This is a genomic window from Cupriavidus sp. GW821-FHT02F09 (assembly GCF_059421605.1).
In genome coordinates, this window is the sequence record NZ_JBWKVH010000015.1 from 1 (window position 1) to 162,704 (window position 162,704).

147 protein-coding genes and 1 tRNA gene are annotated in these 162,704 nt (G+C 66.3%); 83 read left to right on the plus strand and 65 right to left on the minus strand.

Features of this window, described 5'->3' with window-relative positions; all coding sequences use genetic code 11:
- The first annotated feature begins 433 nt into the window (after positions 1-433).
- Positions 434-1,264 (plus strand): DUF3047 domain-containing protein, encoded by an 831-nt coding sequence (locus AC07XB_RS18235; protein WP_492374465.1) that lies wholly within the window; start codon positions 434-436, stop codon positions 1,262-1,264.
- A gap of 7 nt (positions 1,265-1,271) precedes the next feature.
- Here the strand turns inward: AC07XB_RS18235 and AC07XB_RS18240 are convergent, their stop codons facing one another.
- Both AC07XB_RS18240 and AC07XB_RS18245 read right to left on the minus strand, forming a co-directional pair.
- Positions 1,272-2,465: a M20 aminoacylase family protein gene (locus AC07XB_RS18240; RefSeq protein ID WP_492374464.1), complete on the minus strand. Its 1,194-nt coding sequence runs from the start codon at positions 2,463-2,465 to the stop codon at positions 1,272-1,274.
- 42 nt (positions 2,466-2,507) lie between these two features.
- A complete protein-coding gene (locus AC07XB_RS18245) occupies positions 2,508-2,711 on the minus strand; it encodes a hypothetical protein (RefSeq protein ID WP_492374463.1) in 204 nt (67 codons plus the stop codon).
- Between the two features lie 65 nt (positions 2,712-2,776).
- Between AC07XB_RS18245 and AC07XB_RS18250 the strand changes: the two genes are divergently transcribed.
- From AC07XB_RS18250 to AC07XB_RS18270, 5 genes are all read left to right on the plus strand, one after another.
- On the plus strand, positions 2,777-4,363 hold the full coding sequence (locus AC07XB_RS18250; RefSeq protein WP_043349901.1) for an ABC transporter substrate-binding protein: 1,587 nt from the start codon (positions 2,777-2,779) through the stop codon (positions 4,361-4,363).
- Positions 4,364-4,596: 233 nt separating this feature from the next.
- Complete coding sequence (locus tag AC07XB_RS18255; RefSeq protein ID WP_006163472.1) at positions 4,597-5,574, plus strand: ABC transporter permease; 978 nt, start codon at positions 4,597-4,599, stop codon at positions 5,572-5,574.
- 4 nt (positions 5,575-5,578) lie between these two features.
- Positions 5,579-6,496, plus strand: coding sequence for an ABC transporter permease (locus tag AC07XB_RS18260; RefSeq protein WP_492374462.1), 918 nt, complete (start codon positions 5,579-5,581; stop codon positions 6,494-6,496).
- 21 nt (positions 6,497-6,517) lie between these two features.
- The gene (locus AC07XB_RS18265) at positions 6,518-7,516 is read left to right on the plus strand and encodes an ABC transporter ATP-binding protein (RefSeq protein WP_492374461.1); all 999 of its coding nucleotides are present in this window, start codon (positions 6,518-6,520) and stop codon (positions 7,514-7,516) included.
- Positions 7,513-8,577: an ABC transporter ATP-binding protein gene (locus AC07XB_RS18270; protein ID WP_416049762.1), complete on the plus strand. Its 1,065-nt coding sequence runs from the start codon at positions 7,513-7,515 to the stop codon at positions 8,575-8,577. The genes AC07XB_RS18265 and AC07XB_RS18270 overlap by 4 nt, the downstream gene beginning before the upstream one ends.
- A gap of 54 nt (positions 8,578-8,631) precedes the next feature.
- Here the strand turns inward: AC07XB_RS18270 and AC07XB_RS18275 are convergent, their stop codons facing one another.
- On the minus strand, positions 8,632-9,801 hold the full coding sequence (locus tag AC07XB_RS18275; RefSeq protein ID WP_416049761.1) for an ABC transporter substrate-binding protein: 1,170 nt from the start codon (positions 9,799-9,801) through the stop codon (positions 8,632-8,634).
- A gap of 312 nt (positions 9,802-10,113) precedes the next feature.
- Here AC07XB_RS18275 and AC07XB_RS18280 point away from each other — a divergent pair, with 312 nt between their 5' ends.
- A complete protein-coding gene (locus AC07XB_RS18280; protein WP_492829076.1) occupies positions 10,114-12,228 on the plus strand; it encodes a molybdopterin-containing oxidoreductase family protein in 2,115 nt (704 codons plus the stop codon).
- A gap of 5 nt (positions 12,229-12,233) precedes the next feature.
- Entirely contained in the window at positions 12,234-13,427 is a 1,194-nt protein-coding gene (locus AC07XB_RS18285; protein ID WP_492808096.1) for an aminopeptidase, read from the plus strand.
- 8 nt (positions 13,428-13,435) lie between these two features.
- On the opposite strand, the gene AC07XB_RS18290 is transcribed toward AC07XB_RS18285, so the two are convergent.
- Genes AC07XB_RS18290 through AC07XB_RS18300 form a run of 3 tightly spaced genes read right to left on the minus strand, consistent with a single transcriptional unit; the run spans position 13,436 to position 19,920 of the window.
- Positions 13,436-14,779: a branched-chain amino acid ABC transporter substrate-binding protein gene (locus AC07XB_RS18290; RefSeq protein WP_492829078.1), complete on the minus strand. Its 1,344-nt coding sequence runs from the start codon at positions 14,777-14,779 to the stop codon at positions 13,436-13,438.
- 20 nt (positions 14,780-14,799) lie between these two features.
- Positions 14,800-18,138 (minus strand): acetyl-CoA carboxylase family protein, encoded by a 3,339-nt coding sequence (locus AC07XB_RS18295; RefSeq protein ID WP_492829080.1) that lies wholly within the window; start codon positions 18,136-18,138, stop codon positions 14,800-14,802.
- A gap of 51 nt (positions 18,139-18,189) precedes the next feature.
- Positions 18,190-19,920 (minus strand): AMP-binding protein, encoded by a 1,731-nt coding sequence (locus tag AC07XB_RS18300; RefSeq protein WP_492829082.1) that lies wholly within the window; start codon positions 19,918-19,920, stop codon positions 18,190-18,192.
- Positions 19,921-20,137: 217 nt separating this feature from the next.
- On the opposite strand from AC07XB_RS18300, the gene AC07XB_RS18305 reads away from it, so the two are divergent.
- Together AC07XB_RS18305 and AC07XB_RS18310 are read left to right on the plus strand one after the other, a co-directional pair.
- Positions 20,138-20,803 carry a TetR/AcrR family transcriptional regulator gene (locus AC07XB_RS18305; RefSeq protein WP_492829084.1) on the plus strand — a complete coding sequence of 222 codons (666 nt, stop codon included), beginning with the start codon at positions 20,138-20,140 and terminating at the stop codon, positions 20,801-20,803.
- 198 nt (positions 20,804-21,001) lie between these two features.
- Positions 21,002-22,684, plus strand: coding sequence for a long-chain fatty acid--CoA ligase (locus AC07XB_RS18310; RefSeq protein WP_253930362.1), 1,683 nt, complete (start codon positions 21,002-21,004; stop codon positions 22,682-22,684).
- Between the two features lie 82 nt (positions 22,685-22,766).
- Here AC07XB_RS18310 and AC07XB_RS18315 read toward each other — a convergent pair whose 3' ends face one another.
- The 4 genes from AC07XB_RS18315 to AC07XB_RS18330 all read right to left on the minus strand — a co-directional run bounded on the left by AC07XB_RS18315 (position 22,767) and on the right by AC07XB_RS18330 (position 26,162).
- The gene (locus tag AC07XB_RS18315; RefSeq protein ID WP_492829086.1) at positions 22,767-23,219 is read right to left on the minus strand and encodes a hypothetical protein; all 453 of its coding nucleotides are present in this window, start codon (positions 23,217-23,219) and stop codon (positions 22,767-22,769) included.
- Positions 23,216-23,734 (minus strand): MarR family winged helix-turn-helix transcriptional regulator, encoded by a 519-nt coding sequence (locus tag AC07XB_RS18320; protein ID WP_150986796.1) that lies wholly within the window; start codon positions 23,732-23,734, stop codon positions 23,216-23,218. The genes AC07XB_RS18315 and AC07XB_RS18320 overlap by 4 nt, the downstream gene beginning before the upstream one ends.
- A gap of 68 nt (positions 23,735-23,802) precedes the next feature.
- Positions 23,803-24,819, minus strand: a complete 1,017-nt coding sequence (locus AC07XB_RS18325; RefSeq protein ID WP_492829088.1) for a Bug family tripartite tricarboxylate transporter substrate binding protein — start codon at positions 24,817-24,819, stop codon at positions 23,803-23,805.
- A 230-nt stretch (positions 24,820-25,049) separates the two neighbouring features.
- Positions 25,050-26,162: a porin gene (locus AC07XB_RS18330; RefSeq protein WP_492829090.1), complete on the minus strand. Its 1,113-nt coding sequence runs from the start codon at positions 26,160-26,162 to the stop codon at positions 25,050-25,052.
- A 329-nt stretch (positions 26,163-26,491) separates the two neighbouring features.
- Here AC07XB_RS18330 and coq7 point away from each other — a divergent pair, with 329 nt between their 5' ends.
- The 18 genes from coq7 to lpxC all read left to right on the plus strand — a co-directional run bounded on the left by coq7 (position 26,492) and on the right by lpxC (position 47,413).
- A complete protein-coding gene (gene coq7 / locus AC07XB_RS18335; protein ID WP_174423057.1) occupies positions 26,492-27,115 on the plus strand; it encodes a 2-polyprenyl-3-methyl-6-methoxy-1,4-benzoquinone monooxygenase in 624 nt (207 codons plus the stop codon).
- 450 nt (positions 27,116-27,565) lie between these two features.
- Complete coding sequence (gene mraZ / locus AC07XB_RS18340) at positions 27,566-27,994, plus strand: division/cell wall cluster transcriptional repressor MraZ (protein WP_150986800.1); 429 nt, start codon at positions 27,566-27,568, stop codon at positions 27,992-27,994.
- Positions 27,995-28,001: 7 nt separating this feature from the next.
- Complete coding sequence (gene rsmH / locus AC07XB_RS18345; protein ID WP_492829092.1) at positions 28,002-29,015, plus strand: 16S rRNA (cytosine(1402)-N(4))-methyltransferase RsmH; 1,014 nt, start codon at positions 28,002-28,004, stop codon at positions 29,013-29,015.
- Positions 29,012-29,335, plus strand: a complete 324-nt coding sequence (gene ftsL, locus AC07XB_RS18350) for a cell division protein FtsL (RefSeq protein WP_043349840.1) — start codon at positions 29,012-29,014, stop codon at positions 29,333-29,335. Before rsmH ends, ftsL begins: the two co-directional genes overlap by 4 nt.
- Positions 29,332-31,131, plus strand: a complete 1,800-nt coding sequence (locus AC07XB_RS18355) for a peptidoglycan D,D-transpeptidase FtsI family protein (RefSeq protein WP_492829095.1) — start codon at positions 29,332-29,334, stop codon at positions 31,129-31,131. The genes ftsL and AC07XB_RS18355 overlap by 4 nt, the downstream gene beginning before the upstream one ends.
- Positions 31,128-32,675 carry a UDP-N-acetylmuramoyl-L-alanyl-D-glutamate--2,6-diaminopimelate ligase gene (locus tag AC07XB_RS18360; protein WP_492374446.1) on the plus strand — a complete coding sequence of 516 codons (1,548 nt, stop codon included), beginning with the start codon at positions 31,128-31,130 and terminating at the stop codon, positions 32,673-32,675. The genes AC07XB_RS18355 and AC07XB_RS18360 overlap by 4 nt, the downstream gene beginning before the upstream one ends.
- Complete coding sequence (locus tag AC07XB_RS18365) at positions 32,672-34,087, plus strand: UDP-N-acetylmuramoyl-tripeptide--D-alanyl-D-alanine ligase (RefSeq protein WP_492829097.1); 1,416 nt, start codon at positions 32,672-32,674, stop codon at positions 34,085-34,087. Before AC07XB_RS18360 ends, AC07XB_RS18365 begins: the two co-directional genes overlap by 4 nt.
- A gap of 80 nt (positions 34,088-34,167) precedes the next feature.
- Positions 34,168-35,337 (plus strand): phospho-N-acetylmuramoyl-pentapeptide-transferase, encoded by a 1,170-nt coding sequence (gene mraY / locus AC07XB_RS18370; protein ID WP_017227540.1) that lies wholly within the window; start codon positions 34,168-34,170, stop codon positions 35,335-35,337.
- Positions 35,338-35,393: 56 nt separating this feature from the next.
- Positions 35,394-36,920, plus strand: coding sequence for a UDP-N-acetylmuramoyl-L-alanine--D-glutamate ligase (murD, locus tag AC07XB_RS18375; RefSeq protein ID WP_492374444.1), 1,527 nt, complete (start codon positions 35,394-35,396; stop codon positions 36,918-36,920).
- On the plus strand, positions 36,917-38,158 hold the full coding sequence (gene ftsW / locus AC07XB_RS18380; RefSeq protein WP_006162532.1) for a putative lipid II flippase FtsW: 1,242 nt from the start codon (positions 36,917-36,919) through the stop codon (positions 38,156-38,158). Before murD ends, ftsW begins: the two co-directional genes overlap by 4 nt.
- A gap of 109 nt (positions 38,159-38,267) precedes the next feature.
- A complete protein-coding gene (gene murG / locus AC07XB_RS18385) occupies positions 38,268-39,338 on the plus strand; it encodes an undecaprenyldiphospho-muramoylpentapeptide beta-N-acetylglucosaminyltransferase (protein ID WP_492829099.1) in 1,071 nt (356 codons plus the stop codon).
- A 12-nt stretch (positions 39,339-39,350) separates the two neighbouring features.
- A complete protein-coding gene (murC, locus tag AC07XB_RS18390) occupies positions 39,351-40,790 on the plus strand; it encodes a UDP-N-acetylmuramate--L-alanine ligase (protein WP_416049745.1) in 1,440 nt (479 codons plus the stop codon).
- A complete protein-coding gene (locus tag AC07XB_RS18395) occupies positions 40,787-41,770 on the plus strand; it encodes a D-alanine--D-alanine ligase (protein ID WP_492374443.1) in 984 nt (327 codons plus the stop codon). The genes murC and AC07XB_RS18395 overlap by 4 nt, the downstream gene beginning before the upstream one ends.
- Positions 41,771-41,827: 57 nt before the next feature.
- A complete protein-coding gene (locus AC07XB_RS18400; RefSeq protein WP_492374442.1) occupies positions 41,828-42,730 on the plus strand; it encodes a cell division protein FtsQ/DivIB in 903 nt (300 codons plus the stop codon).
- On the plus strand, positions 42,727-43,959 hold the full coding sequence (ftsA, locus tag AC07XB_RS18405; RefSeq protein WP_035875601.1) for a cell division protein FtsA: 1,233 nt from the start codon (positions 42,727-42,729) through the stop codon (positions 43,957-43,959). The genes AC07XB_RS18400 and ftsA overlap by 4 nt, the downstream gene beginning before the upstream one ends.
- Positions 43,960-44,123: 164 nt before the next feature.
- Positions 44,124-45,323: a cell division protein FtsZ gene (gene ftsZ, locus AC07XB_RS18410; RefSeq protein WP_006162527.1), complete on the plus strand. Its 1,200-nt coding sequence runs from the start codon at positions 44,124-44,126 to the stop codon at positions 45,321-45,323.
- A gap of 492 nt (positions 45,324-45,815) precedes the next feature.
- On the plus strand, positions 45,816-46,322 hold the full coding sequence (locus AC07XB_RS18415; RefSeq protein WP_492374441.1) for a peroxiredoxin: 507 nt from the start codon (positions 45,816-45,818) through the stop codon (positions 46,320-46,322).
- A 173-nt stretch (positions 46,323-46,495) separates the two neighbouring features.
- Positions 46,496-47,413 carry a UDP-3-O-acyl-N-acetylglucosamine deacetylase gene (gene lpxC, locus AC07XB_RS18420; RefSeq protein WP_150986813.1) on the plus strand — a complete coding sequence of 306 codons (918 nt, stop codon included), beginning with the start codon at positions 46,496-46,498 and terminating at the stop codon, positions 47,411-47,413.
- Positions 47,414-47,541: 128 nt separating this feature from the next.
- On the opposite strand, the gene AC07XB_RS18425 is transcribed toward lpxC, so the two are convergent.
- Positions 47,542-48,054 carry a hypothetical protein gene (locus tag AC07XB_RS18425; protein ID WP_492374440.1) on the minus strand — a complete coding sequence of 171 codons (513 nt, stop codon included), beginning with the start codon at positions 48,052-48,054 and terminating at the stop codon, positions 47,542-47,544.
- Between the two features lie 94 nt (positions 48,055-48,148).
- On the opposite strand from AC07XB_RS18425, the gene AC07XB_RS18430 reads away from it, so the two are divergent.
- The 5 genes from AC07XB_RS18430 (at position 48,149) to AC07XB_RS18450 (ending at position 54,944) form a co-directional block, all read left to right on the plus strand.
- Positions 48,149-49,084, plus strand: a complete 936-nt coding sequence (locus AC07XB_RS18430; protein ID WP_492374439.1) for a M23 family metallopeptidase — start codon at positions 48,149-48,151, stop codon at positions 49,082-49,084.
- Between the two features lie 270 nt (positions 49,085-49,354).
- Entirely contained in the window at positions 49,355-52,138 is a 2,784-nt protein-coding gene (secA, locus tag AC07XB_RS18435) for a preprotein translocase subunit SecA (RefSeq protein WP_492374438.1), read from the plus strand.
- Positions 52,139-52,269: 131 nt separating this feature from the next.
- Positions 52,270-53,499 carry a bifunctional glutamate N-acetyltransferase/amino-acid acetyltransferase ArgJ gene (argJ, locus tag AC07XB_RS18440; protein ID WP_492374437.1) on the plus strand — a complete coding sequence of 410 codons (1,230 nt, stop codon included), beginning with the start codon at positions 52,270-52,272 and terminating at the stop codon, positions 53,497-53,499.
- 105 nt (positions 53,500-53,604) lie between these two features.
- A complete protein-coding gene (locus AC07XB_RS18445; RefSeq protein ID WP_492374436.1) occupies positions 53,605-54,507 on the plus strand; it encodes an ATP-binding protein in 903 nt (300 codons plus the stop codon).
- Positions 54,504-54,944, plus strand: a complete 441-nt coding sequence (locus tag AC07XB_RS18450; RefSeq protein WP_492808076.1) for an NUDIX domain-containing protein — start codon at positions 54,504-54,506, stop codon at positions 54,942-54,944. Before AC07XB_RS18445 ends, AC07XB_RS18450 begins: the two co-directional genes overlap by 4 nt.
- Positions 54,945-54,995: 51 nt before the next feature.
- On the opposite strand, the gene AC07XB_RS18455 is transcribed toward AC07XB_RS18450, so the two are convergent.
- From AC07XB_RS18455 to ispB, 8 genes are all read right to left on the minus strand, one after another.
- Positions 54,996-55,181 (minus strand): DNA gyrase inhibitor YacG, encoded by a 186-nt coding sequence (locus tag AC07XB_RS18455; RefSeq protein ID WP_043349767.1) that lies wholly within the window; start codon positions 55,179-55,181, stop codon positions 54,996-54,998.
- Between the two features lie 4 nt (positions 55,182-55,185).
- Entirely contained in the window at positions 55,186-55,944 is a 759-nt protein-coding gene (gene zapD / locus AC07XB_RS18460) for a cell division protein ZapD (protein WP_492374434.1), read from the minus strand.
- 259 nt (positions 55,945-56,203) lie between these two features.
- A complete protein-coding gene (gene coaE, locus AC07XB_RS18465) occupies positions 56,204-56,830 on the minus strand; it encodes a dephospho-CoA kinase (protein ID WP_492376803.1) in 627 nt (208 codons plus the stop codon).
- A gap of 67 nt (positions 56,831-56,897) precedes the next feature.
- Positions 56,898-57,815, minus strand: a complete 918-nt coding sequence (locus tag AC07XB_RS18470) for a prepilin peptidase (RefSeq protein ID WP_492376804.1) — start codon at positions 57,813-57,815, stop codon at positions 56,898-56,900.
- Between the two features lie 3 nt (positions 57,816-57,818).
- The gene (locus AC07XB_RS18475) at positions 57,819-59,084 is read right to left on the minus strand and encodes a type II secretion system F family protein (protein ID WP_492376805.1); all 1,266 of its coding nucleotides are present in this window, start codon (positions 59,082-59,084) and stop codon (positions 57,819-57,821) included.
- Positions 59,085-59,114: 30 nt separating this feature from the next.
- The gene (gene pilB / locus AC07XB_RS18480; protein WP_492829102.1) at positions 59,115-60,869 is read right to left on the minus strand and encodes a type IV-A pilus assembly ATPase PilB; all 1,755 of its coding nucleotides are present in this window, start codon (positions 60,867-60,869) and stop codon (positions 59,115-59,117) included.
- 243 nt (positions 60,870-61,112) lie between these two features.
- A tRNA-Pro gene (locus tag AC07XB_RS18485) sits at positions 61,113-61,189 on the minus strand.
- A 111-nt stretch (positions 61,190-61,300) separates the two neighbouring features.
- Positions 61,301-62,230 (minus strand): octaprenyl diphosphate synthase, encoded by a 930-nt coding sequence (gene ispB, locus AC07XB_RS18490; protein ID WP_492374687.1) that lies wholly within the window; start codon positions 62,228-62,230, stop codon positions 61,301-61,303.
- A 572-nt stretch (positions 62,231-62,802) separates the two neighbouring features.
- On the opposite strand from ispB, the gene rplU reads away from it, so the two are divergent.
- Both rplU and rpmA read left to right on the plus strand, forming a co-directional pair.
- Positions 62,803-63,114 (plus strand): 50S ribosomal protein L21, encoded by a 312-nt coding sequence (gene rplU, locus AC07XB_RS18495; protein WP_006162510.1) that lies wholly within the window; start codon positions 62,803-62,805, stop codon positions 63,112-63,114.
- 70 nt (positions 63,115-63,184) lie between these two features.
- On the plus strand, positions 63,185-63,445 hold the full coding sequence (rpmA, locus tag AC07XB_RS18500; protein ID WP_006162509.1) for a 50S ribosomal protein L27: 261 nt from the start codon (positions 63,185-63,187) through the stop codon (positions 63,443-63,445).
- Here rpmA and AC07XB_RS18505 read toward each other — a convergent pair.
- Complete coding sequence (locus AC07XB_RS18505) at positions 63,423-63,605, minus strand: hypothetical protein (protein WP_183037045.1); 183 nt, start codon at positions 63,603-63,605, stop codon at positions 63,423-63,425. The two genes, rpmA and AC07XB_RS18505, sit on opposite strands and share 23 nt — an antisense overlap.
- Here AC07XB_RS18505 and obgE point away from each other — a divergent pair.
- Both obgE and proB read left to right on the plus strand, forming a co-directional pair.
- On the plus strand, positions 63,595-64,695 hold the full coding sequence (gene obgE / locus AC07XB_RS18510; RefSeq protein ID WP_441633931.1) for a GTPase ObgE: 1,101 nt from the start codon (positions 63,595-63,597) through the stop codon (positions 64,693-64,695). The two genes, AC07XB_RS18505 and obgE, sit on opposite strands and share 11 nt — an antisense overlap.
- Positions 64,696-64,734: 39 nt before the next feature.
- Positions 64,735-65,853, plus strand: coding sequence for a glutamate 5-kinase (gene proB, locus AC07XB_RS18515; protein ID WP_309403639.1), 1,119 nt, complete (start codon positions 64,735-64,737; stop codon positions 65,851-65,853).
- A 98-nt stretch (positions 65,854-65,951) separates the two neighbouring features.
- Here the strand turns inward: proB and AC07XB_RS18520 are convergent, their stop codons facing one another.
- Both AC07XB_RS18520 and AC07XB_RS18525 read right to left on the minus strand, forming a co-directional pair.
- Positions 65,952-66,581, minus strand: a complete 630-nt coding sequence (locus tag AC07XB_RS18520) for a CNP1-like family protein (RefSeq protein ID WP_492374684.1) — start codon at positions 66,579-66,581, stop codon at positions 65,952-65,954.
- The gene (locus AC07XB_RS18525) at positions 66,574-67,236 is read right to left on the minus strand and encodes an RNA pyrophosphohydrolase (RefSeq protein ID WP_043349734.1); all 663 of its coding nucleotides are present in this window, start codon (positions 67,234-67,236) and stop codon (positions 66,574-66,576) included. Before AC07XB_RS18525 ends, AC07XB_RS18520 begins: the two co-directional genes overlap by 8 nt.
- A gap of 184 nt (positions 67,237-67,420) precedes the next feature.
- Between AC07XB_RS18525 and AC07XB_RS18530 the strand changes: the two genes are divergently transcribed.
- The 6 genes from AC07XB_RS18530 to AC07XB_RS18555 all read left to right on the plus strand — a co-directional run bounded on the left by AC07XB_RS18530 (position 67,421) and on the right by AC07XB_RS18555 (position 73,226).
- Entirely contained in the window at positions 67,421-69,142 is a 1,722-nt protein-coding gene (locus tag AC07XB_RS18530; RefSeq protein ID WP_492374683.1) for a proline--tRNA ligase, read from the plus strand.
- Positions 69,143-69,147: 5 nt separating this feature from the next.
- Positions 69,148-69,912 (plus strand): lytic transglycosylase domain-containing protein, encoded by a 765-nt coding sequence (locus AC07XB_RS18535; protein WP_492374682.1) that lies wholly within the window; start codon positions 69,148-69,150, stop codon positions 69,910-69,912.
- Positions 69,909-70,880: a 2OG-Fe(II) oxygenase gene (locus tag AC07XB_RS18540; RefSeq protein ID WP_492829104.1), complete on the plus strand. Its 972-nt coding sequence runs from the start codon at positions 69,909-69,911 to the stop codon at positions 70,878-70,880. Before AC07XB_RS18535 ends, AC07XB_RS18540 begins: the two co-directional genes overlap by 4 nt.
- Positions 70,880-71,719 carry a helix-turn-helix domain-containing protein gene (locus AC07XB_RS18545; RefSeq protein ID WP_492374680.1) on the plus strand — a complete coding sequence of 280 codons (840 nt, stop codon included), beginning with the start codon at positions 70,880-70,882 and terminating at the stop codon, positions 71,717-71,719. The genes AC07XB_RS18540 and AC07XB_RS18545 overlap by 1 nt, the downstream gene beginning before the upstream one ends.
- 83 nt (positions 71,720-71,802) lie before the next feature.
- Positions 71,803-72,480 carry a LysE family translocator gene (locus AC07XB_RS18550; RefSeq protein WP_492829106.1) on the plus strand — a complete coding sequence of 226 codons (678 nt, stop codon included), beginning with the start codon at positions 71,803-71,805 and terminating at the stop codon, positions 72,478-72,480.
- 125 nt (positions 72,481-72,605) lie between these two features.
- The gene (locus AC07XB_RS18555) at positions 72,606-73,226 is read left to right on the plus strand and encodes a LysE family translocator (protein ID WP_492374678.1); all 621 of its coding nucleotides are present in this window, start codon (positions 72,606-72,608) and stop codon (positions 73,224-73,226) included.
- Between the two features lie 48 nt (positions 73,227-73,274).
- On the opposite strand, the gene AC07XB_RS18560 is transcribed toward AC07XB_RS18555, so the two are convergent.
- Complete coding sequence (locus AC07XB_RS18560; RefSeq protein ID WP_017224402.1) at positions 73,275-73,817, minus strand: hypoxanthine-guanine phosphoribosyltransferase; 543 nt, start codon at positions 73,815-73,817, stop codon at positions 73,275-73,277.
- Between the two features lie 79 nt (positions 73,818-73,896).
- Positions 73,897-75,291, minus strand: a complete 1,395-nt coding sequence (gene ffh, locus AC07XB_RS18565) for a signal recognition particle protein (RefSeq protein WP_492374677.1) — start codon at positions 75,289-75,291, stop codon at positions 73,897-73,899.
- 103 nt (positions 75,292-75,394) lie between these two features.
- On the opposite strand from ffh, the gene AC07XB_RS18570 reads away from it, so the two are divergent.
- The 7 genes from AC07XB_RS18570 (at position 75,395) to AC07XB_RS18600 (ending at position 85,835) form a co-directional block, all read left to right on the plus strand.
- Positions 75,395-76,327 carry a cytochrome C assembly family protein gene (locus tag AC07XB_RS18570; RefSeq protein WP_416049726.1) on the plus strand — a complete coding sequence of 311 codons (933 nt, stop codon included), beginning with the start codon at positions 75,395-75,397 and terminating at the stop codon, positions 76,325-76,327.
- Positions 76,328-76,334: 7 nt separating this feature from the next.
- Positions 76,335-76,616 (plus strand): PP0621 family protein, encoded by a 282-nt coding sequence (locus tag AC07XB_RS18575; protein ID WP_492374676.1) that lies wholly within the window; start codon positions 76,335-76,337, stop codon positions 76,614-76,616.
- Positions 76,613-78,706 carry a sensor histidine kinase gene (locus AC07XB_RS18580; protein WP_492374675.1) on the plus strand — a complete coding sequence of 698 codons (2,094 nt, stop codon included), beginning with the start codon at positions 76,613-76,615 and terminating at the stop codon, positions 78,704-78,706. Before AC07XB_RS18575 ends, AC07XB_RS18580 begins: the two co-directional genes overlap by 4 nt.
- Before the next feature lie 87 nt (positions 78,707-78,793).
- Complete coding sequence (locus tag AC07XB_RS18585) at positions 78,794-80,476, plus strand: sigma-54-dependent transcriptional regulator (protein WP_492374674.1); 1,683 nt, start codon at positions 78,794-78,796, stop codon at positions 80,474-80,476.
- Positions 80,469-81,089, plus strand: a complete 621-nt coding sequence (gene ampD, locus AC07XB_RS18590) for a 1,6-anhydro-N-acetylmuramyl-L-alanine amidase AmpD (protein ID WP_492374673.1) — start codon at positions 80,469-80,471, stop codon at positions 81,087-81,089. The genes AC07XB_RS18585 and ampD overlap by 8 nt, the downstream gene beginning before the upstream one ends.
- A gap of 502 nt (positions 81,090-81,591) precedes the next feature.
- Positions 81,592-84,534 (plus strand): ribonucleoside-diphosphate reductase subunit alpha, encoded by a 2,943-nt coding sequence (locus tag AC07XB_RS18595; protein ID WP_492829109.1) that lies wholly within the window; start codon positions 81,592-81,594, stop codon positions 84,532-84,534.
- A gap of 98 nt (positions 84,535-84,632) precedes the next feature.
- Complete coding sequence (locus tag AC07XB_RS18600; protein ID WP_150986839.1) at positions 84,633-85,835, plus strand: ribonucleotide-diphosphate reductase subunit beta; 1,203 nt, start codon at positions 84,633-84,635, stop codon at positions 85,833-85,835.
- Positions 85,836-85,950: 115 nt separating this feature from the next.
- On the opposite strand, the gene AC07XB_RS18605 is transcribed toward AC07XB_RS18600, so the two are convergent.
- Both AC07XB_RS18605 and AC07XB_RS18610 read right to left on the minus strand, forming a co-directional pair.
- Positions 85,951-86,277 (minus strand): thioredoxin family protein, encoded by a 327-nt coding sequence (locus AC07XB_RS18605; RefSeq protein WP_492374671.1) that lies wholly within the window; start codon positions 86,275-86,277, stop codon positions 85,951-85,953.
- Positions 86,278-86,349: 72 nt separating this feature from the next.
- The gene (locus AC07XB_RS18610; protein WP_492829111.1) at positions 86,350-87,273 is read right to left on the minus strand and encodes a DMT family transporter; all 924 of its coding nucleotides are present in this window, start codon (positions 87,271-87,273) and stop codon (positions 86,350-86,352) included.
- 124 nt (positions 87,274-87,397) lie between these two features.
- Here AC07XB_RS18610 and AC07XB_RS18615 point away from each other — a divergent pair, with 124 nt between their 5' ends.
- Positions 87,398-88,318: a LysR family transcriptional regulator gene (locus AC07XB_RS18615; protein WP_492374669.1), complete on the plus strand. Its 921-nt coding sequence runs from the start codon at positions 87,398-87,400 to the stop codon at positions 88,316-88,318.
- A gap of 8 nt (positions 88,319-88,326) precedes the next feature.
- Here AC07XB_RS18615 and AC07XB_RS18620 read toward each other — a convergent pair whose 3' ends face one another.
- Positions 88,327-89,172 carry a DUF6597 domain-containing transcriptional factor gene (locus tag AC07XB_RS18620; RefSeq protein ID WP_492374668.1) on the minus strand — a complete coding sequence of 282 codons (846 nt, stop codon included), beginning with the start codon at positions 89,170-89,172 and terminating at the stop codon, positions 88,327-88,329.
- Between the two features lie 79 nt (positions 89,173-89,251).
- Between AC07XB_RS18620 and AC07XB_RS18625 the strand changes: the two genes are divergently transcribed.
- Together AC07XB_RS18625 and AC07XB_RS18630 are read left to right on the plus strand one after the other, a co-directional pair.
- Positions 89,252-89,608 carry a GFA family protein gene (locus AC07XB_RS18625; RefSeq protein ID WP_492808031.1) on the plus strand — a complete coding sequence of 119 codons (357 nt, stop codon included), beginning with the start codon at positions 89,252-89,254 and terminating at the stop codon, positions 89,606-89,608.
- A 68-nt stretch (positions 89,609-89,676) separates the two neighbouring features.
- Positions 89,677-90,303 carry a glutathione S-transferase family protein gene (locus tag AC07XB_RS18630; protein WP_492808029.1) on the plus strand — a complete coding sequence of 209 codons (627 nt, stop codon included), beginning with the start codon at positions 89,677-89,679 and terminating at the stop codon, positions 90,301-90,303.
- Positions 90,304-90,316: 13 nt separating this feature from the next.
- On the opposite strand, the gene AC07XB_RS18635 is transcribed toward AC07XB_RS18630, so the two are convergent.
- Together AC07XB_RS18635 and AC07XB_RS18640 are read right to left on the minus strand one after the other, a co-directional pair.
- Positions 90,317-92,665, minus strand: coding sequence for a cytochrome P450/oxidoreductase (locus AC07XB_RS18635; protein WP_492829114.1), 2,349 nt, complete (start codon positions 92,663-92,665; stop codon positions 90,317-90,319).
- 51 nt (positions 92,666-92,716) lie between these two features.
- Positions 92,717-93,700 (minus strand): Bug family tripartite tricarboxylate transporter substrate binding protein, encoded by a 984-nt coding sequence (locus AC07XB_RS18640; RefSeq protein ID WP_174423017.1) that lies wholly within the window; start codon positions 93,698-93,700, stop codon positions 92,717-92,719.
- Between the two features lie 298 nt (positions 93,701-93,998).
- On the opposite strand from AC07XB_RS18640, the gene AC07XB_RS18645 reads away from it, so the two are divergent.
- Entirely contained in the window at positions 93,999-94,754 is a 756-nt protein-coding gene (locus tag AC07XB_RS18645; protein ID WP_492374686.1) for an IclR family transcriptional regulator, read from the plus strand.
- 42 nt (positions 94,755-94,796) lie between these two features.
- On the opposite strand, the gene AC07XB_RS18650 is transcribed toward AC07XB_RS18645, so the two are convergent.
- Together AC07XB_RS18650 and AC07XB_RS18655 are read right to left on the minus strand one after the other, a co-directional pair.
- The gene (locus AC07XB_RS18650; RefSeq protein ID WP_043349676.1) at positions 94,797-95,696 is read right to left on the minus strand and encodes a recombination-associated protein RdgC; all 900 of its coding nucleotides are present in this window, start codon (positions 95,694-95,696) and stop codon (positions 94,797-94,799) included.
- Positions 95,697-95,893: 197 nt separating this feature from the next.
- Positions 95,894-96,472 (minus strand): BPSL1445 family SYLF domain-containing lipoprotein, encoded by a 579-nt coding sequence (locus tag AC07XB_RS18655; RefSeq protein ID WP_441633879.1) that lies wholly within the window; start codon positions 96,470-96,472, stop codon positions 95,894-95,896.
- A 310-nt stretch (positions 96,473-96,782) separates the two neighbouring features.
- Here AC07XB_RS18655 and AC07XB_RS18660 point away from each other — a divergent pair, with 310 nt between their 5' ends.
- Positions 96,783-97,181: a hypothetical protein gene (locus AC07XB_RS18660; RefSeq protein ID WP_492374664.1), complete on the plus strand. Its 399-nt coding sequence runs from the start codon at positions 96,783-96,785 to the stop codon at positions 97,179-97,181.
- 181 nt (positions 97,182-97,362) lie between these two features.
- Entirely contained in the window at positions 97,363-97,611 is a 249-nt protein-coding gene (locus tag AC07XB_RS18665; RefSeq protein ID WP_144409844.1) for a DUF6388 family protein, read from the plus strand.
- 5 nt (positions 97,612-97,616) lie between these two features.
- Here the strand turns inward: AC07XB_RS18665 and AC07XB_RS18670 are convergent, their stop codons facing one another.
- The 5 genes from AC07XB_RS18670 to AC07XB_RS18690 all read right to left on the minus strand — a co-directional run bounded on the left by AC07XB_RS18670 (position 97,617) and on the right by AC07XB_RS18690 (position 103,603).
- Positions 97,617-99,245 carry an MFS transporter gene (locus AC07XB_RS18670; RefSeq protein ID WP_492374663.1) on the minus strand — a complete coding sequence of 543 codons (1,629 nt, stop codon included), beginning with the start codon at positions 99,243-99,245 and terminating at the stop codon, positions 97,617-97,619.
- 25 nt (positions 99,246-99,270) lie between these two features.
- Positions 99,271-100,683: an FAD-containing oxidoreductase gene (locus AC07XB_RS18675; RefSeq protein WP_492374662.1), complete on the minus strand. Its 1,413-nt coding sequence runs from the start codon at positions 100,681-100,683 to the stop codon at positions 99,271-99,273.
- Positions 100,684-100,706: 23 nt separating this feature from the next.
- Positions 100,707-101,540 (minus strand): aldo/keto reductase, encoded by an 834-nt coding sequence (locus AC07XB_RS18680; protein ID WP_492374661.1) that lies wholly within the window; start codon positions 101,538-101,540, stop codon positions 100,707-100,709.
- A 132-nt stretch (positions 101,541-101,672) separates the two neighbouring features.
- Complete coding sequence (locus tag AC07XB_RS18685) at positions 101,673-103,064, minus strand: GntP family permease (protein WP_492374660.1); 1,392 nt, start codon at positions 103,062-103,064, stop codon at positions 101,673-101,675.
- A gap of 146 nt (positions 103,065-103,210) precedes the next feature.
- On the minus strand, positions 103,211-103,603 hold the full coding sequence (locus tag AC07XB_RS18690) for a tautomerase family protein (protein WP_492374659.1): 393 nt from the start codon (positions 103,601-103,603) through the stop codon (positions 103,211-103,213).
- Positions 103,604-103,755: 152 nt separating this feature from the next.
- Here AC07XB_RS18690 and AC07XB_RS18695 point away from each other — a divergent pair, with 152 nt between their 5' ends.
- Positions 103,756-104,646, plus strand: a complete 891-nt coding sequence (locus AC07XB_RS18695; RefSeq protein ID WP_492829116.1) for a LysR family transcriptional regulator — start codon at positions 103,756-103,758, stop codon at positions 104,644-104,646.
- A gap of 27 nt (positions 104,647-104,673) precedes the next feature.
- Here the strand turns inward: AC07XB_RS18695 and AC07XB_RS18700 are convergent, their stop codons facing one another.
- The 6 genes from AC07XB_RS18700 to AC07XB_RS18725 all read right to left on the minus strand — a co-directional run bounded on the left by AC07XB_RS18700 (position 104,674) and on the right by AC07XB_RS18725 (position 112,862).
- Positions 104,674-105,360 carry a Fe2+-dependent dioxygenase gene (locus tag AC07XB_RS18700; protein ID WP_150986891.1) on the minus strand — a complete coding sequence of 229 codons (687 nt, stop codon included), beginning with the start codon at positions 105,358-105,360 and terminating at the stop codon, positions 104,674-104,676.
- 90 nt (positions 105,361-105,450) lie between these two features.
- Positions 105,451-107,688 (minus strand): TonB-dependent receptor, encoded by a 2,238-nt coding sequence (locus AC07XB_RS18705; protein ID WP_492374657.1) that lies wholly within the window; start codon positions 107,686-107,688, stop codon positions 105,451-105,453.
- Between the two features lie 352 nt (positions 107,689-108,040).
- Positions 108,041-109,024: a Bug family tripartite tricarboxylate transporter substrate binding protein gene (locus AC07XB_RS18710; RefSeq protein WP_492374656.1), complete on the minus strand. Its 984-nt coding sequence runs from the start codon at positions 109,022-109,024 to the stop codon at positions 108,041-108,043.
- Positions 109,025-109,156: 132 nt separating this feature from the next.
- Positions 109,157-110,059, minus strand: coding sequence for a LysR substrate-binding domain-containing protein (locus AC07XB_RS18715; protein WP_492374655.1), 903 nt, complete (start codon positions 110,057-110,059; stop codon positions 109,157-109,159).
- A 221-nt stretch (positions 110,060-110,280) separates the two neighbouring features.
- The gene (locus AC07XB_RS18720) at positions 110,281-111,513 is read right to left on the minus strand and encodes a metal-dependent hydrolase family protein (protein ID WP_492829119.1); all 1,233 of its coding nucleotides are present in this window, start codon (positions 111,511-111,513) and stop codon (positions 110,281-110,283) included.
- 14 nt (positions 111,514-111,527) lie between these two features.
- The gene (locus AC07XB_RS18725) at positions 111,528-112,862 is read right to left on the minus strand and encodes an MFS transporter (protein ID WP_183037007.1); all 1,335 of its coding nucleotides are present in this window, start codon (positions 112,860-112,862) and stop codon (positions 111,528-111,530) included.
- A 153-nt stretch (positions 112,863-113,015) separates the two neighbouring features.
- Here AC07XB_RS18725 and AC07XB_RS18730 point away from each other — a divergent pair, with 153 nt between their 5' ends.
- Positions 113,016-113,201 carry a hypothetical protein gene (locus AC07XB_RS18730; protein WP_492829121.1) on the plus strand — a complete coding sequence of 62 codons (186 nt, stop codon included), beginning with the start codon at positions 113,016-113,018 and terminating at the stop codon, positions 113,199-113,201.
- Here AC07XB_RS18730 and AC07XB_RS18735 read toward each other — a convergent pair.
- Positions 113,198-113,680 (minus strand): DUF2147 domain-containing protein, encoded by a 483-nt coding sequence (locus AC07XB_RS18735; RefSeq protein ID WP_492376610.1) that lies wholly within the window; start codon positions 113,678-113,680, stop codon positions 113,198-113,200. The genes AC07XB_RS18730 and AC07XB_RS18735 overlap by 4 nt on opposite strands.
- Positions 113,681-115,398: 1,718 nt before the next feature.
- On the opposite strand from AC07XB_RS18735, the gene AC07XB_RS18740 reads away from it, so the two are divergent.
- Entirely contained in the window at positions 115,399-115,998 is a 600-nt protein-coding gene (locus AC07XB_RS18740; RefSeq protein ID WP_183032596.1) for a histone H1-like DNA-binding protein, read from the plus strand.
- A gap of 393 nt (positions 115,999-116,391) precedes the next feature.
- On the opposite strand, the gene AC07XB_RS18745 is transcribed toward AC07XB_RS18740, so the two are convergent.
- The 10 genes from AC07XB_RS18745 to AC07XB_RS18790 all read right to left on the minus strand — a co-directional run bounded on the left by AC07XB_RS18745 (position 116,392) and on the right by AC07XB_RS18790 (position 125,306).
- A complete protein-coding gene (locus AC07XB_RS18745; protein ID WP_492376609.1) occupies positions 116,392-116,859 on the minus strand; it encodes an outer membrane lipoprotein in 468 nt (155 codons plus the stop codon).
- A 22-nt stretch (positions 116,860-116,881) separates the two neighbouring features.
- Positions 116,882-117,829, minus strand: coding sequence for a carbohydrate kinase family protein (locus AC07XB_RS18750; RefSeq protein WP_492829123.1), 948 nt, complete (start codon positions 117,827-117,829; stop codon positions 116,882-116,884).
- A 121-nt stretch (positions 117,830-117,950) separates the two neighbouring features.
- Complete coding sequence (gene tpx / locus AC07XB_RS18755; RefSeq protein WP_492376607.1) at positions 117,951-118,451, minus strand: thiol peroxidase; 501 nt, start codon at positions 118,449-118,451, stop codon at positions 117,951-117,953.
- 71 nt (positions 118,452-118,522) lie between these two features.
- A complete protein-coding gene (locus AC07XB_RS18760) occupies positions 118,523-120,094 on the minus strand; it encodes a DUF3426 domain-containing protein (RefSeq protein ID WP_492829125.1) in 1,572 nt (523 codons plus the stop codon).
- A 9-nt stretch (positions 120,095-120,103) separates the two neighbouring features.
- Positions 120,104-121,018 (minus strand): 50S ribosomal protein L11 methyltransferase, encoded by a 915-nt coding sequence (prmA, locus tag AC07XB_RS18765; protein ID WP_492376605.1) that lies wholly within the window; start codon positions 121,016-121,018, stop codon positions 120,104-120,106.
- 43 nt (positions 121,019-121,061) lie between these two features.
- Positions 121,062-122,429, minus strand: coding sequence for an acetyl-CoA carboxylase biotin carboxylase subunit (accC, locus tag AC07XB_RS18770; protein WP_043349611.1), 1,368 nt, complete (start codon positions 122,427-122,429; stop codon positions 121,062-121,064).
- 183 nt (positions 122,430-122,612) lie between these two features.
- A complete protein-coding gene (gene accB / locus AC07XB_RS18775) occupies positions 122,613-123,071 on the minus strand; it encodes an acetyl-CoA carboxylase biotin carboxyl carrier protein (protein ID WP_492376604.1) in 459 nt (152 codons plus the stop codon).
- 158 nt (positions 123,072-123,229) lie between these two features.
- The gene (aroQ, locus tag AC07XB_RS18780) at positions 123,230-123,724 is read right to left on the minus strand and encodes a type II 3-dehydroquinate dehydratase (protein ID WP_458762140.1); all 495 of its coding nucleotides are present in this window, start codon (positions 123,722-123,724) and stop codon (positions 123,230-123,232) included.
- A 206-nt stretch (positions 123,725-123,930) separates the two neighbouring features.
- Positions 123,931-124,479 carry a TlpA family protein disulfide reductase gene (locus tag AC07XB_RS18785; protein ID WP_441634026.1) on the minus strand — a complete coding sequence of 183 codons (549 nt, stop codon included), beginning with the start codon at positions 124,477-124,479 and terminating at the stop codon, positions 123,931-123,933.
- Between the two features lie 113 nt (positions 124,480-124,592).
- The gene (locus AC07XB_RS18790) at positions 124,593-125,306 is read right to left on the minus strand and encodes a UDP-N-acetylmuramate--alanine ligase (protein WP_492387141.1); all 714 of its coding nucleotides are present in this window, start codon (positions 125,304-125,306) and stop codon (positions 124,593-124,595) included.
- A 229-nt stretch (positions 125,307-125,535) separates the two neighbouring features.
- On the opposite strand from AC07XB_RS18790, the gene mpl reads away from it, so the two are divergent.
- The 8 genes from mpl to mtgA all read left to right on the plus strand — a co-directional run bounded on the left by mpl (position 125,536) and on the right by mtgA (position 134,061).
- Positions 125,536-126,933, plus strand: a complete 1,398-nt coding sequence (mpl, locus tag AC07XB_RS18795) for a UDP-N-acetylmuramate:L-alanyl-gamma-D-glutamyl-meso-diaminopimelate ligase (RefSeq protein ID WP_492829128.1) — start codon at positions 125,536-125,538, stop codon at positions 126,931-126,933.
- Between the two features lie 12 nt (positions 126,934-126,945).
- Positions 126,946-127,584, plus strand: coding sequence for a YqiA/YcfP family alpha/beta fold hydrolase (locus AC07XB_RS18800; RefSeq protein ID WP_492372926.1), 639 nt, complete (start codon positions 126,946-126,948; stop codon positions 127,582-127,584).
- Positions 127,585-127,591: 7 nt separating this feature from the next.
- A complete protein-coding gene (locus tag AC07XB_RS18805) occupies positions 127,592-128,233 on the plus strand; it encodes a chorismate--pyruvate lyase family protein (RefSeq protein ID WP_492808005.1) in 642 nt (213 codons plus the stop codon).
- Between the two features lie 28 nt (positions 128,234-128,261).
- Entirely contained in the window at positions 128,262-129,002 is a 741-nt protein-coding gene (fabG, locus tag AC07XB_RS18810; RefSeq protein ID WP_492372928.1) for a 3-oxoacyl-ACP reductase FabG, read from the plus strand.
- Positions 129,003-129,185: 183 nt separating this feature from the next.
- Positions 129,186-131,342: a ribonuclease catalytic domain-containing protein gene (locus AC07XB_RS18815; protein ID WP_492372929.1), complete on the plus strand. Its 2,157-nt coding sequence runs from the start codon at positions 129,186-129,188 to the stop codon at positions 131,340-131,342.
- Positions 131,343-131,504: 162 nt separating this feature from the next.
- Positions 131,505-132,374, plus strand: coding sequence for an energy transducer TonB (locus tag AC07XB_RS18820; RefSeq protein WP_150986893.1), 870 nt, complete (start codon positions 131,505-131,507; stop codon positions 132,372-132,374).
- Positions 132,375-132,391: 17 nt separating this feature from the next.
- Positions 132,392-133,267: a shikimate dehydrogenase gene (aroE, locus tag AC07XB_RS18825; protein ID WP_492372930.1), complete on the plus strand. Its 876-nt coding sequence runs from the start codon at positions 132,392-132,394 to the stop codon at positions 133,265-133,267.
- Between the two features lie 92 nt (positions 133,268-133,359).
- Positions 133,360-134,061, plus strand: a complete 702-nt coding sequence (mtgA, locus tag AC07XB_RS18830; protein WP_492372979.1) for a monofunctional biosynthetic peptidoglycan transglycosylase — start codon at positions 133,360-133,362, stop codon at positions 134,059-134,061.
- Positions 134,062-134,100: 39 nt separating this feature from the next.
- Here the strand turns inward: mtgA and corA are convergent, their stop codons facing one another.
- Both corA and AC07XB_RS18840 read right to left on the minus strand, forming a co-directional pair.
- On the minus strand, positions 134,101-135,063 hold the full coding sequence (gene corA, locus AC07XB_RS18835) for a magnesium/cobalt transporter CorA (protein WP_043349592.1): 963 nt from the start codon (positions 135,061-135,063) through the stop codon (positions 134,101-134,103).
- Positions 135,064-135,563: 500 nt separating this feature from the next.
- Positions 135,564-135,692 (minus strand): hypothetical protein, encoded by a 129-nt coding sequence (locus AC07XB_RS18840; protein ID WP_492829131.1) that lies wholly within the window; start codon positions 135,690-135,692, stop codon positions 135,564-135,566.
- Positions 135,693-135,876: 184 nt separating this feature from the next.
- Here AC07XB_RS18840 and pyrF point away from each other — a divergent pair, with 184 nt between their 5' ends.
- Positions 135,877-136,695 (plus strand): orotidine-5'-phosphate decarboxylase, encoded by an 819-nt coding sequence (gene pyrF / locus AC07XB_RS18845; protein WP_492372932.1) that lies wholly within the window; start codon positions 135,877-135,879, stop codon positions 136,693-136,695.
- A 48-nt stretch (positions 136,696-136,743) separates the two neighbouring features.
- On the opposite strand, the gene AC07XB_RS18850 is transcribed toward pyrF, so the two are convergent.
- From AC07XB_RS18850 to thiL, 3 genes are all read right to left on the minus strand, one after another.
- Entirely contained in the window at positions 136,744-137,241 is a 498-nt protein-coding gene (locus AC07XB_RS18850; protein WP_416049684.1) for a CinA family protein, read from the minus strand.
- Positions 137,242-137,278: 37 nt separating this feature from the next.
- Positions 137,279-137,845, minus strand: a complete 567-nt coding sequence (locus tag AC07XB_RS18855) for a phosphatidylglycerophosphatase A family protein (protein WP_492372933.1) — start codon at positions 137,843-137,845, stop codon at positions 137,279-137,281.
- A 105-nt stretch (positions 137,846-137,950) separates the two neighbouring features.
- Complete coding sequence (gene thiL, locus AC07XB_RS18860; protein WP_492829133.1) at positions 137,951-138,931, minus strand: thiamine-phosphate kinase; 981 nt, start codon at positions 138,929-138,931, stop codon at positions 137,951-137,953.
- Between the two features lie 274 nt (positions 138,932-139,205).
- On the opposite strand from thiL, the gene AC07XB_RS18865 reads away from it, so the two are divergent.
- From AC07XB_RS18865 to AC07XB_RS18875, 3 genes are all read left to right on the plus strand, one after another.
- Positions 139,206-141,530: an NADP-dependent malic enzyme gene (locus AC07XB_RS18865; protein WP_492372934.1), complete on the plus strand. Its 2,325-nt coding sequence runs from the start codon at positions 139,206-139,208 to the stop codon at positions 141,528-141,530.
- A 407-nt stretch (positions 141,531-141,937) separates the two neighbouring features.
- Positions 141,938-142,294, plus strand: a complete 357-nt coding sequence (locus tag AC07XB_RS18870) for a guanyl-specific ribonuclease (protein WP_318230911.1) — start codon at positions 141,938-141,940, stop codon at positions 142,292-142,294.
- Positions 142,291-142,890 carry a barstar family protein gene (locus AC07XB_RS18875; RefSeq protein WP_174422986.1) on the plus strand — a complete coding sequence of 200 codons (600 nt, stop codon included), beginning with the start codon at positions 142,291-142,293 and terminating at the stop codon, positions 142,888-142,890. The genes AC07XB_RS18870 and AC07XB_RS18875 overlap by 4 nt, the downstream gene beginning before the upstream one ends.
- An 84-nt stretch (positions 142,891-142,974) precedes the next feature.
- Here the strand turns inward: AC07XB_RS18875 and AC07XB_RS18880 are convergent, their stop codons facing one another.
- The 4 genes from AC07XB_RS18880 to AC07XB_RS18895 form a co-directional block, all read right to left on the minus strand.
- The gene (locus AC07XB_RS18880; protein WP_492829135.1) at positions 142,975-143,562 is read right to left on the minus strand and encodes a YidB family protein; all 588 of its coding nucleotides are present in this window, start codon (positions 143,560-143,562) and stop codon (positions 142,975-142,977) included.
- A 52-nt stretch (positions 143,563-143,614) separates the two neighbouring features.
- Complete coding sequence (locus AC07XB_RS18885) at positions 143,615-144,373, minus strand: 16S rRNA (uracil(1498)-N(3))-methyltransferase (RefSeq protein ID WP_492372937.1); 759 nt, start codon at positions 144,371-144,373, stop codon at positions 143,615-143,617.
- Positions 144,373-144,813: a VOC family protein gene (locus tag AC07XB_RS18890; RefSeq protein WP_174422983.1), complete on the minus strand. Its 441-nt coding sequence runs from the start codon at positions 144,811-144,813 to the stop codon at positions 144,373-144,375. The genes AC07XB_RS18885 and AC07XB_RS18890 overlap by 1 nt, the downstream gene beginning before the upstream one ends.
- Positions 144,814-144,885: 72 nt before the next feature.
- The gene (locus AC07XB_RS18895; protein ID WP_416049677.1) at positions 144,886-145,722 is read right to left on the minus strand and encodes a spermine/spermidine synthase domain-containing protein; all 837 of its coding nucleotides are present in this window, start codon (positions 145,720-145,722) and stop codon (positions 144,886-144,888) included.
- Positions 145,723-145,852: 130 nt separating this feature from the next.
- On the opposite strand from AC07XB_RS18895, the gene tkt reads away from it, so the two are divergent.
- The 3 genes from tkt to AC07XB_RS18910 all read left to right on the plus strand — a co-directional run bounded on the left by tkt (position 145,853) and on the right by AC07XB_RS18910 (position 150,258).
- Complete coding sequence (gene tkt / locus AC07XB_RS18900; RefSeq protein ID WP_492372938.1) at positions 145,853-147,889, plus strand: transketolase; 2,037 nt, start codon at positions 145,853-145,855, stop codon at positions 147,887-147,889.
- A gap of 97 nt (positions 147,890-147,986) precedes the next feature.
- Positions 147,987-148,985: a type I glyceraldehyde-3-phosphate dehydrogenase gene (gap, locus tag AC07XB_RS18905; RefSeq protein ID WP_043349563.1), complete on the plus strand. Its 999-nt coding sequence runs from the start codon at positions 147,987-147,989 to the stop codon at positions 148,983-148,985.
- 283 nt (positions 148,986-149,268) lie between these two features.
- Entirely contained in the window at positions 149,269-150,258 is a 990-nt protein-coding gene (locus tag AC07XB_RS18910; RefSeq protein ID WP_492829138.1) for a LysR family transcriptional regulator, read from the plus strand.
- A 71-nt stretch (positions 150,259-150,329) separates the two neighbouring features.
- On the opposite strand, the gene fur is transcribed toward AC07XB_RS18910, so the two are convergent.
- Positions 150,330-150,761 carry a ferric iron uptake transcriptional regulator gene (gene fur / locus AC07XB_RS18915; RefSeq protein ID WP_043349559.1) on the minus strand — a complete coding sequence of 144 codons (432 nt, stop codon included), beginning with the start codon at positions 150,759-150,761 and terminating at the stop codon, positions 150,330-150,332.
- Positions 150,762-150,960: 199 nt separating this feature from the next.
- On the opposite strand from fur, the gene AC07XB_RS18920 reads away from it, so the two are divergent.
- From AC07XB_RS18920 to AC07XB_RS18960, 9 genes are all read left to right on the plus strand, one after another.
- Complete coding sequence (locus AC07XB_RS18920) at positions 150,961-151,566, plus strand: outer membrane protein assembly factor BamE (RefSeq protein WP_492372939.1); 606 nt, start codon at positions 150,961-150,963, stop codon at positions 151,564-151,566.
- A gap of 63 nt (positions 151,567-151,629) precedes the next feature.
- On the plus strand, positions 151,630-152,427 hold the full coding sequence (dapB, locus tag AC07XB_RS18925; protein ID WP_492372940.1) for a 4-hydroxy-tetrahydrodipicolinate reductase: 798 nt from the start codon (positions 151,630-151,632) through the stop codon (positions 152,425-152,427).
- A gap of 147 nt (positions 152,428-152,574) precedes the next feature.
- A complete protein-coding gene (gene leuS / locus AC07XB_RS18930) occupies positions 152,575-155,211 on the plus strand; it encodes a leucine--tRNA ligase (protein ID WP_492829140.1) in 2,637 nt (878 codons plus the stop codon).
- 48 nt (positions 155,212-155,259) lie between these two features.
- Positions 155,260-155,781: an LPS-assembly lipoprotein LptE gene (locus tag AC07XB_RS18935; protein WP_052494686.1), complete on the plus strand. Its 522-nt coding sequence runs from the start codon at positions 155,260-155,262 to the stop codon at positions 155,779-155,781.
- A gap of 64 nt (positions 155,782-155,845) precedes the next feature.
- Positions 155,846-156,886: a DNA polymerase III subunit delta gene (gene holA / locus AC07XB_RS18940; protein ID WP_492807988.1), complete on the plus strand. Its 1,041-nt coding sequence runs from the start codon at positions 155,846-155,848 to the stop codon at positions 156,884-156,886.
- A 125-nt stretch (positions 156,887-157,011) separates the two neighbouring features.
- Complete coding sequence (locus tag AC07XB_RS18945) at positions 157,012-158,292, plus strand: glutamate-5-semialdehyde dehydrogenase (protein WP_183035257.1); 1,281 nt, start codon at positions 157,012-157,014, stop codon at positions 158,290-158,292.
- A 102-nt stretch (positions 158,293-158,394) separates the two neighbouring features.
- On the plus strand, positions 158,395-158,817 hold the full coding sequence (locus AC07XB_RS18950) for a CopD family protein (RefSeq protein WP_150985938.1): 423 nt from the start codon (positions 158,395-158,397) through the stop codon (positions 158,815-158,817).
- 142 nt (positions 158,818-158,959) lie between these two features.
- Positions 158,960-159,565, plus strand: coding sequence for a 2-hydroxychromene-2-carboxylate isomerase (locus AC07XB_RS18955; RefSeq protein ID WP_043349543.1), 606 nt, complete (start codon positions 158,960-158,962; stop codon positions 159,563-159,565).
- Between the two features lie 81 nt (positions 159,566-159,646).
- Positions 159,647-160,921 (plus strand): THUMP domain-containing class I SAM-dependent RNA methyltransferase, encoded by a 1,275-nt coding sequence (locus AC07XB_RS18960; protein WP_492807985.1) that lies wholly within the window; start codon positions 159,647-159,649, stop codon positions 160,919-160,921.
- A 43-nt stretch (positions 160,922-160,964) separates the two neighbouring features.
- On the opposite strand, the gene AC07XB_RS18965 is transcribed toward AC07XB_RS18960, so the two are convergent.
- Both AC07XB_RS18965 and AC07XB_RS18970 read right to left on the minus strand, forming a co-directional pair.
- Positions 160,965-162,011: a response regulator gene (locus AC07XB_RS18965; RefSeq protein WP_492372943.1), complete on the minus strand. Its 1,047-nt coding sequence runs from the start codon at positions 162,009-162,011 to the stop codon at positions 160,965-160,967.
- A gap of 294 nt (positions 162,012-162,305) precedes the next feature.
- The coding region (locus AC07XB_RS18970; RefSeq protein ID WP_493688082.1) for an NAD(P)(+) transhydrogenase (Re/Si-specific) subunit beta at positions 162,306-162,704 on the minus strand (399 nt) is incomplete at its 5' end.

The window sequence follows — 162,704 nt, forward strand, 5'->3', positions numbered from 1 at the left end:
GGTAATCGCCAGGCTCTCCCTTGAAACCCCCCAGTACGAAAGTACTGGGGGGTTTTGCTTTTGCGCGATCGAAAGTGCAATCGAAGTAGCGACGGAAACAGCGCTGTCGCCACACCGGGAATCCCCGCGTCAGGGTACCCGAGCCTTCCTTCGCCCATATCCTTCTGTTACCGTTTGCCTCAAGCTCCGGCTTGGTCCGGCGTGACGCGGTTCGATGCATTGATGCAGTTCGAAAGATTGAAATAAGTCCGGGCCGATGCGCGCCAACAGGCGTGACCAGGCGGTGGCATCCAGGTTTGGGGGATGAATGGCGGCCAGATTTTGCCTGTTGGTACTGACCAGCGTGGTAGGTGCGCTTGTTTTGACGGGTTGCAGCACACTCGGAACGGCGTCCACGCCGCGGGGACCGATCCCGCTGTCGGGGCCTGGCGCCATGGCTGCGCTCTCGTCGAACGACTGCAGCAGTTTTGCCGCGCACATTGAGCAGCTCAGGCTAGCCGAACCGGCGCAGACGCCGGTTTCCGCCGAGAGCGCGACAGCGGGCCTGATCGCAACGAGCCAGGACCCAGCCGAAGCCGATCATGCCGAGTCCAGCGAGCCGGAAGAGCACCCTACGCTGAAGCGCCTGCCCTTGTTCTCCGCGACACCAAGCGGGCTTAGCAAGCCGGCAGGCTGGCAGCCCTGGACCGTCAATCGCAACAAAATTCCCACGCGCTATACCCTGACAGAAGTCGACCAACGCATGGTGTTGCATGCCGAAGCCGACAGTTCTGCATCCGGCCTGTACGTACCACTGGTCGGGCGCGACCCGGGCATGCTGAACTGGACATGGAAAACGCGCGACGTCATCCGTAGCGCTGACAACTCACTGGCCCCGCGCGAGGACTCGCCGCTGCGCATCTTCGTCGCCTTCGATGGCGACAAAGGCGGCCTCTCGTTAAAGGATCAGCTGATGTACGAAATGGCGCGGCTGACAACGGGGCGAGAGATGCCTTATGCCACGCTGATGTACATCTGGGGCGGGCGCAAGCCTGAAGGATCCGTGGTGTCGAATCCGCACACTGAGCGTGTGCGGATGATCGTGGTCGACTCCGGTACCCGGCATACCGGCGAATGGCGTTGCCACCGGCGCGACCTGCGCGCCGACTATCGCAAGGCCTTCGGGGCCGATCCGGGCAAGGTGGTGGCGATCGGCCTCATGACCGATACCGACAACACCAGGAGCCGCGCCGAAAGCTGGTACGGCGACATCGCGCTGGACTGATGCGCGCTCAAGCCGGCGCGAGCCACTTCTCCGCCAGCTTCACGAAGAAGGTCGAGCCGACCGGCAGGATCTCGTCGTTGAAGTCGTAGCTGGGGTTGTGCAGCATGCAGGGACCAAGGCCGTGGCCGGCTTCGCGGTGTACGCCTTCGCCATTGCCGATGAACAGGTAGCACCCGGGCTTTTCCAGCAGCATGAAGGAGAAGTCCTCGGCGCCCATGGTCGGCTCGATCTTGCCGTCGACATTGCCCGCGCCCACCAGCTCGCTCGCCACTTCGACGGCGAACGCGGTTTCCGCTGCGCTGTTGACGGTGGGCGGATAGTTGCGGTGAAATTCGAAATCCACGGTGCAATCGAAGGCGCTCGCAACCGCCTTGGAGACTTCCTCCATGCGGCGCTCGATCAGGTCCAACACCGGCAGCGTGAAGGTGCGCACCGTGCCGCCGAGCCAGACCTGGTCCGGCACGATGTTGGTGGCATCGCCGCCGTGGAACTGCGTGACCGAGATCACGGCGGCATCGATCGGGCGCTTGTTGCGGGTAATGATGCCCTGCAGCGCGGACACGATCTGCGCACCGGTGAAGACCGGGTCGTTGCCGTTGTGCGGCAACGCAGCATGCGCGCCCTTGCCGCGCACGACGATGCGGAATTCATTGCTCGACGCCATCAGCGGGCCGGCGGTGGTGCCAAAGCTGCCGGCCGGCATGCCGGGCCAGTTGTGCATGCCGAACACGGCATCGCACGGGAAGCGCTCGAACAGGCCATCCTTGATCATCTCGCGCGCGCCGCCTCCGCCTTCTTCGGCCGGCTGGAAGATCAGGTTGATGGTGCCATCGAAATTCCGGTGCTCGGCCAGATAGCGTGCCGCACCTAGCAGCATTGCGGTGTGGCCGTCATGGCCGCAGGCATGCATGCGGCCGTCGTGCTGTGAGCGGTGGCCGAAGGTGTTGGCCTCCTGCAGCGGCAGGGCATCCATGTCGGCGCGAAGGCCGATGCTGCGCTTGCTGCTGCCGTTGCGAATCACGCCGACCAGGCCCGTGGTGCCAAGGCCGCGATGGACCTCGATGCCCCAGGCAGCGAGGTTCTGCGCCACCACGTCGGAAGTCCGTTCCTCCTTGAAGCAAAGCTCCGGATGGGCATGGATGTCGCGTCGGATGCCGCGGATTTCAGGCTGCGCCTGAAGAATTTCGGGGATGAGTGTCATGATGCCAGTTGAGGGCGATGGATACCCCGATCATACGACGCCTTAGTCCAAAGCGCCAAAACAGGCGCCCGGCACGACACTTCCGCCACTTTCACCGGCGCTCCCGCAGCGCATCACCGCCAACCAGCGCGGGGGTTTCCCCGCATTGCCCCGCATGGTGCAGTGCTGGAACAGTTCATGCTTGATGTGCTTGCCTGGCAACGTTGCCGCCTGTTGCGTCCGTAGCCGCACCAAAATGCGGCGCATGGCCTGATTTGCCTGCGCTGCCCTTAGTAGTCATTTGCTACATTTCTTCCCTGGAGAATTGCGCGATGTCCCTTCGCACATGCAAGAAGGCATTCGGTGCCATGGTGGTAACCGCGGCCATGAGCTTCGGTTTTGCCAGCCAGGCCCACGCGGTCGATTTCAAGCTGGCCATGAGTTCGCCCCCGACCTCGATGGATCCGCACTTCTACAACCTGTTCTCCAACATCAACGTCTCCGAGCACATGTTCGAGTGCCTGGTGAAGATGGATGCGGACAGCAAGATCATTCCCGGCCTGGCCGAGTCCTGGAAGCTGGTGAACAACCTGACCTGGGAATTCAAGATCCGTAAGGGCGTGAAGTTCCACGACGGCTCGGAGCTCACCACCGACGATATCGTCTGGTCGCTCGAGCGTCCGTCCACCATCCAGAACAGCCCGGGCAAGTTCGACGTCTACACCAAGGCGATCATCAACAAGAAGGTGATCGACAAGTACACCATCCAGCTCACCACCAACACGCCGTACCCGCTGATGCTGAACGACCTGACGTCGATCTTCATCGTGCAGAAGAAGGCCACGCAGGGCCTGACCTCGGACGACTTCGCGCAAGGCAAGGGCATGATCGGCACCGGCCCCTTCAAGTTCGTCAGCTACGCGCGCGACGACCGGGTCGAGCTGGTGAAGAACCCCGACTATTGGGGCCCCAAGCCCGCCTGGGACAAGGTGACGCTGCGCTTCATCCCGAACCCCGCCACCCGCATGGCAGCGCTGTTGTCCGGCGACGTGCAGGCGATCGAGAACGTGCCGACGCCGGACCTGCCGCAGGTGCGCAAGGATCCGAAGCTGTCCTTCTTCTCCAAGATCTCGCATCGCGTGATCTACTTGTACACCGATGACAAGAAAGACAAGTCGCCTTTTGTCACCACCAAGGAAGGCGCGCCGATGGACAAGAACCCGCTGAAGGATGCGCGCGTGCGCAATGCCATCAGCATGGCCATCAACCGCCAGGGCATCAAGGACCGCCTGATGGAAGGCCTCGCCGAGCCGACCAACAACCTGGTGCCGCCCACGCTGTTCGGCTACAACCCGAACCTGAAGACGGTCAAGTACGACCCGGAAGGCGCCAAGAAGCTGCTGGCCGAGGCGGGCTATCCGAACGGCTTCGGCATTACGCTGCACACGCCGAACAACCGCTACGTCAACGACGAGAAGATCGCTCAGACCATTGCGCAGAACCTGACCCGCATCGGCATTGCGACCAAGGTAGAGGGGATGCCGATGGCAACCTATTCTTCCAAGGGTATCAAGCACGAATTCTCGTTCGGCTTGCTGGGCTGGGGTGCGCAAACCGGCGAAGTGAGCTCGCCGCTGCGCGCGCTGCTGGCGTGCGAGGATCCGAAGAAGGGCTTTGGCACGACCAACTGGGGCGAGTACTGCAATCCCAAGATGGACGTGGTGCTGGAAAAGGCGCTGGCCACCGTGGATGACGGCGAGCGTTCCAAGCTGCTGCAGGAAGCTACCGCGATCGCCATCAACGATGGCGGTATCATCCCGATCCACCAGCAGGTGACCACCTGGGCCACCCAGAAGGGCATCACATACGTGCCGCGTACCGACGAACGCACGTACGCACACAATTTCAAGCCGCAGTGAAGCGAAGCCTTGGGCGGTAGCGGTGAGGCCGGGGAGCACGACCACAATGTCGCGCTCCCCGGACACAAGATCATCTGCAGGTAAAAGCGGGAAGCGTCCGCGGTCTGGGTGGCCGCTTCCCGGCGAATCATCCCCGGACGGTAGCCGGGCCTAGCCACGAGCCGACTGCCGGTGCAGCCAGGCGGCGCCCACAGGCGCCGTGGCCTGTCATCGGCGAAGGAAAGCTTCCGAACATGCTGGTTTTCATTATTCGGCGCCTGATGCAGAGCGTAGTCGTGCTCTTCGTCATGTCGCTATTGGTTTTCCTGGGCGTCTTTGCCATCGGCAACCCGGTCGATATCCTGATCAATCCTCAGGCCGACCAGGAAGACATCAAGCGCACCATCGCGGCGCTCGGACTCGACAAGCCCCTCTGGGAACAATACTGGATCTTCCTGCGCAACGCGCTGCACGGGGACCTTGGCACCTCGTTCGCGCACGGCACGCCCGCGCTCAAGCTGATCTTCGAGCGCATGCCGGCCACCATGGAACTGGCCGTGTGCGCCATCCTGCTGGCCGTGCTGCTCGGCATCCCGCTCGGGCTGTGGGCGGGCCTGCGTCCTGGCGGCGTGGCTGGCAAGACCATCATGGGTGTTTCCATCCTCGGCTTCTCGCTGCCCACCTTCTGGGTCGGGCTGATGCTGATCATGGTGTTCGCGGTGCAACTGGGCTGGCTGCCGTCCAACGGGCGCGGTGAAACCACCTCGCTGCTAGGCATCCCCGTCAGCTTCCTGACGGTGGACGGCCTGCGCCACTTGCTGCTGCCGGCGGTGACGCTGTCGCTGCTCAATATCGCCATGGTGATCCGTCTCACGCGGGCCGGCACGCAGGAAGCGATGCTGATGGATTACGTAAAGTTCGCGCGGGCCAAGGGCCTGTCGAATACGCGCATCGTGGGCGTGCACGTGCTCAAGAACATCATGATCCCCATCGTCACGGTGATTGCCCTGCAGTTCGGCTCGATCATCGCCTTTGCCATCGTGACCGAATCGATCTTCGCCTGGCCCGGCATGGGCAAGCTGATCATCGATTCCATCCAGTTGCTCGACCGGCCGGTCATCGTGGCCTACCTGATGGTGATCGTGACGTTGTTCATCCTGATCAACCTGCTGGTGGACATCATCTACAGCGTGCTCGATCCGCGCGTGCGTATCGCCGACAACAAGGGCTGAGCTCATGACAACCGCAACCGAAACCACCGTGGCCCCGCCGCTAGCCGAGCAGACCCCGCTGCGGCGCTTCGCCAGCCAGTTTTTCTCGAGCAAGATCGCCGTGACCGGCCTGACCTTGCTGATCATCATCTTGCTGATCGCGCTGTTGGCGCCCTGGCTGTCGCCGCAGAACCCGTATGACCTCGCTACGCTCGACGTGCTCGATGCGCGCATGGCCCCGGGCGAGCAGTCCGGCAGTGGTATGACCTTCCTGCTTGGCTCGGACGAGCAGGGCCGCGACATTCTCTCGGCCGTGATGTACGGCCTGCGCATCAGCATCGGCGTGGGCGTGGTCAGCACCGTGATCGCGCTGCTGCTGGGTGCCACGCTCGGCCTGATCGCCGGTTTCCTCGGCGGCCGCGTCGAGGCCATCATCATGCGCGTGGCCGACCTGCAGCTGTCGTTTCCGCCCATCCTGCTGGCGTTGATCCTGCTGGCGTTCCTGCGGCCCGGCATCGGCAATATCGTGATCGCGCTGGTGGCGGTGCAGTGGGCTTACTACGCCCGCACCACCCGCAGCGCGGCGCTTGTGGAGCGGCGCAAGGAATATATCGAGGCCGCCACCTGCCTGGGCCTGCCGCCGGGGCGGATCATGTTCCGCCACCTGCTGCCCAACTGCCTGCCGCCCCTGATCGTGATCGCGGCACTGCAGGTGGCGTCCGCCATCACGCTGGAGGCCACGCTGTCCTTCCTTGGCCTGGGCGTGCCCATTACCGAGCCGTCGCTGGGCTCGCTGATCGCCAACGGACAGCAATACATGTTGTCCGGCAAGTACTGGATCAGCTTCTTCCCGGGCATTGCGCTGGTGGTCACCATCGTGGCCATGAACCTGGTCGCCGACCAGCTTCGCGATGTACTCAATCCGCGCCTGCAAACGCAGTAACGCAGCACGACAGGAGCGAATATGAGCAAACCGACCCTTGTGGTGGAAGGCCTCAAGACCCAGTTTTTCACGCGCGGCGGTGTCGCGCGCGCCGTCGACGATGTCTCGTTCTCGGTTGATCGAGGCGAGATCATGGGCCTGGTGGGCGAGTCCGGATCGGGCAAGTCGATGACCGGCTACTCGATCATGGGCCTGATCGATCCGCCCGGCAAAGTGGTGGATGGCCGCATCGAGCTGACCAGCCGCGACGGCGTCACGCGCGACCTGCGCAACCTCACGCCGGCGCAGATGCGCGATGTGCGCGGCAACCGCATCGCGATGATCTTCCAGGATCCGATGATGACGTTGAACCCGGTCCTGCGCATCGACACGCAAATGATCGAAGCCGTGCTGGCGCATGAGAAGGTCGACAAGGCGGTGGCGCGCGAGCGCTCCCGCAACGCGCTGGCACGCGTCGGCATTCCTTCGCCGGACGAGCGCCTGCGCGCCTATCCCCATCAGTTCTCGGGCGGCATGCGCCAGCGCGTGGCGATTGCCATCGCGCTGCTGAACAAGCCCGACCTGATCATCGCCGACGAGCCCACCACCGCGCTGGACGTAACCATCCAGGGCCAGATCCTGTACGAGATGCAGAAGCTGTGCCGCGAGTCCGGCACCGCGCTGATCTGGATCACCCACGACCTGTCCGTGGTGGCCGGCCTGGCCGATACCGTGTGTGTGATGTACGCGGGCAAGATCGTCGAAGCCGGCGATGTGCGCCAGGTGCTGGAGCGGCCCGAGCATCCCTACACGCACGGCCTGATCAGCTCCGCGCCGTCGCGCAACCCGCGTGGCGCGCCGCTGCGGCAGATTCCCGGCATGACGCCATCGTTGCTGAACCTGCCGGCCGGTTGTGCTTTCCGCGAGCGCTGCGCTTACGCTACCGATGTGTGCAAGACCGCGCCGCCGCTCGACACCGCGGCAGACGGGCGCCGCCTGCGCTGCTTTCATCCGGTTCTCTCCCAGCAGGAGGCCGCATGAGCGCCGCCGTTGTTGATCCCGCCCTCGCCGCCATGACAACTGATTCCAGCGCGGAACCCACGCCCAACGCGCCCATCCTCGAGTTGCGAGGCGTGTCCAAGCGCTTCGTCAAATCGCTCGACGCCGCAGCCAAGATCGCCAATCTCTTCGGCGCTGGGGCGAAGGAGGAGGTAGTGCATGCGGTCGACCGGGTCGACCTGTCCATTCGCGCGGGCGAGGTGGTGGGCCTCGTCGGCGAGTCCGGCTGTGGCAAGTCCACGCTGGGCCGCATGGCGGTGGGCCTGCATTCGCTGACCGAAGGCTCACGCTTGTGGCGGGGCGTTGACCTGGACCGCCTGCCGCCGGAAAAGAAGCGCGAGAAGCAGCTGGCGATCCAGATGATCTTCCAGGATCCGTATGCATCGCTGAATCCGCGCCTGCGCGTGATGGATATCGTTGGCGAGGCGCCGGTCGTGCACGGCATGGTGCCGGCCAGCGAGCAGAAGCGCTACGTGGAAGACATGCTGGTGCGCGTGGGCATGGACCCCACCGTACTTCGCCGCTTTCCGCACCAGTTCTCGGGCGGGCAACGCGCGCGCATCGGCATAGCGCGTGCGCTGGCGGTCAAGCCGGAATTCCTGGTGTGCGATGAGTCGGTGGCGGCGCTGGATGTCTCGATCCAGGCGCAGGTGCTGAATCTCTTCATGCGCTTGCGGCAGGACTTGAACCTGACCTACCTGTTCATCAGTCATGACCTGGGCGTGGTCAAGCACATCAGCGACCGGGTGGTGATCATGTACCTGGGGCGGGTGGTGGAGTCGGCGCCGGCGGAAGATGTCTTCGCCAGCCCCAACCATCCCTACACGCAGGCGCTGCTGGCCGAGGCCCCGAAGCTGGAAGTGGGCAAGAAGACCTTCGTCGCGATCAAGGGCGAGATCCCTTCGCCGCTGAATCCGCCGCCGGGTTGCCATTTCCATCCGCGCTGCCCGCACGCGATGCCGCGTTGCCGGGAGGAGCAGCCGTTGTTGAAGGAAATCGCGCCGATGCGGTTTTCGGCTTGCCACCTGAACGACATGGCGTAGGTGCTGTCAGCATCTGGCCCGTCTCACGCGTGCGCGAGACGGGCCATGTGCCCATCAGCGGATGACCTGCCCCCGCGAGTTGATGATGGTCATCTCGACAAATTTCGAGCCGACGTGGCTGTCCGGGCTGAAGTTGATGATGTAGCCGCCGAGGTCGACGTTTCTCATGCTTTCCAGCGCGGTGATCAGCTTTTCGCGGGTGAGGTCCTTGCCGGCGCGGCGCGTGCCTTCGACAAAGGCCTTGGCGGCGATGAATCCTTCGATGCTGGCGTAGTCGAACTCGTTGGGCTTGCCGGCCGCCTGCAGCAGGCGCAGGTATTCGCGCACCACCGGCAGCGTGGCATTGCCTGGGTGGGGCATGACTTGCGAGATGATCACGCCGCTGCCCTTGGCGCCGACTTCCTTGGCGAGTGCCTGGGTGCCGACGAACGAGACGTTATAGAACTGGCCATTGAAGCCGCGGCGCAGCGCTTCCTTCACGAAGGCACCAGTGGTCCGGTACGCGTTGATCATCACCACCGCGTCGGGCTTGGACTTCATGGAGCCCTGCATGGCGTCGCCGATCTCCACCGTATTGCGCACCACGCCCTCGCGGGCGACGATCTGCACGCCGCTGTCGGGCGCGGCCTTGAGGGCGCGCTCGAGCGCTTCCAGGCCGGCCTTGCCGTAGGCGTCCTCGTTGTAGACCACGGCGACCCGCTTGAGGCCGGTGACGCGGACCTGGCGCAGGATGGCCGCGGCTTCCTCGTTGAAGCCGGCGCGCACGTGGAAGGCATAGCGGTTGAACGGCTCGCGCAGCGACTGGGCGCCGCTGTAGGGCGCGAAGAACGGCACCCTGGCCTGGGTGGCCAGCGGCAGCGAGGCCTCGCCGGTCTCCGTGCCGACGTAGCCGAACAGCGCGAAGGCGTGGTCCTCGTCGATCAGCGCGCGGGTATTCTTGGCGGCGGATTCCGGCTCGTTGAAGTCGTCCAGCACCTTGAGCTCGATCTTGCGGCCGTAGATGCCGCCGTGCTGGTTGATGTAGTCGAAGTAGAGCTGCGCGCCAGAATTGAGCTGCTTGCCTAGCATGGCGGTAGGCCCGGTGAGCGCAGCCGACTGGCCCAGCAGGATGGTGTCCGCGCTGACGCCGTTCTCGGCGCTGGCATTGGCAACGAATGAGCCGATGGCGCATGCCACCAGCAGGCCGGCAATGCGCCAGGCCCTGACCCCAGAATGCACTTGCATGGTTTCCCCGTGAAAAACGGTGTGTTCTTTACCCGTGAATGCCTTGCCGGTCTGTGCCGGCGCTGCCCTGGCGCCATCCCCTGGCGCAGCGTCGGGCTATCATAATCGAATACAATCGGAGCCTAACAATTTCCCCCGGCGGTGCCCGTCGGGGCGACGCCGGCATACAACACGCGACGCCACCAGGCTAGTCCGGCAACGGCCTTTCTGCACGGTGACCAGGCCCCGCCGCGTGTGGCCGCTCAGCCGCCCCAATGCTGCTGCCCCATGGCAGTCGCGCCGCCCGTCCCCAATTGCTTGCCAGGAGAATCCATGGCTTCCCGCATCGTCCGTGCCGCTTGCCCGCACGATTGTCCTGATACCTGTGCCTTGCTCGTCACCGTTGAAGACGGCCGCGCGACCAAGGTGGCGGGAGATCCCGACCATCCCGGCACCCAGGGCGTGCTGTGCACCAAGGTGTCGCGCTACACGGACCGCACTTACCACCCCGACCGCCTGCTGACGCCGATGAAGCGGATCGGCCGCAAGGGCGAAGGCAAGTTCGAGCCGATTTCCTGGGACGAGGCGCTGGACACCGTGGCCACGCGCTTGTCTGCCATCGCCGCGCGCGACCCGCAGGCCATCCTGCCGTACAGCTATGCCGGCACCATGGGGCTGGTGCAGGGCGAGAGCATGGCGGCGCGCTTCTTTCACAAGCTGGGCGCCTCGCTGCTTGACCGCACGATCTGCGCCAGCGCCGGTGCCACCGCGCTGCGCTACACCTATGGCGCCAGCATCGGCATGGATATCGAGCATGTGCCCGATGCCAAGCTCATCATCATCTGGGGCGGCAACCCCATCGCCTCCAACCTGCATTTCTGGACGCGGGTGCAGCAAGCCAAGCGGCGTGGCGCCACCCTGGTGGCGATCGACCCGTACCGCTCGCTGACTGCCGAGAAATGCCATCGCCACATCGCCTTGATGCCCGGCACCGACGGCGCGCTGGCGCTGGCGATGATGCACGTGCTGATGCGCGACGGCCTGCTCGACTTTGAGTACATCGCGAGCCACACGGTGGGCTTCGAGGCGCTGCGCGAGCGCGCCCAGGCCTACACCCCGCAGCGCGCGGCCGAGATTTGTGGCGTCAGCGTGGATGACATCGAATGGCTGGCCGGCCTCTACGGACAACTCGCGGTGCGCGAGCGCCAGCCGGTGGCGATCCGCCTGAACTATGGCATGCAGCGTTCGCACGGCGGCGGCCAGGCGGTGCGCGCTGTGGCCTGCCTGCCGTCGCTGGTGGGGGCCTGGCGCCACGCGGCCGGGGGCCTGCAGCTGTCCACGTCGGGCTTCTTCCCGGTGGACAACCTGGCGCTGCAGCGCCCGGACCTGCTGCCGGGCCTGCCGGCGCTGCCACGCACGGTCAACATGAGCACCATCGGTGACGCGCTGCTGGATGCCGGTGACGGCGCGGGCAACCCGAAGATCGAGGCGCTGGTGGTTTACAACAGCAACCCGGTGGCGGTGGCGCCGCAGTCGACCAAGGTGGCCGAAGGCTTCGCCCGTGAGGACCTGTTCACCGTGGTGCTGGAGCAGTTCCGCACCGATACGGCTGACTATGCCGACATCCTGCTGCCGGCCACCACCCAGCTCGAGCACGTGGATGTACACAAGGCCTACGGCCATACGTACTTCCTGGCCAACAACCAGGCCATCGCGCCGCTGGGCGAGGCCGTGCCCAACACCGAGATATTCCGCCGCCTGGCCCAGCGCATGGGCTTTGCCGAGCCGTGCTTTGCCGATAGCGACGAAGATATCGCCGCCCAGGCCATCGTGGCCACGGACCCGCGCGCGGCAGGCATCAGTTGGGAGTCCCTCAAGGCACAGGGCTGGCAAAAGCTCAACCTGCCGGCGGCGCCGCTCGCCGAGGGCGGCTTTGCCACGGCCTCCGGCAAGTGCGAGTTCTACTCGGAGATCATGCGCCGCGACGGCCTCGATCCCTTGCCCGACTACGTGCCTCCGTACGAGACCCCCGCGACCGCGCCGGAGCTGGCTGCGCGCTATCCGCTGGCGATGATCTCGCCGCCGGCGCGCAATTTCCTCAACAGCTCGTTCGTCAACGTCGACAGCCTGCGCGCCACCGAAGGCGAGCCGCACCTGGACATCCATCCTGATGACGCCGCCCCGCGCGGCATCGCCAGTGGCGGCATGGTGCGGGCCTTCAACGACCGCGGCAGCATGCTGGCGCGGGCGCGCGTGACCGACCGGGCCCGGCGCGGGCTGGTGGTGGGGCTGTCGATCTGGTGGAAGAAGCTGGCGCCGGATGGCAAGAACGCCAACGAGCTCACCAGCCAGCGGCTGACCGACCTGGGCCGTGCGCCGGTGTTCTACGATTGCCTGGTGCAAGTGGAAGCTGCGCCGGCCACGGCCGCTGCCACTGCCACCGCCTAGCCACCATGAACCTGCGCCCGGCACGCACGCTTCAAGCCCTGGCTGCACTGGGGCTTGCCGCGCTGCTGTCCGGCTGCGACACGGTCGGCTACTACGCGCAGTCGATCGGTGGCCACCTTGGGGTGATGGCGGATTCCCGGCCATTGCCCGACGCCATTGCCGCGGCCCAGCAAGCCAAGGACACGCGGCTGGCTCAGCGCCTGGCTCTCGCCGGCACCATCCGCGACTTTGCCTCGCATGAGCTGAAGCTGCCGGACAACGGCAGCTACCGGCGCTACGCCAACCTGCACCGGTCGTATGTGGTGTGGAGCGTGTTCGCCACCCCCGAGCTGTCGATGGAACTGCACAAGTGGTGCTTCCTGGTGGTGGGCTGCATCAGTTACCGCGGCTATTACGCGCAGGAAGATGCCGACGGCTATGCGCAGGGCCTGCGCAAGGAGGGCCTGGAGCCGTATGTCGCCGGCATCCCGGCGTATTCCACGCTGGGCTATTTCGACGACCCGCTGCTCAATACCTTCGTCTACCAGCCCGAAGGCGAGCTGGCACGGCTGATCTTCCACGAACTGGCGCACCAGGTGGTCTATGTGCGCAATGACACCACCTTCAACGAGTCTTTTGCCACCGCGGTGGAAACGGCCGGGGTGGAGCGCTGGCTGGCGCTCGCGGCGTCGCCCGATGCCCGCGCCAGCTACCGCCAGTACGACCTGCGCCGCCAGCAATTTCGCGCGATGCTGCTGGACGCGCGCGATCGCCTCGATGCGCTCTATCACTCGCCCCTGTCAGACGATGCCAAGCGCGCGGGCAAGACGGAAATCTTCGCCGGCCTGCGTGCGCGCTATGCGAAGCTCAAGGAAGAGTGGGGCGGCTACAGCGGCTACGATCGCTGGTTCGAGCGGCCGCTGACCAATGCGCAGCTTGCCGCGGTGGCGACCTACCAGCAATGGGTGCCGGCTTTCACGGTGCTCCTGGCGCAAAACGGTGGCGACTGGACCGCGTTCTATGCCGAGGTCCGGCGCATCGGCGATCTGCCGCGCGCCGAACGCGATGCCCGCCTGCGCCAGCTGGCGCCGCCGGCCAGTGGCGGCGACGCGTTGACCGCCGGCGAAAGCGGGACCGCGGTAGGGGCCGCGATCGGCGCGGCACGCGCCAGCGGCGCGCCCGACATGCCATCCGCGCCCGCGGCGGGTGCCAAGCCTTGATGGACTGACTAGGTGCCCGTTGGGCGCTTCATCCGGCAGACCGACGGCAGGTTCAGGTCTCCCCCTGCTGTCGTGCTGTCGAGGCGGAAGCCGTACTGCGTGCCTTCCACGCCAACCTTGACGGTCTTGCCGTCCACCGGAGCAATGGTCGAGACCACCTGCGGCAGCAGCAACTGGTGATCGCTCTTGCGCATCAGCACGTCGCCAACGGGCGAGCGGTACTGCATGCCCTCGAGCGCAAACGCGATGCTGGTCGGGTCGTCGGATCTGGCGCGGCGAATCGCCTCGCTGAGCATTTGCACGGCGATCAGCACGCGTGGGGCGAAGTACTCGCCCGCCGGGGTTTGCCTGACCCGCGCCGCCAGCGCAGCCAGCACCGGATCGTCGCCGTTGGGCAGGTACTCGGCCACCCAGGTCAGGTGCGCGTTCTTTGCCTGCGACACGGCCAGCACCGTGCCGGGCGCGCCGCCGCCGCTATGGTTCAGGTAGTTCAGTTCGTAGCCGGCCTCGCCGCCGGCCTTGATCAGCAGGCTGAGGTCCTGGCCCCAGTTGCCCGTGACCACGGTATCGGCGCCGCTTTCCTTGATCCGGCTCATGTACGGCGCGAAGTCCTTGACTCGCGCCAGCGGGTGCAGCGCCTCGCCGACGAACTGCACGTCGGGCCGCGCTCCCGCGATCATCTGCCGGCCCAGTGCTGCCCAGATGCGGCCCTGGGTGTAATCCTGGTTGAGCAGGTAAACCTTGCGCATGCCCTTTTGCTCGCGCGCGAAATTGGCCAGTGCGCGCATTTTCATTGCCGTGTTCGCCTCGGTGGCGAAGTGCCAGAAGCTGCAGCGCGCGCCCGTCAGGTCGGGGTCGAGCGAGGCGTAGTTCATGATCAGCACGCGCTGCCCGGGGTTGCGCTCGTTGTGCCGGTTGACGGCCTCCACCAGCGCCGTGACCACCGGCGAGCCAGATGCGCCGGTGAACACCACGTGCACGCCGGCGTCGATCGCGCTTTGCAGCGCGATGAGGCTTTCCTGCGCAGAGAGCTTGTTGTCGTAGCTCAGCAGCGCGTAGTTGCGCCCGAGCACGCCGCCTTGGGCGTTGGCGTCGTCGAGCGCGAATTTCAGGTTGGCCTGGAAGATCTGGCCCACGTTGGCCAGCGGCCCGGACAACTGGTCGATGAACGCCACCTTGATGGGTGCGGCGGCGCTGTCTTGCGTTTTTTCCTGCGCCTTTTCCTGCGCCTGTAGCGGCAGCGCGCCGACCAGCGCGAGCGCGGCAACGGCGACGCTGCGCACGAACACGCCACGCGCCAGCGCGGCGACCCTGGCGATGGCGCGTGCCGCGCGCCTCAAGTCATGGGGCATCGATCCTCTCCTTCTGCTTGTCACCACGTGTCGATGAAACGGCGCGATCCGGCCGCCGGCGTATCGCGCGCGGCCGATGCCGGGAGCGCCGAGGCCAGGCCGCGCAGTAGCCAGTGGCGTGTGTCGGCCGGGTCGATGACGGCGTCGATTTCCAGGTGGCTAGCCATATTAAGCGCTCGGCCACGCTGGTAGGCGCCCTCGATCATGCGCGCAAACAAGGCTTCGCGCTCGTCCGGGTCAGCCACCGCTTCCAGTTCCTTGCGAAAGCCCAGCCGGATCGAGCCCTCGATGCCCATCGCGCCGAATTCGCCGCTGGGCCAGGCTGCGGTAAAGAACGGCGCGCTGAAGCTGCCGCCCGCCATGGCTTGCGCGCCCAGGCCATAGCCCTTGCGCAGCACCACAGTGAAGAATGGCACGCGCAGCGCGCCGGCGGTGACGAACAGGCGCGAGACGTGGCGCACCGTGGCGGTCTGCTCCGCCTCCGGTCCCACCATGAAGCCGGGCGTGTCGCACAGCGAGACGATGGGCAAGCCGTGCGCATCGCACAACTGCATGAAGCGCGCGGCCTTGTCGGCGGCCGCGGCATCGATGGCGCCGCCCAGGTGCCGCGGGTTGTTGGCGATGCAGCCGAAGGCGCGGCCCTCGATGCGGATCAGCGCGGTGATGATGCCCGCGCCAAAGGCGGCGCGCAGTTCCAGGACGGAGTCGTGATCGGCGAGCGCTGCGAGCACGCCGCGCATGTCGTAGCTGCGTAGCCGGTTCTCAGGAATCAGGTGGCGCAGCGCGCGCGCATCGCCGGCTTCCCAGTCGGGCAGGTCGCCCTGGAAATAGGACAGGTAGCGGCGCGCCGTCTCCACCGCCGCTATCTCGTCGTCGACCAGCACGTCGATCACGCCATTGGGTGCTTGCACGCTCACCGGGCCGACTTCCTCCGGAGCGAACACGCCGAGCCCGCCGCCTTCGATCATGGCCGGGCCGCCCATGCCGATGGTGGCGTTGCGCGTGGCGATGATCACGTCGGCGCAGCCTAGCAGCGCGGCATTGCCGGCAAAGCAACGCCCGGAGACGATGCCCACCAGCGGCACCTGGCCGGACAGCCGCGCGAACTGGATGAAGGACGTGCAATCCAGCCCGGCCACCACCGGGGTGTCGGTGTCTCCGGGCCGCCCACCGCCGCCTTCGGCGAACAGCACCACCGGCAGGCGCCACTGGCGCGCCAGCGCCAGCATGCGGTCCAGTTTCTTGTGGCCGTAGAAGCCCTGGGTGCCGGCCAGCACCGTGTAGTCGTACGCCAGCACCATGCAGCGCGCATCCGTGGCCGGGAAGCGTTCGGCGTTGACGGTGCCAATGCCGGTGACGATGCCGTCGGCCGGCGTCGCGCGCTCCAGGTCTTCCACGCTGCGGCGCTGGCGTTGCGCGGCGATGGCGAGCGCGCCGTACTCGATGAACGAGCCTGCATCGCACAGCTGGGCGATGTTCTCGCGCGCGGTGCGCCCGCCGCGGGCATGGTGCTTGTCCACCGCCTGCGGGCGGGCCGCATCCTGCGTGAGCGCGTGGCGGGCCAGGGCGTCGCGCAGGTCCGCGCGGATATGGGCGGGATCCACGGCGGCGCCGGCCTGCGCTCCATGATGGCCGCTTTCATCCAGCGACAGCACGATCACCGGCGCGCCCGCGCGCAGCACGTCGCCGGGCGCGGCCAGCACGCGTAGCACTTCGCCCGCGCCCGGCGCTTCCAGCGGGTGCTCCATCTTCATGGCTTCGATGATGGCCAGCGATTGGCCGCGCCGCACGCGGTCGCCGGGGCGCACCTGCACCGCTGCCAGCGCGCCGTCCATGGGTGCGCTGAGCAGCTCGGCATCCTCGGGCAGGTCGTCCGGCGGCGTGGATGCGAGCGCTTGCGGGCCGCTGGCCGCGGCCACCGCATGCAGCGCCGGATGGCCGGGATCGCTGCCCTGCGCCTGCGCAGCGAGGGCCGGTAGCGCCGCGTCCAGGTACTGCGTGTGGACTGCGTTGCGCCGCACATCGTCGCGCAGCAGCAGGTCCTGCAGCAGCCTGCGGTTGGTGTCGATGCCTTCGATGCGGAACTCGCACAGCGCCCGATAGGCCTGGGCCAGCGCGCGCGCGTAGTTGCCGCCTGGCTCATGCACGATCAGCTTGGCCAGCAGCGAGTCGAAACGCGGATTGAGCGTCATGCCGGCATGGCCCGCGCCATCGACGCGCACGCCGGGGCCGCTGGGCGGCTCGTAGGCATCGATGCGGCCGCTGGCGGGGCGCAACTGGCCCTGCGCGTCGAGGTGCTCGGCGTTGATGCGCAACTGCACCGCGATGCCGCGCGGCGCGGGCGCCTGCGCCAGCCCGAGGTGGCCAAGGTCCTGCCCGGCGGCAATGGCCAGCTGCAGCTGGACCAGGTCCACGCCGGTCACCATTTCCGTGACGGTGTGCTCCACCTGTAGGCGCGGATTGGCCTCCATGAACCAGAACTCGCCATCCGCACCATTCGCAGCATCCGCACCCAGCAGGAACTCGAAGGTGCCGATGCCGCGATAGGCGCTGGCGCGCGCCAGCGTGATCGCGGCCTGGGCCAGGCGCGCACGCATGCCAGCATCGAGCGAAGGGCTGGGCGCCACTTCAACCAGCTTCTGGTGCCTGCGCTGCAGGCTGCATTCGCGCTCGCCCAGGGCGATCACGCCGCCGGCCGCATCTGCCACCACCTGGATCTCGATATGGCGCGGCGCATGCACGATGCGCTCCACGTAGACGGCGCCATTGCCGAATGCAGCCGTGGCCTCGGAGACGCAGCGGGCATAAGCCTCGTCGATGTCCGCTGCCGCGTGCACCGCGCGCATGCCGCGCCCGCCGCCGCCGGCCAGCGCCTTGATCATCATGCCGGCCGCCTTGCCTGGCGCTTGCAGCGAGGCAAAGAACGCATGCGTCGCTTCCAGCGTCGTCGGCCCGGTGGAACCCGGCACCACCGGCACGTTGCACTCGTGCGCCAGCGCGCGCGCGCGCGCCTTGTCGCCGAACAGGCGCAGCACGTCGGGTGCGGGGCCGACGAAGGCCAGGCCGGCATCCAGGCAGGCCTGGGCAAACTCCGCGTTCTCGGACAACAGGCCGTAACCCGGGTGGACCACGTCGCAGCCACTGCGGCGCGCGGCTTCCACTACCTGCGCGATATCGAGGTAGGCGCGCGGGCCGGTGCCGGGCAGCGCCACCGCGCCATCGGCCTTGCGCACGTGGAGGGCGTCGCGATCGTCCTCGCTATAAAGCGCCACGCTTTCCAGGCCCATTGCGGCGGCGGCGCGGGCGATGCGGATGGCGATTTCACCGCGATTGGCGATCAGTAGCTTGCGAAACGTCATGATGCGAAGAAGGTGAATGTGGCGGATTTCATAGGGAAGGGCATCGCGGGATCAGCCAAGCTGCTCGGCCAGCGGCGCCAGGTCCTGCTTGCGCACCTTGCCCGTGGCGGTCAGCGGCAGGGCGTCGACAATATGCACGAGCGGCACCTTGTAGACGGCCATGTTGGCGCGGCACCATTGCACCAGCGCCGCGTTGTCCACCGTGCCGATGGCCTCGGGCTTGAGCATGACAAAGGCTACCGGCAGCTGGCCGCGGTCCTCATCCGCGCGGCCCAGCACCGCCGAGCCGAGAATGGCCGGATGCTGGCCCAGCAGCGCCTCGATCTCGGCCGGGAACACGCTCATGCCGTTGACCTTGAGCATCTCCTTGCGCCGGCCCAGGTAGTGCAGATAGCCGTGCTCGTCGATCAGGCCGATGTCGCCGGTGTGGAACCAGCCGTTGCGCAGCGCTTCGCGCGTGGCGTCGGGCTTGTTCCAGTAGCCTTTGAGCAGGGTCGGCGTGCGCACGCACAGCTCGCCCTCGGCGCCCGGCGGCAGCAGCTCGCCGCTGGCGAAGTCGCAGATCTTGAACTCGGTGCCGGGCACGGGCAGGCCGACAAAGATGGGCTGGGCGCGCAGGTCCAGGTCATCGTCCTGCATGCCGTAGGCAAAGGTGTTGCAGGTTTGCGTCTCGGTCATGCCCCAGGCGGTCTCGGCGATGACCGAGCCGGTCAGCGCCTGCCACGCGCGGCGATAAGGCAGGTTGAGCTTCTTGACGAAGGACGATACGCCCACGTAGCGCAGCGAGCGCAATGCGTACTGCGCCGCGTGCGGGTGCTCCATCACTTCCACCGCGTTGTCCACCAGCATCGACGCGTTGGTGACCTGGTAGCGCTGCACCGCCGCCATGAAGGTCTCGGGATCCCAGCGCGCCAGCAGCACCAGCGGGATGCCGAAGAAGGCGGGGAAGATCAGGCAGAGGTTTTCGCCCGCGATCCAGAACTCGGGGAAGAAGCCCAGCATGACGCTGTCGTCGGCGATGTCGAGCGAGACCGCGCCGAACGCGGCCGCCATGTCCACCATATCGCCCTGGGTGTGGATGCAGCCCTTGGGCAGGCCCGTGGTGCCGCCAGTGTAGTTGAGCGCGGCCACGGCATCGAGCGAGGCCGGTGTGGCAGGGGCTGCGTGCGTGCACGCCGCCATCGCGGACAGCAGGTCGATGGCGTGGCCGTCCGCTTCGCAGTCATGGCGCGGGGCCTGCACCATGGGCGGCAGCGGCAATGTGGGCTCGGTGGGAATCACGTCGGCAAAGCTGGTCGAAAACAGCAGGGCGAGCGGATCCTGCGCGCCCAGCGCGGCGCGCGTTTCGCGCACCAGCGGCACCAGCTGGTCCAGCGCGATCAGCGCGCGCGGCGTGCTGTCGGTGAGCGCGTGCTGCAACTCGGCGCGCTGCGAGAGCGGGCTGATCGGCACGTACACGGCGCCCAGCTTGAGGATGCCGAAGAACACGATGTGGAACTGCGGGCAGTTCGGCATCAGCACCGCCACGCGGTCACCGGCGCCGACGCCGTGTGCTGCCAGCAGCGCGGCGCAGCGCTCGCTCTGCGCGTCCAGCTCCGCGTAGGTGGTTTCGTGGCCGTAGAAGATCACCGCGGGGCGGTCTGGCCGGGTGCGGCCCCAGTGGCGCAGCATGTCCGTGAGCGGCTGGCGCCCCAGCGGATATTGCGGCGTGCGCGGGGTGCGCTCGGGCCATGCGCGCTGCCAGCGCGCATGCATGTCGGCCAGGTAGGTCGTTTCGTCCATTGGCGGTGTCTCCTTGCTGATGGGCCGCCAAGCCGGCTTGGGTTGGCGAAATTTACTCTTTGGTATATTTGTTTACCCTTGGGTATGATCGTATTGGCATTGCCGTCATGCGTCAAGCCAGGTGCCGCCCGCGTGAATCCAGGTTTCAGGGGGAGAGGGTCAACGCCAAAACGGACTGCCGGGCCTTCCAGCCGCGGCGCCATGCGAGAATCGCGTCATGCCGACTGCACAGAAAACCGCTCCCGCCGCCGAGGCCGCTCCGGAGATCGCTCCGGACGCCGTACCTGCCCGCTCGCATATCGCCGAGCGGCAGGAAGCGCGCCGCCGCCAGATCCTCGATGCCGCTGCCCAGCTGTTCTATACCAAGGGCTATCCCGGCATGACGATGAACGACCTGTGCCGCGCGCTGGGCGTGACCAAGCCGGCGGTGTACTACTACTTCACCGACAAGTACGAGATCTTCGACATCTTGTGCCGCGAGTCCGCGCAGACCTGCCTGCCGGTCATCCGCGAGACCGCCGACCCGGCGCTGCCGGTGCGCGAGCGCCTGCATACCTGCCTGCTGGAAATGGCGCGGCGTTGCATTGCCTGCTACGTGCCCGCCACGCTCAGCTTTCGCGACAACCAGTACCTGCGGCCGGAAACGGTGACGTGGCTGGGCAATATGGCGCGCGCCTTCTACCGCGACCTCTATGCGCTGCTGGAGGAAGGCAAGCGCACGGGCGTGTTCAGTTATGGCGACGCGCGTGTGACCGCGCATGCGATCGGCAGCGTGGTTGGCTTCATGTACACCTGGCACCAGCCTGAACGCATGGAGGCACAGGCGCTGGCGCAAGAGCTGGCCACGAGCATGATGAAGATGGTGTTGCCGGTGAACGCCTGACTTCGGCAAGGCTTTTCGTAGCGGCCTAGCGCAAGCCGCTAGGGGAATTCCCCAGTCCGGGTTGAACTGTGCGCTAAACTTCACGTCAGACGATGAGGAAGGTCCAGAGGACTTCATCTAACGTGTTGTCTTAACCGGGTCGCGCGTTTAGCATCTGTCGAAAATCGAACGACCATTCAGAAAATCAGGAGACGGTGCATGGAAAGACTGTGGCTGAAGCATTACCCGGCCGGCGTGCCTGCCGAGATCGATAGCAGTGAGTTCCGCTCGCTGGCCGAATTGCTCGAGGCGTCCTTCCGCACCTATGCTGATCGCCGTGCCTTTGTGTGCATGGACAAGTCGATCACCTACGGCGAACTTGACCGCATGTCGCGGCAATTCGCGGCGTGGCTGCAGTCGCGCGGGCTCAAGCCGGGCGCGCGCGTGGCCATCATGATGCCCAACGTGCTGCAGTATCCGGTGGTGCTGGCCGCGGTGCTGCGTGCCGGCTTTGTCGTCGTCAACGTCAATCCGCTCTACACCCCGCGCGAACTCGAGCATCAACTCAAGGACAGCGGCGCCGAAGCCATCGTCATCCTCGAGAACTTCGCCACCACGCTGCAGCAAGTGCTGCCCGCCACGCCGGTCAAGCATGTGGTGGTGGCCAGCATGGGCGACCTGCTGGGCGGCCTCAAGGGCGCGATCGTCAATTTCGTGGTACGCAACGTCAAGAAGATGGTGCCGGCGTGGGAACTGCCCAACTGCGTGCGCTTCAACGCAGTGCTGGCAGAGGGGCGCGGCATGCAGTTGCAGCCCGCCACCACGGGCCCGGACGACGTCGCCTTCCTGCAATACACCGGTGGCACCACTGGCGTGTCCAAGGGCGCCGTGCTGCTGCACCGGAACATCGTCTCCAACGTGCTGCAGTCCGAAGCCTGGATGCAGCCGGCGCTGGCCAAGGGTGCACCGATCGACCAGGTGATCACCATCACGGCGCTGCCGCTGTACCATATCTTCGCGCTGACGGTCTGCTGCCTGCTGGGCATGCGCAGCGGCGGCCTGAGCGTGCTGATCCCCAATCCGCGCGATATCCCCGGTTTCATCAAGGAGCTGCAGAAGTACAAGTTCAACATGTTCCCGGCGGTCAATACGCTGTACAACGCGCTGATCAACAGCCCGGATATCGACAAGGTCGACTTCTCCGGCTTGCGCGTGGCCAACGGCGGGGGCATGGCGGTGCAGGAAGCGGTGGCCAAGAAGTGGCTGGCCAGGACGGGCTGCCCGATCATCGAGGGCTACGGCCTGTCGGAGACCTCGCCTTCGGCGACCTGCAACCCGACTGATTCCGACGCGTTTTCCGGCACCATCGGCCTGCCGCTGCCGTCGACCGACATCGCCATTCGCGACGACGACGGCGCGGACGTGCCGCTCGGCCAGGCTGGCGAGATCTGCATCCGCGGCCCGCAGGTGATGGCCGGCTACTGGAACCGCCCGGACGAGACCGCCAAGGTCATGACGGCCGACGGCTTCTTCAAGTCCGGCGACATCGGTGTGATGGACGCGCGCGGCTACACCAAGATCGTCGACCGCAAGAAGGACATGATCCTGGTGTCCGGCTTCAACGTGTACCCGAACGAGGTCGAAGGCGTGGCCGCAGAGTGCCCGGGCGTGCTGGAGGTGGCAGCGGTGGGCGTGCCCGACGAGCATTCGGGCGAAGTGGTCAAGCTGTACGTGGTCCGCAAGGATCCCGCGCTGACGGAAGCCGAGCTGATCGCCTTCTGCAAGGAGCGCCTGACTGGCTACAAGCGGCCCAAGTTCGTGGAGTTCCGCAGCGAGTTGCCCAAGACCAATGTGGGCAAGATACTGCGCCGCGAGCTGCGCGACAGCCGCAAGGCGGCCTGAGCGAAGAGCGCAAGCCAGCCACGCACGCCGCAGCAGGAACGGCCTCCCGCAAGGGAGGCCGTTTTTCATTCAGCGGGGCGCGTCAGCATTCCCGCGAGGGCACGAGCAGCGGCTCGGCGGCGCCGTCGGGATAGACCATCCGCACGCAGGCGCCGGGTTCCAGTCCAGGCGCCGCAGGGCCATTGACGATGACGTTGCCACCGCTGCCATCCAGTGGCGCCACCGTGTACTGGAACAGGTCCATGCGCGGCTGCGGGCGTAACAACGAGTTCAGGTCGACGGAAAAGCCAACGCCTGCGCCGCTCCAGCCACCGCCGTTCCATGCGCCGCCGCCAACGCCCACGGCGGTGCTCACCGCACCGTTGTCCGGCATGTCGACCTGGCCCACCAGCGTCTTTGCGCCGATGCGCCCTAGTTTGATGGTGACGTTGAGCGGTGACACCTCGGGTCCTGGCGGCGTACTCTGGCAAGCCGCGAGGAGCAGCGTCAGCAGCGAGGCGCAAAGCGTGCCCGGTCCCGAGCGGCCTGCGTTCATGCGCTAACCAGCCCGGTCTTGAGCCGGCCCAGCAAGCGGAACAGCGCGCGCCGGTCGGTCTGGGGCAGGCCGCCGAACAATTGCTCGATCCAGTCTTCATGCGCGCGCGCCATCTTGGAAAACGCGGTGCGTCCGGCCGGCGTGAGCCGGATCAGGTAAGCGCGGCGATCGCTTGGCAAAGCCTCGCGCGAGACCAGGCCTTCTTGCTGGAGCTGGTCCGTGATGCCGGTGACGTTGCCGCCGGTGACCATCATGCGGCGCGACAGCTCGCCCATCTTCAGGCCCTCCGGATGGCGGTCGAGCTGGGACATCAGGTCAAAGCGCGGCAGGGTGCAGGCGAAATCCTGGCGCAACCGGGAGCGGATGTCGGCCTCGACCAGATTGGTGCAGGTCAGCAGGCGCAGCCACAGGCGCAGGGCGTCGTGGGCGTTATCGTCGGCGCTGGTTTCGAGATCGACCGGCGCTTCTTCGGCGCCGGCCTTGGGCGGGGCCTCGGCGGCAGGTGGGGTGGGCATCGCGGCACGCTGGTTGTTTGATGCCTCAAGTATATGCGCTCGCACGCCGCCACGGGCCGGCGCGCGCCTCAATCCACCTTGGCGCCCGAGTCCTTGACCACCTTGGCCCACTTGGTGAGCTCGGCGCGGATAAAGGCGGCGAACTGCTCCGGCGTGTTGCCGACCGGGTCGGCGCCCTGGGCCAGCATCTTTTCCCGCATGGCCGGCGTGGCCAGCGCGCGCGTGACTTCCTGCTGGACGCGCGCGACGACCTCATGCGGCGTGCCGGCAGGCGCCAGCAAGCCGAACCAGGAACTGGCCTCGAAGCCCGGCAGGCGGGCCGCCTCTGCCACCGTTGGCACACCCGGCAGCGCCGGCGAGGGTTTGGCGCTGGTGACCGCCAGCGCCTTGAGCTTGCCGCTCTTGATCAGCGCCATCGACGAGGGCAGGTTGTCGAACATGAGCTGCATGGTGCCGCCGGCCAGGTCGGTCAGGGCCGGGCCGCTGCCCTTGTAGGGGAAGTGCACCATGAAGGTACGGGTCTGGGTCTTGAACAGCTCGCCTGCCAGGTGGATCGAGGTACCGTTGCCGCTCGACGCCATATTGAGTTTGCCCGGGTTGGCGCGCGCATACGCGATCAGGTCGGTGACGCTGTTGATGCGGTTTTGCTGCGCGAAGGCGGGGTTGACCACCAGCACATTGGGCACCGAGGCCACCTCGGTGATGGGGGTGAAGTCCTTGACCGGGTCGAACGGCAGCTTGCCGTACAGAGACTGGTTGATGCCATGCGTGCCCACCGTGCCCATCAGCAGCGTGTAGCCGTCCGGCGCCGCCTTGGCGACCATGTCGGTGCCGATGTTGCCGCCCGCGCCCGGCCGGTTGTCGACGACTACGTTCCAGCCCTGGAGCTTCGACAGCTCGGCGGCCACTGCGCGCGCCAGGATGTCTGTCGTGCCGCCGGCGGGGAACGGCACCACCAGGCGGATCGGCTTGCTGGGGTAGGGATCCGCGGCTTGCGCGGGCGCTTGCCAGGCAAGGGGGCCAAGGCAGGCACCGGCGAGGGTGGCAAGCAGCCTTTGGGTCGCGCGGCGGCGGGTGCGGTGCATGGGGTCTCCTTATGGGTGCCTGCGTTTTGCCGGACGGCGCGATGGCGCGATGGCGCGATGGCGCGATGGCGCGATGGCGTGGTACGCATCGCCGGTACATCCGGAGGGCTGCTGCATTGTAGTGTCGGCATAACAATGTGCCGATAAGGTGATGCCCTAGGACAGGAAGGCGAGGCAGCGCCATGAAAAAAGGCACCCGAAGGTGCCTTTGCAGTGCCGCGCGGATGCGCTTAGAACTTGTGGCGGATACCGACGCCGACGCCCAGCATGTTGTCGTTGTTGGAGCCGAGGAAGTAGCCGTTGGCGAAGCTGATTGCCGAGGTGTCGAAATTCAGGCCGGCGTTCTTCGCGTACGCGGCCGTCAGGTAGACGTCGGTGCGCTTGGACAGGTTGTAATCGGCGATGAACGAAACCTGCCACGGGTTCTTGACGTTGACGCCGCCGAGGTTCTTGACGTCGTCATAGTTGTACTGCAGCGTCAGGCCCAGCGGTGCGGTGACCTGGTAGTTGGCACCGATCCAGTAGTAGTTGTCGCGCAGAATGGGTGCGCCGTTCTGTGCCTTGGCCTGGCCCCAGCGATAGCCGCCCATGATCTTGGCCGGGCCGAAGGCATAGCTGCCTGCCACTGCCGCCTTCTTGAACGTGCCGGTGTCGCCGGTCGCGCTCAGGGTCGGGTTGTACTGGTCGTAGGCGATGGTTGCGCCGAACGGACCGGCAGCATAGCCCACGCCGGCGCCGTAGCCGGTGTCGCGGCGGAACTGGCCCGGGACTTCGCCGTTGCCTGCCACGCCGTTGCCGAAGGACCAGTGCGCGATCGCGGTCACCGGACCGAATACGCCCGTGTACTTGGCGGTGTTGTCGGAGCGGAAGTTCAGGCCGAGCTGGGCGACCACCGGCTCATACTGGGTGGCGTAGCCGCTGGGCGAGAAGTTGGCGAGCAGGTCGAACAGCGTGGTGTACTGGCGACCAAAGGTGAAGCGGCCAGCCTGGGCGCTTTCGATACCCACATACGCTTGACGACCGAACAGGCGGCCGCCTTGCTGCAGCGAGCCGGTGTCGAGGGAGAAGCCGTTTTCGAGCACGAACAGCGCCTTCAGGCCGCCACCCAGGTCTTCCACGCCGCGCAGGCCCCAACGCGAGCCGGACAGGCCGCCGGAGGACATGCGAAAGACAGAGTTGCCGCGACCGGTGTTGAAGCCGTTGGCGGCCGACGGTGCAACGCCGAGGTGATTGACGTATTCGAGGTTCATATCCGCAACGCCGTACAGCGTCACGCTGGACTGGGCCTGTGCGGCACCCGCGAATGCACCCAACGCAGCCAGCGCGAGAAGCGATTTTTTCATGCTCGATGATCTCCGTGTAAGAATTATTGGTGGCCAGCGGAGAAACCTCCTGAGTCTCCATTTTCCGCTTACCCAACTTCGTCAGAAGCTGCCAACTACTGTAACAAACCGCCTTCGATTCACAATCGGGTTCACTGCCCTTGTCAGCTTTTCACAACTCAGGGTTTTGGAGTATCTGGCCCTTGCCGGCACGGGCCACGCGGGAGAGGCCCGGCAAGTCCGCCACGGTACAATGCGGGAAATCCCGAGGGCGTATTCATCGGTCCATTTCCCCCTTCGCCAGGGCGTGGGACGCGGAACCGCTCCGAGCAACCACCAGCCATGCATCCATGGATACCTTGATTCGCGAATTCGATGTGGCCTTGCGCGCGATCGCAGGCGTCACCCGCGCCAGCCGCGCCAATCCTGCCGAGGCGCTTGCGCCCGATGCGCAGAGCCTCGACGAGACGCAACGCCGCCACGTGGCCGGGCTCATGCGCATCAATCACGTGGGTGAGGTCTGCGCGCAGGCCCTTTACCAGGCCCAGAAGCTGACCGCGCGCACGCCGCAGGTTCGCGCGCAGATGGATGAGGCCGCGCGCGAGGAAGAAGACCATCTCGGCTGGTGCGCCGAACGCCTGCGCGAGCTCGGCTCGCGTCCCAGCCTGCTCAACCCGCTCTGGTACGCGGGCGCGTTTGCCATCGGCTGGGCGGCGGGGCGAGCGGGCGACCGCGTCAGCCTGGGATTCGTCTCCGAGACCGAGTACCAGGTCGAGCAGCACCTGAATGGCCATCTCGAGCAGATCCCCGTTGCCGACGACCGGTCGCGCGCGATCCTGGAGCAGATGCGCGATGACGAGGTGAGGCACGGCGCCGCCGCCCGCGAGGCGGGCGGCATGCCGCTGCCCTCGCCGGTGCGCGCGATGATGCGGGCGGCCTCCAAGGTGATGACCACCGCCGCGTATCGGATCTGAGGGACGGCGACGGAGGCGGGAAGCCCCGCCCCGGCGCCTCGTGCGCCGGTAAGCCAGGTACCCCCCCGCACGCGGGGTAGACGCGAAAACGTTGTATCCTTCCATCGGTCCGGCTCGGCCGTTTTTCCTGCTGCAGGCAGTTCCTTCCTCAGTTGTTCTCAGGTGGTTTCTCTGCTTTCTTCCATAAGATCTTCATTTCATTGGGAATTCACTTTTTCGGTGCGCGAGGTGTGCGCGCTAAGTCATTGTTCTAATTAAAAAAACCCGGATTGTTGCCCCACAACGAGCCTTGACCCGTGAAATCGCTTCCTCTAAAGTGGGAAATAGTGTGAGGAAGTGTGTTTTTGTGTGAAAACGCAGTCTGGCTATGGGATCATCGCCCAACGTCGGATTTAAAGGATTCACGCGCCAGCCGGTGGCAAGCATGCCGGCGCGGACCGGGGAGCTAGCTTGTTTCAGGGCGCATCGGCGCTGTCACTGGATGCCAAGGGCCGGATGTCGATTCCGGCGCGGCACCGTGAAGCGCTACAACAGCAGGCCGAGGGCCGGGTAACGCTGACCAAGCACCCGGACGGCTGCCTGCTGCTGTTTCCGCGCCCTGAATGGGAAAACTTCCGTGGTCGCATAGCGGCTTTGCCGATGGACGCGCACTGGTGGAAGCGCATCTTCCTGGGCAATGCCGCTGATGTCGACATGGACGGCGCGGGCCGGGTGCTGATCGCCCCCGAGCTGCGTAGCGCCGCTTTGCTCGACAAGGAAGTCATGCTGCTCGGTATGGGCAGCCATTTCGAAGTCTGGGATGCCGCAACCTACGCCGCCAAGGAACAGCAGGCGATGGCGCAGGGCATGCCGGAAGCATTAAAGAATTTCTCTTTCTGACGAGGTCATGAGCTCAACCCAAACGCCGGGGACCACCGCCCTGCGCCATCGCACCGTGTTGCTGGACGAGGCTGTCGAAGCCCTGGTCTGGCGGCCCGATGGCGTCTATGTGGACGGCACCTTCGGCAGAGGGGGGCACAGCCGGGCAATTCTGGCCCGGCTGGGCCCGGCCGGGGCACTGGTGGCCTTCGACAAGGATCCGGCAGCAATCGCAGAGGCGGGCACCATCAAGGATGCCCGCTTCTCCATTGAGCACACCAGCTTCGCCGAGATGCCGGCGGCGCTGGCGGGCCGGGGAAAGGTCGCCGGGATATTGCTCGACCTGGGCATCAGCTCACCCCAGATCGACGACGCGGAGCGGGGGTTTTCCTTTCGCTTCGAGGGACCGCTGGACATGCGCATGGACACCACGCGCGGCATGACCGCCGCGCAGTGGCTGGCGCAAGCGGATGAGCAAGACATCGCAAGGGTGATACGGGACTATGGGGAAGAACGGTTTGCTGTACAGATTGCAAAGGCGGTTGTTGCTCGCCGGAGCGAACCCGGCCATGGCGGACCGCTTGCCACTACTGCCGAGCTTGCCGCGCTCGTGGCGAAAGCCGTCAAAACACGCGAGAAGGGTCAGGACCCTGCGACCCGCACCTTTCAGGCTCTACGGATTCACGTCAATCAAGAGCTTGCGGACCTCGAAAGCGGCCTGAGCGCCGCTTACGACTTGTTGCAGGAAGGCGGACGGCTGGTGGTCATCAGTTTTCATTCGCTTGAGGACCGCATCGTCAAGCGGTTCATGCAGGCGCACGCCCGTCCGCAGCAGAATGCCGATCCCGCCATGCGCCGCGCGCCCCTGCGCGCGGACCAGCTGCCGCAGCCCACGCTGAAGCTGCTCGGCCGGGTCAAGCCGGGCGCCGAAGAGGTTGCCGCCAATCCGCGTGCCCGCTCCGCGGTGATGCGCGTGGCCGAGAAGCTGCCGTCCCCGGCGTCCCCTACGTCCGCTTCCACCCAGAAGGCGGGCCGCCCATGAACCGCCTGACTTTCTTCCTGCTGGCTGCCCTGATGCTGTGCGCGCTCTCGCTGGTGAGCGCGCAGCACCAAGCCCGCACCCTGTTCGTCGCCCACGAGCGCGCGCAAGCGGAAGAAAAGCAGCTCGACATCGACTGGTCCCGCTTGCAGTACCAGCAGAGCTCGCTCGGCAAGAGCGCGCGCATCGCGGACGCAGCCCGGACACAGTTGAAGATGACGCCGGTGCTTCCCGGCAGGACCCAATACCTGGCCGGCGTGGTGCTGGACGCGCCGCCCGCCAGCGCGCCCGCGGCTGCAGCACCCGAGGGGAGTAAGCCATGACCATCGCCCGGCCCTCGCAAAACGCCCAGCGCGGCAACCCTTCGCGCCCGCGCACCGGCCAGTTCGCCGCTAGCCCCGTGCTTGGCCTGCGCCTGCCGATGTGGCGCTCGAAGCTGGTGGTGTTCATGATGTTCGCCGCCTTCGTCGCCCTGGCTGGGCGCGCGCTCTGGATCCAGGGCCCGGGCAACCAGTTCTACGAGGCCGAAGGCAAGAAGCGCTTCCAGCGCACGCTCGAGCTGCCCGCAACGCGCGGCAAGATCCTCGACCGCAATGGGCTGGTGCTGGCGACCAGCTTGCCCGTGAAGGCCATCTGGGCGGTCCCGGAGGACGTGCCCGACGAGATCGATGCTGACAAGATCCGCCAGTTGAGCAAGCTGCTCGACATGAGCGACAAGGAGCTGCGCCGCAAATTCACGGAAGACAAGAGCTTCGTCTACCTGAAGCGCCAGGTGCTGCAGGATGTCGCGGACAAGATCGCCGCGCTCAAGATCGAAGGCATTCACCAGACCCGTGAATACAAGCGCTTCTATCCGGAAGGCGAGGCGATGGCGCACATCGTCGGCTTTACCAATGTCGAAGACCGCGGCCAGGAAGGCGTGGAGCTGGCGCGCGAGGGCGTGCTGGCCGGCAAGTCCGGCGCGCGCCAGGTGATCAAGGACCGCCTTGGCCGCGTGGTGGAGGATGTGGGCATCCTCAAGACGCCGCGCGACGGCGAGGACCAGCAGCTCTCCATCGACGCCAAGATCCAGTACCTGGCCTACAACGAGGTCAAGGCCATCGTCGAGCGCAGCAAGGCGAAGGCGGCCAGCGCTGTGGTGCTCGACGCGCAGACCGGTGAGGTGCTGGCGCTGGCCAACTGGCCGACCTACAACCCCAACGACCGCACCCGCCTGTCGGGCGAGCAGCTGCGCAACCGAGTCCTGACCGACACCTTCGAGCCGGGCTCGATGATGAAGCCGATCACGATCGGCCTGGCGCTGCAGCTCAAGCGCGTCACGCCGTCGACGGTATTTGCCACGACCGGCAAGTTCAACTACGAAGGCGCCACCATCAGCGACACCCACAACTACGGGGCGCTGACCGTGGCCGGCATCATCCAGAAGTCCAGCAACATCGGCACGACCAAGATTTCGATGCTGCTCAAACCACAGGAAATGTGGGATATGTATATGAGCGTGGGTCTGGGCCAGGCGCCCAAGATCGGCTTCCCCGGCGCCGTGGCCGGACGGGTGCGCCCGTACAAGAGCTGGCGGCCCATCGAGCAGGCGACCATGTCCTATGGCTACGGCCTGTCGGTGTCGCTGTTCCAGATCGCCCACGCTTACACCATCTTCGCCCATGATGGCGAACTGATCCCGGTCACCATGTTCCGGAACCAGGGCCCGGTCACTGGCGAGCGCGTGCTGTCGCCCGAGGTGGCGCGCCAGGTGCGGGCCATGCTGGAGACGGTGACGGCGCCTGGCGGCACTGCGCCTGAAGCCCAGGTGATGGGCTACCGGGTTGGCGGCAAGACGGGCACGGCGTACAAGCACGTGGGCCGCGGCTACGACCGCAGCAAGTACCGGGCTTCCTTCATCGGCCTGGCGCCGATGTCCAACCCGCGCGTGATCGTGGCCGTGAGCGTGGATGAGCCTACCTCCGGCAGCCACTATGGTGGCGCCGCTGCGGGCCCGGCCTTCTCCGCGATTGCCGGCGGCGCGCTACGCGCGCTCAATGTGCAACCGGATTCGCCGATCCGTCAGTTGGTCGTGAGCGACAAGGTGCAGGAAAGCGAACCGTGGAGCGCGACGCAATGACCCGTACGCTGCTCCCCCTCGAAGTGGCCGCGCAGGCTGGCGATGCCTTGGCCTGGCTGCGCCAGCACGCGCCCGCCGGCGCCAAGCTGACGGGCGACACGCGCCGTCTGGCCCAGGGCGACGTGTTCTTTGCCTATGTGCTGGGCAATGCGCGCCTGTCGACCGATGGGCGCCCCCATATCGCCCAGGCGATCGCCCGCGGCGCCAGCGCCGTGGTCTTTGAGGCCGATGGTTTCGCCTGGCCGCATGGCGAAGGCGTGCCGCATCTTGGCGTGTCGGGCCTGCACCAGTTCGCCGGCCCGATTGCGGCCAGCTGGTATGACAACGCCGCGCGCGATCTCGCCGTGACCGGCATCACCGGCACCAATGGCAAGACGTCGTGTTGCCAGTGGCTGGCGCGCGTGCTGCAGGCCGCGGGCAAGCGCTGCGCCACCATCGGCACGCTTGGCACCGGTTTTCCTGATGCGCTCACGGCGACCGGCTTCACCACGCCCGACGCCGTCCAGCTGCAGGACAGCCTGGCCGCGCTGCATGGCGCCGGCGCGCGCGCGGTCGCCATGGAAGTGTCCTCGCACGGCCTGGAGCAAGGCCGCGTGGCCGGCACGCACTTTGCGGTGGCGGTGCTGACCAACCTGACCCAGGACCATCTCGACTACCACGGCACCATGGCCGAGTACGAGGCGGCCAAGGCCCTGCTGTTCCAATGGCCCGGCCTGCGTGCCGCCGTGATCAACCGCGACGATGCCATGGGGGGGCGCCTGCTGGCCAATCCCGCGCTCGCCGCGCAGGTGATCGAATACGGCATCGATGGCGCGGCCGCCCCTACCCGCAAGACAGGCCAGTGGCTGCGCGCGACCAACGTGCGCGCCACCGCTGCCGGCACGGCCTTCCATGTGGATGGCAGTTTCGGCAGCGCCGATGTCAGCACGCCGATGATCGGCGCTTTCAATGTCAGCAACCTGCTCGCCGTGCTGGGCGCCACGCTGGCCAACGGCATTGCCTGGGCCGCTGCCATCGACGCGCTGCGCACCCTCAAGCCGGTCGACGGCCGCATGGAGTTGTTCGGCGGCAGCCATGGCGGCCAGGACGGGCCGCTGGCAGTGGTCGATTACGCCCACACCCCGGATGCACTGGAAAAGACGCTGGACGCGCTGCGCCCCGTGGCCCAGGCCCGCAAGGGCCGGCTGTGGTGCGTGTTCGGCTGTGGCGGCGACCGCGACCCGATCAAGCGCCCGCTGATGGGCGAAGTGGCCGAGCGGCTTGCCGACGAGGTGGTGCTGACCAGCGACAACCCGCGCAGCGAAGACCCGCAAGACATCCTGAACGCCATTGCCGACGGCATGGCCGACCGCAGCCGCGCGCACCTGATCGAGGACCGCGCAGCTGCCATCCTGTATGCCATCAAGCACGCCACCGTAGCCGATGTGGTGCTGGTGGCCGGCAAGGGGCACGAAGCCACCCAGGAGGTGCAGGGCCGCAAGCGGCCTTTCTCCGACCGCGAGCATGTCCGGCTGACGCTGGGCACGCGTGGGGTGTCAGCATGACGCAATACACCATGACCGATTTGCAGCAAGCCGCCGGCTGGATCGCCGGCGCGCGTCTTTCCGGGCCCGATGGCGCAGCCAGCCGGGCGTTCTCGCGCGTGCTGACTGACAGCCGCACGGTCCAGCCCGGCGACCTGTTTGTCGCGCTCAAGGGCGAGCGCTTCGATGCGCACGATTTCCTGGCCGACGTGGTGGCGCGTGGCGCCGCCGCGGTGCTGGTGGACCGTGAGCCCGACGCCGCGCTTGGCATTTCCGCCATCGTGGTGCCCGATACCCGCCTGGCGCTGGGCCAGCTGGCCGCCGGCTGGCGCCGCCGTTTCAGCCTGCCCGCGGTCGCGGTGACGGGCAGCAACGGCAAGACCACCGTCAAGGAGATGATCGCCGCGATCTTCGCGGCGGCGGTAGGGGAGGGCGCCCGCCTGGCAACGGGCGGCAACCTGAACAACGATATCGGCCTGCCGCTGACCGTGCTGCGGCTGTCCGCCGTGCACCGGCTCGCCGTGCTCGAGCTCGGCATGAACCACCCGGGTGAGACCGTCTACCTGGCCAGCATCGCACAGCCTACCGTGGCGGTGGTGACCAACGCGCAGCGCGAGCACCAGGAGTTCATGGTGAACGTGGAGGCCGTGGCGCATGAACACGCCGCGGCGATTGCGGCGTTGCCCGCAGACGGCGTGGCGGTGTTCCCGCTCGACGCCGAAGGCGGCGGCGCGCATGCCGGCATCTGGCGCCAGGCAGCCGGTGCGCGCCGCGTGCTGTCGTTTGGCCTGGATGCCAGCGCCGATGTCCGCGCCGATGTGGCTCTGGACGACGGCGTGCAAGTGATGCAGGTCAGCGCGCCTGGTGCTGCGTTCGAGGTCCGCCTGTCGGTGCTTGGCACCCACAACGTGCGCAACGCGCTGGCGGCGATCGCCTGCGCGCTGGGCGCGGGCGTCGGCATCGAGGCGATCCAGGCAGGGCTGGCCGGGTTTGCCGCGGTCAAGGGCCGGCTGCAGGTCAAGCATGCCACCGGCGGCACGCTGGTGATCGATGACAGCTACAACGCCAATCCCGATTCGGTACGAGCGGCTATCGACGTGCTGGCCGGGTTTGCCGCGCCGCGTTTGCTGGTGCTGGGCGACATGGGTGAAGTGGGTGACCAGGGGCCGGCCTTTCACACAGAGATCGGCGCCTACGCGAACGCGCGCGGCATCGAGGCGCTGTGGGCAACCGGCGAGGCCATGGTGCACGCCGTGCAGGCATTCGGCGCCACAGCCCGGTATTTCGAGCGGGCCGAGGACCTCGCCCAGGCGTTGGCGCAAGACAAGGACGGTGCCGTGGCGGCAGCAAGCGCGGTACTGGTGAAGGGATCTCGGTTCATGCGGATGGAACGGATGGTCGATGCGCTGGTCGCAAACACTCCCGCGCATTAATCGTCATCAATAGTTATTTACGCAATCAGTCAGATAGCCCGGCGCCGCTGGGTGGTTGTCGAAAGGAATACGGACACACGATGTTATTGGCTCTGGCCCAGTGGCTGCAAAACGACTACAGCTTCCTGCGGGTCTTCAACTACCTGACCTTCCGCGCGGTGATGGCTAACCTCACCGCGCTTTTGATCGGGCTCGGCCTTGGGCCGTGGGTGATCCGCAAGCTGACCGAACTCAAGATCGGCCAGGCGGTGCGCACCATCGGCCCGCAGTCGCACCTGGTCAAGGCCGGCACGCCCACCATGGGCGGCGTGCTGGTGCTGGTGTCGATCGCTATCTCCACGTTGCTGTGGTGCGACTGGGGCAATCGCTTTATCTGGGTCGTGATGCTGGTGACCCTGGGCTACGGCGCGATCGGCTGGGTGGATGACTACCGCAAGGTGGTTTATCGCGATCCGCGCGGCATGTCGAGCCGCGAGAAGTTTTTCTGGCAGACCCTGATCGGCCTGGTGGCCGCGGTCTACCTGGCGTTCTCGGTATCGGAAAGCAGCAATGTGCGGGTGTGGGACCTGTTCCTGGGCTGGGTCGAAGGCGGTTTGTCGCTCGACATGCCTTACAAGTCCAACCTGATCGTGCCTTTCTTCAAGGAAGTGAGCTATCCGCTGGGCGTGGCCGGCTTCATCGTGCTGACCTATCTGGTGATCGTGGGTTCGAGCAATGCGGTGAACCTGACCGATGGGCTGGACGGCCTGGTGATCATGCCGGTGGTGCTGGTCGGCAGCGGGCTGGGCGTGTTTGCTTACGTGATGGGCAGTTCGGTCTACAGCAAGTACTTGCTGTTCCCCCATATTCCCGGGGCCGGCGAATTGCTGATCTTTTGCTCGGCGCTGGCGGGGGCGGGGCTGGCCTTCCTCTGGTTCAACGCGCACCCGGCCCAGGTCTTCATGGGCGACGTTGGCGCGCTGGCACTGGGCGGCGCGCTGGGCACGGTGGCAGTGATCGTGCGCCAGGAGATTGTGCTGTTCGTGATGGGCGGCATCTTCGTGGTGGAAACGTTGTCGGTGATGCTGCAGGTGGGCTGGTTCAAGATCACCAAGCGGCGCTACGGCGAGGGCAGGCGGTTGTTCAAGATGGCGCCGCTGCACCACCACTTTGAATTGTCGGGCTGGAAGGAAACGCAGGTGACGGTGCGCTTCTGGATCATCACCATGTTGCTGGTGCTGATCGGGCTGTCGTCGCTCAAGTTGCGCTGAAACCAGCGCGTATCCGTATCTATTAACGCAGTAACGCAAGAAAGGCGGGAATCGAAGTGTTTGGCGAGTTGCAAAAACCTCATGTGCTGGTGCTGGGCCTCGGCGAATCGGGGCTGGCGATGGCGCGCTGGTGCGGCCTGTATGGTGCCCCCGTGCGCGTTGCCGACACGCGCGAGGCTCCCGCCAACCTGGTCTTCCTGCAGGCCGAGCTGCCCTCGGCCGAGTTTCATGGCGGCGCCCTGGCCGAAGCGCTGCTCGACGGCATCGAACTGGTGACGATCAGCCCTGGCCTGTCGCCGCTGGAGAGCGATACCGCCGCGCTGCTGGCAGTGGCGCGCGAGCGTGGCATTCCAGTATGGGGCGAAATCGAGCTGTTCGCGCGCGCGCTCGCGCATCTGCGGGCAGAGTCGGGCTACGCGCCGAAGCTGCTGGCCATCACCGGCACCAACGGCAAGACCACCACTACCGCGCTGACCGGCCGCCTGGTGGAGCGCGCTGGCAAGAGCGTGGCGGTGGCGGGAAATATCAGTCCGTCGGCGCTGGACAAGCTGGCCGCCTGCATCGCCTCGGCCACGCTGCCCGAGGTCTGGGTGCTGGAACTGTCGAGCTTCCAGCTGGAGACCACGCATACGCTGGCGCCGCACGCGGCCACGGTGCTCAACATCACCCAGGACCATCTTGACTGGCACGGCAGCATGGAAGCCTATGCCGCCGCCAAGGCCCGGATCTTCGGCCCGGTGCCGGCGCCCGGCGAAGCCGGCTGCCTGCAGATCCTGAACCGCAATGACCGGCTCAGCCTGGATATGGCCCGCCCGGCCAGCGCACTGGTGACCTTCGGCACTGATCTGCCCGAATTCCCGGGTTGCTTCGGCGTCCAGCGCGAGGGCGGCATGCCCTGGCTGGTGGTGGCCGAGCCCGATAGCGAAGCCGAAGGCGAGAACAAGCCGCGCCGCCGCAAGGCCGCGGCCGCCGAGAGCGAGCAAGCCGTGCCGGTGCGCCACAAGCGCCTGATGCCTGCCGACGCGCTGCATATCCGTGGCATGCACAACGCTACCAACGCCATGGCCGCGCTGGCGCTGTGCCGCGCCATCGACCTGCCGATGAACGCGTTGCTGCATGGCCTGCGCGAGTACCGCGGCGAGCCGCACCGCGTGGAGTGGGTCGCCACGGTGGATGATGTCGAGTTCTTCGATGACAGCAAGGGCACCAATGTGGGCGCCACCGTCGCCGCGTTGTCCGGCCTGGACAAGCGGGTGGTGCTGATTGCCGGCGGGGAAGGCAAGGGGCAGGATTTCTCGCCGCTGGCCGCGCCGGTGGCGCAGTACGCGCGCGCCGTGGTGCTGATCGGCAAGGATGCCGGCGATCTGCGCCGCGCGCTCCAGGACACTGGCGTCACGCTGGCCGATGCCGCCACGCTGGAGCAGGCGGTCACGCTGGCCGCCAGTGCGGCGCAGGGCGGTGACGCCGTGCTGCTGTCGCCGGCGTGCGCCAGCCTCGACATGTTCCGTAATTATGTGCACCGTGCCGAAGTCTTTCGCGCCGCGGTGGAAGAACTGGCGATGTCCAGGGGGATCGTGCCATGAGCGACGCACAGGTCAAGCGTAGCGGCTTTATCGGGGCCACCATCGGCAACGCCTGGGGCGGCTTGCGCGATGCGGTGTCCGGCGTCAAGCCGACGCGCTCGCGCATGATGGAATACGACCAGCCACTGCTGTGGGTGGCGATCGTGCTGCTCGCGCTTGGCCTGGTGATGGTCTATTCGGCCTCGATCGCGCTGCCTGACTCGCCGCGCTATGCAAACTACCGCGAGAGCCACTTCCTCGCGCGCCACGCGTTTGCGCTGTTCATCGGGCTGTCCATGGGCCTGCTGGCCTTCCAGATCCCGGTCAAGTTCTGGGATAAGTACGCGCCCAAGCTGTTCGTGATCGCGCTGGTGATGCTGATCGTCGTGCTGGTGCCGTTCGTGGGCAAGGGCGTGAATGGCGCGCGGCGCTGGATTCCGCTGGGCATCATGAACTTCCAGCCCTCCGAGTTCATGAAACTGGCGGTGGTGCTGTACACCGCCAACTACACCGTGCGCAAGCAGGAGTGGATGCAGAACGTGGGCAAGGGCTTCCTGCCGATGGGCGTGGCCGTGGTGGTGGTGGGCATGCTGCTGCTGCTGGAGCCCGACATGGGCGCCTTCCTGGTGGTGGCCACCGTCGCCATGGGCATCCTCTTCCTCGGTGGCATCAACGGCAAGCTGTTCGCCGGCCTGGTTGGCGTGGCGGTGGGCGCGTTCGCGCTGCTGATCACGGCGTCGCCCTGGCGGCGCGAGCGGATCTTCGCCTATCTGAACCCGTGGGAAGAAGCCAACGCGCTGGGCAAGGCTTACCAGCTCACCCATTCGCTGATCGCCTTCGGCCGCGGCGAGTGGACCGGGGTGGGGCTGGGCGGCAGCATCGAGAAGCTGCACTACCTGCCCGAGGCGCATACCGACTTCATCCTCGCCGTGATTGGCGAGGAATTCGGCTTTGTGGGTGTGCTGGTGGTGATCGTGCTGTTCTACTGGATGGTGCGCCGCGCCTTCGAGATCGGCCGCACCGCCCTGCAGCTCGACCGCACCTTTGCCGGCCTGGTGGCCAAGGGCATCGGCATCTGGGTTGGCTGGCAGACCTTTATCAATATGGGCGTGAACCTGGGCCTGCTGCCCACCAAGGGGCTGACCTTGCCGCTGGTGAGCTACGGCGGCTCGGGCATCCTGATGAACTGCGTGGCGCTGGCGATCCTGCTGCGTATCGACTATGAGAACCGGGTGATGATGCGCGGAGGGAAGGTATGACCGTAGCGCAGCATCACTTGGTTCCGGCGGAGGCTAACTTCCTGCGTAAGCAGGAAGTTAAGCGCAGCGGCCGTAGCCAGAACCATTCAATGATGCGCGGAGGGAAAGTATGAGCGCACCGCGCACCTTGCTCGTGATGGCTGGCGGCACCGGGGGGCACGTCTTCCCCGGGCTGGCGGTCGCGCGCGCGCTGCGTGAGCAGGGCTGGCGGGTGGTATGGCTGGGCAACCGCACCGGCATGGAAGCCACGCTGGTGCCCAAGTACGACATCCCGATGGAGTTCATCCAGTTTGGCGGCCTGCGCGGCAAGGGCCCGCTGACCAAGCTGATGCTGCCGCTGAACCTGTTGCGCGCCTTCTGGCAAAGCCTGCAGGCGCTGCGCCGGGTGCGGCCCAACGTGGTGCTGGGCATGGGCGGCTATATTACGTTCCCCGCCGGCATGATGGCCTCGCTGCTGGGGCGGCCGCTGGTGCTGCACGAGCAGAACTCGATTGCCGGGCTGGCCAACAAGGTGCTGGCCAAGGTGGCGGACCGGGTGCTGTGCGCCTTCCCGAATGCCCTGCCGGACAGCGAGTGGACCGGCAACCCGGTGCGCGACGAAGTGGCGCGCATGCCGGCGCCCGAGGCGCGCTACGACGGCCGCACCGGCCCGCTGCGGCTGCTGGTGGTGGGCGGCAGCCTGGGCGCGGCGGCGCTCAACGAGGTCGTGCCCAAGGCGCTGGCGCTGCTGCCGCAAGGCGAGCGCCCGCTGGTCAAGCACCAGGCCGGCGCGAAGCAGATCGACACGCTGCGCGCCAACTACCAGGCCGCTGGCGTGGCGGCGGAAGCGTTGCCCTTTATCGACGACATGGCGGCGGCATACGCAGAGGCGGATCTGGTGATCTGCCGCGCGGGCGCAATGACCGTGTCGGAGGTGGCGGCGGCAGGCGTGGCGGCACTGTTCGTGCCGTTCCCGCATGCGGTCGATGACCACCAGACCACCAATGCGGAGTTCCTCTCGACCCAGGATGCCGCCTTGCTGGTCCAACAGAACGAACTGACCGCGAGCGGGCTGGCGCAGACGCTGGCCTCGCTGTCGCGGCCCCGACTCAGAGAGATGGCGCATCAGGCGCGCGGTCTTGCCAAGCCCGAAGCGACCCGGCGCGTGGCGGAGATCTGCAGCCAGATGGCCAGGGATTGAACCAACGGATTCATGAAGCACATCGTCAAGAACATCCATTTCGTAGGCATCGGCGGCGCCGGCATGAGCGGCATCGCCGAGGTCCTATTGAACCTGGGCTACAAGGTCTCAGGGTCCGACGTGGGCAGCAATGCCGCCACGCGGCGCCTCGCGTCGCTCGGCGCGACCGTGATGCACGGGCATGACGCCGCCAACGTCAACGGCGCCAATGCGGTGGTGGTGTCCACCGCCGTGACCAACGACAACCCCGAGGTGCTGGCCGCGCGCGCCAAGCGCATCCCGGTGGTGCCGCGCGCGGTGATGCTGGCCGAGCTGATGCGCCTGAAGCAGGGCGTGGCCATCGCCGGCACGCATGGCAAGACCACCACCACCAGCCTGGTGGCGTCGGTGCTGGCTGAAGGCGGACTCGATCCCACCTTCGTGATCGGCGGCCGGCTCAACTCGGCGGGCGCCAACGCGCGCCTGGGCACGGGCGACTTCATCGTGGCCGAGGCCGACGAGTCGGATGCCTCGTTCCTGAACCTGTTCCCGGTGATCGAGGTCATCACCAACATCGACGCCGACCACATGGACACCTACGGGCATGACTTTGCCCGGCTCAAGCAGGCGTTCGTGGAGTTCACCCAGCGCCTGCCGTTCTATGGCATCGCCGTACTGTGCGTGGACGACCCCAACGTGCGCGAGATCATGCCGTTCGTATCCAAGCCAATCGTGCGCTACGGCTTTGCCGAAGATGCGCAGGTGCGTGCGGTCAATGCCCGCGCCGTCGACGGCCAGATGCATTTCACCGTGCTGCGCCAGTTGAACGGACACGCCGAGGCGCCGCTGGAGGTGGTGCTGAACCTGCCGGGCATGCACAACATCCAGAACGCGCTGGCGGCGATTGCCATCGCGACCGAGCTGGAGGTGCCGGACGCCGCCATCGTCAAGGCGCTGCGCGAGTTCCACGGGGTGGGACGCCGCTTCCAGCGCTATGGCGAAGTGGCCTGCGTCGGCACTATCGAGCCGGGCGAGGCCAAGAGCGCAGGCACCTTCACGCTGGTGGACGACTACGGCCACCATCCGGTCGAGATGGCCGCGACGCTGGCCGCCGCGCGCGGTGCGTTCCCGGGGCGCCGGCTGGTGCTGGCGTTCCAGCCGCACCGCTATACCCGCACGCGCGACTGCTTCGAGGATTTCGTCAAGGTGTTGGGCACCGTGGACGCGCTGCTGCTGGCGGAGGTCTATGCCGCCGGCGAAGCCCCGATTGTGGCCGCCGATGGCCGCGCGCTGACGCGCGCGCTGCGCGTGGCAGGCAAGGTTGAACCCGTTTTTGTGGAGCAGATCGACGAAATGCCGCAGGCTATCCTGAACGCCGTGCGTCCCGGCGATGTGGTGGTGACGATGGGTGCGGGCACGATCGGTACCGTGCCCGGGCAACTGGTTTCTCAGCAAGCCGGGGGGCAGGCATGAGCTTCGTCGCCCATCCCAATATCGATCCCAAGGCGCTGGGCAAGGTCGGCGTGCTGCTTGGCGGCCGCTCGGCCGAGCGCGAGATCTCGCTGCTGTCGGGCAACGGCGTGCTGGCCGCGCTGCGCTCGCGCGGCGTCGATGCCCATGCCTTCGATCCCGGCCTGCAGTCGGTGGCTGAGCTGGCCACGGCTGGCTTTGACCGCGTCTTTATTGCCCTGCATGGCCGCTATGGCGAGGACGGCACCATCCAGGGCCTGCTCGAGCAACTCGGCGTGCCCTATACCGGCAGCGGCGTGCTGGCCTCGGCGCTGGCCATGGACAAGCAGGCCACCAAGCGCTTGTGGACCACGCACGGCCTGCCCACGCCGCGCTTCGCCATGCTGCACGCCGATACCGATTTCGATGCCGTGGTGGCCGACCTGGGCCTGCCCCTGATCGTCAAGCCGGCGCGCGAGGGCTCGTCCATCGGCCTGAGCAAGGTGACCGAAGCCGGCCAGATGCGCGCCGCCTTCGAGAAGGCCGCGGCGCTGGACAACGACGTGATCGCCGAAACCTTTATCGATGGCGCGGAGCTGACCTGCCCGATCGTGGGGGAGGGCGCCACCGCCGAAGCGCTGCCGGTGATCCGCATCGTTGCCCCCGGCGCGAACTACGACTATCAAAACAAGTACTTTACTGACGATACCCAGTATCTGTGCCCGTCGGGCCTGCCGGCCGACGTGGAAGCCGAAGTCCGGCGCCTGGCGGTGCAATCCTTCCGCGTGCTGGGTTGCCGCGGCTGGGCGCGCGCCGACGTGATGCTCAGCGCCGACGACAAGCCTTACCTGCTCGAGATGAATACCTCGCCCGGCATGACCGGCCATTCGCTGGTGCCGATGGCCGCGCGCGCGGTGGGCATCAGCTACGAGGACTTCGTCATGCAGGTGATTGCCGCGGCCACGCTGGACCTGCATCCCAGCGCGGCCTGGAAGCCCGATTGAGCATAGACCGAGCCAACACTGAACCCTGACTGACCGGAACCGGGACAACCCAACGCCATGTGGCACAACACTCGCCTGCTTAACCTGATCGCCTCCACGCTCTACGCGCTGGTGGCGATGATGGCGTTCGCGGCCGGCTTGCTATGGCTGGCGCAGCGGCCGGTGTTTGCCATTACCCACGTCGAGCTGCTGTCGATGGAAGGCGGCACCCTGCGCCATGTCAATGCGCCGAGCGTGCGCGCCAACGCGCTGGGCAAGCTGTCGGGGAGCTTTTTCACGCTCGACCTGAACGAGGCGCGCCAGATCTTCGAGTCGGTGCCCTGGGTGCGCCGTGCCAGCGTGCGGCGCGAATGGCCCAACGGGCTGGCGGTCGAGGTCGAGGAGCACGAAGCGCTCGGTACGTGGGGCAATGCCGACAGTGGCCGCCTGATCAACACTTATGGTGAAGTTTTCGTCGCCAATCCGGCCGAAGCCGAGGAAGATGCCCAGTTGCTCGCACTCGATGGCCCGCCGGACAGCGAGGGCGACGTGGTGGACAAGCTCGAAGTCATGCGCGAGTGGTTCAAGCCGCTGAAGGTGGAGCCGCTGGCGGTCACGCTGTCGTCCCGCTACGCCTGGCGCGCCAAGCTCTCCAACGGCATGGTGGTGGAGCTTGGCCGTGAACAGAACGACGAGGAGCGCGACGCCATGGACCAGCGCGTCAAGCGCTTCGTGGTGGCCTGGCCCCAGGTCACGGAGCAGTGGGGCAAGCAGATCGAGTATGCGGACCTGCGATACCCCAACGGGTTCGCGATTCGCGCGGCTAACGTGCGCTTCCTGACCGATGCCCAGGCAGCGGCGGCGGCCAAGGCGAGAGCAGCCGGTTCCAGCACGAGCACCAGCGCGAACACGAACGCAAGCACCAATCCGAACAACAATCCGACGCGACTCAAGAGTAAGAACGCGGAGAAAAACCGATGAGCAAGGAATACAAGGACCTACTGGTCGGTCTCGATATCGGCACTTCCAAAGTGGCTGCGGTGGTGGCGGAGTTGCGCCCCGACGGCAGCTACGAAGTGATCGGGATGGGCCAGTCAGAGTCCAAGGGTCTGAAGAAAGGGGTCGTGGTCAATATCGAGGCCACCGTGCAGTCCATCCAGCGTGCGCTGGAGGAGGCTGAGCTGATGGCCGACTGCAAGATCTCCGAGGTGTTTACCGGCATCGCCGGCAGCCATATCCGCAGCTTCAATTCTAGCGGCATGGTGGCGATCAAGGACAAGGAGGTCACCCAGACCGATGTGGCCCGGGTGATCGAGACCGCCAAGGCGGTCAATATCCCGACCGACCAGCAGATCCTGCACATCCTCACGCAGGAATTCATCATCGACGGCCAGGAAGACGTGCGCGAGCCGATTGGCATGAGCGGCATCCGCCTGGAAGTGAAGGTGCATATCGTCACCGGCGCGGTCAGCGCGGCGCAGAACATCGTCAAGTGCGTGCGCCGCTGCGGCCTGGAGGTACACGACCTGATCCTGCAGCCGCTGGCTTCCAGCCTGGCGGTGCTGACCGAGGACGAGAAGGAACTCGGCGTGGTGCTGGTCGACATCGGTGGCGGCACCACCGATATCGCCATCTTCAGCGAAGGCGCGATCCGGCATACGGCCGTGATCCCCATCGCCGGCGACCAGATCACCAACGACATCGCCATGGCGCTGCGCACGCCCACGCCCGATGCCGAGGACGTCAAGATCCAGTACGGCATCGCCAAGCAGGCCATCGCCGACCCGGAAGACATGATCGAGGTCCCTGGCGTTGGCGACCGTGGCACGCGTTCGCTTTCGCGCCAGGCGCTGGCGGCCGTGATCGAGCCGCGTATCGAGGAGTTGTACTCGCTGGTGCACCAGGTGGTGCGCGAGTCGGGCTATGAGGAATTGCTGTCGTCGGGGGTCGTGATCACCGGCGGCACCGCGATGATGCCGGGCATGGTGGAACTGGGCGAGGACATCTTCCTCAAGCCGGTTCGGGTCGGCGTGCCGGAATATCGCGGAAATTTGCACGAAGTAGTAAAGAGTCCGCGCTATTCGACCGTAATGGGACTACTGCTCGAAGGCCGCGTGCAGCGCATGCGCGGGCGCAAGGTAGCGGTGCAGAGCGGCTCGGTCAAGCAGGTGTGGACCCGCATGAAGGAATGGTTCGTCGGCAACTTCTGAACGTTGCAGGCGACTGGATTGCACTGGTTTGAATGGCTGGCCTGTCCACCGAATGGCGGGCAGGCCGTTGAACACGCAGTTTTTTGATGGTTTCTTGTTCAGTAACCAAGGGTTGCGGCGGGGAGGCTGCAGCGTTTGGCGGCTGATTCTTCTTGGAGGCAGTGATGGACTTTGACATGATCGAAACGGAATTGCAGGACGGCACCATCATCAAGGTGATCGGCGTGGGCGGCGCGGGCGGTAACGCTGTGCAGCACATGATCAGCCGTGGCGTGCAAGGCGTCGAATTTATCTGCATGAACACCGATGCGCAGGCGCTCAAGCGCTCCAGCGCGTCGCGCGTGCTGCAGCTCGGCAACACCGGCCTGGGGGCCGGTGCCAAGCCGGAGGTCGGCCGCAACTGCGCAGATCAGGCGCGCGAGCAGATTGCCGACTCGCTGCGTGGTGCGCACATGGTCTTCATCACTGCCGGCATGGGCGGCGGGACCGGTACCGGCGCTGCCCCGGTCGTGGCCCAGGTTGCAAAGGAAATGGGCATCCTGACCGTGGGCGTGGTCAGCAAGCCCTTCGAGTTCGAAGGCGCGCGCCGCGCCAAGGTGGCGGAAGCTGGCTCGGGCGAGCTGGAGTCCTGCGTCGATTCGCTGATCGTTGTGCTCAACGAAAAGCTGTTCGAAGTGATGGGCGATGACGCCGAGATGGACAAGTGCTTCCAGTGCGCCGACGACGTGCTGCACAACGCGGTTGCCGGCATTGCCGAGATCATCAATGTCGATGGCCTGGTGAACGTCGACTTCGAAGACGTGAAGACGGTCATGGGCGAGCAGGGCAAAGCCATGATGGGCACGGCCACCGTGTCGGGCGTTGACCGCGCCCGCCTGGCTGCCGAGCAGGCTGTCGCCAGCCCGCTGCTGGAAGGCGTCGACCTGTCGGGCGCACGCGGCGTGCTGGTCAACATCACGGCCAGCCGCTCGCTCAAGCTGTCGGAAACCAAGGAAGTCATGAACACCATCCGCAGCTACGCCGCGGAAGATGCCACCGTGATCTTCGGCACGGTGTACGACGACGCCATGGGCGATGCACTGCGCGTGACGGTGGTGGCGACGGGCCTGGGCCGTTCGGCCAAGAAGCAACAGCCGATGACCCTGCTCAAGACCGGTACCGACAACATGCCGGTGCAGATGATGGGCAACATGACCAGCAATGTGGGCGTAAGCCACAGCAGCGCGCCGGACTACAGCAATCTGGACACGCCGGCGGTATGGCGCAGCTCGCGCGAGTCTGCGTCTGCCCACGTGGCTGCGCTGCAGGAAAAGGGTGTGGATACGTACGACATCCCGGCCTTCCTGCGCAAGCAGGCGGACTGAGTTGGCTCGGCAAGGTGCCGGCGGGGCCGGTTGCCATCAGGCCGCGACCCCGGACCAGCGAAGCACGCAAGCGCTCCCTACGCTCGTGTTCCGCCCGGTGGTTTCGGACTGAGCGGCAACCAGCCCGGCTGCCCTTTCGCTGACGCTCAGGCTGCATCCCGTCGCCGGGACAGGCGTGCCTCCGGCCGCCTCCCCGGACTGGTCTCCCGCCCCTCCCGGCCGGGATGTGCCGTCGTCCGCGCGTCGATCGCAAGATCGGCGCGCGGATTTATTTCAAGAACAGTGTGGCCCGCAGCATGAAAAGCCGCCTTGAAGTGATGTAAGCATCGTGCGCCGCATGGCACGAGCCGCCCGATGCTCCCTGTGCAAGAGCCTGGGTACCGCCTTGTCGGATGATTCCGACGAAGTAACGGGCGGTGAACCGCCTTGGGCGCCCGCGGCGGGCGCACTATGATGCTAAACAGGGTTTTTACCGAGACAGGAAGACACAACATGATCGCTATTGGAGCGCGTGTGCCAGACGCCACGCTGAATGAGTTCTTCGAGGTCGAAACCGGCGGCTGCGCCCTTGGGCCCAATTCCTTCTCGGCGTTGGAACTCGCGCGTGGCCGCAAGATCGTGGTGTTCGGCCTGCCCGGTGCCTTTACGCCGACCTGCTCCGCCAAGCATGTGCCGGGCTTTGTCGCGCAGGCAGACGCGCTGCGCGCAGCCGGCGTGGACGAGATCTGGTGTGTATCGGTCAACGACGCCTTTGTCATGGGCGCCTGGGGCCGCGAGCAGCAGACCGGCGGGCGCGTGCGCATGATGGCCGACGGCAGTGCCGAATGGACCCGCCGGCTGGGCCTGGAGCAAGACCTGACCGCGCGCGGCATGGGCGTGCGCTCCAAGCGCTATGCCATGGTGCTTGACGATGGCGTGGTGTCCCATCTGTGGCTTGAAGCGCCCGGCGAGTTCAAGGTCAGCAGCGCCGAAGCCGTGCTGGCTGCGTTGCGCGCGTAATACGAGAGTGTGTCAGCACACGTCATTAAAATGACGTTTTGCGCACTTATGGTGATTTATTTCCTCTTGCTAACACACCGAAACAAAGTGACGCAGCGCAGCAAACGAAGCAATGGTAAAATCGCTATATTGGAAAGTGTACTTGATAGATTTTAATAATAGCTGAGACTGTCATGCTAAAACAGCGCACCATCAAATCCCTGGTCAAGACCGTTGGCATTGGCTTGCACTCGGGCCGTAAAGTGACGCTGACGCTGCGCCCGGCCCCGGTGGATACCGGCATCGTATTCACCCGCGTCGACCTGCCCGAAGCGGTCGAAATCGTCGCGAGCGCGTCAGCCATTGGCGACACGCGCCTGGCGTCGGTCCTGCAGAAGGACGGCGCGCGCGTGTCGACCGTGGAGCATTTGATGTCCGCCTGCGCGGGCCTTGGCATCGACAACCTGTATGTGGATGTCGACGCCGAAGAAATCCCCATCATGGACGGCAGTGCTGCGTCGTTCGTCTTCCTGCTGCAGTCGGCCGAGATCGAGCAGCAATCGGCGCCCAAGCGTTTCATCCGCGTGAAGAAAGCCGTGGAAGTGCGTGAAGGCGACAAGCTGGCGCGGCTGGAGCCCTTCTTTGGCTTCAAGCTGGCGTTCACCATCGATTTCCGCCATCCCGCAGTGGACAAGACCGGCCAGACCTTCGCCATCGATTTCGCCGACACCAGCTATGTGCGCGAAATCGCCCGCGCCCGCACCTTCGGCTTTGCCCATGAAGTGGAAGCCCTGCGCGAGATGGGCCTGGCGCGCGGCGGCAGCCTGGACAACGCGATCGTGCTCGACGAGCACCGCATGCTGAACAACGAAGAGCTGCGCTACGGCGACGAGTTCGTGCGCCACAAGATCCTGGATGCGATTGGCGACCTGTACGTGGTCGGACATCCGCTGATTGGCGCGTATATCGCCAACAAGTCCGGGCACGGCCTGAACAACCAGCTGTTGCGCGCGTTGCTGGCCGATCAGGAAGCCTACGAGATGGTGACGTTCGAGCGCGTCGAGGATGCGCCGCCAGCTTTCCTGCCGCAGTTGGCGCCGGCGTTCGCGTAGCGCGGGAAGGGAATCCAGGGCCGCTGCACGGTCCTATGTGAAAGCCGGCCACCAGGCCGGCTTTTTTTACATTTGGGCGTCGAACAGGCTTGCGCTTCCGGTATCAGCGCCTGCCGACGCCTTCACCTTCACCGATGGTGGGACAACAGCGTATTCAGCGCGTCGCGCAACGGCGACTCGGGCAGTTCCTGGGCCAGCTGGGTCAGGCTGGACAAGCCGGTCGCCGACATCCGCGCCACCTTGGGCTTCACCACCGGCCCGGTGTCCCAATCGCTCTGCCGCCCGACCTCCGGTTGTACCCTCACCCGGATTGCGGTAATCTGCGATCCCCGCTGTTGCAGCCTGGAAAGTAGTGTAGGAACCACTTGTCGGACTCGTGCCGCTGCGGCCCCATGGGCGGCAAGCAACAGCAAAGTTCGCTCCGACTGGCCTTGCCCGACGCCGCGGGCGTCTTGCTTGACGCCGGCTACAGCGATGCCATCCTGCAGTCCGCGTGGCAGGAGCGATAGCACCTCAGCCTCCAGTACCGCCAGTTCCCGTGCCGTCTGCATCAGGGCCGAGACCGGGCCAGCCTTGTCCAGCCAGTCGTTAAGCGGCTTGGCGGCGGGCGTCTGGAGGGCGTAATGGGTAAACATGCGCATGCGCGCATTCTAGCGTGCCGTTCGCGTCAGTGCGGCGGCTTATGCGTCGCGGCTGCCCGGGCTGCGCCGGCCAGGCATGAGAAGGAGTTGCGCCATGCAGATCATCGTGCTTCACCCACGCCTACCGCGTGTTCGCCATTTCACCCTGTCGCGGGGCAAGGTCTTTGCCGGCATCGCGTTGCTGTGCCTCGTCGTTGCGCTGGTGTCGTCGGCCCTGACCTGGGTTGTGGCCCGCTCGGGCATCGCGGCGCCGGCCCGGGCACCGGGCGACGACGCTTACCTGCGGGCCAACCTCAATGTGCTCGCGACCCGCGTGGGCGAGATCCAGGCCCGGATGGTGCGGCTGGACGCGCTTGGCGAGCGGGTCTCGGGGCTTGCCGGCATCGCACCCAAGGAATTCAACTTCCAGCGGCCGCCCGGGCGTGGCGGCCTGGCCGCATCCGCGCAGTCGCGCACCTCGAGCCTGCCGGAGCTGCAGCTTGCGCTGGCACGCCTGTCGGACCAGGCTGAGCAGCACGCGGACTATTTTGACGCGGTGGCGAGCACCCTGCTGGACCGCCAGAGCGAGAGCCGCCGTGTCCCGCGCGTGCTGCCGGTGGCGAGCGGCTACGATGCATCCGGCTTTGGCTGGCGCTTCGACCCCTTCACCGGGCGCCGCACCCCACACGATGGCGTGGATTTTTCGGCACCCACGGGTACCCCGATCGTGGCGGCGGCCGGCGGCGTGGTGGTCGCGGCGGAATGGCATCCAGAATATGGCAACCTGATCGACATCGACCACGGCAACGGCCTCAAGACCCGCTATGCGCACGCGTCCAGGCTGCAGGTGAAGGCCGGCGACCTCGTCAAGCCTGGCCAGCAGATCGCCCTGGTGGGCTCCACCGGGCGCTCCACCGGCGCGCACCTGCATTTCGAGGTGCACGTGGACGGTGTGCCGCAAAACCCGAATCGCTTCCTGGCCGTCGCCAAGCCTGCGCCAGCCCAGGTCGCCCAGGCGCCGGACCCCACGGATCGCAATCTCATCCGTTGAAGAACCGGGGCGTCGCCCCGATGTCGGAAGGATTGGATGCGCGGGTTGTGTCCGGGCCGTCAAGTGGCGGGGGACGCGCGGTGTGGTTTGCACAGCGTTTCACCTGCCGCTTGGTTCCGGTCGTGACCCGCGCGCATGATAAACTCGGCGTTTTGCGCCAATCTTCCTATTTCCTCGCGCGGTCCGCCCTGGGCAGCCGGCCAAGCCGGCGGCTAGGCCGCCCTAGTGCGTACCACGGCGGCGTACCACTCGCGTAGGTGAAAGCAATCGATGATCACGGGCCTTCTCAAGAAAGTCTTCGGCAGCCGTAATGAACGGCTGATCAAACAATATGGCAGGACCGTCGCGCAGATCAATGCGCTGGAACCGAAGTTCGAGGCACTTTCGGATGACGACCTGCGTGGCATGACCGAGATTTTCCGGCAGCGCCACGCCGCCGGAGAGTCGCTCGAGGCGTTGCTGCCCGAGGCCTTCGCGGTGTGCCGCGAGGCCAGCAAGCGGATCATGAAGATGCGCCACTTTGACGTCCAGCTGATCGGCGGCATGGTGCTCAATGACAACAAGATCGCTGAAATGCGCACCGGCGAGGGCAAGACCCTTACCGCGACGCTGCCGGTGTATCTCAATGCCATTACCGGCCGCGGTGTGCACGTTGTCACGGTCAACGACTACCTGGCCCAGCGTGACGCCGAGTGGATGGGGCGCCTGTACAACTTCCTCGGCCTGTCGGTCGGCGTGAACCTGTCGCAGATGCCGCACGACCAGAAGGCCGCTGCCTATGCGTCCGACATCACGTACGGCACCAACAACGAGTTCGGCTTCGACTACCTGCGCGACAACATGGTCTACGACCCTGGCCAGCGCGTGCAACGTCCGCTGAACTACGCCATCGTCGACGAGGTGGACTCGATCCTGATCGACGAAGCGCGCACGCCGCTGATCATCTCGGGCCAGGCGGAGAACCAGACCGACCTGTACCAGCGCATGAACGGCGTGCCCAAGCTGCTGGTGCGCCAGATCGGCGAGGAAAAGGCCGACGGCACCGGCGTCGAGAAGCCGGGCGACTACTTCGTCGACGAAAAGGGCCACCAGGTCTACCTGACCGAGGCGGGCCACGAGAAGGCAGAAGAGATACTGATGCAGCAAGGCCTGATCGGCGAGGGCGAATCGCTCTACGCGCCGCAGAACATCACGCTGATGCATCACCTCTACGCCGCGCTGCGCGCGCAGAGCTTGTTCCATCGCGACCAGCACTATGTGGTGCAGAACGACGAAGTCGTCATCGTCGACGAGTTCACCGGCCGCCTGATGACCGGGCGACGCTGGTCCGACGGCCTGCACCAGGCTGTGGAAGCCAAGGAAGGCGTGACGATCCAGCAGGAAAACCAGACGCTGGCGACGATCACCTTCCAGAACTACTTCCGCATGTACGAGAAGCTGTCCGGCATGACCGGCACGGCCGATACGGAAGCCTACGAATTCCAGGAGATCTACGGCCTGGAAGTGGTGGTCATCCCCACCAACCGTGGCGCCCAGCGCAAGGACTTCCAGGACCAGATCTACAAGACCTCGAACGAACGCTACGACGCCGTGGTGCGCGATATCCGCGACTGCTACGAGCGCGGCCAGCCCGTGCTGGTGGGCACCACCTCGATCGAGACCTCGGAATACCTGTCTGGCCTGCTCGACAAGGCCAAGCTGCCGCACCAGGTGCTTAACGCCAAGCAGCACGAGCGCGAGGCCGAGATCGTGGCGCAGGCGGGCCGCCCCAAGATGATCACCATCGCCACCAACATGGCGGGCCGTGGTACCGACATCGTGCTGGGCGGCAACGTGGAGAAGCAGGCTGGCTTCATCGAAGCCGACGAAAGCCTCGCCGACGCCGACAAGGCCGCGCGCATCGCCCATCTGGAAGGCGAGTGGCAGTCGCTGCACGAGCAGGTCAAGGCCGCTGGCGGCCTGCATATCGTGGGCACCGAGCGCCATGAGTCGCGCCGTATCGACAACCAGCTGCGCGGCCGTGCCGGCCGCCAGGGCGATCCGGGCTCGTCCCGCTTTTACCTGTCGCTGGACGACCAGTTGCTGCGCATCTTCGCCGGCGACCGCGTGCGCGCCATCATGGAACGCCTGAAGATGCCGGAAGGCGAGCCGATCGAAGCGGGCATCGTCACGCGCTCGATCGAATCCGCCCAGCGCAAGGTGGAAGGCCGCAACTTCGATATCCGCAAGCAACTGCTGCAGTACGACGACGTGGCCAACGACCAGCGCAAGGAAATCTACAAGCTGCGCAACGAAGTGCTCGAGTCGCAAGACGTGGGCGAGATGGTGAAGAACCTGCGCCAGAGCGTGCTGGTCGAGATGTTCCGCGACCACGTGCCGGCCGACACCATGGAAGAGCAGTGGGACATCAAGGGCCTGGAGACCAAGCTGCGCGAGGAATGGTCCCTGGACGTGCCGCTGGCCGCGACCATCGAGGCCGCCCAGAGCATCGAGGACGAAGTGCTGCTGGACAAGATCATGCACGCGGCCGACGAGCGCTACGACGCCAAGGTCAAGCAGGTTGGCCGCGAATCGTTTGCTGGCTTCGAGCGCTCGGTGATGCTGCAAAGCATCGACACGCACTGGCGTGAGCACCTGGCCGCGCTGGATCACCTGCGCCAGGGCATCCACCTGCGCGGCTATGCGCAGAAGGATCCCAAGCAGGAGTACAAGCGCGAGTCGTTCGAGCTGTTCGCCCGCCTGCTGGACGTGATCAAGGTGGAAGTCACCCGCGTGATCTTCAACGTGCAGATCCAGTCGCCGGAAGAGCTCGAGCAAGCCTCGGAGCAGATCGAAGAAGGCCTGTCGCACCTCGCCAACGTGCAGTACAAGCACGAGGAGTTCGACGAGGCCACGCAGGGCGCGGAGAGCGTGGGCAGCAGCGCGCCCGAGCGTGCTGGCATTGCCTACGCCGCCGCGGCGGAAGCCGCGGGCATGGCCAAGGTGGGGCGCAACGATCCCTGCCCATGCGGCTCCGGCAAGAAGTTCAAGCAGTGCCACGGCAAGCTCAGCTAAGCCGCGCACCGTGAAGTCAGCAAACATGCCCGCGCAAGCGGGCATGTTCGTCAGGGGCGGTGCATTCAGTAGAAACCGCCGCCGCCTGGCACGAGCAAAACCAGCAACGTCGAACGCATAGAGGAACGCACATGGCCGTCAACCTGCCCCTGCCGCTGGCAGAAAACCTGAAACCTGTCGCCGGCGTCGAGCTCGGCTGGGCCGAAGCGGGTGTCCGCAAGGCCAACCGCAAGGACGTGCTGGTGGTGCGCGTTGCCCAAGGCAGCACCGTGGCGGGCGTGTTCACCCGCAACCGCTTCTGCGCCGCGCCGGTGCAGGTCTGCCGCGAGCACCTGGCCGCCGGCAAGGGCATCCGCGCGATCGTGGTCAACACCGGCAACGCCAATGCCGGCACGGGCGAGCCGGGCCTGGCCAATGCGCGCGCCACCTGTGACGCGCTGGCCGCGCAGCTCGGCATTGCACCCGAGCAAGTGCTGCCGTTCTCGACCGGCGTGATTCTCGAGCCGCTGCCGGTGGACCGCATCACCGCCGCGCTGCCCGCTGCCATCGCCAATGCCAAGCCCGACAACTGGCTGGCCGCGGCGGAATCGATCATGACCACCGACACCCAGCCCAAGGCCGCCTCGCGCACTGTGCAGATCGGCGGCAAGACTGTGACGCTGTCCGGCATCAGCAAGGGCGCGGGCATGATCCGCCCCAATATGGCCACCATGCTCGGCTTCGTCGCCACCGATGCCACCGTGTCGCAGGATGTGCTGCAGGCGCTGGTGTCGTACGCGGCGGATCACTCCTTCAACAGCATCACCATCGACGGCGACACGTCGACCAATGACTCCTTCGTGCTGATCGCCAGCGGCAAGGCCGGCGCGCCGGCCATCGAGCGTGCCGAGGGTGCGGACTTCGAGGCGCTGCGTGCCGCGCTGACCGACCTGTCGCAGGAACTGGCGCAGATGATCGTGCGCGATGGCGAAGGCGCCACCAAGCTGATGACCATCCAGGTCGAGGGCGGCAAGGACGTGGCCGAATGCCGCCTGATCGCCTACGCGGTGGCGCATTCGCCGCTGGTCAAGACCGCCTTCTACGCCTCGGACCCCAACCTGGGCCGCATCCTGGCCGCGGTGGGCTATGCCGGCGTGGACGATCTCGACGTGGAGCGCGTCAATCTGTGGCTGGACGACGTCCTGGTCGCGCGCGACGGTGGCCGCAACCCCGAGTATCGTGAGGAAGACGGCCAGCGTGTGATGAAGCAGGCCGAAATCACCGTGCGCATCGCGCTGGGCCGAGGCGACGCCTCCGCCACGGTCTGGACCTGCGACCTGTCGCACGACTACGTTTCGATCAACGCGGACTATCGTTCGTAAGCACCAGCCAGGCACGCGTTGCGTGCGTGCCGCTCCCGCCAGCGCGGGCACGGCACGCCAGCCGCTCGCCCTCCTGCCAACGATCCGCATTTCCACCAAGCCGCCATGTCAGACCTTGCTGCCCGCCTCGATAGTTTCCTCGCCCGCCTTGAACAATGGCTGCCGCCTCAGCTGACCGACGCTGACTGGGAGCAGGCCGTCGCCTTCCGCTGGCGCAAGCGGCAGAGCCTGTTCGGCAACATCGGCTACCTGCAGGCGATCCGCCAGCTGCCGCCGATCCATCTCGACGACCTGAAGAACATCGAGCGGCAGAAGGATGCCATCGTGGCCAATACGCGCCAGTTCGTGCAGCGCCTGCCGGCCAACAACGTGTTGCTGACGGGCGCGCGCGGCACCGGCAAGTCCTCGCTGATCAAGGCCTGCCTCAATGCCTTCGTCAAGGATGGCCTGCGCCTGGTGGAAGTGGACAAGGATGACCTGGGCGACCTCGGCGATATCGTCGAGCAGTTGTCGGGGCGTCCCGAGCGTTTTGCCATCTTTTGCGACGACCTGTCATTCGAAGAGGGCGAGTCGGGCTACAAGTCGCTGAAGTCGGCGCTGGACGGCTCGGTGGCCGCGCAGTCGGACAATGTGCTGATCTACGCCACCTCCAACCGCCGCCATCTGCTGCCCGAGTACATGAAGGACAACGAGACCTACCGGCACACCGACGATGGCGAGATCCATCCCGGCGAAGTGGTGGAGGAAAAGATCTCGCTGTCCGAGCGCTTCGGGCTGTGGCTGTCGTTCTACCCGCCCAAGCAGGACGAGTACCTGGCCATCGTCGGCCACTGGCTCGGGCACTTTGGCTGCAGTGCCGAAGACATCTCCGCTGCACGTGGCGATGCGCTGGTGTGGGCGCTGGAACGCGGCTCGCGCTCGGGCCGGGTGGCCTGGCAGTTCGCCCGCGACTGGGGCGGCAAGCATGGCAAGCCTTATATGGCCTCGGCGCAGGACGGCAAGGCATGAGCGAGGCATCGCAGGTGACCGATGCAGCGGCGCCGGCGCGCAAGGTGACCGAGGTTGCCGTTGGCGTGCTGGTGCAGCCCGACGGGCGCTTCCTGCTGGCCCAGCGGCCGGCGGGCAAGCCCTATGAAGGCTACTGGGAGTTCCCGGGCGGCAAGCTGGAACCGGGCGAATCAGTCGAAGACGCACTGGCGCGCGAGCTGCATGAGGAGCTCGGCATCGAGGTCGGCGCCAGCGTGCGCTGGCACGTGCTGGAGCATGATTACCCGCATGCCTATGTGCGCCTGCATTTCTGCAAGGTCACTGTGTGGACGGGCGAACTGGTCGGCCGCGAGGGCCAGGCCTTCTCGTGGCAATCGGCGCCGGTGGACGTGGGCCCCTTGCTGCCCGCTACGATCCCCGTGGTGGACTGGCTGGCTGCCGAGAGCGGCACCGCCTGAACCGTCGGGGCCGTCGTCAGGGCCGTCGAGGCCGCAACGGTGGCGCGGTGCTTAGTCCTCGTCTTGCTCGTCCGGCGAGGGCTCCTCGCCGGGTTTGCCGCCAATCACGTATTTCTCGGACGCCCACGCGCCCAGGTCGATCTGCTTGCAGCGGTTCGAGCAGAAGGGACGGAATTTACTCTCGGGTACCCAGGCCACGTCCGTGCCGCAGGTGGGGCATTTGACTACGGTTGTCATTGCTTCAGAAATTGCAGAGCTTGAGCAGGAAGGGGATGTCGGCGTCGACCGAACGGGGACGCAAGTCGCCATCCTGCTGCGTGAAACGGACCCACAGCATGTACTTGTTGGCGCTCATCTCGGGGATGAAGGCCAGCAGCGATTCATCCAGCAGCACCTGCATCAGCTGGTAGCTGCGACCGGACAGCATCTGCTGGTAGCTGCCGCCGGTGGCGATGACCTTGCCGCTCTGGCCGGACTCGCGCAGCAGGCGCAACACGGTGTTGGTGCCTAAGCGCAGCGCCACCAGCGGGCGCGCCCACTTGAGGATGTCCGAGCGGCGTTCTTCGGCCGGACGGTGCTGCCAGGCGTAATACGCCGGCAGGTCGAACTCGCAGGTGCCGCCAGGGATGATGGCGCGGCTGCGGATGCTGGTCAGCCACTCGTTATCGGTCAGCAACTGGCCGGCCTTGCCAACCGTCTGGTTGAGCTGGGTCATCGCCTGCTCGATCTCGCTGATGACGCCATCCAGCGCGCCCTGGTCGATCTGCGGATTGGCGCGCAGCGCGGCAAGCGCCTGGCGCTGGCGTTCCAGTTCCTTGAGCAGGTCGGTCTTCAGGTCTGCGCGGCCGGCGACGTCGATAATCTCGAACAGCGTCGTCAACGCCACGTGATGCTGCAGGGCGTGATCCTGACCGAGAAAATAATCCAGCCGATCGAACAGGTCTTCCAGGCGCAGGAGAGTCCTGATGCGTTCGTTAAAAGGATATTCGTACAGAATCAATGGGTGTATCCGTGCAACAGGGCGGGTTGGCGGGTGGGCAATCTGACCCGGGCGGCATTGCCGGAGCGGCGAGGCTTCCGGTGTATCCGGGCCTGCGCGATTTCAATCGGCCTGGGCCCGCAATATTGGCAGTATGCGGCCATTTCCCGCGTGATTCCAGCGCATTCTATGCGAGACCGCCAAACAGGACAATGAAACAGCCGACTTAGGGTGCCGCATGCAGCACTGCACAAAGATGGTGCCGGATGCGGCCAGTCATTCAGCCCGTGGCTGCCCAGGCGCCAGCCAGGGTGCGGTACAACTGGTCCAGGCGATCCACCTGGGCGGGCAGGGCTTGCGGCGGACCCTCGTTGTCGACCACATCATCGGCGGCGGCCAGGCGTTCGCTGCGCCTGGCCTGCCTGGCCATGATGGCCTCGACCTGGCCCTGGGAAAAGCCGTTGCGTGCCATGACCCGCGCAACCTGCGTGGCCTCGCTGCAATCCACCACCAGCACCCGGTCCACCCGCGCGCGCCATGAGCCCGACTCGACCAGCAGCGGGACCACGTAGATCAGGTAGGGATGCAGTCCGGAGGCGCGGATCGCGGCGGCGCGCGCCTCGGTCAACTGGCGGATCAGGGGGTGGGTGATGCCCTCCAGCCGGGCCTTGGCCGCGGGGTCCGAGAACACCAGCTCGCGCATGGCATTGCGGTCCATGGCGCCGTCGGCGCGCAGGCAGGCGGGGCCAAAGGCTTCCAGCAGGGCAGGGATGGCCAGCCCGCCCGGCGCGGTGATCTCGTGCGCGAGCAGGTCGGTGTCGATCAGAGCGGCACCGCGCGCGGCGAACAGGTCCGCCACGCGGGTCTTGCCAGAACCGATGCCTCCGGTCAGTCCGATTTGCAGCATGTAGGTCTCGAAGCTTGCTGTGGGTGTGATAAAGGCAGCCTTAGGGCGACCGGCGGCCGGCGCCCGTTCAGCCCGCAATGCCCAGCGGCAGCACATTGGGCCCAAAGAACAGCACAAGCAGCCCGGCTCCGGCGATATAAGGGCCGAAGGCGAAGTGCGTATCGCGATCCTGACGGCGCAGCGCGATATTGGCAAGCGCGAAAACCAGCCCCACCACGGAGGAGAGCAGCACCAGCGCCGGCAGGGCCTGCCAGCCGAACCAGGCGCCCAGCGCGCCCATCAGCTTGAAGTCGCCATAGCCCATGCCTTCCTTGCCCCGCACCAGCTTGAAGATCCAGTACACCGTCCACAGCAGCAGGTAGCCGGCGGCCGCGCCGATCACGGCATCCGCCAGCGGCGCGAACAGCCCGCCGAGATTGAGCAGCAGGCCCAGCCATACCAGCGGCAGCGTGATCTGGTCGGGCAGTAGCTGCGTGTCGGCGTCGATCAGGGTGAGGGCGATCAGGGCCCAGATCAGGGCGATGGCCGCGAGAGCCTGCCAGGTCGGGCCAAAGTGCGCGGCGGCCAGCGCGGTGAGCAGCGCGGTGCCCGCTTCCACCAGCGGATAGCGCGCACCGATGGGCGCGGCGCACGATGAGCAGCGCCCGCGCAGGAACAAGTAGCTCAGTACCGGGATGTTCTCTAGCGCGCCGATGGCGTGTCCGCAGTGCGGGCACGCCGAGCGCGGCACCATCAGGTTGTAGGGCTCGGGGTGGGGGATCGGGTCGTCGCGCAGCGACGCGATGTAATTGGCTTCGTCATGCTCCATCATGCGCGGCAGGCGGTGCACCACCACGTTGAGGAAGCTGCCGACCAGCAAGCCGATCAGCGCGGCGGCGGCGACCAGGAACCAGGGCGGCAGCGCCGCCAGCTCTGCAATGGTCTGCGCGGGGGCAGCCAGTGAAGAAATCGCGCCACTGGCGCCATCCGCGGAAAACAGCCACATGCCTTACACCACCTGTCCCAGTTTGAAGATCGGAAGATACATTGCCACTACCATGCCGCCAATCAGCACGCCCAGGATCACGATGATCAGCGGCTCGATCAGGCTGGAGATGGCGGCCACAGCGTCATCGACCTCGCGCTCGTAGAACTCCGCCACCTTCAGCAGCATATTGTCCAGCGCGCCGGACTCCTCGCCGATCTGCGTCATCTGCAGCACCATGCTGTCGAAGACATGGGTGGCTTGCATGGCGTTGGTGAGGCTGGTACCGATGCGCACCGATTGCTCGATTTCCTTGGTGGCGTCGTAGTAGACCCAGTTGCCGGCGGCGCCGGCGACCGATTCCATCGACTCTACCAGCGGCGTGCCGGCGGCGAACATGGTGGCAAGCGTGCGGGTCCAGCGGGCGATCACCGCCTTGCGGAACAGCGAGCCGAAGATCGGCAGCTTGAGCAGCAGGCGGTCGCTGGCGCGCTGGACCTTCTCCGAGCGTTTTAGCCCGCGTATATACATCGTGATGCCGATGATCGGCGCGCCGATGATCAGGTACCAATTGTCGACGAAGAAGTCCGACATGGCGATCACGACCAGGGTCGGCGCCGGCAGGTTGGCGCCGAAGCTGGAGAACACGCCCTTGAACGCCGGGATCACGAAGATCATCAGGATGACCGTCACCGCGAAGGCCACGGTCAGCACGGCGATCGGGTAGATCATGGCCGACTTGATCTGGCTCTTCAGCGCGATGGTCTTTTCCATATAGAGCGACAAGCGCTCCAGCAGGGCATCCAGGATACCGCCCTGCTCGCCGGCATCGATCAGGTTGCAGTAGAGCGTGTCGAAGTAGCGCGGATGGCGGCGGAAGGCCTGCGCCATGCTGCTGCCGGATTCGATGTCAAAGCGGATCTCGGACAGCAACTGGGTGAAGTTGGGGTTGGCATGCCCGCGCGCAATGATGTCGATCGATTGCAGCAGCGGGATGCCCGCCTTGAGCATGGTGGAGAGCTGGCGCGTGAAGTATGCGATGTCCTTCTGGGTAATCTTCTTCCCGCGCGCGGCCCGCCGCTTTTTCAGCTTGACGACCGTCAGCCCCTGCTTTCGCAGCGTGGCATTGACCTCGGCCTGGCTCTGCGCGCGCAGCTCTCCCGAGAACGCCTTGCCCTTGCGGTCCTTGCCTTCCCACTCGAACAGGTACTGCGTGGGCGCTTTACGCCCTGGTTTCCCCTTGGGCGCGGCCGCCTTGCGAGCGGCTGCGGCTGGTGCGCGTGTCGCCATGATTGACCCCTAATGACATCTTTTGTTGTTTTACATATTTGTTGTGGCCAGCACTTCTTCGAGCGAGGTGAGACCCTGCTTCACCTTGGCCAGGCCAGCTTCGCGCAACGATAGCACGCCATCTTTACGCGCTTGTTCGGCGATCTCCAGTGCCGTGCCATGCGCGAGGATGATCTGCTGCATCGGCTCGGTGATCGGCATCACCTGGTAGATGCCGCAGCGGCCCTTGTAGCCGCTGCCGTTGCAGCGCTCGCACCCGACCGGGTGGTAAGGCTGCCAGCTGCCGTCGAGGTCCTCGTCCTGGAAGCCGGCGTCGGCCAGCACCTCGCGCGCCAGCTCTCCGGGGCGCTTGCAGGTGCACAGCCGCCGCGCAAGCCGCTGCGCGGTGATCATCAGCACGCTCGACGCGATATTGAAGGGCGCGACACCCATGTTCATCAGGCGCGTGAGCGTGGTCGGCGCGTCGTTGGTATGCAGCGTCGAGAACACCAGGTGACCAGTCTGTGCCGCCTTGATCGAGATATCGGCGGTTTCCAGGTCGCGGATTTCGCCGACCATGATGATGTCGGGATCCTGGCGCAGGAAGGAACGCAGCGCGGCGGAGAAGGTCAGACCGGCTTTTTCGTTGACGTTGACCTGGTTGATGCCCGGCAATTGGATTTCCGCCGGATCCTCGGCGGTCGAAATATTGATGTCGCCCTGGTTCAGCCGGTTCAGGAAGGTGTACAGCGACACCGTCTTGCCGCTGCCGGTGGGGCCGGTCACCAGCACCATGCCGTAGGGGCGCTTGATCACGTCCAGCAACAGCGCCTTTTGCGCCGGCTCGTAGCCGAGCTGGTCGATGTCGAGCTTGTCGGACGACGACTCCAGGATCCGGATCACGATCTTCTCGCCGAACAGCGTCGGCAGCGTGGAGACGCGGAAGTCGATCGCCTTCTCCACGGTTTCCTTGGGCTCCTTGCCGTCCTTGCCGTCTTTGTCGCCGCCCTTTTCCTTGGGCAGCGCGATCAGCAGCTTCATGCGGCCGTCTTGCGGCACGCGCTTTTCCGAGATGTCCAGGCGCGACAGCACCTTGATCCGGGTGGAGATCTTGTCGCGGATGTCCACCGGCGGCCGTGCCACTTCCTGCAGCACGCCATCCACCCGGAAGCGGATGCGATAGAAGGTCTCGAACGGCTCGAAGTGAAGATCGGAGGCGCCGCGATGGAAGGCTTCGGTCAGCAGCTTGTGCAGGAAGCGAACCACGGGCGCGTCGTCGATGTCGGCCGCGGTCTTGTTGCGCAGCGCTCCAGCGGACGCCACCGGGTCATAGTCGATCATCTTGCGCTCGACATGGCCCGGGCCGATCGACTTGATCGTGCCGCCGCTGTCGTCGGCAGCCGAGCGCACGTATTGCATCAGCTTGTCGTGCTCGACCACGACGGGTTCCACCGGCAGGTTGTATTTCTGCTTGATGGCGTCCAGCCCGGCCTGGTTGCCCGGGTCGGACAACGCCAGCACCAGGCGGTTCTCGCGCCGGCCCAGTGGCAGCAGGCGGTGCGCGTGGAACTCGCGATTGCCCGCCAGCGCCGGCGGCACCTTGTTGAGGTTGTACTGATTCAGATCGATCAGCGGCAGCTGATACTTATCAGCCGCGAAGATCGCCACATCATGTGCAGTCATGGTGCCGCTGGCGATGATCTCGTCGATCAGCTGCGACTTTTTTTCTCGTGCCGACTGTTCAAGCTGGGCGAGCAGGGCCGGCGCGATACGCCGGCTCTGTGCAAGAGCTAGACCAAGTGTCATGGCAAAAAACGATTGGCCGCAAGCGGCCTAGGACCCCGAATCGGGGCAGTTTGCCGCCGGGGTCACTTTTTGTAAAGGCGCACCGGACAGGGTGTTGCCGTTTGCACGACACGGGCGCAACCCTACTTGCGCGGGGGGATGGGGAAGGGACGGGAATCAGGATTGGCGAGCCGGGCGCACCAATGAAAAAAGGCCGCACATTGCTGTGCGGCCTTTCTTGTACGGTCTCGGGGACCGTGAAACTGGTCGGGGTGAGAGGATTCGAACCTCCGGCCTCTACGTCCCGAACGTAGCGCTCTACCAGGCTAAGCTACACCCCGTTTGTTTTTCTCTGCGTTGCCTGCTTAATTACTGCTGCAGCGCGAAAGCACACAAGTGTAGCAGCCTTTTTTCCGGAATGGAAGAGGGCGCCGGCGCGGGGCGCCTTGGCATCAGGACTGCCGTTGCAGCGAGAATGCGCACAGGTCGATCAGCGTTTGCTTCAGTGGCGAGTCGGGGAACTGCTGGGCGGCCTTCTCCGCAGCTTCGGCTTCGCGCTGGGCTGCCTGGAAGGTGACATCGAGCGCGCCGCTGGCGTGGATCGCGGTGAACACCGCATCGAAATGCTCGGTGCCGCCTTGCACGATGGCTTCGCGAGCCAGCGTGCGTTGCTCCGCGGTGCCGTGCTCGAGCAGGTGCAGCAGCGGCAGGGTGGGCTTGCCTTCACGCAGGTCGTCGCCGGCATTCTTGCCCATCTGCTCGGCGCTGGCGGTGTAGTCCAGCATGTCGTCGATCAACTGGAACGCGGTGCCGATGCGCCGTCCGTATTCCGCGGCAGCTTCTTCGGTGGCCGCGTCCGCACCGGCCAGCACAGCGCCGAGCTGGGCCGAGGCTTCGAACAGCTTGGCGGTCTTGTAGCGGATCACTTGCAGGTAGCGCTCCACCGTGACCTCGGGATCGTGCATGTTCAGCAACTGCAGCACTTCGCCTTCGGCGATCACATTGGTGGCATTGGAGAGGATCTCCATAATGCGCATGCTGCCGGCGTCCACCATCATCTGGAAGGCGCGGGAATAGAGGAAGTCGCCTACCAGCACGCTCGCGGCGTTGCCGAAGACCGCGTTGGCGGTCTGGCGGCCGCGGCGCAGCTCCGACTCGTCGACGACGTCGTCGTGCAGCAGCGTGGCGGTATGGATGAACTCGACCACCGCGGCCAGTTCGTGGTGCCGGTTGCCGTCGTAACCGAAGGCCCGTGCGGACAGCAGCAGGATCACCGGGCGCAGGCGCTTGCCGCCCGCACTGATGATGTACTCGCCGATCTGTTCGATCAGGGGCACTTCCGAAGCGAGGCGCTGGCGGATAACCGAATCAACGGCGCGCATGTCGGCAGCGACCGGGGCAAGCAAGGCAGTGGCGGAAGACTGGGACAAGATGTTCACCGTTACGCAAAACCCGCCGATTATAAGCGATGCGGGTGTATGTATGTCCCCTGAACGGGGGGTGCGACAAGGCGTGCGGGCGCTGCGCGCGCAAAGCGGGCGTGGCAGTCCCGTGCACCTATAATGCCGCCATGACCCAGCCACCTTCCTCCTCGCGCCGCCAGCTCCGGCGCACCGCACTGTGGGCAGCTTTCGCCGCCCTGGCGGGTTTCCTGCTCGCGGATCTGATCTGACCTGGGTGGGCGGAGAAGTGCTTCAGGCGGCGCCACGCGGCGCCGGGCAGGCTATGTGTCTGTTTTCTTTGTACTTTTCCCGGCTTTGGTATAGAATCGTGGGTTTCCTCCGGCCGCTTTGTGTTGTCTGCAGATGCGCTGGTGGGAGATAACCGGGCCAATTGGGCCGTCCGGCTTGTCTGTTTTCCCTGTCCTGGTAGTTGCTTGGATCGGGATGAAACGGACGCAAGGGCGCGCCGGCGTTGGCTTTCGGCGTTTTATTTCACATCGAGAGGTTCGACAATGTACGCGGTCGTAAAAACCGGCGGCAAGCAATATAAGGTTGCTGCTGGCGAAAAACTTAAAGTAGAACAGATACCGGCAGACATTGGCGCAGAAATCACGCTCGACCAGGTGCTCGCAGTGGGCGCAGGCGACCAACTCAAGTTTGGTACGCCGCTGGTTAGCGGGGCTTCCGTCAAGGCTACCGTTATCTCCCAAGGTCGTCACGATAAGGTGAAGATCTTCAAGATGCGCCGTCGCAAGCACTATCAAAAGCGTCAAGGCCATCGTCAAAATTACACCGAGCTGCGCATCGAAGAGATCATTGGCTGAGCCAGCGCTCAGTCCTTATCGAAATCGAATTCAAGCGTAACTAGGTAAAGTAAAGCGACAGGAGTTAGTCATGGCACAGAAAAAGGGCGGCGGTTCCACACGGAACGGCCGCGATTCCGAATCGAAGCGTCTGGGCGTCAAGGTGTTTGGTGGTCAAGCCATCAACGCCGGCAGCATCATCGTGCGTCAGCGCGGTACCCGCGTGCACCCGGGCGATAACGTTGGCATTGGCAAGGATCACACCCTCTTTGCTCTCGTCGACGGCCACGTGCAGTTCGCCGTCAAGGGCGCTGCCAAGAAGCAGCAGGTCAGCGTCGTTCCGGCAGTCTGATCACAGCCTTTGCAGCATGAAGGCCCCGCAGTACTTGCGGGGCTTTTTCTTTTCTGGCGACAATGTCATTGTCGCCATTCGCCGCGCCCGCGGCCTTGCCATCCCGGCCGGGCGCGCGCTTTGCGGTCGCTACACCACGGAAGGTCATCATGAAGTTCATCGACGAAGCCAGAATTGAAGTCATCGCCGGCAACGGCGGCAATGGCAGCGCATCGATGCGGCGCGAGAAATTTGTGCCCTTCGGTGGCCCCGACGGTGGCGACGGCGGCAGCGGCGGCAGCGTCTACGCGGTGGCCGACCGCAACATCAACACGCTCATCGACTTCCGCTACGCCAAGAAGCACGTGGCGCGCAACGGCGAGAATGGCCGGGGCGCCGATTGCTATGGCGCGGGCGGCGAAGATGTGAACCTGCGCATGCCGGTCGGCACGCAGATCCTCGACATGGATTCCGGCGAGCTGATCGCCGACCTGACCGAGCATGGCCAGACCGTTTGCCTGGCCGAGGGTGGCCTGGGCGGCTGGGGTAACCTGCACTTCAAGTCCAGTACCAACCGCGCGCCCCGCCAGCAGGTGGACGGCAAGCCGGGCGAGCGCCGCATGATCAAGCTGGAGCTCAAGGTGCTGGCCGACGTGGGCCTGCTGGGCATGCCGAATGCCGGCAAGTCGACCTTTATCTCGCACATTTCCAATGCGCGCCCGAAGGTGGCCGATTACCCCTTCACCACCCTGCATCCCAACCTGGGCGTGGTGCGGGTCGATCACGAGCAGTCCTTCGTGGTGGCCGACATCCCCGGCCTGATTGAAGGCGCTGCGGAAGGCGCCGGGCTGGGCCATCAGTTCCTGCGCCACTTGCAGCGCACAGGGCTGTTGCTGCATATCGTCGACCTGGCGCCGTTCGATGAAGCCGTGGACCCGGTGGCCGAAGCCCGCGCCATCGTCAACGAGCTGAAGAAGTACGACGAAAGCCTGTACGAAAAGCCGCGCTGGCTGGTACTGAACAAGTTGGACGTGGTGCCCGAGGAAGAGCGCGATGCGCGCGTCAAGGACTTCGTCAAGCGCTACAAGTGGAAGGGCCCGGTGTTCCGCATCTCCGCCCTGACCGGCGAAGGCTGCCGTGAACTGATCTACGCGATCAAGGATCACCTGGCCGCGATCAAGGCCGAGGAAGTCGCCGCGCTGGCAGAGCCGGACATCCGCCTGGATGACCGCCTGCACAACGTCGACCAGTCCGGCGGCGAGCAGAACTAACGACAAAAACAGCAGCACCCAGCAGACAGGATTCCCGCCATGCAATCGGTCATCGCCCAGGCAAAACGTATCGTCGTGAAGGTTGGGTCCAGCCTGGTGACCAACGACGGCAAGGGCCTCGATCACGAGGCAATCGCCCGTTGGGCAGCACAGATCGCCAAGCTGCGCATGGCCGGCAAGGAAGTCGTGCTGGTCAGCTCCGGCGCCATCGCCGAAGGCATGCAGCGCCTCGGCTGGGTGCGCCGCCCAAAGGAAATCCACGAACTGCAGGCCGCCGCGGCAGTGGGCCAGATGGGCCTGGCCCAGGTCTACGAAAGCCAGTTCGGCCGCTACGGCATCCGCACCGCCCAGGTGTTGCTGACCCACGCCGACCTGGCTGACCGCGAGCGCTACCTCAATGCGCGCTCGACCCTGCTGACGCTGCTGTCGCTGGGTGTCGTGCCCATCATCAACGAGAACGACACCGTGGTCACCGACGAAATCAAGTTCGGCGACAACGATACCCTGGGTGCGCTTGTCACCAACCTGATTGAAGGCGACGCGCTGGTGATCCTGACCGACCAGCGGGGCCTCTATACCGCCGACCCCCGCAGCAACCCGCAGGCCGAGTTCGTCGACGAGGCGCTGGCTGGTGCAGTGGAGCTCGAAGCCATGGCCGGCGGCGCCGGCACGTCGATTGGCCGCGGCGGCATGCTGACCAAGATCCTGGCCGCCAAGCGCGCCGCCAAGTCGGGCGCGCATACCGTGATCGCTTCCGGGCGCGAAGCCAATGTGCTGGAGCGGCTGGCCGGGGGCGAAGGCATCGGCACGCAACTGCTGGCCCCCACTGGGCGCCTGACGGCGCGCAAGCAATGGATGGCCGACCACCTGCAGCTGCGCGGGCGGGTGATGATCGATGCCGGCGCGGTGGACAAGCTCACCAGCGGCGGCAAGTCGCTGCTGCCGATCGGCGTGGTGGAAGTGCAGGGTGAGTTCGCGCGTGGCGAGGTCATTGCCTGCATCGACGCGGCGGGCCATGAGGTGGCGCGCGGCATCACCAACTACGCCAGCTCGGAAGCCAAGCTGATCGCACGCAAGCCCTCGTCCGAGATCGAGCGGGTGCTTGGCCACCAGAACGAGCACGAGCTGATCCACCGGGACAACCTGGTACTGGTCTGAACGGACAGATTGTTCCGAGGTACGATGCAAAAAAGCCCGCGAGCGATCGCGGGCTTTTTTGCATCGTCAGGCGCCGTACTACCGCGCCGTTGCCGCCATCAACGTGTGATCGCGCTCTTGCGCGGCGCTTCGCCACGCAATTCCTTGACGATGTCCTGCGCCCTGCCTGCCGCTGAGCGGCCCTCGCACAGGAAATCCTTGGCCAGCGCCGCACCATAGTTATTGCGCGCGATGCCTGCCAGCTGGACCCAGCCATCGCGGTCGTCGGAGCGGTTGCGGACCCACTCGGTCGCGCCCCTGGGCAAGGTGGCGTACATCTTGCGCTCGAAGGTGTCGCAGCGCACGGCCTCGAAGCTCACATTGCGCATGCCGCTGGCACCGGTGATGACCACCGTATAACGCACGGCGCCATCCGCGCCCACGACCACGGACTTGCCATCGACGGCGAAGGTAAAGTTGCCGGCGGGGCTGACTTCGAACGGGATCAGGTCCGCATCCTGCGGCGGCGCAGGCAGCGCCGTCTCCACTTCCCTGAATTCCTTCGCGGCGAACGGGTCGAGGATGCTGAACTCCTTCTTCGGCGTGTAATCCTCGGACTCGTCCGGCATGGGCACATGCTGCGGCTTGGACGTGCTGCCGCAGCCGGCCAGGCCAAGGCAAAGGGTTGCAGCCAGCAAGCAGGCGGCGGGCAGGCTCGGGCGCAAGCCGCGGCCGGCAAAATCAATCATCGGTACTCCGTTCTGTGGACGCCGGCTGGGCCGGCGAAATTGGGCCCGGATCGTGGGCCAGGTCCTGATGCACCAGGTCCGGAACGCTGTCGGGATGCTCGTCCAGCCCCGCGCGAGCATAACCTGCGCGCACCGAACCGTGCCGGCCATGGGTGCCGTAGGGGCTCAGCGGCGCGCGGGTATTGCGCTGCAGGAAGCGAGACAACTCGGTCAGCGCGAGTTGGTAGACATCGCGCTTGAACTCGATGACAGCGTCTAGCGGGACCCAGTAATGGCTCCAGCGCCAGGCATCGAACTCCGGATGGTCGGTGGCGCGCAGGCGGATGTCGCAATCGCGGCCCGCCATGCGCAACAGGAACCAAATCTGCTTCTGTCCCCTGTAATGGCCGCGGATTTCGCGGCGGATGAACTTGTCCGGCACCTCATAACGCAGCCAGTCGCGCGTGCGACCGACAATCCTGACATGCTCGGGCAGCAGACCGACTTCTTCATGTAGCTCGCGGTACATCGCCTGTTCCGGCGTCTCGCCGTATTTGATGCCGCCTTGAGGAAACTGCCACGAATGTTCGCCGATGCGCTTGCCCCAGAACACCTCGTTCCGTGCGTTGATGAGGATGATGCCGACGTTCGGGCGAAAGCCTTCACGATCGAGCATGACTGCACCTCGAATCCTTTAGAATTAGGTTGATTATAAAGGAAGCGCGTAATGGGGCTTTGTGCAACGGGGTGCTGGTTTTCCCCGAGCAAAAAGCGCCGCATAATGCACGCGCGCCACGGATTCGCGCCATCTCGCCCCCGGCACCTGCCAGGGCGTGCATGGCCTCACGAGAAAGCAACGGATGAAAGCCTCGCAATTCTTCATTTCCACCCAAAAGGAAGCCCCTTCCGACGCGGAAATCGTGTCGCACAAGTTGATGATGCGAGCCGGCATGATCAAGAAGCTTGGCGCCGGCATCTATAACTACATGCCGGTCGGCCTGCGGGTGATCCGCAAGGTGGAAGCCATCGTGCGCGAGGAAATGAACCGCGCCGGCGCGGTCGAGCTGTCGATGCCGGTGATTCAGCCTGCCGAGCTGTGGCAGGAAACCGGCCGCTGGGACAAGATGGGTCCCGAGCTGCTGCGCCTGAAGGACCGCCATGAGCGCGACTTTGCCGTGCAGCCCACCTCCGAAGAGGTGGTGACGGACATCGCCCGCAGCGAAATCCGCAGCTACAAGCAACTGCCGATCAATTTCTACCAGATCCAGACCAAGTTCCGCGACGAGCGCCGGCCGCGCTTTGGCATCATGCGCGGGCGCGAGTTCACCATGAAGGACGCTTACTCCTTCGATCGTGACGCCGCAGGCCTGAAGGTGTCCTACGACAAGATGTTCGACGCCTACGTGCGCATCTTCCAGCGTTTCGGCCTGGAATTCCGTGCCGTCGCGGCCGACAACGGCGCCATCGGCGGCTCCGGCTCGCATGAGTTCCACGTGATCGCCGAGACCGGCGAAGATGCCATCGTCTACTGCCCCGACTCGGACTACGCCGCCAACATGGAAGCGGCCGAGGCCCTGCCGCTGCTGGCCCAGCGCGCCGCGCCGGCGCAAGCCATGGTCAACACGCCCACCCCGGGCAAGGCCAAGTGCGAGCACGTGGCTGAGCTGCTTGGCATCCCGCTGGCGCGCACGGTCAAGTCGATCGTGCTGGCCACCGAGGGCGAGGCCGGCGTGCAGATCTGGCTGCTGCTGCTGCGTGGCGACCATGAGCTCAACGAGATCAAGGCGTCCAAGGTGGCCGGCCTGGCCGAGTTCCGCTTCGCGACCGAGTCCGAGATCGTCGAGACGTTCGGCACGCCCCCGGGCTACCTGGGCCCCATCGGCGCCAAGAAGCCTGTCAACGTGGTGGCGGACCGCACGGTCGCCAACATGAGCGACTTCGTCTGCGGGGCCAACGAGCGCGACTACCACCTGACCGGTGTGAACTGGGGCCGCGACCTGCCCGAGCCTGTGGTGGCTGACCTGCGCAATGTGGTGGAAGGCGACGTTTCGCCGGACGGCAAGGGCACGCTCGCCATCTGCCGCGGCATCGAAGTCGGCCACGTGTTCATGCTCGGCACGCGCTATTCGGAATCGATGGGCGCCACCTTCCTGGACGAGAACGGCAAAACCCAGCCCATGCAGATGGGCTGCTACGGCATTGGCGTGACCCGTATCCTGGGGGCCGCCATCGAGCAGAACTTCGACGAGCGCGGCATCATCTGGCCCGCTTCGATCGCCCCGTTCGCGGTGGTGGTCTGCCCGGTTGGCTACGATCGTTCCGAGGCCGTCAAGGCCGAGGCCGACCGTATCCATGCTGAGCTGCTGGCAGCCGGCGTCGATGTGATCCTGGACAACCGCGGCGAGCGCCCCGGCGCCATGTTTGCCGACTGGGAACTGATTGGCGTGCCGCACCGCGTAGTGGTGGGCGACCGTGGCCTGAAGGAAGGCCGCGTGGAGTACCAGGGGCGGCGCGACGCCGAGGCCACCCAGTTGCCGGTCGCGGACGTGGTTGCTCACGTGCGCGGGCTGTTGTCCGCCTGAGCGCCATGCGCCTCCTGGACCCGCTGCGTCTGCCGGGCCTGATCCCGGGCCGCCTGGGCGTGGCACGGGTCAGTGCCGGCTTGCTGCTGGTGCTCAGCGCCGCCGCCCACGCCGGGGCCCAGAAGGAAGAGGACCTGGCCGACTCGGTGCGCGGCGCGCTGGCCGCGGCCATTGCCGACAGCCGCCCGCTGCGCCCGGCCTTTGCCACCGGCGGTGAGCAACTGGCCTACCTAAAGTGGCTGGAAGAAATGTCGCACCGGCTCGCGGGGCGCATCCCCGAGCCGCAGGTGCGCATCGAACTGATCGAGACCGCTTACTACGAGGCCAAGCGCGCCGGGCTGGAACCGGCGCTGGTGCTAGGGCTGGTGCAGGTCGAGAGCAATTTCCGCAAATACGCGATCAGCTCGGCCGGTGCCCGCGGGCTGATGCAGGTGATGCCCTTCTGGGTGCGCAGCATCGGCGACAGCGACAGCCGCAAGCTGTTCCACCTGCAGAGCAACCTGCGCTACGGCTGCACCATCCTGCGCTACTACCTGGACCGCGAGCAGGGCGACCTGTTCCTGGCGCTGGGCCGGTACAACGGCAGCCGCGGCCGCCCCGACTATCCCAATGCGGTGCTGGCAGCGTGGAAGCGCTGGCAGTATTCCGAAGCCACGGTCACCGTCGCCGGCGACCCCGAAACCGGCACGGGCACCCGCAGCCGCGTGGTGCCGCCCGAAGCGCCGGCGCGCAACCCGTTTTCGCCGCAGCGGCTGGCCAATCCCTCATGAGCAACACTCGCGCCACCGGTGCCACTGGCGACACCGCCGGCAAGGCGGGCTACACCAGTTCCTCGGCGGACCTGCAGCGCTGGCTGCGGCGCCATATCGGGCAGGGCTTTGGCGCCGAAGCGCTGGTGCAGTCGATGTGCCAGTCCGGCTACGAGCAGGCCTTCGCGCAAGCCACGGTGGCCGCGGCGCTGTCCGCCGCGGCACGGGCAGAGGTGCGGGGGACGCCGCCGGACAACGCCGCGGAGATGGCCGCGGAGCTGGGCATCGGCAAGCCGGCCGGGCGCGCAGGGGGCCAGGGTGGTGGCCGTGACCAAACTGGCGCGCAAGGCAGCCGCAACGCGGCGCATTTCGCCGGCCGCGAGATTCCCATCTTGTTCACGCTCGCGGCACCGCGCGTGACCCTGTACCAGCAACTCCTGACCGATGCCGAATGCGACGCCCTGGTGGCGCTGGCGCGCGGCCGCCTGACGCGCTCACCCGTGATCAACCCCGACACCGGCGACGAGAACCTGATCGAGGCGCGCACCAGCCTGGGCGCGATGTTCCAGGTCGGCGAGCATGCGCTGATCGAGCGCATCGAGGACTGCATCGCCGCCGTGACCGGGATTGCCGCGGACCGCGGCGAAGGCTTGCAGATCCTCAACTACAAGCCCGGCGGCGAGTACCAGCCGCACTACGATTTCTTTAACCCGCAGCGCCCCGGCGAGGCGCGCCAGCTCAAGGTCGGCGGGCAACGCGTCGCCACCCTGGTGATCTACCTGAACAGCCCGCCGGCGGGTGGCGCCACGGCCTTCCCCAAGCTTGGCCTGGAGGTGGCGCCGGTCAAGGGCAATGCGGTCTATTTCAGCTATCGCAAGTCCGACGGCGCGCTGGACGAGCGTACCCTGCATGCCGGCTTGCCCGTTGAAGCGGGCGAGAAATGGATCGCCACCAAGTGGCTGCGCGAACGCCCGTACCGGACCGACTGATGCGCGCCGGCAGCACCGCAGGGCAGGCGCGCTACTGGTTCGATCCCGCCATGCCGTACGTCGAGAGCCGCTGCGCCAGCGACAGCGGCGCGGCATACCTGCCGCATACCCATCCCACCTTGTCGATTGGCGCCGTCGATGGCGGCCATAGCCTGTTTGGCACCGGGACCGAGTCGGTACGGCTGGCGCCCGGCGACGTGGTCGTGATCCCGGCCGGGCAGGTGCATTCCTGTAATCCGGAGCCCGACGCGCGCTGGAGCTACCAGATGCTGCACCTGGACCCGGCATGGGTGGGCACGGTGCTGGAGGCGCGCGGCGTGGCGGTGTTGCCCGCGGCGCTGGCGCGGGTGCGTGTCACCAGCGCGCCAGATACCTATGCCGGCCTGTGCCGGCTTAACGATGTGCTGTTCTCCGCAGCCCCGCAGGCCACCAAGGAAGCGGCGCTAGGCGGCTTCGTGGCCGCACTGCTCGGCGGTGCCGACCAGCGCCAGGCGGTGCGCGCGCCGCGCCAGCCAGTCACGCCAGAGGCCCGGCTAGCCGGCCTGGTCGCGCTCCTGCATGCGCATCACGCGGAGCCGCTGCCGCTGGCGGAACTGGCGCGCGGCGCCGGCATGAGCCGCTATCAGTTGATCCGCGCCTTCCGGGCCGACCTCGGCATGACCCCGCATGCCTACCAGCTGGATCTGCGCATCAACCACGCGCGCCAGCTGCTGCGCGCGGGTGGGGCGCCGGCGGAGATCGCCCAGGCGCTGGGCTTTTCCGACCAAAGCCACTTCCAGCGCGCCTTCAAGCAGCGCGTGGCGCTGACGCCGCGCAGCTATCAGCGCCGCAGCGGCTGAGCCGCCGCGCGCAATTTTCTCCAATACTTGCCGCCCCTCGCGGCCCAGACTTCGTGCTCATTCGAAGACACGAAAGGACTGGCGTGGATTTCCCTGTTGATTCCGGCCTCGGCCAATTTGCCATGGTGGCGGGCGCGCATTTTCTTGCACTGCTCAGCCCGGGCCCCGACTTTTTCCTGGTAGTGCGCAGCGCGCTGGTGCATGGCGTGGGCCGCGCCAGCGCCGTCTGCCTGGGCATCGCGCTGGGAAACGGCGTGTTTATCGGGCTGGCCATCACCGGGCTGGCCGCTACCCGCGCCAGCCAAGGCGTGTTCATGCTGCTGCAGTGGGCGGGTTGCCTGTACCTGGCCTGGCTGGGCTGGCGGCTGCTGCGTGCCAGCGGCGAGACGACGCTGCCCGGCGCAGATGGCGAAAATGGCAAAGATAGCCAGCAAGCGCAGGGCACTGGCCCCGCGGCGTACGCGGCGCAACTCGTGACGGGCTTCCTGTCCGCCGTGCTCAATCCCAAGAATGCGTTGTTCTACGCCAGCCTGTTCTCGGTGCTGGCCGGCACCCGCACGCCGCTGGCAGCACAGCTGGGCTACGGCGCCTGGATGTTCGCCATGGTCTTCGCCTGGGACATGCTGGTGGCCTGGGGCGTGCGCCATCCGCTGGTGCGCACGCGTTTTGCCCGCTCGGTTCGGGGCGTGGAGCGGGCGACCGGCGTGGTGCTGTGGGGGATTGCGCTGGTGGTGGCGGCGAACGCGCTCAGCGCGACATGACGCGGCATGATGCGGTGGCTACGCGCCAAGCCGTATCGCCAGTTTTCTGGTCAACTGTACCGGTACTGTACAGTTTTGCATGGCTAGACTAGCTCCATTCCTTTTCGTATTCGATGGAGCCAGTCATGGCAGTGCCCCAGCTTGTTGCCGGATCCGGCGTGTTCGCCGCGTTCTGCGCGTTTGCCCTCGTGTCGTCGATTACCCCGGGCCCCAACAACACCATGGTGCTGGCTTCGGGCGTGAATTTCGGCTTTGCCCGCACAGTGCCCCATGTGCTGGGCATCAGTATCGGCTTCGGCCTGATGGTGGCGGTGGTCGGCCTCGGGCTCGGATCGCTGTTCGCCGCGTTTCCGTGGACCTGGCAGGTGCTGCGCGTGGTGGCGGTGGTCTATCTCACCTGGCTGGCGTGGAAGCTGGCGACCGCGGGCGGCGTCCAGGACCAGGAGGTGGGCAAGCCCATGGGCTTCCTTGCGGCGGCCGCGTTCCAGTGGGTCAATCCCAAGGCTTGGGTGATGGCGGTGGGCGCGTGCAGTACCTACGTGCTGCACGGCAATGTCTGGCTCAATGTGTTGCTGCTGTCCGGCCTGTTCGCCGTGATCAACCTGCCCAGCGTGGCAATGTGGGCCGTGTTCGGTTCGGCCATGCGGCGCTGGCTGGCGCAGCCTCGGGCGCTGCGCCTGTTCAACGTGGCGATGGCGCTGTTGCTGCTGGTCTCGCTGTGGCCGATCGTCAGCGCCAGGCCGTAACGCGCAGACTGAGCGCGAGGCCTGGGCGCAAGGACTCAGCGCAAGGCCTCAGCGCAAGGCCCGGATGGCGGGCAGGTTGCGCCAGTAGCCGTGGGCGTCCATGCCGCAGCCGAAGACATAGCGCTCAGGCACGGTGAAGCCACAGAAGTCCGGGTGCATGGGCTTTGCCTTTTGCAGCACTTTTTCGCACAGCACGGCGGCGTAGACATTGGTCGCGCCCATGTCCATGATGCGCTGGCGGATGGCCGCCATGGTCTCGCCTTCGTCCAGGATGTCGTCCAGCACCAGCACCGTGCGGCCCTTGACCGATTCGCGCGGCGCCACGCGCCATTGCATCTCGCCGCCCACCGTCTTGTTGTTGTAGCGCGAGAGGTGGATGTAGTCGAACTCCAGCGGGAACGCCAGCTTGGGCAGCAGCATGCCGGTGAAGACGACTGCGCCGCCCATCACCGACAGCACCAGCGGGAAGGTATCGCCCATCTTTTCCGTGATCTCGCCAGCCATGCGGTCCAGCGAAGCCTGGACGGCCTCGGCGCTGACGATTTCCTCGGAGTTGGCCCACAGTTCGCGGGCCTGTTCGGCGGTCATCATGATGTGGATCCTGTCTCAGTCTTTGTCTTTTGCGGGGTGACGCGGCGCCCGGGGAGCGGGCGCCGCCGTGCCAGACGGCTTAGCGGTTGAAGAGTCCCTTCATGCCGCCCTTCATCGCGCCCATCGAGCGCATCATCTTCATCATGCCGCCGCCCTTGAGCTTTTTCATCATGCTCTGCATCTGGTCGAACTGGTTGAGCAGGCGGTTGACTTCCTGCACCGGCACGCCGGCGCCGGTGGCGATGCGGCGCTTGCGGCTGGCCTTGATCAGGTCGGGCTTGGCGCGCTCGGCGGCCGTCATGCTATTGATGATGCCTTCCATGCGGCGCACCTGCTTCTCGGCCACGTCCATATTGGCGCCCTGCGCCTGTTGGGCAAACTGCGCCGGCAGCTTGTCGACCAGGCTGCCCAGGCCGCCCATCTTCTTCATCTGGCCGATCTGCGCCTTGAAGTCTTCCAGGTCGAAGTCGCCGGTCTTCTTGATCTTCTTGGCCAGCTTCTCGGCGGCTTCCATGTCCACGCCGCGCTGGGCTTCCTCGACCAGCGCGAGGATGTCGCCCATGCCCAGGATCCGCTGGGCCATGCGATCGGGGTAGAAGGGCTCGAGGCCGTCCAGCTTTTCGCCAACGCCGACGAACTTGATCGGGCGGCCGGTGATGTGGCGCACCGACAGCGCGGCACCGCCGCGCGCATCGCCGTCCAGCTTGGTCAGCACCACGCCGGTCAGGGGCAGGGCGTCATTGAAGGCGCGCGCGGTGTTGACCGCGTCCTGGCCCAGCATGGCGTCGACTACGAACAGGGTTTCGACCGGCTTGATCTCGGCGTGCAGCGCTTTGATTTCCTGCATCATGGCTTCGTCGATACCCAGGCGGCCTGCCGTATCGACAATCAGCACGTCGTGATAGTGCTTGCGGGCCCAGTCCACTGCCGCGCGCGCGATGTCCACCGGCTTCTGGTTGGGCTCGGAGGGGAAGAAATCGGCGCCGACCTGCTCGGATACGGTCCTGAGCTGGGCGATCGCGGCGGGGCGGTAGACGTCGCACGAGACCGTCAGCACCTTCTTCTTCTTGTTTTCTTTCAGCCACTTGGCCAGCTTGCCGACGGTGGTGGTCTTGCCGGCGCCCTGCAGGCCGGCCATCAGGATGATCGCGGGCGGCTGCACCGCCAGGTTCAGCTCGCCGCTCTTGTTGTCGGCGGACAGGCTTTCCTCGCCGCCGATGACGGCGGTCAGCTCGCGCTGCACCACGCCCACCAGCGCCTGGCCCGGCGTCAGGCTGGACACCACGTCCTCGCCCAGTGCCTTTTCCTTCACGCGGGCGATGAATTCCCGCACCACCGGCAAGGCGACATCGGCCTCCAGCATGGCCAGGCGCACTTCGCGCAGCATTTCGGCGGTATTGGCTTCGGTCAGGCGAGCCTCGCCGCGCATGGTCTTGACGACCCGCGCCAGGCGTTGAGTGAGATTGTCCAGCATGGCAGAAGTCCGGGGGATAGAGCTTGATCGAGGCTTGAGGCTGGCTCTTGGCCCGGCTCAAGCGGGGCGCCACCGGGACGGGGCGCTAAGGTAAACTGTGCAAATGGCCATTGTACTGTATGCCTTGACGGCACTTCTCTATTGCGGCCTGGCCTATCACGGCTGGGCGACGCGCAACCCGCAGCTATCGGCTGCCGGCAACGGCGGTGCCATTGGGGGCGCGGCGGCGACCGCGCTGCTGCACGGCGGCGGCGGGGCCGGCGGGCGCGGCGAGGGCCGCCCGGCCTGGTGGCACGCGCTGATGCTGGCAGCGGTGGCCAGCCACGGCCTGCTGCTGCACGAGACCATCTTCCCGGCCGACCGCATGGTGTTCGGCTTTGCCTTTGCGCTGTCGGCCATGCTTTGGCTGGGCGTGGGCATCTACTGGATCGAGAGCTTCTTCTTCTCGCTGGCCGGCCTTGGGCTGATCGTGGTCCCGGTGGCGATGCTCGCGAGCCTGATGCCGCTGGCGTTTCCCGGCGCGCAGATCCTGGGCTACGCGGCGCGGCCGTTGTTCAAGCTGCACTTCATCATTGCCAACGTGGCCTATGGCCTGTTCACGCTGGCAGCCTTCCATGCCTTTCTGATGCTGCTGGCCGAGCGCCGCCTGCATGGCTTCAACCGTTCGCCCCAGGTGGGCAAGGCGAGCGAGCCGGCCCAGTGGGTGGGCCGCTGGCTCGACCTGCTGCCGCCGCTGCTGACACTGGAGAAGCTGCTGTTCCGCCTGATCGGCGCCGGCTTCGTGCTGCTGACGCTGACGATCCTGTCGGGCCTGCTGTTCTCCGAGCAACTGTTCGGCCGGGCCTTCCGGCTCGACCACAAGACCGTGTTCGCGCTGCTGTCGTGGGCGATGTTCGCGGGCATCCTGGCCGGGCGCACCTTCTACGGCTGGCGCGGGCGCACCGCGCTGCGCTGGGTGATTGCGTCCTTCGGCATCCTGCTGCTGGCTTATGTCGGCAGCCGCTTCGTCATCGAAGTCATACTGCACCGAATCTGAGGCCGGCATGGCACGCATCTTCCTTGTCCTGGCTGTCGTGCTGGGTTGTTTCTGGTGGCTTCGCCAGCGCGCCCAGGCGCGCTTTCGGGAGGACCGCGCCACCCGGCACGGTCCCGCGCAAGGCTCGCCGGTGCGCAACCAGCCTGCCCCCCCGCAGGAAGCCATGGTGCAATGCGCGCGCTGCGGGGTGCATCTGCCGCAGGGCGAAGCTATCGTCTACCGTGGCTTGCACTACTGCCGGCGCGCCCACCTGCCGGCCGATAGCGATCCGGACAGCCCTGCCGCATGAACGGGCCGGCCTCGTTCTGGTCCCGCCTGAATGCCTGGCGCGCCCTCGCGGCGATGTGGCGCCAGCCCGAACCTCCTGAATTCCACTGGCGCTTGCTGCGCTATTTCTGCTGGACCCGGCTTGCCGTAGCCGCGCTGCTGCTGGGCTACGCCTGGCTGCCGGCCCAGCGCGCCGAGGCCGAGCGGGCCGCGCAGGCGCTGGGCAGCGGACTGGGCGGCGGGTTCGGCAGCGGCCTGGCCGCGCTGCCGCTGGCCGTGCCCTATGCCGTGGTGGCGCTGGGGATGGTGGTCGCCACGCTCTGGTGGCGCCGCGGCTTTCACCTGCGGGTGCGCTTCCAGGTGCTGGCCGACCTCGCCCTGCTGGGCCTGATCTTTCACGCGCAGGGCCATCGCGGCGAGGGGCTCGCCATGATCTTCCTGTTGCCCGCGCTGCAGGCCGGCGCGCTTACCAGCCTGCTGTTCGCGCTGTTCACCGCGGCAGCTTCGGCGCTGCTGGTGATGAGTACCCCCTTCGCGCAGACCTTGCTGTTGCGCCAGGCCGACACGGGTTTGCTGGGCTCGGGGCTGTACGGGCTGGTCTTCATGATCGCGGCCTCGCTGATGTACCTGCTGGCCAACCGCCAGCTTGCACAGGAGCGGCTGGCGCTGGCGCGCGAGCAGGAGCTGCGCCTGCAGCAACTGGTCAACCGCCTGATGGTCAACGACATGCAGGACGGCGTGATGCTGCTGCGCGCCAACGGCGCGGTGGTGGCGGCCAACCCGGCCGCGGTGGTGCTGCTGGGCGTGCAGCCTGCCGAACGGGGCAAGCCCACGGACACGCCCGCCAATGGGCGCGATGCGCTGTTCGACCTGCGCCAGATCCCCCGCCTGCAGCCGTTGATGGAAATGCTGCGCGACTGGGTGCGCAGCAAGGACGATGCGCCCCGCATCCTGCAATTGCTGCCGCTGCCGTCGCGGCCATCCTCGGGGCGCGGCCCCATCCTGCATACGCGGCTGCGGCTGCGTTTCTTGCTGCCGGGGCTGGCCAGCCTGCGCTCCACCTTCGCGTCCTCGATGTCGGTCTCGCTCAGCGCGCAGAACGCCATGAACACCGGCACCTGGAACGAGCTGTCGCCCGAGGCGGCGGCGCGGCTGCGCCTGGCCATCGCCCAGAGCGAGGCCATGGCGTGGCGCCCGGAGGACGAGGCGTTGCTGCGCAGCGAGATGCGCGACACGGTGCTGGTCCATATCGAAAGCTGGGAGCGCATCGCCGAGCAGGTACAACAGGAGAAGCTGGCAGCCATGGGGCGCCTGGTGGCCAGCGTGGCACACCAGATCCGCAATCCGCTGGCGGCCATCAGCCAGGCCAGCGAGCTGCTGGCCGAAACCAGTCGCCGGGCCGCGCGCCCGGGCGAGGCGGGCCGCGCGGAGGGCGACGTGGATGCGCGGCTGCTGCGCATCATTCACGATAATGTGCGCCGGCTCGACCAGGTGGTGTCGGACGTGCTGCAGATGTCGCGCCGCCCGCGCACCGAGCGCACCACGGTGGACCTGAACCAGGCGCTGCCGGAGATTGTCGGCCGCTGGCGGCTGGAGATGCGCGCCCGCTCCGCCGACCACGACCCGGTCGGCGCGCGGCGCGTGCCGCGTCCGGCCGAGATCAACGCCAATGCCATCCGGCTCACGGTGGACGTGGCGCGCCCGGTCATCTTCGATGCCTCCCAGTTGCAACAGGTGCTTGGCAACCTGCTCGACAATGCCTGGCGCTATTGCAGCCGCCTGCCCGGGGCGATCCGCCTGCTGGCCCATGCGCTGGACCAGCACCATGCCGAGCTGATCGTCTGGAACGATGGCGTCGAGGTGTCGCGCGAGCACCAGCGCACCTTGTTCGAGCCCTTCTTTACCAGCAACGCCCAGGGCACCGGCCTCGGATTGTTCATGGCACGCGAGCTTTGCGGCGCCAACGACGCCCAGGTGCGCTATGGCACGATTTCGATCGATGCGCTGCTGGCGCAGACCGGCATGCTGGCGCCCGCCGCACGCGATACACTGCCGGCCAAGGCTTTTGTCCTGACCTTGCGCATCGAAGCGCCGGACAGCGCGGGTGGCTGAGCCGCGCTGGTTTGACCGGCCACGCGGCCAGTCTCTCGTCGTTTAGCCGCCCCGATTTCACTTCGCCAGATCGCCAGACGCAGACCCATGCCAATCAAGACGCCAGGCCCCGACCCGATTCTCGTCATCGACGACGAGGCCGACCTGCGAGAACTGCTCGATATCTCGATCCGCCGCATGGGCCACGATGTCGTGCTGGCCGGCTCGCTGGCCGAGGCGCGCCAGCAGCTCGCCGCGCGCCGCTATAGCCTGGTGCTGACCGACATGCGGCTGGGCGACGGGCTGGGCATCGATATCGTGCGCCAGCTATCGAGCGCGCCGGAGCGGGTGCCGGTGGCCGTGATCACCGCCTACGGCAGCGCGGACAACGCCGTGGAGGCGCTCAAGGCGGGCGCCTTCGACTACATCGCCAAGCCGGTCTCGCTGGACCAGCTGCGCAGCTTGATCCTGAATGCGCTGGGGCGCCAGCAGCGTGATGGCGCCGAGGGTGTGGAGGGCGGTGACGGCGGCAGCGGGGCGCACGAAACCGTGGACCGCGCCGTCAACCTGCTGCCCGGCCATTCTCCGGCCATGCATGAGGTGCGGCGCTCGCTCTCGCGGCTGGCGCGCAGCATGGCGCCGATCGTCATCAGCGGCGAGTCCGGCAGTGGCAAGGAGCGCGCGGCGCGTGCCATCCACGCAGTCAGCGCGCGCGCGGCGCATCCCTTTATCGCGGTCAATTGCGGCGCCATCCCCGAGACCCTGATGGAGTCGGAGTTCTTTGGCCATGTGAAAGGCGCCTTCACCGGGGCCGACGCCGAGCGCGGCGGCTTTTTCCAGGCTGCCAATGGCGGCACGCTGCTGCTCGACGAGGTGGCGGACCTGCCGCTGGCGATGCAGGTCAAGCTGCTACGCGTGCTGCAGGAACGGCGCGTGCGCAAGATCGGCGCGAGCCGCGAGGAGAGCGTGGACGTGCGGGTGCTGTGTGCCAGCCACAAGGATCTTTCCGCGATGGTCGCCTCCGGCCAGTTCCGCCAGGACCTGTTCTACCGCCTCAACGTGCTGGCGCTGCGCATGCCCACGCTGCGCGAGCGGCGCGAGGATATCCCGGTGCTGGCCAGCGCCATCCTGGAACACCTGGCGGTGCGCTATGGCGATCCCCATCCCAAGCGGCTGGCGGTGGCCGCGCTGCAGCGGCTGTCCGACTATGCGTTCCCGGGCAATGTACGCGAGCTGGAGAACCTGCTCGAGCGCGCCTATGCCTTCGCCGAGGGCAATACCATCGAGGTGGACGACCTGGGCCAGTTGGACGCGGGCATGGGCCATACGGCCATGCCACGCCCGCCCGCGCCGCACGCCTACCTGGCTTCGGCGGCTGCGCCGGCTGGCGCGCCGGCGGCGTCCGGCTTGCGGCCCGACACCATGCAGGAGCTTGCGTACGATGCGCGGGCCGACTCCCGGGGCGGCGCGCAGCCCGATCTGTTTGCGCAACCTGCGGCGTCTCGCGCCGCGGAGGCGGCCGCAGACGCTTGCCGTGCCACCTTCCCGATCGACCTGCCCGGCCGGCTCGAAGCGCTCGAGCGCGACCTGATCCTACAGGCGCTGCAGCAGACCGGCTTCAACCGGACAGCCGCCGCGCCGCTGCTGGGCCTGAGCTTTCGCCAGCTGCGCTACCGCATCCAGCAGCTTGGCATCCGCGAGGGCCGCGACGACCCGGCCGACGGTGCCGCCGAAACCAGAGAAGCGCTGCGCGACGGGCTGTTGGCGGCGGATGGAGATCGCGATGCCTGACCACGACCCGGCCGCCAAGTTCGCGCCCAACTCGCCATTCGTCCCCGACCCGGCGGGCTGGGTGCCCGCCGCGCGCCACGTGCCGTCCCCCAATTTCGACGCCCGGCCCGCGCACACGCCGGTGGACCTGGTGGTGATCCACAACATCAGCCTGCCGCCCGGGCAGTTCGGCAGCGGCGATATCGAAGCCTTTTTCCTGAACCGTCTCGACCCGTCCCGCCATCCGTTTTTCGAGACGATCCATCAAGTGCGGGTGTCGGCGCATTTTTTGGTGACGCGAGGGGGCGAGCTGGTCCAGTTCGTGTCTTGCCTGGACCGCGCCTGGCACGCAGGCCAGTCCGAATTCTTCGGCCGGCCCCGTTGCAACGACTTCTCCATCGGCATCGAGGTCGAAGGCAGCGACGACCAGCCGTTCACGTTGGCCCAATACCACACCACCGCAGCGCTGGTGCGTGCCCTGCTAGGCGCTTATCCGGTGCGGGCCGTGGCGGGGCATAGCGATATCGCGCCAGGACGCAAGACGGATCCGGGACCACATTTCGACTGGGCGGGTTTTGCCGCCGCAGCCGGCGTGGCGCCCGCACAACTGCCTTACCGCAAAGAACAGCCCTGAGGCAAGGGCTGCAAGCGAGGTCTAGGGGATAGCCGCAATCTGGGGAAAACCCTGATAAAGTCCGCGCCTATCGAAGAGGTCAGGTCAATCAAAAAAATTTCGCGTCACGGTGCGGTAACGAACCGTCGGGCGGATTCCCTTGCGTCTCTTGGGCTAGCGGGTATGGCGCAGCGCCGCATGCCATGCCGGTACTGGAATTCGCGCCAAAAAGGCGCTTGTCAAGACTGGTGAATCCGCCCCGTTTCACTATACTTAGTCCAGTTTTTCGCATCGACCACTAGATCTAGTGGTGCTTTCGGGGAGCCGGCCTAGGTGTGCAGTTACCGCCGCAGCAATGACTGCGGTCCACCGAAGGGCCGGCGCATCACAAGAGTTCCAGCAGAATCCAGCAATAGCAGCGCGCCCTCCCGGGTAAGACCGGCCGGCGTGTCAGAGCCTTTTTGCGCATTTTGCCCGGGACTCTTTGTCACTCATAAAACACGGGTCAGAACAGGAGTTCCTCATGCAGACAGCCCAGAACGAACTTTCCACCGGCGCCGCCGCCGCCGGTGCAGCAGCGAACGCGCAGTCGAGCCCCGCTACTGCCGCCGCTGGCAGCTACCAGGACTACAAGATCATCCGACGTAACGGCGCCGTCGTGGCGTTCGAGCCGAGCAAGATCTCGGTAGCGGTGACCAAGGCCTTTCTCGCCGTCAACGGCGGGCAGGGCGCCGCTTCGGCGCGCGTGCGCGAAGTGGTCGAGCAAGTGACCCAGAACGTGGTCCGCGCGCTGCTGCGCAGCCGCCCTAACGGCGGCACCTTCCATATCGAAGACGTGCAGGATCACGTCGAGCTTGCGCTGATGCGCTCGGGCGAGCATGAAGTGGCCCGCGCCTACGTGCTGTACCGCGAAAAGCGCACCCAGGAACGCGCCCAGGCAAACGCCCAGGCGGTGGCCCGCGTGCAGGAAGGCGGCGCCACGTTCAACGTGACCGATGCGGGCGTGGCCCGCGTGCTGGACCTGGGCGCGCTGCATGGCCTGATCGACAACGCCTGCTCGGGCCTTGGCGATGCCGTCAGCGCCGAGCCGATCCTCAAGGAAACGCTGAAGAACCTGTACGACGGCGTGCCGATGACCCAGGTCTACGACTCCGCCATCCTGGCCGCGCGTACCCTGATCGAGAAGGACCCGGCCTACAGCCAGGTCACCGCGCGTATCCTGCTGCACACCATCCGCAAGGAAATCCTGGGCGCCGAAGTGACCCAGACCGAGATGGTGTCGCGCTACGCCGACTACTTCCCCAAGTTCATCGCGCGCGGCATCGAAGCCGAGCTGCTGGACGAGAAGCTGGCCACCTATGACCTGGCCCGCCTGGGCGCGGCGCTGGACGCCCAGCGCGACTTCCAGTTCAACTACCTGGGCCTGCAGACCCTGTACGACCGCTACTTCCTGCACATCGACGAGACCCGCATTGAAATGCCGCAGGCATTCTTCATGCGCGTGGCGATGGGCCTGGCGCTGGGCGAGAAGGACCGCGAAGCCCGTGCCATCGAGTTCTACCAGCTGCTGTCGTCGTTCGACTTCATGTCGTCCACGCCGACCCTGTTCAACTCGGGCACCCGCCGCTCGCAGCTGTCGTCGTGCTACCTGACCACCGTGTCGGACGACCTGGAAGGCATCTACGAGGCGCTGAAGGAAAACGCGCTGCTGTCGAAGTTCGCCGGCGGTCTCGGCAACGACTGGACCAATGTGCGCGCCCTCGGCTCGCACATCAAGGGCACCAACGGCAAGTCGCAAGGCGTGGTGCCGTTCCTGAAGGTGGTGAACGACACCGCCGTGGCGGTCAACCAGGGCGGCAAGCGCAAGGGCGCGGTCTGCGCCTACCTGGAAACCTGGCACCTGGACATCGAGGAATTCCTCGAGCTGCGCAAGAATACCGGCGACGATCGCCGCCGCACCCACGACATGAACACGGCGAACTGGATTCCCGACCTGTTCATGAAGCGCGTGATGGAAGCCGGCGAATGGACCCTGTTCTCGCCCGCCACCTGCCCGGACCTGCATGACCTGGTCGGCAAGGCATTCGAAGAAGCCTACCTGGGCTACGAAGCCAAGGCCGCCCGCGGCGAGCTCAAGCTGTTCAAGAAGATCCCCGCCCTGCAGCTGTGGCGCAAGATGCTGGGCATGCTGTTCGAGACCGGCCATCCCTGGATCACCTTCAAGGATCCGTGCAACATCCGCAGCCCGCAGCAGCACGTGGGCGTGGTGCACAGCTCCAACCTGTGCACGGAAATCACGCTCAACACCAACGACAGCGAGATCGCCGTTTGCAACCTGGGTTCGGTGAACCTGGTCGCCCACCTGAAGCAACAGGCCGACGGCACCCAGGTGCTCGATCACGCCAAGCTCGAGAAGACCATCCGCACCGCGATGCGCATGCTCGACAACGTGATCGACATCAACTACTACGCGGTCGAGAAGGCACGCAACTCCAACCTGCGCCATCGCCCGGTCGGCATGGGCATCATGGGCTTCCAGGACTGCCTGCACATGCTGCGCCTGCCGTACGCCAGCGACGCCGCGGTGCAGTTCGCCGATACCTCGATGGAAGCGGTGTGCTACTACGCCTACCGCGCCTCCAGCGAGCTGGCGGAAGAACGCGGGCGCTACAGCACCTATGAAGGCTCGCTGTGGGATCGTGGCATCCTGCCGCAGGACTCGCTCAAGCTGCTGGCCGAAGAACGCGGCGGCTACCTGGAGGTGGATCACTCCTCGACCATGGACTGGGACAGCCTGCGCGCGCGCATCAAGCAGCACGGCATGCGCAACTCGAACTGCATCGCGATCGCGCCGACGGCAACGATCTCGAACATCATCGGCGTGTCGGCCTGCATCGAACCGACCTTCCAGAACCTGTACGTCAAGTCCAACCTGTCGGGCGAATTCACGGTGGTCAATGACTACCTGGTGCGCGACCTGAAGGCACGCGGCCTGTGGGATGAAGTGATGGTCGCCGACCTGAAGTACTTCGACGGCAAGCTGGCGCGCATCGACCGCATTCCGCAAGACCTGCGCGACATCTACGCGACGGCCTTCGAAGTCGAGCCGAGCTGGCTGGTGGAAGCCGCCAGCCGCCGCCAGAAGTGGATCGACCAGGCCCAGTCGCTCAACATCTACATGGCCGGCGCCTCGGGCAAGAAGCTGGACGACACCTACAAGCTGGCCTGGCTGCGCGGCCTGAAGACCACGTACTACCTGCGCACGATGGCAGCCACCCACGTGGAGAAGTCCACCGTGTCGCGCGGCTCGCTCAACGCCGTGTCGTCGGGTAGCGACGGCGGCATCAGCGCCGCCGGCATCGACCAGGCCGCCGCCTCCGCGCCGGCCATGCCGGAAGCCGAAGGCGCGGTCTGCACGATGCGCCCGGGCGACGCCGGTTTCGACGAGTGCGAAGCCTGCCAGTAAGTCGCCTGCCAGTAAGTCATTACCTGCCCTGATCCTCGCCGCGCCGCTTGCGCGGCGAGGACGGCGGCAAACCAAAGCATTCCACGGAGAACCACACCATGCTGAGCTGGGACGACGACGTTCAAGCCACCCCGCAGGCTGCCCCGCAGCCCGCGCCGAATCCCACCGCCACGCCTGCTGCCGCACGCTCTGTCGACCAGCACGGCGTGCTGCCGCCGGCCGCCACGCAGCCGGCAGGCACGGGTATCCTCGGCAACCTGCCGGCGTCCGACGCGCCGACGGACCGCCGCGTGAACGCCGCCGACAAGCGCGTCATCAATGGCTCGACCGACGTCAACCAGCTGGTGCCGTTCAAGTACAAGTGGGCCTGGGAAAAATACCTGGCCGGCTGCGCCAACCACTGGATGCCGCAGGAAATCAACATGTCGCGCGACATCGCGCTGTGGAAGGACCCGAACGGCCTGACCGAAGACGAGCGCCGCGTGATCAAGCGCAACCTCGGCTTCTTCGTGACCGCCGACTCGCTGGCCGCCAACAACATCGTGCTGGGCACCTACCGCCAGATCACCGCGCCGGAATGCCGCCAGTACCTGCTGCGCCAGGCTTTCGAAGAAGCGATCCACACGCACGCCTACCAGTACATCGTGGAGTCGCTCGGCCTCAATGAAGCCGAGATCTTCAATGCGTACCACGAAGTGCAGTCGATCCGCGACAAGGATGAGTTCCTGATCCCGTTCATCGACACGCTGACCGACCCGGCCTTCAAGACCGGCACGCCGGAGAACGACCAGAAGCTGCTCAAGTCGCTGATCGTGTTCGCCTGCATCATGGAAGGCCTGTTCTTCTACGTGGGCTTCACGCAGATCCTGGCCATGGGCCGCCAGAACAAGATGACCGGCGCCGCCGAGCAGTACCAGTACATCCTGCGCGACGAGTCCCTGCACTGCAATTTCGGCATCGACCTGATCAACCAGATCAAGCTCGAGAATCCGCACCTGTGGACCGCCGAGTTCAAGGAAGAGATCACCGCGCTGTTCAAGAAGGCCGTGGACCTCGAATACCGCTATGCCGAGGACACCATGCCGCGCGGCGTGCTGGGCCTGAACGCACCAATGTTCAAGGGCTACCTGCGCTTTATCTGCAACCGCCGCTGCCAGCAGATCGGCCTGGAGCAGCTGTTCCCGAACGAGGAAAACCCGTTCCCGTGGATGAGCGAGATGATCGACCTGAAGAAGGAACGCAACTTCTTCGAGACGCGCGTCATCGAGTATCAGACCGGTGGGGCGTTGTCCTGGGATTGAGTTTCCGCCGAGCGGTGAATGCCGCCACGCAGAAAGAAAAAAGCTCCCTCGGGAGCTTTTTTCTTTGCACTTGCATAAGCGATCAGGGATCAGCGATCAGCAGTGCGGGCCAGCATCAGCCCGCAATCCGTCTTAACGCTTCCTCGATCGCCCGTGTCTCGCTCGGCCGCACCAACCGCGCCACCTCCACGCCGTCGCGCATGAACACCAGCGTGGGCCATAGCTTGACCCGGAACGAGCGGCCGAGCGGCTTGCCGCTGCCGTCCTCGACCTTGATGTGGGCAACCTCCGGATGGCTGGCCATGGCGCCGGCCAGGTGGGGCTGCGCCCGCATGCAGTAGCCGCACCAGGGCGCGCCGAACTCGATCACGGCCGGGCCTTTGATGGCGTCGATTTCGGCCCGGGCCGGCTCGCGCAGGCCATACACATCGGTCATCGTCATGGGAATCCTCTCGCCTGTCCAAATGGGCATGCACGGATTGTATGACCGCGGCTGGCTGCAACGGATCCTGTTTCAGGCCTGCGAGCCCTGCGCTATCTCGGGGGCTGCAGGCTTGCCCCAGCGCACTGTGGCCAACAGCGATGCCGCCACGATCAGCCCGCCGCCGATCCACGCCGTGGTGGAGATGCTCTCTGCCAGCCACAGGCTGGCGAACAACGCGCCGAAGGCGGGCTCGCTGCCCATCAGCAGCGCCACCCGCGTGGGGCTGCTGCGCCGGATGGCGTAGTTCTGGGCGAAGAAGGCGAACAGCGTGCAGGCGGCCACCAGCCACAGCACGCAGCCCCAGAACGCAGCGTGGCCAGAGAACGACGGCAGGGGCTGCCACTGCGCGGGCACCAGCGCCAGTGCCACGGCCGCGCTGCCGACGGCGACCACGCCGGATTGCACCGCCGTCATCGTCAGCGCCGGCATGGACTGGCCCCGCACCAGCCGCTTGGTCGCGCAGACCATCAGCGCGCGCAGTACGGCGGCGGCCAGGATCAGCCCGTCGCCAAGGTTGAACCCCAGTTCGCCGTGGCCCGCCAGCAGCCACGCGCCTAGCAGGGAGAGCGCCACCGCTACCCATTCGATGCGGCTTGGACGGCGCTTGAGCAGCAGCCACTCCGCCAGCGGCGTCAGCACCACGCACAGGCTGATCAGGAAGGCGGCGTTGGAGGCGCGCGTTAGCAGCACGCCGAAGGTTTCGCACAGGAAGATGCCGAGCAGCAGCACACCGGTTCCCAGCACCCCGCGCAGGGTGGCGGCGTCGGTGCGGCGCAACCCGGCCAGCGTGGGAGAGAGCACTACGAAGGTGATGCCAAAGCGTAGCGTCAGCAGGCCGAGTACCGGGTAGAAGACCAGTGCGCTCTTGACGATGCCGTAGCTGCTGCCCCAGACCACGGCGACCACGAGCAGCATCAGGTCGGACAGCAGTAACAGTTTTTTTGGCGCGGGCATGGTGGACCTTGTGCATTCGGTCCTGCATTGTGCCGCTTTGCATCCACGGCGATAATCGGGTCGGAATGCAAAGCCTTTATGCCGCATATGCATTAATCCGCCTCTGCCCGCCGCGAGCCGCCTCATGAACCAAGCTGATCTCTTTGCCTTGCTGCCCGACATGGCGGTGTTCGCGCGCGTGGTCGACGCGGGCAATTTTTCTGTTGCCGCGCGCCAGCTTGGCAGCACACCGTCCACTGTCAGCCGCCAGATCAAGCGTCTGGAGGAGGCATTGGCCACGCGCTTGCTGGAGCGCTCGACCCGCAAGGTGCGCATGACGGAATCGGGCGCCGAGGTGTACCGCTATTGCCGCGACGTGGTGAGCGCCGCGGCGGGGGCGATGGACGCCGCCGGCCATGTGGTGGGCCGGCCGCAGGGCAGGGTTAGCGTCAGCGCGCCGACCGCATTTGCCAAGACGGTGATCCATCCGCTGGTACCGGCTTTCCTGCAGGCTTATCCGGAAGTGGACCTGCAGTTGCTGTTTACCGACCACGAGGCCGATCCTCTTGCCGACGACCTCGACCTGGTGATCCGGCTGACCGAGCACCCGCCGCCCGGCCTGGCCGGGCGCCGCCTGGGCGCGGTGCGCTGGGTGCTGTGCGCCTCGCCCGCCTATCTGCGCGCGCGCGGCACGCCGGCGCAGCCGCGTGATCTCGCGCAGCACGATTGCCTGTACCTGGGGGAAACCGCCGACGACAACCGCTGGCGCTTGCGTCGCGACAGCGAGACGCAGACCGTGACGGTGAGCGGGCGCTATGTCGCCAACCACGCCGGTGCGCGGCTGGAAGCGGCGCAGCAGGATCTTGGCATCGCCAGCCTGCCCGAGTTCACCGCGGCCCTTGCCTTGCAGGCCGGCGAACTGGTGCGGGTGTTGCCCGACTGGGAATTGCAGGCACGCGCCTACGTGGGGACGGTGTGGCTGCTCTATCCGCCCAACCGCTTCCTGCCGCCCAAGGTGCGGGCGTTGATCGATTACCTGGCCGCGCACATCGGCAGCGCGGGCTGACTTGCCGCTCAGCGTGCGCCGGCCGGCCCCTGCTGCGAGCGCTGGTAGTCGCCCGGGGATACGCCCACCAGCCTGGTGAAATCTCGCGTCAGGTGGGCCTGGTCGAAGTAGCCGAGCTCGGCGGCGAGTTGCGCCAGCCCGACCGGCTCGCCGCGAGCGAGCCGCCATGCGGCCTCTTGCAGTCGGTAGCGGCGCAGCACCCACTTGGGCGATACGCCCACGTAGTCCTGGAACAGCCGTTGCAAAGCGCGCACGCCCATGCCGGCATGCTGCGCCAGCGACTCCACGCTGGCGGGGCCTTCGGCGCTGGCGGCATGCGCGACGATGGCCTGCAGTTGATCCACGACGGGGTCAGGCGGCGGCAGGGCGCCGCCCAACAGCGCTTCGGCGGCGCGCACCATGGCTTCGTCGCCGCCGGCATCCAGCACCAGCATTTCGGCCCGGTGTGCGTCGCATGACAGCAGCGCACGCGCCGCACGCGTGGTGTCGGTCAGCGCGCAGACGGGCTCGTCCAGCAAGGGGCGCAGGCCACCTACGCGAAAGCGCACGCCGAGCACGTGGCCGGCGCCTTCCAGCGTGCGGTCGAACACGCCGCGCACCACGCCGAAGAGCGCTGTCTGGCCGCGGTCGAATACCAGGTTGGCGTTCGGATAGGGCAGCACGCGCTGCACCTGCGGTGGGTGTCCCGCCAGGTCCCATTCGACGATCCAGTAATGTTCGACAAAGGGTGCCAGCGCCGCCGACGGCAGATAACGGCCGAGGCGGATGCGCTGTTGCGTGCCGAGCGGGTCGACAATGCCTTTGGGCGCAGCGGTGACGGGCGCGTGCGTGTCGCGTTTTTCCAATCGGGGCATGGGGATAGCGGTGTAAAACTACGGGCTGCGGCAGGCACGCAAGATGCGCAAGATGAACGAAATTCTATCGGAGACCACCATGACCGTAACCCATTACACCGGCGGCTGCCATTGCGGCGCCGTGCGCTACGCAGTGGATGTCGACCTGGCCGGCGCCATCGAGTGCAATTGCTCGCTGTGCAGCAAGCGCGGCTTCATCTGGTCGTTCACACCGGCAGATAGATTCACGCTGACCGAAGGTGCGCAGGCCACGCGCACCTACAAGTTCAACAAGCATGTGATCGACCATCGCTTCTGCGAAACCTGCGGCGTGGAGGCCTACGCGCTGGGCAGCATGCCGGATGGCTCGGCCGTGGCGGCGATCAATGTGCGGTGCCTCGATGGCGTCGACTTGGCGCAGCTCCAACCTAAGAAGGTCGACGGCGCCAGCGCTTGATCCGCGATGGCGCGCTTCACAGCGCCCCTCGCCCCGAGTTGCATGATTTTTCCCCCGGAGCCAATGCCATGTTCCAGCCCGAACTGACCCTGTTCCATTCGCCCAACACACGTTCCACCGGCGCGCTGACCCTGCTTGAGGAACTCGGCGTGCCGTATCGTCTCCACCCGCTCAATATGAAGGCCGGCGAGCAGCGCGAGCCGGCTTACCTGGCCATCAATCCGATGGGCAAGGTGCCGGCCATCCGCTATGGCGATGCGCTGGTGACGGAGCAGGTGGCCGTGTTCATCTTCCTGGCCGACCTGTTCCCGCAGGCCAGGCTGGCGCCCGCGCTGACCGATCCGCTGCGCGGGCCTTACCTGCGCTGGATGGCATTCTACGGTTCCTGCTTCGAGCCGGCGCTGGTGGACCGTTCGCAACAGCGCGAGACGCCGCGCGCGATGTGCCCCTACGGGGATTACGACACCACCATCAGCACGCTGCTGGGCCAGCTGGAAAAGGGCCCCTACCTGCTGGGCGACACCTTCACCGCGGCCGACGTGCTGTGGGGCACCGCGCTGACCTGGACCACGATGTTCAAGCTGGTCGAAGCGACGCCGGTGGTGCAGGCCTATATCGACCGCATCAACGCGCGCCCGGCGGTGGCGCGGGCGCGTGGCATCGATGCGAAGCTGGCAGCAGAGCAGGGCGGCTGAGCGAGCGCCGCGCTTATAGCTCCAGCACGATGCGCTGGCATTTCGCGCGCGAGCAGCAGGCCATCATCTTGGTGTTGGCTTCGCGCTCCGCGCGCGTGAGCACCACGTCGCGGTGGTCGATTTCGCCGGCCAGTACGCGCACCTCGCAGGAGCCGCACAGGCCTTCCTCGCAATCGCTCTGCATGTCGATGTTGGCGGCGCGCAGCGCGGCCAGCAGCGTCTGGCCCGGGGCGACCGCGACGACGATGCCGGAGTCCTTCAGCTCGGCTTCGAACGCTTGCTCCTGGCCGGGATCCAGCGTGGCGAGCGCCGACTCGAAATGCTCGATGCGCAGCGCATCGCCGGGCCAGCCGGCGCACTGTTCCTGCAACGCTGCAAGCATGCGCGCGGGGCCGCAGGCGTAGATCTGCGTATCCGCCTGGGGCTGCCCGAGCAGGCTGGTGAGATCGTTGCGCTGGCCTTCATCCTTGGCGTAGACATGCAGGCGATCGCCGTGCAGCGCGATGAGCTCGTCGAGCAGCGCCATGGACGCACGCGAGCGCCCGCTGTAGTGCAAGGTGTAGTCCATGCCGAGCGCCTTCGCGCGCCGCGCCATGGCGCTGACGGGCGTGATGCCGATGCCTCCGGCGATCAGGATCAGCTTGCCCGCGGCCTCATCCAGCCGGAAGTGGTTGCGCGGGCCGCGGATCTTCAGCCGGTCGCCGGCCTTGACGCTGTCATGCACCCAAGCGGAGCCGCCACGGCCTTGCGCTTCGCGCAGCACGGCGATCTCCAGCGCACCGCTGTCGTCCGGGTCGCCGCAAAGGGAGTATTGCCGCGACAGTCCGGTGCCGCCGCATTCCACGTCGATGTGCGAGCCCGGCGCCCAGCGCGGCATCGGCTTGCCATCGGGCGACACCAGCCGCAGCCGCACAATGCCCTCGGCCGCCTGGGTCGCGCTGGCCACCACCACCGGCCGGCTGATTGCATGCCCCAACGGCTCGCCAATGCGCACCGGCACTTGTACTTCCAGCAGCGCGGGGTTGGCGCGCTCGGGTTTTTGCTTGGGGTCCCACTCCACCCATACGTGCTCGGGCCCGCGGAACGAGGTGTTCGGCACGTAGCTGAATCGCTGCTCTGCCAGGCGCATATGGGGCAGGCGCCGCGTGAGTTCCTCCAGGAAGACCTGCATCTCCATGCGCGCCAGGTTCTTGCCCATGCACTGGTGCGAGCCGTAGCCGAAGGTGAGCTGGTCGCTGGCGTTCTCGCGGCGGATGTCGAAGAGATCCGCATCGGCGAAGTGCCGCTCGTCGTGGTTGGCCGAGGACGTCACGATCAGCAGCTTGGCGCCGGCGGGAATGTCGACGCCGCCTACCTGCACGTCGCGCGTGGCCAGGCGCCGCCAGGCTGCCACCGAGCCGTTGTGCCGCAGGCATTCCTCTACCGCGTTCGGGATCAGGCCCGGGTCTTCGCAGATCTCCTGCCAGGCGCGCGGATGCTGCAGCAGCAGCTTCATGGCATTGGCCGTGGCGTTGGCGGTGGTTTCATGCGCGGCGACAATGCCGGCCATCATCATCGAGTGCAGGTAGGAGTCGGTGACGATCTCCGGATACTCCACCTGCTTGCGGATGCCATAGCGCATCCAGCCCGGCCCGGACGGGTCCTGCCGCATCTTGTCGAGGATCTTGCCTGCCAGCTGCCAGAAGTTGCCCACGGCATGCGCGACTTCGACCTGTTCCTCCGGCCTGGGCCGGCCCCAGGTATTGACGGTATGCGCGATGGAGTATTTGCGCAGCAGGTCCATGTCTTCCTCGGGCACGCCGAGAAAATGCAGCGCCACCGTCAGCGGCACTTCCCACAGCATCTGGTCGACGAGGTCGGCGCGGCCGTCGTTGACAAAGCAGTCGACATACTCGCGCGCGAGCTTGCGCACCATGGGCTCGTGATGCTTGAGTTCCTCTGGCGTAAACGGCGCCATCAGCACCCGGCGGCGCGGCATGTGCGCTGGCTCGTCTTCGTTGACCAGCGTGCGGTTCATGGCGTAGCCGTAGGACGCCAGCACGGCGTTGGCTTGCGGCCCCGTCGGCGTGATCTTCTCCAGCGCAATGGAGGGGCTGAAGGTGAGGTTGTCGCGGAAGATCGCCTTGATGTCGTCGTAGCGCGTCACCACCCAGTAGCCCAGCTTGGGGCTGTAGAAGACCGGCTCCTGCTCGCGCGCCCAGCGCACGTACTCGGGCGGGTCCTGCTGGTAGCCATCCTCGAAGGGATCGAAGCTGGCCGCGCCTGGGCTGACCGGGCAGCCGGTGGGCGAGCGCTGCGCTGTCAGCAAGCGATGGTCAACGGGACATCCCGAGGCGTGTGGATTGGGGGTAGCGTTGGCCATGCTTGTTGCTCCGTGTTCTCGTTTGCGGGGGGCGGGTGCGGTGCGCCGCGGTTACTCCAGCGTGATCTTCAGGTCGCGGATCAGCTTGTGCCAGCGCGTGGTCTCGCTGCGCAGCAGTTCGGCGTACTGCGCCGGCGTGTTGCCGACGGGTTCCACGCCGAAGTCCACCAGTCGCTTGTTGACGGCCGGGTCCTTGATCGCGGCCACCACCTGCTTGTTCAGCGTGGCGACGATCTCCGGCGGCGTGGCGGCGGGAACCACCATGCCCACCAGAGCGGCGGCCTCCACGTTCTTGTAACCTGCCTCGGCAAAGGTCGGCACGTCCGGCAACTGGGGCAGGCGGGTCGGGTTGGCCACGGCCAGCGCCTTGACCTTGCCGCCCTTGATGAAACCCGCGCCCGCGGCCAGGTCGACCATCATGGCCGGGACCTGGCCGCCGGCCACGTCGGCCAGCGCGGGCGCGGCGCCGCGATAGGGCGCGTGGACCATGTTCAGCCCGGCCTCCACCTTGAGCAGTTCCATGGCGAGATGGTGTGGGCTGCCGGCGCCGGCAGAGGCGTAGTCGATGCCGCCCGGCTTGGATTTGGCGCGGGCGACGAACTCCTGCACCGTGTTGACGTTCATGCCCGGGCCCACCACCAGGATCATCGGGAAGCGGCCCAGCAAGGTGACTGGCGCCAGGTCCTTGACCGGGTTGTAGGAAAGCGTTTTGTACAGCGCCGGGTTGAACACCAGCGTGCCGTTGTCCGCCGAGAGCACTGTGTAGCCGTCCGCCGGCGCGCGCGCGGTTTCCGCCGCGCCGATCGCGGTATTGCCACCCGGCTTGTTGTCCACCAGCACGGGCTGGCCAAGCCGGGTCGAGAGGGCCTGGCCGATGGAGCGCGCCAGGAAGTCCGAGCCGCCGCCGGCGGCGTACGGCACGATCCAGCGCACCGGCTTGGCGGGGTAGGCCGGCTCGGCGGCAGCGGTGGCCGCCAGCATGGGGATGGCGGCCAGGCCAAGGCCTGCGGCGATGCATTTGCGGATGGTGATCATCTTGTCTCCTGTTCCCGTTTGGGTGCCGGTTGAGGCGTAGCGCGGTCCGGCGTTGTTATGCGTAAATGATATACGCATTGCGTAATATGGCGATGCGGGTTAACGTGGGTTTGATGCCGCCGCGCAATGCACGGCACTAGAATCTCCGCCCATGAAGACAAGAAACGACCCAAGCGCCGCACGCACCTCACGCGCATCGAGCACCTCAGGCGATCCCGCTGACCCGGTCGAAGCCGCCATGCCCGCTGAGCCGCCGGCGCGCGAGCGCCGCCAGCGCGTGCAATCGGCGCAGACCGGCATGACGGTGCTCAAGGGCCTGGCCAACCTCGGCGGGCGCGCCAGCCTGACCGCGCTGGCCGCGCATATTGGCGAGAGTCCGGCCAAGGTGCACCGCTACCTGGCCAGCCTGATCGACGAGGGGCTGGTGGCGCAGGCGTCGGCATCGCAGCAGTATTTCCTGGGCGTGGAGGCCATGCTGATCGGCCTGGCAGCGATGCGGCAGGTTGATCCGATCCGGATCGCCGAGCCGTCGCTGGTCCGCTTGCGCGAGAGCCTGGACGTGACCTGCTTTGTGGCGGTGATGGGCAACAAGGGCCCGACCATCGTGCGCTTCGAGGAGCCGGGGCTACCGGTGACGGTCAATGTGCGGGTGGGCTCGGTGATGCCGATGCTGTGGTCGGCCACGGGCCGCGCGCTGCTGGGCTTGCTGGACGAGCCGCGTGTGCGGGCGATGGCGGAAGAAGAGCTCGCGGCGGCGCCGGCGGACCTGCGCGCGCAGCTGGATCGCGATGATCCCATCGGCGTGCTGCGGCGCGAAGTGCTGGCCGCCGGGTGCGCGGTAGTGCGCGATACCAACCTGAAGGGCATCAGCGCCGTGGCGGCGCCGCTGTACGACTACACGGGCCGCATTTGCGCGGTGCTCACCGCGCTGGGTGCCACCGGCGGCTTCGATGCGTCGATGGACGGACCCATCGCCGTGGCCGTGCGCCATGAGGCGCGGGTCGCCAGCGGGTTGCTGGGCTACGGCGCGGCGCCGCCGGGCGGCGGCGCCTGAATCCAGCTTGAACCGGCCTGGCCGGCCCGCTGACGCGCTGGCTTACAGCTTGCGTTCGCCGCCGAGCGCGGCGGTCAGGTCCGACAGCAGGTTGGCCAGTTCGCCGGCCATCATGGTGAAGTCGCCGTCGAAGCGTTCTTCGTCGTCGCGGGCGCTCGGGTCTGCCTGCTCCTTGATCACGTCCAGCGGGGCCACGCGCTTGATGGTCAGCGACTCGGTGAGCACGAAGGACACGCGGTCATTCCAGGTCATCGCCAGGCGCGTGCAGCGCTTGCCGGCGGCAATGTGGCGGCGCAGGTCCTCGGCATCCAGCGGATGGCGCACATAGCGCACCGTGGCCTTGCTCTCGGCGCTGGATTGCAGCTCCATTTCCTGGTCGAGGGTGAAGCCGGCCGGGGCCGTGTCGGTGGCCAGCCAGTCGGTCATGGCGGTGACCGGCGACTGGTTCACATGCAGGTTGTCCAGCGGCAGCGGGTCGATGGCCTTGAACAGCAGGCCGCGCACTTCATCGGCCTTGGCCGGGGCGGCCGCGTCGATGGCGAGCCAGCCGTTGACCGGGTCGATCCACACGCGGGTGTCGCGCCGGATGCTGAACGCGCGCGGCAGCAGTTCTTCGGTGACCTGCTCCTTGAGTTCGCGCATCTGCTTGCGGCCCGGCTTGAAGCCTTGCTGTTCTTCCAGCTCCACAGCGCGGGCCTTGGTGACCTGGTTGACCACGGTGGACGGTAGCAGCTTCTTTTCGGTGCGCATGGTCAGCAGCAACTGCTTGCCGACCTGGTGGACGAGCGCGCCGTTGTCACGCGGCGAGGCCCAGCCCTGGGTTTGCATCTCCAGGCTGGTGCCAGGGAAAAATGCGTGGCGCGCCAGGCATTCCTCGACCTCTTCGGCGGCGAGGGACCACGGTGCGGACAGACGGTGCAGCTGGAGATTCTTGAACCACATGTGAATTCGGCCAAAGGGACGAATTCTAGCCGGTTAGCGTGGCGCATGCGGTAACAATGCGTGAGGGAGTCTGGCTGGTGTGGCGGTGCCGTGGCAGCAGCCGTGGCAGCAGGGCCGGAAAAAGTCAGGGGCCGGGTCGCCTTCGCAACCCGGCCCCCCGCATACAGGCCGGCGCCAGGCCGGCACGCTGCGTGGCCTCAGATGTCGAGCTTGCTGATCTTCGAGCCTTCCAGGCTCACGCCGGCCATCAGGCCCGCATTGGTGACCACGAAGCCAACGACGGGCTGCTGGGCGGTATTGGTGTCCAGGGTGCCATTGGCGCCAATCTTGGCCAGCGCCACGGTAGCGTCCACGCCGGCAGTCCAGCCGCTGCTGGCGACGAACTTGTCGAGCGCTTCCTGGGTCATGAACATCAGGATGATGGCCTTGGATTGCGCACCGATCTGCCAGCCGACCGAGCCCGAGATGATGCGGTAATAGCCACGGTTGGCGCCGCCCGCGCGCAGCGCGCCATCGCCATATTCGCCACCCACGACGAAGCCGGCCGAGAGGACATTGGGGAAGACCAGGATGCCGCGCGCGCGGTTGGCGAGTTCGCGTGAACCTTTCGCCGTCTCATACAGCTTGTTGAGCGTACCATCCACGCCGCCATCGATCTCGCGGCGCTTGGCGGCCTTGTCGGTGGGTGCATCGGGCGTGGTCGTACACGCGCCCAGCAGGCCCGAACTTGCCACCACTAGTCCAGCCCCTACCGTCAGAAACGATCTGCGTTCCATGCTCACTCTCCTGATTGTTTTACCTCTCACGGCACCGGATACCCCGGAGCCACTTTGCGCACCCCACATAAAGGATAGGCGTAATCAGCACTTGTAGAAACTTGAAATCTCGCCGCAAACCTGATTCTCGGGTTTTTCCGAAAAGCCGGCGTACTCTCACCGTTTCTGTAGAAATATACCAAGCATTCTTGCGAATGGCTGTAGGACGGAGGCTGCATTTTGGCGCGCGGCGTCCTACAAGCACGGGCGCCTCGCAACAACCTGTTTCATCTGGACAGGAACCCGGCCGGGCTGGATAAGTCCATGACACATGAAATCCGTTCTCGCCCTCATCCCCGTCACCTTGCTGGCAGCGGCTTGCGCTTCGCAAGTGCCCGCCAATCCGCAAGCCTCATCCGAAGCCAACGAGCAATGGCAATCGCTGCGTGCCGCTTACACCACGTGCGCCAAGGGCCAGGCCGATGCCGGCATGGCCGGCGGCGCCTCCGCGCAGGATCTCGCCAGTGCTGCGCTCAAGGCCTGCCGGCCTCGGCTCGACGCCATGCACACGGCGTTTCGCGATTACCTGGATGCGCAGATGGTGTCCTCGCATGGGCGCGATGGCGCGCGCCAGGCCGCTGAGCGGGTGAGCCAGGATACCGAAGCCAAGACCCGCAACTACCTGGTCCGCTACGTCGAGCGGGAGCGCTATACCGCCAAGGCGCAATAACGCACGAGGCCTGCGCTTGCGTTCCGATTGCACTGCGGATTGCACTGCGGTTGGGGGCTCCGGCACGGCTGTGGTGTAATGCGCGGGCGCCGGCGTGCATTCCTGCCTCGTACCTGCTCGCCAGGCGCCAGGCCGTCGCGCCCCACCCACCTTGCACCCACCTTATTGCGGTCCCTTCCCGATGACTCTTTCCCCCGAACGCTTGCAACTTGCCCATGAGCGTTTTCTCGCCGACAACCCCGAAGTGGTGGCGCTGCTCAAGGTCATCACCCCGCGCCACGCGCGCGCTGTCGGCATGAGCGTGGAGGCCTTCCAGCTCTCGGAGCTGGAGCGCGCCATCGGCCGCGAAGCCAGGCTCCGGCGCCTCACCGTCGAGGAGCTGCTGCTGGTGTACCTGGGCGAGCGCGCGGCGCCGGCGCCGCGGCGTTAGATGCGCTAGCCGCCGGCCTTCCCGGTGCCGGTCTTGCCGCGCGCCGGGCTCAGGAACGCCCAGGCGCATGCTGCCCCTCCGGCAGCCAGCAGCGCCGACAGCAGCATGACCCAGCGAAAGCCGGCCACGAAGGCGCCGTCCACCGCACGCCGAACGGCCGCCTTTACCTGCGGGGCCGTGGCCGCCGGCAGCGTGATGGCGGCGAGCTTCGCGCGTTGCGCCTGCACGGACCGAGCCACCTGCGCCGACACCGCGCCGCTGGCCACCGACTGGCCAAGCGAGCGGTCCAGCCGGTAGTCGAACACGCGCACCATCACGATCCCCAGCATGGCAATCGCCAGCAGCGTGGCCACGCGTGCCGCCGCATTGTTGATGCCAGACGCCGTGCCGGCCGAGCCCAGCGGCACCGCGTTCATGACGGTGGTGGTCAGCGGCGCCACGCTGATCGTCATGCCCGCGCCGAGCACCAGCACCGCGGGAAAGTAGGCCAGCCAGTAGCTGCCGCCGCTGGCGGCGGCATCGGGCAATGCAAACAGCGCGAAGCCCGCGGCCGCTACCAGCGGGCCGACGATCAGCGGCTTGCGCGCGCCATGCCGGTCCACCAGCCCGCCGGCCCAGCCGGACAGCAGGAACATCAGCAGGATGAACGGCAGCAAGGCGGCACCGGCCTGCGTCGACGAATAGCCCTGTACCTGGATCAGGTTGAGCGGGAAGAAGAACAGGCCGCCGCCCAGCGCCGCGTAAAGGAGCAAGGTGAGCAGGTTGGCACCCAGGAAAGCGCGCGAGCGGAACAGCGCGGGTGGCATCACCGGGTTGGCCACGCGGGTCTCCGCCAGCACGAACAGCCCGAGCGCAACGAGGCCGGCCGCAAACGGCATCCACACGGCTGGGTGGCCCCAGCCCTGCGCCGGCGACTCGATCAGGCCGTAGACCACGCCCCCCAGCCCAAACGCTGCAAGCAGGCTGCCGGGCCAGTCGAGTCCACCGGGATGCTGCGGTGCGCGGCTTTCCGGCACGCGCCAGAACACGATGGCCAGCACCGCCGCCGCCAGCGGCAGGTTGACCAGGAAGGCCGCGCGCCACGACAGATGCTCGATCAGCCAGCCGCCCACCACGGGCCCGAGCGCGGTGGTCATCGCGGTGGCGCCGGACCAGGTGCCGATGGCCTTGCCGCGCCGGCTCGCGTCGAACGAGGCCGACAGCAACGCCAGGCTGCCCGGCACCAGCAGCGCCGCGCCCAAGCCCTGCGCGGCCCGCGCGGCGACCAGGTGGCCAATGTTGCCGGCCAGGCCGCACCAGGCCGAGCTGGCTGCAAAGATCGCCACGCCCAGCGCAAACACGCGACGGCGCCCGAAGCGGTCACCGCAGGCGCCGCCCACCAGCAGCAAGGCTGCCAGCAGCAACGCATAGGCCTCCACCGCCCACTGCATGCCGCTCAGGCTCGCATCGAAATCCTTTTGCAGCGCGGGCAGGGCCACGTTGACCACGGTGCCATCGATAAAGGCCATGCTGGACGCCAGGATGGTGGCGGCCAGCACCCAAGGTTCGTCGGCCCTGGCGCAGGGTGGCCCGCCAGGGGCGGTCCGCAGCGTTGCGTCGTCGCACGGGCTCTGGGCCAGCGGCGTGGTGGGCATGTTCAGCGCTTGCTGTGTGGGCCTGTCATGCTGCCGCCGGGCCGGCCGGCTCCAGCGGATGCAGCTCGCCCAGCATGGTCGGGATCAGCTCGGACACCGTGGGGTGGATATGCATGGCGCGCTGGACCACCGTGTACGGCGCGCACGCATACATCGCGTCGAGGATGCAATGGATCACCTCGTCGCCGCCCACGCCCAGCACCGCCGCGCCAAGGATCTCGCGGCTGTCGGCATCCACCAGGATCTTCATGAAGCCTTGCGTTTCGCCTTTTTCCACCGCGCGGCCAACCCGCGTCATCGGCCGCATGCCAACCAGCACCTTGCGCCCGGACTGGCGCGCCTCGGCCTCGTTCATGCCGACGCGCCCCAGCGGTGGGTCGGTGTAGAGCGCATAGGCGGGGATGCGGTCGCCGAGCGTGCGGGGCGGCTCGCCGGATGCCGCGTCCAGCAGGTTGGCGGCGACGATCTCGAAGTCGTTGTAGGCGGTATGGGTAAAGGCGCCGCGCCCGTTGCAGTCGCCCATGGCCCAGATCCCGGGCACATTGGTGCGCAACTGTTCGTCCACCTGGATGTAGCCGCGCGCATCCACGGCAACGCCGGCGCGGTCCAGGCCAAGGTCGTCGGTATTGGGCCGCCGCCCCACCGCCAGCAGCACGTGCGAGCCGACGATCTCGGGCGCGCCGTGCGCGCAATCCATCTTCACCACGACCTCGGCGCCGCGCTGCTCCAGCGCGATGCACTCGGCGTCGAGACGCAGCCCGATGCCCTCGGTGGCGAGGATGCCGCGCACGGCGTCGGACACGTCGGGATCCTCCCGCTCGATCAGGCGCGGGCCGCGCTGCACGATGGTGACCTCGCTGCCGAAGCGGCGAAACATCTGGCCGAACTCCAGACCGATGTAGCTGCCGCCCACCACCAGCAGGTGCCGCGGCAAGGTGTCCACGCGCATCATTCCGGCGTTGGTCAGGTAGTCCACCTGCTCCAGCCCAGGCATCGGCGGCGCGGCGGCGCGCCCACCGACGTTGATGAAGATCTTGCCGGCCCGCAGCAGGGTGTCGTTTACGCGCACGGTGTCCGGGCCCTCGAAGCGCGCGTGGCCGAGATGGACGGTGCCGTGCTCCAGCGTGCGCACCCACGTTTCCACGCCGTGCGTGGACTTGCCGACGACGCCGTCCTTGCGCGCCTTGACGCGAGCCATATCCACCGTCACAGGCCCGGTGGGCACCACGCCGTACTCGGCGCCGCGCCGTGCCAGGTTAGCCGCGTAGGCGCTCGCCACCATGGTCTTGGTGGGGATGCAGCCGGTGTTGACGCAGGTCCCGCCGAACGACTGGCGCTCGATCACGGCCACCCTCTGGCCGGCTGCGCTCAGGCGCGCCGCCAGCGGGGGGCCGGCCTGGCCGGTGCCGATGATGATGGCGTCGTAGTCGAGTGTCATGGCGGGGGCTCCTGGGCATCACATCACAGCATCGCCAGCGGGTGCGGGCCGTCCGGTGGCTGGAAGGCCGCGTCCAGCTCGGCCAGTTGCTGCGTGGAGAGTGTCAGCGCGAGCGCGCCATGGTTCTCGCGCAGGCGCTCGCGATGGCTGGTCTTGGGAATCGCGATGACGCCCTGCTGCGCCAGCAGCCAGCCCAGCGCCGCCTGCACCGGGCTGATGCCATGCTTCTGGGCAAAGCGCGCAAGCCGCGGGTTGCGCAGCAGCGTGGCTTGCTCGATCGGCGAGTAAGCCATCAGGGCAACGCCATGCTCGCGCAGCCAGGGCAGCAAGTCCCACTCGATGCCGCGCCGCGTGAGGTTGTAGAGCAACTGGTTGGCCGCGACCTCCTTGCCGCCGGGCACGCGCCACAGCGCGCGCATGTCGTCCAGGTCGAGGTTGCTGACGCCGAAGTGACGGATCTTGCCCGCCTTGCGCAGCGCCATGAAGGCCTCCATGGTCTCCGCCAGCGGCACGCCGCCACGCCAGTGCAGCAGGTACAGGTCGAGGCGGTCGGTGCCCAGGCGGCGCAGGCTGCGCTCGCAGGCGGCCACCGCGCCGGTGCGCCCGGCGTTGTGCGGGTACACCTTGCTGACCAGGAAGACCTCGTCGCGCCGGCCGGCGATGGCTTCGCCGACCAGTTCCTCGGAGCGGCCATCGCCGTACATCTCGGCGGTGTCGATCAGGGTCAGGCCCAGGTCCAGCCCGAGACGCAGCGTGGCAAGCTCTTCCGCGCGCGCAGCCGGCTGATCGCCCATGTTCCAGGTGCCCATGCCGAGCGCGGCAACGCTTTCGCCGCCGGGCAGACTCACGGTTTTCATGCGGTGTTCCGGTGGGAAGTGCAGGGTGGAGCCGCCGACATGTGGCGTGCAAAGCACGCGTGCACGGCCGGCTACCCACTCACACTAGGTAAGGATGGCGCGATCCACAAGGCGCGGCGCGCGCCGCCGCGTTCAGGCCAGGCCGGTCACGTAGTAGACCGTGATCACGAAGAACACGGCCAGCGTCTTGATGACGGTCACCGCGAAAATGTCGCGGTAGGACTCCCGGTGCGTCAGGCCCGTCACCGCCAGCAGGGTGATCACGGCGCCGTTGTGCGGCAGCGTATCCATGCCGCCGCTGGCCATGGACACCACGCGGTGCAGCACCTCGAGCGGAATGCCAGCGGCCTGCGCGCCGTGGATGAAGGTGTCCGACATGGCGGCCAGCGCGATGCTCATGCCGCCCGAGGCCGAGCCGGTGATGCCCGCCAGCGTGCTGACAGACACGGCGGCATTGACCAGCGGGTTGGGGATGCTCTTGAGCGCATCGCTGACGACCAGGAAGCCGGGCAGCGCGGCGATCACGCCGCCGAAGCCATACTCCGAGGCCGTATTCATGGCGGCCAGCAGCGCGCCGCCGATGGCGCTCTTGCTGCCCTCGGCAAAGCGCTCGCGCACCGCGCCGAACGCCGTCGCCACCACCACCACGATGCCCAGCAGCAGCGCCGCCTCCACCGCCCAGATCGCGGTCACGGTGGCGATCTGCGTCTCCACGGGCTTGGCCAGCCCGGGCAGCGACACGCTGTAGCTGCTGCCGTACCACTGCGGAATCATGCGCGTGAAGACGAAGTTGGCCACGCCCACCACCACCAGCGGCAGCAGCGCCAGTGCCGGATGCGGCAGGTGGCCGGTCTGGCTGCGCTCCGGCTCATTGCGCAACGCTGTCCCATAGCCCTCGCCGCGTGCCATGGCCGCGCGGCGGCGCCACTCCAGGTAGCCCAGGCCCACCCCGATGATGAACAGCGAGCCCAGCAGGCCCAGCACCGGCGCCGCCCAGGTCGTGGTCTTGAAGAAGGTGGTGGGGATGATGTTCTGGATCTGCGGCGTGCCCGGCAGCGAATCCATGGTGAACGAGAACGCGCCCAGCGCAATGGCGCCCGGCATCAGCCGCTTGGGGATATTGCTCTGCCGGTAAAGCTCCGCCGCGAACGGATAGACGGCGAACACCACCACGAACAGCGAGACGCCGCCATAGGTCAGCAGCGCGCAAACGGCGACGATCACCGCATTGGCACGCGAGCGGCCTATGTAGCGGATGGCGGCGGCCACGATGGACTCCGAGAAGCCCGACAGCTCGATCACCTTGCCGAACACGGCGCCCAGCAGGAAGACCGGGAAATACAGTTTGACGAAGCCGACCATTTTCTCCATGAAGATGCCGGAGAAGACCGGCGCCACGGCGGCAGGCTCGGTCAGCAGGACGGCGCCGAGCGCGGCCACCGGGGCGAACAGGATGACGCTGTAGCCACGGTAGGCCGCAAACATCAGGAAGGCCAGGGCGGCCAGGACTATCAGGAAGGACATCGGTTCTCCTTGTGGTTCTTCCGCGCGCGCGGCGCTCGTGGCGCCGTGCGCGGCAGATCAGGTGCCGACTTTGCCACAGCTTGCTGCACTGCGACAATGTCCTGCCTCAAAGGCTCGCCTCTTTGCCCTCGTCCGTGGCCAGGGCTTCAGCCGTGGTGGTAGCGGTATTCCTGCGACAGGCCGCCGTAGCCGTAGGTGGCGGCGCGCGCATCCACTACGTGGATGTATGACACCGGATGCACGTTGCCGATCAGCTCCGAGAGGGCCTCGAACGCGGCCTTCAGGTACTGCGCTTTCTCCGCTTTGGTGTTGGTTTCGTCCGTTACGCTGATGTCGAGGTGAAAGGCGTTGCGGCCAAGCTCCGAGAGCGGGTCGCCGCCAATGATCCAGGCGTCGTGGTCGATGTACTGCACGGAAACGACGGTGACCTCCGGCTTCTTGCCGAGCACGCGCTGGGTCAGCTCGGTCACGGCGGCGGCGCTGCGGCGGGTCAGCGATGCGTTGGGTTTGCCGGAGATCTGCAGGTTGATGTGGGGCATGACGGACTCCTTTGTTCTTGCGGTTTCACTGGGTTGGCTGGGTTTGGCTCAGCGGGTAAGTGATGCCAGTTTAGGTGTTTGCCTTCCATCGGAAAAACGGGAATTTACGATACTATCCATCGTCAATACCGAAATAAGATTGGGGGCCCGCCATGCGCGCACTTGAACTCGACCAGCTACGCACGTTCGTGACCGTGGCGGACGCCGGCAGCCTGTCCGCCGCGGCGCCTCGGCTGTTCCTGTCGCAGTCCTCGGTCAGCGAGCAACTGCGTAAGCTGGAGGAGCGCGCCGGCGTGCCGCTGCTCACGCGCGGCAAGCAGGGCGCGGCGCCGACACCCGCCGGCACGCGTTTGCTCGAGCATGCGCGGCGCATCCTCGCGCTGTCCGAGCTGGCGCTGCAAGACCTGCGCGGCCACACGCTGGATGGCGAGTTGCGGCTCGCGGTGACGGACTACTTCCGGCCAGGCGAGATCGCCGGCATGCTGCGCGGGCTGCGCGAGCGCTATCCCTACCTGCGGCTGCATGTACAGGTGACGAAAAGCAGCGTCATCGATGCGGGAATGCACACCGATGATTTCGATATCGGCTTGTCGATGCGGTTGCCGGGCAAGGGGGGAGGCCAGCAGGCTGGCGCCAAGGGCGCGCGCGGCACCGTGCTGCGCCGCGAGGCGCTGGCCTGGGTCGCGGCGCAAGGCGAGGCGGAGCGCGTGCGCGGCCCGCTGCCGCTGGTGCTGCTGCCCGATACCTGCTCGCTGCATCAGTTCGTGGTGCAGACGCTGCGGCGACGGCGCCTGGACCACGCGATTGCCCATTCCGCCTCGGGCGTTGCTGGCCTGCATCTGGCGCTGGCTGCCGGGCTTGGTGTCTCGTGCCTGAACGAGTCGGCGATCGGGCCGGGCGTGGCGCGGATCGATGCGGCTACGCTGGCCAGGCTCAAGCTGCCGGCCTTGCCCACGGCGGAGTTTTTCCTGCTGCCGGCACGGGCCGGGGAGGCAGAGCTGGTCGGGAAGGTCAGGGCGGCGCTGGCGGAGCAGTTTGCATAGCCGCGCAGTGGATTGACTCGTCCCTTTTCAGGTCTCGGTCCACTGCCGCAGCAGGTTGTGGTAACAACCCACCAGCGAGCGCCGCGCACCATCGTCGGCGCCCGTCTGGTTGAGTTTCTGGATCGCGTTGTCGAGGTCGAACAGCAGCGCGCGCTGCGCGTCGTCGCGCACCAGGCTCTGGATCCAGAAAAAGCTCGCCACGCGCGTGCCGCGCGTGATCGGCGTGACCTGGTGCAGGCTGGTGGCGGGATAGATCACCATGTCGCCGGCTTCCAGCTTGACGCTGTGGGTGCCGTAGGTGTCTTCCACCTGCAGCTCGCCGCCGTCATAGCTGGCGGGGTCGCTGAGGAACAGCGTGGCCGAGATATCGGTGCGCAGCTTGCGGCCATTGTGCGGATGAATGCGCACGCCGCCGTCCACATGGGCGCCGAAGGTCATGCCCTCGCTGTAGCGGTTGAACATCGGCGGGTAGACGATATTGGGCAGCGCCGCGCTGATGAACAGCGGATTGCGCTCGAGCATGCCAAGGATCAGGTGCTGGCACTGCTGCGCCACTTCGGCGCGCTCGTCGATCTGCTGGTTGAACTTGACCGGCGCGCCGGAGTAGCCGGCCGATACGCGGCCATCCACCCAGGCCGTGCCGGCCTGGTCGAGATGCTGGCGCAGCACGGCAAGCTGCTCCGCGTTGAGGACCTTGGGAATGCAGACAAGCATGACGATCTCGACAGGGTTCGGCGGCAGCGCGCGGGAGGTTTCCGGCCCTGCCGCGTGGCGTGACATGGCATCGCGCCACTTTACCTCAGCTTACATACGGTAGATGAAGGACAGCATCGCGGTGCGGCCGGTGCCGGGCACCGAGCGTCCGCCGTCCGACTGGATCAGCGCATCGTAGTACTTCTTGTCGAACACGTTGAACAGGTTCAGGCGCACGTCGTACTTCGGCTGATGGTAGGCAATCATGCCGTCCCAGCGCACATAGCCACCCACCTGCACGGTGTTGGTGTTGTTGGCGTAGCGCTGCGACATATAGAAGGCGCCGCCGCCCACTTCCCAGTCCTGCAGCACGCGGTAGCTGGTCCACGCCGTCGCGGTGTGCTTGGGCGTATTGGTCGGGACCATGCCTTGGGTGCCGGCGGCGATGCCGTTGACGATCTCGCCGTCCAGATAGGTGTATCCCGCGAAGACCTGCCACTTGCTGGTGATGCGGCCGGTGGCGCCGGCGCGGAAGCCGCGCACGCGGATCTTGCCGGCCAGCGAGTACGTGGTGGCGTCGATCTGGCTGCGGGCGTTGTCCTTGGTGATCTGGAACAGCGCCGAATTCAGCGACAGGTCGCCGCCCAGCAGATCCCACTTGCCGCCGACTTCATAGGACTTGTTCTTTTCCGGGTCCAGGTTCTGCTGGCCCACGGTGCCCACCAGTTGCTCCAGCGACGGGTTGAACGACGTGCCGTACGACAGGTAGTAGGACTGCGCCTCGGTCGGCTGCCAGATGCCGCCCACGCGCACGCTGGTGAAGTTGACGGTCTGGCTGGCGCTGGGCAACACGGTGCTGCCCAGCGTGTTGGACGAGTTGATTGAATTGGTGATGCTGGCAATGTACTTGTCGTAGCGCAGGCCGCCCACCAGCTTCCATTGCTTGCTGAACTCCACCGAGTCGTTGATGTAGGCCGCCAGCGTGTTGGCCGCCGCGCCCTGGCGATTGCCGGTCGCGCTCGGCGCGGTGGCCGGCGAGTTGCTGTAGGTCGGGTTGACGACCGGCTCGCACGCCGCGTAGCCGCTGGTGCCGGCCGCAGCGGTGGCGGTGGCGGCGGGGTTCAGCGCCACGCCGTTGCAGGTGCCGTTGCGGTAGTAGTTCTGGTTGTCATAGCCATCGTGGCCGATCTCGGCACCCACCAGCACGGTGTGCTTGACCGGGCCGGTGTCGAACTTGGCGGTCAGCTCGGTCTGGTTGAAGATCGAGTAATCGCGGATATGGCGGTCATGGCTTTGCTGGCGCACGAACAGCGCATCCAGCGGCAGCGTGGTGGTGGTCAGCGGGGTGAAGCCCTTGGCGCTGACCGTGCCGACGGCGTTCGGCGCGGTTTCGCGCGCGTTGGTGTTGACGTAGTTGAACTGGGTCTGGTTGCGCAGGCGCAGGTTGGGCGAGAACTTGTGATCCACGGTGGCGCCCAGCGAGGCCACGTCCTGGATGGTGCGGTCGTCGTTGAAGCCATAGGCCGTCTTTCGGTCGACGTTGACCGGGTGCCCGTTGATGGCCGGCAGGCCGTAGTCGGGCTGGTCCTCGTTATGCTGCAGCAGCGCCGACAGCGTGATCTCGGTGGGGGTGCCAATGCCCAGGCGCCACGACGGCGCCAGGCCGAAGTCCTTCACCTTGGTCTGGTCGCGCGTGCTAGCCGAGCCGTCCTGGGCCATCGCCGCGATGCGAAAGGCCGAGGTCTCGCCCGTGGGCGTGTTGTAGTCCGCGGTGGCGCGCACCAGGCCGTTGGTGGTGACCGAGCCGGTGACTTCGGTGGCAGCCTTCAGCGACGGTTTCTTGGTGACCTGGTTGATCACGCCCCCGGTTGATCCACGCCCGAACAGCATCGACGAGGGACCCATCAGCACTTCCACCGAATCCAGCGCGAAGACGTCGCGATAGTACTGGCCGCGGTCTCGGAAGCCATCCAGGTAGATGTCGGTGCGCGCGGAGAAACCGTTGAGGTTGATGTTGTTGCCGATCTGGCCACCCTCCGCGCCGCCGATGGTGATGCCCGGGACATTGCGCAGCGCATCGGCCAGCGAGGTGCCGCCCTGCGCGTCGATCAGCGCTTTGTTGACCACCGTGACCGATTGCGGAATGTCGCGCAGTTCCGCGGGCAGCTTGCTGATTGAACTCTTCACCGCGCTGTAGTCGTCATTGGCGCTGCTGCCTTGCACCACCACCTCATGCAGCGTCGTCGTGGGCTGTGTCGCGGGGGCCGTGGCGGCCGTCTGGGCCAGGGTGGCAACGGGCGTGGCGAACAGCGCGAGCAGGGCAGTCGCGATCGGCGTGCGGCGATTCATGTCGTTTCTCGGTTCCGGTGCGGCCGCGGGCACGAGCCGGCCGGCAGCGGCAAGAAGGTGCGCGCCTGGATCGGTTCGGCCAACGGCGGAAGGCAATCATGGTTGGGCGAGCCGGAATATAAATGCGAATGATTTGCGTTGCAATTCGCGTTGTCTTTTTATCACAGACAATGTGATGGCACTTCTAATGTTCTAATGTAGAAACATTAATTGGCATTTGTGGATCATGCTACGTGCGTTGGCTGTTTAAAGATTTGTATCAAGCACATTTATCAAATGAAACGGGCCCGTACGTAACGAGCCCGATACAGACATTCACCGCCCTTGTCGTCGGGGCGGCTGAAAATATTTCTTATTCCGCCGTCATGTTGGCGTTTTTTGCGAGACGGCCAAGGCGCTCGCGCTCCGACTTGATGAAGGCAATGAAGCTCTCCTGCGTGCCGCCGGCGGGTTCGATGCCGTTGGGAATCAGTCGGTCGCGCGTTTCCTGCGTTTGCATGGCGGCGCTCATTTCGGCGTTCATCTTCTTGAGGATGGCGGGGTCGGTGCCCTTGGGCGCGAACACGCCGGCCCAGTGGCCAATACGCACGTCCGGCATGCCTTGCTCGGCGGTGGTTGCGATGTTCGGCGCCGCGCTCATGCGCTTGTCCCAGGTCGCGCCCAGCGCCTTGAGCTTGCCGGCCTTGATGTTGGGCAGCACCACCACGCTGGCCTCGGAGGTAGCCGTGACCTGGTTGCCGATCACTGCGGTAATGCTCTCCGAGCCGCTCTTGTAAGGCACCACGGTCAGCACCGCGCCTTTCTCCTTGAGCATCTCTTCGACAAAGTGCGGCGTGCTGCCGCTGCCGGCGGTGGCGAAGTTGGCGCCCGAAGCCTGCTTCTTGGAATACTCGACCAGTTCCTTCAGGTTGTTCACCGGCAGGGACGGCGAAACCACGATCACGGATGGGCTCACCGCGACCAGCGAGACCGGCACCAGGTCGTCGGCCGCGTAGGGCATCTTGGTGCGGATCAGGCTGTTGGTGACCGTGCCTACGGCGCCGATCAGGAAGGTGTAGCCATCCGGCTTGGCCTTGGCCACGTAGTCCGCACCCACCACGCCGCCAGCGCCCGGGCGGTTCTCGATCATCACGGTCTGGCCCAGGCGCTTGCCAACCGCGTCGGCGGCAGCGCGCGCCACCAGGTCATTGGCGCCACCGGCGGTAAACGGCACGACGAACTTGATCACGTGAGTCGGCCAGGCATCGGTGGCCTGCGCGGGCGTGGCGAAGCCGGCGGCGGCGAACAGGGCGGGAACGGCGAGGGCCAGCGCGCGGCTGGTGGCGGGAATACGCATGGTTGTCTCCATTGGCTGTTTTGGGTGCACGGCTGCACGGGTGCTAGGTGCTAAGTGCTAGGTCCTCAGGTGCTGCTGCGACGGATCATAACCAGCGAACCTGTCAATTCGCTGAATCCGCATGCGCCCCCGTTACTGGCTTTCCGCGCTCTGCTGTGCCAGCCAGTTGCGGAACGTCCGTGCTGCCGCGGCCTCCGCGCGGTCTTGCGGCCACACCGCGTAGTAGCCACCGCCCAGGCTCGCGCTCGCCTCGCAGGCGCGCACCAGCAGCCCTTCCTGGACGCAGCGGTCGATCATGTGGCGCCACCCCAGGGCGATGCCCTGGCCTTCTATGGCGAGCTGCAGCAGGATCGGATACTGGTTGGCCACCAGCTTGTGCGGTGGCCGCGCGTCCGCAAGGCCGTTGTGCGCCAGCCAGGTCTGCCACGACATCCATTGGCGCTGTCCGTCTTCAAGCATCAGCAAGGTCTCGCCGGGGAGGTCCGCAGGCTCCAGCCGGCGGCCGGCCAGGTAGTGCGGCGCGCAGACGGGAAACACGTCTTCGTCGTAAAGCCGGCGCGATGCCAGTCCCGCGGGCGGCCCCTCGCGCAGGTAATACATGCCCACGTCGAACTCGGCGGGCGAGAGCGAGGCCAGGCTGTCGTTGACCAGCAGGCGCAGGTGGATGTCGGGGTGCGCGGTGCGAAAGGCTGCCAGCCTGGGCGTGAGCCAGAGCACCGCGACGCCGCAGGAGCAGGCCACCGTCAGCTCGGCATGGCCCTTGCGCTTCATCACATCCTCGGTCGCTTCGGCGCAGGCCGACAGCAGGCGCTGCACCTCTTCGGCATAAGCCTGGCCGCTCACGGTCAGGCGCAGTGCGCGCGGCTCGCGGATGAAGAGTTTCTTGCCAAGGAAGTGTTCGAGCTGCGCCACCTGGCGGCTGATGGCGCTCTGCGTCAGGTGCAGTTCGCTGGCGGCGCGGGTGAAGCTGCCATGCCGCATGGCCGACTCGAAGGCGACCAGGCAGGGCAGCGGCGGAAGGGGGGAGATACGCATGGTGGCGAGTGGAACGGTTTAGCCGCCATGATAGTGCGGGGAGAGGGCGGGCGTTCGTTACGCCGCCATGCTGGAATAAACAGCCGGCTCCGCTTCAAGTGGCTCCTAGCTAAGCCACCCCTCTCCCCGGCCCTCTCCCCGTGAGGGGAGAGGGAGAGACAGCCGTCGTAATGGCAGACGGCTTTGGCCTGTCCTGCTGGCTTCGTTCGGCGTCTTGGCTTTCAGGCGGGCTGCCGATGCAGCCGTCCTGCCTGCATTACCAACGCCAGGTGCTTGCCCTGGCCGCACAGCACACTGATGTCCGCCAGCGGGTTGCCATCAACCGCGATCAGGTCGGCCAGCGCGCCGGCGCGCACGGTGCCGAGCTCGCCTTCGCGCTGCAGGATCGCGGCGGCGATCGAGGTGGCGCTGCGGATCGCCTCCAGGTTGCCGAGCAGCTCCGCGCGGATGCGGAACTCATCCGACTGGTCCTGGTGCATCTCGCCCAGCAGGTCGGAGCCAAAGCCCATCGGCACGCCGGCTTCCGCGTAGATGGCGAGGGAGTCGCGGCCGGCCTGGCGCACGGTTTCGATCTTGGCCACCGATTCCGCCGGCAAGCCCAGGCGCGCGCCGTCGCGCGCGAGCGCTTCGTAGGTGACCAGGGTAGGCACCACGAACGCGCCATGCTCGCGCATCACGCGCGCGGCTGCGCGGTCGACCAGGTTGCCGTGCTCGATGGTGCGCACGCCGCAGCGCACCGCGCGCGCGATGGCGCGGCCGGTATAGGCGTGCGCCATCACATACGTCTGGGACGCCTCGGCCTCGGCCACGATGGCGCGGATCTCGTCTTCACTGTATTGCGTGTTGCCGATCGGGTCGGTGGGCGACGCCACGCCGCCGGATGCCATGATCTTGATCTGCGTGGCGCCCTTCTGGATCTCTTCGCGCACCGCCAGACGCACCGCATCCACGCCATCGGCCACACGTGCGATGGCGCCGGCACGGAAGGCGCACGAGCATGGCTCCAGCACATCGGCGCGCGGGCGGAAGTCGCCGTGCCCGCCGGTTTGCGACAGTGCCTTGCCGGACGGGAAGATGCGCGGGCCCGGTACCAGGCCGGTCTCGATGGCCTGCGACAGGCCCCAGTCGGCGCCGCCCGCATCGCGTACGGTGGTGAAGCCGCGCTCGAGCATGGCTTTCATGATTGGCACGGCGCGCAACGCCACCAGTACATTAGGCTGCACCGCATTCAGGCCGAGGTTGGCCAGCGACGCCAGCACGTGCACGTGACAGTCGATCAGCCCGGGCATCACGGTCTTGCCGCAGAGGTCGATCACCTGCGCGCCGGGCGCGTGGATCGGCGTGGCCGAAACGTCGGCGATGCGCTCGCCTTCGATCAGCACATCGTGGCGTTGCAGGAGGCTGCCATGGGCAGGGTCGAGGACGTTGCCGCCCTTGAGTAGGATCTGTTTCATGCGCGGGACAGTCATTAGACGGGTTGAGCGGCTCGGGTAGCCTGCGCCGGGCGCAGGTAGGCGGGCTCGCGCACCAGGCGCGTGCCGGCCAGGCTGATGGCGGCGGCGAACATCACGTAGAACGCAGGCGCCATGGTGCTGCCCGTGCTGGCGATCAGCCAGGTGATGATGAACGACGCGAAGCCGCCGAAGATGGTGACCGCCAGGTTGTAGGCTACCGACAATCCGGTCGACAGCACCTTGGCCGGGAAGAGCTCGGAGAACGCCGCCAGGATCGGGCCGGTGTAGGTGGCGATCAAGATACCGAACACCAGCTGGAAGACCACCAGCGAAGCCAGCCCCGGGGCCTGGTTGATGTAGGCGAACATCGGGTAAGCCAGCACCAGGATCAGCAGCGCGGAACCCGATAGCAGCACGCGGCGCCCGATGCGATCGGCCAGCAGCCCGACCAGCGGCGAACACACCATGATCGCCAGTCCGCCCACCATGCCGGCGATGAAGCCAGTCGACTGCGGCACATGGAGCACTTTGACCGAGTACGTCGGCATATAGAACAGCAGCACATAGGTGCAGACCGTCCACAAGATCACCATCGAGAAGCTGGCCGCGGTCTGGCGCGGGTAGTCGCGCAGCACTTCGGTCAGCGGCGAGTCCGACTTGTCGGTGGCATCGCGGAAGGTCGGCGTCTCGTCGAGGTGATGGCGGATGTAGTAGCCAACCGGCCCGATCACGATGCCGAGCAGGAATGGCAGGCGCCAGCCCCAGCTATTGAGCGCCTCGGTGCTCAGCGCGGAGGTGACGAAGGTGCCGACCGCAGCGCCCAGCAGCACGGCCACGCCGATGCTCGCCTGGATCCAGCTGGAGTAGTAGGCGCGGCGCTCCACCGGGGCGTACTCGGTCAGGAAGGCGGTGGCGCCGCCCATCTCGCCGCCGGCGGAGAAGCCCTGCAGCAGCCGTGCCACCACGATCAGCAGCGGTGCGAAGACACCGATCTGATCATAGGTGGGCGCCAGGCCGATCATGGTGGTGCCCAGCGCCATCAGCAGGATGGTCAGCGACAGCGCGGCTTTGCGGCCCACGCGGTCGGCGTATACCCCGAGGATGATGCCGCCGACCGGCCGCATGAAGAATCCCACGCCAAACGTGGCAACCGCGAGCAGCAGTGAAGACAGGTCATTGCCGGTGGGAAAGAAGAGCTTCGCGATGATGACGGCGAAGAAACTGTAGACGGTGAAGTCGAACCACTCGAGACCGTTGCCGATCACGGTGGCGACGATGGCGCGGCGGCGTTGCGCGCCGCTGACGCTTGGTGGCTTCGATGGCGCTTCTGGGTGGGCGCTTGCGTGCATGACATCCTCCTGGGTTGGCGGGCCCGTTGCGCGCACCGCGTCGATGCCGGGTCGGCGTGGCAGCGCCGCCCGGTGCGGTCGGGGATCAATCGGCGCACGGCAGGTAGTCCGATGGTAGGAGCAGCGCCGCCGGGCCGAAAACGAATTCTGCGCATGTCGTCATGCGGGCAGCGCATGGCAGGCAACGGGCCGCATGCCGCGCAAGGGAGCGCGGGCGGCATGGGTGGGGCGGGCGGGGGAGGGCGTGGCGGAGGTGGCGCGGCGGCGATGCGCGCAGGCAAGCTGGCGATGATGCCGGTGCCGTCGGTGGCACCGGCATTGCCGGTCGTGGCAGGCTAGCGTTCGCGCTCCCAGGTCTGGGTGCGGCCCAGCAGGCTGATGCCGATGAAGCCGCGCACGTTGAGCTTCTTGCCATCATCCGCCAGCGACATCTTGGTCTTGTAGAGCTTGCCGCTTTCGGGGTCGAGGATCTCGCCGCCGCTCCACTCGTTGTCGCCGGTCTTGCGCAGGCCGGTGATGATGGTCATCCCCATGATGGGCTGGTCGCGGCGCGCGTCGGTGCACTTGTCGCACACCTTGGCCTTGCCGTCGTTCTCGGTGAAGCTCTTGACCAGCTTGCCGCTGTAGACGCCGTTCTGTTCGCTGATTTCCACCAGGCCGCGCGGCTTGCCGGTGGCGTCGTCGATGGTCTTCCATGAGCCGGCGGGGGTGGCCTGGGCCAGCGCAGCGGCGCTACCCAGCAGCGCGCCGGCGAGCACGGCGGTGCGTGCCGCGATGGCGGCGGCGCGTGCGACGCAGCGGGGGGCAGTAAAGTGCATCGTGATCTCCTCTTCGAGTTGGTGCGCGCCATGATGCCAGCACAGGGCCAGCCCGGCGGCGCGCGTACGCCAATCTACTGGCGATGCGCTCTCGCTGCAATCGCCAGCCCGCCTTTGCGTACGCACCAAAGCCCCCCCGGCAACTGCCGCAGACCGGCCTGGCGTCTGGAAGCAGGCGGATTCTGTCATGCAGCAAATTGTCCGCTGCCCGGCACTCGAAGCAATCCTCTAGCGATGCGTTTCAAGTGGGTGCGCCACGGCGTGCTTGCTGCCTCAGGGGCGCCGGCGCGTGCGGCCATCCACGCTCTCGTTCCTTGCGTGCACCGGCGACCTGCTCCTTTGGCAGTAGACCATTCGGATGGTGCGCGAGCCGATGCCTCGCCACGCGATCTGCCGCCCTGGTCGACGCGCGAAGTCATCCGCTGTCGGACGCATGCCGACACTGCCGTGAGACCACCGGCGAGACCACCAGCGAAGCGAGATTCGGAAGGGCATCTCACGTGTCGATGACGCCTGCGCGATGCGAGTGCGAGATGGTGGTCGACATCGTTCGAGCATCGTTGGAGAGCGCGTGTCGCGGTGACGATTCTCAAACCGTTGCGTCGGCGCATCACTGCGCGCGCTGCGCGTGAGCGTGCGTGCCGGGTTGAGGCGACGCGCACTGTCCGCGCTGCGCGCCGCGTTGCGGATGCGCGTCTTCGCGGTAGCGTTGCCGATGTCCTCGCAGCGCTCGATCGCATCCGGGCATCACGCGTCCCGGCGCTCGCGCAACGCGTGCCGACGGTTGTCGCGCAGAATTTTTCTGCTTCCCCAAAAGCCTTTGTGCATGCGGGTTTCCGGCTTTACACAATGAGCGGGAATCGGCATTGCTGAAGGGCATGGAAGACGCGCCGGCTGCGATGTGCACGCCGGAAATCCGGAGCATGCCAGCGACGTCTTCACGCTCGCGCGATGCTGTGTCGAAGCTGCATCGAGCATGGTCGCGAGCAGCGTCGCGAGGGTGCGAGAGACGCGATGAGAGCGCGGCGCGCGCAAGCAAAGACGAGGTCAGCGCAGCGCAACGACGAAGACGATGAAGTTGTCATGCTCGCGCGCAAGTTTTTTTGCACTTTTTTCTTAACATCGCCCAACAAACGAATTATGATTCGCCTTGACAAGAGTCTCACTTCATTGCATGGCCTGCGTGGCAGGCAAGACAGCAAGATGCAACGATGAGGTTGGACGTGATGCGCAACGATGAGCGCCACCCACTTCGATGCAATGAAACAGGTAGCTCAGGAGCACTAGAACTTTGACGCAGACCAAGCCGTACTGGTTTTCTAAAACGCGTGCAGTCTCCTTTGGCCCAGTAACGGGATGGGCGAACTACCCCCGAAAAAATGCCGTACGTGGTGTGCGTGGCCTGGCCCGCATCACGGAAATGCCGGCCGATATCTCTCTTTTCATGTCGCGCGCCGATCCGGCGGATGGCGCGGGCAGATCGAATATTCCAGGGCGCGGCAAGCGTCAGAAGCCCGGCTGTGGGCTCCGCTTGGCCACATTCGCACCGCGCGCCGCGGTGCCCCTGCCACCGAATTCATTAGCGTGCGGCCACAACGCGCGCCGTGCGCCGATGAATCGCTCGCTCGATTGGGGTCGCACCGCAGTATCGCGCCTCGGGTCGGTCGGGTCGCCAACTTAGGTCATTCGATATTCACTCTCTAGTGAAGGAGTTATCCATGGCAACGACTGCAAAGAAGAAACCGGCGGCTAAGAAGGTCGCCGCCAAGCCGGCCGCCAAGAAGGCAGCCGCCCCGGCCAAGAAAGCCGCTGTGAAGAAGGTCGCCGCCAAGAAGGCAGCACCGGCCAAGAAAGCTGCACCGGCCAAGAAGGCTGCAGTGAAGAAGGTCGCCGCCAAGAAGGTCGTAGCGAAGAAGGCAGCGCCGGCCAAGAAAGCAGCTGCACCGGCAAAGAAGGCCGCCGCCAAGAAGGTTGTAGCCAAGAAGGCCGCACCGGCCAAGAAAGCTGCCGCCAAGAAGGTCGTAGCGAAGAAGGCCGCACCGGCCAAGAAGGTCGCCGCCAAGAAGGCCGCACCGGCCAAGAAGGCTGCACCGGCAGCCAAGAAGGCCGCGCCCGCCAAGAAGGCGGCTGCTGCCAAGAAGGCTGCTCCGGCCAAGAAGGCGCCTGCTGCCAAGAAGGCACCGGCCAAGAAGGCTGCTGCCAAGAAGGCCGCGCCTGCCAAGCCTGCCGCTGCACCTGCTGTTGCACCCGCTGCAGCTGCCAAGACCGCGCTGAACCCGGCTGCGGCATGGCCTTTCCCCACGGGCACCCGTCCGTAAGCGTGCCGGCAACGGCTACCGCTGGGAATTGCCAAGGCACGCAGGGCGTGCCGCACTGACCGGATACTGCGTATCCGGTCCGCAAGACGCTAGTCTTGCCAACCCGCCGATGGTGCAAGCCCGGCGGGTTTTTTCATGGGCGATCGAAGAACGGCAAGCGGAGCACGGAACGCGGGACACGGGAACCCGGGCCGGGAACGCTGCAAAGAAAAAGCGCCGCTCCGGTGAAGGAGGCAGCGCTTTGCCAGGATCGTATTGCGGTGTGTGGAGCGCGGCCCCGGAGACCGATCCAGACGTGCCAGGAGCTATCGAGCAGCGGGGGTGGCAACCTAGGGCTGCCACCCCCGCTGCGCGGCCACCCAGGGCCGCCCTATGCCGTCCCGCGTACCGCGCTTAGTGCGTGACGCGGGTCGTGCCGCCCGACGACAGCAAGCGCACGCGCTCGCCCGGACGGAAGGCTTCGTCGGCGTCCTGGACGATGGCGCGCATATCGCCGTTGTCCAGGCGCACGGTGATTTCCAGGCCGCGGCGCTGGCTGATCTTGTTCTCCGCCATGCTGCCGGCGATGCCGCCGAGCACGGCGCCCAGCACGCCGGCCGCCACCGAGCCGCCGCCGTTGCCGATGGTGCTGCCGGCGGCGATGCCGCCGATGGCGCCACCGGCGATCGTGCCGGCGCCGGTCTGGTCGCCCTGGATCAGCACCTCGCGAACCGTCTCGACCACGCCGTAGCGCAAGGTCTGCTCGCGCTGCGCCTGGCCCGGCGTATAGATGCTGGCGGAATTCGACTGCGCGGCGCAGCCAGCCACCAGGGTGGCTGCAGCGGCGAGCGCGATGGCGCTGGTGCGAATCAGGGTGTGCATAGGATCAATCCCGGAAAAGGTGTTACTCGTAGCGGTAGCCAAAAGCGGACTGGAAGCGTTCACCGATTTCGTCGCGCGACGGTTTGTGGTTCTGCGGACCCTGGTGCGCGATCTTGATGGAGCCCATCAGGCTGGCAAGCCGGCCCGTTGTTTCCCAGTCGAAGCCCCGTTCGATGCCGTAAAGCAGGCCGCCGCGGAAGGCATCGCCGCAGCCGGTCGGATCGACGACGCGATCCGCTTTCACGGAGGCGATATTGTACTTCTGCTTGTCGGCGAAGACGGTGGCGCCCTTTTCGCCGTGGGTCACGATGAACGCCTTGACCTGCGCGGCGACTTCATCGCTGGTCCAGCCGGTACGCGACAGCAGAACCTGGGCTTCGTAGTCATTGACCGTCACGTAGCTGGCGAGTTCAACGAACTGGCGCAGATCGTCGCCGTTGAACAGCGGCATGGCCTGGCCCAGGTCGAAGATGAACGGCACGCTGGCGTCGGCGAACTGGCGCGCGTGGTGCAGCATGCCTTCGCGGCTGTCGGGGGCGACGATGCCCAGGCCGGGCGCGTTGCTGCCGCCGAGCGCGTCCTGCACCTGCGAGAGCTGCGACTGGTTCATCGCGCCGGGGTGGAACGCCGTGATCTGGTTGTTCTCCAGGTCGGTCGTGATCATCGCTTGCGCCGTGAATGTGTCAGGCAGGGTGCGGATGTGCTCGGTGCTGATATCGAGCGCGCGCAGGTGTTGCAGGTAGGGCTCGGCGTCGACGCCGACGGTGGCCATGATCACCGGGTCGCCGCCAAGCAGCTTCAGCGTGTAGGCGATATTGCCGGCGCAGCCGCCGAACTCGCGGCGCATGGACGGGACCAGGAAGGACACGTTCAGCATGTGGATCTGGTCGGGCAGGATATGTTCGCGGAAATGTCCCTCGAACGTCATGATGGTGTCGTAGGCAACGGAGCCACAGATCAGGCTGGACATGCTCTCTCCAATTCTCGTACTCGTAATGCGGGCTGACGGGGCCACCGGGTCATGCCGGTGCCCCTGAATGCAAAAACGGCCACCCGTTTTGCCGGGTGGCCGCGCCTGGCAGGTGGCGCGCTTACTTCAGCGCGGCCAGTGCGGCGTCGTAGTTCGGCTCGTTCTTGATTTCCGAGACCAGTTCGCTGTACTTCACGGTGTCGTTCTCATCGAGCACCACCACGGCGCGCGCGGTCACGCCGGCCAGCGGGCCGGTCTTGATGTCCACGCCGTAATTGCCCTTGAAGTCGGCGCCGCGCATCAGCGACAGCGGCACCACGTTGGCCAGGCCTTCAGCGGTGCAGAAGCGGCCCATGGCGAACGGCAGGTCGGCCGAGACGGTCAGCACAACGGTGTTGGCCAGGCCGCTGGCGGCTTCGTTGAACTTGCGGGCCGAAGCCTGGCACACCGGGGTGTCCAGGCTGGGGACGATATTGAGCACCTTGCGCTTGCCGGCGAAGTCAGCCAGCGTGACATCCTTCAGGTCCTTGCCGACCAGCGTGAATGCGGGGGCCTTGTCGCCGGCTTGCGGAAACTTGCCGCCGACTTCGATGGCGTTGCCGCCGAGGGTGACGTTGCTCATATGTGCTCCTGTGTGAAATGTGGGCTCGCAAATCGGGGGCGCTCGGGATTGGCGGCGAGCCCAGATGGAATTCAGGGATAGAAGATCAGCACGCGGTAGTTTGCCGCCGCTTGCTGCGATCGGAATCGTACCCGAACCGGCAGCTCCGTGCCTGCCCGCAGGCCATGCGTGGCAAAGGCCTGCTGCTCGGTTTCGAGGTAGTCGGCGGGTTGGAGCACCTTGCGCAGCAGGAGCTGGTCCTGGAGGTCCGTCATGACCAGCTCGATAGCCGGCAGCGCCACGGTGGCGCGGCCCTGGTTGCGCAGCGTCACGGCAAGCAGGTAGGCGTCGGATTCGTCATCCTGCTTTTGCAGCAGCGAGCTCTCGATGCGCAAGGCGTCGATGTCGCGCCACGGCGCCACCTCGCAGCCCAGCGGCGCGCAGGCCGCCTCGAAGGCGGGCCGCAATACGGGGAAGCGGCCGGACAGCTGGCTGCGCGCCAGGTAGGTGCCTTGCAGCAGTCCCGCGATCACTAGGAACCCGGTCGCCACCTTTTGCAGTATGCGCTTGCGCCTGGCCGGGCCAGGATCGCGCTCACGCGCGTGGCGCAGGAAGTCGGGCGCGAAGGACGGGGTGGCGGGCGTGTCGCTGCGCATCCACGGCCGCTCCGCCTGCTCGCGTGAGATCGCTTCGGGAATCTCGGGGAGATCGTCCTGCGCTTCGGCGCGCAGGTAGCCGCTTGCGCTCGGGATGGCCGCTGCGTCGGCCTCGGTGCTGGCGGCGGCGCTCGTGGCGGCATGGCTGGTGGCGGATGCTGCGTTCGCCGCTTTCGCCATGTCGGCAGCACTTTCCTTTTCCGTATCGGCGATGTCCGCGGTGTGCGTGGCATCGTCGTCGCCTAGCGTGCTGGGGTCGAGTTGCGGCCAGGGTGCTGCTTCCGCCGCGGAGGCGGGTGCTTCGCTTGCCTGCGGTGCCTCTGCCTCGGCGGCGGCGGTAAGGCTAGCTTCCTCGCTCTCGACGATGCCGGGCACGAACACCGCGGAAGGCTCGTCCTCGTCCTCGTCCTTGTCCTCGTCAGCGTTGCCAGCTTCTGGCTCCGTCCGATGGTTGCCGGCCTGCACTGCCTCGTCTGCTTCCGCCTGCGTCTGGTACAGCATGACGGTGGGCGCGTCGAGCGCCGGCACGTCATAGCCAGGGTCGTAACCGGGGTCGAAGGGCGCCGCGGCGGGGCGGCTGTCGTCGGCGTCGTGTTGGAGGGGCGTGTCGACGTGCGCTGCCTCGTGCGGCACGGCGGTGGCTTCGGCTGGGTGCGCTTCCGTGTCCGGGTGCGCCACGGCATGCGCCCGCTTGCGCGGGGCGCGCGGTGCGCGGGCAGCCTTGTGCAGTTCTTCGTGTGTTTCTTCGTGCGCGTGCTCGGCGGGCGCCTCCTGTGCCGGGGGCGTGGCGGGGGCAGGGGCGGCAATGCCTTCTCCTGCCTGCGCGACGGTCTCAGGGCCGGCTGCCGGCTCGGGCGCCGGCAACTCGATCAGGTGCTCGCGTGCATCGAAGACGGTGTCGCACTGGCCGCAGCGGACCAACCCCTGGCGCAGCCGCAGCTGGTCCGCCACCAGCCGAAAGGCAGTGCGACAGGCCGGGCAACGCGTGACGAGCTTGGCTGCGGCCATGGGCTGGGCTCAGCTCTGGGTGCCGGGGCCTTCACCGCGGGTGCCATGCAGGCAGACCCAGCCTTCCTCGCTGCGCCAGACCGACATGGGCAGCCAGGGCGCGTAGGCCGCGGCGACTTCGTCAGCCTGCCGCTCCAGCACGCCCGACAGCACCAGCCGGCCGCCGGGGCGAACCCGCGCGCTCAGCATGGCCGCCATCAGCTTCAGCGGGTTGGACAGGATATTGGCGACGACGAGGTCGTAGCTGGCCTCGGAGACGGTTTCGGGCAGCGCGAAGGTGGCCTCCACGCGATTGCGCTCGGCGTTATAGCGCGAGGCTTCCACCGCGTTGGGGTCGATATCGATGCCGAGTGTGTCGCCCGAGCCCAGCTTGCGCGCCACGATGGCGAGGATGCCCGAGCCACAGCCGTAGTCGAGCACCGTTTCGCCGGCCTTGATGTTCTGTTCCAGCCACTGCATGCACAGCCGCGTGGTGGGATGGCTGCCGGTACCGAAGGCTAGGCCCGGGTCCAGCTCCAGCACCACCGCGTCGGGCTCCGGCGCATCGTGCCACGACGGCACCACCCAGATGCGCTCGCCGATGCGGATCGGCGCGAACTGGGATTGCGTCAGGCGCACCCAGTCCTGGTCTTCGACGGGGCGCAGCTGGTAAGCCGGCACCGGGTCGATGCCCAGCGCATTGGCGGCAGCGGCCACCACCAGCACGGGGTCGGCGCTGTCGTCAAACAGCGCCACCACGCGTGAGCGGTTCCATGCCAGGCGGGTCGGCTCCATGCCGGGCTCGCCAAACAGCGGCTGCTCGTCGGGCGTATCGGCATCGGCGTCTTCCACCGAGACCGACAGCGCGCCGAGGTCGAACAGCGCGTCAGACCAGGCTTCGGCCTGGTCTTGTGCGATTTCGATCACACATTCCTGAAATGCCACAGGCGATCCTTGTCGATCAGTTATGACTGGCCGCGCCGGGGCTTCAGATCTTGCCGCCCTTGGCCACGTTCTTCTGGGCCAGGCGGTGCTCGAGATAGTGAATGCTGGTGCCGCCTTCGACGAAGTTGGCATCGAGCATCAGCTCACGGTGCAGCGGTACGTTGGTCTGGATGCCGTCCACCACCATTTCCGACAGCGCGATCCGCATGCGGGCGATGGCCTGCTCGCGGGTGGCGCCATAGGTGATGATCTTGCCGATCATCGAATCGTAGTTGGGCGGCACGAAGTAGCCATCATACGCGTGCGAGTCGACCCGCACGCCGGGACCGCCGGGCATGTGCCACGCGGTGATGCGCCCGGGCGACGGCGTGAACTTGAACGGGTCCTCGGCGTTGATGCGGCATTCGATCGAGTGGCCGCGCAGCTGCACGTCCTTCTGGCGCCAGCGCAGCTTCTCGCCAAAGGCGATGCGGATCTGCTCCTGCACGATGTCGATGCCGGTGATCATCTCGGTGACCGGATGCTCAACCTGCACGCGCGTGTTCATCTCGATGAAGTAGAACTCGTTGTTCTCGTACAGGAATTCGAAGGTGCCGGCGCCACGGTAGCCGATCTTCTTGCAGGCCTCGGCGCAGCGGTCGCCGATGCGCTCGATCAGGCGGCGCGGGATGTGCGGCGCAGGTGCTTCTTCGATGACCTTCTGGTGGCGGCGCTGCATCGAGCAGTCGCGCTCGCCCAGCCAGATGGCCTGGCGATGCTGGTCGGCCAGGATCTGGATCTCGACGTGCCGGGGGTTCTCCAGGAATTTCTCCATGTAGACCTCCGGGTTGCCAAAGGCACGGCCGGCTTCCTCGCGCGTCATGTTGACCGCATTGACCAGGGCTGCCTCGGTGTGCACCACGCGCATGCCGCGGCCACCGCCGCCGCCCGCTGCCTTGATGATGACCGGATAGCCCACGGCACGCGCCGTGGCCAGGATTTCCTTGGGGTCGTCGGGCAGGGCGCCTTCGGAGCCCGGCACGCACGGCACGCCGGACTTGATCATGGCCTGCTTGGCCGAGACCTTGTCGCCCATCAGGCGAATGCTCTCGGAGGTCGGGCCGATGAAGACGAAACCGGACTTTTCCACGCGCTCGGCGAAGTCGGCGTTTTCCGACAAGAAGCCGTAGCCCGGGTGGATGGCTTGCGCGTCGGTCACCTCGGCGGCCGAGATGATGGCCGGCATGTTGAGGTACGACAGCGGCGAGGGTGCCGGGCCGATACAGACGGCTTCGTCGGCCAGCTTGACGTACTTGGCTTCCTTGTCGGCTTCCGAATACACCACCACAGTCTTGATGCCGAGCTCGCGGCAGGCGCGCTGGATGCGAAGGGCGATTTCACCGCGATTCGCGATCAGAATTTTTTCAAACATAGTCACTCTCTGCGAGGAGAAAGGCGGTCCCACCGCGGCGGATCGTGGCGCCCCCGGCGAGGGCAGCCGGAGTGCGGGCGGGGGTGCTGGCACCGGGACGAGGAACGCCCGGTGGCCGTCGCCGCCGTGGCTGGCCGGAGAATTCCGGCGCAGGCTGCGGGCGGCGCGGCATGCCGGTCAGTTTCAGCCGATGATGAACAGCGGCTGGCCGTATTCCACCGCCTGGCCATTCTCGACCAGGATTTCCTTGATGACGCCAGCCTTGTCCGACTCGATCTCGTTGAGCAGCTTCATCGCTTCGATGATGCAGACCGTCTGGCCTTCCTTGACGGTATCGCCCACATTGACGAACGACGCCGCGCCCGGCGACGGTGCGCGATAGAAGGTACCGACCATCGGCGAGGTCACGACATGGCCCACCGGCAGTTGCGGCGCGGCCGGCTCGGTGCCGACGGCGGGCATCGCGGCCGGCGCGGCGGCCGGAGGCAGTGCCTGCATCGGCTGCATGGCCATCGGCGCGGCGATGACCTGCGGCGGCGCCTTGACGATCCGCACCTTGCCTTCGCCTTCGGTGACTTCCAGCTCGGAGATGCCGGACTCGGCCACCAGGTCGATCAGCGTCTTCAGCTTGCGCAGGTCCATCTTCTATCCTCCTGAATCGGGTTGTCCGGCGGCCACCGCTCTGGTGGCTGCGTCCGGGAAAAACTGACGCCTCCGGCGGGCTGCCTTGGTCCGCCGCGAACATGGCGGTGGGGCAGGCGCCGGGGGCGCGGTAACGGTTTAAGAAATCAATGGGCGGATCAGGCCTCGGGCAGCGCCTGTTCCAGCTCCTGCCCGAGGGCATAGTCCAGCGCCAGCAGATACCCCTGCCAGCCAAGTCCGCAGATCACTCCGATCGCCACATCGGAGAAGTAAGAGTGATGACGGAAGTTCTCGCGCCGATGCACGTTCGACAAGTGGACTTCCACAAACGGAATCGCCACCCCGGCCAGCGCATCGCGCAGCGCTACGCTGGTATGCGTATAGGCGGCCGGGTTGATGATGATGAAATCCACGCCCTCGTCGCGCGCGGCATGGATACGATCCACCAGCGCGCCCTCATGGTTGGACTGAAACGTAGCCAGGGCGATGCCGGTCTGGCGGGCTCGCTGCGCGAGGGCCAGGTCGATATCGGCTAGTTTCGTGTACCCATAAGTTTCCGGCTCCCGCGTGCCCAGCAAATTCAGGTTCGGTCCGTGCAGGACCAGCACCTTGCGGTAGCGGGGAGAGCGGCGTTCGGGAGGTGTATCGATCACGGCGGCTCGACCATTTCAACGAAATTGCGCGGAGATTACCGTAGCTTAGAGTGATTTGTCTAGCAGCGTAGACATAGGCAGCTTCGAAGCAGGCGAGTTTTCAGGCTCGATTCCGCACTTTGGAGTCGCGAAATCGCGTTTCGATCAAATTGCGTGATGATCGAACAAGATTAGGAGAAAATCGCCCCAAATCAAGAATCTTATGGCTAGCTGCGAGGCAGCGCGGCGCGCAGCTCGTCAGGGGAAACCCTGCCCATTTTGCGGTAGCTGACCGTGCCATCTGGCGCAATGATCACTGTATAGGGCAGGCCGCCGGCCGCGTTGCCAAAGTTGCGCGAGAGCTCCGTGCCGGCAAAGCCGGCCACGGCCAGCGGGTAGGAGACGGGGATCTTCTTGATGAACTGCTGGATATTGTTGGCGGAATCGATGCCGATGCCGACAAATTCCACTTTTCGTCCCGTGTATTCCTTATGCAACGCATTCAGGTCGGGCATTTCTTCCACGCAGGGGCCGCACCAGGGTGCCCAAAAGTTCACAACCACCGTTTTTCCACGAAGTTGCGCGAAGTTGATCTGGGCGCCGTCCGGATCTGGCAGTTGCGTGCGCAGGAACGTCTCGACTGCCTCGTCGGATGCCGGCTTGGGCGAAAACACATAGTGCCCGGCCAGCGCGCCCGCGGCGGCGGCCACGACGGCAACGGCAAGCCAGGCCCAGAGGCGGCTGCGGCGGACAGGAGTGCTGGTGGAAGAGGTCATGGCAGCAAGAAAGATAGCGGCTGATGGAAGAGGTAAGAACCCGGATGGCTCGATAGGGAAGGTGCACATGGCCTGTGGCTGGCCTCGCTCACGCTCCGGGTCAAGGCTGGCGCTCAGGCCGCTGCGGGCGCGTCGGGCACCTGGGGTGCCGCCGCTTCGGCGGCCGCCAGCAGCGCCAGTACCGCATCCACATCGGCACGGGCAACCCGGCCGCCAGCCGCGGCCCGGACTGCGCCGCGTTCGTCATCCGCATCATACAGCGCTATATGAATGCCGACGGGCTGGCCAAGTTCCGCACGGATCTCTCCAGCCAGCAGGCGCGCGTCGCGCATGGCTGGCCATTGTCCCTTCCAGAGGAAACTCAGGGTCTCGACCTCGCCGCGGCCGGCGAAGTGCCGGGTCTCGCTGGTGTCGAAGTCCACGCCAGCGTTGAGCAGGTGCAGGGTGAGATCCTTGGTGCTATCGCAGAAGCACTGCAGATAGACGTCGGAATGCTCGGTGGCGGTGCCGTTGAGCACGGCCCCAGCCAGGTACGGGCGGAATGCGGCAAGGTCGCGCATGGCAAGCACGGCCAGCCGGCGCAGCAGCGCCAGGACGCGGGGCTGGCTCTCCGAGTGGAACAGTGCCTGATAGAGACGGACCTCCGCCTCCACGGCCTCGTTGTCGGGGAGCCACTCGCCCGCCACGCGCACGTCACCCAGCAGTTGCCGCGCGGCCTTGCGCTTGGCCGTGGCGTAGTCGGTGCCATCTTCCGCGATCATGCGGGCGGCGGCCTGGGCGATTTCCTCGCGCAGGCGGATGGGGTCGAGGGTGGGGCGGCGGGGCATGGGGGGATGATACCGGAGGGATCGCGGCCTGCGCGCTAGGGTCGGGTTTTGCTTTTTAGAGTGGCTGGTGACGGGGAGATTCCTCGGAGAGAAGGCGCCGGCCCGGAAATCTGCCGTGCCCGGCCGCGGGCCTTTCCCGCACGGCGTCGCCGTCACCCCCTCAGGTACAATTCTTTCCATCCAGAAGCAACCCGGCCCGGCCGCCCTGGCCCGCCCAATCCTAAATCCCATGCATATTCACATCCTTGGTATCTGCGGCACATTCATGGGCGGCCTCGCCGTGCTTGCCAAGCAGGCTGGCCACCGCGTCACCGGATGCGATGCCAATGTCTACCCGCCGATGAGCACGCAGCTCGAGGCGCAGGGCATTGAACTGATCGAGGGCTTTGATCCCGGCCAGCTAGCGCTGGAGCCGGACCTGTTCGTCATCGGCAATGTGGTGTCGCGCGGCAATCCGCTGATGGAGGCCATCCTCAACCGCAACCTGCCTTATGTCTCCGGCCCGCAGTGGCTCGGCGAGCATGTGCTGCGCGGCAAATGGACGCTGGCGGTGGCGGGCACCCACGGCAAGACCACCACCACCTCCATGCTGGCCTGGATCCTGGAAGATGCCGGCTACCAGCCGGGCTTCCTGGTGGGCGGCGTGCCGCAGAATTTTGGCGTGTCGGCGCGGGTGACCGAGTCCGACTTCTTCGTGATCGAGGCCGATGAGTACGATACGGCGTTCTTCGACAAGCGCAGCAAGTTTGTCCACTACCGTCCACGCACCGCCATCCTGAACAACCTGGAATACGATCACGCCGACATCTTCCCTGATCTTGCCGCCATCGAGACCCAGTTCCATCATCTGGTGCGCACCGTGCCGGAGCAGGGCCGGCTGATCGTCAACGGCTATGAGGAAAGCCTGGCGCGCGTGCTGGAGCGGGGCTGCTGGAGCGAGACCGAGCAATTTGGCATCGGCGACTGGCGTGCGGGCGAGCCCGCCGAAGGCGATGCCACCGGCGACGGCACGACCCAGGACAGTTTCGATGTCTGGTTCGGCGACGTGCTGCAAGGCCGGCTCCGCTGGGCCTTGCAAGGCACGCACAACCGGATGAATGCGCTGGCTGCGATTGCGGCTGCCCGCCATGTGGGCGTGCCAGCGCCGCAAGCCATCGATTCCTTGTCGCGCTTCGCGAATGTGAAGCGCCGCATGGAAGTGCGTGGCGTGGTCGATGGCATCACGGTCTATGACGACTTTGCCCACCATCCCACTGCGATCCAGACCACGCTCGACGGCCTGCGCAAGCGGGTTGGCGCGGCGCGCATCCTGGTGGTGCTGGAGCCGCGCTCCAACACCATGAAGCTGGGCGTGATGAAGGCGCAACTCCCGGCCAGCCTCGAGGCGGCAGACCTGGTGTTCGGGTATGGCGCGGCCAGCGGCAAGGATGCCCTGGGCTGGGACCTGGCCGAATCGCTGGCGCCGCTGGGCGAGCGCGCGGCCGCCTTCAGCGACCTTCCCGAGCTGGTCCGCGCGGTGCGAGCCACCGCGCGCCCGGGCGACCATGTGCTGGTCATGAGCAACGGCGGCTTCGGCGGCGTCCACCAGAAGCTGCTGGACGCCTTTGCCGCAGGTGCTTGCGCCTGAGCGGGGCCTGGCATGCTGCTATACCTGCACGGTTTCCGCTCATCTCCACAGTCCTTCAAGGCGCGCCTGGTCCAGGAGCGCATGCGTGAATGGGGCGTGGGACGCTATTACGCTTGCCCGGTGCTGAATGTGTCGCCGGCCCAGGCCATCGCCCAGGCCGAAGCGGCCATCGCGGCCTCGCAAGCCGGTGGCGCGCAGCCGCTCACCATCATCGGCTCCTCGCTGGGTGGCTTCTATGCGCGCTGGCTGGCCGAGCGCCACGGCTGCCGCGCTGTGCTCCTCAACCCGGCGGTGCATCCCTGGACCGACCTGGAGCGCCACCTGGGCGACCAGCCGCTCTGGCACGGTGGCGGCTCGGTGCGGGTGGAGCGCCACCATCTGGATGAACTGCTGGCGCTGCGGGTCGAGCCCATCACCCGGCCGCAGCGCTATTTCCTGATGGCTGCGACCGGCGACGAGGTGCTGGACTATCGCGAGATGCTGGCGGCCTTCCCCGGCGCGCACACGCGCGTCATCGAGGGCAGCGACCACGGCATCAGTGAATTTGCCGACTACGTCGACGAAGTCCTCGCTTTCTGCGGCTATGGACCCGATGGCCAGCTCAGCCAGGGCGACGCCATCGACCCCATCGATCCGGAGCCACGGGCATGAGCGCGGCATGAACGGGGCGCATCTGCGCCGCAGTGGTTGGCACGCCCATTTACCCGAAGATCCCGCCATCAGCGCCAACCTGCGCCGCTGGGTGACCGGTGATGGCTCGCTCACCGCCCGGCTGGTGGCAGCGTCGGACGCTTTCCGGGTGCGCCGCCTGGCGCAGCGCATTGAACTCGCCCTTGCCGATGAATGGCAGGCGCTGGGGCTGCCTGCCCGCCGCCGCGCGCTGGCGCGCGAGGTGCTGCTGATCTGTGACGGGGTGCCGGCCATCTTTGCCCATACCGTGGTGAAGCCCGACCATGCCCGGCGCGACTGGCCATTCCTGCGCGGCCTGGGCGAGCGCCCGCTGGGCGGCGCGCTGTTCGTCGATCCCCGCGTGCGGCGCGAGCCGTTTGCCTTTGCGCGCCTGCTTGCGCATCACCCGCTGCGGCGCCGGCTGGAACTAGCCGTGCCGGCCATGCGGGAGCTCGCTGCGTCATCGGTGTTGCCTGCGCGGCGTTCGGCCTTCCGGCGTGGCGACGGCGTCATGCTGGTGACCGAGGTATTCCTGCCCGACCTGCTGGCGCGGCCCGCGCCGGAACTGAGCGGCTCCAGGCAGAAGCCGCCAGGTAGCCATCCAGAGCAAGAATTTTCCCCAAATCGATAATCGCGACCAAGAACAAGAGACGACCACCATGAAATTGCAGGGACGTGTTGCCATCATCACCGGCGCTGCCGCCGGGATCGGTTTTGCCACCGCGCAGCGCTTTGCCGCGGAAGGTGCGCTGGTGGTGCTTTGCGACGTGCAGGAGGAGCGCGTGCGCGCTGCCGCCGAGACGCTCGCCGCTTCTGGCGCCACCGTGAGCGCCCACAAGGTCGACGTGACGCGCCGCGACGAGGTCGACGCCATGGTGGCGGCCACGCTGGCCAAGCACGGCCGCATCGACATCCTCGTCAATAACGCAGGCATCACCAAGGATGCACGCCTGACCAAGATGACCGAAGTCCAGTTCGACGCGGTGATCGACGTCAATCTCAAGGGCGTCTTCAACTGCGCCCAGGCCGTGGCCGACATCATGGCCGAGCAGGGCAAAGGTGTGATTCTCAATGCCTCCAGCGTGGTTGGCCTGTACGGTAACTTCGGCCAGACCAACTATGCGGCGAGCAAGTTCGGTGTGATCGGCTTCACCAAGACGTGGGCGCGCGAGCTGGGCCCCAAGGGCGTGCGCGTCAACGCGGTGTGCCCGGGTTTCGTCGCCACCGAGATCCTGCGGACCGTGCCGGAGAAGGTGCTGGACGGCATGAAATCGTCTTGCTGGCTGCGCCGTCTGGCAGAGCCGGCCGAAATCGCCAGCATCTACACCTTCCTTGCCAGCGACGATGCCAGCTACGTCAATGGCGTGGCGATCGAGGCCAGCGGCGGCATGTCGCTGTAACAGCCCGCCCTGCGCCGGGCTTGCAGCCGGCGCGGTGCGGTATCATCTCAGGTCCGGTTGCCGCCTTGCCTGAAGGCGGCCTTGCACCATTTCTCTCACCGGGCCGTTCCCGCAGGCGTGACAAAGCGCCAGGGTGCTTGGTTTGCCAAGTGCGGTTCCCGGCATTTCTGAAAGTACCGATCCATGCAGTTGCTGTTCGAAGAAGGCGGCGAGATTCGCGCCGGCACCGTGCTGACCCAGCAGGGCGAGTCGTACCAGGTGGAGCTGCCCGCGGGCAAACGCACCAAGGTCAAGTCGCGCGACGTATTGCTGCAGTTCGCGCAGCCGTCGGCGATCGAGCTGTTGCGCCAGGCCGCCGACCTGGTCGGCGAGGTCGACCTGGAATTCCTGTGGGAATGCGCATCGGAGGACGAGTTCGGCTTTGTCGACCTGGCGGCCGAGTACTACGGCGCGGGTGCGAGCGTGGTGCAGCAAGCCGCGCTGGCGCAGACGCTGCACGGCAATCCGGTCTATTTCCGCCGCAAGGGCCGCGGGCGCTACCAGCGTGCGCCGGAAGACCAGTTGAAGGCTGCGCTCGCCGCGCTCGAGCGCAAGAAGCAGCAAGCCCTGGTGCAGGCCGAGTACGAAAACCAGCTCAAGGCCCTGACTCTGCCCGATGCGTTCCGCGGCAAGGCACTGCAACTGCTGTTCAAGCCCGACAAGAACAGCCTCGAATACAAGGCGATGGACGCCGCTTGCACCGCGCTAGGCATGTCGCCGATGCGGCTGATGGTGGCGGTGGGCGGCATTGCCAGCCCGCGCGCGCTGCATGAGGCCAAGTTCCTCTCCGAGTGCTTCCCCAAGGGCACCGGCTTTCCCGACGTGGCCGTGCCGGAACCCGCCGGCGAACTGCCGCGCGCGGATGTGGAGGCGTTCTCCATCGATGACGTCACCACCACGGAGATCGACGATGCGCTGTCGGTCACGCCGCTGGACGGTGGCAAGATCCGCGTGGGCATCCATATCGCGGCGCCCGGCCTGGGCATCCGCCGTGGCGAGCCGCTCGACGCCGTGGCGCGCCATCGCTTGTCGACAGTCTATTTCCCCGGCGACAAGATCACCATGCTGCCGGATTCGGTGGTGGAGCGCTACACGCTGCAGGAAGGGCGCGAGTGCCCGGCCCTGTCGCTGTACGTGGTCTACGACCCGGCCCTGCAGATGATCGTCAGCAGCGAGACCCGCGCCGAGCTGGTCAAGATCGCGGCCAACCTGCGCCACAACCTGCTTGAGGATGTGGTGACCGAGGCCGCGCTGGCTGCCGGCACCGGCGACTACCCGTTCCGCGACGCGCTGACCCAGCTGTTCCATTTCTCCGGCTGGCTGCACGACGAACGCCAGAAGGCGCGTCTGGCCAGCGGGCTGCGTCCCGAGTCGCACAACCGCGCCGACTACAGCTTCTACATCGACCTGCTGGAGGATGGAGGCGAACGCGTGCGCATCGAGCAGCGCCGCCGCGGCTCCCCGCTCGACAAGATCGTCGCCGAGCTGATGATCCTGGCCAACAGCACCTGGGGCAAGCTGCTTGCCGACAACGGTGTGCCGGGCATCTACCGCACGCAGAAGGCCTGGGGCATGAACCGCACCCGCATGCAGACCTACCCGGCGCCCCATGAGGGGCTGGGCGTGGCGCAATATGCGTGGAGCACCTCGCCGCTGCGCCGCTATGTCGACCTGGTCAACCAGTGGCAGATCCTGGCAGTCGCCCAGCATGGCATCACGGCCAAGCTGGTGGCGCCGTTCAAGCCCAAGGATTCGGACCTGCTGGCCGCGGTGGCGGATTTCGAAGGCACCTACGCTGCCTATGCCGACCACCAGTCGACCATGGAGCGCTACTGGTGCCTGCGCTGGCTGCAGCAGGAAAAGCGCGAGCGCCTGATGGGCTCGGTGCTCAAGGAAGGCGCGGTGCGCTTTGCCGAGATCCCGCTGGTCACGCGCGTGCCGGAGTTGATGCAGGCGTCGCGCGGCACCCAGGTGCTGCTGGAGATCGGCGCGATCGACGAGATCTCGCTGGAAGTGTCATGCCGGGTCCTGGAGGTGTTTGCCGGCGAAGGCGAGCTGCCGCAGGAGGAGATGGAGCGGGACGACGAAGCCGGTGAAGTGTCGGCGCAAGCCGCCGCTGAAGCCGCGGCCGAGGAGGCTGCCGAAGCCGCTGCCGAGGGTGCGGCCGAAGGGGCAACCGAAGGTGAGGTTGACGCTGCGGCCGGGGAAGCCGGCGATGACGAAGCCGCGAGTGCAGCAGCTGCCACAAGCGAAGGCGCTGCGTCGGACACACGCGACACCGGCACCGGCGGCGCAGGCTGAGTTCCTCGGAAAAAACGAGGCGCTCCCTTACAATCGCAGTCTGACCCCGGGGTCCCACGGACCCCGGCCCCAGTCTCGCCCGATCGACGCTTCCCAGCCAACGTCCCGCCCATCGTGAAAGCCGCTTTTTCTCCCCGCCAGTGGTGGAACGCCAGCAGCACGATGGCCAAGGCGCTGGTCGTCTCGTTGCTGGCCCATGCCTTGCTGCTGACCGTGCGCGTCGTGGCGCCGGAGGCGTTCGAGATCAAGCGCACCGACGCCGCGCTCGATGTGGTGCTGGTCAATTCCAAATCGGCGCAGCGCCCGCAGAACCCCACCGTGCTGGCCCAGGCCAACCTCGACGGCGGTGGCGAGCACGACCAGCAGCGCGCCACCACGCCGCTGCCGGCACAGACCGTCACCAAGGACGGCGACCTGGTGCGCCAGATGCAGCGCCGCGTGGAGCAGATGGAGCAGGAGCAGCAGCGCCTGATGACGCAGTCGCGCGAAGCCGCGCCGTCCGTGCACAGCCAGCCGCTCAAGCCAGGCCAGCAGCGCGTGGAAAACCCGCTGCGCGGCCAGGACGAACGCACCTCGCTCGACGAGATGGCCAAGCTCGAAGCCGAGATCGGCCGCAACCTCGAGCAATACGCCAAGCGGCCCAAGCGCTACCAGCTCACCGCCACCAGCGCGCAGGAAGTGGAATACGCGCAGTACTACGACCGCCTGCGCCAGAAGATCGAAGCGCGCGGCACCACCGATTTCCCCCAGCGCAATGGCAAGCCGATCTACGGGCAACTGATCCTGGTGATCAACGTCAACCGGCAGGGCCGGCTTGGCTATAACCGCGATGGCTACAACATCGACGCCATTGACGTGGTCAAGAGCTCGGGCGATCCCGTGCTGGACCGCCAGGCGGTTGCCATCGTGCGGGCGGCGGCGCCGTTCGGCGGGTTCACGGCGCAGATGCAGGCGCGCCAGGATATTCTCGAAGTGATCTCCACATTCAAGTTTTCGCGCAGCGGGCTGGAAACTCGCCTGCAGTCCCGATGACGCCATCACCTGACACTATGCAATCCCAGACTCTCGCCGACCGTTACGTCGTGATCGGCAACCCCGTCGCGCACAGCCGCTCTCCCGCCATCCATGCCGCATTTGCGCAGCAGACCGGCGAGGCCGTCGAGTACGAGCGCCTGCTGGCGCCGCTCGATGGGTTCGTCGCCACCGTGCGCGCCTTCTTCGACGGCGGCGGCCACGGCCTGAACGTGACCGTGCCGTTCAAGCTCGAAGCCTACGACCTCGCCGAGCGCCTGACGCCGCGCGCCGAGAGCGCGGGCGCGGTCAACACCATGTGGATCGAGGACGGCGTGATCCACGGCGACAACACCGACGGTGTCGGCCTCACGCGCGACATCGAGGTCAACCTCGATACCTTGCTCGAAGGCAAGCGCATCCTGCTGCTGGGCGCGGGCGGCGCCGCCATGGGCGCCATGCTGCCGCTGATCGCCTGCCGGCCGGACCGCATCGTGGTGGCTAACCGCACGCCCCAGCGCGCCAGCGATATCCTGGAAAACGTGGCCCAGCAAGCGGACGAGTACGGCGTGGAGCTGTGGGGCGGTGGTTTTGACGCACTGGCGGGTTTGACCGATGAGGACGCCTGCGACGTGGTCATCAACGCCACCAGCAGCAGCCTGCAGGGCGAGTTGCCGCCGGTGCCGGCGGAACTGCTGGGCAAGGACGTGCTCGCCTACGACATGATGTACGGCGCGGAGCCCACCGTATTCCTGAAGTTCGCCGCCCAATGCGGCGCGCGCACCAGCGACGGGCTGGGCATGCTGGTCGAGCAGGCCGCCGAGGCCTTCTACAACTGGCGGGGTGTGCGGCCCGCCACCGCGCCCGTGCTGGCAACGCTGCGCGCGGCGCTGCAGGCCGAAGCCGCGCGCTAAAGCGCCGGCCGGCTGGCTCGAACATGGCTGAGCGCAAGCACACCGCCCGTCCCGGGGCGGCTCAAGGCGGCAGGGGCGGCGGCCTCAACCCGCTGCGCTGGCTCGCCTACCTGCTTGGCACGCTGATCGCCGGCGTGCTGGCCATGCAGGTGTATTTCTTCCTGCAGATCGCCGCCTGGCAAACCGTGAACCCGTCATCCACGGCGTTCATGCGGGCCGAGCAGTGGCGTCTGTGCGGCTTCAAATTCTGGAGCTGCCAGGTGGACCGCCGCTGGGTCGGCTATGACGATATCTCCCGCAACCTCAAGCGCGCGGTGATCGCCAGCGAGGACGCCGATTTCGTCAACCATCCCGGCTACGAGCTCGATTCCATGCTCGATGCCTGGGAGCGCAACAAGAAGCGCGGGCATATCGTGCGTGGCGGCTCCACCATCACGCAGCAACTGGCCAAGAACCTCTTCCTTTCGTCCGAGCAGCACTACCTGCGCAAAGGCCAGGAGCTGGCCATTACCTGGATGCTCGAGTTCTGGCTCGACAAGCAGCGCATCTACGAGATCTATTTGAATTCGGTGGAGTGGGGCGAGGACGTGTTCGGCGTGGAGGCCGCGGCCCAGCATTATTTCAAGACCAGCGCCGCCAGGCTGAGTGTGGGCCAGGCTGCACGCCTGGCCGCGGCGCTGCCGGCGCCAAAGTGCTTCGACAAGAAGGAGTACTGCGCCAATGTGCGCGTGAACTTCAAGGTCAAGGCCAACATCATCGCGCGCCGCATGGGCGCGGCCACGCTGCCCGACTGAGTCCGGGGCAGAGCAGTTCAGGCGCCGATCAGGTACCGTTCAGCTTAGCCAGCCCTTGCGCTTGAAGTACACCAGCGGGATCGCCGCCGACACGGCCATCAGCCCGATGGCCCAAGGATAACCCGCGGCCCAGTCCAGCTCCGGCATGAACTTGAAGTTCATGCCGTAGATGCTGGCGATCAGCGTGGGCGGCATCAGCGCCACCGAGACCACCGAGAACAGCTTGATGATCTTGTTCTGGTTGATGTTGATGAAACCGACCGTGGCGTCCATCAGGAAGTTGATCTTGTCGAACAGGAACGCGGTGTGGTTCTCGATGGAGTCGATATCGCGCAGGATCTGGCGGGCTTCGTCCTGCTGCTCGGCCGACAGCAGCTGGCTGCGCATCAGGAAGGAGACCGCGCGGCGCGTGTCCATCACGTTGCGGCGGATGCGGCCGTTCAAGTCTTCTTCGCGGGCGATGGTTTCCAGCACGTCGGCCGCCGCGGCATCGGTCACGTTCTCCGCCAGCACGCGCTTGCTGGCTTCCTCCAGCCGCTCGTAGACTTCCTCGATGGAGTCCGCCGAATATTCCGCATCGGTGGCGTACAGGTCCATCAGCACGTCCTTGGCGTTGCGCACCGAGCCCGGGCGCATGCGGGCGCGCAACCGCACCAGCCGGAACACCGGCAGGTCCTCGTCGTGAATGGAGAACAGCACGTCGCGCGTGAGCACGAACGCCACGCGCACGTTGCGCGAGATGTCTTCCTCGTCGAGCAGGAAGTCGGTGCGGATATGGATGTTCTCGTCCTCGCCCTCGAAGTAGCGGGCCGAGGCTTCCAGGTCACCCAGGTCTTCCAGCTCGGGCAAGGCTACGCCGTAGGCTTCCTTGATCCAGGCGAGTTCCTCGTCATCGGGGCTGATGACATCGATCCAGATTGGCTTGTGCTGCAGAAGTTCATTGCGATCGTCGACCTGCTCCTGTGCGAGCCGGCCTTTCTGCAGGACGAACAGGTTGATCATCCCAGGGCTTCCTTGTTGCGTTTGGCGAAGAAACGCGCAGGCTTGGCTCGCCGGCCATGGGGCGAGCCCATGCTTCGCGCGAAAACGGCGAAGCACAGGGCCGCTGGCAAGCGTGATCGCGCTGTGCGCTCGAAGGGCGCGCAAGGCGATGGCGTTTGCCGTTCATGGCTGGCATGCCGGGGGAGGGATTAGTCCGGGACGAAGCGGCGCGCGGCGGCGGCCGTCAGGGACACGGAAGAACACTCACCCGCAGTATGTGCTGCGGGCGAGTCCGACGAGGCGGTGGAGCGGGATAAAGCCGGCTCCGGCGGTCGTCGTTACGCAGCCCGCAGTGACATGGCATTCGGTGTGATCGCAATCTGGCTGCGGCAACACGAACACCCGATGCTACTGCCCACGTAGTTTCTCCGGGATTATGATGGCCGCGAGTGTAGCCCAACGAGGGGGGGATTGTTAAGTGAAATGTGGGTGAATGGGAGGCGCCGGCGCGCAGTGCGTTGTTATGCCGCCCGCGCGCTTTGGCGCCAGCGCCGCAATAGGGGCACGAGCAGCAGGAAGGGCAGCGTGGCCACCAGCATCCGGAAGCTCAGCACGCCGATCGGCATCTCGATCTGGCTGCATTTCATCATTTGCGTGCGCAGGCCCCGGCCGGCCGCTGTGTGCGACGCCGCTCTTTGTATCGAGGAAGAACGGCAGAAGAGAGCACGCAGCGGGTAAAATCGCAGGAACGACTGTTGCCGCGGGGGAGCGCCGACCCGGCTTGACAAGCCCGGCGCGCAGCCGACGCGGCCGACCCAGATTAGCGAGCATCCCATGACCTTCACCGAGCAGCTGGCTGCAGCCTGGCAGCGCAACGATTCCCTCCTCTGCGTCGGGCTAGACCCCGACCCGGGCAAGCTGCCCCTGTCCATGACGGGCACGGGCGGTGCGATCTTCTCTTTTTGCCGCGAGATCGTCGACGCCACCGCCGATCTGGTCTGCGCCTTCAAGCCGCAGATCGCCTATTTCGCGGCGCAGCGCGCCGAAGACCAGCTCGAGCAGTTGATCGCCTATATCCATGACGCTCACCCCGGGATTCCCGTGATCCTGGACGCCAAGCGCGGCGACATCGGCTCGACCGCGCAGCAGTACGCCATCGAAGCCTTCGAGCGTTACCGGGCGGACGCTGTCACGGTCAATCCCTATATGGGCCTGGATTCGCTGGAGCCGTACCTGGCCTATGCGGATCGCGGCGTGATCGTGCTGTGCCGCACCTCCAATCCGGGCGGCTCCGACGTGCAATTCCTGCCGGTGGATGGCAAGCCGGTGTACCAGGTGGTGGCCGAGGCGGCCGCCACGCGCTGGAATACCAATGGACAGATGGCGCTGGTGGTGGGGGCGACCTTCCCCGCGGAGATTGCAAAGGTGCGCGAGATCGTGGGCGACATGCCGCTGCTGATCCCCGGCATCGGCGCCCAGGGCGGAGATATCGAGGCCACCGTCCGCGCGGGGCGCACCGGCGCTGGCGCCGGCATGATGATCAATTCGTCGCGCGCCATCCTCTACGCCAGCCGCGAGAAGGATTTCGCGGCGGCCGCGCGCAACGTCGCGTTGCAGACGCGCGAAACCATCAATCGCTTCCGCCAGGGCTGAACGGCCGCATTGCCGGCGGATTGCTGGCCGCCGCGCGTGCCTGAGCCCTCAGGCCTCGTTGCGGACCAGCTCGAGCAGGCCGCGAATCGCGTATTCCGCAGCCTGGCGGCGGATTTGCTGCCGGTCGCCGCGATAGCGCTGCGTTTCCACCTTGGTGGTGATGCGGTTGCTCCAGCCGAAGCACACCATGCCCACGGGCTTTTCCGGCGTACCGCCGGTTGGCCCGGCCACGCCGGTGATCGACAGCGCCACCTGGGCGCGGCTGTTGAGCAGGGCCCCTTCGGCCATGGCGCGCGCCACTTCCTCGCTGACCGCGCCATGATCGCGAATCAGCTTGGCTGGCACGCCCAGCATGGTCGACTTGGCCTCGTTCGAGTACGTGACGAAGCCCCGCTCGAACCACCCTGACGAACCCGATACATCGGTAATGGCGGCGGCCACCAGGCCGCCCGTGCAGGATTCCGCGGTGGCGAGCAACAGCGACTTCTCGTTCAGGGAGATTCCGACCTGGACGGCGAGTTGGTCGAGCAAGCGGCTGACGGGCATGATGGCGGATTCAGTAGATAGGTTGGGGGGGCGCCGATCACAGCGAACGCCACAGGGCGAACACCAGCAGCGTGTAGAAGGCGGCCATGATGTCGTCGAACATCACGCCGAAGCCGCCGCGCAGGCCGGGTCCCTTGAGCGTACGGTCGAGATGCCCGATGGGCGCTGGCTTGACGATATCGAACAGGCGGAACCACAGGAACGCCGCAAGCTGGCCCCAGAAACCGGTCGGCATGACGAAGGCCATGACCAGCCAGAACGCCACGATCTCGTCCCAGACCATGCTGCCGTGGTCAAACACGCCCATGTCGCGCGCGGTGCGCGCGCAGGCCCAGAGCCCCAGCACGAAGCCGCCGACGATCAGCCACAGCCAGGTTTCCGGCTGCACCCACATCGAGATCACCAGGTAGGACAGCCATGCGTACAGCGTGCCGACCGTGCCAGGCCCGACTGGCGATAGTCCCGAGCCGAAGCCCAGCGCGATCAGGTGAGCAGGGTGCGAGAGCATGAAACGCGCCGTAGGGCGCGTGACCTTGGCGGCCTGGCCAGCTTCCAGGGTCAGGGCGGGATCGTGCGCGGTAGGCCCGGGCGGGTAGGCGGACATCAGGGATTGGCTCGTCTGGTTCGGATGGGATTGTGCCGGACGGCGTGTCCGGGCAGGGTCTGGCGCCCCGCATGGCTGCATGATGACACGGCGCACGCAAGCTTGTCAGGGGGAAGCGAAGTGGTCGAAGCTGGTGCCGTTGTAAGCGCTCGGATTACCGTCGCGGTCAACCAGGCGCAGGCCAGCCTCGGACGTGATCGCGCCGACGCGCGTCAGGGCCAGGCCGAGCCGCGCGCCGATGGCGGCAATGTGGTCGCGCTCACCCACGGGCGCGGTAAAGCAGAGTTCGTAATCGTCTCCGCCGGCCAGGGTGCATTCCAGCTGGCGCGCCTCCGGCTGGCTGGCCAGCACCGTCGAGCGGGGCAGGGCGTCCACGTCGAGCAGGGCGCCGACCTGGGAGCGCTCCAGGATATGGCCGAGGTCGCCGACCAGGCCGTCGGAAATATCGAGTGCCGCATGCGCCACACCGCGAAGTGCCATGCCCAGCGCGATGCGCGGCGTTGGCGTGTCCATGCGCGGGCGCACCTGGCTGAAGTCCGGTTCGGGCAGCAGCCATTCGCCACGGAAGTCGCCCAGCGCCAGGCGGGCATCGCCAAGCGTGCCGGAGACCCAGATATCGTCGCCGGGGCGTGCGGCATCGCGTCGCAGTGCCTTATGCACAGGTACGTCGCCGAACACTGTCAGGCTCAGCGTCAGCGGGCCGCGCGTGGTGTCGCCGCCGATCAGCTCGCAGCCGTGGGCGTCTGCCAGTTCCAGCATGCCGGCGGCCAGTTCGGACAGCCATGCGGCTTGCGCATCGGGCAGCGCCAGCGCTAGTGTGAAGGCGCGGGGCTCGGCACCCATGGCCGCCAGGTCGGACAGGTTGACCGCCAGCGCCTTGTGCCCAAGTGAGCGCGGCGCCACGTCCGGAAAGAAGTGCCGCCCGCTGACCAGCATGTCGGTGCTGATGGCAAGGTGGTGTCCGGGGCGCCCTTCAATCAGCGCGCAATCGTCGCCCACGCCCAGTACCGCCTTTTGCGCGGGCCGGGTAAAGAAGCGGCGGATCAGGTCGAACTCGGAGAGCTGGGCGCTGGAGGAATCGGGCATGAAGGGAGTCGGGGCGGCGGAGATTCTGCGAAGGGCCAGGGAAACCTCGCCGGGTCGCGGCCGCTGCGGGTTTCGCCCTGCTGTTCAGCGCTGGCGGCATGCGGCATATTGTACCGAAACGCAAAGGTGCCTCGCGCAAAACGCTTATTGTGAAATAATATTTCACAATATAAAATGCCAGGTTCCAAAGGAAGAGACTGCGGGTACGTGGAGCCGACCCGCCATTTCGTGTCCCATACGTGATTAACGGCTCCACCGACCGGAAGATGCGCCGATGACCAGTCCCCAGCAGCCCACGCCCCAAGACGACCTGAAGCAGCAGCAGCGTGAGGCGCTGCGCAAAGCTGCCCTGGAATATCACGAGTTTCCGACCCCGGGCAAGATCTCTGTTACGCCGACCAAGCCGCTGTCCAACCAGCGTGACCTGGCCCTGGCGTACTCGCCGGGCGTGGCCTACGCGTGCGAGGAAATCGTCGCCGATCCGCTCAATGCATTCCGCTACACCGCGCGCGGCAACCTGGTCGGCGTGATCACCAACGGCACCGCGGTGCTGGGCCTGGGTGATATCGGCCCGGCGGCTTCCAAGCCGGTGATGGAAGGCAAGGCAGGCCTGTTCAAGAAGTTCGCCGGCATCGACGTGTTCGACATCGAACTCGACGAGAAGGACCCCGAGAAGCTGGTGCAGATCATCGCCGCGCTCGAGCCCACCTTCGGCGGCATCAACCTGGAAGACATCAAGGCACCCGAGTGCTTCTACGTTGAGCGCAAGCTGCGCGAGCGCATGAAGATTCCCGTCTTCCACGATGACCAGCATGGCACCGCCATCGTGGTCGGCGCGGCTGTGGTCAATGGCTTGACCGTGGTCGGCAAAGATATCAGCAAGGTCAAGCTGGTGGCTTCCGGCGCGGGCGCTGCGGCGCTGGCTTGCCTGGACCTGCTGCTCGACCTCGGCATGAAGATCGAGAACATCTGGGTGACCGACCTGGCGGGCGTGGTCTATGAAGGCCGCGCTGAGCTGATGGACCCGGAAAAGGCCCGCTTTGCGCAAAAGACCGACAAGCGCAAGCTGGCAGAAGTGATCGATGGCGCCGATATTTTCCTGGGCCTGTCCGCTGCCGGCGTGCTCAAGCAGGACATGGTCCAGCGCATGGCCGACAAGCCGCTGGTGCTGGCCCTGGCCAACCCCAACCCGGAAATCCTGCCGGAGCTGGTCAAGGAAGTCCGTCCGGACGCGGTGATCGCCACCGGCCGTACCGATTACCCGAACCAGGTCAACAACGTCCTGTGCTTCCCCTTCATCTTCCGCGGCGCGCTGGACTGCGGCGCCACCACCATCACGCGTGAGATGGAAGTCGCCGCGGCGCATGCGATTGCGGAACTGGCCCGCCAGGAGCAGAGCGACATCGTCGCCACCGCCTATGGCATCCAGGACCTGTCCTTCGGCCCCGAGTACCTGATTCCCAAGCCGTTCGATCCGCGCCTGATCGTCAAGATCGCGCCGGCGGTGGCCGAGGCCGCCATGAAGTCCGGCGTGGCCGCGCGCCCCATCAAGGACATGGACGCGTACCGCCTGCAGCTGCAGCAGTTCGTGTACCACTCCGGCACCCTGATGAAGCCGATCTACGCGGCTGCCCGCCAGGTCGACATGGAGAAGAAGCGCATCGTCTTCGCCGAGGGCGAGGAAGAGCGTGTGCTGCGCGCGGTGCAGGTGATCGTCGACGAAAAGCTGGCCAACCCGATCCTGGTCGGCCGCCCGGCCGTCATCGCCCACCGCATCGAGCGCTTTGGCCTGCGCCTGCGCGGCGGCATCGACTTCACCGTGGTCAACCCGGAACACGATGCACGTTTCCGCGACTACTCCGAGGCGTACTTCAAGATGATGGCCCGCCAGGGCATCACCCAGCAGTACGCCAAGCTGGAAATGCGCCGCCGCACCACGCTGATCGGCGCGATGCTGGTCAAGCAGGGCGAGGCCGATGGCATGATCTGCGGCACGGTCAGCACGACTGCCGCGCACCTGCGCTACATCGACCAGATCCTGGGTGGCACCAACGAGGTGTATGCGGCGATGAACGGGCTGGTCCTGCCGGGCCGGCAGATCTTCCTGGTCGACACCCACGTCAACATCGACCCGACCGCTGGCCAGCTGGCCGAGATCACCCTGATGGCCGCCGAAGAGCTCAAGCGCTTCGGCATCGTCCCCAAGGTGGCGCTGGTGTCGCACTCCAACTTCGGCACATCCGAAGCGCCTTCGGCGCAGAAAATGCGCGAAACCCTGGCGATCCTGCGCGAGCGCGCCCCGGATCTCGAGGTGGATGGCGAGATGCATGGCGATTGCGCGCTGGACCCGAAGCTGCGTGACACGCTGGTGCCGGACGGCACCCTCAAGGGCGAGGCCAACCTGCTGGTGTGCCCGAATATCGACGCTGCCAACATCGCCTACAACCTGCTCAAGGTCGCGGCGGGCAACAATGTGGCGATCGGGCCGATCCTGCTTGGCGTCAAGGCGCCTGTCCACATCCTGACGCCTTCGGCCACGGTGCGGCGTATCGTCAATATGACGTCGCTGGTGGTGGTGGACGCGGCAGCCAAGCGCTAAACCCCTGTCAGTCTTGAAAAGCCGGGCTTGCCCGGCTTTTTTATTGTCTTTTTACTGCCGCCGGCACCCCGTCAGTGTGTGCACACATTTTCTTAACATGTTGAAACAATTGAGGTTTTCCACTCCGTCCGGGGGCGGGGATTGATTATTTATTAGCATGGGCGTAACCTTATGCCTTTGAAGTACGCGCTCGTTACACGCGCGACGACGCTGTCGATTTACGCGCAGGCCGTCCGGGGCGCAGGCAAAATGGGCAGTTTAGGTGGCGCGGCAACCGCGCAGCGGCGCCGGGATCGTTTGGTTGGTGTCCTCAAATCAAGACAAGCAACGTGGGTTCCCAGATTCCTTTGACGCAGCGCGCATCACAATGGATTTCAGTCGCCGGTCTGGCGCGAGTGGCAAGCCGGGTGCTGGCAGGCGTGGCGTTGTCGTGCGCGCTGGCGCAGCCGGTGCTGGCACGCCAGGCGGCCGATGACGGCACGGGAACCATCGCAGTACAACAGTTGCCCAACGAGGCACAGTCCACGTTGGAGCGGATCGAAGCGGGTGGCCCGTTTCCCTACGCCAAGGATGGCTCGAGGTTCGGCAACTACGAGCGCGCCCTGCCGCAAAGGTCGCGCAATTACTACCGCGAATACACGGTGAAGACAAATAGCCGAAATCGAGGAGCACGACGGATCGTATGTGGCGGTGATCAACGCGCCACCAACGACTGTTACTACACGGACGACCACTACAACAGTTTCAAACGGATAGCCAAATGATGACTGACATTTTCGGACTGGGCGACGCCCTTGCCGCCCGCGAAGAGCGCGGCGCCGGAGATGGCTGGCAGCGGGCCCAGACCCAGGCCCAGAATCTTTACGACAACGTGTTGACGATGCCCCGCAACGAGCTCTCGCAACAACCGCCGCTCGCACCCGTTCCCGCAGCCGGCACTGACGGCAGCCAAGAGGGAGCCATGACCCTGTTCAAGACGGTGCGTCCAAACATCGTCCAGTCGATCCGCGCGTTTCGCGTGCCCGAACTCGCGCAGGCCGCGGTGGAGCTGGGCCAGCATTTCCTGTATGCGAACTGCGCACACTGCCAGAGCAAGGCGGAAGTGCTGGAAACCATCGCCACCAACTTCCTCTTTCCCAAGCATTTCGGCAAGAATTTCGATGCGTTGGCCGATTGCCTGACCGACCTGATCTACAAGGCGGGCCCGCAGCCCGGCTTCGTGATCGTGCTCGAAGGCCTGCCGATTGCGCAGAAGTTCGACAAGGAAGGGCGCGAGGTTTTGCTCGATGTGTTCCGTGATGCGGCCGAGTTCTGGGCCGAGCGCAAGGTGCAGTTCCGCGTGTTCTACTCCTTCGCCTGAGCGCCAGCCGCCTGTAGCGAAGACAGCATGATAAAAAAAGGCCCGCTAGCAGCGGGCCTTTTGCTTTGCCGGCAGGGCGCGGGGTTACGCCGCCGGCGGTACCTGGCCTTGCGGCGTCAGCTTGTCGATCAGCTCCGGCAGCCCTTCGCTGAGATGGGCTGCGACATCGTCCTGGGACAGGCCCGTCTTTTCGGCCAGGCTCTCCAGCGCGCCGGTACCACCCAGTGCGCTGGCCAGCGCGGACGGCGAGACCGCCTGGTTGGCGCCGGTGCCGATCCACGAGTTGACCTGTTCGCCCAGGCCCGCCTGGGCCAGGACCTGCTGCAAGGCGCCGATGCCGCCGGCCGCCGCGCCCAGCGCGGGTGCGCCGCCGGCCTGGCCGCCCAGCAGCCCGCCGAGCAATCCGCCCAGATCGAGGCCGCCTGGTGCGCCACCGGCCGCGCCGCCGCCCATCAGGCCGCCGAGCAGTCCGCCAAGGCCGCCGAGGCCTCCCGCGCCTGCCGAGGCCGGATCCCGCTCGCCGCCGCTGCTGTCCCCGCCCTTATGGCGCATGGCCAGCATGGCCAGCAGCCCCAGCGCCATCATCATCTTGGGGTTCAGGCCGCCAGCGCCCGCGTCGCCGCTGCCGCGCTGCCCGAGCACTCCGCCCAGCACGCTATCGAGTAGTCCCATGATCGACTCCTTCCGGTGAGTGTGGCGCCGGGCCGGGATGGCCCGGGTGCCGTCAAAATCCGCCCAGTACCGCGTTGAGCGTGGCCAGGCAGGCAAGCCCGGCTGTTTCTGTACGCAAGATGCGCGGCCCGAGTGACACGCCCGTGAAACCGGCGCGCAGCGCCGCCGCCTCCTCGTCCGGCGCCAGCCCGCCTTCGGGCCCGATCAGCAGTGTCACGCCGCGGTCCAGCAACGCATTGCGCTGCTCGGTGGCAAACGATACCAGCGACTGCGAGGCCCGCGGCGATACCAGCAGCCGTGCCCCATCCTGGGCCGCGGCAGGCTTTGCCTGCAGGCCCAACCAGGATTCCACGTTAGCGACCGGTGCGACCTCCGGCAAGCGATTGCGCCCACATTGCTCGCATGCGGCCTCGACCAGCGCCTGCCAGTGCGCCTGGCGTTTCTGCGCCCGCTCTCCCGAGAGCCGGACCACGGAGCGGGCCGCCTGCAGCGGCTGGATGGCGGCAACGCCAAGCTCGACGGATTTCTCGATCAGCCAGTCCATCTTGTCGCCGCCCGCCAGCCCCTGCGCCAGCGTGACGCGGAACGGCGGCTCGGCCTCGAACGGATCGTGGCTGCCGATCCGCGCCAGCGCATGGCGCTTGCCGATTTCGACCAGGGTAGCCGCATGGCTGCCGCCGCGCCCGTCGAACAGGGTGATGTCGTCGCCTGGGTTGAGCCGCAGCACCTGGACATGGCGCACCACGGCTTCAGGCAACGGCATGTCGGTCTCGGCGGCCAACGTGGCATCAATGAAAAAGCGAGGCGGCATCAGGCGGATCCGTCCTCGTTCTTGCCGGCGGCTTTGTCCACCGGCTTGCCGAAGCCCCAGCGGTAGCCATCAGGATCCTCGACCATGCAGTAGCGGTCGCCCCAGAACTGGTCGGCGGGCGCCATCAGGCTGACCGCGCCGGCGGCGACGGCGCGCGCGTGCATGGCATCGACGTCGTCGCAGTAGACGTAGAACGTCTGCGGGCATTCGACGCCGAGCGAGCGGGGCGCGCGCGCGGTGCTGCCCCAGGCGCCTTCGGGCGCGAACATCACGACGAGCTCGCCCTGGTAGTGCATCTCGGCGTGGGTCGGCACACCGTTTTCGTCGACCACGTTCCCCGCGCTGAAACCGAAGGCGCGGTGATAGAAGTCGAGCGCGCTGCGCCCGTTGCCCACCGTCAGGTAGGGGGTGAGCCAGGGGGTGTTGGCCGGTCTTGTCATGATCGTCTCCTGGTTACGGGAAGCCGCGCGGGGCTTGCCTGGGCGGCAAGACTCGCGGTGCGAGCGAGCATCTTACGCGGGTGCGCAGGCGCTGTCGAAAAGCGCCTGCAGGTGCAGGGGCAGGGCGAACAAGGCCGGATGGAGCGCGGCGTGGTAGCAGCGCAGCTTGCGGTCGAGCTTCCAGGCGCGCAGCCGCTCATCGAGCTGCGCGGCATCGGCGCCGCGCACGTCGAGGGTGTCGCTGGCCAGCGCGATGGCCCATTGCGCGCCGTAGACGGGGATGAAGGTGGTGATGGGGTGGACTTGCGCAAAGCACTGCCGCAAGCGCGCGGCGAGCACGCGGACCGAATCGGGGCGGTGTTCCGGCGGGCCAAGGTGCAGGGACAGCGCGCCGCCGGGCGCCAGGCAGCGCCGGGCGGTTTGCAGGCCGTGGTTGGAAAAGAGCGCAGCCGCCGGGCTGCCGTCGTCGGCCTCGGTCAGATCGAATACGATCAGGTCGAACTGCCGCCCCGCACGGCCAAAGGCTTCCATCAAGCCCAGCGCGTCGCCAATGGCGAGGTGCACGCGTGGATCCTCGAAGGCGCCCTGGTGGATGCCGTCCAGCCAGGCCCGGGCCAGCGTCACGACATCGGGGTCGAGTTCGGCCACCACCACCTCGCGCATGAAGGGCAGGCGCAGCAATTCATGCGCCGAGCCGCCGTCGCCGCCACCCACCACCAGCGCGGAGCGTGCCGCGCCATGGGCCACGGCCATGGGGTGCACCATCAGCTCATGCTGGATGAAGGCGTCCGCTTCCGCGCTCATGATGCGGCCATCGAGGCGGAAGATCCGGCCAAAGCGGGGATGCTCGCCAATCTCGATTTGCTGGTACGGCGAGCGCATTGCCGCGAGCAGCCGAATCTGGCCCAAGGTGGTGCCAACGCCTGGGGAAAGCCATTCGGTCCATTGCAGATGCCCGCCAGGCGGGGCCGCCGGGTGGCCTAACTCCCCCCTTTGATCTGGTAAAATTGCGCTTTTCCCGCCGCCAGGTTCCCGCCGCATGTCTCACCTCGCTCATCCCGCCGCCAGTCCGCACGCTTCGCAGCCCGTCCAACTCATGGCCAACGCCATCCGCGTCCTGGCCATGGACGCCGTCCAGCAGGCTAATTCAGGCCACCCCGGCATGCCGATGGGCATGGCGGATATCGCGGTTGCGCTGTGGGGCCGTCATCTGAAGCATAACCCGAGCAACCCCAAGTGGGCTGACCGCGACCGCTTCGTGCTGTCCAACGGCCACGGCTCGATGCTGCTTTATGCGCTGCTGCACCTGACCGGCTACGACCTGCCCTTGGCCGAACTGAAGAACTTCCGCCAGATGCACAGCAAGACGGCAGGCCACCCGGAATACGGCATCACCCCGGGCGTGGAAACCACCACCGGCCCGCTGGGCCAAGGCCTGACTAATGCGGTCGGCATGGCGCTGGCTGAACGCCTGCTGGGCGAGGAATTCAACCGCCCGGGCTTCGACATCGTCAACCACCACACCTATGTGTTCCTGGGAGACGGCTGCCTGATGGAAGGCATCAGCCACGAGGCCTGCTCGCTGGCCGGCACGCTCAAGCTGAACAAGCTGGTCGCGCTCTGGGACGACAACGGCATCTCGATCGACGGCGACGTGGTGCACTGGTTCGCCGACGACACCCCGAAGCGTTTCGAAGCCTACGGCTGGAATGTGATCCGCGCGGTGGACGGCCATGACGCCGCCGCCGTGGATGCCGCCATCGCCGAAGCCAAGCACAGCGACCGTCCGACCCTGATCTGCTGCCGTACCCTGATCGGCAAGGGCGCGCCCAACAAGGAAGGCGGCCACGATGTGCATGGCGCGCCGCTTGGTGGCGCCGAAATCCTGGCCACGCGCGAGGCGCTGGGCTGGGCCCACGCCCCGTTCGAACTCCCGGCCGAAGTCTATACGGCATGGGATGCGAAGGCCCGCGGCGGTTCGCTGGAAAAGGCCTGGAACGCGCTGTTCGAGGCTTATGCGGAGCGCTTCCCGTACGAAGCCGGCGAATTCCAGCGCCGCATGCGCGGCGAGCTGCCCGGCGCGTTTGACGCTGCCGTGGACGCTTTCCTGGCCAAGTGCGAGGAAAAGGCGGAAACCATCGCTACCCGCAAGGCCAGCCAGAACACCATCGAGGCGCTCGCGCCGGTGCTGCCGGAATTCCTGGGTGGCTCGGCCGACCTGACCGGCTCCAACCTGACCAACTGGTCCGGCAGCAAGGCCGTGCGCGGCGATGCCTGGGGCAACCACATCAACTACGGCGTGCGCGAGTTCGGCATGAGCGCCATCATGAACGGCATCACGCTGCATGGTGGCTACATCCCCTACGGCGGCACCTTCCTGACCTTCTCCGACTACAGCCGCAATGCCCTGCGCATGGCGGCGCTGATGAAGATCCGCACGCTGTTCGTGTTCACCCACGACTCCATCGGCCTGGGCGAAGACGGCCCGACCCACCAGTCGATCGAACACGTCGCCAGCCTGCGCCTGATCCCCAATATGGATGTGTGGCGTACCGCCGACACGACCGAAACCGCGGTGGCCTGGGCCCAGGCCGTGCGCCGCGAGAACGGCCCGAGCTGCCTGATTTTCAGCCGCCAGAACCTGCCGTTCCAGACGCGTGACGACACCACCCGCGCCAATATCGCGCGGGGCGGCTACGTGCTGCGCGCTGGCAACAATCCCAAGACCGGCCGTCCGGATGCCGTGATCATCGCCACCGGCTCGGAAGTCGGCCTGGCCGTGGGTGCCGCAGAGCAACTGGCTGCTGACGGCGTGCACGTGCGCGTGGTCTCGGTGCCGGCAACCACGGTATTCGACAAGCAGGACGCCGCCTACAAGGCATCGGTGCTGCCGGCCGGCGTGCCGCGCGTGGCGGTCGAGGCAGGCGTGACGGACTTCTGGTGGAAGTACCAGGTCCAGGCCGTGGTGGGCATCGACACCTTCGGCGAATCGGCTCCCGCTGGCGTATTGTTCAAGCACTTCGGCTTCACGGTCGAGAACGTCGTGCGCACCGTGCGCGACACCCTCGGTCAGTAACAGGTATTCCCGGGCCCGCGCAGCGGTCGACTCGGCCGCGCGGGCCGGCAGACGCTTTCCCGCATCCATCGATCGTTAGCCTACTCAGGAGATAAACATGACCATCAAGATCGGCATCAACGGCTTCGGCCGCATCGGGCGCATGGTGTTCCGCGCCGCCGCCGCCAACTTCAAGGAAATCGAAGTCGTCGGCATCAACGACCTGCTCGAGCCCGACTACCTGGCTTACATGCTGAAGTACGACTCGGTGCACGGCCGCTTTGACGGCGAAGTGTCGGTCGACGGCAACACCCTGATCGTCAATGGCAAGAAAATCCGCCTGACCGCAGTCAAGGACCCGTCCGAACTGAAGTGGGGCGAGATCGGCGCCGACGTGGTGATCGAATCCACCGGCATCTTCCTGACCAAGGAAGGCGCGCAGAAGCACATCGACGCGGGCGCCAAGAAGGTGATCATGTCGGCACCGTCCAAGGATGACACCCCGATGTTCGTGTACGGCGTGAACCACGGCACGTACAAGGGCGAAGCGATCATCTCCAACGCCAGCTGCACCACCAACTGCCTGGCGCCGGTCGCCAAGGTGCTGAACGACAAGTGGGGCATCAAGCGCGGCCTGATGACCACCGTGCACGCCACCACCGCCACGCAAAAGACCGTCGACGGCCCGTCCAACAAGGACTGGCGCGGTGGCCGCGGCATCCTGGAAAACATCATCCCGTCGAGCACTGGCGCTGCCAAGGCCGTGGGCGTGGTGATTCCCGAGCTGAACAAGAAGCTGACCGGCATGTCGTTCCGCGTGCCGACCTCCGACGTGTCGGTGGTCGACCTGACCGTCGAGCTGGAAAAGGGTGCCACCTACGCCGAGATCTGCGCCGAAATGAAGGCACAGAGCCAGGGCGCGCTCAAGGGCGTGCTGGGCTACACCGAAGACAAGGTCGTCGCCACGGATTTCCGCGGCGATGCACGCACCTCGATCTTCGACGCCGAAGCCGGCATCGCGCTGGACTCGACCTTCGTCAAGATCGTGAGCTGGTACGACAACGAGTGGGGCTATTCCAACAAGGTGCTGGAAATGGCTCGCGTGGTCGCCAAGTAAGTTTGCCGGGATAGGTTGGTTTGCGCACGGAACAAGGCGGCATTCCCCGGGATGCCGCCTTGTCGTCTGCTTGCAACTCCAGCTATCGGGAGCCTAGGCGGGTCCTTTTGCCAGGATCCTGGCAAAAGGACGAAGGCCGGCACGGTGCAAGGGGCTGGCGCGGAATTCCTGTTCCGTTCCCCGCTTTGCTCTTACACTGTGAAAGTGCTGGAAACACCGATGTGCAGCCAATGCAAGTGACGATACGGTCATTCCCAATTCCCAATCCAACCTGGGTGAGATCATGGTGAATGTGGATACCAAGCTGCTCGTGATTTTTACCGAGCTGCTCAGCAAGCGAAACGCGACCTATGTCGCGGAAAAAATGCATATGACCGCACCTGCGGTTTCGCATTCGCTGGGCCGCCTTCGCGAGATTTTCGACGATCCCCTCTTCATCCGCGTGCCGCACGGCCTGACGCCGACACCGCGAGCCTTGGAACTCGGGCCGAAGATTCGCGACATGCTGGACCTGTGGTCCTCGATCAACGAGGGCGACGCCGATAATTTCGACCCCGCTACCGCCACCGGCACCCTCAACATCGGCTTTGCCGCCGAGCTGGGCGATACGGTCTTCAACCGCTTTATCCTGCGCATCAAGCAACTGGCGCCGGAGTTGCATATCAAGCTGGTCGAATCCCATTCCTGGGAGTCGGATGTGGCCGCCATGCGCGGCAACGAGCTGGACCTGGCGTTCTCGCCATTCCCGACCCGGCACCCCGAAATCGTGGAAGAGATGGTGACTTCGCTCAACCTCTGGGTTTGCGCGCGTAAAAACCATCCTGTGCTCAAGGGCACCTGCACGCTCGAGCAGTATCTCGACTGCGGCCACATCTTCATGGCGCATTCCGGCGGCAATGGCCGTCCGGCACCGTCGCTGATCCCGCTGGACTACGCGTTGCAGCAGCGCGGGCTAAAGCGCAATGCAACGCTGACGGTGCATTCCTGGCGCGCACAGTCGGAGCTGGCCGCGCAGACCGACATGATCTTCACGGTCAATGCGCTGACCAAGGACATGGCTTGCGAGACCTACGGCCTCAAGGCCTTCCCCTTGCCGGCAGAACTCAACACCACGCTGGGCCTGAACATGTTCTGGCACCGCAGCCGCAACACCCACCCGATGCTGGTGTGGGCACGCGGGCTGTTCCGCCAGGTCGTAGGCGAATTCGTCGGCGTGCCGGCGGCTGCGCGCGGCCTGCACATCGTTGCCGAGCAGGATCATACGGAATCGTGAAGCAGGCTTGAAATAAAAAAACCGGCGCTGGCGCCGGTTTTTTTATGTTCGCGGGGCAGGCCGCGGCTGGTTTAGCGCTTGGGCCGGTGGGGGCACTCGTGCTTGGTGCAGCTGCCATAGAGCGACAATGCGTGTTCTTGCAGCGCGAAGCCGCGCTCGGTTGCGATGCTTTGCTGGCGACGCTCGATCTCGGAGTCGTAGAATTCCTCCACGCGGCCGCAATCGATGCAGACCAGGTGGTCGTGATGCTTGCCTTCATTCAGCTCGAAAATGGCTTTGCCGGATTCGAAGTTGTTGCGCGACAGCAGTCCAGCCTGCTCGAACTGGGTCAGCACGCGATAGACGGTCGCAAGGCCGATATCCATTTGTTCGTTGAGCAGGATGCGGTAAACGTCTTCAGCGCTGAGGTGGCGCTGCTCGCTGGTCTGGAAGATCTCGAGGATCTTCAGACGCGGTACGGTCGCTTTAAGACCGATATTTTTGAGGTCCGCCGGACTCGGCATGGGCGTGACTCCCTAGAGTACAATGTCTGGATAGTTGAATCATAAGGGTTTTGGCGGCAAAAGTCGCCCCGGCGGTTGCCCGGGGCTCGGTCACCTGCCCTAGGCTGCGCTCGCGATGATCCATCGCCGCTGCCGCCTCATGGTAAGCGCCGTGAGGGCCTGAATCGGCACTTTTCTCTCCCTTCTAGAAGCGAGATACATGCGTTCATTTCGTTCGTCCGCCATGCGTCCGACGCTGGTTACTACTGTGCTGGCTGCAGCTACCCTGCTAACGGCTGCGTGCTCCACCTATGACAATACGTCGCGCAAGGTCGCCAACGCGATCACGCCGTACCGTATCAATATCGTGCAAGGCAACTTTGTCTCGCGTGAAGCTGCCGCGCAGTTGCGTGAAGGCATGACGCGCGAGCAGGTCAAGTTCCTGCTCGGCACGCCGCTGCTGGCCGATGTGTTCCACGGCAATCGCTGGGACTACGTGTTCTCGTTCCGCCGCGGCAATACGCCGGTGGTGCAGCAGCGCCGCTATACCGTGTTCTTCGATGGCGACAAGCTGGTCAAGTTCGGTGGCGACGAGCTGCCGTCCGAATACGAGCTGATTGCCGAAATCGACGGCATGAAGGCCATGCAGGCGGGCAAGGTACCGACGCCCAAGGCACCGGCCGAGACCGTTGCCGCGGCTTCGGAAGCGGCTGCCGCCCCGGCCGCAGCCACGGATGCCGCTCCCGCCGCAGCGCCTGCGCCGGCAGCGCCGGCTGCCGCAGCCTCATCCGCCGAGGCCGGTGGCCCCGCCAGCCCGACCAACTGAGCCTTCAGGCCCGAATGCCGGCCGCGTCACGCGGCCGGCTTGTATTTTGACTGCTGACACGCCATGAATATCGCCATCGCAGGTGCCTCCGGCCGCATGGGCCGTATGCTGATCGAACACGTACTCGCCACCGAAGGCGTCACCCTGTCGGGCGCGCTGGATGTGCCGGGCGCCCCGGCGCTGGGCCAGGATGCCGGGCTGCTGCTGGGCCGCACCACGGGCGTGGTGATCACCTCGGATATCGAGACTGCCCTCGCTGGCGCCGACTGCCTGATCGACTTCACCCGGCCCGAGGGCACGCTCGTGCACCTGGCAGCGGCCAAGCGCCTGGGCGTCAAGGTGGTCACCGGCACCACCGGGTTTGACGACGCCGGCCGTGCCGCCATCGCCGAGGCTGCCAAGCACATCGGCGTAGTGTTCTCCGCCAATATGAGCGTGGGCGTCAATGCCACGTTCAAGCTGCTGGAAGTTGCCGCCAAGCTGCTGTCTTCCGGCTACGACATCGAAGTCATCGAGGCGCACCACCGCCATAAGGTAGATGCCCCGTCGGGCACCGCGCTGGCGATGGGCGAGGTGGTGGCCAAGGCATTGGGCCGCGATCTGAAGACCTGCGGCGTGTTTGCCCGCGAAGGCCACACCGGCCCGCGCGACCCCAATTCCATCGGCTTTGCCACCGTGCGCGGCGGCGATATCGTGGGCGACCACACCGTGATGTTCGCCGGCACCGGCGAGCGCATCGAGATCACGCACAAGTCGTCCAGCCGTCAGTCGTATGCCGAGGGCGCGCTACGCGCGGCGCGCTTTCTCGCCGACAAGCCCACCGGGCTGTTCGACATGCAGGACGTGCTTGGCCTGAAGTAAGGCCCCCGGCACGCCCTGCGCCGCAAGTGCCGACGGTTATAATCGGCACTTTCGCCGTTCCAGCGCAGGCGGGCGCCGCAAGGCTTGCCCGCCGCTTATCTTTTCCACGCTTTTCGCACGCCGACGCACCGCGCCGTTGTCCTGAACATGCAAGACAAATACCTTCCCTCAGCCGTTGAACAAGCCGCCCAGCAACACTGGCAAGCCATCGATGCCTACCGCGTATCGGAAGAGGCGAAGCTGGCCGACGGCAGCGAGAAGCCGAAGTTCTATGCCTGCTCGATGCTGCCTTACCCGTCGGGCAAGCTGCATATGGGCCACGTGCGCAATTACACCATCAACGACATGATGGCGCGCCATCTGCGCATGAACGGGCACAACGTGCTGATGCCGATGGGCTGGGACGCGTTCGGCATGCCGGCGGAAAACGCCGCGCTCAACAATGGCGTGGCGCCGGCGGCCTGGACCTACAACAACATCGCTGAAATGAAGCGGCAGATGCAGTCGATGGGCCTGGCCATCGACTGGTCGCGCGAAGTCGCCACCTGCAGCCCGGACTACTACCGCTGGAACCAGTGGCTGTTCCTCAAGATGCTGGAAAAGGGCATCGCCTACCGCAAGACTGGCACGGTGAACTGGGATCCGGTCGACCAGACCGTGCTGGCCAACGAGCAGGTCATCGATGGGCGCGGCTGGCGCTCGGGCGCGCTGGTTGAAAAGCGCGAGATCCCGATGTACTACCTGCGCATCACCGACTACGCCGAGGAACTGCTCGGCGACCTGGACGACCTGGGCTGGCCCGAGCGCGTCAAGATCATGCAGCAGAACTGGATCGGCAAGAGCGTGGGCGTGCGCTTCGCGTTCCCGCATGCCATCGCCGGTGACGACGGCAAGCTGATCGGCGACGGCAAGCTCTATGTGTTCACCACGCGCGCCGACACCATCATGGGCGTGACCTTCTGCGCGGTCGCCGCCGAGCACCCGCTGGCCACCCATGCCGCCGCGACCAATCCTGAACTGGCCGCCTTCATCAACGAGTGCAAGCACGGCTCGGTGATGGAAGCCGATATGGCGACCATGGAAAAGAAGGGCATGCCCACCGGCCTGAAGGTGGTGCACCCCCTGACCGGCGAGCAGGTCGAGGTGTGGGTTGGCAACTACGTGCTGATGAGCTACGGCGACGGCGCTGTGATGGGCGTGCCCGCGCACGACGAACGCGACTTTGCCTTTGCCAACAAGTACGGCCTGCCGATCAAGCAAGTGGTCGATATGGTTGACGCCAAAAAGGGCCAGCCGTTCTCCACCGAAGCCTGGCAGGAGTGGTATGGCGACAAGGAGCACGGCACCTGCATCCATAGCGGCAAATACGACGGCCTGGACTACAAGGCTGCGGTGCAAGCCATCGCAGCCGATCTCGGTGCCAAGGGCCTGGGCGAGAAGAAGGTCACCTGGCGCCTGCGCGACTGGGGCATCTCGCGCCAGCGCTACTGGGGCACGCCGATCCCGCTGATCCATTGCGACGACTGCGGCGTGGTGCCGGTGCCGGAGCAGGACCTGCCGGTGGTGCTGCCGGAAGACCTGGTGCCGGACGGCACCGGCAACCCGCTGGCCAAGGATCCGCGTTTCCTCGCGTGCACCTGCCCGTCGTGCGGCAAGCCGGCGCGCCGCGAGACCGACACCATGGATACCTTCATCGATTCGTGCTGGTATTACATGCGCTATACCTGCCCGGACGCGGCCACCATGGTCGATGCGCGCAACGACTACTGGATGCCGATGGACCAGTACATCGGCGGCATCGAGCACGCGATCCTGCACCTGCTGTACGCCCGCTTCTGGACCAAGGTCATGCGCGACATGGGCCTGGTCACGTTCAACGAGCCGTTCTCCAACCTGCTCACGCAGGGCATGGTGCTCAACGATACCTACTACCGCGAAGACGCGGCGGGCAAGAAGACCTGGTTCAACCCGGCCGAAGTCGACGTCAGCACCGATGAGCGCGGCCGCCCGCTGGGCGCCGTGCTCAAGGCGGATGGCCAGCCGGTGGTGATCGGCGGCGTGGAGAAGATGTCGAAGTCCAAGAACAACGGCATTGACCCGCAGGCCCTGATCGACCAATACGGCGCCGACACCGCGCGCCTGTTCGTCATGTTCGCCGCGCCGCCCGAGCAGCAGCTCGAGTGGAGCGGCTCGGGCGTGGAGGGCGCTTCGCGCTTCCTGCGCCGGGTGTGGAACTACGGCTATGCCAACGCCGAGGCGATTGCGGCGGCGGGCAATGCCGTGCCATCCGGCGACGCCGACGCAGCGCTGCGCCGCGAGATCCACAGCGTGCTCAAGCAGGCCAACTACGACTATCAGCGCATCCAGTACAACACCGTGGTGTCGGCGACCATGAAGATGCTCAACGCGCTGGAAGACGCCAAGCAGGCCACGCCCGCCGCGCGCCGCGAGGGCCTGGGCATCCTGCTGCGCGTGCTGTATCCGGTGGTGCCGCACGTCACCCACGGGCTGTGGCAAGAGCTTGGCTACGCCACGCAGTACGGCGATCTGCTCGACGCAGCCTGGCCGCAGGTGGACGAATCCGCGCTGGTGCAAAGCGAGCTGGACCTCGTGCTGCAGATCAACGGCAAGGTGCGCGGCAGCCTGAAGGTGCCGGCCGACGCCGACCGCGCCGCCATCGAGGCGATGGCTGCCGCCAGCGAGATCGTTGCCAAGTTCGCTGACGGCGCCGCGCCGAAGAAGATCGTGGTGGTCCCGGGCCGCCTCGTTAATGTGGTTCTTTAACGTGACGCTGTAACTAGCGTCAGAGAAGCCAACAAGGGAGCTGCCCACATGGATGGACAGAAGCTGGATCGACCGCTGCAGGGCCGCCGCAAGGTCCTGGCCACGCTGCTGCTGGCCGGCCTGCTGGGCGGCTGCGGGTTTCACATGCGCGGCAACGCGGACTTTGCATTCAAGCGGCTGTATGTGAGCATTCCGCCCAATACGCTGATGGGCTCCGATTTGCGCCGCGCCATCCGCAACGGATCGGACACGCAGATCGTGACCGACCCGAAAGAAGCGGACGCCCTGCTCGATGTGCTGCAGGATACGCGTACCAAGACGGTGCTGTCGATCACCACCACTGGCGTGGTGCGCGAGTACCGCCTGACGCAGCGCTTCACCTTCCGCCTGCGTGACGCCGGCGGCCAGGAGCTGATCGCGCCGTCGCAGCTGGTGCTCACGCGCGACCTGACCTACAACGAAGCCAACACGCTGGCCAAGGATTACGAAGAGCAGCAGCTCTATCGCGACATGCAGCGTGACATCGTGCAGCAGCTGATTCGCCGGCTGAGCGCGGTCAAGGCCATCTGAGCGGCGCGAGAAGCGCCGGCCAGACAAGCTCAATAGGCAAGGACAGAGGAAAGAAGCGCACGGCATGCAGCTCAAGCTCGACGGACTCGAAGCGCACCTGCGCCAGGCCAAGGGACGCGGCCTGGCACCGCTCTACGTGGTGCATGGCGACGAGCACCTGCTGGTGCTAGAGGCGGTCGACCGCCTGCGCCAGGCTGCGCGCGAGGCCGGCTTCACGGAGCGCGAGGTGCTGTCCTCCGAGCGCGGCTTCAACTGGGGCCACGTGGTCCAGGCGCAGCAATCGATGTCGCTGTTCGGCGATCGCAAGATCGTCGAGCTGCGGATTCCCTCCGGCAAGCCCGGCAAGGACGGCGGCGAGGCGCTGCGCGCGGTGGCTGCCCAGCCTTCGCCGGACGTGGTCATGTTCATCACGCTGCCGCGGCTGGACTTCGCCACGGCCAAGTCGGCCTGGTTCCAGGCGCTGGACGCCGCCGGCGTGTCGATCAAGGTCGATTCCGTCGACCGCACGCGGCTGCCGGCCTGGGCCGGCGAGCGGCTGGCGCTGCAGCAGCAGCGGGTCGAGCCCGGTGAACCGGGGCGGCGCGCGCTGCAGTTCATCGCCGACAAGGTCGAAGGCAACCTGCTGGCCGCTCACCAGGAAATCCAGAAGCTCGGACTGCTGTATCCGGCTGGTCCGCTGACCTTCGAGCAGGTGCACGATGCGGTGCTCAACGTGGCCCGCTACGACGTCTTCAAGCTCTCCGAAGCCATGCTCAGCGGCGACGTGCCGCGCCTGGTGCGCATGCTCGAAGGGCTGCGCGGGGAGGGCGAGGCCACGGTGCTGGTGCTGTGGGCGCTGACCGAGGAAATTCGCGTATTATCCAAGGTCCGGCAAGGGCTGGCGGCAGGCAAGCAGATTGGTGTCCTGACGCGTGAACTGCGTATCTGGGGCCCGCGCGAAAAGCTGGTGCCGCAGGCCGCGCAGCGCCTCTCGCTGGCGCAGCTGGAAGCCGCGCTGGGCATGGCCGCCAAGCTGGACCGGCAGGTCAAGGGCCTGCGCGCCGAAGGCATGCCGGCCGAGCCCTGGGATGGCCTGCTGCAGCTGGCGCTGACCATCGCCCGGTAAGCCCGCAGGCCGGTAGCCGGTAGCGCGGTCATTGGAGATCACTGCCAGCGACCCGCATAGCCAGCCGTAGCCGACAAAAAAAAAGCTAAACCAAGCATTGAGGGCCGGGTCCCCTGGCCAGGAATATGAACGAGCTCGATCTCAAGCAGTACATGGACCGCGTCGGCCAGCAGGCCCGCGCCGCCTCCCGCGCCATGGCGCGCGCCTCCACCGCGGACAAGAACCGCGCGCTGTTGACCATCGCCGCCGCCATCCGCCGCGACGCCGCGCACCTCAAAGCCGTGAACGCCGGCGACGTGGAGCGTGCCCGCGCCAACGGCCAGGACGCCGCTTTCATCGACCGCCTGACGCTCTCGGACAAGGCGATCGACACCATGGCCGCCGGCCTGGAGCAGATCGCCGCGCTGGCGGACCCGATCGGCGAGATCAGCAACATGAAATTCCGTCCCACCGGCATCCAGGTGGGCCAGATGCGGGTGCCGCTGGGCGTCATCGGCATCATCTACGAGTCGCGTCCCAACGTGACCATCGACGCAGCCGCGCTGTGCCTGAAGTCGGGCAACGCCACCATCCTGCGCGGCGGCTCCGAGGCGATCGATTCCAATACCGCGCTCGCCGCCCTGGTGGCCGAGGGCCTGGCCGCCGCCGGCCTGCCGCCCGAAGCGGTGCAGGTGATCTCGACCACCGACCGCGCCGCGGTTGGCCGCCTCATCACCATGACCGAATACGTCGACGTGATCGTGCCGCGCGGCGGCAAGAGCCTGATCGCGCGCCTGATGGCAGAAGCGCGGGTGCCCATGATCAAGCACCTGGACGGCATCTGCCACGTCTATATCGATGTCGACGCGGACCTGGACAAGGCGGTGCGCGTCGCAGACAACGCCAAGACCCAGCGCTACGCGCCCTGCAACACCATGGAAACGCTGCTGGTCGCGCGCGATGTCGCCGCCGCGGCGCTGCCGCCGCTGTGCCGCATCTACCAGGAAAAGGGCGTGGAGCTGCGCGTGTGCGCCGCCACCCGCGCCACGCTGGAAGCCGCCGGTTTCACCGGCCTGGTCGACGCCACCGAAGAAGACTGGCGGCTCGAGTACCTGGCGCCGGTGCTGGCGATCCGCACCGTGGCCGGGCTGGACGAGGCCATCGAGCACATCAATACCTATGGCTCGGCGCATACCGATTCCATCATCACCGAGAACTACACCACTGGCATGCGCTTCCTGCGCGAGGTGGACTCGGCCAGCGTGATGATCAATGCGTCGACGCGCTTTGCCGATGGCTTCGAGTACGGCCTGGGCGCCGAGATCGGCATCTCCAACGACAAGCTGCACGCGCGCGGCCCGGTCGGTCTGGAAGGCCTGACCTCGTTGAAGTACGTGGTGTTCGGCCACGGCGAGATCCGTACCTGAGCGGGCTGGCGGCACGCGTCCCGTGCCGCCTCCCGTCGCGCAGCCCCACCGTTTCACCGTTCCCATGCGTTCCCATGGGAACCTAACCAGAAAAAAGGCCAGATGCTCTGGGTTAAAGCGCTGCACATCGTTTTCGTTGTCTCCTGGTTCGCTGGCCTGTTCTACCTGCCTCGCATCTTCGTCAACCTCGCCATGGAGCGCGAGCCGGCCAGCGTGCAGCGCCTGCTGCTGATGGCGCGCAAGCTCTACCGCTTCATGACCATGCTGGCGGTGCCGGCGCTGGTGTTCGGGCTGTGGCTGTATATCGGCTACGGGATCGGGCGCGGTCCGGGGCAGGGCTGGATGCATGCCAAGCTGGCGCTGGTGCTGGTGCTGATCGGCTATCACCATGGCTGCGGCGTGCTGCTCAAGAAGTTCGAGGGCGGGCGCAATACGCGCTCGCACACCTTCTATCGCTGGTTCAACGAGTTGCCGGTGCTGGTGCTGCTGGCGGTGGTGATCCTGGTGGTGGTCAAGCCGTTCTGACGCGCATTGGCCGGCGGCCGCGCGCATCGCCTGTGCGGGCCGCCGGGTTTGGGTTTTTTCTCGTATCGTATTTCATTCGTTTCACGCAGCATTGCCGCGTTCACCGCGCGGTTGTCTCGCCCCACTCCGTCCAGAGGACATGATGAGCAAGCAGGTCGACTACTATCTCACCCCGCAATCGCCTTTCGTCTACCTTGGCCACGAACGCTTCACCGCGATTGCAGCCAAGCATGGCGTGCAAGTCAATCTCAAGCCCTGCGACCTGGGCCGCGTGTTCTCTGTTTCGGGTGGCTTGCCGCTGGCGCAGCGTCCGCCGCAGCGCCAGGCCTACCGCCTGGTCGAGCTGGCCCGCTGGAGCGAGTTTCTCGGCCTGCCGCTGAACCCGCAGCCGACCTTTTTCCCGGTCTCCGGCGACGCCGCCAGCAAGCTGGTCATCGCCGTGCAGCTGGCCCATGGCACCGCCCGCGCGATGGAGCTGATCGGCGCCATTGGCCGCGCCCTGTGGGCCGAGCAACGCAATATCGCTGACGCCGCCACGCTGGCGCAGCTGGCCGACAGCATCGGCCTGGAAGGCGCGGCGTTGCTCAAGGCGAGCGACGCGCAGGCTGTCCAGGCCGCTTATACGCAGCACACCCAGGACGCGGTTTCCGTCGGCGCGTTCGGCGCGCCGTGGTACGTCTATGACGGCCAGCCTTTCTGGGGCCAGGACCGCCTGGACTTCCTCGATCGCGCCCTCGCGGCGGGCTGAAGCCCCGGAGCGCGGTACACTGCGCGCTATCCGACCCCGTCCGCTACGGCGGACGTTTTTGTTTGCAGGAATTCCCAAGCCATGTCCCAAGCCTTTTTTGCCTCCTGCCCGCGCGGCCTCGAGAGCGCACTTGCCGAAGAGTTGCACGAGATCGCAGCCCGGCCCGGCCTGGCCAGGCTCGCCCCCATCCAGGTCCATCGCGAAATGCCCGGTGGCGTCACTTTCTCGGGCGAGATGGCCGCGGCCTACGCAGTCAACCTGCATTCGCGCATCGCTAGCCGGGTGCTGATGCGGGTCGCCAACCGCGGCTACCGGCGCGAAGACGACGTCTATGACCTGGTGCGCGCCCAGCGCTGGGATCATTGGTTCACGCCGGATGAGACGCTCCGGGTGGACGTCACGTCCCATCGCTCGCCGCTGCAGAGCCTGAACTTCATCGCCCTGCGTATCAAGGACGGCGTTTGCGACGCCATGCGCGAGCGCTCGGGCGAGCGGCCCAGCGTCGATACCGTGAATCCGGATGTGCGGATTTATGCCCATCTGACCGAGCACGATTGCACGCTCTACCTCGACACCTCGGGTGATCCGCTGTTCAAGCGGGGCTGGCGCCTGGAGAAGGGCGAGGCGCCGCTGAAGGAAAACCTGGCTGCCGGCATCCTGCGCCTGGCCGGATGGGTGCCAGGCCAGACCGAACGCCCGTTCTACGATCCGATGTGCGGCAGCGGCACCTTCCTGGTGGAAGCGGCCCAGGTGGCCCTTGGCCTGGCCCCTGGCGCGAACCGCAGCTTTGGCTTCGAGCGCCTGAAGGGCGCCGACAACAAGACATGGAATGCGCTGAAGGCGGCTGCGCGGGATGACGAGGAGGCCGCGCGCAAGCGCGTCGCGTCCGAGCCTCTGGAACTCGCCGGCAGCGATATTTCCACGGACCTGCTGTCGATGTCGCAAGCCAACTGGGAACGCGCGGGCTTGCCCGGCGAAGTGCGGTTGAAGCAGGTGGATGCGCGCTTTGCGCAGCCGCCGTTCGCGGCACCCGGCCTGATGTTGATGAACCCGCCGTATGGCGAGCGGATTGCCGTGCGGGGAGAACGCCGGCGGCCGATGGACGAAGCACCGGTCGACGAGATCGATGACGAGGCCGCCAATCAGTTCGCCAGCGCCTTTGCCACCACGCTCAAGCAGCATTTCGCGGGCTGGCAGGCATGGGTGTTCACTGGCGACCTGACGCTGCCGCGCCGCTTGCGGCTCAAGGAGTCGCGCCGCACGCCGCTGTACAACGGCAATATCGAATGCCGGCTGTTCCGTTTCGACATGGTGCGAGGCGGCAACCGCAACGCCCCGGCGCAGCCTTCGGCCTGATGCGGCAAGCGCAGGAGAGCGAGCCTGTCCTGCGCTGCCTGGCTTAGCGCGTTGCGCGCCCGGTGACCCGCTCGGGGTGACGGGCAAAATCGTCCAGGAAGCCCTGGAAGCTGACCACCGGCTCCTGCAGCAGATGGCGCGGCAGGTCGAACAGCGCGTAGAAATAATCCTCACGCCCTTCGCAGCGCTCGGCCGGCAGGCAATATTGCTCCCAGTCGATGCAGGCCGGCGTGTACATGCCATTGCCTGGCCAGAAGAAAGGCACGATGCGGCCCTCGCGCAGTCCCTCGATCAGGGCCGCCGGCGCATCGTAAGCTTCCGCGGATTCCACCTGGTTGATCAGGCCGGCGCGTGTCTCGATCACCATCAGCGTGGCCTGGCCCTGCGCCGTCAGCATCAGGATGCCGGCCGGGTTGGGGTAGAGGTAGTACTCGACAAAGCCGTAGCGCGCGGTGACCTGGCGCACCCGCTCGCAGATCGCGGGGTCCGACAGGAAGGAAAACGAGTGGCGCGTCAGCAGGTCGCGCAGCGTGCGCGACAGGGTGGCGAAATACTGCTGCTGGAGCGCGTCGATCTCCTGGTCCAGCCGCTCGACCATGTTGCTGTCGTGCTTCTTCACGTAGCGGTCGATCAGCCCATGGTTGAAGCCCTGCACGGCAATGCCTTCGTCGGCGGTGCCGGTCAGCAGGATGGTCTTGCACGGCAGGTCCTGCAGGGCCTGGCAGAACTCCAGCCCGTTCATCTGCGGCATCGAATAATCAACCACGATCACGCCCGGCTGCACAAAGCGGTTGTAGTCGTGGATTTGCCGGTAGATGCGGTCGATATCGAGCTGCACGGTGCGCCGCTCGGTCAGGAAGGTCAGGTCGTCATGCGTGACCCGCACGGGCAGGAAGCCGGTCGAGCGTGTGGTGTAGGTCTCGCGGATCCATTGCAGGGCTTCGCGGGGGTCGGTGAAGGTCACCACCGGCCGCGACGGATCCATCTGGAACGCCAGGCTGTCGATGAACGATTTACTGTCGTCGACGAGCACCGTGAGGATCGGGTGATGGAAGACCGACAGATTCCTGTCCTGGGGGTTGAATGTCATGTTGCGTTCGGCTCCGCTGTCGGCAGATACTTCGGGCGGGTGGTTTGGCGCGGCTGGAGATCCGGCGCGGCAAGGCCAGCGGACGGATCGGTTCGGAGCGGCCCACCGCGCTGGACTACACCTGGCCCTTTTTGGGTGACCGGCGCGTGCCATGGCCGGTGACCGGAAACCAGTATAGCGCGCTCGCGCTCGCGCGCAACCGGACCTCGGCGAGATGGAAAAAAGCGCGACAGTGTCGCGCTCTTCGTGGCGGCAGATACGGGCGGATGCCCGTATCTGGTGCTTCCGGCGTGCTTACTCGACCGCCTTGCCCATGTCTTCCACCACCTTCTTGGCGTCGCCGAACACCATCATGGTCTTGTCCATGTAGAACAGCTCGTTGTCCAGGCCCGCGTAGCCAGCGGCCATCGAGCGCTTGTTCACGATGATGGTCTTGGCCTTGTAGGCTTCCAGGATCGGCATGCCGGCAATCGGCGAGTTGGGATCGGTCTTGGCGGCCGGGTTGACCACGTCGTTGGCGCCCAGCACCAGCACCACATCCGCCTGGCCGAACTCGCTGTTGATGTCCTCCATTTCGAAGACCTGGTCGTAAGGCACCTCGGCCTCGGCCAGCAGTACGTTCATGTGGCCCGGCATGCGGCCCGCCACCGGGTGGATGGCGTACTTCACCGTCACGCCTTTCTCGACCAGCTT

Bases quoted from the DNA above. Each gene is read 5' to 3' on its own strand.
- tpx (WP_492376607.1), bottom strand. From the start codon at position 118,451: ATGAGCAACGTCACCCTCGGCGGCAACGCCATCGAAGTCGGCGGCAAG.
- pilB (WP_492829102.1), bottom strand. From the start codon at position 60,869: ATGACACTTGGTCTAGCTCTTGCACAGAGCCGGCGTATCGCGCCGGCC.
- AC07XB_RS18950 (WP_150985938.1), top strand. From the start codon at position 158,395: ATGCTCTGGGTTAAAGCGCTGCACATCGTTTTCGTTGTCTCCTGGTTC.
- AC07XB_RS18750 (WP_492829123.1), bottom strand. From the start codon at position 117,829: ATGTCCAGCCTGATCTGTGGCTCCGTTGCCTACGACACCATCATGACG.
- AC07XB_RS18620 (WP_492374668.1), bottom strand. From the start codon at position 89,172: ATGCCCCGATTGGAAAAACGCGACACGCACGCGCCCGTCACCGCTGCG.
- AC07XB_RS18575 (WP_492374676.1), top strand. From the start codon at position 76,335: ATGGCACGCATCTTCCTTGTCCTGGCTGTCGTGCTGGGTTGTTTCTGG.
- holA (WP_492807988.1), top strand. From the start codon at position 155,846: ATGCAGCTCAAGCTCGACGGACTCGAAGCGCACCTGCGCCAGGCCAAG.
- corA (WP_043349592.1), bottom strand. From the start codon at position 135,063: ATGATCAACCTGTTCGTCCTGCAGAAAGGCCGGCTCGCACAGGAGCAG.
- rpmA (WP_006162509.1), top strand. From the start codon at position 63,185: ATGGCACAGAAAAAGGGCGGCGGTTCCACACGGAACGGCCGCGATTCC.
- AC07XB_RS18535 (WP_492374682.1), top strand. From the start codon at position 69,148: ATGCGCCTCCTGGACCCGCTGCGTCTGCCGGGCCTGATCCCGGGCCGC.
- proB (WP_309403639.1), top strand. From the start codon at position 64,735: ATGCAATCGGTCATCGCCCAGGCAAAACGTATCGTCGTGAAGGTTGGG.
- AC07XB_RS18245 (WP_492374463.1), bottom strand. From the start codon at position 2,711: ATGCGCCGCATTTTGGTGCGGCTACGGACGCAACAGGCGGCAACGTTG.
- AC07XB_RS18690 (WP_492374659.1), bottom strand. From the start codon at position 103,603: ATGCCCCACATCAACCTGCAGATCTCCGGCAAACCCAACGCATCGCTG.
- secA (WP_492374438.1), top strand. From the start codon at position 49,355: ATGATCACGGGCCTTCTCAAGAAAGTCTTCGGCAGCCGTAATGAACGG.
- AC07XB_RS18615 (WP_492374669.1), top strand. From the start codon at position 87,398: ATGAACCAAGCTGATCTCTTTGCCTTGCTGCCCGACATGGCGGTGTTC.
- AC07XB_RS18630 (WP_492808029.1), top strand. From the start codon at position 89,677: ATGTTCCAGCCCGAACTGACCCTGTTCCATTCGCCCAACACACGTTCC.
- AC07XB_RS18740 (WP_183032596.1), top strand. From the start codon at position 115,399: ATGGCAACGACTGCAAAGAAGAAACCGGCGGCTAAGAAGGTCGCCGCC.
- AC07XB_RS18815 (WP_492372929.1), top strand. From the start codon at position 129,186: ATGCAGTTGCTGTTCGAAGAAGGCGGCGAGATTCGCGCCGGCACCGTG.
- AC07XB_RS18800 (WP_492372926.1), top strand. From the start codon at position 126,946: ATGCTGCTATACCTGCACGGTTTCCGCTCATCTCCACAGTCCTTCAAG.
- dapB (WP_492372940.1), top strand. From the start codon at position 151,630: ATGAATATCGCCATCGCAGGTGCCTCCGGCCGCATGGGCCGTATGCTG.
- lpxC (WP_150986813.1), top strand. From the start codon at position 46,496: ATGCTAAAACAGCGCACCATCAAATCCCTGGTCAAGACCGTTGGCATT.
- AC07XB_RS18250 (WP_043349901.1), top strand. From the start codon at position 2,777: ATGTCCCTTCGCACATGCAAGAAGGCATTCGGTGCCATGGTGGTAACC.
- AC07XB_RS18330 (WP_492829090.1), bottom strand. From the start codon at position 26,162: ATGAAAAAATCGCTTCTCGCGCTGGCTGCGTTGGGTGCATTCGCGGGT.
- AC07XB_RS18600 (WP_150986839.1), top strand. From the start codon at position 84,633: ATGCTGAGCTGGGACGACGACGTTCAAGCCACCCCGCAGGCTGCCCCG.
- AC07XB_RS18675 (WP_492374662.1), bottom strand. From the start codon at position 100,683: ATGACACTCGACTACGACGCCATCATCATCGGCACCGGCCAGGCCGGC.
- AC07XB_RS18610 (WP_492829111.1), bottom strand. From the start codon at position 87,273: ATGCCCGCGCCAAAAAAACTGTTACTGCTGTCCGACCTGATGCTGCTC.
- mraY (WP_017227540.1), top strand. From the start codon at position 34,168: ATGTTATTGGCTCTGGCCCAGTGGCTGCAAAACGACTACAGCTTCCTG.
- AC07XB_RS18875 (WP_174422986.1), top strand. From the start codon at position 142,291: ATGATGACTGACATTTTCGGACTGGGCGACGCCCTTGCCGCCCGCGAA.
- AC07XB_RS18505 (WP_183037045.1), bottom strand. From the start codon at position 63,605: ATGAACTTCATGATGACCTTCCGTGGTGTAGCGACCGCAAAGCGCGCG.
- AC07XB_RS18445 (WP_492374436.1), top strand. From the start codon at position 53,605: ATGTCAGACCTTGCTGCCCGCCTCGATAGTTTCCTCGCCCGCCTTGAA.
- AC07XB_RS18355 (WP_492829095.1), top strand. From the start codon at position 29,332: ATGACCATCGCCCGGCCCTCGCAAAACGCCCAGCGCGGCAACCCTTCG.
- AC07XB_RS18635 (WP_492829114.1), bottom strand. From the start codon at position 92,665: ATGGCCAACGCTACCCCCAATCCACACGCCTCGGGATGTCCCGTTGAC.
- AC07XB_RS18365 (WP_492829097.1), top strand. From the start codon at position 32,672: ATGACGCAATACACCATGACCGATTTGCAGCAAGCCGCCGGCTGGATC.
- AC07XB_RS18570 (WP_416049726.1), top strand. From the start codon at position 75,395: ATGGCCATTGTACTGTATGCCTTGACGGCACTTCTCTATTGCGGCCTG.
- AC07XB_RS18880 (WP_492829135.1), bottom strand. From the start codon at position 143,562: ATGGGACTACTCGATAGCGTGCTGGGCGGAGTGCTCGGGCAGCGCGGC.
- ftsZ (WP_006162527.1), top strand. From the start codon at position 44,124: ATGGACTTTGACATGATCGAAACGGAATTGCAGGACGGCACCATCATC.
- argJ (WP_492374437.1), top strand. From the start codon at position 52,270: ATGGCCGTCAACCTGCCCCTGCCGCTGGCAGAAAACCTGAAACCTGTC.
- AC07XB_RS18545 (WP_492374680.1), top strand. From the start codon at position 70,880: ATGCGCGCCGGCAGCACCGCAGGGCAGGCGCGCTACTGGTTCGATCCC.
- AC07XB_RS18415 (WP_492374441.1), top strand. From the start codon at position 45,816: ATGATCGCTATTGGAGCGCGTGTGCCAGACGCCACGCTGAATGAGTTC.
- AC07XB_RS18850 (WP_416049684.1), bottom strand. From the start codon at position 137,241: ATGCCCGTCAGCCGCTTGCTCGACCAACTCGCCGTCCAGGTCGGAATC.
- AC07XB_RS18555 (WP_492374678.1), top strand. From the start codon at position 72,606: ATGGCAGTGCCCCAGCTTGTTGCCGGATCCGGCGTGTTCGCCGCGTTC.
- AC07XB_RS18760 (WP_492829125.1), bottom strand. From the start codon at position 120,094: ATGGCCGCAGCCAAGCTCGTCACGCGTTGCCCGGCCTGTCGCACTGCC.
- AC07XB_RS18240 (WP_492374464.1), bottom strand. From the start codon at position 2,465: ATGACACTCATCCCCGAAATTCTTCAGGCGCAGCCTGAAATCCGCGGC.
- AC07XB_RS18265 (WP_492374461.1), top strand. From the start codon at position 6,518: ATGAGCAAACCGACCCTTGTGGTGGAAGGCCTCAAGACCCAGTTTTTC.
- AC07XB_RS18700 (WP_150986891.1), bottom strand. From the start codon at position 105,360: ATGCTTGTCTGCATTCCCAAGGTCCTCAACGCGGAGCAGCTTGCCGTG.
- AC07XB_RS18820 (WP_150986893.1), top strand. From the start codon at position 131,505: ATGGCCAAGGCGCTGGTCGTCTCGTTGCTGGCCCATGCCTTGCTGCTG.
- AC07XB_RS18315 (WP_492829086.1), bottom strand. From the start codon at position 23,219: ATGAACGCAGGCCGCTCGGGACCGGGCACGCTTTGCGCCTCGCTGCTG.
- AC07XB_RS18320 (WP_150986796.1), bottom strand. From the start codon at position 23,734: ATGCCCACCCCACCTGCCGCCGAGGCCCCGCCCAAGGCCGGCGCCGAA.
- AC07XB_RS18805 (WP_492808005.1), top strand. From the start codon at position 127,592: ATGAACGGGGCGCATCTGCGCCGCAGTGGTTGGCACGCCCATTTACCC.
- AC07XB_RS18585 (WP_492374674.1), top strand. From the start codon at position 78,794: ATGCCAATCAAGACGCCAGGCCCCGACCCGATTCTCGTCATCGACGAC.
- AC07XB_RS18790 (WP_492387141.1), bottom strand. From the start codon at position 125,306: ATGCCCCGCCGCCCCACCCTCGACCCCATCCGCCTGCGCGAGGAAATC.
- AC07XB_RS18310 (WP_253930362.1), top strand. From the start codon at position 21,002: ATGGAAAGACTGTGGCTGAAGCATTACCCGGCCGGCGTGCCTGCCGAG.
- AC07XB_RS18730 (WP_492829121.1), top strand. From the start codon at position 113,016: ATGTCGTCATGCGGGCAGCGCATGGCAGGCAACGGGCCGCATGCCGCG.
- murG (WP_492829099.1), top strand. From the start codon at position 38,268: ATGAGCGCACCGCGCACCTTGCTCGTGATGGCTGGCGGCACCGGGGGG.
- AC07XB_RS18430 (WP_492374439.1), top strand. From the start codon at position 48,149: ATGCAGATCATCGTGCTTCACCCACGCCTACCGCGTGTTCGCCATTTC.
- AC07XB_RS18680 (WP_492374661.1), bottom strand. From the start codon at position 101,540: ATGAAAACCGTGAGTCTGCCCGGCGGCGAAAGCGTTGCCGCGCTCGGC.
- accC (WP_043349611.1), bottom strand. From the start codon at position 122,429: ATGTTTGAAAAAATTCTGATCGCGAATCGCGGTGAAATCGCCCTTCGC.
- AC07XB_RS18425 (WP_492374440.1), bottom strand. From the start codon at position 48,054: ATGCGCATGTTTACCCATTACGCCCTCCAGACGCCCGCCGCCAAGCCG.
- AC07XB_RS18560 (WP_017224402.1), bottom strand. From the start codon at position 73,817: ATGATGACCGCCGAACAGGCCCGCGAACTGTGGGCCAACTCCGAGGAA.
- AC07XB_RS18285 (WP_492808096.1), top strand. From the start codon at position 12,234: ATGAACCTGCGCCCGGCACGCACGCTTCAAGCCCTGGCTGCACTGGGG.
- AC07XB_RS18455 (WP_043349767.1), bottom strand. From the start codon at position 55,181: ATGACAACCGTAGTCAAATGCCCCACCTGCGGCACGGACGTGGCCTGG.
- AC07XB_RS18470 (WP_492376804.1), bottom strand. From the start codon at position 57,815: ATGTGGCTGTTTTCCGCGGATGGCGCCAGTGGCGCGATTTCTTCACTG.
- AC07XB_RS18890 (WP_174422983.1), bottom strand. From the start codon at position 144,813: ATGACAAGACCGGCCAACACCCCCTGGCTCACCCCCTACCTGACGGTG.
- AC07XB_RS18525 (WP_043349734.1), bottom strand. From the start codon at position 67,236: ATGCTCGATCGTGAAGGCTTTCGCCCGAACGTCGGCATCATCCTCATC.
- AC07XB_RS18720 (WP_492829119.1), bottom strand. From the start codon at position 111,513: ATGAAACAGATCCTACTCAAGGGCGGCAACGTCCTCGACCCTGCCCAT.
- AC07XB_RS18640 (WP_174423017.1), bottom strand. From the start codon at position 93,700: ATGATCACCATCCGCAAATGCATCGCCGCAGGCCTTGGCCTGGCCGCC.
- AC07XB_RS18305 (WP_492829084.1), top strand. From the start codon at position 20,138: ATGCCGACTGCACAGAAAACCGCTCCCGCCGCCGAGGCCGCTCCGGAG.
- AC07XB_RS18400 (WP_492374442.1), top strand. From the start codon at position 41,828: ATGTGGCACAACACTCGCCTGCTTAACCTGATCGCCTCCACGCTCTAC.
- AC07XB_RS18920 (WP_492372939.1), top strand. From the start codon at position 150,961: ATGCGTTCATTTCGTTCGTCCGCCATGCGTCCGACGCTGGTTACTACT.
- murC (WP_416049745.1), top strand. From the start codon at position 39,351: ATGAAGCACATCGTCAAGAACATCCATTTCGTAGGCATCGGCGGCGCC.
- gap (WP_043349563.1), top strand. From the start codon at position 147,987: ATGACCATCAAGATCGGCATCAACGGCTTCGGCCGCATCGGGCGCATG.
- AC07XB_RS18745 (WP_492376609.1), bottom strand. From the start codon at position 116,859: ATGCACACCCTGATTCGCACCAGCGCCATCGCGCTCGCCGCTGCAGCC.
- AC07XB_RS18935 (WP_052494686.1), top strand. From the start codon at position 155,260: ATGGATGGACAGAAGCTGGATCGACCGCTGCAGGGCCGCCGCAAGGTC.
- fur (WP_043349559.1), bottom strand. From the start codon at position 150,761: ATGCCGAGTCCGGCGGACCTCAAAAATATCGGTCTTAAAGCGACCGTA.
- AC07XB_RS18910 (WP_492829138.1), top strand. From the start codon at position 149,269: ATGGTGAATGTGGATACCAAGCTGCTCGTGATTTTTACCGAGCTGCTC.
- AC07XB_RS18275 (WP_416049761.1), bottom strand. From the start codon at position 9,801: ATGCAAGTGCATTCTGGGGTCAGGGCCTGGCGCATTGCCGGCCTGCTG.
- AC07XB_RS18295 (WP_492829080.1), bottom strand. From the start codon at position 18,138: ATGACGTTTCGCAAGCTACTGATCGCCAATCGCGGTGAAATCGCCATC.
- AC07XB_RS18270 (WP_416049762.1), top strand. From the start codon at position 7,513: ATGAGCGCCGCCGTTGTTGATCCCGCCCTCGCCGCCATGACAACTGAT.
- AC07XB_RS18960 (WP_492807985.1), top strand. From the start codon at position 159,647: ATGTCCCAAGCCTTTTTTGCCTCCTGCCCGCGCGGCCTCGAGAGCGCA.
- coaE (WP_492376803.1), bottom strand. From the start codon at position 56,830: ATGCTGCAAATCGGACTGACCGGAGGCATCGGTTCTGGCAAGACCCGC.
- AC07XB_RS18280 (WP_492829076.1), top strand. From the start codon at position 10,114: ATGGCTTCCCGCATCGTCCGTGCCGCTTGCCCGCACGATTGTCCTGAT.
- AC07XB_RS18665 (WP_144409844.1), top strand. From the start codon at position 97,363: ATGACTCTTTCCCCCGAACGCTTGCAACTTGCCCATGAGCGTTTTCTC.
- AC07XB_RS18785 (WP_441634026.1), bottom strand. From the start codon at position 124,479: ATGACCTCTTCCACCAGCACTCCTGTCCGCCGCAGCCGCCTCTGGGCC.
- rplU (WP_006162510.1), top strand. From the start codon at position 62,803: ATGTACGCGGTCGTAAAAACCGGCGGCAAGCAATATAAGGTTGCTGCT.
- AC07XB_RS18865 (WP_492372934.1), top strand. From the start codon at position 139,206: ATGACCAGTCCCCAGCAGCCCACGCCCCAAGACGACCTGAAGCAGCAG.
- AC07XB_RS18705 (WP_492374657.1), bottom strand. From the start codon at position 107,688: ATGAATCGCCGCACGCCGATCGCGACTGCCCTGCTCGCGCTGTTCGCC.
- rsmH (WP_492829092.1), top strand. From the start codon at position 28,002: ATGAGCTCAACCCAAACGCCGGGGACCACCGCCCTGCGCCATCGCACC.
- AC07XB_RS18395 (WP_492374443.1), top strand. From the start codon at position 40,787: ATGAGCTTCGTCGCCCATCCCAATATCGATCCCAAGGCGCTGGGCAAG.
- ispB (WP_492374687.1), bottom strand. From the start codon at position 62,230: ATGCGCGCCGTTGATTCGGTTATCCGCCAGCGCCTCGCTTCGGAAGTG.
- AC07XB_RS18710 (WP_492374656.1), bottom strand. From the start codon at position 109,024: ATGCGTATTCCCGCCACCAGCCGCGCGCTGGCCCTCGCCGTTCCCGCC.
- AC07XB_RS18360 (WP_492374446.1), top strand. From the start codon at position 31,128: ATGACCCGTACGCTGCTCCCCCTCGAAGTGGCCGCGCAGGCTGGCGAT.
- AC07XB_RS18260 (WP_492374462.1), top strand. From the start codon at position 5,579: ATGACAACCGCAACCGAAACCACCGTGGCCCCGCCGCTAGCCGAGCAG.
- AC07XB_RS18580 (WP_492374675.1), top strand. From the start codon at position 76,613: ATGAACGGGCCGGCCTCGTTCTGGTCCCGCCTGAATGCCTGGCGCGCC.
- AC07XB_RS18955 (WP_043349543.1), top strand. From the start codon at position 158,960: ATGAGCAAGCAGGTCGACTACTATCTCACCCCGCAATCGCCTTTCGTC.
- AC07XB_RS18735 (WP_492376610.1), bottom strand. From the start codon at position 113,680: ATGCACTTTACTGCCCCCCGCTGCGTCGCACGCGCCGCCGCCATCGCG.
- AC07XB_RS18290 (WP_492829078.1), bottom strand. From the start codon at position 14,779: ATGCCCCATGACTTGAGGCGCGCGGCACGCGCCATCGCCAGGGTCGCC.
- aroE (WP_492372930.1), top strand. From the start codon at position 132,392: ATGCAATCCCAGACTCTCGCCGACCGTTACGTCGTGATCGGCAACCCC.
- fabG (WP_492372928.1), top strand. From the start codon at position 128,262: ATGAAATTGCAGGGACGTGTTGCCATCATCACCGGCGCTGCCGCCGGG.
- accB (WP_492376604.1), bottom strand. From the start codon at position 123,071: ATGGACCTGCGCAAGCTGAAGACGCTGATCGACCTGGTGGCCGAGTCC.
- AC07XB_RS18885 (WP_492372937.1), bottom strand. From the start codon at position 144,373: ATGCCGCCTCGCTTTTTCATTGATGCCACGTTGGCCGCCGAGACCGAC.
- pyrF (WP_492372932.1), top strand. From the start codon at position 135,877: ATGACCTTCACCGAGCAGCTGGCTGCAGCCTGGCAGCGCAACGATTCC.
- AC07XB_RS18605 (WP_492374671.1), bottom strand. From the start codon at position 86,277: ATGACGATGACCGATGTGTATGGCCTGCGCGAGCCGGCCCGGGCCGAA.
- AC07XB_RS18685 (WP_492374660.1), bottom strand. From the start codon at position 103,064: ATGTCCTTCCTGATAGTCCTGGCCGCCCTGGCCTTCCTGATGTTTGCG.
- AC07XB_RS18715 (WP_492374655.1), bottom strand. From the start codon at position 110,059: ATGCGTATCTCCCCCCTTCCGCCGCTGCCCTGCCTGGTCGCCTTCGAG.
- AC07XB_RS18325 (WP_492829088.1), bottom strand. From the start codon at position 24,819: ATGCACCGCACCCGCCGCCGCGCGACCCAAAGGCTGCTTGCCACCCTC.
- AC07XB_RS18695 (WP_492829116.1), top strand. From the start codon at position 103,756: ATGCGCGCACTTGAACTCGACCAGCTACGCACGTTCGTGACCGTGGCG.
- ftsA (WP_035875601.1), top strand. From the start codon at position 42,727: ATGAGCAAGGAATACAAGGACCTACTGGTCGGTCTCGATATCGGCACT.
- tkt (WP_492372938.1), top strand. From the start codon at position 145,853: ATGTCTCACCTCGCTCATCCCGCCGCCAGTCCGCACGCTTCGCAGCCC.
- thiL (WP_492829133.1), bottom strand. From the start codon at position 138,931: ATGCCCGATTCCTCCAGCGCCCAGCTCTCCGAGTTCGACCTGATCCGC.
- AC07XB_RS18965 (WP_492372943.1), bottom strand. From the start codon at position 162,011: ATGACATTCAACCCCCAGGACAGGAATCTGTCGGTCTTCCATCACCCG.
- AC07XB_RS18255 (WP_006163472.1), top strand. From the start codon at position 4,597: ATGCTGGTTTTCATTATTCGGCGCCTGATGCAGAGCGTAGTCGTGCTC.
- ffh (WP_492374677.1), bottom strand. From the start codon at position 75,291: ATGCTGGACAATCTCACTCAACGCCTGGCGCGGGTCGTCAAGACCATG.
- AC07XB_RS18945 (WP_183035257.1), top strand. From the start codon at position 157,012: ATGAACGAGCTCGATCTCAAGCAGTACATGGACCGCGTCGGCCAGCAG.
- AC07XB_RS18300 (WP_492829082.1), bottom strand. From the start codon at position 19,920: ATGGACGAAACGACCTACCTGGCCGACATGCATGCGCGCTGGCAGCGC.
- leuS (WP_492829140.1), top strand. From the start codon at position 152,575: ATGCAAGACAAATACCTTCCCTCAGCCGTTGAACAAGCCGCCCAGCAA.
- AC07XB_RS18655 (WP_441633879.1), bottom strand. From the start codon at position 96,472: ATGGAACGCAGATCGTTTCTGACGGTAGGGGCTGGACTAGTGGTGGCA.
- AC07XB_RS18645 (WP_492374686.1), top strand. From the start codon at position 93,999: ATGACGGTGCTCAAGGGCCTGGCCAACCTCGGCGGGCGCGCCAGCCTG.
- AC07XB_RS18625 (WP_492808031.1), top strand. From the start codon at position 89,252: ATGACCGTAACCCATTACACCGGCGGCTGCCATTGCGGCGCCGTGCGC.
- AC07XB_RS18660 (WP_492374664.1), top strand. From the start codon at position 96,783: ATGAAATCCGTTCTCGCCCTCATCCCCGTCACCTTGCTGGCAGCGGCT.
- ftsL (WP_043349840.1), top strand. From the start codon at position 29,012: ATGAACCGCCTGACTTTCTTCCTGCTGGCTGCCCTGATGCTGTGCGCG.
- AC07XB_RS18725 (WP_183037007.1), bottom strand. From the start codon at position 112,862: ATGCACGCAAGCGCCCACCCAGAAGCGCCATCGAAGCCACCAAGCGTC.
- ftsW (WP_006162532.1), top strand. From the start codon at position 36,917: ATGAGCGACGCACAGGTCAAGCGTAGCGGCTTTATCGGGGCCACCATC.
- AC07XB_RS18855 (WP_492372933.1), bottom strand. From the start codon at position 137,845: ATGTCCGCCTACCCGCCCGGGCCTACCGCGCACGATCCCGCCCTGACC.
- AC07XB_RS18475 (WP_492376805.1), bottom strand. From the start codon at position 59,084: ATGGCGACACGCGCACCAGCCGCAGCCGCTCGCAAGGCGGCCGCGCCC.
- AC07XB_RS18450 (WP_492808076.1), top strand. From the start codon at position 54,504: ATGAGCGAGGCATCGCAGGTGACCGATGCAGCGGCGCCGGCGCGCAAG.
- obgE (WP_441633931.1), top strand. From the start codon at position 63,595: ATGAAGTTCATCGACGAAGCCAGAATTGAAGTCATCGCCGGCAACGGC.
- AC07XB_RS18595 (WP_492829109.1), top strand. From the start codon at position 81,592: ATGCAGACAGCCCAGAACGAACTTTCCACCGGCGCCGCCGCCGCCGGT.
- AC07XB_RS18650 (WP_043349676.1), bottom strand. From the start codon at position 95,696: ATGTGGTTCAAGAATCTCCAGCTGCACCGTCTGTCCGCACCGTGGTCC.
- mpl (WP_492829128.1), top strand. From the start codon at position 125,536: ATGCATATTCACATCCTTGGTATCTGCGGCACATTCATGGGCGGCCTC.
- AC07XB_RS18235 (WP_492374465.1), top strand. From the start codon at position 434: ATGGCTGCGCTCTCGTCGAACGACTGCAGCAGTTTTGCCGCGCACATT.
- AC07XB_RS18530 (WP_492374683.1), top strand. From the start codon at position 67,421: ATGAAAGCCTCGCAATTCTTCATTTCCACCCAAAAGGAAGCCCCTTCC.
- AC07XB_RS18540 (WP_492829104.1), top strand. From the start codon at position 69,909: ATGAGCAACACTCGCGCCACCGGTGCCACTGGCGACACCGCCGGCAAG.
- coq7 (WP_174423057.1), top strand. From the start codon at position 26,492: ATGGATACCTTGATTCGCGAATTCGATGTGGCCTTGCGCGCGATCGCA.
- AC07XB_RS18670 (WP_492374663.1), bottom strand. From the start codon at position 99,245: ATGCCCACCACGCCGCTGGCCCAGAGCCCGTGCGACGACGCAACGCTG.
- AC07XB_RS18520 (WP_492374684.1), bottom strand. From the start codon at position 66,581: ATGATTGATTTTGCCGGCCGCGGCTTGCGCCCGAGCCTGCCCGCCGCC.
- ampD (WP_492374673.1), top strand. From the start codon at position 80,469: ATGCCTGACCACGACCCGGCCGCCAAGTTCGCGCCCAACTCGCCATTC.
- AC07XB_RS18840 (WP_492829131.1), bottom strand. From the start codon at position 135,692: ATGATGAAATGCAGCCAGATCGAGATGCCGATCGGCGTGCTGAGCTTC.